At 57.3% G+C, this 230686-nt stretch carries 198 protein-coding genes, 8 tRNA genes and 2 pseudogenes (2 of these 208 running past the window's edge); 128 read left to right on the forward strand and 80 right to left on the reverse strand.

Features of this window, described 5'->3' with window-relative positions; translation table 11 throughout:
* Positions 1–712, reverse strand: the 5' end (the start) of a protein-coding gene (locus tag AC3WS9_RS04370) for a type I secretion system permease/ATPase (RefSeq protein ID WP_492486923.1). Its footprint begins 1388 nt before the window's first position; the window shows 712 of its 2100 coding nt (coding positions 1–712); the start codon lies at positions 710–712; the stop codon falls past the left edge of the window.
* A gap of 68 nt (positions 713–780) precedes the next feature.
* Entirely contained in the window at positions 781–4464 is a 3684-nt protein-coding gene (locus AC3WS9_RS04375) for an Ig-like domain-containing protein (protein ID WP_492486925.1), read from the reverse strand.
* Between the two features lie 674 nt (positions 4465–5138).
* On the opposite strand from AC3WS9_RS04375, the gene yjdI reads away from it, so the two are divergent.
* Genes yjdI through AC3WS9_RS04390 form a run of 3 tightly spaced genes read left to right on the forward strand, consistent with a single transcriptional unit; the run spans position 5139 to position 6181 of the window.
* Positions 5139–5369 carry a 4Fe-4S mono-cluster protein YjdI gene (yjdI, locus tag AC3WS9_RS04380; protein WP_285143774.1) on the forward strand — a complete coding sequence of 77 codons (231 nt, stop codon included), beginning with the start codon at positions 5139–5141 and terminating at the stop codon, positions 5367–5369.
* 10 nt (positions 5370–5379) lie between these two features.
* A complete protein-coding gene (locus AC3WS9_RS04385; protein WP_492486928.1) occupies positions 5380–5652 on the forward strand; it encodes a GNAT family N-acetyltransferase in 273 nt (90 codons plus the stop codon).
* On the forward strand, positions 5636–6181 hold the full coding sequence (locus tag AC3WS9_RS04390; RefSeq protein ID WP_492486930.1) for a GNAT family N-acetyltransferase: 546 nt from the start codon (positions 5636–5638) through the stop codon (positions 6179–6181). The genes AC3WS9_RS04385 and AC3WS9_RS04390 overlap by 17 nt, the downstream gene beginning before the upstream one ends.
* 69 nt (positions 6182–6250) lie before the next feature.
* On the opposite strand, the gene AC3WS9_RS04395 is transcribed toward AC3WS9_RS04390, so the two are convergent.
* The gene (locus tag AC3WS9_RS04395) at positions 6251–7480 is read right to left on the reverse strand and encodes an amino acid permease (RefSeq protein ID WP_285150902.1); all 1230 of its coding nucleotides are present in this window, start codon (positions 7478–7480) and stop codon (positions 6251–6253) included.
* A gap of 119 nt (positions 7481–7599) precedes the next feature.
* The gene (locus AC3WS9_RS04400) at positions 7600–8058 is read right to left on the reverse strand and encodes a multidrug/biocide efflux PACE transporter (protein ID WP_492486933.1); all 459 of its coding nucleotides are present in this window, start codon (positions 8056–8058) and stop codon (positions 7600–7602) included.
* A gap of 103 nt (positions 8059–8161) precedes the next feature.
* Here AC3WS9_RS04400 and AC3WS9_RS04405 point away from each other — a divergent pair, with 103 nt between their 5' ends.
* The 3 genes from AC3WS9_RS04405 (at position 8162) to AC3WS9_RS04415 (ending at position 11312) form a co-directional block, all read left to right on the forward strand.
* Complete coding sequence (locus tag AC3WS9_RS04405) at positions 8162–9028, forward strand: LysR family transcriptional regulator (RefSeq protein ID WP_282494458.1); 867 nt, start codon at positions 8162–8164, stop codon at positions 9026–9028.
* Positions 9029–9122: 94 nt separating this feature from the next.
* The gene (locus tag AC3WS9_RS04410; protein ID WP_282494459.1) at positions 9123–10301 is read left to right on the forward strand and encodes an acetyl-CoA C-acetyltransferase; all 1179 of its coding nucleotides are present in this window, start codon (positions 9123–9125) and stop codon (positions 10299–10301) included.
* 327 nt (positions 10302–10628) lie between these two features.
* Positions 10629–11312 (forward strand): oligogalacturonate-specific porin KdgM family protein, encoded by a 684-nt coding sequence (locus tag AC3WS9_RS04415; protein WP_282494460.1) that lies wholly within the window; start codon positions 10629–10631, stop codon positions 11310–11312.
* A 217-nt stretch (positions 11313–11529) separates the two neighbouring features.
* Here the strand turns inward: AC3WS9_RS04415 and AC3WS9_RS04420 are convergent, their stop codons facing one another.
* Positions 11530–12705, reverse strand: coding sequence for an oligogalacturonate lyase family protein (locus AC3WS9_RS04420; RefSeq protein WP_285154002.1), 1176 nt, complete (start codon positions 12703–12705; stop codon positions 11530–11532).
* A gap of 417 nt (positions 12706–13122) precedes the next feature.
* Between AC3WS9_RS04420 and kduI the strand changes: the two genes are divergently transcribed.
* The 3 genes from kduI (at position 13123) to araE (ending at position 16512) form a co-directional block, all read left to right on the forward strand.
* Complete coding sequence (kduI, locus tag AC3WS9_RS04425; RefSeq protein ID WP_282494462.1) at positions 13123–13959, forward strand: 5-dehydro-4-deoxy-D-glucuronate isomerase; 837 nt, start codon at positions 13123–13125, stop codon at positions 13957–13959.
* A gap of 63 nt (positions 13960–14022) precedes the next feature.
* Complete coding sequence (gene kduD, locus AC3WS9_RS04430; RefSeq protein WP_282494463.1) at positions 14023–14784, forward strand: 2-dehydro-3-deoxy-D-gluconate 5-dehydrogenase KduD; 762 nt, start codon at positions 14023–14025, stop codon at positions 14782–14784.
* Positions 14785–15078: 294 nt separating this feature from the next.
* Positions 15079–16512 (forward strand): arabinose-proton symporter AraE, encoded by a 1434-nt coding sequence (gene araE, locus AC3WS9_RS04435; RefSeq protein WP_282494507.1) that lies wholly within the window; start codon positions 15079–15081, stop codon positions 16510–16512.
* 82 nt (positions 16513–16594) lie between these two features.
* Here the strand turns inward: araE and AC3WS9_RS04440 are convergent, their stop codons facing one another.
* The 5 genes from AC3WS9_RS04440 to AC3WS9_RS04460 all read right to left on the reverse strand — a co-directional run bounded on the left by AC3WS9_RS04440 (position 16595) and on the right by AC3WS9_RS04460 (position 22016).
* Positions 16595–17722, reverse strand: a complete 1128-nt coding sequence (locus AC3WS9_RS04440) for an oligogalacturonate lyase family protein (protein WP_492486937.1) — start codon at positions 17720–17722, stop codon at positions 16595–16597.
* 66 nt (positions 17723–17788) lie between these two features.
* The gene (locus tag AC3WS9_RS04445; RefSeq protein WP_282494465.1) at positions 17789–19075 is read right to left on the reverse strand and encodes an ABC transporter substrate-binding protein; all 1287 of its coding nucleotides are present in this window, start codon (positions 19073–19075) and stop codon (positions 17789–17791) included.
* Positions 19076–19090: 15 nt separating this feature from the next.
* On the reverse strand, positions 19091–20218 hold the full coding sequence (locus tag AC3WS9_RS04450) for an ABC transporter ATP-binding protein (RefSeq protein WP_492486939.1): 1128 nt from the start codon (positions 20216–20218) through the stop codon (positions 19091–19093).
* A gap of 12 nt (positions 20219–20230) precedes the next feature.
* Positions 20231–21133 carry a carbohydrate ABC transporter permease gene (locus AC3WS9_RS04455; RefSeq protein WP_282494467.1) on the reverse strand — a complete coding sequence of 301 codons (903 nt, stop codon included), beginning with the start codon at positions 21131–21133 and terminating at the stop codon, positions 20231–20233.
* Entirely contained in the window at positions 21126–22016 is an 891-nt protein-coding gene (locus tag AC3WS9_RS04460) for a carbohydrate ABC transporter permease (protein WP_095283226.1), read from the reverse strand. Before AC3WS9_RS04460 ends, AC3WS9_RS04455 begins: the two co-directional genes overlap by 8 nt.
* A 557-nt stretch (positions 22017–22573) precedes the next feature.
* On the opposite strand from AC3WS9_RS04460, the gene wzz(fepE) reads away from it, so the two are divergent.
* Positions 22574–23695, forward strand: a complete 1122-nt coding sequence (gene wzz(fepE), locus AC3WS9_RS04465) for an LPS O-antigen length regulator Wzz(fepE) (protein WP_492486942.1) — start codon at positions 22574–22576, stop codon at positions 23693–23695.
* A gap of 46 nt (positions 23696–23741) precedes the next feature.
* Here wzz(fepE) and AC3WS9_RS04470 read toward each other — a convergent pair whose 3' ends face one another.
* A complete protein-coding gene (locus AC3WS9_RS04470; RefSeq protein WP_282494469.1) occupies positions 23742–24065 on the reverse strand; it encodes a cupin domain-containing protein in 324 nt (107 codons plus the stop codon).
* 136 nt (positions 24066–24201) lie between these two features.
* Here AC3WS9_RS04470 and AC3WS9_RS04475 point away from each other — a divergent pair, with 136 nt between their 5' ends.
* Entirely contained in the window at positions 24202–24894 is a 693-nt protein-coding gene (locus AC3WS9_RS04475; protein ID WP_492486944.1) for an aspartate/glutamate racemase, read from the forward strand.
* Between the two features lie 4 nt (positions 24895–24898).
* Here the strand turns inward: AC3WS9_RS04475 and AC3WS9_RS04480 are convergent, their stop codons facing one another.
* The gene (locus AC3WS9_RS04480; RefSeq protein WP_492486946.1) at positions 24899–25819 is read right to left on the reverse strand and encodes a LysR family transcriptional regulator; all 921 of its coding nucleotides are present in this window, start codon (positions 25817–25819) and stop codon (positions 24899–24901) included.
* A gap of 124 nt (positions 25820–25943) precedes the next feature.
* On the opposite strand from AC3WS9_RS04480, the gene lysA reads away from it, so the two are divergent.
* A complete protein-coding gene (gene lysA, locus AC3WS9_RS04485; protein WP_285150894.1) occupies positions 25944–27206 on the forward strand; it encodes a diaminopimelate decarboxylase in 1263 nt (420 codons plus the stop codon).
* On the opposite strand, the gene AC3WS9_RS04490 is transcribed toward lysA, so the two are convergent.
* A complete protein-coding gene (locus AC3WS9_RS04490; RefSeq protein ID WP_282494473.1) occupies positions 27198–28214 on the reverse strand; it encodes a LacI family DNA-binding transcriptional regulator in 1017 nt (338 codons plus the stop codon). The genes lysA and AC3WS9_RS04490 overlap by 9 nt on opposite strands.
* A gap of 283 nt (positions 28215–28497) precedes the next feature.
* On the opposite strand from AC3WS9_RS04490, the gene AC3WS9_RS04495 reads away from it, so the two are divergent.
* From AC3WS9_RS04495 to AC3WS9_RS04510, 4 genes are all read left to right on the forward strand, one after another.
* Entirely contained in the window at positions 28498–29835 is a 1338-nt protein-coding gene (locus AC3WS9_RS04495; protein ID WP_282494474.1) for a PTS sugar transporter subunit IIC, read from the forward strand.
* 7 nt (positions 29836–29842) lie between these two features.
* Positions 29843–31270, forward strand: coding sequence for a glycoside hydrolase family 1 protein (locus tag AC3WS9_RS04500; protein ID WP_492486949.1), 1428 nt, complete (start codon positions 29843–29845; stop codon positions 31268–31270).
* Between the two features lie 97 nt (positions 31271–31367).
* Positions 31368–32141, forward strand: coding sequence for a GntR family transcriptional regulator (locus tag AC3WS9_RS04505; RefSeq protein ID WP_095284369.1), 774 nt, complete (start codon positions 31368–31370; stop codon positions 32139–32141).
* The gene (locus AC3WS9_RS04510) at positions 32138–32614 is read left to right on the forward strand and encodes a GNAT family N-acetyltransferase (protein ID WP_492486951.1); all 477 of its coding nucleotides are present in this window, start codon (positions 32138–32140) and stop codon (positions 32612–32614) included. The genes AC3WS9_RS04505 and AC3WS9_RS04510 overlap by 4 nt, the downstream gene beginning before the upstream one ends.
* Here AC3WS9_RS04510 and galR read toward each other — a convergent pair.
* The gene (galR, locus tag AC3WS9_RS04515; protein ID WP_282494477.1) at positions 32575–33591 is read right to left on the reverse strand and encodes an HTH-type transcriptional regulator GalR; all 1017 of its coding nucleotides are present in this window, start codon (positions 33589–33591) and stop codon (positions 32575–32577) included. The two genes, AC3WS9_RS04510 and galR, sit on opposite strands and share 40 nt — an antisense overlap.
* A 625-nt stretch (positions 33592–34216) precedes the next feature.
* Here galR and aas point away from each other — a divergent pair.
* Together aas and lplT are read left to right on the forward strand one after the other, a co-directional pair.
* A complete protein-coding gene (aas, locus tag AC3WS9_RS04520) occupies positions 34217–36376 on the forward strand; it encodes a bifunctional acyl-ACP--phospholipid O-acyltransferase/long-chain-fatty-acid--ACP ligase (protein WP_492486953.1) in 2160 nt (719 codons plus the stop codon).
* Complete coding sequence (lplT, locus tag AC3WS9_RS04525; RefSeq protein WP_492486955.1) at positions 36369–37562, forward strand: lysophospholipid transporter LplT; 1194 nt, start codon at positions 36369–36371, stop codon at positions 37560–37562. The genes aas and lplT overlap by 8 nt, the downstream gene beginning before the upstream one ends.
* A 291-nt stretch (positions 37563–37853) precedes the next feature.
* On the opposite strand, the gene AC3WS9_RS04530 is transcribed toward lplT, so the two are convergent.
* The 4 genes and pseudogenes from AC3WS9_RS04530 to AC3WS9_RS04545 all read right to left on the reverse strand — a co-directional run.
* On the reverse strand, positions 37854–38894 hold the full coding sequence (locus AC3WS9_RS04530) for an NADP(H)-dependent aldo-keto reductase (protein ID WP_282494480.1): 1041 nt from the start codon (positions 38892–38894) through the stop codon (positions 37854–37856).
* A 133-nt stretch (positions 38895–39027) separates the two neighbouring features.
* Positions 39028–39246: a lipoprotein YgdR gene (ygdR, locus tag AC3WS9_RS04535; protein WP_112009758.1), complete on the reverse strand. Its 219-nt coding sequence runs from the start codon at positions 39244–39246 to the stop codon at positions 39028–39030.
* A 134-nt stretch (positions 39247–39380) separates the two neighbouring features.
* Positions 39381–40067 carry a DNA mismatch repair endonuclease MutH gene (gene mutH / locus AC3WS9_RS04540; protein ID WP_282494481.1) on the reverse strand — a complete coding sequence of 229 codons (687 nt, stop codon included), beginning with the start codon at positions 40065–40067 and terminating at the stop codon, positions 39381–39383.
* Positions 40068–40219: 152 nt separating this feature from the next.
* A pseudogene (locus tag AC3WS9_RS04545) lies at positions 40220–40297 on the reverse strand (hypothetical protein); the annotation flags it as partial.
* Between the two features lie 454 nt (positions 40298–40751).
* Between AC3WS9_RS04545 and rppH the strand changes: the two are divergent.
* The 12 genes from rppH (at position 40752) to recD (ending at position 59048) form a co-directional block, all read left to right on the forward strand.
* Entirely contained in the window at positions 40752–41282 is a 531-nt protein-coding gene (rppH, locus tag AC3WS9_RS04550) for an RNA pyrophosphohydrolase (RefSeq protein WP_095283210.1), read from the forward strand.
* 12 nt (positions 41283–41294) lie between these two features.
* On the forward strand, positions 41295–43541 hold the full coding sequence (gene ptsP / locus AC3WS9_RS04555) for a phosphoenolpyruvate--protein phosphotransferase (RefSeq protein ID WP_282494482.1): 2247 nt from the start codon (positions 41295–41297) through the stop codon (positions 43539–43541).
* A gap of 155 nt (positions 43542–43696) precedes the next feature.
* Positions 43697–44572, forward strand: coding sequence for a prolipoprotein diacylglyceryl transferase (lgt, locus tag AC3WS9_RS04560; RefSeq protein WP_285143760.1), 876 nt, complete (start codon positions 43697–43699; stop codon positions 44570–44572).
* Between the two features lie 6 nt (positions 44573–44578).
* Positions 44579–45373, forward strand: coding sequence for a thymidylate synthase (gene thyA / locus AC3WS9_RS04565; protein WP_282494484.1), 795 nt, complete (start codon positions 44579–44581; stop codon positions 45371–45373).
* Between the two features lie 184 nt (positions 45374–45557).
* On the forward strand, positions 45558–46019 hold the full coding sequence (locus tag AC3WS9_RS04570) for a prepilin peptidase-dependent protein (protein WP_492486960.1): 462 nt from the start codon (positions 45558–45560) through the stop codon (positions 46017–46019).
* Positions 46013–46573 carry a prepilin peptidase-dependent protein gene (locus tag AC3WS9_RS04575; protein ID WP_492486962.1) on the forward strand — a complete coding sequence of 187 codons (561 nt, stop codon included), beginning with the start codon at positions 46013–46015 and terminating at the stop codon, positions 46571–46573. Before AC3WS9_RS04570 ends, AC3WS9_RS04575 begins: the two co-directional genes overlap by 7 nt.
* Positions 46570–46971 (forward strand): DUF2509 family protein, encoded by a 402-nt coding sequence (locus tag AC3WS9_RS04580; protein WP_492486964.1) that lies wholly within the window; start codon positions 46570–46572, stop codon positions 46969–46971. The genes AC3WS9_RS04575 and AC3WS9_RS04580 overlap by 4 nt, the downstream gene beginning before the upstream one ends.
* The gene (locus AC3WS9_RS04585; RefSeq protein ID WP_285150885.1) at positions 46956–47279 is read left to right on the forward strand and encodes a prepilin-type N-terminal cleavage/methylation domain-containing protein; all 324 of its coding nucleotides are present in this window, start codon (positions 46956–46958) and stop codon (positions 47277–47279) included. Before AC3WS9_RS04580 ends, AC3WS9_RS04585 begins: the two co-directional genes overlap by 16 nt.
* Positions 47280–47291: 12 nt before the next feature.
* Positions 47292–50666, forward strand: coding sequence for an exodeoxyribonuclease V subunit gamma (gene recC / locus AC3WS9_RS04590; RefSeq protein ID WP_492486966.1), 3375 nt, complete (start codon positions 47292–47294; stop codon positions 50664–50666).
* A 140-nt stretch (positions 50667–50806) separates the two neighbouring features.
* A complete protein-coding gene (ptrA, locus tag AC3WS9_RS04595) occupies positions 50807–53689 on the forward strand; it encodes a pitrilysin (protein WP_492486968.1) in 2883 nt (960 codons plus the stop codon).
* A complete protein-coding gene (gene recB / locus AC3WS9_RS04600) occupies positions 53686–57231 on the forward strand; it encodes an exodeoxyribonuclease V subunit beta (protein WP_492486970.1) in 3546 nt (1181 codons plus the stop codon). The genes ptrA and recB overlap by 4 nt, the downstream gene beginning before the upstream one ends.
* Entirely contained in the window at positions 57228–59048 is a 1821-nt protein-coding gene (gene recD, locus AC3WS9_RS04605; RefSeq protein WP_492486972.1) for an exodeoxyribonuclease V subunit alpha, read from the forward strand. Before recB ends, recD begins: the two co-directional genes overlap by 4 nt.
* On the opposite strand, the gene argA is transcribed toward recD, so the two are convergent.
* Positions 59040–60371 (reverse strand): amino-acid N-acetyltransferase, encoded by a 1332-nt coding sequence (gene argA, locus AC3WS9_RS04610; protein ID WP_282494493.1) that lies wholly within the window; start codon positions 60369–60371, stop codon positions 59040–59042. The two genes, recD and argA, sit on opposite strands and share 9 nt — an antisense overlap.
* A gap of 228 nt (positions 60372–60599) precedes the next feature.
* Here argA and amiC point away from each other — a divergent pair, with 228 nt between their 5' ends.
* On the forward strand, positions 60600–61853 hold the full coding sequence (amiC, locus tag AC3WS9_RS04615) for an N-acetylmuramoyl-L-alanine amidase AmiC (RefSeq protein ID WP_282494494.1): 1254 nt from the start codon (positions 60600–60602) through the stop codon (positions 61851–61853).
* Between the two features lie 103 nt (positions 61854–61956).
* Here amiC and AC3WS9_RS04620 read toward each other — a convergent pair.
* The 3 genes from AC3WS9_RS04620 to AC3WS9_RS04630 all read right to left on the reverse strand — a co-directional run bounded on the left by AC3WS9_RS04620 (position 61957) and on the right by AC3WS9_RS04630 (position 62284).
* Positions 61957–62033 (reverse strand) — tRNA-Met (locus tag AC3WS9_RS04620).
* A gap of 43 nt (positions 62034–62076) precedes the next feature.
* Positions 62077–62153, reverse strand: a tRNA-Met gene (locus AC3WS9_RS04625).
* 54 nt (positions 62154–62207) lie between these two features.
* Positions 62208–62284: transfer RNA gene (locus AC3WS9_RS04630), tRNA-Met, on the reverse strand.
* A 208-nt stretch (positions 62285–62492) separates the two neighbouring features.
* On the opposite strand from AC3WS9_RS04630, the gene mltA reads away from it, so the two are divergent.
* Both mltA and tcdA read left to right on the forward strand, forming a co-directional pair.
* Positions 62493–63590, forward strand: a complete 1098-nt coding sequence (mltA, locus tag AC3WS9_RS04635; protein WP_285143751.1) for a murein transglycosylase A — start codon at positions 62493–62495, stop codon at positions 63588–63590.
* 96 nt (positions 63591–63686) lie between these two features.
* Positions 63687–64493, forward strand: coding sequence for a tRNA cyclic N6-threonylcarbamoyladenosine(37) synthase TcdA (gene tcdA / locus AC3WS9_RS04640; RefSeq protein WP_492486974.1), 807 nt, complete (start codon positions 63687–63689; stop codon positions 64491–64493).
* Here the strand turns inward: tcdA and csdE are convergent.
* Both csdE and csdA read right to left on the reverse strand, forming a co-directional pair.
* A complete protein-coding gene (csdE, locus tag AC3WS9_RS04645; protein ID WP_492486976.1) occupies positions 64484–64930 on the reverse strand; it encodes a cysteine desulfurase sulfur acceptor subunit CsdE in 447 nt (148 codons plus the stop codon). The two genes, tcdA and csdE, sit on opposite strands and share 10 nt — an antisense overlap.
* The gene (gene csdA / locus AC3WS9_RS04650) at positions 64930–66135 is read right to left on the reverse strand and encodes a cysteine desulfurase CsdA (RefSeq protein WP_492486978.1); all 1206 of its coding nucleotides are present in this window, start codon (positions 66133–66135) and stop codon (positions 64930–64932) included. The genes csdE and csdA overlap by 1 nt, the downstream gene beginning before the upstream one ends.
* 191 nt (positions 66136–66326) lie before the next feature.
* On the opposite strand from csdA, the gene AC3WS9_RS04655 reads away from it, so the two are divergent.
* From AC3WS9_RS04655 to rlmM, 4 genes are all read left to right on the forward strand, one after another.
* Positions 66327–66554 (forward strand): YgdI/YgdR family lipoprotein, encoded by a 228-nt coding sequence (locus AC3WS9_RS04655; RefSeq protein WP_282491558.1) that lies wholly within the window; start codon positions 66327–66329, stop codon positions 66552–66554.
* Positions 66555–66903: 349 nt separating this feature from the next.
* A complete protein-coding gene (gene gcvA, locus AC3WS9_RS04660) occupies positions 66904–67818 on the forward strand; it encodes a glycine cleavage system transcriptional regulator GcvA (RefSeq protein WP_095283191.1) in 915 nt (304 codons plus the stop codon).
* A gap of 46 nt (positions 67819–67864) precedes the next feature.
* Positions 67865–68260 carry a DUF423 domain-containing protein gene (locus AC3WS9_RS04665; protein ID WP_095283190.1) on the forward strand — a complete coding sequence of 132 codons (396 nt, stop codon included), beginning with the start codon at positions 67865–67867 and terminating at the stop codon, positions 68258–68260.
* The gene (gene rlmM, locus AC3WS9_RS04670) at positions 68253–69353 is read left to right on the forward strand and encodes a 23S rRNA (cytidine(2498)-2'-O)-methyltransferase RlmM (protein WP_282491559.1); all 1101 of its coding nucleotides are present in this window, start codon (positions 68253–68255) and stop codon (positions 69351–69353) included. The genes AC3WS9_RS04665 and rlmM overlap by 8 nt, the downstream gene beginning before the upstream one ends.
* 214 nt (positions 69354–69567) lie before the next feature.
* On the opposite strand, the gene xni is transcribed toward rlmM, so the two are convergent.
* From xni to queF, 5 genes are all read right to left on the reverse strand, one after another.
* Positions 69568–70323 (reverse strand): flap endonuclease Xni, encoded by a 756-nt coding sequence (xni, locus tag AC3WS9_RS04675; protein ID WP_285154023.1) that lies wholly within the window; start codon positions 70321–70323, stop codon positions 69568–69570.
* A gap of 108 nt (positions 70324–70431) precedes the next feature.
* Positions 70432–71799, reverse strand: a complete 1368-nt coding sequence (locus tag AC3WS9_RS04680; RefSeq protein WP_285143746.1) for an L-serine ammonia-lyase — start codon at positions 71797–71799, stop codon at positions 70432–70434.
* Between the two features lie 61 nt (positions 71800–71860).
* Positions 71861–73150: an HAAAP family serine/threonine permease gene (locus AC3WS9_RS04685; protein WP_282492776.1), complete on the reverse strand. Its 1290-nt coding sequence runs from the start codon at positions 73148–73150 to the stop codon at positions 71861–71863.
* Positions 73151–73657: 507 nt separating this feature from the next.
* A complete protein-coding gene (gene ppnN, locus AC3WS9_RS04690; protein WP_282492777.1) occupies positions 73658–75022 on the reverse strand; it encodes a nucleotide 5'-monophosphate nucleosidase PpnN in 1365 nt (454 codons plus the stop codon).
* A 111-nt stretch (positions 75023–75133) separates the two neighbouring features.
* A complete protein-coding gene (queF, locus tag AC3WS9_RS04695) occupies positions 75134–75976 on the reverse strand; it encodes an NADPH-dependent 7-cyano-7-deazaguanine reductase QueF (protein ID WP_492486982.1) in 843 nt (280 codons plus the stop codon).
* 69 nt (positions 75977–76045) lie between these two features.
* On the opposite strand from queF, the gene syd reads away from it, so the two are divergent.
* The 8 genes from syd to AC3WS9_RS04735 all read left to right on the forward strand — a co-directional run bounded on the left by syd (position 76046) and on the right by AC3WS9_RS04735 (position 84456).
* A complete protein-coding gene (gene syd / locus AC3WS9_RS04700; RefSeq protein WP_492486984.1) occupies positions 76046–76591 on the forward strand; it encodes a SecY-interacting protein in 546 nt (181 codons plus the stop codon).
* A 629-nt stretch (positions 76592–77220) separates the two neighbouring features.
* Positions 77221–77550, forward strand: a complete 330-nt coding sequence (locus AC3WS9_RS04705; protein ID WP_282492780.1) for a YqcC family protein — start codon at positions 77221–77223, stop codon at positions 77548–77550.
* Entirely contained in the window at positions 77547–78326 is a 780-nt protein-coding gene (gene truC / locus AC3WS9_RS04710; protein ID WP_492486986.1) for a tRNA pseudouridine(65) synthase TruC, read from the forward strand. The genes AC3WS9_RS04705 and truC overlap by 4 nt, the downstream gene beginning before the upstream one ends.
* Before the next feature lie 21 nt (positions 78327–78347).
* Positions 78348–78797, forward strand: coding sequence for a flavodoxin (locus tag AC3WS9_RS04715; RefSeq protein ID WP_492486988.1), 450 nt, complete (start codon positions 78348–78350; stop codon positions 78795–78797).
* A 384-nt stretch (positions 78798–79181) separates the two neighbouring features.
* Positions 79182–80537, forward strand: coding sequence for a galactarate/glucarate/glycerate transporter GudP (gene gudP, locus AC3WS9_RS04720; RefSeq protein WP_282492783.1), 1356 nt, complete (start codon positions 79182–79184; stop codon positions 80535–80537).
* Positions 80537–81877 carry an enolase C-terminal domain-like protein gene (locus AC3WS9_RS04725; protein WP_492490300.1) on the forward strand — a complete coding sequence of 447 codons (1341 nt, stop codon included), beginning with the start codon at positions 80537–80539 and terminating at the stop codon, positions 81875–81877. The genes gudP and AC3WS9_RS04725 overlap by 1 nt, the downstream gene beginning before the upstream one ends.
* A gap of 16 nt (positions 81878–81893) precedes the next feature.
* Positions 81894–83231 carry a glucarate dehydratase gene (gudD, locus tag AC3WS9_RS04730; RefSeq protein WP_492486990.1) on the forward strand — a complete coding sequence of 446 codons (1338 nt, stop codon included), beginning with the start codon at positions 81894–81896 and terminating at the stop codon, positions 83229–83231.
* An 88-nt stretch (positions 83232–83319) separates the two neighbouring features.
* A complete protein-coding gene (locus AC3WS9_RS04735) occupies positions 83320–84456 on the forward strand; it encodes a glycerate kinase (protein ID WP_492486992.1) in 1137 nt (378 codons plus the stop codon).
* Positions 84457–84568: 112 nt separating this feature from the next.
* Here AC3WS9_RS04735 and AC3WS9_RS04740 read toward each other — a convergent pair whose 3' ends face one another.
* Both AC3WS9_RS04740 and barA read right to left on the reverse strand, forming a co-directional pair.
* Positions 84569–85531, reverse strand: a complete 963-nt coding sequence (locus AC3WS9_RS04740; protein ID WP_492486993.1) for an IS110 family RNA-guided transposase — start codon at positions 85529–85531, stop codon at positions 84569–84571.
* 248 nt (positions 85532–85779) lie between these two features.
* Complete coding sequence (barA, locus tag AC3WS9_RS04745; RefSeq protein WP_492486995.1) at positions 85780–88542, reverse strand: two-component sensor histidine kinase BarA; 2763 nt, start codon at positions 88540–88542, stop codon at positions 85780–85782.
* A 57-nt stretch (positions 88543–88599) separates the two neighbouring features.
* On the opposite strand from barA, the gene rlmD reads away from it, so the two are divergent.
* The 5 genes from rlmD (at position 88600) to eno (ending at position 96288) form a co-directional block, all read left to right on the forward strand.
* Positions 88600–89898 (forward strand): 23S rRNA (uracil(1939)-C(5))-methyltransferase RlmD, encoded by a 1299-nt coding sequence (rlmD, locus tag AC3WS9_RS04750; protein ID WP_492486997.1) that lies wholly within the window; start codon positions 88600–88602, stop codon positions 89896–89898.
* A 57-nt stretch (positions 89899–89955) separates the two neighbouring features.
* The gene (gene relA, locus AC3WS9_RS04755; RefSeq protein ID WP_282492788.1) at positions 89956–92187 is read left to right on the forward strand and encodes a GTP diphosphokinase; all 2232 of its coding nucleotides are present in this window, start codon (positions 89956–89958) and stop codon (positions 92185–92187) included.
* A 69-nt stretch (positions 92188–92256) separates the two neighbouring features.
* On the forward strand, positions 92257–93048 hold the full coding sequence (gene mazG / locus AC3WS9_RS04760; RefSeq protein ID WP_492487000.1) for a nucleoside triphosphate pyrophosphohydrolase: 792 nt from the start codon (positions 92257–92259) through the stop codon (positions 93046–93048).
* A gap of 224 nt (positions 93049–93272) precedes the next feature.
* Positions 93273–94910 (forward strand): glutamine hydrolyzing CTP synthase, encoded by a 1638-nt coding sequence (gene pyrG, locus AC3WS9_RS04765; RefSeq protein ID WP_492487002.1) that lies wholly within the window; start codon positions 93273–93275, stop codon positions 94908–94910.
* 82 nt (positions 94911–94992) lie between these two features.
* Positions 94993–96288 carry a phosphopyruvate hydratase gene (gene eno / locus AC3WS9_RS04770; RefSeq protein WP_282492791.1) on the forward strand — a complete coding sequence of 432 codons (1296 nt, stop codon included), beginning with the start codon at positions 94993–94995 and terminating at the stop codon, positions 96286–96288.
* A 59-nt stretch (positions 96289–96347) separates the two neighbouring features.
* Here eno and AC3WS9_RS04775 read toward each other — a convergent pair whose 3' ends face one another.
* Positions 96348–97172, reverse strand: a complete 825-nt coding sequence (locus AC3WS9_RS04775) for a MurR/RpiR family transcriptional regulator (protein ID WP_282492792.1) — start codon at positions 97170–97172, stop codon at positions 96348–96350.
* A 166-nt stretch (positions 97173–97338) separates the two neighbouring features.
* Here AC3WS9_RS04775 and AC3WS9_RS04780 point away from each other — a divergent pair, with 166 nt between their 5' ends.
* The 3 genes from AC3WS9_RS04780 to queE all read left to right on the forward strand — a co-directional run bounded on the left by AC3WS9_RS04780 (position 97339) and on the right by queE (position 100328).
* The gene (locus AC3WS9_RS04780) at positions 97339–98895 is read left to right on the forward strand and encodes a PTS transporter subunit EIIC (RefSeq protein ID WP_285143739.1); all 1557 of its coding nucleotides are present in this window, start codon (positions 97339–97341) and stop codon (positions 98893–98895) included.
* On the forward strand, positions 98895–99584 hold the full coding sequence (locus AC3WS9_RS04785; RefSeq protein WP_492487005.1) for an N-acetylmannosamine-6-phosphate 2-epimerase: 690 nt from the start codon (positions 98895–98897) through the stop codon (positions 99582–99584). Before AC3WS9_RS04780 ends, AC3WS9_RS04785 begins: the two co-directional genes overlap by 1 nt.
* A 72-nt stretch (positions 99585–99656) precedes the next feature.
* Entirely contained in the window at positions 99657–100328 is a 672-nt protein-coding gene (queE, locus tag AC3WS9_RS04790) for a 7-carboxy-7-deazaguanine synthase QueE (RefSeq protein ID WP_285143737.1), read from the forward strand.
* 109 nt (positions 100329–100437) lie between these two features.
* Here the strand turns inward: queE and AC3WS9_RS04795 are convergent, their stop codons facing one another.
* Both AC3WS9_RS04795 and AC3WS9_RS04800 read right to left on the reverse strand, forming a co-directional pair.
* Positions 100438–101916 (reverse strand): FGGY-family carbohydrate kinase, encoded by a 1479-nt coding sequence (locus AC3WS9_RS04795; protein ID WP_492487007.1) that lies wholly within the window; start codon positions 101914–101916, stop codon positions 100438–100440.
* Positions 101889–103169 carry an MFS transporter gene (locus tag AC3WS9_RS04800; RefSeq protein WP_492487009.1) on the reverse strand — a complete coding sequence of 427 codons (1281 nt, stop codon included), beginning with the start codon at positions 103167–103169 and terminating at the stop codon, positions 101889–101891. The genes AC3WS9_RS04795 and AC3WS9_RS04800 overlap by 28 nt, the downstream gene beginning before the upstream one ends.
* A 344-nt stretch (positions 103170–103513) precedes the next feature.
* On the opposite strand from AC3WS9_RS04800, the gene AC3WS9_RS04805 reads away from it, so the two are divergent.
* The 5 genes and pseudogenes from AC3WS9_RS04805 to AC3WS9_RS04825 all read left to right on the forward strand — a co-directional run bounded on the left by AC3WS9_RS04805 (position 103514) and on the right by AC3WS9_RS04825 (position 108802).
* Complete coding sequence (locus AC3WS9_RS04805; RefSeq protein ID WP_492487011.1) at positions 103514–104299, forward strand: SDR family oxidoreductase; 786 nt, start codon at positions 103514–103516, stop codon at positions 104297–104299.
* A gap of 60 nt (positions 104300–104359) precedes the next feature.
* Positions 104360–105814, forward strand: coding sequence for an FAD-binding oxidoreductase (locus tag AC3WS9_RS04810; RefSeq protein ID WP_282492799.1), 1455 nt, complete (start codon positions 104360–104362; stop codon positions 105812–105814).
* Positions 105804–107224, forward strand: a pseudogene (locus tag AC3WS9_RS04815) (MFS transporter). The gene AC3WS9_RS04810 and the pseudogene AC3WS9_RS04815 overlap by 11 nt, the downstream one beginning before the upstream one ends.
* Complete coding sequence (locus AC3WS9_RS04820) at positions 107202–107978, forward strand: adenine nucleotide alpha hydrolase family protein (RefSeq protein ID WP_492487013.1); 777 nt, start codon at positions 107202–107204, stop codon at positions 107976–107978. The pseudogene AC3WS9_RS04815 and the gene AC3WS9_RS04820 overlap by 23 nt, the downstream one beginning before the upstream one ends.
* Complete coding sequence (locus AC3WS9_RS04825; RefSeq protein WP_492487015.1) at positions 107975–108802, forward strand: FAD-binding protein; 828 nt, start codon at positions 107975–107977, stop codon at positions 108800–108802. Before AC3WS9_RS04820 ends, AC3WS9_RS04825 begins: the two co-directional genes overlap by 4 nt.
* Here AC3WS9_RS04825 and AC3WS9_RS04830 read toward each other — a convergent pair.
* The 4 genes from AC3WS9_RS04830 to queD form a co-directional block, all read right to left on the reverse strand.
* Complete coding sequence (locus AC3WS9_RS04830) at positions 108799–109374, reverse strand: glycerol-3-phosphate responsive antiterminator (protein ID WP_282492802.1); 576 nt, start codon at positions 109372–109374, stop codon at positions 108799–108801. The two genes, AC3WS9_RS04825 and AC3WS9_RS04830, sit on opposite strands and share 4 nt — an antisense overlap.
* Before the next feature lie 19 nt (positions 109375–109393).
* On the reverse strand, positions 109394–109666 hold the full coding sequence (locus AC3WS9_RS04835) for a ferredoxin family protein (protein ID WP_324722881.1): 273 nt from the start codon (positions 109664–109666) through the stop codon (positions 109394–109396).
* Positions 109657–110925 carry an FAD-dependent oxidoreductase gene (locus AC3WS9_RS04840; RefSeq protein ID WP_492487017.1) on the reverse strand — a complete coding sequence of 423 codons (1269 nt, stop codon included), beginning with the start codon at positions 110923–110925 and terminating at the stop codon, positions 109657–109659. Before AC3WS9_RS04840 ends, AC3WS9_RS04835 begins: the two co-directional genes overlap by 10 nt.
* Before the next feature lie 81 nt (positions 110926–111006).
* Entirely contained in the window at positions 111007–111369 is a 363-nt protein-coding gene (queD, locus tag AC3WS9_RS04845; protein ID WP_282492805.1) for a 6-carboxytetrahydropterin synthase QueD, read from the reverse strand.
* Positions 111370–111681: 312 nt separating this feature from the next.
* Between queD and cysJ the strand changes: the two genes are divergently transcribed.
* From cysJ to AC3WS9_RS04865, 4 genes are all read left to right on the forward strand, one after another.
* The gene (gene cysJ, locus AC3WS9_RS04850) at positions 111682–113487 is read left to right on the forward strand and encodes an NADPH-dependent assimilatory sulfite reductase flavoprotein subunit (protein ID WP_492487019.1); all 1806 of its coding nucleotides are present in this window, start codon (positions 111682–111684) and stop codon (positions 113485–113487) included.
* Complete coding sequence (gene cysI, locus AC3WS9_RS04855; RefSeq protein WP_282492807.1) at positions 113487–115199, forward strand: assimilatory sulfite reductase (NADPH) hemoprotein subunit; 1713 nt, start codon at positions 113487–113489, stop codon at positions 115197–115199. Before cysJ ends, cysI begins: the two co-directional genes overlap by 1 nt.
* 91 nt (positions 115200–115290) lie before the next feature.
* On the forward strand, positions 115291–116025 hold the full coding sequence (cysH, locus tag AC3WS9_RS04860) for a phosphoadenosine phosphosulfate reductase (RefSeq protein WP_492487022.1): 735 nt from the start codon (positions 115291–115293) through the stop codon (positions 116023–116025).
* Between the two features lie 267 nt (positions 116026–116292).
* A complete protein-coding gene (locus AC3WS9_RS04865; RefSeq protein WP_285144832.1) occupies positions 116293–116445 on the forward strand; it encodes a Hok/Gef family protein in 153 nt (50 codons plus the stop codon).
* 71 nt (positions 116446–116516) lie between these two features.
* Here AC3WS9_RS04865 and AC3WS9_RS04870 read toward each other — a convergent pair whose 3' ends face one another.
* Positions 116517–117560, reverse strand: a complete 1044-nt coding sequence (locus AC3WS9_RS04870) for an aminopeptidase (protein ID WP_282492810.1) — start codon at positions 117558–117560, stop codon at positions 116517–116519.
* Between the two features lie 240 nt (positions 117561–117800).
* Between AC3WS9_RS04870 and cysG the strand changes: the two genes are divergently transcribed.
* From cysG to rpoS, 13 genes are all read left to right on the forward strand, one after another.
* A complete protein-coding gene (gene cysG / locus AC3WS9_RS04875; protein WP_492487024.1) occupies positions 117801–119159 on the forward strand; it encodes a siroheme synthase CysG in 1359 nt (452 codons plus the stop codon).
* A 9-nt stretch (positions 119160–119168) separates the two neighbouring features.
* Positions 119169–120077 (forward strand): sulfate adenylyltransferase subunit CysD, encoded by a 909-nt coding sequence (gene cysD / locus AC3WS9_RS04880; RefSeq protein ID WP_095283121.1) that lies wholly within the window; start codon positions 119169–119171, stop codon positions 120075–120077.
* A gap of 9 nt (positions 120078–120086) precedes the next feature.
* Positions 120087–121514 (forward strand): sulfate adenylyltransferase subunit CysN, encoded by a 1428-nt coding sequence (gene cysN, locus AC3WS9_RS04885; protein ID WP_492487026.1) that lies wholly within the window; start codon positions 120087–120089, stop codon positions 121512–121514.
* Positions 121514–122119: an adenylyl-sulfate kinase gene (gene cysC, locus AC3WS9_RS04890; RefSeq protein ID WP_282492813.1), complete on the forward strand. Its 606-nt coding sequence runs from the start codon at positions 121514–121516 to the stop codon at positions 122117–122119. The genes cysN and cysC overlap by 1 nt, the downstream gene beginning before the upstream one ends.
* Positions 122120–122178: 59 nt before the next feature.
* Entirely contained in the window at positions 122179–122502 is a 324-nt protein-coding gene (locus AC3WS9_RS04895; protein WP_282492814.1) for a DUF3561 family protein, read from the forward strand.
* A 78-nt stretch (positions 122503–122580) separates the two neighbouring features.
* Positions 122581–122892, forward strand: a complete 312-nt coding sequence (gene ftsB, locus AC3WS9_RS04900; RefSeq protein WP_100779135.1) for a cell division protein FtsB — start codon at positions 122581–122583, stop codon at positions 122890–122892.
* 19 nt (positions 122893–122911) lie between these two features.
* The gene (ispD, locus tag AC3WS9_RS04905) at positions 122912–123622 is read left to right on the forward strand and encodes a 2-C-methyl-D-erythritol 4-phosphate cytidylyltransferase (RefSeq protein WP_492487029.1); all 711 of its coding nucleotides are present in this window, start codon (positions 122912–122914) and stop codon (positions 123620–123622) included.
* Positions 123622–124101, forward strand: a complete 480-nt coding sequence (gene ispF, locus AC3WS9_RS04910) for a 2-C-methyl-D-erythritol 2,4-cyclodiphosphate synthase (protein WP_285144836.1) — start codon at positions 123622–123624, stop codon at positions 124099–124101. The genes ispD and ispF overlap by 1 nt, the downstream gene beginning before the upstream one ends.
* Positions 124098–125147 carry a tRNA pseudouridine(13) synthase TruD gene (gene truD / locus AC3WS9_RS04915; protein WP_492487032.1) on the forward strand — a complete coding sequence of 350 codons (1050 nt, stop codon included), beginning with the start codon at positions 124098–124100 and terminating at the stop codon, positions 125145–125147. The genes ispF and truD overlap by 4 nt, the downstream gene beginning before the upstream one ends.
* Positions 125128–125889: a 5'/3'-nucleotidase SurE gene (gene surE / locus AC3WS9_RS04920; protein WP_492487034.1), complete on the forward strand. Its 762-nt coding sequence runs from the start codon at positions 125128–125130 to the stop codon at positions 125887–125889. The genes truD and surE overlap by 20 nt, the downstream gene beginning before the upstream one ends.
* A complete protein-coding gene (locus tag AC3WS9_RS04925) occupies positions 125883–126509 on the forward strand; it encodes a protein-L-isoaspartate(D-aspartate) O-methyltransferase (RefSeq protein WP_282492819.1) in 627 nt (208 codons plus the stop codon). The genes surE and AC3WS9_RS04925 overlap by 7 nt, the downstream gene beginning before the upstream one ends.
* A 116-nt stretch (positions 126510–126625) precedes the next feature.
* Positions 126626–127750, forward strand: a complete 1125-nt coding sequence (gene nlpD / locus AC3WS9_RS04930) for a murein hydrolase activator NlpD (protein ID WP_282492820.1) — start codon at positions 126626–126628, stop codon at positions 127748–127750.
* A gap of 60 nt (positions 127751–127810) precedes the next feature.
* Complete coding sequence (rpoS, locus tag AC3WS9_RS04935) at positions 127811–128803, forward strand: RNA polymerase sigma factor RpoS (RefSeq protein WP_095283101.1); 993 nt, start codon at positions 127811–127813, stop codon at positions 128801–128803.
* Positions 128804–128853: 50 nt separating this feature from the next.
* Here rpoS and AC3WS9_RS04940 read toward each other — a convergent pair whose 3' ends face one another.
* Entirely contained in the window at positions 128854–129231 is a 378-nt protein-coding gene (locus AC3WS9_RS04940; protein WP_492487037.1) for a DUF4440 domain-containing protein, read from the reverse strand.
* Positions 129228–130436, reverse strand: coding sequence for an MFS transporter (locus AC3WS9_RS04945; RefSeq protein WP_492487039.1), 1209 nt, complete (start codon positions 130434–130436; stop codon positions 129228–129230). The genes AC3WS9_RS04940 and AC3WS9_RS04945 overlap by 4 nt, the downstream gene beginning before the upstream one ends.
* Before the next feature lie 108 nt (positions 130437–130544).
* Here AC3WS9_RS04945 and AC3WS9_RS04950 point away from each other — a divergent pair, with 108 nt between their 5' ends.
* Complete coding sequence (locus AC3WS9_RS04950; RefSeq protein ID WP_492487041.1) at positions 130545–131432, forward strand: LysR family transcriptional regulator; 888 nt, start codon at positions 130545–130547, stop codon at positions 131430–131432.
* Between the two features lie 16 nt (positions 131433–131448).
* Here the strand turns inward: AC3WS9_RS04950 and mutS are convergent, their stop codons facing one another.
* The gene (gene mutS / locus AC3WS9_RS04955) at positions 131449–134010 is read right to left on the reverse strand and encodes a DNA mismatch repair protein MutS (protein ID WP_282492824.1); all 2562 of its coding nucleotides are present in this window, start codon (positions 134008–134010) and stop codon (positions 131449–131451) included.
* A 113-nt stretch (positions 134011–134123) separates the two neighbouring features.
* On the reverse strand, positions 134124–134354 hold the full coding sequence (locus tag AC3WS9_RS04960) for a SymE family type I addiction module toxin (RefSeq protein ID WP_492487043.1): 231 nt from the start codon (positions 134352–134354) through the stop codon (positions 134124–134126).
* Between the two features lie 187 nt (positions 134355–134541).
* On the opposite strand from AC3WS9_RS04960, the gene AC3WS9_RS04965 reads away from it, so the two are divergent.
* Positions 134542–134886, forward strand: coding sequence for a nitrous oxide-stimulated promoter family protein (locus AC3WS9_RS04965; protein ID WP_282492826.1), 345 nt, complete (start codon positions 134542–134544; stop codon positions 134884–134886).
* Between the two features lie 27 nt (positions 134887–134913).
* Here the strand turns inward: AC3WS9_RS04965 and AC3WS9_RS04970 are convergent, their stop codons facing one another.
* From AC3WS9_RS04970 to hypA, 7 genes are all read right to left on the reverse strand, one after another.
* A complete protein-coding gene (locus AC3WS9_RS04970) occupies positions 134914–135342 on the reverse strand; it encodes a TOBE domain-containing protein (protein ID WP_285144843.1) in 429 nt (142 codons plus the stop codon).
* 92 nt (positions 135343–135434) lie between these two features.
* Positions 135435–137507 (reverse strand): formate hydrogenlyase transcriptional activator FlhA, encoded by a 2073-nt coding sequence (gene flhA, locus AC3WS9_RS04975; protein WP_285144844.1) that lies wholly within the window; start codon positions 137505–137507, stop codon positions 135435–135437.
* Positions 137508–137568: 61 nt separating this feature from the next.
* Positions 137569–138579 carry a hydrogenase expression/formation protein HypE gene (hypE, locus tag AC3WS9_RS04980; protein ID WP_492487046.1) on the reverse strand — a complete coding sequence of 337 codons (1011 nt, stop codon included), beginning with the start codon at positions 138577–138579 and terminating at the stop codon, positions 137569–137571.
* Positions 138576–139697 carry a hydrogenase formation protein HypD gene (hypD, locus tag AC3WS9_RS04985; RefSeq protein ID WP_492487048.1) on the reverse strand — a complete coding sequence of 374 codons (1122 nt, stop codon included), beginning with the start codon at positions 139695–139697 and terminating at the stop codon, positions 138576–138578. The genes hypE and hypD overlap by 4 nt, the downstream gene beginning before the upstream one ends.
* A gap of 3 nt (positions 139698–139700) precedes the next feature.
* Complete coding sequence (locus AC3WS9_RS04990) at positions 139701–139973, reverse strand: HypC/HybG/HupF family hydrogenase formation chaperone (RefSeq protein WP_282493050.1); 273 nt, start codon at positions 139971–139973, stop codon at positions 139701–139703.
* On the reverse strand, positions 139964–140827 hold the full coding sequence (gene hypB / locus AC3WS9_RS04995; protein WP_492487050.1) for a hydrogenase nickel incorporation protein HypB: 864 nt from the start codon (positions 140825–140827) through the stop codon (positions 139964–139966). Before hypB ends, AC3WS9_RS04990 begins: the two co-directional genes overlap by 10 nt.
* Positions 140828–140830: 3 nt before the next feature.
* Complete coding sequence (gene hypA, locus AC3WS9_RS05000) at positions 140831–141181, reverse strand: hydrogenase maturation nickel metallochaperone HypA (RefSeq protein ID WP_282493052.1); 351 nt, start codon at positions 141179–141181, stop codon at positions 140831–140833.
* 207 nt (positions 141182–141388) lie between these two features.
* Between hypA and hycA the strand changes: the two genes are divergently transcribed.
* From hycA to hycI, 9 genes are all read left to right on the forward strand, one after another.
* Entirely contained in the window at positions 141389–141844 is a 456-nt protein-coding gene (hycA, locus tag AC3WS9_RS05005) for a formate hydrogenlyase regulator HycA (RefSeq protein WP_492487052.1), read from the forward strand.
* 70 nt (positions 141845–141914) lie between these two features.
* Positions 141915–142523, forward strand: coding sequence for a 4Fe-4S dicluster domain-containing protein (locus AC3WS9_RS05010; RefSeq protein WP_492487054.1), 609 nt, complete (start codon positions 141915–141917; stop codon positions 142521–142523).
* The gene (hycC, locus tag AC3WS9_RS05015; RefSeq protein WP_492487056.1) at positions 142520–144346 is read left to right on the forward strand and encodes a formate hydrogenlyase subunit 3; all 1827 of its coding nucleotides are present in this window, start codon (positions 142520–142522) and stop codon (positions 144344–144346) included. The genes AC3WS9_RS05010 and hycC overlap by 4 nt, the downstream gene beginning before the upstream one ends.
* Position 144347: 1 nt before the next feature.
* Entirely contained in the window at positions 144348–145271 is a 924-nt protein-coding gene (locus tag AC3WS9_RS05020) for a respiratory chain complex I subunit 1 family protein (protein WP_492487058.1), read from the forward strand.
* Positions 145272–145288: 17 nt separating this feature from the next.
* Positions 145289–146998, forward strand: a complete 1710-nt coding sequence (locus AC3WS9_RS05025) for a hydrogenase large subunit (RefSeq protein ID WP_492487060.1) — start codon at positions 145289–145291, stop codon at positions 146996–146998.
* A 9-nt stretch (positions 146999–147007) separates the two neighbouring features.
* Positions 147008–147550, forward strand: coding sequence for a formate hydrogenlyase complex iron-sulfur subunit (locus tag AC3WS9_RS05030; protein ID WP_282493058.1), 543 nt, complete (start codon positions 147008–147010; stop codon positions 147548–147550).
* Positions 147550–148317: an NADH-quinone oxidoreductase subunit B family protein gene (locus AC3WS9_RS05035; RefSeq protein WP_282493059.1), complete on the forward strand. Its 768-nt coding sequence runs from the start codon at positions 147550–147552 to the stop codon at positions 148315–148317. Before AC3WS9_RS05030 ends, AC3WS9_RS05035 begins: the two co-directional genes overlap by 1 nt.
* Positions 148314–148724 (forward strand): formate hydrogenlyase maturation HycH family protein, encoded by a 411-nt coding sequence (locus AC3WS9_RS05040; RefSeq protein ID WP_492487063.1) that lies wholly within the window; start codon positions 148314–148316, stop codon positions 148722–148724. Before AC3WS9_RS05035 ends, AC3WS9_RS05040 begins: the two co-directional genes overlap by 4 nt.
* Entirely contained in the window at positions 148717–149172 is a 456-nt protein-coding gene (hycI, locus tag AC3WS9_RS05045) for a hydrogenase maturation peptidase HycI (RefSeq protein ID WP_492487065.1), read from the forward strand. Before AC3WS9_RS05040 ends, hycI begins: the two co-directional genes overlap by 8 nt.
* Positions 149173–149306: 134 nt before the next feature.
* Here hycI and AC3WS9_RS05050 read toward each other — a convergent pair whose 3' ends face one another.
* Positions 149307–150731, reverse strand: coding sequence for a 6-phospho-beta-glucosidase (locus AC3WS9_RS05050; RefSeq protein ID WP_492487067.1), 1425 nt, complete (start codon positions 150729–150731; stop codon positions 149307–149309).
* Between the two features lie 17 nt (positions 150732–150748).
* On the reverse strand, positions 150749–152200 hold the full coding sequence (ascF, locus tag AC3WS9_RS05055) for a PTS cellobiose/arbutin/salicin transporter subunit IIBC (protein WP_282493063.1): 1452 nt from the start codon (positions 152198–152200) through the stop codon (positions 150749–150751).
* Positions 152201–152415: 215 nt separating this feature from the next.
* Between ascF and AC3WS9_RS05060 the strand changes: the two genes are divergently transcribed.
* The 4 genes from AC3WS9_RS05060 (at position 152416) to AC3WS9_RS05075 (ending at position 157364) form a co-directional block, all read left to right on the forward strand.
* A complete protein-coding gene (locus AC3WS9_RS05060) occupies positions 152416–153429 on the forward strand; it encodes a LacI family DNA-binding transcriptional regulator (protein WP_492487069.1) in 1014 nt (337 codons plus the stop codon).
* Positions 153430–153560: 131 nt separating this feature from the next.
* Complete coding sequence (hydN, locus tag AC3WS9_RS05065) at positions 153561–154106, forward strand: electron transport protein HydN (protein ID WP_492487071.1); 546 nt, start codon at positions 153561–153563, stop codon at positions 154104–154106.
* A gap of 5 nt (positions 154107–154111) precedes the next feature.
* Positions 154112–156334 (forward strand): carbamoyltransferase HypF, encoded by a 2223-nt coding sequence (gene hypF, locus AC3WS9_RS05070; RefSeq protein ID WP_492487073.1) that lies wholly within the window; start codon positions 154112–154114, stop codon positions 156332–156334.
* 1 nt (position 156335) lies between these two features.
* Complete coding sequence (locus tag AC3WS9_RS05075) at positions 156336–157364, forward strand: HoxN/HupN/NixA family nickel/cobalt transporter (RefSeq protein WP_492487075.1); 1029 nt, start codon at positions 156336–156338, stop codon at positions 157362–157364.
* 288 nt (positions 157365–157652) lie between these two features.
* On the opposite strand, the gene norW is transcribed toward AC3WS9_RS05075, so the two are convergent.
* Together norW and norV are read right to left on the reverse strand one after the other, a co-directional pair.
* Complete coding sequence (norW, locus tag AC3WS9_RS05080; RefSeq protein ID WP_492487077.1) at positions 157653–158786, reverse strand: NADH:flavorubredoxin reductase NorW; 1134 nt, start codon at positions 158784–158786, stop codon at positions 157653–157655.
* The gene (gene norV / locus AC3WS9_RS05085) at positions 158783–160231 is read right to left on the reverse strand and encodes an anaerobic nitric oxide reductase flavorubredoxin (RefSeq protein ID WP_492487079.1); all 1449 of its coding nucleotides are present in this window, start codon (positions 160229–160231) and stop codon (positions 158783–158785) included. Before norV ends, norW begins: the two co-directional genes overlap by 4 nt.
* A gap of 187 nt (positions 160232–160418) precedes the next feature.
* On the opposite strand from norV, the gene norR reads away from it, so the two are divergent.
* Complete coding sequence (gene norR / locus AC3WS9_RS05090) at positions 160419–161933, forward strand: nitric oxide reductase transcriptional regulator NorR (protein ID WP_492487081.1); 1515 nt, start codon at positions 160419–160421, stop codon at positions 161931–161933.
* On the opposite strand, the gene gutQ is transcribed toward norR, so the two are convergent.
* Complete coding sequence (gene gutQ, locus AC3WS9_RS05095) at positions 161930–162895, reverse strand: arabinose-5-phosphate isomerase GutQ (RefSeq protein WP_492487083.1); 966 nt, start codon at positions 162893–162895, stop codon at positions 161930–161932. The two genes, norR and gutQ, sit on opposite strands and share 4 nt — an antisense overlap.
* A 201-nt stretch (positions 162896–163096) precedes the next feature.
* Between gutQ and mltB the strand changes: the two genes are divergently transcribed.
* The 19 genes from mltB (at position 163097) to AC3WS9_RS05190 (ending at position 177747) form a co-directional block, all read left to right on the forward strand.
* On the forward strand, positions 163097–164197 hold the full coding sequence (mltB, locus tag AC3WS9_RS05100; protein ID WP_285144868.1) for a lytic murein transglycosylase B: 1101 nt from the start codon (positions 163097–163099) through the stop codon (positions 164195–164197).
* 296 nt (positions 164198–164493) lie between these two features.
* Entirely contained in the window at positions 164494–165147 is a 654-nt protein-coding gene (locus tag AC3WS9_RS05105; protein ID WP_492487085.1) for a metal ABC transporter ATP-binding protein, read from the forward strand.
* Positions 165144–165992, forward strand: coding sequence for a metal ABC transporter permease (locus tag AC3WS9_RS05110; RefSeq protein ID WP_282493074.1), 849 nt, complete (start codon positions 165144–165146; stop codon positions 165990–165992). Before AC3WS9_RS05105 ends, AC3WS9_RS05110 begins: the two co-directional genes overlap by 4 nt.
* 14 nt (positions 165993–166006) lie before the next feature.
* A complete protein-coding gene (locus AC3WS9_RS05115; protein ID WP_492487088.1) occupies positions 166007–166885 on the forward strand; it encodes a metal ABC transporter substrate-binding protein in 879 nt (292 codons plus the stop codon).
* Between the two features lie 132 nt (positions 166886–167017).
* Positions 167018–167515, forward strand: coding sequence for a nicotinamide-nucleotide amidase (gene pncC, locus AC3WS9_RS05120; protein WP_282493079.1), 498 nt, complete (start codon positions 167018–167020; stop codon positions 167513–167515).
* An 83-nt stretch (positions 167516–167598) separates the two neighbouring features.
* Entirely contained in the window at positions 167599–168657 is a 1059-nt protein-coding gene (gene recA / locus AC3WS9_RS05125) for a recombinase RecA (protein ID WP_282493076.1), read from the forward strand.
* Between the two features lie 67 nt (positions 168658–168724).
* Positions 168725–169225 carry a recombination regulator RecX gene (recX, locus tag AC3WS9_RS05130; protein ID WP_492487090.1) on the forward strand — a complete coding sequence of 167 codons (501 nt, stop codon included), beginning with the start codon at positions 168725–168727 and terminating at the stop codon, positions 169223–169225.
* A gap of 131 nt (positions 169226–169356) precedes the next feature.
* The gene (gene alaS, locus AC3WS9_RS05135) at positions 169357–171984 is read left to right on the forward strand and encodes an alanine--tRNA ligase (RefSeq protein WP_492487092.1); all 2628 of its coding nucleotides are present in this window, start codon (positions 169357–169359) and stop codon (positions 171982–171984) included.
* Between the two features lie 241 nt (positions 171985–172225).
* The gene (csrA, locus tag AC3WS9_RS05140) at positions 172226–172411 is read left to right on the forward strand and encodes a carbon storage regulator CsrA (RefSeq protein ID WP_000906486.1); all 186 of its coding nucleotides are present in this window, start codon (positions 172226–172228) and stop codon (positions 172409–172411) included.
* Between the two features lie 342 nt (positions 172412–172753).
* Positions 172754–172846, forward strand: a tRNA-Ser gene (locus AC3WS9_RS05145).
* A 4-nt stretch (positions 172847–172850) separates the two neighbouring features.
* Positions 172851–172927: transfer RNA gene (locus AC3WS9_RS05150), tRNA-Arg, on the forward strand.
* Positions 172928–172991: 64 nt separating this feature from the next.
* A tRNA-Arg gene (locus AC3WS9_RS05155) sits at positions 172992–173068 on the forward strand.
* Between the two features lie 65 nt (positions 173069–173133).
* A tRNA-Arg gene (locus tag AC3WS9_RS05160) sits at positions 173134–173210 on the forward strand.
* Between the two features lie 28 nt (positions 173211–173238).
* A tRNA-Arg gene (locus AC3WS9_RS05165) sits at positions 173239–173315 on the forward strand.
* A gap of 257 nt (positions 173316–173572) precedes the next feature.
* Entirely contained in the window at positions 173573–174139 is a 567-nt protein-coding gene (gene yqaB / locus AC3WS9_RS05170; RefSeq protein ID WP_282492873.1) for a fructose-1-phosphate/6-phosphogluconate phosphatase, read from the forward strand.
* Positions 174136–174564, forward strand: a complete 429-nt coding sequence (locus AC3WS9_RS05175; protein ID WP_285144875.1) for a YqaA family protein — start codon at positions 174136–174138, stop codon at positions 174562–174564. Before yqaB ends, AC3WS9_RS05175 begins: the two co-directional genes overlap by 4 nt.
* An 85-nt stretch (positions 174565–174649) precedes the next feature.
* Positions 174650–176194, forward strand: a complete 1545-nt coding sequence (gene gshA / locus AC3WS9_RS05180; protein WP_285154467.1) for a glutamate--cysteine ligase — start codon at positions 174650–174652, stop codon at positions 176192–176194.
* Positions 176195–176345: 151 nt separating this feature from the next.
* Positions 176346–176861: an S-ribosylhomocysteine lyase gene (luxS, locus tag AC3WS9_RS05185; RefSeq protein WP_100779183.1), complete on the forward strand. Its 516-nt coding sequence runs from the start codon at positions 176346–176348 to the stop codon at positions 176859–176861.
* Between the two features lie 121 nt (positions 176862–176982).
* The gene (locus AC3WS9_RS05190) at positions 176983–177747 is read left to right on the forward strand and encodes an AraC family transcriptional regulator (protein WP_492487122.1); all 765 of its coding nucleotides are present in this window, start codon (positions 176983–176985) and stop codon (positions 177745–177747) included.
* Here the strand turns inward: AC3WS9_RS05190 and leuA are convergent.
* The 13 genes from leuA to AC3WS9_RS05255 form a co-directional block, all read right to left on the reverse strand.
* Positions 177744–179393, reverse strand: a complete 1650-nt coding sequence (gene leuA, locus AC3WS9_RS05195) for a 2-isopropylmalate synthase (RefSeq protein WP_492487124.1) — start codon at positions 179391–179393, stop codon at positions 177744–177746. The genes AC3WS9_RS05190 and leuA overlap by 4 nt on opposite strands.
* Before the next feature lie 111 nt (positions 179394–179504).
* Positions 179505–181043, reverse strand: a complete 1539-nt coding sequence (gene emrB, locus AC3WS9_RS05200; protein ID WP_282492878.1) for a multidrug efflux MFS transporter permease subunit EmrB — start codon at positions 181041–181043, stop codon at positions 179505–179507.
* 16 nt (positions 181044–181059) lie between these two features.
* Positions 181060–182235 carry a multidrug efflux MFS transporter periplasmic adaptor subunit EmrA gene (gene emrA / locus AC3WS9_RS05205; protein ID WP_282492879.1) on the reverse strand — a complete coding sequence of 392 codons (1176 nt, stop codon included), beginning with the start codon at positions 182233–182235 and terminating at the stop codon, positions 181060–181062.
* Between the two features lie 127 nt (positions 182236–182362).
* Entirely contained in the window at positions 182363–182893 is a 531-nt protein-coding gene (mprA, locus tag AC3WS9_RS05210) for a transcriptional repressor MprA (RefSeq protein WP_100779188.1), read from the reverse strand.
* 381 nt (positions 182894–183274) lie between these two features.
* The gene (locus AC3WS9_RS05215) at positions 183275–184459 is read right to left on the reverse strand and encodes an MFS transporter (protein ID WP_492487127.1); all 1185 of its coding nucleotides are present in this window, start codon (positions 184457–184459) and stop codon (positions 183275–183277) included.
* A 205-nt stretch (positions 184460–184664) separates the two neighbouring features.
* Positions 184665–185660, reverse strand: coding sequence for a glycine betaine/L-proline ABC transporter substrate-binding protein ProX (gene proX / locus AC3WS9_RS05220; protein ID WP_285144879.1), 996 nt, complete (start codon positions 185658–185660; stop codon positions 184665–184667).
* Positions 185661–185669: 9 nt separating this feature from the next.
* On the reverse strand, positions 185670–186737 hold the full coding sequence (gene proW / locus AC3WS9_RS05225) for a glycine betaine/L-proline ABC transporter permease ProW (RefSeq protein ID WP_285154472.1): 1068 nt from the start codon (positions 186735–186737) through the stop codon (positions 185670–185672).
* Entirely contained in the window at positions 186730–187932 is a 1203-nt protein-coding gene (gene proV, locus AC3WS9_RS05230; RefSeq protein WP_282492883.1) for a glycine betaine/L-proline ABC transporter ATP-binding protein ProV, read from the reverse strand. The genes proW and proV overlap by 8 nt, the downstream gene beginning before the upstream one ends.
* A gap of 434 nt (positions 187933–188366) precedes the next feature.
* Positions 188367–189326 carry a class 1b ribonucleoside-diphosphate reductase subunit beta gene (nrdF, locus tag AC3WS9_RS05235; RefSeq protein ID WP_492487130.1) on the reverse strand — a complete coding sequence of 320 codons (960 nt, stop codon included), beginning with the start codon at positions 189324–189326 and terminating at the stop codon, positions 188367–188369.
* A gap of 9 nt (positions 189327–189335) precedes the next feature.
* The gene (gene nrdE, locus AC3WS9_RS05240) at positions 189336–191480 is read right to left on the reverse strand and encodes a class 1b ribonucleoside-diphosphate reductase subunit alpha (RefSeq protein ID WP_492487132.1); all 2145 of its coding nucleotides are present in this window, start codon (positions 191478–191480) and stop codon (positions 189336–189338) included.
* A complete protein-coding gene (gene nrdI / locus AC3WS9_RS05245) occupies positions 191453–191863 on the reverse strand; it encodes a class Ib ribonucleoside-diphosphate reductase assembly flavoprotein NrdI (RefSeq protein WP_095283018.1) in 411 nt (136 codons plus the stop codon). Before nrdI ends, nrdE begins: the two co-directional genes overlap by 28 nt.
* A complete protein-coding gene (nrdH, locus tag AC3WS9_RS05250; RefSeq protein ID WP_095283017.1) occupies positions 191860–192114 on the reverse strand; it encodes a glutaredoxin-like protein NrdH in 255 nt (84 codons plus the stop codon). The genes nrdI and nrdH overlap by 4 nt, the downstream gene beginning before the upstream one ends.
* Before the next feature lie 244 nt (positions 192115–192358).
* On the reverse strand, positions 192359–192685 hold the full coding sequence (locus AC3WS9_RS05255) for an ElaB/YgaM/YqjD family protein (RefSeq protein WP_100779197.1): 327 nt from the start codon (positions 192683–192685) through the stop codon (positions 192359–192361).
* Between the two features lie 160 nt (positions 192686–192845).
* On the opposite strand from AC3WS9_RS05255, the gene AC3WS9_RS05260 reads away from it, so the two are divergent.
* Positions 192846–193190, forward strand: coding sequence for a DUF2002 family protein (locus AC3WS9_RS05260; RefSeq protein ID WP_100779198.1), 345 nt, complete (start codon positions 192846–192848; stop codon positions 193188–193190).
* Positions 193191–193222: 32 nt separating this feature from the next.
* Here AC3WS9_RS05260 and alaE read toward each other — a convergent pair whose 3' ends face one another.
* Positions 193223–193672: an L-alanine exporter AlaE gene (gene alaE / locus AC3WS9_RS05265; protein ID WP_285144883.1), complete on the reverse strand. Its 450-nt coding sequence runs from the start codon at positions 193670–193672 to the stop codon at positions 193223–193225.
* 647 nt (positions 193673–194319) lie between these two features.
* Between alaE and stpA the strand changes: the two genes are divergently transcribed.
* Positions 194320–194724: a DNA-binding protein StpA gene (gene stpA, locus AC3WS9_RS05270; RefSeq protein ID WP_095283013.1), complete on the forward strand. Its 405-nt coding sequence runs from the start codon at positions 194320–194322 to the stop codon at positions 194722–194724.
* A gap of 37 nt (positions 194725–194761) precedes the next feature.
* Here the strand turns inward: stpA and AC3WS9_RS05275 are convergent, their stop codons facing one another.
* Positions 194762–194941 carry a hypothetical protein gene (locus tag AC3WS9_RS05275; RefSeq protein ID WP_282492889.1) on the reverse strand — a complete coding sequence of 60 codons (180 nt, stop codon included), beginning with the start codon at positions 194939–194941 and terminating at the stop codon, positions 194762–194764.
* 228 nt (positions 194942–195169) lie between these two features.
* On the opposite strand from AC3WS9_RS05275, the gene AC3WS9_RS05280 reads away from it, so the two are divergent.
* Positions 195170–195328, forward strand: a complete 159-nt coding sequence (locus AC3WS9_RS05280) for a YqaE/Pmp3 family membrane protein (protein WP_282492890.1) — start codon at positions 195170–195172, stop codon at positions 195326–195328.
* Here the strand turns inward: AC3WS9_RS05280 and AC3WS9_RS05285 are convergent.
* Positions 195325–196254, reverse strand: a complete 930-nt coding sequence (locus tag AC3WS9_RS05285) for a LysR substrate-binding domain-containing protein (protein ID WP_282492891.1) — start codon at positions 196252–196254, stop codon at positions 195325–195327. The two genes, AC3WS9_RS05280 and AC3WS9_RS05285, sit on opposite strands and share 4 nt — an antisense overlap.
* A 366-nt stretch (positions 196255–196620) precedes the next feature.
* Between AC3WS9_RS05285 and AC3WS9_RS05290 the strand changes: the two genes are divergently transcribed.
* The 7 genes from AC3WS9_RS05290 (at position 196621) to AC3WS9_RS05320 (ending at position 205311) form a co-directional block, all read left to right on the forward strand.
* Positions 196621–197226, forward strand: coding sequence for an ankyrin repeat domain-containing protein (locus AC3WS9_RS05290; protein WP_282492892.1), 606 nt, complete (start codon positions 196621–196623; stop codon positions 197224–197226).
* 107 nt (positions 197227–197333) lie between these two features.
* The gene (gene fdrA / locus AC3WS9_RS05295; RefSeq protein WP_492487138.1) at positions 197334–198875 is read left to right on the forward strand and encodes an acyl-CoA synthetase FdrA; all 1542 of its coding nucleotides are present in this window, start codon (positions 197334–197336) and stop codon (positions 198873–198875) included.
* Positions 198875–200290 (forward strand): YlbE family protein, encoded by a 1416-nt coding sequence (locus tag AC3WS9_RS05300; protein WP_492487140.1) that lies wholly within the window; start codon positions 198875–198877, stop codon positions 200288–200290. The genes fdrA and AC3WS9_RS05300 overlap by 1 nt, the downstream gene beginning before the upstream one ends.
* Positions 200291–200301: 11 nt before the next feature.
* Positions 200302–201846, forward strand: a complete 1545-nt coding sequence (locus tag AC3WS9_RS05305; RefSeq protein WP_492487142.1) for a xanthine permease — start codon at positions 200302–200304, stop codon at positions 201844–201846.
* A 119-nt stretch (positions 201847–201965) separates the two neighbouring features.
* A complete protein-coding gene (locus AC3WS9_RS05310; RefSeq protein ID WP_492487144.1) occupies positions 201966–202916 on the forward strand; it encodes a carbamate kinase family protein in 951 nt (316 codons plus the stop codon).
* Positions 202917–202937: 21 nt separating this feature from the next.
* Positions 202938–204320, forward strand: coding sequence for an amidohydrolase family protein (locus AC3WS9_RS05315; RefSeq protein WP_492487146.1), 1383 nt, complete (start codon positions 202938–202940; stop codon positions 204318–204320).
* Between the two features lie 256 nt (positions 204321–204576).
* Positions 204577–205311 (forward strand): class I SAM-dependent methyltransferase, encoded by a 735-nt coding sequence (locus AC3WS9_RS05320; protein WP_492487148.1) that lies wholly within the window; start codon positions 204577–204579, stop codon positions 205309–205311.
* Here AC3WS9_RS05320 and AC3WS9_RS05325 read toward each other — a convergent pair.
* Positions 205305–205937 carry a short chain dehydrogenase gene (locus tag AC3WS9_RS05325; RefSeq protein ID WP_282492899.1) on the reverse strand — a complete coding sequence of 211 codons (633 nt, stop codon included), beginning with the start codon at positions 205935–205937 and terminating at the stop codon, positions 205305–205307. The genes AC3WS9_RS05320 and AC3WS9_RS05325 overlap by 7 nt on opposite strands.
* A gap of 68 nt (positions 205938–206005) precedes the next feature.
* On the opposite strand from AC3WS9_RS05325, the gene AC3WS9_RS05330 reads away from it, so the two are divergent.
* Entirely contained in the window at positions 206006–206893 is an 888-nt protein-coding gene (locus AC3WS9_RS05330) for a LysR substrate-binding domain-containing protein (RefSeq protein WP_492487150.1), read from the forward strand.
* 128 nt (positions 206894–207021) lie between these two features.
* On the opposite strand, the gene AC3WS9_RS05335 is transcribed toward AC3WS9_RS05330, so the two are convergent.
* A complete protein-coding gene (locus tag AC3WS9_RS05335) occupies positions 207022–207582 on the reverse strand; it encodes an Ail/Lom family outer membrane beta-barrel protein (protein ID WP_492487152.1) in 561 nt (186 codons plus the stop codon).
* A gap of 358 nt (positions 207583–207940) precedes the next feature.
* Here AC3WS9_RS05335 and AC3WS9_RS05340 point away from each other — a divergent pair, with 358 nt between their 5' ends.
* From AC3WS9_RS05340 to AC3WS9_RS05355, 4 genes are all read left to right on the forward strand, one after another.
* Positions 207941–208444, forward strand: coding sequence for a hypothetical protein (locus AC3WS9_RS05340; RefSeq protein ID WP_492487154.1), 504 nt, complete (start codon positions 207941–207943; stop codon positions 208442–208444).
* Positions 208445–208453: 9 nt separating this feature from the next.
* Positions 208454–208900, forward strand: coding sequence for a DUF421 domain-containing protein (locus AC3WS9_RS05345; RefSeq protein ID WP_492487156.1), 447 nt, complete (start codon positions 208454–208456; stop codon positions 208898–208900).
* 91 nt (positions 208901–208991) lie between these two features.
* Positions 208992–210173 carry an aminotransferase-like domain-containing protein gene (locus AC3WS9_RS05350; protein ID WP_282492904.1) on the forward strand — a complete coding sequence of 394 codons (1182 nt, stop codon included), beginning with the start codon at positions 208992–208994 and terminating at the stop codon, positions 210171–210173.
* 79 nt (positions 210174–210252) lie between these two features.
* Positions 210253–210768, forward strand: coding sequence for a DUF6622 family protein (locus AC3WS9_RS05355; protein ID WP_492487158.1), 516 nt, complete (start codon positions 210253–210255; stop codon positions 210766–210768).
* Here the strand turns inward: AC3WS9_RS05355 and nudI are convergent, their stop codons facing one another.
* From nudI to AC3WS9_RS05390, 7 genes are all read right to left on the reverse strand, one after another.
* Positions 210769–211194 carry a nucleoside triphosphatase NudI gene (nudI, locus tag AC3WS9_RS05360; protein ID WP_492487160.1) on the reverse strand — a complete coding sequence of 142 codons (426 nt, stop codon included), beginning with the start codon at positions 211192–211194 and terminating at the stop codon, positions 210769–210771. It lies immediately after the preceding gene.
* Between the two features lie 42 nt (positions 211195–211236).
* On the reverse strand, positions 211237–211584 hold the full coding sequence (locus AC3WS9_RS05365) for a HigA family addiction module antitoxin (RefSeq protein WP_285144898.1): 348 nt from the start codon (positions 211582–211584) through the stop codon (positions 211237–211239).
* A gap of 13 nt (positions 211585–211597) precedes the next feature.
* On the reverse strand, positions 211598–211906 hold the full coding sequence (locus AC3WS9_RS05370) for a type II toxin-antitoxin system RelE/ParE family toxin (protein WP_282492908.1): 309 nt from the start codon (positions 211904–211906) through the stop codon (positions 211598–211600).
* A gap of 335 nt (positions 211907–212241) precedes the next feature.
* Positions 212242–213411 carry a beta-barrel domain-containing protein gene (locus AC3WS9_RS05375; protein WP_492490301.1) on the reverse strand — a complete coding sequence of 390 codons (1170 nt, stop codon included), beginning with the start codon at positions 213409–213411 and terminating at the stop codon, positions 212242–212244.
* Between the two features lie 10 nt (positions 213412–213421).
* Complete coding sequence (locus tag AC3WS9_RS05380; protein ID WP_492487163.1) at positions 213422–215608, reverse strand: type I secretion system permease/ATPase; 2187 nt, start codon at positions 215606–215608, stop codon at positions 213422–213424.
* Positions 215605–217008, reverse strand: coding sequence for a TolC family outer membrane protein (locus tag AC3WS9_RS05385; protein ID WP_282492910.1), 1404 nt, complete (start codon positions 217006–217008; stop codon positions 215605–215607). The genes AC3WS9_RS05380 and AC3WS9_RS05385 overlap by 4 nt, the downstream gene beginning before the upstream one ends.
* A 71-nt stretch (positions 217009–217079) precedes the next feature.
* Positions 217080–228254 carry a BapA/Bap/LapF family large adhesin gene (locus AC3WS9_RS05390; protein ID WP_492487165.1) on the reverse strand — a complete coding sequence of 3725 codons (11175 nt, stop codon included), beginning with the start codon at positions 228252–228254 and terminating at the stop codon, positions 217080–217082.
* A 783-nt stretch (positions 228255–229037) separates the two neighbouring features.
* On the opposite strand from AC3WS9_RS05390, the gene AC3WS9_RS05395 reads away from it, so the two are divergent.
* The 3 genes in view from AC3WS9_RS05395 to AC3WS9_RS05405 are tightly spaced (at most 22 nt apart) and all read left to right on the forward strand, a layout consistent with a single transcriptional unit that may run on beyond the window.
* Positions 229038–229589: a tetratricopeptide repeat protein gene (locus tag AC3WS9_RS05395; RefSeq protein WP_282492912.1), complete on the forward strand. Its 552-nt coding sequence runs from the start codon at positions 229038–229040 to the stop codon at positions 229587–229589.
* 22 nt (positions 229590–229611) lie between these two features.
* Positions 229612–230127, forward strand: a complete 516-nt coding sequence (locus AC3WS9_RS05400) for a sigma-70 family RNA polymerase sigma factor (RefSeq protein WP_324724410.1) — start codon at positions 229612–229614, stop codon at positions 230125–230127.
* Positions 230124–230686: the 5' portion of an anti-sigma factor family protein gene (locus AC3WS9_RS05405; protein WP_492487167.1), read on the forward strand. It continues 226 nt past the right edge of the window; 563 of the gene's 789 nt are visible here — the first part of the coding sequence; the start codon lies at positions 230124–230126; its stop codon lies beyond the right edge, outside the window. The genes AC3WS9_RS05400 and AC3WS9_RS05405 overlap by 4 nt, the downstream gene beginning before the upstream one ends.

Consider the following 230686-nt stretch of genomic DNA (forward strand, 5'->3'; position numbering starts at 1 on the left):
TCTTAATGCTCATGGCGCGGGCGTAAAAGAGCGAGGACATGGAGATATCCGCCCGTTTGCCGATAGCATCCGCCAGTTTGCTGCGCGCCAGCCGCAGCAGCATGTCGCAGAGCAGGGCGATGATCACACCGCCAAACAGCACCCACAGGGTAGAGAACGATTGCGCAGGAATGACGCGGTCATAAACCTGCATGGAAAACAGAGAACTGCCGAGCGTTAAGATATTGCCAAACAGAGCGCTGACGGTAATCAGCACATAAAAGCGAAGATCTTTTTGAATTAATTTCCACAGCCAGTGCGGGTTATCAGAATAGGCCGCAGTGCGTAATTTATATCCCTGTGACAAGGGCGTGCGTTTAACTATCCAGACGCTGCCTTCCCGCTGGGGTTCGAGAGTATCGAGGGCGATCTCGACTTTTATTTTTGGCGTTTCCACAAAAGTGACCAGCGCTTTATCCTGCTCAACGCTATGGACGACCACCATTTTATTATTCTGCAACGGCATGCAGAGCGGAAATAGCTCCCCCGGCAGGGCCGAGAGTTTAAGATGACATTCCTGATACTGTAGCCCCAGATATTCTGCCATCGCTTTAAAAAGCGAAACGTCATCGTGGCCCTGCTTAACCAGGTGGACCAGATTATCTTCGCTAACGTTTAGGCTCAGTTCCCGCGCTGCAATCGCCAGCCCGGCACTCCATCGAGACAATAACATCCATTTTGACCTGTGATTGAGAGCGTAGAGAAAATCGCTTCTCTACGCTCAGGCTTCAGATAACGTGATTACGCAATTTGCATGTTGTTCTGCACCCAGACCTGGGTGTGGTGGTCATCGTCGTAGGTGTAAAGATTGTAAGATTGCCCGTCTTTGCACCCGGTGGCGGTCATCGTCCACTTCTCCTGGTCAAGATCCACCGTGTCGTTTGCCCCGCCGGTAATAAACAATTTATCGCCGCCCGAGGTGGTTTTAAGCACGTCGTCGATGGAGAGCGTTAAGGTGTTTGCCCCGTTGCTGGCATTCAAATCAATGGTTTCGATATGGCTGAATTTCGCCAGCGCGTCGCTGTTCACGTTGCCGTCGTTGGCGATAACGACCGTATCGTTGCCTGCGCCGCCGTCGACGTGAGCAATGGTGTTGCTGTCGACCATAATGCGGTCGTCACCGTTGCCGCCGTTGACGGTCGCGGAGGCCAGATGGGCGTCAATAACGTCTGAGCCATCGCTGCCGGTGAAGGTCGTGGTCTCTGGTGCCAGATGATATTCCGAACCGTTGTCCGGCGTGGCGCTCTCTGCCCCGGAGGTGCGTAAAGAGCCATCGTCGTTATAGATTGCGTACATCACCGTGCTGGTGTTGTCGGTCAGGTTGCTTTCGCTCCAGTTCACCACGTAGCCGCCGTCATCGAGAGCCGTGACGCTGGAGTCGTTGATGGCGTTTCCGTGGCCGGAATCAATCTGCATTTCCGAGCCCACTTTCACGCAGTCCATATCGAACAGCTGCGCTTCCAGATGCTCTTTGCCGTCGGCGGCGGTTGAGGTCCAGGTGACGATAAAGCCGCCGTTATCAAGCGCACTGACGTCGTAGGCCTCTTTAAAGGTGCCGTCGATCAGACCCTGGGTGCCCTCGGTGACGGTGTTCACGCACTGCGGGTTGCCGAGCGCGATAAACTGTCCGTTAGAGACGCTAAGATGCTGGGCGTAAATATCGCCGTGATCCTGTGGGTTAAGGCTGACGTAAGTCGCCACCAGCGAGCCGTCGTCGAGCGTCACGATTTTGGGATCAAGACCGGAATGCGACAGCACCACGTCACTGGTGATGTGCTTGCCTGTCGTCGCGTCCACCAGGGTGATTTTGATTTCCGGCGTGGTGGTGTCTGACATCTCGGCGTTTTTGCCCATCGACTGCCAGATCACCGCGTAGGTATTCTCCCCGCACTGGGTGCCGTCCAGACCGATGCTTGCGCCGACGGAGTCCCCGTTGGTGCCAAAAATCCACTGGGCAATCTGGTTGATCGTGCCGTTATGATCGCTTCCGGAGATAAAGCCGTTTTCATCCAGGCCAGAGACAATATTGCGTACCTGGTCGTACTGGAAGTCCGTGGTTTGCACCAGGTTGCCATTTTCGTCCGGGGCAAATTCCACGCCCCAGACCAGGCTACCGGCGCTGCCGGTGCTGATATCTACCCATTCAAGAATGCTGTCGACCACGTTCTCGATAGGTTCAACCAGCACTTTGCACAGGAAGTCGCCGATGCTGCTCATCCCCAGGTCATCGCAGAAATCGTGGATAAAGCCGCTGATATCGAGACGATCGATCAGGGTGCCGCTATCCAGCCCTTCGGAATAACGCGAGCCGACAAAGACCACGCTGCCATCATCCATCTGGATAATGTTCGCGCCAAAAGTACCCGAACCGTAGAGCAGGCTGGCGAGACGATCGCTCAGGCCATCGACCAGCGTTTTTTCCAGCCCATCAATATCGACGCCAAAAATCTCGCCGATCGGCTGGATCACTTTATCGATGGCGTTCCAGACGACATCCACGGCGCCGTTGATCGCATCGGCAATGTGCTGGCCGAGAATCGAATCCAGCAGACCGTTCAGGCCGCCTTGATCTTCCGTAGCCACGACGGTCTGCGGACCATCGGTGATCGGCGTGCCGTCGGCGGTGAAACGCTCGTAAACGGCTGTGGTGCCGGTGTAGCCCAGATCGCCCGGCGTGCCTTCCGCGTAGAACACGGTGATGGAGCCGTCGACAGGGGAGACGGACACGTCAAAGTTGTTCAGCCCCTGCAAGCCGTCTGTCGTCGTGTAGCCGTCCATGGTGTTTTCCTGACCGACTGTCAGGGTGTTCACCACCTGGCCTTTATCATCGTAGATATTGATTTTGATATCGTAATATTCGGAGCCCGCGCTTTCCGGCTGGGCCCAGGCAATCAAATATCCGCCGCCAGGCATGGCGCGCGTAATGCTCTGCGTGGTGTTGATCCCGTTATCGGTTTCCACCGTGTGGATCACGTCGTCCGGGGTGATCACATTCAGATTGCCCTGACCGCTGATGTAGTTAACGGTGATCGCAGAGGTCTGGTTATCGCATGAGGACGTCGCTTCGGCGCTCGCGTGGGTAACGGCGGAGAAGGTGTTGCTGCCCTGCGCTAAATTATCGAGGGTGATCTGCCACTGGCCGTCGGCGCCGACCTGGGTGGTGGCGACGACGTTGCCGTTGCTGTCCACGACGTCAATTTCGCTGCCAGGCTCGCCCATCCCGTGCACCGTCGGGGAGGTGCTGAGCGTGCTGTTGGTCATCTCAATGGTGCCGTCAGGCGTATCGCTGATGCCGAGAATGGTTGGCGCGGCGTTCAGCGGCAGGTGTACCGTGGTGCTGTTCCCGGCGGTGTCGGTGATGGTCAGCACCGAGGTGCCCGGAATCAGGACCTGATCGACCAGAGCAAAGCTGTACTTCCCCTCGGCGTCGGCTTTGATGGAGTAGTCGGCTTTGCCGTCGCCATCCACATCAAGACTGACAATCGCATTCGCTTCCGTAACGCCAGACAACGCCGTCAGGTCGGTGGTCACATCCAGCGATACCACGTCCGGCGCGTGGAAATCGACGGTAATGGAGGTCTGGTTTTTAGCACCGTTTTCGTCGACGACCCAGGCGGTGACGCTCTGGTTATCCGCCAGATGCGGCTCGCACGACGGCACGCTCCAGCTGCCTTTCGCATCGCTGGTGGCGGTGTAATCGGGTTTCCCGTCACCGTTGGTGTCGATCATGATTTTGGCGTTGGGGGTGTCCGTGGTGCCATGCAGCGAGGAGCCGTTGGAGACATCCATCGTTACCGCATGGGCGTAGCCTTTGTTGGCATCAGGATCGGGTGGAACCGGCGTGTCGCCGCCGTTATCGTCGTCACCGCCGCCACCATTGCTGTCGCTGTGGTGGTCATCATCGTCGTCATCGTTATTCGCCAGCAGGGCGATGGTCCCGGCAATCAGAGCGACGCCACCCAGACCCAGCGCCACCCACAGCGGATCGACTTCCGATTTACTCTCCTGTTCACCCGTTCCTGCGGCAGCTGCTTCACCTGCCTGGTGGGAATAATATTCCTGGCCGGATACCATTTGCCGTAATTGTTCCGGAGGATAAGAAACAACGGGCTGACCGTTGGCATAAATATGTTCATCACCCAGAACATATTCTTTATGTCCGGTGCCAACGTCATTCATGGTCAGGGATTTCATATCTTTATTTGCAGGGCCAAAGAAATGGTCAATCACAACGGATTTTCCATCGGCACTGTTGATCACTAACTGCTCCCCGTTTCGCGTCATGTTCTGAATATCACCTGCCTGTTTTTCAATAGAAAAACGTGACCCCGGCATGGCGGATACGAACGTGGTGTTGTTATTTTGCGACAGGGCTATTTCATGCGCATGTTGTCCGGTTTGCTGCATCAAAAGTTTAAACGTCATTTTTCATTCCATCCATTGCTATGTTTCTGTCGAGTTACTTTGAAGTAAGAGTCTTTTGCCAGAAATTATCCAGTTACGCCTTTTTGACGCTGGGTACTATATATTCGAGACAGAGTGCATAACAGTGAAATTTACAGGGTGAATCTTATCCTCTTATTTCGTAAATATCATAATGGAACGGGGTAAATACTATTTACTTTTTGGTGAAAACTTTTAAAAGCTACAATTATAGTAGTGGCTTAAAAAGTTCAAGAAATAAATTGGGTCGCATAAAGTACGGGAAGGGCATGAATGGCCCGATAAAAGACATAAAGCGAGTTGACATCGCTATAGCATAAGGGTAAATAAAGTGAGAGGGTTAAGTTTGTGTTTTACAATAGTTTTTCATTAATTAATATTTATCATGAATAGATAACGCGCGAATCATTCATGATGCAAAAACCGTTATAAATATAAAATGGGATGCTATTGAGTATTCTTGCCTCGAAATAAAGCGTGGGGATAATTTGATAATAAGTTTAATCCAGCTAACCTAAAAAAAGCGGATGCGGGAATGGCTTAACGACAGGTGATTCGGCTACCAGGTAGAAACTCAATGAGACTGTCACCCAATACATTCGTCTTTATCGGCGCTATGCTTATCCCGAACCTATAACAATAACGGAGAGACTGTCGTGGATAAGGATTTACTGGAAGCGGGATACCGGGCGTATACCGGTGAGAAAATTGATGTCTACTTCAATACGGGAATGTGCCAGCACTCGGGAAACTGCGTGCGCGGCAGCAGCAAGCTGTTTAATCTGAAACGTAAGCCGTGGATCATCCCGGATGAAGTGGACGTTGAAACGGTCAAGAGCGTGATCGATACCTGCCCGAGCGGTGCGCTGAAGTACCGCCAGAAATAAGCGAGGAACCATGAATATTCTGGAAGGCCATAACAAGTTTTACGTCAACGATGCGCAGGGTAATCAGGTCGCCGAAATTGTGTTTGTCCCGACGGGAGAGCACCTGAGCATCATTGAGCACACGGATGTCGACGCCAGCCTGAAAGGGCAGGGCGTGGGCAAACAGCTGGTGGCGAAAGTCGTTGAAAAGATGCGGGCGGAAAATCGCAAGGTTATCCCGCTCTGTCCGTTCGCCAAACACGAGTTTGATAAGACGCGGGAATACGATGATATCCGTGCCTGAGAAGATTGAGACGCCCCGACTGCTCCTCCGCCAGTGGACGCCCGCCGATCTGGCCCCTTTCGCGACGCTGAACGGCGATCCCGAGGTGATGCGATTTTTCCCCGCGCCCTTAACGCGCGAAGAGAGCGATACTCTCGCCGGGCGATTCCGCGAGGGCATTGACGAGCGTGGCTGGGGTTTTTGGGCCGTTGAGGCAAAAGAGAGCGGTGAGTTTGTCGGCTGCGTTGGTTTGCATCCTCAGCCCGATCGTTTTGCCTTTTCGCCTTGTACCGAAATTGGCTGGCGTCTGGCGAAAGCCTTCTGGCATCAGGGGCTGGCGCACGAGGCGGCTGCGGCGGCGCTGGAGTTTGGCTTTGAAACGCTGGCGCTGCGTGAGGTGGTCTCTTTTACATCAGTGCTGAATACGCCGTCTGAGAGTTTGATGAAACGGCTGGGGATGACCAGAGCAGGGGAGTTTTTACATCCTGCACTCCCGCCCGATCATCGTCTGGCAAAGCATGTGCTCTATCGTATAGTACGGAATGTGTAGGCCCGATAAGCGAAGCGCCATCGGGCGCTTTTTGCCGGGGGCGCTGCGCTTGCCCGGCCTACAGAAGTGTTACCCGACAAACATCACCGACACGCACAGCACGCCGACAATCAGCGTCAGCAGATTGCCGAAAGAACGGTACGGTTTGAGCGCCGGAATGAGGTAGGTCGAAAGCGTCGGCATGATGAATAAAATCATGGCTATCAGCGGCCCGCTGATGGCGTAGATCATCGAAATCGCGTTCGGGTTGATGCAGCACACCACAAAGGTAATGAACGACACCGCCATGATCGACAGGGCGCGGTTAAAGGCGCGGCTCTTCTTAATCCCTACCTGATTCAGCGACGACTTAACGATCTCCGTCGCCCCTTCAATCACCCCAAAATAGGTGCCGAGGAAGGATTTCGACATCGCCACAATCGCCACCGCGATACCCGAAATACCCAGCCAGGCCGGGGATGACGGCATCATGGAGAGCGCAGAAAGAATCGTCACCCCTTCCTCTTTAGCCGCCACGATGTACGACGGCGGAATCGACAGCAGGCAGCTGAAGACAAAGAACAGCACGCTCAGGCAAATGATCAGGTACGCGACCTTCATGATTTTTTTGCATTTACCCATTGCCGCATCGCCGTACTTTTCGCGTCTGTCGACGGCAAAGGTAGAGATGATCGGCGTATGGCTAAAAGCGAAAACCATCACTGGAATAGAAATCCATACCTGGTGCAGGGTGTGCTGATCGAACGCCATCTGGCTGGTTAACAGCGACGGCTGCCAGCGGGTGGTGAGGTACAGCGACACAAACAGGAAGTAGGCGATCAGCGGGAAGACCAGGAACCCCATCACTTTGATGGTGACGTGGCGGCCCGTTAAGAAGATCAGATTCAGCACCATCACCACCCCGAGACTCACCAGCACGCGCACGGTGGTGTCGACGGTCAGATGTTTCGCCAGCTGTTCGGTGATCGAATTGGTGATCGCCACGGCGTAAATCAGTACCACCACAAAGAAGGCGACAAAGTAGAGCGTGGTGATCAGATTGCCGATCTTTTTGCCGTAGTAGTGCGTCACCGCACTGGTGATCCCTTCGCTGCCTTTGGCGTTCGACGACAGGATGAACTGGGCCAGCGCTTTGTGCGGCCAGTAGGTTAATGGATAAGCCACGAGGGCGGTAATTAGCAGGACAATCGCGCCTGCGGAGCCGAGCTGAATGGGCAAGAACAGGGTTCCTGCGCCCACGGCAGTGCCATAGAGGGCGAAACTCCAGAGAGTCTCTTCTTTTGACCAAATTTTCGACATTAGAGCAACGTATCAACTATAAAACGAACAAAAAGAAGCGTAATTTACCATAATTATGGATGGAAGGCGCAGTTGACGTCGCGGGGAGAGGCCGGAAGGGGCTTCCGGCCTGGTGGGGATCAGTTCGCCAGGGCGCGTCGTTGCTGGCGTCGCTTGATAAATTTATCGCGCAGCGTGTCGTACGCCCAGTTATAGAACATGGTGTACGGCAGGAAGAACAGGAAGAAACCTATTTCCAGGGTGAATGCCTGTAGCAGCGTGACGCCGAGCACCGCCGAAACGATCGACACCCCGATCACGATAAAGCCACACTCAAAGCCCAGGGCATGGAAGGCGCGGACTTTCGCGGTACGGGTGACGCGGTGAACCGGCCAGAAGCGGTCGAAGCCGAAGTTATAGATGATGTTCCAGACCATCGCCGTCGTTGCCAGGATAATGGTGAGCCCGCCCATCTCCATTACCGAACGCTGCATTAACCAGGCGGCGGTCGGCGCCAGGATCGCTGTCGCGATCCCCTCGAAGCACACCGCGTGGAAGACGCGCTCCGGCAGTTTTCGTTTTTGTACATCGTGTTGCATAACCTGACCTCATGAATTCGCCAGAATGGGCGTTGATGCGAGCTATTTTTATCGTTATTTGTGATATATAAAAGATACTATCCATCGATAAAATAGATACTTCATGCGCTACTCCCCCGAAGCTCTGAACGCCTTCGTTGAAACCGTCGCCACCGGCTCGTTCTCCGCGGCGGCGCGACGCCTGCGTAAAAGCCAGTCCACTGTCAGCACCGCGATTGCCAATCTCGAAGCCGATCTGGGTTTTGCGCTGTTTGATCGCTCCGCGCGCCAGCCCGTTCTGACTGAACAGGGCGAACAGGTGTTGGGCTACGTGCAGTCGATTCTGGCCGCCAGCGCGCGGCTGGATGAGCTGGCGGTCTCCCTGACGGCGCAGACCGAAGCCCGGCTGACCTTTGTGCTCTCGGACACGCTCAACCCGGACGTGCTGGAGGATCTGATGATCCAGTTCGACAGGCGCTTTCCGCACACGGAGTTTGAGTGCCTGATTGGCGAGGAGGAGGACGTGATCGATCTCCTGCAAAAAGAGCGCGCGCAGATTGGCCTCACGGAGGCGCGCGACGTTTATCCCACCGGGATCGGCGTGATCCGCCTGCCGATGCAAACCCAGATGGCGATCTATGTCTCGACCACCCATCCGCTCGCGGCGCAGGGCCGGGTGGAAGTCGATGAACTGCACGGCTGGCGCGAACTGCAGCTCAGCACCTATCTGGAACGCGAAACCCCCCAGGTGCGCGGCCCGATCTGGTCCGCGCCCAACTATCTGTTACTTCTCAGCATGGCAGTGCAGGGCTTCGGCTGGTGCGCGCTGCCCTGTGCGCTGGTAGAAGAGTTCGCCGCCGCCAAAAGTCTGGTGCAAATCAGCGTTCCCGGCTGGCCGCGCTCGGTCGCCATCGATCTTCTGTGGAACAAACGCAGCCCGCCAGGCGTCGCCGGAAGCTGGCTGCGCCAGTATCTGCAGGACGCGCGCTAATCCTGTGACAAAACTCACTTTTTTTAAACAATTACGTTAATTGTTGATAACAATGCATCTACTATCAGCGGTGTCATTTTGCGCAGAGGTAGAGATGAAAGATGTCGTGATAGTGGGTGCGTTGCGTACGGCTATCGGCTGTTTTCAGGGCGCGCTGGCACGCCACTCGGCGGTTGAACTGGGGAGCGTGGTCGTGAAAGCCCTGGTCGAACGCAGTGGGATTGCCGCCCATGAAATTGATGAAGTGATCCTGGGCCAGGTGCTGACGGCGGGCGCCGGGCAGAACCCTGCGCGTCAGGCGGCGCTGAAAGGCGGGCTGCCGAATACGGTCTCGGCGATCACCATCAACGACGTCTGCGGCTCGGGGCTGAAAGCGCTGCATCTCGCGACCCAGGCGATTCAGTGCGGAGAGGCCGACGTGATCATCGCCGGCGGCCAGGAGAACATGAGCCGCGCGCCGCACGTTCTCACCGACAGTCGAACCGGCGCACAGCTTGGCAATAGCCAGCTGCTCGACAGCCTGGTACACGACGGCCTGTGGGATGCGTTCAACGATTATCATATGGGCGTGACGGCGGAAAATCTGGCGCGGGAGTATGGCATCAGCCGTGAGCTACAGGATGCCTACGCCCTCAGCTCGCAGCAAAAAGCGCGCGCCGCCATCGACTCCGGGCGTTTTCGCGATGAAATCGTGCCGGTGAATACGCTGCATCAAAACGGTCAACTGCTGATTGTCGACACCGACGAACAGCCGCGCACGGACGCCAGCGCCGAAGGGCTAGCGATGCTCAATCCTGCCTTTGAAACGCTCGGCTCGGTGACGGCGGGTAACGCCTCGTCGATCAACGACGGCGCGGCGGCGGTGATGATGATGAGCGAAAGCAAAGCCGAAGAGCTGAATCTTCCTGTGCTGGCGCGCATCAAAGCCTTTGCCAGCGTGGGCGTCGATCCTGCCCTGATGGGGATCGCGCCGGTGTACGCCACGCGTCGCTGTCTGGAGCGTGCGGGTTGGCAGCTTGGCGATGTGGATCTGATCGAAGTGAACGAAGCCTTTGCTGCCCAGGCGATCTCGGTCGGGAAAATGCTGGAGTGGGATCCGAGCCGGGTGAATGTCAACGGCGGCGCGATTGCGCTCGGCCACCCGATTGGCGCGTCCGGCTGTCGTATTTTGGTCTCGCTGGTGCATGAGATGACCAAGCGCAACGCGCGCAAAGGGTTAGCCACCCTGTGTATTGGCGGCGGGCAGGGCGTGGCGCTAGCCATCGAAAGATAGTCCGCAGAAAATAACATTTTTGCGAAGCCTCCTTATTGGAGGCTTTTTTGTATCCGTCTGAAATCTATTTTTACCCTTATGAGATGATTCTAAAGGCTCCGGTTAAATCCAAAAGCTTCGTGTTCTGATCAAATACCCTCATTGTGTGATCTTAAACCTGAAATTCCCTTTTAATGCCCTGCGTTTGTTGATGGCTGTCACGTCGATCTTTGCCAAAAAAAGTGAAACAAATAATTACGATCTTGATCACTAAAATACCGGTGGTTAAAAAATAAAATGCAATTTCATAAAAACGAAACATCATTTTATTTACTTGAGGGTTTTTGCATGTTTAAGAAATCTCTGGTCCTTGCTTCTCTCGTTGGTGCGTCTTTTGCAGCTCAGGCTGTGACCGTTGACTTACGTCACGAATATATCGACAGCGGCTCTAACGCCGACCGTGTCTCCGTGTCACACCGCTTCGCCAATGGCTTAGGTTTCTCCGTGGAAGCGAAGTGGAAATCCGGCGGCGACAAAGCGGATCAGCCGTTTGCTGATGTCGTGGGTAACGGCCATGAAGACCAGATTAGCTGGCGCTGGAAAGCCACCGACAATATTGCGCTGACACCGGCATTTACTATCGAAAGTAATGACAGCCGTACCATCTATAAACCGAATCTGCATTTGCAATACAGTTTCGACAGCGGTTTCTACGTGGCTGCCCGTTATCGTTATGAATATACTCGCTACCCATCCAGCTCAAATAAAGACGACGATAAAGTGAATCGTGGCGATGCGTGGGTGGGTTGGGTGATGGGCGATTTCCGTACCGAGCTGAATTATGTTTATGCGAAGAGTTCAGAAGGGATGATTCGTAATAACAATAAAGATTATTCTAACGAATATAACGCCAAGCTGGCTTACAAATGGGATAAAAACTGGGCGCCGTATGTGGAAGTGGGCAACGTGGGCGTGAAAGATACCGACGAGCGTCAGACCCGTTTCCGTTTAGGTGTGGCGTATTCCTTCTAAAAAATAATAAGCAGTACCTCCGGGAAAAAGCCGGCTCCATTGTGAGCCGGCTTTTTGCGTTCATATCAAACCGGTTTTGTAGGCCGGTGCAAGCGCAGCGCCACCCGGCAAAAGCGCCCGATGGCGCTTCGCTTATCGGGCCTACAAAACACATTAAATTCGTCAAAAAAAAGCCCTCCAGGAGGAGGGCAAGGCCAGTTACAGAAACACTAACTAATCATGCATGCAACATTTCAGGTTGCTCGGGGAGTTTCGCGATATAGAGGGCCGGTTTGCCGTCTTTATCGGAACTGAACAGTACCGCTTTATCATCCGGGGTAAAGGATGGATGCGGGTGAGTCACCTGACGGCTGTTCGCCACGGTGGCCCAGGAGGTGTCATGCCGGGCGATGCGGAAGTGCGCTTTCTTCGCCACGTCAAAAGCATAAAGATAAGGATCGTTATCGATGGTATACCCGCTGGTGTCTTTCACATCCACCGGCGTGCCGGAGCCGTCGCCGACCAGCAGCGTGCCGTCGAAGTTACTCATCAAATGGGAGCAAGCGGGCATCTGCATTACCGCTTCGTTGACGCCGGTATCCGGGTTGAAGCTGTAAATGGTACGGCCCTGCTGGCCCTTCAGATAGGAGACATACACCAGCGCGGAGCCGTTCGGCACCCAGAATTCATGGGTGCAGCTCTCGCCTTCGGCGTGCTCTTTCACTTTGCGCACGTTGCTCCCGTCTTCATTCACCATCCACATCCGCGCATCGACCAGGTCGTGCGGCCCTTCATGGCAGAAGGCGACGGTGTTGTCGTCGAACGGGCGATAGATCGGGTGGCCGAGCCAGTTCTTCTCTTCATGAATGGTCGCGCTTGCGCCGGTTTTCAGATCCACGCGCAGCAGGCGGCAGTGCGGTCCCTTGTGGAAGAAGTCGTGGAAAATTTTCCAGTCGTTGAGCGGCGTCCAGTCACTTTTTGCGATCTCGATTCCGACCAGTTTGGTGCAATCGCTGTTGGCGACCCAGGTGCCGTAGCCAACCCACTCGTCGGAGACGCGATACACTTCGCGCTCGACCAGCGTCTCAAGATTCACTTCCAGCAGGGTGCGATCGTTTTTGACGTAATAGAGGGACTTATCGTCCGGCGACAGAAAACCGCCGAAGGTGTTATCCCCCGCGCCTTCCGTCAGCTGCACCGCTTCGGCTTTTTTCAGATCCAGCAGGTAGTAGTTCCAGTGGCCGTCGAACTCCCCGGCGAACAGCAGGTGGCTGCCATCATTAAAGAAGCACTTCTGATAAAAGTAGTTTCGATGACAGGTGATTTCCGGTGGGGTCAGGCGGGTGATTTCCACGCCCGTATCCGGATCCTGGCTGACGTCATAGTTCAGCGTGACCCGCATACCTTTAGCCATGATGTGCTCCTTCAAGCGATAAGTTAAAAACTGAGTATTAAATTATCAAAACATCGTTTCAATGTGTGTGACTGATGGCGCACTTTGTAAGATTAATTGTCGGCGGTGATGAGTATCTTTGATTTTGAACAGCGAATGTTTTCTCTGCTGTCAAAACTTAAAGGTTTTATAATTTATTGTTTACTATGATAAATGTTCTGTCCTGTTTTCCCTTCAAACACATCGCAAGCCGCGTCAACTCTCAACAATCGTGATCCAAACTACACTTCTGCCAATAACATGCAGAAAAAGTGAAACAACGTTTTAAATGTAATTGAAAACCCATTTCGCAGCGGATACTATGTCCCCATCGAGAAAACGGAACGTTGTTTCGTTAATTATCCTGGCCCTCGGGCACGATCAATTCTGGAGGTAAATGTGGACGTCAGACAAAGCATCCACAGCGCGCACGCTAAGACACTGGATACTCAGGGGCTGCGCGATGAGTTTTTAGTTGAGAAGGTGTTTGTTGCTGATGAGTACACCATGGTGTACAGCCACATCGACCGCATCATTGTCGGCGGCATTATGCCAGCCAGCAAAACCGTCTCTGTGGGCGGCGAAGTGGGTAAACAGCTGGGCGTGAGCTATTTCCTCGAGCGCCGCGAGCTGGGTGTGATCAACATCGGCGGGCCGGGCACCATCACCGTTGACGGCAAGTGCTTTGAAATCGGTCATCGTGATGCCCTCTATGTCGGTAAAGGCGCGCAGGAAGTGGTGTTCGCCAGCATCGATAGCAGCAAACCGGCGAAGTTCTACTACAACTGCGCTCCGGCTCACACGGCCTACCCGACCAAAAAAGTGACGCCTGCGGACGTCGCGCCGGTCACCCTCGGCGACAACCTCACCAGCAACCGCCGCACCATCAACAAATACTTCGTTCCCGATGTGCTGGAAACCTGCCAGCTCAGCATGGGCCTGACCGAACTCGACCCAGGCAATCTGTGGAACACCATGCCGTGCCATACCCATGAGCGCCGCATGGAAGTGTACTTCTATTTCAACATGGACGAAGACGCCTGCGTGTTCCACATGATGGGGCAGCCGCAAGAGACGCGCCATATCGTGATGCAAAACGAACAGGCGGTGATTTCGCCGAGCTGGTCCATTCACTCAGGTGTTGGCACCAAAGCCTATACCTTCATCTGGGGGATGGTCGGTGAAAACCAGGTCTTCGATGACATGGACCACGTCGCTGTTAAGGATCTGCGCTAGTCGCGGGCAGTTGAGCATAAACCTGCCTGTTCGTGACAGGCTCTGAAAGATTAAGGAACAAACATGATTCTGGATGCATTTTCTCTGCAGGGTAAAGTAGCGGTCGTGACCGGGTGTGACACCGGTCTGGGCCAGGGTATGGCGCTGGGTCTGGCGGAAGCGGGCTGCGACATCGTGGGGATCAACATTGTTGAACCTACTGAAACTATCGAGCGCGTTACCGCGCTGGGCCGTCGCTTCCTGAGCCTGACGGCTGACCTGCGTAAAATCGACGTGATCCCTGAGCTGCTGGACCGCGCGGTGGCTGAATTTGGTCATATCGATGTGCTGGTGAACAACGCCGGTTTGATTCGTCGTGAAGACGCGATCAACTTCAGCGAGCGCGACTGGGATGACGTCATGAACCTGAACATTAAGAGCGTGTTCTTCATGTCTCAGGCGGCGGCGAAGCACTTTATCGCCCAGGGTAACGGCGGCAAGATCATCAATATCGCCTCGATGCTCTCCTTCCAGGGCGGCATCCGGGTTCCGTCTTACACCGCCTCTAAAAGTGCGGTGATGGGTGTGACCCGTCTGCTGGCGAACGAGTGGGCCAAGCACAACATCAACGTTAACGCGATTGCGCCGGGCTACATGGCGACCAACAACACCCAGCAGCTGCGTGCGGACGAAGCGCGTAGCGCAGAAATTCTGGATCGCATCCCGGCGGGCCGCTGGGGCTTGCCGAGCGATCTGATGGGGCCGATTGTGTTCCTGGCATCGCCTGCATCTGACTACATCAACGGCTACACCGTTGCGGTCGACGGTGGCTGGCTGGCGCGTTAATTCTCGCCCTGCGAAGAAACCTCTGCCTGGTGCGGAGGTTTTTTTTGGCCAAAAATCGCCTTGTCCATATTCATAAAGTCATAAAATCCATAGTGAAAAGCCCATATGGACATGCATCACAACTTTATGGCTTATAAATTAACGCATTAACAATAAATGGTGATTAATTACTCAGAGTTGAAATTGTAATGTCCATCACAGAACGCTACTGCCCAGCCAGATAATCCATAACTTCACGTTTTACGGCCTGACACTTTTGCTGGCTTTCTCGTAATTTCAGTTAACGTCTTAACGCTGTTCAGGCAGGAAATGATGACCTCAATTAATGACTCGACCTTAATGCCCCGCGCCCTGCGCGATACCCGCAGAATGAATCTGTTTGTTTCCGTTTCGGCGGCGGTGGCCGGTTTGCTGTTTGGCCTGGATATCGGCGTGATCGCCGGTGCGCTGCCGTTTATTACCGACCACTTTACCCTCAGCAGCCGTCTGCAGGAGTGGGTTGTAAGCAGCATGATGCTCGGGGCGGCGCTGGGTGCGCTGTTCAACGGCTGGCTCTCGTTCCGGCTCGGGCGCAAGTACAGCCTGATGGTCGGCGCAGTGCTGTTCGTCGCCGGTTCGCTCGGTTCCGCGTTTGCGACGGGCGTCGAGGCTTTGCTGCTCTCCCGCGTGCTGTTGGGTGTGGCGGTGGGGATTGCATCCTACACCGCGCCGCTCTATCTCTCTGAAATGGCGAGCGAAAACGTACGCGGGAAAATGATCAGCATGTATCAGCTGATGGTGACGCTGGGGATCGTGCTGGCGTTCCTGTCGGACACGTATTTCAGCTACAGCGGCAACTGGCGGGCGATGCTCGGCGTGCTGGCGCTGCCTGCCGTGTTGCTGATGGTACTGGTGATTTTTCTGCCGAACAGCCCGCGCTGGCTGGCGCAAAAAGGGCGTCACGTTGAGGCGGAAGAGGTGCTGCGCATGCTGCGAGACACCTCGGAAAAAGCGCGTGAAGAGCTGAACGAAATCCGCGAAAGCCTGAAGCTGAAGCAGGGCGGCTGGTCGCTGTTTAAAGCCAACCGCAACGTGCGCCGGGCGGTGTTTCTTGGGATGTTGCTGCAGGCGATGCAACAGTTCACCGGGATGAACATCATCATGTATTACGCCCCGCGGATCTTCAAAATGGCCGGATTTACCACCACCGAACAGCAGATGATCGCCACGCTGGTGGTGGGCTTGACCTTTATGTTCGCCACCTTTATTGCGGTGTTTACCGTCGATAAAGCGGGGCGCAAACCGGCGCTGAAAATCGGCTTTAGCGTGATGGCGCTCGGGACGCTGATCCTCGGGTATTGCCTGATGCAGTTCGATAACGGCACGGCGTCCAGCAGTCTTTCGTGGCTTTCCGTCGGGATGACGATGATGTGCATCGCCGGTTACGCGATGAGCGCCGCGCCGGTGGTGTGGATCCTGTGCTCGGAGATCCAGCCCCTGAAATGCCGCGACTTTGGTATCACCTGTTCCACCACCACCAACTGGGTGTCGAACATGATTATCGGCGCGACCTTCCTGACCCTGCTTGATTCCATCGGAGCAGCGGGAACATTCTGGCTCTACACGGTGCTGAATGTGGCATTTATCGGCATCACGTTCTGGCTGATTCCTGAAACCAAAAACGTCACTCTGGAACATATTGAACGCAGGCTGATGGCGGGGGAGAAGTTAAGAAATATTGGTGTGTAATTTTAGTGCCCGGCGGCGCTGCGCTTGCCGGGCCTACGGTACTGAGTAGGCCGGGTAAGGCGTAGCCGCCACCCGGCTTTTTTTACACCCGCGCCAGATACAACGCCGGCATCCCTTCCTCATCCGACGTATACAGCACCCACTGATTGTCCGGCGAAAACGACGGGTGCGGATGCGTCACCTGACGGTCGCCGTCGAGCACTTTCCAGCTGGTGTTGTGCTGGCAAATCGCCTTTTGCGTTCCGGCGTTAATATCAAACACCCAGATAAACGGATCGTTCAGGCTGATATCGCCCGTGTTATGCGGTGCGCCGTCGCCGACGATCAGCGAGCCGTCGTGGTTGCTCATCAGATGCGAACAGGGCGGGATCGCCATCAGCTGACGATTTTCCAGCGTCAGCGGATCGGCGCTGCAAAGATAGCGCTGCGGATCCTTCTCCTTATGCGCGACGTAGTAGAGCGCCGAACCGTCCGGCACCCAAAACTCATGGGTAAAACTTTCACCCGCCGCGTGCTGGCGCACCTTACGCAGGTTGCTGCCATCGGGGTTGATGAGCCACATGCGGGCGTCGATCGCATCGCGCGGCCCTTCGTGGCAAAACGCCACGGTGCTGTCGTCAAACGGACGGTAGATCGGGTGCCCTAGCCAGCGTTTCTCCTGCAAAATCACCTGCTGTTCGCCGGTGCGCAGATCGATATTGATCAGGCGGCACTCAGGCTGGGTGAAGTAAAATGCGCGGAACTTGCTCCAGTCGGTCAGGGGCTGCCAGTCGCGCTTTTTGATTTCGATCCCAACCAGTTTTGTGCCGTCGGAATTGGCGACCCAGGTGCCGTATGCCACCCACTCGTCATCCACTTGATACACAATCTGCTCTTCGAAGCTCTCGAGGCAGACGCGCCGCAGTTCGCGGCTGTTTTTGACGTACCACAGAGACTGGTCGTCAGCCGATAAAAAGCCGCCAAAGGTGTTATCGCCCGCCCCGTCGGTGAGCTGGGTGGCTTGCTGTCTGGCGATATCCAGCAGGTAGTAATTCCAGTGCCCCTCGAACGCGCCGCCAAAAATTAGCTTGCTGCCGTCCTGAGTAAAGCACTTTTGGTAGAAGTAGTTGCGATGACAAATGATGTGCGGGGGCGTCATCCGTATCACTTCGTGCCCCGTTTGACTGTCCAGGCGCGTGCGAAAATTCAGCGGGATGATTTTGCCTTTCATAGGAAATTCTCCGGATAAAAAAATACCCTGCCACCGGAAGTGACAGGGCAGGGTAGGGCAATGGAATTAGCGCATCGCGCGTTTCAGGATGCGTTCCGCCTGACGCTGGAAGTCGGTTGCGGTCTCTTCAACGGATTTCTGGCCGTAGTCGATGTACTGCAGAGAGGTGCCGAACTGCGCCACGATCTGCGGATCGTCAAAGTATGGCGACACGGAGAGTTTGGCTGGCAGAGACTGCGCCAGACGCAGGCCAGCGACCGCCGGATCGTTCTCTTTGATGGTGCCGTCTTCCGTCAGGTATTTCACCGCCACTTTGCTCAGCGGCACGCCGCGCTCCAGACCCAGCGTATCCACGCCCTCTTTGCTGTTCAGCAGGAAGTTAATGACTTTCGCCGCCGCTTCCGGGTTTTTGCTCGACTTACCGATGGAGAGCATCTGCGCCGGTTTGAAGAACAGGCCCGCATCCGTTGCGCCTGGCAGCATTGGATAGTTACCCAGCTCCAGTTTTGCCGGTGGCTTCAGGTTGTCGGAGTATTTGTTGATGGTGGAGTTCCACATGTAGGTGCCGCCCCATTCGCCCTGGATCCACGGCTTCATTTCGTACATGTTGCTCTTGCCGAATGACGCGTAGTACTTGGTATCAGGCATCACGTGGCTATCCACCAGATCTTTGTAAGTCTGGAAGAATTCCACCCACTGCTCTTTGCTGTAGGAGAATTTTTTCGCTTTTTCATCCACCGCCGGGATGTTGTATTTCTGAATCATGTAGGAATTCAGCAGCGCCAGGGTGTCCTGATGTTCCAGAACCACCGGGTAATACTGTTTACCCAGCTTGCTCTCAAAAGCTTTACCCGCCGCTTTCAGTTCGTCCCAGGTTTTCGGGTACTCAACGCCCGCTTTTTTCCAGGTCTCATCGTTAAAATAGAACACGCGCGCGGTGACGGAGATCGGAATACCGTTCAGTTTGCCGTCGACGGTGGTGGACTGCAGCTCTTTCGGATCGAACTGGGACAGGTCGATCACGTCCTTCATTTTGTTCAGATCGTAGAAGCCGTCGCCGGTTTTCGAGAAGATCGGCAGCCAGTTCCAGTTGGTCTGCATCACGTCAGGCTCAGTGCCGCCCGCAATCTGGGTGGTCAGACGCGACAGGTGGCCGTCCCAGCCGGTGTATTCGGCTTTGACGGTGATGTCCGGATTCTGTTTGTGGAACTCTTCTAACGCTTTCAGGGTGACCTGATGGCGACCGTTGCCGCCCCACCAGGACATACGTAAATCAACATCTTGCGCCATCGTCGGCAGGGCAGTAAGACCCAGGGTAGCGGAGATTGCTGCGCTTAAAAGCACTTTTTTCATTCTTATAAACTCCAGTTAGATTGAGATGTTCAGTTCAGTTTTTGCATCAAAAATGTGGCACTTATTCATATCAAACTTGAAATACACCTGACGATGAAGACCTTTATCAATCATCGGCTTAGCTTCATCGGAAGGAATTCGGGCGGTCAGTTCGTAATCGGACACTTTCAGGTAGACGAAGAACTCGTGACCCATATTCTCCACGCGCACCAGCTCACCGCTGCAGCCGCCTTCGGCGAACGGTTCGTCAGAGACCGAGACGAATTCCGGGCGAATGCCGTAGAAAGTGTCCTGTGCCTGATGGCCGACCACTTTGTCGTGCAGGGTTTCGCTTAACGGCATGGTTTCGCTGCCGATGCTCAGCGCCAGGCGGCCCTGTTGATCGACCAGGCGAGTGGCGCGGATGTTCATCTCCGGCGCGCCGATAAAGCCCGCCACGAACATGTTTTTCGGCTTGTGGTACAGGTTGTCCGGGGTGTCCACCTGCATGATGTGGCCGAGCTTCATGACGCAGATGCGGTCGCCCATGGTCATCGCTTCCGTCTGATCGTGCGTCACGTAGACGGTGGTCGCCGGTTTGCCGGATTTCTTCAGCTGCTTGTGCAGGTCAGAGATACGGATGCGCATCGAGGCGCGCAGTTTGGCGTCGAGGTTGGAGAGCGGTTCATCGAACAGGAACACGTCGGGCTTTTTCACAATCGCGCGGCCCACGGCCACGCGCTGCGCCTGGCCGCCAGAGAGCTGACGCGGCAGACGATCCAGCAGCTCTTCCAGTTCGAGGATTTTCGCCGCTTCGTTCACCTGGGACTCAATCTGATCTTTCGGCATTTTGCTCAGCTTCAGACCAAAGGCCAGATTTTCGCGCACGGTCATGTGCGGATAGAGCGCGTAGTTCTGGAACACCATCGCAATTCCACGCTTTTTTGGCGCGAGGTTGTTGACGATCTTCTCGCCGATGCGCACTTCGCCGCCGCTGATGGTTTCCAGACCCGCCAGCATACGCAGGGTGGTGGATTTGGCGCAGCCGGATGGCCCGACGATCACCATGAACTCCCCCTCAGCGATTTTCAGGTCGATAGCATGTACCGCTTTGAAGCCGTTGGAGTAGACCTTTTCCAGTTTGTTGAAAATAACTTCAGCCATGATATTTCCCTCTTAACCTTTGATTCCGCTGCTGGTTACGCCCTGTACGAAGTAGCGCTGTGCCAGGAAGAAGACAATGATGGATGGCAGAATGGAGATGCTCGCCATTGCCAGAATTTCGTTCCACGGCGCACCTTCGGTGACGTCGATGGACATTTTCAGAGCCAGTGCAATCGGGTATTTATCCACGCTATAGACGTAAATCAGCGGCCCGATAAAGTCGTTCATTGACCACATGAACTGGAACAGGGCGACGGAGATAATGGCCGGTTTCAGAATCGGTACCACCACGTACCAGAGCACCTGAATTGAGTTACAACCGTCGATCTGCGCCGCCTCTTCCATGTCACGCGGCACGCCGCGCAGGAACTGAATCAGCATGAAGACGAAGAACCCCTGAGTGGCAAACGCCAGCGGCAGGTACAGCGGCATATAGCTGTTCAGCATGCCCATTTCGCGGAACATCAGGTACTGCGGGATCAGCAGGACCGTGCTCGGCAGCAGCATGGTGGTGATGAGCGTGGCGAACCAGAATTTCTTCCACGGGATCTCGAAGCGGGCAAAGCCGTACGCCACGATGGTGGAGGAGATAATGGTCAGAATCACTTTCGGGATCACATACTTAAAGGTGTTCAGCATGTAATGACCAAAGTTGTATTCGGTACCGGTTTTCCAGCCGTTGACGAAGCCGTCCCAGGTGGCGTGGGCGGGCCACAGGCTCAGGGTGGTGAAGATCTCGTGGTTCGGTTTGAACGACGCCGAGAACATCCACACCAGCGGATAGAGCATCAGCAGGCCGACAAACAGCAGGATCACGTAGCGAATGCTGGCGTTGATCTTCTCTTTGCGCAGCGTGCGAGCCACTTCGCGTTCCGCGATGCTTCTCGCCGTGGAGAGTTCCTGAATATCAGCCATTTTTGCCTCCCTTATCGGCGGAGTAGAACACCCAGTATTTCGAAGACTTAAAGGCAATAGCGGCGAAGACCGCGACGACCAGGAACAGAACCCAGGCCAGTGCCGCGCCGTAGCCCATATCAAAGTATTTGAAGGCGGTGTCGTAGATGTAGAGTGAGAACAGATAGGTCGAGTAGGTTGGTCCACCGCCCGTTATCACGTACGGTCCGGTAAATTCCTGGAACGCCTGGGTGGTCTGCATGATGAAGTTGAAGAAGATCACCGGCGTAATCAGCGGCACGGTCACTTTCATGAACATCTGCCATTTAGACGCACCGTCGATCATTGCTGCTTCATACTGAGACTGCGGCACGTTTTGCAGGGCAGCCAGGAAGATGACCATCGCAGAACCGAACTGCCAGACGCGCAGTAAGGTCACGGACATCAGCGCCAGAGAAGGCTCGCCGAGCCAGTTCACCGGGTCGAGGCCAAATACGCCGATAAAGCTATTCAACAGGCCATCAATCGCAAACAGCGCGCGCCACAAAACAGCAATGGCGACGGAGCTGCCGAGAATGGACGGAATATAATAGGCAGTTCGGAAGAATCCTATGCCGCGTAATTTGAAGTTGAGGACAAATGCAATCCCAAGCGCAAAGGCAAGCTTCAGCGGGATGGTCAAAAATACATACGCAAAGGTCACGCCCATGGATTTCCAGAAGAGCGTATCTTCCGTAAACATGTAGCGGTAATTCTCAATGCCGTTAAAAACCGGCGGGCTCATCAGATCGTAATCCGTAAAACTGAGAAAGAACGATGAGACAAAGGGAAACGCGGTAAAGATTATCAACCCGATAATGTAGGGTGATATCCACGCTAGCCCCAGCATTTTGTTTTCATTCATACATACCTACCTGGCAATCAATGGTTTAAAACGGAATCTGCTGGTGGTGCTGCTTCCCGCGTCTCATTTACGAGACGGGGAAACGTGTGTTCGCTGTGCGTTGCACGAGTGTTACTCCATTTACCTTCTGATTTGTAAGATGTTTTCTTGTTGCCCTGGTTCGGGAACTTTCAGGGTTTCAAAAACTGACGAACCGCCGTCCTTAATTTGTAAAACATCGTTTTAATTTATTTTATTGCGATTTGTTTCTGCGTCATTCGATAAATGGTGGAAATGTGATCGCGGTCGAAACGCTGTTTCAATAAGGTGAGGTGGCTGGCAATTTTGACTTTACTGGAGAAGAAAAGCCGAAGGAGAGAAGAGTTGTGATGGGTCAGACAGGTGTCTTTGTAACATTCAATAACTGGCTGAGACTAACTACCAAATTTCGTAGCACATTCCTCATTTTTTGCAAACTAACATTCAGATGATTCTTACTTTCGGGTATCATCCCTTTTTCCTAACTGTCATTGGCAGAATTTCACTGCAACTTAACCAAAAGAATGAGCAAGTCTGCTATGGATATCAAAAAAAGCACGGAGCTGCATTTTGCCAGTTATCCTCCCCCGGTCGTTGCCCAGAAAGAAATTGATCTGCTGGGTCTGTTCGACATCTTATTTGCCGCCAGAAAGCGGATTATCGCCGTAGTTTTTGCCTTTGCTATGGTGGGTCTCATCGCGTCCTTCCTGATGCCGCAAAAGTGGACCAGTAAAGCGGTGGTCACCGCCGCAGAGCAGTCCCAGTGGAGTGAAGTGCAGAGAATGCTCGTCGCGCTGCAGGTGTTGGACGTGGATATCAGCGTGAAGCGCTCGGACATCTTTAACCTGTTTATCAAAAAGTTTCAGTCCCAGTCGCTGCTGGAAGAGTATCTCAAGAGCTCACCGTTCGTGATGGCGCAGTTGAAAGACGCCGACATCGATCCGCAGGACTTACACCGTGCGGCGGTCAATATTGCTGAACGCATGACCGCCATCGACAACGCGGCGGGCAAAAATGCCGAGAAAGCGCCGTACACCTCCTGGACATTGAGCTTTAGCGCCCCGACGGCAGAAGATGCTCAGATTGTGCTGAAAGGGTATATCGACTACATCTCCGCCATCGTTGAGCAAGAGACGATGCTCAACGTGCGAAACGCCCTGGCGCTGAAAACCCAGATGGAAAAAGAGCGTCTGGAGCTGGATCGGGTTCGCCTGACGACGATCCATAACACCAACGTTCAGCGTCTCAACTATTCGCTGGAAGTGGCGAACGCCGCCGGGATCAAAAAGCCGGTTTACAGCAACGGTCAGGCGGTCAAAGACGATCCGGATTACTCCGTTGCACTGGGCGCAGACGGTATCGCGCAGAAGCTGCAGATTGAGAAATCCCTGAAAGATGTGGCCGAGCTGAATGCCGATTTCCAGAACCGCGAATATCACCTGGCGCAGCTCGAAAAGCTCTCCATCAACGATGTGAATTTCGAGCCGTTCAAGTATCAGCTTTCGCCGTCGATACCGGTGAAGAAAGACGGTCCGGGTAAATCCCTGATTGTCATTCTGGCCGCTCTGGTCGGCGGGATCCTCGCCTGCGGTAGCATCCTGGTGCGTGAAGCCATGCTTGCGCGTTCACCGATGCCAGAGCCTGAGCTGGCGACGAATTAAGTTTTAGCTATAACGAAGAGGGCGGATGAAAACCGCCCTTTTTTATTTATTGCAGAAAATCTTCGCGCACCGGCGTGAAGGTATCCAGCAGCGTGCCGGGTTTCAGGCACACGCAGCCGTGCATCACGTGCGGTTCTTTATAAAGGGTATCGCCCGCCGTCACCACGTGCTTCTCATCGCCAATGGTGAATTCAAATTCGCCGGACAGCACGTAGGTCAGCTGTTCGTGCGGATGGTTGTGCATCGGGCCGATCGCGCCCTGCTCAAAATTGACTTCCACCGCCATCATTTTGCCGTCATGCGCCAGAATACGACGCGTCACGCCATTGCCCAGATCCTCAAGCCGTGTCTCTTTGTGGAAAATAAACATCGTCGTTTTGGTCCTTATAGTGAAACGTTGTTTTAATTAATTTATCCCACTGCGACTAAAAAGGAAACGGCAAGCCAAATAACTGGAAACAGGATCACAAGTTTGCTTCACTGGGGGAAAGCGAAAAGGAGAGAAGATGAAAACGATCGGTCTGCTGGGCGGAATGAGCTGGGAATCGACCATCCCTTATTACCGCCTGATTAACGAAGGTATCAAACAGCGTCTCGGCGGCCTGCATTCGGCGAGCCTTTTACTGCACAGCGTCGATTTCCACGAGATTGAAGCCTGTCAGGCGAGCGGGGAATGGGAGAAAGCGGGTGAGATTCTGGCGCAGGCGGCGCTGGGGCTGGAGCGCGCGGGGGCGGAAGGCATTTTGCTCTGTACCAACACCATGCACAAAGTGGCGTCACAGATTGAGGACCGCTGCTCACTGCCGTTCCTGCACATCGCCGATGCCACCGGCCGCGCCATTGCCGCCAGCGGGATGAAACGCGTCGCGCTGCTGGGCACGCGCTACACCATGGAGCAGGATTTCTATCGCGGGCGGCTGGAATCACAGTTCGGTATTGAAAGCCTGGTCCCGGATGAAGCCGACCGGGCGCGCATCAACCAGATCATCTTTGAAGAGCTGTGCCTCGGGACGTTCAGCGACGCTTCGCGCCACTACTATCTCAGCGTGATTGATAAACTGGCGAAGCAGGGCGCGGAAGGGGTGATCTTCGGCTGCACGGAGATTGGCCTGCTGGTTCCGGCCGATGAAAGCGCGCTCCCGGTGTTCGATACCACGGCGATCCATGCCGTCGATGCGGTCGAATTTATGCTCTCGTAATGCCTTAGCTTTCCAGGTCCGGCAAGCGCTGGGCGATCTGGCGGGAATGGGCCACTAAATGCTCTGTAAATGCCTCAACCAGCGCCGATACCGGGCGATGCAGCGGGCGAATCAGGCTCACGGTGAAAGGCACGGAAATGCTGAAGCGGCGGATTACAATTCCGCTGCCTGCGTAGTCCAGCGCCGTGAGCGGGTTCACCACCGCAATCCCCACGCCCGCGCGCACCATCGCGCAGATGGACGCCGCGCTGTGCGTCTCCACCACCATCCGCCGTTTTACCTGATGTTCCAGGAACAATGTATCCAGTAGCTGCCGATAGCTGTCGGTTTGCGACAGGCTGATATAGTTTTCGCCGTGAAAATCCGCAGGCGTTAATACGTTTTTGCTGGCGAGGTGATGGCCCTCGGGTAGCACGCAGACTTCATCCAGCGACAGCAGCTCGGTGCGCTCGGTTCCCGCTGGCGTGGCGAGCGTTTCGGTCAGGCCTAAATCATGCCGCTGCGCCGAGAGCCACTCTTCAAGCAGGGGCGATTCCTGCGGCACGATAGTGAGATTGACGTCGGGATAGCGGGCGAGAAACGGCTGAAGCAGCTGGGGCAGGAACGACTGCGAAAAGACCGGCAGGCAGACAATCGACAGCTCGCCCTGGCGGAACTCCCGCAGGCTCTCTGCCGCGCTGACGATGCGGTCCAGGCCGTACCAGGAGCGCTGAACTTCCTCGAACAACCGCAAACCCTGTACCGTCGGATGTAATCGCCCGCGCGCGCGTGCGAACAGCGTCAATCCCAACACTTTTTCAAACCGCGCCAGTTCGCGGCTGACCGTCGGCTGCGAGGTGTGCAGCATCTGCGCGGCTTCCGTCAGATTGCCGGTGGTCATCACCGCGTGAAAAATCTCGATATGACGTAGGTTAACGGCGGGCATAGGACACCTGTTTTGTTATCGGTAAACCATATCATTTTTGCATAGACTCAGGATAAAACGATATTTTTTATTCGCTTTCGCCTGTGGCGTAATAATAAAAAAATGACGTCACCCGGAGAACACCATGCCACGCCCGCTGAACAGTACTGATACCGATCTGAACGCCGAAAACCTGCTGCGTTTACCCGCCGAGTTTGGTTGCCCGGTCTGGGTTTACGACGCGCAGATCGTTCGCGAAAAGATCGCGGCGCTGCATCAGTTTGACGTGGTGCGTTTCGCCCAGAAAGCCTGTTCGAACATCCATATTTTGCGTCTGATGCGCGAGCAGGGCGTCAAAGTGGACTCCGTTTCGCTGGGTGAAATCGAACGCGCGCTGGCGGCCGGGTACGACCCGAAAACCGACAGCGATGCAATTGTCTTTACCGCCGACCTGATCGATAGCGCGACGCTCACCCGCGTGCATGAACTGCAAATTCCGGTAAACGCCGGTTCCGTGGATATGCTGGAACAGCTGGGGCAAGTCTCACCCGGCCACCGCGTGTGGCTGCGCGTGAATCCTGGCTTTGGTCATGGCCACAGCCAGAAAACCAATACCGGCGGAGAGAACAGCAAACACGGCATCTGGTATGCCGATCTGCCAGCCGCGCTGGAAGTCTTGCAACGCTACAACCTGACGCTGGTAGGCATCCACATGCACATCGGTTCTGGCGTGGATTATGGTCATCTTGAGCAGGTGTGCGGCGCGATGGTGCGCCAGGTGATTGAATTTGGTCAGGATCTGGAGGCGATCTCCGCCGGTGGCGGTCTGTCGATCCCGTATCGTGAAGGGGAAGAGGCGATCGACACCGATCACTACTACGGCCTGTGGAGCGCGGCGCGCGACAAAATTGCCGCCCATCTGGGCCACGCGGTCAAATTGGAAATCGAACCGGGACGCTTCCTGGTGGCGGAATCCGGCGTGCTGGTGACGCAGGTGCGCAGCGTGAAAGCGATGGGCAGCCGTCACTTCGTGCTGGTCGATGCAGGCTTTAACGATCTGATGCGCCCGGCGATGTACGGCAGCTATCACCACATTACGGCGCTGGCGGCGGACGGTCGCGATTTAACCCAGGCGCCAAGGGTAGAAACCGTGGTCGCCGGTCCGCTGTGTGAGTCGGGCGATGTGTTTACTCAGCAGGAGGGCGGCAAAGTGGAAACTCGCGCGCTGCCAGCCGTCCAGCCTGGTGACTATCTGGTGCTGCACGATACGGGCGCGTACGGGGCGTCGATGTCGTCGAACTACAACAGCCGCCCGCTGCTGCCGGAAGTGCTGTTTGACCACGGCGTGGCGCGACTGATTCGCCGTCGCCAGACCATCGAAGAACTGCTCGCGCTCGAACTATTTTGATGCGTAGTACGGGCCTGTCGTTATCGAATCGCGGATCATCAGCGTACCGGTAAACGGCGGGATCGTCTCGATCGGCTGGTTGTTCGCCAGCCGAACCGCCTGATCGATTGCCGTGACGATCATATTATCGATCGGCAGATAGACGGTGGAGAGGGCGGGCTCCAGCCATTTCGCACTTGGCGCATCGTCAAAGCCAAACAGCGAAATATCCTGCGGAATACGTAGCCCGGCCTGATGCATCGCTTTGGACGACCCGAGCGCCATATCATCGTTACAGGCAAACAGGGCGGTGAACGGCACCTTTTCTTTCAGCAGCTCGTTGCACAGCTCATACCCCCGCGTCATTCCCGCATCGCCATATTTCACCCGCCTGTCGTCCCAGGCAATACCGTGTTTTTCCAGCGCCTGGCGATAGCCCATCAGGCGCGCTTTGCCCGTTGGCGTATGGATCGGGACTGTAATACAGGCGATCTCCCGGTGGCCCTGGCTAATCAGATAATCCACGGCTTTAAACGCAGAGTCCTGCTGCTCGAAGAACACGCAGCGATCGCGCGCCAGGCTGACGTCACGGTTAATCACCACCAGCGGCATTTTCACGCTGTTGATGAGCTTCATGATCGCCTTTTCACTCATATAGCGCGTGTAGAGCACGATGGCGTCGCACTGGCGGTCGGCCAGCATCTGCACCGCTTGCTCTTCGCGCTCGGGCGCGTCGTGACCATCGGTCACAATCAGCTGCTTGCCGTGGGTTTCGGTCTGGCGCGAGGCCTGTTGTAACAGACGACCAAAGTAAAAACCGTCAAAGGTTGAGACCACCAGACCAATGCTGTTGCTGGTCTGGTTCGCCAGCGATTGCGCGAGAAAATTCGGGCGATAGCCCAGCTCTTCCATCGCGTTAAACACCTGCTGCCGCGTACTCTCTTTCACCTGACCTGTGCCATTCAGCACGCGCGACACGGTGGCTTTCGACACGCCCGCGCGTAATGAGACATCCAGCATTGTTGCCATTAGACATTCCTGCATTCACGTAATCGCCCGCAGTTTATCACAGACCCTCAGGCGCATAAGCGAGGCGGGACGCGGAAAATCCCTGTCGGGATCACGGTTCAGCATAAAACGGGGTAAGTGGCATACCAAAGTGGTGAAAAATCATGATTTGGAATACCTCTGGCCGCACTGAGAGTTCAGTCACAGAACAATAAATCACCTGAAGCTATTTTTGGTATGCCAATAGTATTCGGCTATCCACCTTATTCGACAGATAAAAGCCCTTTTACTGAGGTAATACCTAATGGCATTACAGGAAAAACTGATCGACTCTCTGGGCAGTTTCGCCACCAAATTCAATAGCTATCGCTACATCATGGCGATTAAGTCCGCCTTCATTACCTTAATGCCGGTCATCATTGTGGGCGCCTTCTCGGTGCTGATTTCCAACATGGTGCTGGACCCCAAAAATGGCCTCGCGAGTTTTGAATCCCTCTCGTTTCTGGCCGCGCTGAAGCCGATCACCAGCGCCATTAATTACGCCACGCTGAACTTCCTCAACATTGGCGCGGTGTTTTTAATCGGCATTGAGCTCGGGCGCATCAACGGCATCAAGTCGCTATTTCCGGGGCTGCTGGCGGTGATCTGCTTTATCTGCGTCACGCCGACCACCGTTGAAATGATGGTCGACGGGCAGATGCACGTGGTGAAAGACGTGCTGCTGCGCCAGTTCTCCGATACCCGCAGTCTGTTCCTCGGCATGTTTATCGCCATTCTGTCCGTGGAGATTTACTGCTGGCTGGAGAATCGCCCTGGGCTGAAAATTAAAATGCCCGATACGGTGCCGCCCAACGTCGCTGCGTCCTTCTCGGCGCTGATCCCGGCGATTATTACCACCACCGCCATCGCGACCTTCGGTTTTATCTTCCATCAGCTGACCGGCATGTACCTGTATGACGCGGTCTATCAGGTGGTGCAGCAACCGCTCGAGCGCGTGGTGCAGAGCCTGCCGGGCATTCTGCTGCTGATGTTTGTCGCGCAACTTTTCTGGGTGATCGGTATCCACGGCAACCAGATGATCAAGCCGATCCGCGAGCCGCTGCTGCTCGGCGCGATCACCGTCAACATGAGCGCTTTCGAGCAGGGGAAAGAGATCCCCAACATCATCACCATGCCGTTCTGGGATGTGTACATGAGCATCGGCGGGTCGGGTTTGACCATTGGCCTGCTGATCGCGGTGATGATTGGCACCAAACGCAAAGAGATGCGCGAGATCGCCAAGCTCTCCATCGGGCCGGGGCTGTTCAACATCAACGAACCGGTGATCTTCGGTATGCCAATCATGCTCAACCCGATCCTGGCGATCCCCTTCATCATCACTCCGCTGGTGACCGGCTCGATTGGTTATTTCGCCACGGTGACCGGTTTTGCCGGCAAAGCAGTGGTAATGGTGCCCTGGACCACGCCGCCGCTGATTAACGCCTGGCTCTCGACGGCGGGCTCTATGGGCGCGGTGATCACTCAGGGGATTTGTATTCTGACCGCTGTTCTTATCTATCTGCCGTTCGTGAAAATTGCCTCACGCCGCGCGGAACAGGCCGCCCTTCAGGCGCAGAGCCAGCAGGCCGCTAACAACGCATGAGGATGTTATGAGCATAAAACAGATTGCGATCCCGCAGGATTTTATTCTGGGGGCCGCCGCGTCGGCCTGGCAAACGGAAGGCTGGAGCGGGAAAAAAGAGGGGCAAGATTCGTGGATCGACCTCTGGTACAAAAACGATCGTCACGTCTGGCATAACGGCTACGGCCCGGCGGTGGCGACGGATTTCATCAACCGCTTCCGCGAAGACGTGGCGCTGATGAAACAGGCGGGGCTGACGCACTACCGCACCTCCATCAACTGGTCGCGTTTTTTGACTGATTATGAAAACGCGACCGTCGATGAAGAGTACGCGGCCTATTACGACGCGCTGTTCGACGAGATGCAGCGGCAGGGCATCGAGCCGATGATCTGCCTCGAGCACTACGAGTTGCCGGGCGTGCTGCTGGAAACCTATGGCGGCTGGGCCTCGAAGCATGTGGTTGAGTTGTTTGTGCGCTACGCCGAAAAGGTGTTTGAACGCTACCACGGGAAAGTGACGCGCTGGTTTACCTTCAACGAGCCGATTGTGGTGCAAACCCGCGTTTATCTAGACGCCCTGCGCTGGCCGTACGAGCAGAACACCAGCACCTGGATGCAGTGGAATCATCACAAAGTGCTGGCGACGGCGAAAGTGGTGAAGCTGTTCCACGAGAAGGGCTACCGGGGAACCGTGGGCTGTATTCTGAATCCCGAAGTGACCTATCCGCGCTCGAAAGCCCCGCACGATGTGCGCGCCGCCGGGATCTACGACCTGTTCTACAACCGCGTATTCCTCGACCCGCTGGTTCACGGGCGCTATCCGCAAGAGTTGTTTACCCTGCTGGAGCAGCATCAGGTGGCGTGGGAGTACAGCGCAGAGGAGCTAGCGCTGATTGCTGAAAACCCTGTCGACGAGCTGGGGATCAACCTCTATTACCCGCACCGGGTAAAAGCCCCGTCGCGGGCCTGGCACCCACAAACGCCATTCCATCCGGCGTACTACTACGAACCTTTCGAGCTGCCGGGGCGTAAAATGAACGCCTCTCGCGGATGGGAAATCTACCCGAAGATCATCTATGACATGGCGATGCGCATTAAAAATGAGTATCGCAACATCCCGTGGTTTGTGGCGGAAAGCGGAATGGGCGTGGAAAACGAAGGGCAGTTCAGGGGCGATGACGGCGTCATTGCCGACGATTACCGCATCCATTTTATCAGCGAACACCTCTACTACACGCTGCTGGCGCGCGAAGAGGGGGCGAACTGCCACGGCTACATGCTGTGGGCGTTTACCGACAACGTCTCGCCGATGAACGCCTTTAAAAATCGCTATGGGCTAATTGAAATCGATCTGGCCGATAACCGCGCTCGCCGGGCGAAAAAGTCGGCGGCGTGGTTCCGCCAGCTGCGCGATGAGCGCACCCTGACGCTCAGCGTCGATGATGAATGGAAATAGGCTAAACACGCCGCAGGTTCTGGTAAAATAGCCGCCAACTGGCCGGGGGAGGATGCCCGGCCCGAGCGTCAACTCAACCGTCAGCGCAGGTGAAATCGTGGAGAAGGCCGTCGTTCCGCCAGAGAAAAAACAGTATCAGGAGATTGGCGATGATCTGCGCACGCAAATCATCGAAGGCCACTATCCTGTGGGATCCCGTCTGCCGCCTGAGCGCAATATTGCCGAGACTTACGGCGTCAGCCGCACCATCGTGCGCGAAGCGTTACTCATGCTGGAGCTCCAGGGCACGGTGGATATCCGCCAGGGCTCCGGCGTCTACGTGATGCGCATTCCGGAAGAGCATGAAAACGAAGAAGAGCGCTTCTTAAACAGCGACGTCGGCCCGTTTGAGATTTTGCAGGCGCGCCAGCTGCTCGAAAGCAACATCGCCGCCTTCGCCGCCAAAATGGCGACCCGCGCGGATATCGATAATCTGCGTCGCATCATCGAGCAGGAGCAGCGCGCGATTGCTGCCGACGATAACAGCCAGGATAACAACAAGATGTTCCACCTGGTGCTGGCGGGAGCGACGCAAAACCAGATGCTGCTGGCGACCGTCGAGAGCGTCTGGCACCACATGGACAGCAGTCCGCTGTGGCAGCAGTTCAACGTTCACATCGCCAGCCGGGCGTACCGCCTGAAATGGCTGGGCGATCGCCAGACCATTCTGGCCGCCCTGCGTCGACGCGACGTGATGGGCGCATGGCAGGCCATGTTCCAGCACCTGGAAAACGTCAAAAAAAGTCTGCTGGAGTTATCCGACGAAGATGCGCCGGATTTCGACGGCTATCTTTTTGAATCCGTACCGCTCTTCCAGGGGAAACTGGTATGAACATCCTCCCCTTATATTCCGTCCCGCACCACGCGGAGCGGGTGGTCGACTGGCTGTGGCAGGAATTTGGCGACGGATTACCACGCGAATTTTTAGCCAGCGTCATCGAACACAGCCAGACGCCGGACGCGCTGCCCATGACCTTTGTGGCGGTCGACGGCGAACAGCTGCTGGGCACCGTCGGATTGTGGCGCTGTGATTTGATTACGCGTCAGGATCTTTTTCCGTGGCTGGCGGCGCTGTACGTAGACGATGCGGCGCGCGGGAAAGGGCTGGCGGGGCAACTGCAGGAGCATGTGATGGGCTACGCCGCGAAAGCCGGATATTCCGAGCTACATCTCTGGTCCGCCTGCCGCGACTTTTACGAACGCTACGGCTGGCAGTACATCGGCGATGGGCTGGAATACCCGAACAAAACGGTCCATCTCTATCGCTATTCGCTGACCGGCTCCGCGGGCGCCACCACCGAGTGACGGCGTACCAGCGTCGGGCTGAACAAATGAGTGATGTCCGGCGGCGGGCGTTTTTCCGCGAGAGCCAGCGCCAGTTCGGCGGCCTGGGTCGCCATCGTCACAATCGGATAGCGCACGGTGGTCAGACGCGGGCGCACATAGCGCGCGACTAACACATCATCAAAACCAATCAGTGAAATTTCGGCAGGCACGTCGATGCCGTTATCGTTCAGCACGCCCATCGCACCCGCGGCCATGGAGTCGTTATAGCAGGCCACCGCAGTGAAATTCCGTCCACGTCCTAACAGCTCGGTCATCGCCTGCTCGCCGCCGCTTTCGTCCGGTTCGCCGTAGGTCACCAGACGATCGTTGCACGGCAGACCACTTTCGCGCAGGGCGTCGTAATAGCCGCGCAGGCGGTCTTCGGCGTCAGAAATCTGGTGGTTTGAGCAGAGATAGCCGATGCGCGTGTGTCCCTGCTGAATCAGATGGCGGGTGGCAAGCCAGGCGCCGTAGCGATCGTCCAGTGCCACGCAGCGCTTTTCATAGCCGGGAATAATGCGGTTAATCAAGACCATGCCGGGGATCTGCTTCATCAGATGGAGCAGCTCTTCGTCGGGAAGCACTTTGGCGTGAACCACCAGCGCCGCGCAGCGATGGCGAATCAGCTGTTCGATGGCCTGACGCTCTTTTTGTTCGTTGTGGTAGCCGTTGCCGATCAGCAGAAAATTACCGGTCTGGTACGCCACCTGTTCCACCGCTTTAACCATCGCGCCGAAAAAGGGATCGGAGACGTCGCCGACCACCAGCCCGACGGTTTCCGTCGACTGCTGCGCCAGGGCGCGGGCGTTGGCGTTGGGATGATAATTCAGGGTTTCCATGGCGCTCTGCACGGCCTGACGGGAAGCATCGCTGGCTTTGGGGGAGTTGTTAATGACGCGAGAAACGGTCGCCACAGAAACACCCGACAGACGAGCCACATCCTTAATTGTCGCCATTTAATACCTTCTTTAGGGGGTAAGCGTTTACACACACAATAGTGTTGCGGAAAAGTGAGGTGCATTCAAGGCCTGCGCCGGAAAGCCGCTCGCAAACGTGATGGAGGACATGGGAAAACAGTGTAATCGTTACACGGGCAAGCGTGTCAGAATAATGTCAAACCGAACCTTTGGTTACACTTTGCCGCAGGCTGTTGCGATTGTCCGCTGGTGGAGAATGTGAACAGATTGCTACAGTCGAGATCCCAGAGGTATTGATAGGTGAAATCAGCTCCGGTTGATTAACACGAATTACACCAACCTGCGTCCATACGCAGGTTTTTTTTGCCTGTAACTTCAATCTGTAACAGCAATCGAGAATATTCACACCTGGTTGCACTTAGGCTCATTCCCTTGCGTTTTCCTGCTGGCGAAGCGAGGGGCCAACAGCCACAATCAAGATCCCAGAGGTATTGATTGGTGAGAATTCTTGGTACGGTTTCGTACTCATCTCTTGCACCAGCCTGCGCGGATGCGCAGGTTTTTTTTCGCCTGAAATACGCTATCACTCCTCCCGCCTGCACTTCTCGTGTAATCTGCCACAATTTAGCGTAACCCTAAAATTTGACAGGCAAAGGGAGTTGAAATGCTATTTGGGTTTTTCCGTACCTTGTTTCGTATCCTCTTTCGCGTCCGCCTGACGGGTGACACTCAGTCACTGCGCGGCGAGCGTGTGCTCATCACCCCAAACCATGTCTCCTTTATCGACGGCGTGTTGCTGGCACTTTTCCTGCCGGGCCGCCCGGTGTTTGCGGTATACAGCTCCATCAGCCAGAAGTGGTTTATGCGGGGCCTTGCGCCGCTGATCGATTTTGTTCCGCTCGACCCGACCAAACCGATGATGATCAAACATCTGGTGCGCCTGATTGAGCAGGGGCGTCCGGTGGTGATCTTCCCGGAAGGGCGACTCACCGTGACCGGCTCGCTGATGAAAATCTACGACGGCGCGGGGTTTGTGGCGGCGAAATCGAAAGCCACCGTGGTGCCGCTGCGCATTGAAGGGGCGGAACTCACCTACTTCAGCCGTCTGAAAGGGCTGGTGAAGCAGCGCCTGTTCCCGCAAATTACCCTGCATATTCTGCCGCCAACGACGCTGCCGATGCCTGACGCGCCGCGCGCGCGGGATCGCCGCAAGATAGCAGGCGAAATGCTCCATCAAATCATGATGGAAGCGCGCATGGCCGTGCGCCCGCGCGAAACCTTATATGAAGCGCTCCTCTCGGCTCAGCACCGTTTTGGCGACAAGAAAAATTGCGTCGAAGACATCAACTTTACCCCCGATACCTACCGCAAGCTGCTGACCAAGACGCTGTTTGTCGGCCGTATTCTGGAAAAATACAGCCAGCAGGGGGAAAAAATTGGTCTGATGCTGCCGAACGCCGGGATCAGCGCGGCGGTGATTTTCGGGGCGGTATCGCGCGGGCGCATTCCGGCGATGATGAACTACACGGCGGGCGTTAAAGGGCTGACCAGCGCCATCACTGCCGCGGAGATCAAAACCGTCTTCACCTCGCGCCAGTTCCTCGATAAGGGCAAGCTCTGGCACCTGCCGGAACAGCTCAAGCAGGTGCGCTGGGTCTTCCTCGAAGATCTGAAAGCCGACGTTACCCTCGCCGATAAGCTGTGGATTTTTGCCCATCTGCTGGCGCCGCATCTGGCGCAGGTCAAACAGCAGCCGGAAGATGCGGCCATTATTCTGTTCACCTCGGGCTCAGAAGGCCATCCGAAGGGCGTTGTTCACTCTCATAAAAGCATTCTGGCGAACGTCGAGCAGATCAAAACCATCGCCGACTTCACCGCCAATGACCGCTTTATGTCGGCGCTGCCGCTGTTCCACTCCTTTGGCCTGACGGTTGGGCTGTTCACACCGCTGTTCACGGGCGCGGAGGTGTTCCTCTATCCAAGCCCGCTGCATTACCGCGTCGTGCCGGAGCTGGTCTATGACCGCAACTGTACGGTGCTGTTTGGGACTTCAACCTTCCTTGGCAACTACGCGCGTTTCGCCAATCCCTATGATTTCTTCCGCGTGCGCTACGTGGTGGCGGGGGCAGAAAAACTGCAGGACAGCACCCGGCAAATCTGGCAGGACAAGTTTGGCCTGCGCATCCTTGAGGGCTACGGCGTGACGGAATGCGCGCCGGTGGTGTCGATCAACGTGCCGATGGCGGCGAAGCCCAATACCGTCGGGCGCATTTTGCCGGGGATGGATGCGCGTCTGCTGGCGGTGCCGGGCATTGAAGACGGCGGTCGGCTGCAGCTCAAAGGGCCAAACGTGATGAACGGCTACTTGCGCGTGGAAAATCCCGGTGTGCTCGAAGCGCCGACGGCGGAAAATGCGCAGGGCGAAGTGGAAACCGGCTGGTATGACACGGGCGATATTGTGCGCTTTGACGAGCAGGGCTTTGTGCAGATCAAAGGTCGAGCCAAACGCTTCGCCAAAATCGCCGGGGAGATGGTTTCGCTGGAGATGGTGGAGCAGCTGGCGACGGCGGTCTCGGCCGACAAAATGCACGCCACGGCGATCAAGAGCGACGCCAGCAAAGGCGAGGCGCTGGTGCTGTTTACCACCGACAGCGAACTCAAACGCGAACAGCTTCTGCATTACGCTCGCGAGCATGGTGTGCCAGAGCTCGCTGTGCCGCGCGATATTCGTTATCTGAAACAGCTACCGGTGCTCGGCAGCGGTAAACCTGATTTTGTCGCGCTGAAAGGCATGGTTGATGAGGCGGAACAGCATAATGCGTGAGTCAGTACACACTAACACCTCCCTGTGGTCGAAGGGCATGATGGCGGTGACCAGCGCCCAGTTCCTTTCGGCCTTCGGCGACAACGCGCTGCTGTTTGCCACGCTGGCGCTGCTCAAAGCCGAGTTTTACCCGGACTGGAGCCAGCCGATCCTGCAGATGGTGTTTGTGGGTGCTTACATCATTTTCGCCCCCTTTGTCGGACAGGTGGCGGACAGCTTCCCTAAAGGCCGGGTGATGATGTTCGCCAACAGTCTCAAGCTGTTAGGGGCGGCGAGCATCTGTTTTGGTTTTAATCCTTTTATCGGCTATACGCTGGTGGGGATTGGCGCGGCGGCCTATTCCCCGGCGAAGTACGGCATTCTGGGCGAGCTGACCACCGGCGATAAACTGGTGAAAGCCAACGGTCTGATGGAGTCCTCGACGATTGCCGCTATTTTGCTCGGCTCCGTCGCGGGCGGTGTGCTGGCGGACTGGCACGTGCTGGCAGCGCTTGGCGTGTGTGCGCTGGTGTACGCCGGGGCGGTCGTGGCAAATCTGTTTATCCCGACGCTGCCGGTGGCGCGTCCGGGGCAGTCCTGGCGCTTTACGCCGATGACGGCCAGCTTCTTCAATGCCTGCCGCGTGCTGTGGCGCAACGGTGAAACGCGTTTCTCCCTGTTGGGAACCAGTATGTTCTGGGGCGCAGGCGTGACGCTGCGCTTCCTGCTGGTACTCTGGGTGCCGACGGCGCTCGGGATCACCGATAACGCCACGCCTACCTATCTCAACGCCATGGTGGCCGTCGGGATTGTGATCGGGGCGGGGGCTGCAGCGAAGCTGGTCACGCTGGAGACCGTCGCGCGCTGTATGCCTGCGGGCATTTTGATTGGCGTCGGGGTGCTGTTTTTCTCCCTGCAACATGCGCTGCTCCCGGCTTACGTGCTGCTGATCCTGATCGGTATGCTCGGTGGTTTCTTCGTGGTGCCGCTGAACGCGCTCTTGCAGGAGCGTGGCAAACAGACGGTGGGCGCGGGTAACGCGATTGCGGTGCAGAATCTCGGTGAAAACACCGCCATGCTGCTGATGCTGGGGCTTTACTCGCTGGCCGTGAAAGCGGGATTACCGGTGGTGGGAATCGGTGTCGGGTTCGGCGGGTTATTTGCGCTGGCGATTGCCGGGCTATGGCTCTGGCAGCGTCGCCGGTAACAGATTGCCGGGTGGCGAAAATCACAGCATTCACACATCGTAAGCCCGGTAAGCGGTAGCGCCACCGGGCAAAAAAACGCATAAATGCCAACATTGTGCCGGGTGGCGGCTTCGCCTTACCCGGCCTACAAATCACGGCATTCACGCATCGTAGGCCCGGTAAGCGGTAGCGCCACCGGGCATAAAGCCGCATAAATGCCAACATCGTGCCGGGTGGCGGCTTCGCCTTACCCGGCCTACAAATCACAGCATTCACGCATCGTAGACCCGGTCGCCGGGCATGACAACGCGTTACGGTGCCGGGTAGGTATAAACCTGATGCACCGCTTCAATCTCCGCTAACACCTCTTCGCTCAACTCCAGATGGAAGCTTTCAACGTTTGTCTTCAGCTGTTCCATCGTCGTCGCACCCAGCAGGGTGCTGGCCACGAACGGCTGACGCCGTACAAACGCCAGAGCCATCTGCGCCGGGTCCAGACCGTGGCGTTTCGCTATATCCACATACGCCGCGACCGCTTTCTGCGTCTGCTCGCCGCTGTAACGGGTGAAACGGCTGAACAGCGTATTACGCGCACCCGCCGGTTTAGCTCCGTTCAGGTACTTGCCGGTCAGCGTACCAAAGGCCAGGCAGGAATAAGCCAGCAGTTCCACGCCTTCGTATTGACTGACTTCCGCCAGACCCACTTCATAGCTGCGGTTCACTAAGCTGTACGGGTTTTGAATCGTCACAATGCGCGGCAGATCGTGCTTATCCGCCAGATGCAGATAACGCATCACGCCAAACGCCGTTTCGTTCGAGACGCCAATGTAGCGAATCTTCCCGGCTCGCTGGCACTCGGTCAGCGCTTCCAGGGTTTCGAGCAGTGTCACCACCGGCGCGCTGTCGCTCCAGGTGTAGCCGAGCTTACCGAAGCAGTTGGTCGGACGCTGCGGCCAGTGAACCTGGTATAAATCGAGATAGTCGGTCTGGAGACGTTGCAGGCTGGCATCCAGCGCGGCGCGGATATTTTTGCGATCCAGAATCTGATTCGGACGAATGCCCGCGTCGTTATTGCGCGACGGGCCGCTAACTTTCGACGCCAGCACCAGCTTTTCGCGATTGCCGCTTTTCGCCAGCCAATTGCCAACGTAGGTTTCAGTTAATCCCTGGGTCTCCGGGCGCGGTGGCACCGGATACATCTCCGCCACGTCAATCAGGTTGATTCCCTGGCTGACGGCGTAATCGAGTTGCGCATGGGCATCGGCTTCGCTGTTTTGTTCACCGAATGTCATCGTGCCCAACCCCAGTTGGCTGATCTCCAGAGTGCTGTGGGGGATACGGTGATAATGCATAGCCGGCTTCCTTTACTGTGAAAAATGACGGCGTCAGGAACCTGCCCGACGAAGGACTATAAACATGGCAGAGGGGAAGCAAAAGGGGAAGAAAAAAATCAAAAAGGCCAGTAAGCAACTGACCTTGAAAGGGTTATCTTTCGATGATTTGCGAAACTTCGTCGCGATTGATCTGCATTTTATTACCCTGCTGATCGTGATAGCTGACCAGACCGGTATCGTCATCGACTTCGGGTTTGCCGTCAGTCAGGATCATTCGACCATCTTTTGTCGCCATGACGTAATCACTACTACAACCTGAAACAGCAAACGCTAAACCGACCGCTGAGATTATCACTGCCCATTTTTTCATCGTTATCATCCTCACCTGTCTCGTATCACATCATAGTGTAGTAATAACCTGAGAATGCGTCAGGAGGAAGCAGTAAAATCTTAATTGGGAGTGGATTATGTTTGATTCAGTTCAAACTTCTCATAAATCCGCCTTTACGCAAAAAAGTGTCGAGCCAACAGGGCTCCGGTGAAATTCTTTTTTAAGTAAAAGCCGCGCGGCAGCGTCAGGATGGGCTCGCCGTGGGCACCAATGGCCTCGGTCAGCGCCTTGCTGTTTGCCGCTTTGGGACGAAGCTGCATCACTTCACCGTGGCGCGCCGTAATACGCTCCACCTGACCCAGCACGATCATATCCATTAACTCTTCCCAGTCCTGCGAAAGCTGGCGTTCTTCCTCTTCGTTGGGGCTCCAGAGCAGCGGTGCGCCCACGCGACGATCGGCGAGAGGAATTGCCCGGTCACCTTCAATAGGCACCCACAGCACCCGCTTGAGTTTATGGCGCACATGGCTCATTTCCCAGGTGACGCCCGTATTCCCGGTTAAGGGTGCAACGCAGACAAAGGTGGTTTCGAGCGGTCTTCCCTGGCTATCAATGGGGATGGTTTTGAGCTCAACGCCCAGCGCGGCAAAATCCTGCTCGGGTTTGCTGCCCGCACTCGCGCCCAGCCAGCGCTCCAGCAGCACGCCGATCCAGCCTTTATCCCGTTTCAGATCCTTGGGTATCGGCAAGCCCGCCATCGCCGCCAGTTCTCCAAGCGAATAGCCCGCGACGCGTTGCGCCTGGTGCAAGAGTTGCGCTTCTGTTGCAGGAGGAGAAGTCAGTGGGACGAGCGGAAGCATAAATATAAGCCTTTGATTAAAAAATGAACTGTAAAAACAGACCTTGTGGATAGAGTTTAACTATTTCTGCGGCGTATTGGCAGGCTTATGATTTATCGACGTTTTTAGGATGAATCTGCCTGAGTTTGAAAAGGGCAAAAACAGGTTGTTCAAAACTGGTCACTGACAATGAACAGGATCTTACACCATGTTATCCACAGAAAAGTGGGATAACTGGGAATAACCCCCACTACTGTTTCGATTTACAGCCTTGACGTGCGACGAAAATCGAATTTTCACACAAATAGTGCCTAAGTTATTGGCACAATCTGTGGATAAAACCGACGCTGTTCGATCTTTCATCAGCACGACGATCCCTGATGTGATGATCGTCACGTTATGGCGTTCGTCCGAGCCTTTTTTGTATTTAACGGCATGAAAAATGAAGAGTTATTGTTATGCTCTTTCTCGGTGAGATTATCCACCGGGAATGTTGTCCAGCGGTAATTCCATACTTCTTCACAACTATATCCACAGAAAAAGTGAATAAAATGGCCTTCCGGCGACCTCATCTGTTTATAACTCGAGTGAAAATTGTGAGTTATTCAAATGTTATTCCTTCGCAGCCCTGTAAGAGAGTGGTTTACCGCCTCACTGGAGTGTGAAACAATCGATCATATATAAGGTTTAGTTTGAGGTAGTCCGGTGATTGATGACGATGGCTACCGCCCGAACGTAGGTATCGTAATTTGTAATCGTCAGGGCCAGGTTATGTGGGCAAGACGGTATGGTCAGCACTCCTGGCAGTTCCCGCAAGGCGGGATCAACCCAGGAGAGTCCCCAGAACAAGCGATGTATCGGGAGCTGTTCGAAGAAGTCGGCTTAAGCCGAAAAGATGTTCGCATCCTGGCTTCGACCCGCAACTGGTTGCGTTACAAGTTACCGAAACGTTTGGTGCGTTGGGACACAAAGCCGGTTTGTATCGGCCAGAAACAAAAGTGGTTTCTTCTGCAATTGGTGAGTAACGACTCGGAAATCAATATGCAAACCAGCAGTACGCCGGAGTTCGATGGCTGGCGCTGGGTGAGTTACTGGTATCCCGTTCGTCAGGTCGTCTCATTTAAACGCGATGTTTACCGTAGGGTGATGAAAGAGTTTGCAAGTGTGGTCATTGCGTTTCAGGAGGCCCCTCCTAAGCCGCAAAGCACACCTGCCTGGCGACGTAAAAGAGGTTAAGCAACGCAAATCATGCTCACCCGCTTGCGAGAAATAGTCGAAAAGGTTGCCAGTGCCCCGCGCCTCAATGAGGCGCTGGACATTCTGGTCACCGACATCTGTCTTGCGATGGAAACCGAAGTTTGTTCGGTGTATCTGGCCGACCACGATCGGCGCTGTTACTACCTGATGGCGACCCGCGGGTTGAAAAAACCGCGCGGCCGCACTGTTGCGCTCGCCTTTGATGAAGGGATCGTCGGCCTGGTTGGACGGCTGGCGGAACCGATCAACCTCGCCGATGCGCAAAAACACCCCAGCTTTAAATACATCCCGTCGGTGAAGGAAGAGCGCTTTCGCGCGTTCCTCGGCGTGCCGATCATTCAGCGCCGCCAGCTTCTTGGTGTGCTGGTGGTCCAGCAGCGCGAACTGCGTCAGTTCGACGAAAGCGAAGAGTCTTTCCTCGTTACGCTGGCCACGCAAATGGCCGCGATCCTCTCCCAGTCTCAGTTAGCTGCCCTGTTTGGTCAGTATCGCCAGACGCGTATCCGCGCGCTGCCTGCGTCGCCGGGTGTCGCTATCGCCGAAGGCTGGATGGACGCCACGCTGCCGCTGATGGAGCAGGTGTACGAAGCCTCGACGCTCGATGCAGCCCTTGAACGCGAACGCCTGACCGGCGCGCTGGAAGAGGCCTCCAACGAATTTCGTCGCTACAGCAAGCGATTTGCCGCCGGTGCTCAAAAAGAGACGGCGGCGATTTTTGACCTCTATTCACACCTGCTCTCCGATGCCCGTCTGCGCCGCGAACTCTTCGCCGAAGTGGACAAAGGATCGGTGGCCGAGTGGGCGGTTAAAAAGGTTATCGAACGTTTTGCCGAGCAGTTTGCCGCCCTGACGGATGGTTATCTGAAAGAGCGCGCGGGCGATCTGCGAAGCCTGGGCCAGCGTCTGCTGTTCCATCTCGACGATACCATTCAGGGCGAAAACGCCTGGCCGAAACGCTTTGTGCTGGTCGCCGATGAACTGTCGGCTACCACGCTTGCTGAGCTGCCGCACGATCGCCTGGCGGGCGTGGTGGTACGCGACGGTGCGGCCAACTCCCACGCGGCCATTATGGTGCGCGCGCTGGGTATCCCTACCGTTATGGGCGCGGATATTCAGCCTTCGGTGCTGCAACGTCGCACCCTGGTAGTGGACGGTTATCGCGGCGAACTGCTGGTCGATCCTGAGCCGGTGCTGCTGCAGGAATATCAACGCTTAATCAGCGAAGAAAACGAACTCAGTCGCCTGGCGGAAGACGACGTCGATCTGCCTGCACAGCTGAAAAGCGGCGAGCGTGTTAAGGTGATGCTCAACGCAGGCCTGAGTCCGGCCCACGAAGAGAAGCTCGGCAGCCGCATCGACGGCATCGGTCTGTACCGCACGGAAATTCCTTTCATGCTGCAAAGCGGCTTCCCTTCCGAGGAGGAGCAGGTGGCGCAGTATCAGGGGATGCTGCAGATGTTTAACGACAAACCCGTCACCCTGCGCACGCTGGACGTCGGAGCCGATAAACAGCTGCCCTACATGCCGATCAGCGAAGAGAACCCATGCCTGGGCTGGCGCGGGATCCGCATTACGCTCGACCAGCCGGAGATCTTCCTGGTGCAGGTGCGCGCCATGCTGCGTGCCAACGCGGCTACCGGCAATCTCAGCATTCTTCTGCCAATGGTCACCAGCCTCGATGAAATCGACGAAGCGCGTCGACTTATTGAACGTGCGGGCCGTGAAGTGGAAGAGATGATCGGGTATGCGATCCCCAAACCGCGTCTGGGCGTGATGCTCGAAGTCCCTTCGATGGTCTTTATGCTGCCGCAGCTGGCGACTCGGGTGGATTTCATCTCCGTCGGCACCAATGACCTGACGCAGTACATCCTGGCCGTCGATCGCAACAACACCCGCGTAGCGAGCATTTACGACAGCCTGCACCCTGGGATGCTGCGGGCGCTGGCGATGATTGCGCGCGACGCCGAGCAGTACGGCATCGACCTGCGCCTGTGTGGTGAAATGGCCGGTGATTCCATGTGCGTAGCAATTCTGATTGGCCTCGGCTTCCGTCATCTGTCGATGAACGGCCGCTCGGTAGCGCGCGTGAAATACCTTTTGCGCCATATCGAGATTGAAGACGCGCAGGAGCTGGCAAAACGCAGCCTCGAGGCGCAGCTGGCGACGGAAGTTCGTCATCAGGTGGCGGCCTTTATGGAGCGTCGCGGCATGGGCGGTTTGATCCGCGGCGGCCGTTAGCACTCTCTTTTCGTATACACATCTTTTACATCTCGGGCGCATCCTCTGCGCCTGCCTTGTGCTATGATTCGCAACTTTGGAGCGTTGGTTAACCCTGCGCGCGTCTATTTTTCGCTGTCCACTTTCAGCGGAATAACAACATCTTGTGGTGACAGATGAACAGTGGTTATCTGCATTTTCCGGAATTTGATCCGGTCATTTTCTCAGTTGGTCCCGTTGCGCTTCACTGGTACGGTCTTATGTATCTGGTGGGTTTCATTTTTGCCATGTGGCTTGCGGGCCGTCGCGCCGGTCGTCCGGGCAGCGGATGGACCAAAAACGAAGTTGAAAACCTGCTTTACGCGGGCTTCCTCGGGGTGTTCCTCGGTGGGCGTATCGGCTATGTGCTGTTCTACAACTTCCCAATCTTCCTGAGCGATCCACTCTATCTGTTCCGCGTCTGGGACGGCGGCATGTCCTTCCACGGCGGCCTGATTGGCGTGATCCTGGTGATGGTGATCTTCGCTAAACGCACCAAACGCAACTTCTTCCAGGTGGCTGATTTCATTGCTCCGCTGATCCCGTTTGGCCTTGGCGCCGGGCGTCTGGGTAACTTCATCAACGGCGAGCTGTGGGGCCGTGTGGACCCGAGCGTCTCCTGGACGATGCTGTTCCCGAACTCTCGTGCGGAAGATATCGCGCTGCTACCGTCGCACCCTGAATGGCAGTCTATCTTCGACACCTACGGCTCACTGCCGCGCCACATGTCTCAGCTGTATGAGCTGGCGCTCGAAGGCGTGGTGCTGTTTATCATCCTGAATCTGTTTATCCGCAAACCACGCCCAATGGGCTCTGTCTCCGGTCTGTTCCTGATTGGTTACGGCGCGTTCCGTATCATCGTTGAATTCTTCCGCCAGCCGGATCAGCAGTTCACCGGTGAGTGGGTTCAGTACATCAGCATGGGGCAGATTCTCTCTATCCCAATGATTGTCGCGGGTATCATTATGATGATTTGGGCGTACCGTCGTCGTCCACAGCAACAGCTTTCCTGAGGAACCATGAAACAGTATCTTGAACTGATGAAAAAAGTGCTCGATGAGGGCACGCCGAAAAACGATCGCACCGGTACCGGAACGCTCTCCATTTTTGGCCACCAGATGCGCTTCAACCTGCAGGAAGGTTTTCCGCTGGTGACGACTAAGCGCTGCCATTTGCGCTCGATCATTCATGAACTGCTCTGGTTCCTGCAAGGCGATACCAATGTGGCGTATCTGCACGAAAACAACGTCTCAATCTGGGACGAATGGGCAGATGAAAACGGCAACCTGGGCCCGGTCTACGGCAAGCAGTGGCGCGCGTGGCCAACGCCTGATGGCCGTCATATCGACCAAATCACCACCGTTCTGAACCAGCTGAAAAACGATCCCGATTCGCGTCGTATCATCGTTTCAGCCTGGAACGTCGGTGAGCTGGACAAAATGGCGCTGGCTCCTTGCCACGCCTTCTTCCAGTTCTATGTCGCTGACGGCAAGCTCTCCTGCCAGCTGTATCAGCGCTCTTGCGACGTGTTCCTCGGGCTACCGTTCAATATCGCCAGCTACGCCTTACTGGTGCATATGATGGCGCAGCAGTGCGACCTCGAAGTCGGTGACTTTGTCTGGACCGGTGGCGATACGCACCTCTACAGCAACCACATGGAACAGACGCATCTGCAGCTGAGCCGCGAACCGCGTGCACTGCCGAAGCTGGTTATCAAGCGTAAGCCGGAATCCATCTTCGACTATCGCTTCGACGATTTCGAGATTGAAGGCTACGATCCGCACCCTGGCATCAAAGCCCCTGTCGCTATCTGATAACGACTATCCTCACACAACCGGTGCTCTTGAGCGCCGGTTTTTTTTGCCCTGATTTCGCTTTTACGAGGCGCTTTCCAGCGTTTTTGCAACGCAATGCAACGGATGATTTTTCGCGGAAAGCGCCTCGTAACCTTCACTTTCTCCAGTCGTTTTTATTGCCCGCTCTCGTCACACTACGAGCATGAAAAAACAACGCGGCTTTACGCTTATCGAAACCCTGTTTGCCATCACGCTCGTCGTCATTCTCAGCGCCACAGGCTTGTCCGGCTGGCAAAGCTGGCAGCACCAGCAGCGTCTGTGGCAAACAGCCCATCAGGTCAGAGATTACCTGGTGCAGCTGCGCAACGACGCGAACGGTTACAACCGGGATCATCTCATCATCGCCAAAAAGGACGGTGAAAGCTGGTGTCTGTTGACGACTAAAATGATGGATTGTCAGTCCCGGGATCGTCGGGTGCTCAACTCACACTGGCCGGAAGTGACCCTCGCGGAGCTGACGCCTTCCCTGGGTTTTTATGGGCTACGGGATACCGCCTGGCCTGGGCGAGTACGTGTCAAAAGTTCTGCGGGTGAGTGGCTCGTTATCGTGTCGAACACCGGTCGCATCAGGATGTGCAACAGCACGGGGAAAGGAACATGTTAAATCAACGCGGGTTCTCGCTGACAGAGGTGCTCATCGCCATGGCGATTGGCAGTATTTTACTCCTGTGCACCGCGCGTTTTCTGCCGGGGTTGCAGCGGGCGATCCTGATGCAGGAGCAACAGCAGGAGCTGGAAGAAGCGATCTGGCAGAGAGCGACCGCCATCGGCAAACAGCTGCAGAGAGCCGGATATTGCGCCGGACTCTGCCAGGGACAGGCGCTGACCCTGGGTCGCGACGGGCACTGTGTGATTGTGCAATGGGATGCCAACAGCAACGGTCGTTGGGAAAGCTCACCCTCGACGGAGGCCGAGCAAACGGGTTATCGCCTGGAAGCAGGTGCGCTGGAGACGCAGCGCGGAGCCACGAACTGCGAAGGAAAAGGCTGGGAAAAGTTGACTGAACCTGAAAGCATCTGGGTGACGCAATTCACAGTCAGCAAAACCGATCACCCCGGCTTTGCCCCTGAGCTGAACATAGCGCTGGCTGCTGCGCGCGCAGGGCGATTGACAGAGTCATTTCAGGCAAGGTGGCGTGTCAGGGGGTTCAACCTGTGAAGCGCCAGCAAGGGATGTCATCCCTCGCGCTGGTCCTGCTGCTACTGGTAATGGGTAGCCTGATCCTGACCGGTCTCAACCAACAGCTCGACGTTTTTACGCAAATCGTCAGCAATGAGCGCGTGGCGATTGTACAGCAGGCGGATGCGCAGTCGGCGCTGGAGTGGGGTAGAAGTCAGCTCTGGTCGGCGGCACCGGACGTTCAGTGCCGAAACGGGCCGCCGGGCCGCGTCTGTCTGCGGGTCTTGAGTGGAGACAGAGTCTTGCTTACTGCTGGCAGCGGCGAACTGCTGCTGTGGCGTGGCGGCACAATTCAGGATAACCGTGTGGTGTTTTCACCCCACGGCTGGAGCGATTTCTGCCCTCTGAAGGAGACTGCGTTATGTCAGTTACCTTAGCGAGGCAAAAGGGATTTAGCATAGTGGAAGTCCTGTTGGCCATGATGCTGCTGGTCATCGTCATCACCGCGCTGTCGGGCTATCATCGGGCGCTGGCGGCGCGTTTTATGATGTTTAATCAGTATCGCCAGCTCTGGCACTATGCCTGGAATGAGTCCCAGCTATCGCAGGAGACGTTACCTGCTGGCTGGCGGATAAACCGGGGGCAGACAACACAGGCCGGATGTGTCAGCATCACGGTCACACTTATTTCGCCATTGGGGCGGCAGGGTCAGATGACACGCCTGCATTGCCCGCTTAGCCAGTAGTCGGGAGCGTCTATGTTAAGGGTCTACCACTCAAATCGTCTGGATGTGCTGGAAGCGCTGATGGAGTTTATCGTCGAGCGTGAGCATCCTGCCGACCCTTTTGAGCCAGAAATGGTGCTGGTGCAAAGCACCGGTATGGCCCAGTGGCTTCAGATGTCCCTGGCACAAAAGTTCGGCATTGCGGCCAATATCGAGTTCCCGCTTCCGGCAAGTTTCATCTGGGAGATGTTTGTCCGCGTCCTGCCGGAAATCCCCAAAAAAAGCGAATTCAACAAGCAGAGCATGAGCTGGAAGCTGATGTCGCTGTTGCCGGATATGCTGGCGAGCGATGAGTTCGCCATGCTGCGCCACTACCTCAGCGACGATACCGACAAACGTAAGCTGTTCCAGCTGGCCTCGCGAACCGCCGATCTGTATGACCAGTATCTGGTTTATCGCCCAGACTGGCTGACGCGCTGGGAAGCCGGAGAGCTGGTTGACGGCCTGCCGGAGGCGCAAATCTGGCAGGCTCCGCTGTGGAAAGCGCTGGTGGAACACACGGAAAAACTAGGGCAACCGCAGTGGCACCGTGCCAACCTGTATGAGCGTTTTATCTCGACGCTGGAAACGGCCTCTGACCCGCCTGCTGGCCTGCCGTCGCGGGTGTTTATCTGTGGGATTTCAGCCTTACCGCCGGTTTACCTGAATGCCCTAAAAGCACTCGGGAAACACGTCGATATCCACATTCTATTTACCAACCCCTGTCGTCATTACTGGGGCGATATTCAGGATCCGAAATGGCTGGCGCGACTTGTTGCCCGCCAGAGGCGGCGGATCTTTGAAGAGCGCGCGATCCCGCTCTTCAAAGACAGCGACAATGCCGCTCAGCTATTCGATGAAGAAGGCATTCAAAACTTACCGAACCCGCTGCTGGCCTCCTGGGGCAAGCTGGGGCGCGACTACATTCACATGTTGTCTGACATTACCTCGTCCGGGGAAGGGGACGTCGATGCTTTCGCGGAGATCACCCCGGACAGCCTGTTGCACAACGTCCAGCTGGATATTCTCGATCTGGAAAACCGCGCGATCGCCGGGATCACCGCCGAGGAATTCGCCCGCAGCGACAAGAAGCGAAAACTGGATCCTGAGGATCGCAGCGTCACGGTGCATGTGTGCCACAGCCCGCAGCGCGAAGTGGAAGTGCTGCATGACAAACTGCTGGCAATGCTGCAGGACGATCCTGAGCTGACGCCGCGCGATATCGTGGTGATGGTGGCGGATATCGACAGCTACAGCCCGTTTATCCAGGCGGTGTTCGGCAGCGCAACGGGCGATCGCTATCTTCCTTATGCCGTTTCTGACCGCCGGGCGCGTCAGTCCCATCCGGCGTTACAGGCCTTTATCAGTCTGCTGGCTCTGCCCGACAGCCGCTTTATTTCGGAAGACGTGCTGGCGCTGCTGGATGTGCCGGTGCTGGCTGCGCGCTTCGATATCGATGAAGACGGTTTGCGCTATCTGCGCCAGTGGGTGAACGAATCGGGCGTTCGCTGGGGAATCGACGACGACAACGTTCAGGAGTTTGAACTTCCTCCTACAGGTCAGCACACCTGGCAGTTTGGCCTGACGCGTATGCTGCTGGGCTACGCGATGGAGAGTCATCAGGGCGAGTGGAATGAGGTTCTGCCGTACGACGAATCTTCCGGGCTGATTGCCGAGCTGGTGGGCCATCTGGCCTCGCTGTTAATGCAGCTTAACCGCTGGCGGCGCGAGCTGATGCAGTCCCGCACGCTGGAAGAATGGCAGCCGCTGTGTCGTGAAATGCTGAATGATTTCTTCCTGCCCGATACGGACACAGAAGCGGCGATGGCGCTGATTGAACAGCAGTGGCAGGCCATTATCGATGAGGGCATTTCGTCACATTATGACGAAGCTATTCCACTGTCTCTGCTGCGCGATGAACTGACCCAGCGCCTGGACCAGGAACGTATTAGCCAGCGCTTCCTCGCGGGCCCTGTCAATATCTGTACGCTGATGCCGATGCGTTCGATTCCGTTCAAGGTGGTGTGTCTGCTGGGGATGAACGACGGCGTCTATCCGCGCGCCCTTGCGCCGCTGGGCTTCGATCTCATGAGCCAGCAGCCGAAGCGCGGCGACCGTAGCCGACGCGATGATGACCGCTACCTCTTCCTGGAAGCGCTGATTTCGGCCCAGCAAAAGCTCTACATCAGCTATATCGGGCACTCCATTCAGGATAACAGCGAGCGTTTTCCGTCGGTGCTGGTGCAGGAGCTGGTGGATTACATCGGTCAGAGCCACTATCTGCCGGGCGACGAACTGCTTAACTGCGACGAGAGCGAGCAGCGGGTAAAAAAACATATTACCCATCTTCACAGCCGTATGCCGTTTGACCCGATCAACTATGTCGACAACGAACAGCAAAGCTACGCCCGCGAATGGCTTCCCGCTGCGAGGAAAGAGGGGCTGGCTCATACGGATTTCATTCAGGAACTGGAATCTCGCCCAATCGAAACGCTGACGTTTGAACAATTGCAGCGCTTTTGGGCGCACCCGGTACGGGCGTTTTTCCAGCAGCGACTGCAGGTGAACTTCCGCTCCGAGGAGAGTGAAATCCCGGATGCTGAACCCTTTACCCTCGACGGATTAAGCCGCTACCAGCTGAATCAGCAGCTGCTCAACGCGCTGGTGGAAGAGGAAAATGCGCAAACGCTGTTCCGCCGCTATCGGGCTGCGGGGCAACTCCCTTACGGTGCATTCGGAGAAATTGCCTGGGACATGCAGTGTCAGGAGATGCAGGCCCTGGCCGACCGGGTGGTGGAGTGCCGTCAGCCGGGTAAAAGCCTCGAAATTGATCTGACGTGCAACGGCACTCAGCTGACGGGCTGGTTACAGCAGGTGCAGCCGGACGGTCTCCTGCGCTGGCGTCCTGCCATGCTCAGTGTTTCACAGGGTTTGCAACTCTGGCTCGAACATCTTGTCTACAGTGCTTGCGGCAACGAAGGTGAAAGCCGGTTGTTTGTGCGTAAGGATGGCGAATGGCGATTCCCACCGATGGCTGCCGATCGGGCATTAGCCTATCTGGAGCCCTACATTGAAGGCTATCGTCAGGGGATGAACAAACCGCTGCTGTTGCTCCCAGAAAGTGGGGGCGCGTGGATAAAAGCTTGTTACGACGCGCAGAATGATGCCATGTTAACGGATGACGTCACGCTGCAAAAAGCGCGCAGCAAGTTTTTACAGGCGTACGAAGGGAACATGATGGTGCGCGGAGAGGGTGATGATGTCTGGTATCAGCGTTTATGGAGAACCCTGGAGCCGGAGTACTTCGAGGTCATCACGCAAGAGGCGCAGCGCTATCTGTTACCTTTGTTTAAATATAATCAGTCCTGATGATTGTATAAAAATTGCGCAGGGAAAGGTGTTCATTTATTATGCCCATCTTGTCACGGACTGATGTACCAACATAAAGAGATGCTGGCGTGCCCAGCACGCAAATTGTTAATGATGTAGCCGTGATGAAGAGGTAGTGAATGCCAGGCAGCACCTTGTTTAAAGCGTTTGTATTGTTTGTCGCCCTCTGGGCTCCCCTCACTCAGGCAGATACCGGTTGGCAACCCGTTCAGGAAACAATCCGTAAGAGCGAAAAAGACACTCGCCAATATCAGGCGATTCGCCTTGATAACGGGATGACTGTGCTGCTGGTTTCTGACCCGCAGGCGGTGAAGTCGCTCTCTGCGCTGGTGGTGCCGGTGGGCTCGCTGGAAGATCCTGACGCGCATCCGGGCCTGGCTCATTATCTTGAGCACATGACGCTGATGGGTTCTAAAAAATACCCACAGCCGGACAGTCTCTCCGAATTTCTCAAAATGCACGGCGGCAGCCACAATGCCAGCACCGCGCCTTATCGCACCGCGTTTTATCTGGAAGTCGAAAACGATGCGCTGGAAGGGGCGGTAGACCGTCTCGCCGATGCCATTGCCTCGCCGCTGCTTGATAAAAAATATGCCGATCGCGAGCGTAACGCCGTCAATGCCGAGCTGACCATGGCCCGTACCCGAGACGGTATGCGTATGGCTCAGGTCAGCGCCGAAACCATCAACCCGGCGCACCCCGGCTCGCGTTTTTCCGGGGGCAATCTCGAAACCCTGAGCGACAAACCTGGCAGCCCGGTGCTCGAAGCGTTGCATGCATTCCGCGATAAATACTACTCCGCCAATCTGATGAAAGCGGTGGTCTACAGCAACAAACCGTTGCCGGAACTGGCGCACATCGCAGCGCAAACCTATGGCCGCGTCCCCAACAAAAACATCGAAAAGCCGGAAATCACCACGCCAGTGGTCACCGACGAGCAGAAAGGCATCATCATTCACTACGTTCCGGCCATGCCGCGAAAAGTGTTGCGTGTCGAATTCCGTATTGATAACAACACCGCCCAGTTCCGCAGTAAAACGGACGAACTGGTCACCTATCTGATCGGCAACCGCAGCCCGGGCACGCTCTCGGACTGGCTGCAAAAACAGGGCCTGGTAGAGGGCATCCGCGCTGACTCCGATCCGGTCGTGAATGGTAATAGCGGTGTGCTGGCTATCTCGGCAACCCTGACAGACAAAGGCCTCGCGCACCGCGATGAAGTGGTTGCGGCGATTTTCAGCTATCTCTCGCTGCTGCGCGATAAAGGCGTCGATAAACGCTACTTTGACGAGCTGGCCCATGTGCTGGATCTCGACTTCCGCTATCCGTCGATCACCCGCGATATGGACTATGTCGAATGGCTGGCAGACACCATGATCCGCGTCCCGGTCGAACATACGCTGGATGCGGTCAACATTGCGGATCAGTATGACGCCGACGCTATCAAAGCGCGTCTGGCGATGATGACCCCGCAAAACGCCCGTATCTGGTACATCAGCCCGAAAGAGCCGCATAACAAAACGGCGTATTTCGTCGATGCGCCGTATCAGGTGAATAAAATCAGCGCGCAAACTTTCGCGGACTGGCAGAAAAAAGCCGGGGAGATTGCCCTGCAACTGCCGGAACTGAACCCGTACATCCCTGATGATTTCACGCTGATCAAACCTGCGAAGGAATACCCGCATCCGGAACTGATCGTTAACGAACCGACTTTACGTGTGGTCTACACCCCGAGCCGCTACTTTGCCAGCGAGCCGAAGGCGGATGTCAGCGTCGTGCTGCGTAACCCGCAGGCGATGGACAGCGCCAAAAATCAGGTCATGTTTGCCCTGAATGACTACCTGGCAGGCATCGCCCTCGATCAGCTGAGTAACCAGGCTGCCGTGGGCGGGATCAGTTTCTCCACCAACGCCAACAACGGATTGATGGTCAACGCCAACGGCTACACCCAGCGTCTGCCGCAGCTTTTCGAAGCGCTGTTGGACGGGTATTTCAGCTACACCCCGACCGAAGAGCAGCTTGAACAGGCGAAATCCTGGTACGCGCAGATGATGGATTCGGCGGAAAAAGGCAAAGCCTTCGATCAGGCGATTATGCCGGTGCAGATGCTGTCGCAGATCCCGTACTTCCAGCGTGAAACCCGCCGCGCGCTGTTGCCGTCGATCACCCTGAAAGAGGTGTTGGACTACCGCACCGCCCTGAAAACGAACTCGCGGCCAGAGTTCCTGATTGTCGGCAACATGAGCGAAGACCAGGCCAAAACCCTCGCGCAGAATGTTCGCAAGCAGCTGGGAGCGAACGGCAACGAGTGGTGTCGTAACCAGGACGTGCTGGTGGATAAACAGCAGAATGTGATCTTCGAAAAAGCGGGCAGTAGCACGGATTCCGCGCTGGCCGCCGTCTTTGTTCCGACCGGCTACGATGAGTTTGCCAGCTCCGCCTACAGCGCGGTGTTGGGGCAAATCATCCAGCCGTGGTTCTACAACCAGCTGCGTACCGAAGAACAGCTCGGCTATGCGGTGTTTGCGTTCTCGATGAACGTCGGTCGCCAGTGGGGCCTCGGCTTCTTGCTGCAAAGCAGCGACAAACAGCCCGCTTATCTTTGGCAGCGCTATCAGGCGTTCTTCCCGCAGGCGGAAGAAAAACTGCGCAAAATGACGCCAGAAGAGTTTGCCCAAATTCAGCAGGCGGTGATCGCGCAGGTGGTGCAAGCTCCGCAAACTTTAGGCGAAGAAGCGTCGCAGTTGAGCAAAGATTTCGACCGGGGGAATATGACCTTCGATTCCCGTGATAAAGTAGTGGCCGAGATAAAACAGCTGACGCCGCAAAAGGTTGCCGATTTCTTCCACCAGGCGGTGGTGAAGCCGCAAGGCATGGCATGCCTGTCTCAGGTTTCCGGCAGCCAGAACGGAAAAGTGGATTATGTGGATCCGCAGGGCTGGAAAGTCTGGGAGAGCGTCAGCGCGTTACAGAAATCGATGCCCTGGAGTAAGAAAGAATGACCGACACCGCTGAGTCCCTTGATCCCTTACGTTTGCCGTTGCAGGGCGAACGATTGATTGAAGCCTCAGCGGGAACCGGAAAAACCTTCACCATTGCCGCCCTGTACCTGCGCCTGTTGTTGGGGCTGGGCGGTAATGCTGCGTTTGGGCGTCCGCTCAGCGTGGAACAGCTGCTGGTGGTGACCTTCACCGAAGCAGCGACGGCCGAACTACGCGGGCGTATTCGCCTGAACATTCACGAACTGCGCATCGCCTGCCTGCGTCAAACCACCGATAACCCCCTTTACGCTCGCCTGCTGGAAGAGATCTCCGACAAGCAGCAGGCGGCCCAATGGCTGCTGCTGGCCGAGCGGCAAATGGACGAAGCGGCCGTCTTTACCATTCACGGTTTTTGCCAGCGCATGCTGAGCCTGAATGCGTTTGAATCGGGCATGCTCTTTGAACAACAGCTCATCGAAGATGAATCCGAGCTGCGCCACCAGGCCTGTGCGGACTTCTGGCGTCGCCACTGTTATCCGCTCCCGCGCGATATCGCCGAAGCGGTGCACGCCATGTGGAAAGGGCCGGAAGAACTTTTGCGCGCGATCGAGCGCTATCTGCAAGGCGAAGCGCCTGCGATAAAATCCCCGCCGCCTGCGGACGAAACTCTCGCGGCGAGGCACGAGAAAATCATTTCACTGATCGCCGCCCTGAAGCAGAAATGGTGTGATTCGGTCGCCGACATTGAGTCCATTCTGGAAAATTCCGGCATTGACCGACGCAAGTTCAACCGCGGCAATCAGGGGAAATGGATCGAAAAAATCAGCGCCTGGGCGCAGGAAGAGACGCGGGGCTATCAGCTCCCCGACGCGCTGGAAAAGTTTTCCCAAAGCTTCCTGGTGGAGCGCACCAAAGCCGATGGCGTTGTGCCTGAACATCCGCTGTTTGTCGCGATTGAAACCCTGCTGGCGCAGCCGCTCACCCTCAACGATCTCATGATTACCCGTGCGATGGCGGAGATCCGCGAAACGGTCGCTCGCGAAAAGCGTCGCCGCGGCGAGCTGGGCTTTGACGATATGCTGAGCCGCCTGGATGCAGCGCTCGGCAGTGAAAACGGCGACGCGCTGGCGGCGGCCATCCGCACTCGTTTCCCGGTGGCGATGATCGATGAATTCCAGGACACCGACCCGCAGCAATACCGCATTTTCCGCCGCATCTGGCGCCAGCAGCCGGATACGGCGCTACTGCTGATTGGCGATCCCAAGCAGGCAATCTACGCCTTTCGTGGCGCGGATATCTTCACCTACATGAAAGCTCGCGGCGAGGTCGAAGCGCACTACACGCTGGACACCAACTGGCGTTCCGCGCCGGGGATGGTGGCGAGCGTCAACACGCTTTTTGCGCGGATGGACGCGGCATTCATGTTCAAGGAAATTCCCTTTTCATCTGTAAAATCGGCGGAGAAAAACAGCGCGCTGCGCTTTGAATTTCGCGGTGAAATTCAGCCTGCGATGAACTTTTGGCTGATGGACGGCGAAGGTTGTGGCGTCAGCGACTATCAGAACTTTATGGCGCAGCAGTGCGCGGCGCAGATCCGCGACTGGCTCAGCGCCGGCGCGCAGGGCCAGGCGCTGCTGTGGAAAGGTGAAACCGCCAAGGCGGTCAGCGCTTCAGATATCACCGTGCTGGTGCGCAGCCGCCAGGAGGCGTCCCTGGTTCGCGATGCGCTCACGATGCTCTCGATCCCGTCGGTTTATCTCTCTAACCGCGACAGCGTGTTTGAAACGCTCGAAGCGCAGGAGATGCTCTGGCTGCTGCAAGCCGTGCTGACGCCAGAGCGAGAGAGCACGCTGCGCAGCGCGCTGGCAAGTTCGATGCTCGGCCTGAATGCGCGCGACATCGACGCGCTGAATAACGATGAAAGCGCATGGGATGCGGTAGTCGAAGAGTTCACCCATTATCGCGAACGCTGGCAGAAACGCGGCGTAATGGCGATGCTGCGCGAACTGATGACGCAGCGGCAGGTCGCGGAAAACATGCTGGCAACGGCAGGCGGCGAGCGCCGTCTGACCGACATTTTGCACATCAGCGAGCTTTTGCAGGAGGCGGGATCGCAGCTTGAGAGCGAGCATGCCCTGGTGCGCTGGCTGTCGCAGCACATCGCCGATCCCAACAGTAATGCCTCAAGCCAGCAGATGCGTCTCGAAAGCGACAAGCATCTGGTGAAAATCGTCACCATCCACAAATCCAAAGGGCTGGAATACCCGCTGGTGTGCCTGCCATTTATCGCCAACTACCGCGCGCAGGATCAGGCGTTCTATCACGATCGCGTGTCGTTCGAACCGGTGCTGGATCTCAGCAAAGCCGATGCCAGCGTTGAGCTCGCCGAAGCCGAACGTCTGGCGGAAGATTTACGCCTGCTGTATGTCGCCCTGACGCGTTCCGTCTGGCATTGCAGCCTGGGCGTCGCGCCGCTGTTCCGCCGTCGCGGCGAAAAAGCAGGGGAGAGCGATTTCCATCTCAGTGCCCTCGGGCGGCTGATTCAAAAGGGCGAACCCAAAGACGCCGCCGGGCTGCGTCAGTGCCTCGACGAATTGTGCGGCGACAATATCGCGCTGCAGATCCCCGGCCAGCCCGATCTCTCCCGCTGGCAAATGCCTGAGCTTACGGTGCCTGATTTAGGCGCACGGCAGATCACCCGCGCCCTGAGGGATGACTGGCGTGTGACCAGCTACTCCGGCCTGCAGCAGTACGGACAGAATATCGCTCAGGATCTGATGCCAAAGCTCGATGTGGATGCTTCGGGCGTGGGCGAAGTGGTGGAAGAACCCGAACTGACGCCCCATCAGTTTCCGCGCGGCGCATCGCCCGGAACCTTTTTGCATAGCCTGTTCGAAACGCTCGACTTTACCCAGCCGGTGTCGCCGGAGTGGGTGCTGGAGATGCTGCAAAAAGGCGGATACGAGGCTCAGTGGCAGCCGGTGCTGACCGAGTGGATCACCGCGATTTTACAGGCTCCGCTCACCGAATCCGGTGTCTCCCTTAGTCAGCTCACGGCAAAAGAGAAGCAGGTCGAGATGGAGTTCTATCTCCCGATTGCCGGGCCGCTGACGGCGAATGCCCTTGATGCGATTATTCGCGAGCACGACCCGCTGTCGAAGAACAGCCCGCCGCTCAATTTCCGTCAGGTGAGCGGGATGCTGAAAGGCTTTATCGATTTAGTATTCCGCCACGAAGGCCGTTATTACGTGCTGGATTACAAATCCAACTGGCTGGGTGAGAACAGCGAGGCTTACACCCGGGAGGCGATGGCCGCGGCGATGCAGTCGCACCGCTACGATTTGCAGTATCAGCTTTACACTCTGGCGCTGCATCGCTATCTGCGCCATCGCATCGCAGATTATGACTATGATGACCATTTCGGCGGCGTCATTTATCTGTTCTTACGCGGCGTTGATGCCAAAGATCCGCAGTCGGGGATCTTCACGACGCGACCTGATTCGGTACTGATTGATAAAATGGACCGGCTGTTTGCCGCAAGCACGGAAGAGGTGGCCCAATGACGATGAAAGATCTGTTACTGGCGGCGGTAGAGCAGCGCGTGCTGCGCCCGCTGGATGCGCAGTTTGCCATGATGGTTGCCGGTGACGACGCGGCGGTGATGCTGGCCGCTGCGATTTTAAGCCGTGATGCCGGTGAGGGCCATGTCTGTTTGCCGCTCTCGCGCCTGATGCCGGACGAGAAAACGCCGGTGCCGCTGCAGGCCTGTTTCGCGCTGATCGGCGAAACCGCGGACTGGCCGAGCGTATTGCTGCGCTCCCATGCGGTGAGTCAGGGCGATATCCCGACGCCTCTTATTCTTTGCAATGACCGGCTGTATCTCAATCGCATGTGGCGCAATGAACTGGCGATTGCGCATTTCTTCAATGAATCCAACCAGCCGCTGCCCTACGACGATGCCCAGCTGATTCAAACTCTGAATGACCTGTTCGGTGAGTCGGAAACGGTGAACTGGCAAAAAGTGGCCGCGGCGGTGGCGCTGACGCGGCGCATATCGGTCATCTCCGGCGGACCGGGGACCGGGAAAACCACCACGGTAGCAAAACTGCTGGCGGCGCTGATCCAGATGGCGGGGGAGCAGAAATGCCGTATCCGCCTGGCGGCTCCCACGGGAAAAGCGGCGGCGCGACTGACGGAATCTCTGGGCGGTACGCTGCAAAAACTGCCGCTTAACGATGCGCAGCGCAAGCTGTTCCCGAATGAAGCCAGCACCTTGCACCGCTTGCTCGGCGCACAGCCCGGCAGCCAGCGTCTGCGCTATCACGCGGGCAATCCGCTGCACCTCGACGTGCTGGTGGTCGACGAAGCGTCGATGATCGATCTGACGATGATGTCGCGCCTGATTGACGCGCTCCCGCCGCACGCCCGCGTGATTTTCCTCGGTGATCGCGATCAACTGGCCTCGGTTGAAGCCGGGGCGGTGCTGGGAGATATCTGTAATTATGCCAGCGCAGGGTACACCGCCCAGCGCGCGCAGGAGTTGTCGCACCTGACCGGATGTCCGATTGAAGGGAATCATGAGCAACGTGCGGGAGCTTTGCGCGACAGCCTGTGCCTGCTGCAAAAAAGCTACCGTTTTGGCAGTGACTCCGGCATCGGTCAGCTCGCGGCGGCGGTCAATCGCGGCGATCGCACGGCCATCAGGTCAGTGTTTAGCGGCGCTTTTGCGGATATCGAGAAAAAGCCGCTCCAGACGGGCGAAGAGTATCTTGCGATGCTCGACGATGCGTTACAGGGTTACCAGCATTTCCTGTCGAGCGTGCAGCAGCAGGATGCGCCTGCGGCGGTCATCGCTGCGTTTGGCGAGTATCAGCTGCTCTGTGCCCTGCGTGAGGGCCCGTTTGGCGTGACGGGGCTGAATGAACGTCTCGAGCAGGCGTTAGCGCAGAAGCGAAAAATTATCCGCCAGCCGCACTCGCGCTGGTATGAGGGGCGCCCGGTGATGATCTCCCGCAACGACAGCGCGCTGGGGCTGTTTAACGGTGATATTGGTATTGCCCTCGATCGCGGACAGGGGCTGCGCGTCTGGTTTCAGATGCCGGATGGCAGCGTGAAATCGGTCCAGCCAAGCCGCCTGCCGGAACACGAAACCGCGTGGGCGATGACGGTGCATAAATCGCAAGGATCGGAATTCGACCACGCAGTGCTGATTCTGCCCGCGCAGATGTCGCCGGTGGTGACGCGCGAGCTGGTGTATACCGCTATCACTCGCGCGCGGAGACGATTGTCGCTCTATGCCGACGAGCGTGTTCTGGCGCAGGCCGTCACCACGCGTACCGAGCGTCGCAGCGGGTTGAGTGCGGTGTTTAAATCAGCTTAAATCGGCCATCAGCACCTTTGAACGGCGCTGATAGTTGTACATCTCTTTTTTACTCTCCGGCAGCAAATCAATATCGACCGGCGTAAAGCCGCGCTCCTGGAACCAGTGAATGCTGCGGGTCGTCAGGACGAAGAGTTTGTTCAGGCCGATCTGTCGCGCCTGAGCGGCGACCCGCTCCAGCAAGACTTCTCCGCGCGATGAGCTGCGATAATCTGGATGCACCGCCACGCAGGCCATCTCGCCGATCTTCTCCTCCGGGAACGGATAGAGCGCCGCACAGGCGATCGTCAGGTTATCGCGCTGAATGATGGTGAATTTGTCGATCTCCATCTCCAGCTGTTCGCGGGAGCGGCGCACCAGAATGCCCTGCTGCTCCAGCGGGCGAATCAGTTCCAGAATCCCGCCGATGTCGTTGATGGTGGCGCGACGAATTTGCTCCGCGCTCTCCATCACGATCTGTGTGCCGATCCCATCGCGGGAGAACAGCTCCTGCAACAGCGCACCATCTTCCTGATAGCTGATCAGGTGACTGCGACGCACGCCGCTGCGGCAGGCTTTGACCGCCCCGCGCAGGAAACGCACAGTGCCGGAGTGGTAATCGCCTTCCGCTTCCAGCGCTTCGACGCGCGCCTGGGCTTCGTTAGGGAACAGCTCCGAAACGATATCCCCCTGTTCGTTAAACACCCCCTGCGAGGAGCAGAAGCCGATCATCTTTTCCGCTTTCAGTTTGATCGCCAACTGCGTCGCGACCTCTTCGGAGGTGAGGTTGAAGCTCTCACCGGTCACAGACACGGCTACCGGGCCCATCAGGACAATCGCGCCGTTATCGAGCTGACGATGAATCGCCTCTTCATCGATACGACGAATACGCCCGCTGTGGCAGTAATCCACGCCATCATCCACGCCTAACGGCTGGGAAATGATGAAATTGCCGCTGACCACATTGATGTGCGCCCCCTGAAGCGGGGTGTTGTTGAGGCTCATCGACAGGCGCGCGGTAATATCCAGCTGCAACTGCCCGGCGGCCTGCTTAACCAGCTCCAGGGTTTTGGCGTCAGTCACGCGGGTGTGTTTGTGATAAATCGGCTCATGGTGATGTGCCGCGAGGTTGGCGTCGATCTGCGGACGTGCGCCGTACACCACAACCAGACGGATGCCGAGGCTGTGCAGCAGGCCGATGTCATTGACAATACTGGAAAAGTTCTCATGCTCGATGGCCTCACCACCCAGCATGATGACAAACGTTTTTCCCCGATGGGTATTGATGTAGGGAACAGAATGGCGGAATCCCTGGACCAGTTCGGTTCTACGTTCCTTAACCACGGCACAACCCCTCAGTGAATGTTTATTCGTATTTTCTGTATTTTTATTCGATTATCGCCGCGCGCGCAACCCTAAAATCATCGCCAACCCGAGAAAAAATTAAGTGATGCGTGCGTTACTGCATGATTGTTTACCCTTTTATAGATGACAGGTTATGCGTCATTCGTTAAAGTTTTCGGTCAATTTGGCCGTTTTATCTATGAATTCGTTTTCTTGCTCGGGAGAAGCATGTCGGGATCCAAATCAGCAATAAGCCGCCGCCGCTTGCTACAAGGGGCTGGGGCGATGTGGTTGCTTAGCGTCAGTCAGGTTGCATTCGCCGCTGTGAGTCAGGTGGTGGCGGTGCGCGTCTGGCCGTCTTCGACCTATACGCGCGTGACGGTAGAGTCTAATCAGGTACTGAAATACAAACAGTTTGCGTTGAGCAATCCTGAGCGTGTGGTGGTGGATATCGAGGGCGTGAATCTCAACTCGGTGCTGAAAGGCATGGGGGCGCAGATCCGTGGCGACGATCCTTACATTAAATCGGCCCGCGTCGGTCAGTTCGATCCACAAACCGTGCGCATGGTGTTTGAGCTGAAGCAGAACGTGAAGCCGCAGCTGTTTGCCCTCGCGCCGGTGGCGGGGTTTAAAGAGCGTCTGGTGATGGATCTCTACCCGGCGAATGCAACGGATATTCAGGATCCGCTCCTCGCGCTGCTGGAAGATTACAACAAAGGCGATCTTGAGAAACAGGTACCGCCGGCCCAGAGCGGCCCGAAACCGGGCAAAGCGGGGCGCGATCGTCCGATTGTGATCATGCTCGATCCAGGCCACGGCGGAGAAGACTCCGGCGCGGTCGGGAAATATCGTACGCGGGAAAAAGACGTGGTGCTGCAGATTGGCCGCCGTCTGAAGGCGCTGATCGATCAAGAGGGCAACATGCGGGCGTACATGACGCGCAATGAAGACGTGTTCATTCCGCTCAAAGTGCGCGTGGCGAAAGCGCAGAAACAGCGCGCCGACCTGTTTGTCTCTATTCACGCGGATGCCTTTACCAGCAGACAGCCGAGCGGCTCGTCGGTCTTTGCGCTCTCGACTAAAGGGGCGACCAGTACGGCGGCACGTTTGCTGGCGGATTCCCAGAACGCCTCCGACCTTATCGGTGGGGTAAGCAAGAGCGGCGATCGCTATGTCGATCACACCATGTTCGATATGGTGCAGTCCCTGACCATCACCGACAGCCTGAAATTTGGCAAAGCGGTGCTGGGTAAACTCGGGAATGTGAACAAGCTGCACAAGAATAGCGTTGAGCAGGCAGGGTTTGCGGTGCTGAAAGCCCCGGATATTCCGTCGATTCTGGTCGAAACCGCGTTTATCAGTAACGTGGAAGAGGAGCGTAAGCTCAAGACCGCGAAGTTCCAGCAGGAAGTGGCGGAGTCGATTCTGGCAGGGATTAAGGCGTATTTCTCGGATGGCGCGACGTTGGCCAGAAGAGGGTAGTGGCATCAGCCGGGTTCACGCCCGGCAAATTCACAAACGGCAGATACAAAAAAACACCCTTGAGGGTGTCTATTGTTTTGAGATGCATTGTTTTTCGAAGAATTGGTTGCGGGGGCCAGATTTGAACTGACGACCTTCGGGTTATGAGCCCGACGAGCTACCGGGCTGCTCCACCCCGCGTCCGTATTTCTTCTTTTTACATCTTACTGCTTAAAAATTTGATTGGTTGCGGGGGCCAGATTTGAACTGACGACCTTCGGGTTATGAGCCCGACGAGCTACCGGGCTGCTCCACCCCGCGTCCGTCTTTCTACTGAGCAAAAACATCGTAGAAAGTACTGCATCAAATTTTAATTGGTTGCGGGGGCCAGATTTGAACTGACGACCTTCGGGTTATGAGCCCGACGAGCTACCAGGCTGCTCCACCCCGCGTCCGTGGATGCGCACTATACTCGGATAGGTTTTTGATGCAACCCTTTTTCACATAAATTCCTAAATTAGTACGTAATTTGAACGACATCGCGTTATCCGTATGATTATTGCGCAAAACCTGCCTCAGGATGCGCTATCAGATTTCATTAGCCTGAGGGGTTTGTTATCTTCTTTATAGCGACTCAGGGCAACTTAAAGACGAGATATAATGAAAGGACGTTGGGCGAAGTATCTGATGACGGGCGCAATGGTAGCGATTCTTGCGGCCTGTAGCTCTAAACCGACCGATCGCGGTCAGCAATATAAAGACGGGAAGTTCTCCCAGCCTTTCTCTTTAGTTAATCAGCCGGATGCCGTCGGTGCCCCGATCAACGCGGGTGACTTTGCTGAGCAGGTCAACCAGATCCGCACTGCGTCGCCGCGCCTGTACGGTTCACAGAACAGCATCTATAACGCCGTGCAAGACTGGCTGCGTGCAGGCGGCGATACGCGCACCATGCGTCAGTACGGCATTGACGCCTGGCAGATGGAAGGGGCCGATAACTACGGCAACGTCCAGTTTACCGGCTACTACACGCCGGTTGTCCAGGCGCGACACACCCGCCAGGGCGAATTCCAGTATCCTATCTACCGCATGCCGCCAAAACGTGGTCGTCTGCCGTCTCGTGCGGACATCTATGCCGGTGCGCTGAACGAAACCTATGTGCTGGCCTACAGCAACTCGCTGATGGATAACTTCATCATGGACGTGCAGGGCAGCGGATACATTGATTATGGTGATGGTTCACCGCTGAACTTCTTTAGCTACTCCGGTAAAAATGGCCACGCCTACCGCAGTATCGGCAAAGTGCTGATCGATCGCGGGGAAGTAAAGAAAGAAGATATGTCGATGCAGGCCATCCGCGAGTGGGGCGAAAAGCACAGCGAAGCGGAAGTGCGCGAATTGCTGGAGCAGAACCCGTCCTTCGTCTTCTTTAAACCGCAAAACTTTGCGCCAGTGAAAGGGGCCAGCGCGGTTCCGCTGATTGGCCGTGCGTCGGTGGCCTCCGATCGTTCTATTATTCCGCCGGGCACTACGCTGCTGGCAGAGGTGCCGACTCTCGACAACAACGGCAAATTTAGCGGCCAGTATGAATTACGCCTGATGGTGGCGCTGGATGTCGGTGGGGCGATTAAAGGCCAGCACTTCGATATTTATCAGGGTATTGGCTCTGATGCCGGTCATCGTGCGGGCTGGTATAACCATTATGGCCGCGTATGGGTCCTGAAACCTGCAGCAGGTGCTGGCAACGTTTTCAGCGGCTGAGTGTGGTAATCTAGCGCGTAATATTTACCGCCTTCTCATCTATAGAGAAGGGCAGGGTGAGGTTAAAACCTCACCCTTTTTACATCCTGAGGTCTTATGTCTGCGTTAATCAGCGATGCATGGCGTCAACGTTTTGGCGGCACAGCGCGTTTATATGGTGAAAAAGCCCTGCAACTGTTTGCGGATGCACACGTGTGCGTCGTCGGTATCGGCGGAGTCGGCTCCTGGGCGGCCGAGGCGCTGGCGCGTACCGGCATTGGCGCGATCACGCTCATTGATATGGATGACGTGTGCGTCACTAACACCAACCGTCAGATCCACGCCCTGCGCGATAACGTCGGTCTGGCGAAAGCGGAAGTGATGGCCGATCGCATTCGCCTGATTAACCCGGAATGCCGCGTGACGGTGATCGATGATTTTGTGACGCCCGATAATGTGGCGCAATACATGGGCGCAGGGTTTAGCTATGTGATTGATGCAATTGACAGCGTACGTCCGAAAGCGGCCCTGATTGCCTATTGTCGCCGCTACAAGGTTCCCTTAGTGACCACCGGCGGCGCGGGCGGTCAGATCGATCCGACGCAGATCCAGGTCGCCGATCTGGCGAAAACCATTCAGGATCCGCTGGCGGCCAAACTGCGTGAAAGGCTGAAAAGCGATTTTAACGTGGTGAAGAACAGCAAAGGGAAGCTCGGCGTGGACTGCGTATTCTCAACCGAAGCGCTGGTCTATCCGCAGTCGGACGGTTCCGTTTGCGCGATGAAAAGCACCGCCGAAGGGCCAAAACGGATGGACTGCGCCTCCGGTTTTGGCGCGGCGACGATGGTCACCGCGACCTTTGGGTTCGTCGCGGTCTCACACGCCCTGAAGAAAATGATGGCTAAAGCCAGCCGTCAGACCTGAACCTGACGGGCCGCATTCAGCACTGCTTCGCTGAGTGCGGTCAGCCCCTGGCTGCGGGAGGCGCTCAGCTGACCGCGCAGCCCCAGCTCATCAAAGAGAGCCAGCGGATCGCCATTCAACAGTTGCGTCGCGCTTTTACCTTCCACGGCGGTGAGCAGCACCGCCAGCAAGCCGCGCACGATGCGGCCTTCGCTGTCGCCAAAGAAATGCAGTTTATCCCCGGAGGTCGTCACGCCGAGCCAGACGCGGTTTTCGCAGCCTGCGATCTCTTTCGCCTGCGCTTTAAGCTCGTCAGAAAGGGCGGGGAGCTGTTTGCCCAGCAGGATCAGCTGGCGGTATTTATCTTCCCACTGGGTGAGCGGGAGGAAGGTGTGTCGCAGCGTCTCTTCGGTGATCACGCTGCCGAAAGGATGCCCGGCTAAGGATGAGCTCGTCATTAATCCACCAGAAGTTCAAGGGCGCGATCGACGGCCGCCACCAGGGCGTGGACGTCGCTTTGCGTGTTGTAGGGAGCAAACGAGGCGCGCAGGGTACCGCTGACGCCAAGTGCCGCAAGAAGCGGCTGGGCGCAGTGCTGCCCGGCTCGCAGAGCGATGCCGTATTCCGCGAGCAGGGTGACCATATCGCTGTGATGAACGCCGGCAAAATCAAAGGCCAGCAGGCTGGAATCCTGAACGCGGAAAGATCGGAACCCCGGACGTTTTTTTAACTCTTCTTCTGCGAGGGTTGCCAGCCCGCGGCTCCAGCTTTCCGCCTGCACCACATCGGTATCGGCCAGCCACTCCAGCGCGGCGCTCAGACCAATGACCCCCGCAACGTTTGGCGTTCCGGCTTCGAGGCGATAAGGGATCTCCTGAGTTTTGAAACCGTCGAAGGTCACTTCGGTGATCATCTTCCCACCGCCCAGCCAGGGTGTCATCTGTGCCAGCAGCGCCGATTTGCCGTAGAGCGCGCCGATCCCGGTCGGGCCGTAGAGTTTATGGCCGGAGAAGGCGTAAAAGTCGATATCCAGCTGGCGAACGTCTGCCGGGAAATGCACCACGCCCTGTGCGCCGTCGACCATCACAATCACACCGTGGCGGTGGGCGATATCAATGGCGCAGGCGAGATCCGGGCAACCGCCGGTGACGTTCGACATCTGCCCTAGCGCCAGAATCCGACTGCGTGGGGTGATGAGTTCAGGAAGACGTGAGACGTCGGGCAGTAAATCAGTGCCCAGCGGCAGTTTGACGATCTGTGCGCCGGTCTGTTCCGCGACCATCAGCCAGGGCACCAGATTCGCGTGATGCTCGGCTTCACTGACGATAATCTCGTCGCCCGGCTGCAGGAGAGGGCGCGCGTAACACTGCGCGACCATATTGATGGCCTCAGTGGTACCACGGGTCCAGACGATATTTTTGCCGCTCTCGGCGTTCAGCAGACGTGCGACCTGATCGCGGGCGGCCTCGTAGCGGGCGGTCAAACGCTGTGCCTCGGCAAACTGACTGCGATGCACATTCCCGGCACTCAGGCTGTAGAACTGATTTGTCGCTTCGATCACCGCCAGCGGCTTAAGCGCTGTGGCGGCGCTGTCGAGATAAACACCGGCATCGGCCAGCGCCGGAAACTGTGCGCGAAAGTGCGCAGGACTGAAAGCGTTCATGGAATTCCTCATATCAATACTGAGATCGTCGCGCACTTTTGGCGGCAGGGCAAGGTTGTTGATCGCTATCGGAATTGTCTGTTTGTCCTGGCAGGTCCTGAGAAGCAGGTTATGCTGAATAGTGTTAGGTGAATGTTTTAGCCTGTTTTAAATCGAGGATTAAATAGCATTAATTGCTAATGGAGAAAATTATGAACAAGACTGCCGCAATCTTTTCTGCCTGTGTAATGACTTTTGCCCTGAGCGCCTGTTCTGGTAACAACTACGTGATGCATACCAATGACGGTCGAACCATCGTCTCTGACGGGAAACCAAAAACCGATAATGAGACCGGGATGATCTCGTATAAGGATGCGAACGGGAACAAGCAGCAGATCAACCGCACTGACGTGAAAGAGATGGTTGAGCTTGATAAATAAGGAAATTTAGACCAAAAAAAAGCACCGCAAATAGGCGGTGCTACATTAATCACTATGGACAGACAGGGTAAATGTACAGGAAGTGAAAAAAGGGTAGCTTCGCTACCGTGATCTGAATTGCAGACCAATTGCAAACACAACAACACAACATCACAACCGTAAGCCAAAAGCCCTTCAGAACACGCATTCCAAAAAAAGCTTTTCGTTCCGGCTCAGGAAGTGCCGCCACTATAGGTATTTGCTGGTAGTTCCTCAACGGACAAATTATAATGGCTCAGATAAAAAAAACTAATAGGTTAAACGTTGTTTCCTATGTGTTAAATACCTTTAACATCTAAGCCTGATAACCATGTCGAAGCGATTACCACCCCTCAATGCATTACGAGTTTTTGATGCCGCAGCGCGCCATCTGAGCTTCACGCGCGCGGCCGATGAGCTTTTTGTGACGCAGGCCGCAGTAAGTCATCAAATCAAGTCTCTCGAGGATTTCCTGGGGCTTAAGCTGTTCCGTCGCCGCAACCGTTCGCTGCTTCTGACGGAAGAAGGACAGAGCTATTTTCAGGATATCAAAGACATTTTTTCTCAGCTCACCGAAGCCACGCGCAAACTTCAGGCGCGAAGTGCAAAAGGGGCGCTGACGGTCAGTTTATTGCCCAGTTTTGCCATTCATTGGCTGGTGCCAAGACTCTCTAGCTTTAACTCAGCTTATCCGGGAATCGACGTCAGGATCCAGGCGGTTGACCGTCAGGAAGACAAACTGGCGGATGACGTCGACGTGGCGATTTTTTACGGTCGCGGCAACTGGCCAGGCTTGCGTGTTGAAAAATTATACGCAGAATATCTCCTGCCGGTGTGCTCACCGCTGCTGCTGACCGGTGACAAAGCGTTGAAAACGCCTGCCGATCTGGCGCAACATACGCTTTTACACGATGCTTCTCGTCGCGACTGGCAAACTTATACCCGTCAGTTGGGTCTTAATCATATTAATGTGCAGCATGGCCCCATCTTTAGCCACAGTGCGATGGTGTTACAGGCTGCCATACACGGACAGGGCGTGGCGTTGGCCAACAACGTGATGGCGCAGTCCGAAATTGAGGCAGGCCGCCTGGTCTGCCCGTTTAATGATGTTCTGGTCAGTAAGAATGCGTTTTATCTGGTTTGTCATGACAGTCAGGCAGAACTGGGTAAAATAGCCGCCTTCCGGCAGTGGATACTGGCGAAGGCGGCACATGAGCAAGAAAAATTCCGCTTTCGTTACGAATGATCATCTCTTTTGTGTGCCGGGCACGCATAACTTTTAGGACAGACACATGACCAGCCGTTTCATGCTGATTTTTGCCGCGGTGAGTGGCTTTATTTTTGTCGCACTGGGCGCGTTTGGCGCGCACGTGTTAAGCAAGTCCTTAGGGGTTGTTGAAATGGGCTGGATCCAGACCGGCCTTGAATATCAGGCGTTTCACACGCTGGCCATCTTTGGACTCGCGGTGGCGATGCAGCGCCGGATTAGCATCTGGTTCTACTGGAGCAGCGTGTTTCTCGCGCTCGGAACCGTACTGTTTAGCGGCAGCTTGTACTGCCTCGCACTGTCACATTTACGCCTGTGGGCGTTTGTTACACCCGTCGGCGGCGTCAGTTTCCTCGCCGGGTGGGTATTGATGTTTATCGGAGCTATCCGTCTGAAACGCAGGGGCGTTGTTCATGAGTAAGGTTGTTTTATATTGTCGCCCGGGGTTTGAGAAAGAGTGCGCCGCGGAAATTACGGACAAAGCGTCACGTCTGGACGTCTTCGGCTTTGCCCGCGTTAAAGAGCACTCGGGCTATGTGGTCTTCGAGTGCTATCAGCCTGATGATGCGGATAAGATCGTCAGCAAGTTACCCTTCAGCTCGTTGATTTTCGCCCGTCAGATGTTTGCCGCGGGCGAGCTGCTGACCGATTTACCGCCAGACGATCGTATTGCCCCGATCTCGGGAATGCTGCAGGGCGTGGTCGAGAAGGGCGGCGATCTGCGCGTTGAAGTCGCGGATACCAACGAAAGCAAAGAGCTGATGAAGTTCTGCCGCAAATTCACCGTTCCGCTGCGCGCCGCGCTGCGTGAGGTGGGCGTGCTGACAAACTACGAGACGCCAAAGCGCCCTGTGGTGCATGTCTTCTTTATCGCCCCTGGCTGCTGTTATACCGGGTATTCCTACACGACGAACAACTCGCCGTTTTATATGGGCATCCCGCGCCTTAAGTTCCCATCTGATGCGCCAAGCCGTTCAACGCTCAAACTGGAAGAGGCGTTCCACGTCTTTATTCCGGCCGACGAGTGGGATGAGCGCCTGGCGAACGGCATGTATGCCGTGGATTTGGGCGCTTGTCCTGGCGGCTGGACCTATCAGCTGGTGAAGCGCAACATGTGGGTTTCGTCTGTCGATAACGGCCCGATGGCGCAAAGCCTGATGGATACCGGACAGGTGACCTGGCTACGTGAAGATGGTTTCCGCTATCGCCCGACCCGCAACAACATCACCTGGATGGTGTGCGATATGGTGGAGAAACCGGCGAAAGTGGCTGCGCTGATGGCATCCTGGCTGGTGAACGGCTGGTGTCGTGAGACGATCTTCAACCTCAAGCTGCCGATGAAAAAGCGCTACGAAGAGGTGTCCCAGAACCTGGCGTATATTCAGGAGCAGCTGAATGCGCAGGGCATCAACGCCGAAATTCAGGCGCGTCAGCTGTACCATGACCGTGAAGAAGTGACGGTCCATGTTCGCCGCTGGTGGGCTGCGGTCGGTGGTCGTCGCGACGAGCGATAGTGCGACGTGTTGTGCCCGGTGGCGCTGAGCTTACCGGGCCTACGATATGTTAAGGTTTTGATTTTGTAGGCCGGGTAAGGCGAAGCCGCCACCCGGCACGATGTTGGCATTTATGCGGTTTTATGCCCGGTGGCGCTGCGCTTACCGGGCCTACGATATGTTAAGGTTTTGATTTTGTAGGCCGGGTAAGGCGAAGCCGCCACCCGGCAATTCCTTACCGCTCCAGCCTTAACTGCTGCAAATTCCCGTCTAACTGTAAATCCGTCTGTAACCGCGCCACGTCCCGGCAGATAAACGCCATCTCTTTGTGCGCCTCCAGCTTCTTGCGCCACTTCTCGGGAACTTCTTCCAGATGGGCGTAAATCCCCTCCAGATCCTGAAAATCCGTTAACAGCTGGGCTGCGCTTTTGGGGCCAATCCCGGCCACGCCTGGCACTTTTGAGCTGCTGATCCCGGCAAGTCCCCAGTAATCCGGCAACTGCTGCGGCGAGACGCCAAATTCGCTGGCGATAAACGGCGCATCCAGCCAGCGTTTTTGGAAGTAATCCCGGATGCGAATGGTCGGGGAAAGCAGCTGGCAGTAGCCTTTATCCGTGGAGACGATGGTGGCCTGATGTCCGGCACCCGCGACTTTGACCGCCAGAGTGGCGGCTAAATCGTCGGCTTCGTTGCCATGAGCGCCCCAGCACGGCACGCCGCGCTGCTCAAAGGCGGCGCGAATGGCGGGCATTTCTGCATGCAGATCCTCTGGCATCGGGGCGCGCCCGGCTTTGTAGTCCGGTAAACGCTGATGACGCCAGCCGGTATTACGCGCTTCATCGTCGAACACGGCGACCACGTGCGTGGGCTGGCTGTGGCGAATCAGCTGCTCCAGCGCGTGCAGACAGGTGTCCTTACAGGGCGTGCCTTGCACCGCATGGATACGGCGAATCAGGTTGAGCGCGTCGACAATAAGCAAATGAACAGCCACAGATAATCTCCCTTCTGTTGATGAATAAAGGGTAACACTGTCAGCAGGATGAAACTACGAGAGGAGAGGGAATTGGGAAGGCGCCTCGCAAAAGCGAGGCGCACAGTTTTAATCGCAGGTGACGATCTTCATGGCCAGTCCGCCGCGCGAGGTTTCGCGGTATTTGGCATTCATATCTTTCCCGGTCTCGTACATGGTTTCGATAACTTTATCGAGACAAACACGCGGCTCGCTGGTACGGCGCAGGGCCATACGTGCGGCGTTGACCGCTTTCACGGAAGCAATCGCGTTACGCTCGATGCACGGTACCTGTACCTGCCCGGCAACCGGGTCGCAGGTCAGGCCGAGGTTATGTTCCATGCCGATTTCCGCCGCGATACAGACCTGCGTTGGGCTACCGCCCAGCAGCTCCGTCAGGCCCGCCGCCGCCATGGAACAGGCCACGCCGACTTCGCCCTGGCAGCCCACTTCGGCACCGGAGATCGACGCGTTCATCTTGTACAGCGAGCCAATCGCACTGGTGACCAGCAGATAGCGCGCCAGCGAGTTAGCGTTCACTTCGCGGATGAATTTGTCGTAGTACGCCAGAACCGCCGGAACGATACCGCACGCGCCGTTAGTCGGCGCAGTCACCACGCGTCCGCCAGCAGCGTTTTCTTCGTTAACCGCCAGCGCGAACATGTTGATCCAGTCCACGACCGCCATCGGGTCGGTGGTGGTTTTATCGGTGCTTACCAGCATACGACGCAACGCAGCAGCACGACGCGGGACGCGCAGTTTGCCCGGCAGAACGCCTTCGGTGGTGATCCCGCGCTCGATACCGCCGCGCATCACATCCCAGACGTTTTTGAAGTGCTGTTCCAGCTCTTCTTTGCTGTGCAGCGCCAGCTCGTTTTTCATCATCAGGCCGGAGAGTGACAGACCGGTCTCCTCACAATGACGCTGTAAATCTGCCGCATTTTTATACGGATAAGGCACCGCAACGGAGGAGTCGCTGGCCAGACCAAAGTGGTCTTCGTCGACGATAAAACCGCCGCCGATGGAGTAATAAGTTTGGCTGTAAATCGCCGTTTCGCCTGCCAGGGCGGTGATTCGCATCCCGTTCTCATGCAGGGAGAGGTTGTCGGCATGGAAGTTCATGCACTTATCAACCGGGAATTCGACCTCATGCTCGCCGTTTGCCAGCAGCAGGCGGCCATGAGTATTCACGTCCTGAATGAATCCAGGGATTGAATCAATATCAACGGAATCCGGCAGGTTCCCCGCCAGGCCCATGATAATGGCGATGTCAGTATGGTGGCCTTTGCCCGTAAGGGACAGAGAGCCGTACACATCTACAACCACGCGCGTGACGTCGTGCAGAATGCCGCGTGAAATCAAGTCATCCGTGAATTGTTTACCGGCTTTCATTGGCCCGACAGTATGAGAGCTGGAAGGTCCAATACCGATTTTGAAGATATCGAATACGCTAATCATGATGCGTCCATGGCTATCAGTCAGAGGAGGAGTGCGCCGTCCGAAGACGGCGCAGGAGGTATTAGCTGAACAGAGAGAAGAAAATCGCGGAGATGGCAATCAGGCCCATAATCACAACGAAGACGTTGCTGATATGGCCGCTGTATTTACGCATTGCCGGGACTTTCTGAATCGCGTACATCGGCATCAGGAACAGAATCATCGCGATGATTGGGCCGCCCAGAGTTTCGATCATGCCGAGGATGCTCGGGTTCATGGTCGCAACAGCCCAGGTGGTCAATAGCATGAACAGGGCAGTGATTTTGTTCAGTTTGTTGATTTCAATGGTTTTGCCTTTACCGCGCAGGGATTTAATCACCATACCGTTAAAGCCTTCACGTGCGCCCAGGTAGTGGCCGAGGAAGGATTTGGTGATAGCGATAATCGCGATGATTGGCGCCATCCAGGCAATCAGCGGTGCGTTAAAGTGGTTAGCCAGGTAAGACAGAATCGAGATGTTCTGCGCTTTCGCCGCGGCCAGGTCTGCCGGGGAGAGGCTCAGTACGCAGCTGAACACGAAGAACATCACGGTGATAACCATCATGATGTGAGCGCGTGCCAGGATGCTGGAACATTTTTTCTCTGCGCCCTGACCGTACTCTTCACGTTTCGCGACGGCGAAAGAGGAGATGATCGGGGAGTGGTTGAAGGAGAAGACCATTACCGGGATCGCCAGCCACAGGGTCATCCACAGGCCGTTACCGGTGGCAGATGCGCTGCTCAGGGACAGCGTTTCCAGCGCTGCGCCGTTCCACTGTGGAACCAGGTAGAACGCCAGCACCATCAGGGCAATCACGAACGGGAAGACCAGCACGCTCATCGCTTTAACAATCATCTGCTCGCCGAAACGAACGATGGTCATCATGCCGACAATCAGGATCAGAGACAGAATCGCACGCGGTGGCGGCGTCATGTGCAGCTGGTGCGTCATGAAGCTTTCAACGGTGTTAGTAATCGCCACGCTATAAACCAGCAGAATCGGGTAAATCGCGAAGAAGTAGAGCAGGGTAATCAGTTTACCTGCGCCGACGCCAAAGTGCTCTTCAACCACTTCGGTGATGTCTTCGCCAGGGTTTTTACCGGACAGCACAAAACGGGTCAGGCCGCGGTGTGCAAAGTAGGTCATCGGGAAAGCAATGATAGCCATGATGATCAGCGGAATCAGACCGCCAACGCCTGCGTTGATAGGCAGGAACAGGACACCCGCGCCGATTGCTGTACCGTACAGGCCCAGCATCCACATGGTGTCCGTTTTGCGCCATCCACTTCGGGATTCTGTCGAAGCAATGGTGCTGGTTTGAGTGGTTTCCATCTATTTCTCCTGGAGGAAGCAATTTGTCAGGCTTTTTAGTCAATTCCGATGAAAAAGGGCCTGACGGTAATATGAAATTCGTTCAATGACGGTTTTTTTATAATTTTTGCCCGTAACTATTGGCGGGCGGAAAGATACATTTAAGTGATGAATGTATCAGTGATCCTGATCCCAAATGCAATAATCCACTTTTGAAGTGGGCATATTTAGACCAAAAAACTGTTAATAAAACGTCAAAGCGGATTTACGGGCGCGAAGGCTACCATTAACGACATACGGCGTGAAAGCTCAGACGGTGAGATACGTGGGTTTCGCTGCAAAGATGGTGATTTTTAGTTTTTTCTTGCAGTTAATTTAGATTAAGGCTGATAAACCACGGTCGCAAAATGCAGGTAATCGTTTGCGCGGTGAATGGAATTGTAAATAAGATAAGTAATATCTATGTTTTATCAGCAGAAATTAAAAAGCCGGGGGATCCCCGGCTTAAACATGAAGTGAAATTTGCGGTCAGGCACAGATCTCGTAGCACGGGATATAGGCTGAACCGGGCAACTTCATACGATGCTGGGCGACAAAGCCCTGCAGCAGGTCATCCATGCGGCGCATCATCTCGCTGTCGCCGTGGATTTTGTAAGGGCCGTGCTCTTCGATGGCGCGAATGCCCACCTCTTTGACGTTACCGGCCACGATGCCGGAGAACGCGCGACGCAGATCAGCCGCCAGCACTTCCACCGGCTGATCCGGATACAGTTTCAGGTTCGCCATGTTTTCATGGGACGGCTCAAACGGCTTCTGCAGATCCGGCGCAATGCGAATCGACCAGTTAAAGCTGTAGGCATCCCCCGTATCACGGCGGTTCTCTTTCACCAGCGGCATCGCCTTTTTCATCTGACGCGCCACTTCAGCCGCATCGTCAATGATGATGCGATAGTGGCTACGCGCCGCTTCACCTAAGGTGTGAACGATAAACTCGTCCAGCACGCGGAAGTAATCGGCGCTCTCTTTTGGCCCGGTGAGGATCAGCGGTAAGACCTGATTTTTGTTCGCCGGGTTCATCAGAATACCCAGCAGATACAGCAGCTCTTCCGCCGTGCCGACGCCGCCCGGGAAGATGATGATCCCGTGGGCAATGCGCACGAAGGCTTCGAGACGTTTTTCGATATCCGGCATGATGATCAGCTCATTCACCAGCGGGTTCGGCGGCTCTGCAGCAATGATGGACGGTTCCGTCATCCCGATGAATCGGCCCTCTTTGTAGCGCTGCTGGGCGTGACCCACGGCTGCGCCTTTCATCGGTGCTTCCATCGCACCCGGACCGCAGCCGGTGCAGATGTTCAGTTCGCGCAGACCCAGTTGAGTCCCCACGCGGCGGGCGTAGAGATATTCGGTTTCATTGATGGAGTGACCACCCCAGCAGACCACCATGTTCGGCGCTTCGCCGACGTGCAGGGCGCGGGCGTTGCGCAGAATGGAGAAGACCAGGTTAGTCATGTGTGCCGAGCTTTCCAGGTTCAGGTGCTGGAAGCGCCCGGCATTGTGAATTTGTCCGTTAACAAACAGGATGTCGCGCAGCACGGCGAACAGGTTGGCCTGCAGGGAGCGAATGATTCGCCCGTCGACAAAAGCCTCTTCCGGCGGATTAATGACTTCAAGCTTCACGCCGCGTTCGCGACGCAATACGTTGATATCAAAGCTTTCAAAACGTGACAGCAGCTCTTTACTGTTATCTGTCAGGCTTCCGGAGTTCAGAACGGCAAGGGAACAGTTACGAAACAGTTGATACAGGTCACTGCTGGCCGTGCGTTTAAGCATGTCCACTTCCAGCTGCGACAACATATCCATTGAGCCAAGCGGGCTAATATGTGTAATCAAGTGAGCTCCTTACGGGATGAAGATCTTCTTTCCCTGTTGATTACAATAGCCCTGGCTTATGACGTTTCACAACCTTAGACGCGGAATAGAGTACGCATATTTAAGAAATATTTACTGACGAACCAAACGCCCGGTCGCCGGAACAAAGTCCGTGTTGGTGCGCCACGGGTTAATGTCCAGCCCGCCGCGACGGGTGTAACGCGCGTAAACGCTCAGTTTCTCCGGCTGGCAGAAGCGCTGGATATCATTGAAGATGCGCTCGACGCACTGCTCGTGAAACTCGTTGTGATGGCGGAATGAGACCAGATAGCGCAGCAGTTTTTCACGGTCGATTTTCGGTCCGCGATACTGAATTTGCACGGAGCCCCAGTCTGGCTGGTGGGTGATCAGGCAGTTGGATTTCAGCAGGTGGCTGACCAGCGTCTCTTCAACCACTTTTTCGCCCGCGGCGTTTTGCAGGTAGTCGGTGCTGAATTCGTAGCTGTCGATGGCGATATCCTGATCGTCGATGCAGGTGCCGTGAAAATGCGCGACCGGCTGGCCTTCCAGCTCATGCAGGCGATACAGCGCCACCGTCACTTTTCCCTGAGCGCAGGCGCTCAGATCGCGCTCCAGCGTGCGCTGCACCTCGTCCCAGGAGTCAAACCGCGTCTGGTTAAAGCTGTTGAGATAGAGCTTAAAGCTTTTGGATTCCACCAGATTCACGCTGGCGTAATCCAGCTCCACATGGCCAACCGCAACCTGCGGCAGACCGCGCGCATTCAGCCAGGAGAGTTCGTACAGCGTCCAGATATCGCCGCCGACGAAGGGCAGCGCACCGGCGGTGAGCCCCAGCGGATCGCGGTTCAGGCTGCGTGGCACGCCCTGCAGCAGGGTGGCGTCATAGATGTCGCGGTAGGCGGTCGATTTGCCAAGGGTTAAGCCGGATAACGCCTGATGATTTTCGTAAGACATGTTTCATTGTCACTTTGCAGGTAAACTATAGGCACAAGTTTATCCTGTCTTACGTGAAGAGAGAAATCGGTGGATATCGAGACTGCAAATGCCCTGACGGCGTTCACTACGCGCTATTGCGATGCCTGGCATCAACAGAATGAAACCTGGCCGCAAAGTGAAGAGTTATACGGCGTCCCGTCACCGTGCATCATCACGACGCTCGACGACAAAATCATCTGGCAGCCGCAGCCCTTCACGCTGGAGCAGAATGTAAATGCGGTTGAGCGCGCCATGGACATCGTGGTACAACCTGCCGTTCATGCGTTTTACACCACACAATTTGCCGGGGATATGCGCGCCCGTTTCGCGAATGAAACGATGACGCTGCTGCAGACCTGGAGCGAAGAGGATTTCCAGCGCGTTCAGGAGAACCTGATTGGTCATCTGGTGACGCAAAAACGCCTGAAGCTTGCACCGAGTCTGTTTATCGCCACCCTCGACAGCGAACTGGATGTGATCGCCGTCTCTAACCTGAATGGCGAAGTGATCAAAGAGACGCTCGGCACCCGCAAACGCGATGTTCTCGCCCCTTCACTTGCGGATTTCCTGAATCAACTCGACCCTGTTTTGTAATCCTTTGACCTACAGCGTTTGTGAGAGATCTCTTACAAGGTTTGTGAGAGATCGCCGAAATTCATTGGCAGCATTAGCGCGTTAATTAGTTAAAAATCTATTAGTTTCAGTGTATTGAATCTTTAAATTCTCACTTTTACCGAATTAATGAGTTCGGTAATTCTGTAAGCGTGGGTTGTAAGACGAAGCTTAATAAGGGATTCTATGTCCGTCGACAGGATGACGACACGAGAGACGAACATCAGGATGATGACGTTTCTCACACAGGACACGTCAGGATGGCGCAACAGGAAGGCTTCAGGATTGAAGCAAAAGGAACACGCAGGACGCGTAAGGGACACCTCCAGGACGGAGAATGAGAACCGGACATGAAGCCCGGTGGGTCAGGAAGGCCAGGACGTTTCAGGATGAAACAATCACATCAGGATGATGTGAGCAGGATGCGCGGTTACGGACGATCAGGCCTCACGGCCACTGGAAAAGTTGTCACGGACGAGCAGGGAGCACAAATTGTAGCTGGATTGCTGCGGAACGAACCGGGAGCACTGTTTATACAGTGCTCCCTTTTTTTATTTCTGCGCCCCGGAATGCTATGCTGCGCGCCGTTCAGTTTTTCCGTTGAGGTTTTTATGACGCATAACGACAGCGTTCGTGCCCAGTTGCACGCCATCGAAGCTCTGTTGCGCCACCATCAGCTGTGGCAGGAAACGGCGCCGCAGCCAGAGGCATTCGAAAGCACCCAGCCTTTCTGCCTCGACACCCTTGAGCCCTTCGAGTGGCTGCAGTGGGTGCTTATCCCGCGTCTGCATGCCCTGCTGGACGGGGGTTATCCGCTCCCGCACGATTTTGCCGTCGCCCCGTATTACGAAATGGCGCTGGATGCCCAGCACCCGGTGCGCGAAGTCGTGCTGATCGAACTGCAACGTCTGGACACGCTGTTTTCCGGCGGCCAGGCATGACCATTGAGATCCTCTACCAGGACGAGTGGCTGGTCGCAGTCAATAAGCCGTCAGGCTGGCTGGTCCACCGTAGCTGGCTGGATCGCGATGAGAAAGTGGTGGTGATGCAGACCGTGCGCGACCAGATTGGTCAGCACGTGTTTACCGTCCATCGTCTCGACAGACCCACCTCTGGCGTACTGCTGATGGGGCTTTCCAGCGAGGCCGGGCGTCTGTTGTCCCAGCAGTTCGAACAGCATCAGATTCAAAAACGCTATCACGCCATCATACGCGGCTGGCTGATGGACGAAGCGACCCTCGATTATCCGCTGGTCGAAGAGCTGGATAAAATCGCCGATAAATTTGCCCGCGACGATAAAGAGCCGCAGCCTGCGGTGACCGATTATCGCGGTCTGGCGACGGTCGAAATGCCTGTTGCCACCGGGAAATTTCCGACCACCCGCTACGGTCTGGTCGAACTTGAGCCGCATACCGGGCGCAAACACCAGCTGCGTCGCCATCTCTCCCATCTGCGCCACCCGATTATTGGCGACAGCAAGCACGGCGATTTGCGCCAGAACCGCAGCGCCGCGGAACATTTCGGTTGCAACCGCCTGATGCTGCACGCCAGCCAGTTGAGCCTGACCCATCCGTTTACCGGCGAGCCGCTGGTGATCCGCGCGGGGCTGGATGACGTCTGGATGCAGGCGCTGTCACAGTTTGGCTGGATGGGGCAACTCCCCGAAAATGAAAGGGTTGAGTTTGTGGCGAGCAACGTTCAGGATGAACAGCAATAGCGATAATGAAGGGAGTGAAGCATGGCTGAAGTAGGCATTTTTGTCGGCACAATGTACGGTAACTCGCTGCTGGTGGCCGAAGAGGCCGAAGCGATCCTGATTGGTCAGGGGCACAAAGCGGCGGTCTATGAAGATCCGGAGCTCGCCGACTGGGAAAAATACAAAGATCAGTACGTTCTGGTGGTGACATCCACAACCGGGCAGGGCGATCTGCCGGACAGCATCGTGCCGCTCTTCCAGGCCATCAAAGATAAACTGGGTTATCAGCCGGACACGCGCTACGGCATTATTGCCCTCGGCGACAGCAGCTACGCCAACTTCTGCGGCGGCGGTAAGCAGTTCGATGCCCTGCTGCAGGAGCAGAGCGCGCAGCGCATCGGTGAGATGCTGATGATCGACGCCGGTGAACACCCGGAGCCAGAAAGCCAGTCCAATCCGTGGGTTGAGCAGTGGGGTGGGTTGATTAAGTAGCCTTTTGCCGGGTGGCGGCTACGCCTTACCCGGCCTACAAAACCCTCTGGCACGTAGGCCGGGTAAGGCGCAGCCGCCACCCGGCAATCAAGCTCACACTCTTCCCCATTTTCGTGAACCATCTTCCACTCCCCTGGGCTTTTGCCACAAACAACCTCTGACCTGCCCGCCAATGTTGTGGTGATGCACGGTGAGGGAGCGGCCTCCCCTTACATATACTCTCCCCGTCAGTTACTAAAAATGCAGTCAGAGACAATAAAACGGCGCCGTTATTTCAGGAAAGCCGTACCAACACTGCAAAACACTAACCTCTCATTCTGATTACCCTACAGGTTATGTCGTACAGAATGAACCTGGCGCAAGCCAAGATTCAGGAGTGCAACAATGAGTACATTAAGCCAAGCGGCGAGCAGCGCTGAGAAGCGCACCAATGCTCGCTACTGGATAGTGGTGATGCTGTTTATCGTCACGTCCTTCAACTATGGCGACCGCGCCACGCTGTCGATTGCCGGTTCCGAAATGGCAAAAGATATCGGCCTCGATCCGGTCGGCATGGGGTACGTCTTCTCCGCATTCTCATGGGCCTACGTGATTGGCCAAATCCCTGGCGGCTGGCTGCTCGACCGTTTCGGCTCGAAACGCGTCTACTTCTGGTCCATTTTTATCTGGTCGATGTTTACCCTGCTGCAGGGCTTCGTCGATATCTTCAACGGCTTCGGCATCATCGTTGCACTCTTCACCTTACGATTCCTCGTTGGGCTGGCGGAAGCGCCGTCCTTCCCTGGCAACAGCCGTATCGTCGCGGCCTGGTTCCCGGCGCAGGAGAGGGGCACGGCGGTGGCGATTTTTAACTCTGCCCAGTATTTCGCCACGGTGATCTTCGCCCCGATCATGGGCTGGCTGACCCACGAGGTGGGCTGGTCGCACGTCTTCTTCTTCATGGGTGGACTCGGGATCATCATCAGCTTTGTCTGGCTGAAAGTGATCTACGAACCCAATCAACATCCGGGCGTGAACAAGAAAGAGCTGGAGTACATCGCCGAAGGCGGCGCGCTGATCAACATGGATCTGAAAAGCGATAAAGCCAAAGTACCCTTCAGCCAGAAGTGGGCGCAAATCAAACAGCTGATTGGCTCGCGAATGATGATCGGCATCTATCTCGGGCAGTACTGCATCAACGCCTTAACCTACTTCTTCATCACCTGGTTCCCGGTCTATCTGGTGCAGGCGCGCGGAATGTCGATTCTGAAAGCGGGCTTTGTCGCCTCGGTTCCGGCGGTGTGCGGCTTTATCGGCGGCGTGCTGGGTGGGGTGATCTCCGACTGGCTGATGCGCCGCACCGGGTCGCTGAATATCGCGCGTAAAACGCCAATTGTGCTCGGTATGCTGCTCTCCATGACCATGGTGTTCTGTAACTACGTCAATGCCGAGTGGATGATTATCGGCTTTATGGCGATGGCCTTCTTCGGCAAAGGCATCGGCGCGCTGGGCTGGGCGGTGATGGCGGATACCGCACCGAAAGAGATCAGCGGTCTCAGCGGCGGGCTGTTCAATATGTTCGGCAACATTTCCGGCATCGTCACCCCGATTGCCATCGGCTATATCGTCGGCACCACCGGCTCCTTCAACGGTGCGCTGATTTACGTCGGCGTCCATGCCCTGGTGGCGGTCCTCAGCTATCTGGTGCTGGTGGGCGATATCAAACGCGTTGAACTCAAACCGGTCGCGGGGCGTGCATGATGAATACTCAATCAAGTCCAGTGATTACTGATATGCAGGTCATTCCGGTGGCCGGTTACGACAGCATGCTGCTCAATATCGGCGGGGCACATAACGCCTTTTTTACCCGCAATATCGTGGTGCTCACGGACAGCGCCGGAAACACCGGCGTGGGTGAAGCGCCGGGCGGGGAAGTGATCCTCAGGACTCTGCTGGATGCCGTTCCGATGGTCGTCGGCCAGCAGATTGCGCGCCTGAACAAAGTGGTGCAGCAAGTCCACAAAGGCAATCAGGCTGCCGATTTTGATACCTTCGGCAAAGGGGCCTGGACGTTTGAGCTGCGGGTGAACGCAGTGGCGGCGCTCGAAGCGGCGCTGCTGGATTTGCTTGGCCAAGCGCTGAACGTGCCGGTGTGCGAGCTGCTGGGGCCGGGTAAACAGCGCGACGCGGTCACCGTGCTCGGGTATCTGTTCTACGTGGGCGATCGCACGAAAACCGATCTGCCGTATCTGTCCGAAACGCCGGGGAATCACGACTGGTATCGCCTGCGCCATCAGGAAGCCCTTTCCAGCGAGGCGGTGGTGCGCCTGGCCGAGGCGGCGCAGGATCGCTACGGTTTTAAAGATTTCAAACTGAAAGGCGGTGTTCTGCCGGGCGAGCAGGAGATCGACAGCGCCCGCGCCCTGAAAAAACGCTTCCCGGATGCGCGGATCACCGTCGATCCGAACGGGGCCTGGCTGCTGGACGAGGCGATTTCGCTGTGCAAAGGGCTGAACGACGTCCTCACTTACGCGGAAGATCCGTGCGGGGCCGAGCAGGGCTTCTCCGGTCGCGAGGTGATGGCCGAGTTCCGCCGCGCAACGGGGCTGCCGGTGGCGACCAATATGATCGCCACCAACTGGCGCGAAATGGGCCATGCGGTCATGCTCAATTCAGTGGATATTCCGCTGGCCGATCCGCACTTCTGGACGCTCTCCGGCGCGGTGCGTGTCGCGCAGCTGTGCGACGACTGGGGCCTGACCTGGGGCTGTCATTCGAACAACCATTTCGATATATCGCTTGCGATGTTCACCCACGTTGGGGCTGCGGCGCCGGGCACACCAACGGCTATCGATACGCACTGGATCTGGCAGGAGGGCGACGCGCGCCTGACCAAAAATCCGCTGGAGATTAAAGACGGCAAGATTGCCGTACCGGATGCGCCGGGGCTGGGCGTCGAGCTGGACTGGGATCAGATCCACAAGGCGCATGAGCTGTACAAGACGCTGCCAGGCGGCGCGCGCAATGACGCGGGCCCGATGCAGTATCTCGTTCCCGGCTGGACATTTGACCGCAAACGCCCGGCGTTCGGTCGCCACTAATCAAAAGGATTGCACGATGAACACGTTTTCTACTCCTGTTGTTACGTCCATGAAGATTGTTCCCGTCGCGGGCCACGACAGCATGCTGATGAACCTGAGCGGTGCCCATGCTCCGTTCTTTACCCGCAACATTGTGATTATCAAAGATAACTCCGGCCACACGGGCGTGGGTGAAATCCCCGGCGGCGAGAAGATCCGCAAAACCCTGGAAGACGCCATCCCGCTGGTGGTGGGCAAAACCCTTGGCGAATACAAAAACGTTTTAAACGCCGTGCGCGGTGCCTTTGCCGACCGCGATGCGGGCGGGCGCGGGCTGCAAACCTTCGATCTGCGCACCACTATTCATGTGGTGACCGGGATTGAAGCGGCGATGCTGGATCTGCTGGGTCAACACCTGGGCGTCAACGTCGCCTCGCTGCTGGGCGAAGGTCAACAGCGCAGCGAAGTCGAAATGCTCGGCTATCTGTTCTTCGTCGGCGATCGCAAACTGACCCCGCTGGAGTATCAGAGTCAGCCGGATGAAAAATGCGACTGGTATCGCCTGCGTCACGACGAAGCCATGACGCCGGATGCGGTGGTGCGCCTGGCGGAAGCGGCCTACGAAAAATATGGCTTTAACGATTTCAAACTGAAGGGCGGTGTACTGGCGGGCGAAGAAGAGGCCGAGTCGATAGTCGCCCTGGCGAAACGCTTCCCGCAGGCGCGCGTAACCCTCGATCCGAACGGAGCCTGGTCACTCAATGAAGCGATTGGCATCGGGAAACAGCTGAAAGGCGTGCTGGCGTATGCAGAAGATCCTTGCGGGTCAGAGCAGGGCTTCTCCGGGCGTGAAGTGATGGCCGAGTTCCGCCGCGCAACCGGTCTGCCGACGGCGACCAACATGATCGCCACCGACTGGCGTCAGATGGGCCACACGCTGTCGCTGCAATCCGTTGATATTCCGCTGGCGGACCCACACTTCTGGACCATGCAGGGCTCCGTGCGCGTGGCGCAGATGTGCCATGAGTTCGGCCTGACCTGGGGCTCGCACTCCAACAACCACTTTGATATTTCGCTGGCGATGTTCACCCACGTAGCCGCCGCCGCACCGGGCAACATTACCGCTATCGATACCCACTGGATCTGGCAGGAGGGCAATCAGCGCCTGACCAAACGGCCGTTCGAGATTAAAGGCGGCATGGTGCAGGTGCCGACCACGCCGGGGCTGGGCGTCGAGCTGGATATGGATCAGCTGATGAAAGCGCACGAGCTCTACCAGAAACACGGGCTTGGCGCGCGCGACGATGCGATGGCGATGCAATATCTCATCCCGGACTGGACGTTTAACAACAAGCGCCCGTGCATGGTGCGCTAAGTGTGAATGCCGGTTCCTGCGGGAGTCGGCATTTTTGTTTTCCGCGCGGGTGTATGCTCAATCCAGTCAACAGGCGTAAGGATGGCTTATGAAAATTGTAATCGCACCGGACTCGTACAAGGAGAGTTTGAGTGCTCTTGAGGTGGCGACGGCGATCGAGCAGGGATTTCGTGAGATCTTCCCGGACGCGGACTACGTCAAACTGCCCGTTGCCGACGGCGGCGAAGGGACGGTTGAGGCGATGGTCGCGGCCACGCAGGGCGGTATTATCAAGGTGCGGGTCACGGGGCCATTGGGCGAAAACGCCGAAGGGTTTTACGGATTATCGGGCGACGAGCAGAGCGCATTCATTGAAATGGCGGCGGCAAGCGGCCTGGAGATGGTCGCGCCTTCCTCACGCAATCCGTTAAAAACTACCTCCTGGGGCACGGGCGAACTGATTCGTCACGCTCTGGACGCGGGGGTGAAACATATCATCATCGGTATCGGCGGCAGTGCGACCAACGACGGCGGGGCCGGGATGGTGCAGGCGCTGGGGGCGAAACTGCTGGATGGCGACGGCAATCCGATTGGTCTCGGCGGCGGCGAGCTGGAAAAGCTGGCGCGCATTGATATCAGCGAACTGGACTCGCGCCTGGCCGATTGTCGGATTGAAGTGGCCTGCGACGTCACTAATCCGCTGACGGGCGAAGAAGGGGCATCGGCGGTGTTTGGCCCGCAAAAAGGGGCGACGCCGGAGATGATCGCAAGACTGGATGATGCGTTAACGCACTACGCGAAAATCATTGCCCGCGATCTGGATATCGACGTCCTGAATCTTGAAGGCGGCGGGGCGGCCGGTGGTATGGGCGCGGGGCTGTATGCGTTTTGCGGTGCCGAGCTGCGCCAGGGGATCGAGATTGTCACCGACGCGCTGCACCTGGACAAACAGGTTGCCGATGCGGATCTTGTGATTACCGGTGAAGGGCGTATCGACAGCCAGACGATCCACGGCAAAGTCCCCGTTGGCGTGGCGAAGGTGGCTAAACGCTACAACAAGCCGGTGATCGGAATTGCGGGCAGCCTGACGGCGGATGTCGGCGTGGTGCATCTGCACGGGATCGACGCGGTGTTTAGCGTGATTTATAGGGTGTGCACGCTGGAAGAGGCGCTGGAGAGCGCGGAAGTGAATGTGCGGATGGCGGCGCGGAATATTGCGGCGGTGTTGAAAATGGGGATGGGGTAATTTCCCCTCACCCTAACCCTCTCCCACAGGGAGAGGGGACTGTACGGTGCGGCTTCAACTCCCTCGCCTCGGTTTTCTCCCTCTCCCTGTGGGAGAGATACCGTCTTGTCGGTTATCCGGCAAGCGGTATTTCAGCATTAAATTCTCGTCCGGATTTCACCACGCCATAAGCCAGCTGGAGCAGTTTTCTCATCCCGGCACATACGCGTTCCTTCCCTGTCTTTCCTCTCGCTGCCAGCCTGTCCATCAGATTCTTCACCACCTCATTGCACCTTCCCGCCACCACTGCCGGCATATACAGCGCACTGCGCAGCTCTGCGTGACCCACTTTTGACAGCCTGCTTTTTCCTTTCCACATCCCCGACTCACAGCGCCGTGGATTCAGCCCGGCGTAAGCCACCAGTGCCTTACTTTCACTGAACCGTCTCAGATTACCCGCGAACGCCAGCAGGCTCACGCTCAGCATTTCACCGATCCCGGGGATGCTCTTCAGCAGTTCCCTGTCCCGCTTCAGGTCAGGGTTATCATCGATGTGCTGGCTGATTTTCTTTCGTGTTTCGTCAATCAGTTCATCCAGCATGGCGACATGTTCATGCAGTGAGGGAACAATGACCTCATCGGCTGCTTCAAGGCGGTTCATCTCCATCTGCCGCATCTCTTCCAGATTACGCAGGTGGCGTACCAGCGCCGTCAGCTGACGCTCACTCAGCGGAGCAGGATACCAGGGGGCGGGTTGATACAGGGCGCAGTAGCGGGCTATCAGTGCCGCATCACTTTTGTCTGTTTTGTTGCGGGTCAGCTCCGTATTGCCAAACGCGTGTATGCGGGCGGGATTTTCTAGGCTGACACAGCAGCCGTTATCGGCCAGCAGGGTGGCAAGTTCAGTGCTGTAGCAGCCCGTCGCTTCCATGCAGACATGGCAGTCGCCAAAACGTGCCAGCCAGCTGAGGAACTCGCGGCATCCGGCAGAGGTGTTGGGGAATTTTTTGGTTTTGTATTTCTGATTAGGCAGCAGGACGGCGACATCAAATTTGAGTTTGGCGATATCAACGCCGACAGGAATAAGCTCCATCATGGCACTCCGTAACCTTATGAATAATATCGCCGGACCATCCTTATATGTGGGTGCTCAGGGCACAGGATACCGTTCGGTCTTGAGGCGACAGGGAAACAGGTTACCGGGGCATAATCTCTCCCACGGGCTCAGTGGCACCAGGGCCGGGTGATGCTCACCGGTAACCTCCCGATGATCAGTCGGGGATCTTCTCCGCAGAAGCGGAGAAGATCAAGACATAAGGGCCGGGGTGAGGGGCCCTGCCCGCACTAATTAACCCCCAGCACCTTCCTCGCTTCCCGCGTCACATTGTCCATCTCATCCAGCAGCTCCAGAAATTCCGGCTCAAGCTCCGATTCCGCCGTCCCCGACCGCAGCTGTTGCTCCAGCAAATGACACAGATTTTTCAGCCGCGGAACGCCGCTGTAGCTGCAACTCCCGTGCAGTTTATGGATCGCTTCAAGCAAGTCTTCCGGGTTTTCACCCACCAGCTGTTCTTCCACTTTGTTACGGATTTCCGGGAGGAACGCGACCAGCATTTGCAGCATATCCCGCGCCAGATCGGCTTTTCCCGCCGCCTGACGTAACGCCAGCTGCCAGTCGAACGTGGCATTCGGGTTCACCGCGATTTCGGCAGGTTCAGACGCCGCCAGCGTCACGCCGGTCGCGAAGCCCGGTTTGTAACGCAACAGCAGACTGTGGAGCTTCTCTTCGTCGATCGGTTTCGCCAGATAATCGTTCATTCCCGCGCTGAGCAGTTTCTCTTTCTGCCCGGCCATGGCGTGGGCGGTCACGGCGATCACCGGGGTTTGCTGCTGATGCGGCAGCTGGCGAATCAGCTCGCAGGCGCGGATGCCGTCCATGCCCGGCATCTGAATATCCATCAAAATCAGATCGAACTGCATCTGTTTGGCCTGTTCGACTGCCTGCGGACCGCTGGTGCACAGCTCGACGTGATGCACCTGATCCTCCAGCAGGACGCCGATCAGCTTCAGGTTGGCCGGATTATCATCCACCGCCATGACGCTCATGGGCAGCTTGTGATCCTCGCTGGTGACGGGGATCGCGTGATGATTGATGCGGCAATATTCCGTCAGGGCAGGCAGCAGGCGCGTGGCGGTGAGCGGTTTTAACAGGCAGGCGGCTGCACCGTCGTTTTTCAGCTCTTCAGCATTAAGCTGAGCGTGGCACGGCAGGGCTAAGAGCAGGTAATCGGTCATTGACGCGGCCTTTGCCAGCCGCTCCTGCTGCATAGTCAGCTCGCCGGTGAACGTCACCGGAATGCCCATCAGTAAAATGTCGTAATGATCGACCGCCAGCGCCGAGAAGGTCGGGCTGTAAATCACATCCAGCGGCGTGGTGCTGAGCACATCCAGCGTACTCTGCGCCGCCGCAGCGTTCGGCTCAACGTACGCCAGACGCTTACCGCGCAGGCAATCGGTCATCGGGCCATCGGTCACCACGTTCGGGTTGAGATCGAGATTAATATGGAACCAGAAGGTCGAGCCGCGGTTTGGCTGGCTGTGGAAGGAGATATCCCCGCCCATCTCTTTCACCAGTTTCTGGGTGATCACCAGCCCCAGGCCGGTCCCGCCGTGACGCCGGGAAATACTGGCGTCCGCCTGACGGAATGCCTGGAACAGCCGGGACTGATCGCGCTCGGGAATACCAATGCCCGTGTCGCGGATCTGCACCTCAATCTGCACTTTGTTATTGCTGATCGCCCGTCGCTCCACCAGCACGTCAATGTTGCCACTCTCGGTAAACTTGATGGCATTCCCGACCAGATTGGTAATCACCTGTTGCAGACGCAGCGGATCGCCGATGACGTTATCCGGCACATCATTTTTGATATTCAGCGTCAGCTCAAGGCCCTTGTCGTGGGACGAGTGGGCCAGCAGCGTCACCACTTCATCCAGCGTGCTGCGCAGCGGGAACGGAATGCTTTCCAGAATCAGCTTGCCTGCTTCCAGCTTGGAGAAGTCCAGCACGTCGTTGATGATCGCCAGCAGGTTATTCGCAGAACGTTCGATGGTGTGCAGGTGATCGCGCTGGGTCGGGTTGAGTTCTGATTTGAGCGTCAGACGCGTAAAGCCAATTACCCCGTTGAGCGGCGTGCGCAGCTCGTGAGACATATTCGCGAGGAACTCTGATTTAATGCGCGCCGCTTCCTGGGCGCGTTTCTTCGCCAGATCCAGCTCGACGTTCTGAATCTCCATCTGCTCAAGCGTTTCGCGCAGATCGGAGGTCGCCTGATCGACGTTGTGCTGCATCTCTTCGTGATAGGCCGCCAGCGACATCGCCATCGAGTTGATGCCGTTTTTGAGCATATCCAGCTCGCCGAGCATAAAGCCTTCGACGCGGCTATCGAGCTGCCCGCGACGGATGCGGTCAACGGTATTCACCATATTGCGGATCGGGCTGGTCACATCGCGCATCAGTCGCCAGCCGAAAATCAGCGCAATGCCGATGCAGAACAGCATCATCACGCTGGAAATAAAAATCTCTTTGTACTGCTGCAGGCGCACCGACTTGAGATCCAGCTCCAGCGCCACATATCCCAGTACATTATTGCTGGCCTTGGCGTCGGACACGGCCGATTCATCCGGTGAATAGCCCTCCGAAATAATCGGCGTGCGCAGGATCATGATGTCGCCACGCCGCAGTACGCTCAGGTGGCGGGGGAAGGGCGACCCGTCCGGGATTTTGAGTTCACTGGGATCGAGGTGAAAATTCGAGGTGACGAACAGGCGGTTGTTGTCGTCATAGACCGAAATCGCCCGTACGATCTCCGAGTGGCGGCGATGCAGCACGCTAATTAGCTGGCCGAGCGAATCACGGTTTTGCAGGTTCATCCCGTATTCGCTGGAGACGGCCAGCGGCTCGATGATGCTGGCTCCCGCATCTTCCAGTTGACGCTGCAAGTCGTTGTAACGGTGCACAACAAAGAAGATGCTCAGCAGCAAACCGATCAGAACGGTCGGGGCGAGAATCAAAATCATCATGCGCGCGCGCAGGCTGTAGTTGGTCATGGAGTTCCGTTATGGGACAATTAGGGTCATTATGTTTATTTGAGAAAAATCTCGGCGATGGCGCAATTCTACTCTGCAAAGCGACGCGTGACGACGCGTCAGATCATAACTGTTGATGTGACAGACCTTGACCCGTTCGGCCAGGGCGTTGCGCGTCATCAAGGCAAGACCGTGTTTATCCCCGGATTATTACCCACCGAGCGCGCCGAAGTCACTCTGACGGAAGACAAGAGCAAGTATGCGCGCGGCAAGGTGAAGCGTCGTCTTAATGATAGCGCGGAACGCACCGCGCCTCGCTGCCCGTATTTTGGCGTGTGCGGCGGCTGCCAGCAGCAGCATGCGAATGTTGCCCTGCAACAGCGCAGCAAAAGCACCGCGCTGGCACGTCTGATTAAGCATGATGTGAATGCAATACTCTCCGGCGAGCCATGGGGATACCGTCGTCGCGCCCGTCTGAGCCTGAACTACCAGCCCAAAACGCAAAAGCTGGAGATGGGATTTCGCAAGGCAGCCGCGAGTGACATCGTCGATGTGAAGCAGTGCCCCGTTTTGGTGCCCCGTCTTGAAGCATTGCTCCCGCCCCTGCGTGAATGTCTCTCTGAATTGCAGGGCGTGCGCTCGCTCGGGCACGTCGAACTGGTGCTGGCCGACAACGGCCCGCTGATGGTGCTGCGTCACACCGCGCCACTTTCTGCCAAAGACCGCGAAAAACTGGAACGCTTTTCGCATTCTCACGAGCTGGCGCTTTTTCTTGCGCCCCAAAGCGAGATACTTGAACAGGTTACGGGGGAAACTCCCTGGTATCTGTCGGACGGGCTACGCTTAACGTTCAGCCCGCGCGACTTCATCCAGGTCAATGACGGCGTCAATCAGCAGATGGTCGCCACAGCCATTGAGTGGCTGGACGTTCAGCCGGGCGACCGGGTGCTCGACCTGTTTTGCGGAATGGGCAATTTCACGCTTCCACTGGCAAAACGGGCGGCCAGCGTGGTCGGCGTGGAAGGCGTCGAGGCGCTGGTGGCAAAAGGGCAGGAAAACGCCGAGCGCAATGCGTTGCACAATGTGACATTTTTTCATGAAAATCTGGAAGAGGATGTCACTTTGCAGCCGTGGGCGAAGCACGGTTTCGATAAAATTCTGCTCGATCCTGCACGCGCGGGTGCGCCTGGCGTAATGCAGCATATAATTAAACTCGCGCCAAAACGCGTGGTCTATGTTTCCTGTAATCCAGCCACGCTCGCCCGCGACAGTGAGGCATTATTGAGCGCGGGTTACCAGATTCAGCGTCTGGCAATGCTGGACATGTTCCCGCACACTGGGCATCTGGAATCAATGGTGTTGTTCGAGCAAAACTGATGAATTTCGTTTCGGCTTGTCGAATTCGACAGGCCCTGGTCCCTAAAGGAGAGGACGATGGTTGCGGTAAGAAGTGCACATCTCAATAAAGCTGGTGAGTTTGACCCACAAAAATGGATCGCAAGTCTGGGGATTTCCAGCCAGCAGTCGTGTGAACGCTTAACCGAAACCTGGGCCTATTGTCTGCGAACGACGACGGGACATCCCGATGCCGAACTGCTGTTATGGCGCGGTATCGAGATGGTCGAAATCCTCTCCATGCTCAACATGGATCTCGAAACCCTGCAGGCCGCGCTGCTCTTCCCGCTGGCAGATGCCGAAGTGGTGAGCGAAGACGTGCTGCGTGACAGCGTCGGCAAACCGGTCGTCGCGCTGATCCACGGCGTGCGCGACATGGCTGCCATTCGCCAGCTGAAAGCCGCTCAGACGGATTCCGTCTCCTCCGAACAGGTCGATAACGTTCGCCGCATGCTGCTCGCGATGGTGGATGATTTCCGCTGCGTGGTCATCAAGCTCGCCGAGCGTATTGCCCACCTGCGCGAAGTGAAAGATGCGCCGGAAGATGAACGCGTGCTGGCGGCGAAAGAGTGTACCAACATCTACGCGCCCCTCGCGAACCGCTTAGGGATCGGCCAGCTGAAATGGGAGCTGGAAGATTACTGCTTCCGCTACCTGCACCCGGCGGAATACAAACGTATTGCCAAACTGCTGCACGAGCGTCGTATCGATCGTGAGCACTACATCGACGAGTTCGTGGGTGGTTTGCGCCAGTCGATGAAAGAAGAGAACGTGCGGGCGGAAGTCTACGGTCGTCCGAAGCACATCTACAGCATCTGGCGCAAAATGCAGAAAAAACATCTCGCCTTTGACGAGCTGTTTGACGTGCGCGCGGTGCGCATCGTCGCCGACCGCCTGCAGGACTGCTACGCTGCGCTGGGGATAGTGCATACTCACTTCCGTCATCTGCCGGATGAGTTTGACGACTATGTCGCGAACCCGAAACCGAACGGCTATCAGTCGATCCACACCGTGGTGCTCGGCCCGGGTGGAAAAACGGTTGAGATTCAAATTCGTACCAAACAGATGCACGAAGACGCCGAACTAGGCGTCGCCGCACACTGGAAATACAAAGAAGGCCCATCAAGCGGAACGCGCACCGGTCACGAGGACCGCATTGCGTGGCTGCGTAAGCTGATTGCGTGGCAGGAAGAGATGGCCGACTCCGGCGAAATGCTCGACGAAGTGCGCAGCCAGGTCTTCGATGACCGGGTCTATGTCTTTACGCCTAAAGGCGACGTGGTCGATTTGCCAGCCGGTTCAACGCCGCTCGACTTTGCCTACCACATCCACAGCGATGTGGGGCATCGCTGCATCGGGGCGAAGATTGGCGGGCGCATCGTGCCCTTTACCTATCAGTTGCAGATGGGCGATCAGATTGAAATCATCACCCAGAAACAGCCGAACCCGAGCCGCGACTGGCTGAACCCGAACCTGGGGTATGTCACCACCAGCCGTGGGCGCTCGAAAATTCACGCGTGGTTCCGTAAACAGGACCGCGACAAGAATATCCTCGCGGGCCGCCAGATCCTTGACGATGAGCTTGAGCATTTAGGCATCAGCATCAAAGAGGCGGAAAAACACCTGCTGCCGCGCTACAACTTTAACGAACTGGACGAGCTGCTGGCGGCCATTGGCGGAGGCGATATTCGCCTCAACCAGATGGTGAATTTCCTGCAGTCGCAGTTCAACAAACCGAGCGCGGCGGAGCAGGATGCGGCGGCGCTGAAGCAGCTGCAGCAGAAAACCTACACGCCACAGCATCGCAGCAAAGACAATGGCCGCGTGGTGGTCGAAGGCGTCGGCAATCTGATGCACCACATCGCCCGCTGCTGTCAGCCGATCCCAGGCGATGACATCGTCGGCTTTATCACCCAGGGGCGCGGGATCTCCATTCACCGCTCCGACTGTGAACAGCTGGCCGAGCTGCAATCCCACGCGCCAGAGCGCATTGTCGATGCGGTGTGGGGCGAGAGCTACTCCGCAGGCTATTCGCTGGTGGTACGCGTCACCGCCAACGATCGCAGCGGTTTGCTGCGTGATATCACCACTATCCTCGCCAACGAGAAGGTCAACGTTCTGGGCGTGGCGAGCCGCAGCGATACCCGCGAGCAGCTTGCCACCATCGATATGACCATCGAAATCTATAACCTGCAGGTGCTGGGCCGCGTGCTCGGTAAGCTGAACCAGGTGCCGGATGTGATCGACGCGCGTCGTCTGCACGGCGGGTAATTTTAATTTTTTCGTAGGCCGGGTAAGCGTCAGCGCCACCCGGCAAATTCCTCTATTCTGGATGTAAAAATGAACCAACTCGACCGCCTCCTCGGCATCATGAAACGTCTGCGTGACCCGGAAAACGGCTGTCCATGGGACAAAGAGCAGACCTTCGCCACCATCGCGCCTTATACCCTTGAAGAGACCTACGAAGTGCTGGACGCCATCTCGCGCGAAGATTTTGACGATCTGCGCGGCGAACTGGGCGATCTGCTGTTCCAGGTGGTGTTCTACGCGCAGATGGCACAGGAAGAAGGGCGCTTTGATTTCAATGATATTTGTGCCGCCATCAGCGATAAACTCGAGCGCCGCCATCCGCACATTTTTGCTGACGCGACCGCCGGCAACAGCGAAGAGGTGCTGGTCCGCTGGGAGCAGATCAAGAGCGCTGAACGCGCTGAAAAATCCCTGCATTCGGCGCTGGACGATATTCCACTGAGCCTGCCGTCCCTGATGCGCGCGCATAAAATCCAGAAGCGTTGCTCCGCCGTGGGCTTTGACTGGACCTCACTTGGCCCGGTGCTCGACAAAGTTTACGAAGAGATCGACGAAGTGATGGATGAAGCCAAACAGGCGGTGATTGATGAAGCCCGACTGGAAGAGGAGATGGGCGATCTGCTGTTTGCTACGGTCAACCTTTCTCGTCATTTAGGGGTAAAAGCCGAAACTGCGCTGCAAAAAGCCAACCTCAAATTCGAACGTCGCTTCCGCGAAGTCGAGCGGATTGTCGCCGCGCGAGGCCTGGAAATGACCGGCGTTGACCTCGATCTGATGGAAGAAGTGTGGCAGGAAGTAAAACGCCAGGAACATGATCTCTAACGGATTTTTGCGATCAAGCGCAATTTGTGTGATTTTTTAAATGACAAGCGCTTGATTTGCGTCAAAAACATTTACCCAAAACGGGCTATTTTCTCACTCCCTATGTTTGTCAAAGCCTGAGACAGGAGACGGAGAATGAAAGTTTGTGGCGCTCGCCGTGTTCGGGTATACTACTTTCCCGTCTTGGTTATTCCATCGTTCCAACCTAACTTCTCAGGTTCAGCATGACAACGAACTATATTTTTGTGACCGGCGGGGTTGTATCCTCTCTGGGTAAAGGCATTGCCGCAGCCTCTCTCGCGGCCATTCTTGAAGCCCGTGGCCTCAATGTGACTATGATGAAACTGGATCCGTACATCAACGTCGATCCAGGCACCATGAGCCCAATCCAGCACGGCGAAGTGTTCGTTACCGAAGACGGCGCTGAAACCGATTTGGACTTAGGTCACTACGAGCGCTTCATCCGTACTAAAATGAGTCGCCGCAACAACTTCACCACGGGTCGTATCTACTCCGACGTTCTGCGTAAAGAACGCCGTGGCGACTACTTAGGCGCAACCGTTCAGGTTATCCCGCACATCACCAACGCTATCAAAGAGCGCATCATCGCAGGTGGCGAAGGCCACGACGTTGTGCTGGTTGAAATTGGCGGTACGGTCGGTGATATCGAATCCCTGCCATTCCTGGAAGCGATTCGTCAGTTAGCGGTTGATATTGGTCGTGAACACGCGCTGTTCATGCACCTGACGCTGGTGCCATACATGGCCGCTGCCGGTGAAGTGAAAACCAAACCGACTCAGCACTCCGTAAAAGAACTGCTCTCCATCGGTATCCAGCCGGATATCCTGATTTGCCGCTCCGATCGTGCCGTTCCGGCCAACGAGCGCGCGAAAATTGCATTGTTCTGTAACGTTGCTGAAAAGGCTGTGATTTCTCTGAAAGACGTCGATTCCATTTATAAAATCCCGGGCCTGTTGAAATCACAGGGTCTGGACGATTATATTTGTAAACGATTCAGCTTGAACTGTCCGGAAGCTAATCTGTCAGAATGGGAACAGGTTATCTACGAAGAAGCCAATCCGGCAGGCGAAGTGACTATCGGTATGGTCGGCAAGTACATTGAACTGCCGGACGCCTATAAGTCAGTTATCGAAGCGCTGAAACACGGTGGTCTGAAGAATCGCGTCTCCGTTAACATCAAGCTGATTGATTCGCAGGATGTGGAAACTCGCGGTGTCGAAATTCTGAAAGATCTGGATGCTATTCTGATCCCTGGCGGCTTCGGCTACCGCGGTGTGGAAGGCAAGATCGCTACCGCACGCTATGCGCGTGAAAACAATATTCCTTACCTCGGCATTTGCCTGGGTATGCAGGTTGCGTTGATCGAGTTCGCTCGTAACGTAGTCGGGATGGAAAACGCGAACTCTACGGAATTTGTGCCAGACTGTAAGTACCCTGTTGTGGCGCTTATCACCGAATGGCGCGATGAAGACGGCAACGTCGAAGTCCGTACTGAGAAGAGCGATCTGGGTGGCACGATGCGTCTTGGCGCTCAGGCTTGCCAGGTGTCGGCTGATAGTCTGGTTCGCAAGATGTATGGCGCGGCAACCATCACTGAACGCCATCGTCACCGCTACGAAGTCAACAACATGCTGTTGAAACAAATCGAAGCTGCGGGTCTGCGTATCGCGGGCCGCTCCGGGGATGATCAGTTAGTCGAGATCATTGAGGTGCCAAACCATCCGTGGTTCGTTGCCTGTCAATTCCACCCGGAATTTACTTCAACGCCGCGTGACGGACATCCGCTGTTTGCAGGCTTTGTGAAAGCCGCCAGCGAATATCAGAAGCGTCAGGCGAAGTAAAAAAAGTTAGAACGGCAACGCGTACCTCAGGTACGCGTTGTTTGTCTGGAGTTTTAGTTTAACTTGTACTGAGGAAAATCTAATGTCCAAAATCGTTAAAGTCATCGGTCGTGAAATCATCGACTCCCGTGGTAACCCGACCGTTGAAGCCGAAGTTCACCTGGAAGGTGGTTTCGTCGGTATGGCAGCTGCTCCGTCAGGAGCTTCTACTGGTTCCCGCGAAGCGCTGGAACTGCGCGATGGCGACAAATCCCGTTTCCTGGGTAAAGGCGTACTGAAAGCTGTTGGCGCTGTAAACGGTCCTATCGCTCAGGCAATCCTTGGCAAAGACGCCAAAGACCAGGCTGGCATCGATAAAATCATGATCGACCTGGACGGTACTGAAAACAAATCTAACTTCGGTGCGAACGCAATCCTGGCTGTGTCTCTGGCTAACGCCAAAGCCGCTGCTGCTTCTAAAGGTCAGCCGCTGTATGAGCACATCGCTGAACTGAACGGCACCCCAGGCAAATACTCCATGCCGGTTCCGATGATGAACATCATCAACGGTGGTGAGCACGCGGACAACAACGTTGATATTCAGGAATTCATGATTCAGCCAGTTGGCGCGAAATCCCTGAAAGAAGCGGTTCGTATGGGTTCTGAAGTGTTCCACAACCTGGCTAAAGTTCTGAAAGCTAAAGGTATGAACACTGCTGTTGGTGACGAAGGTGGCTACGCGCCTAACCTGGGTTCTAACGCAGAAGCTCTGGCTGTTATCGCTGAAGCAGTAAAAGCAGCGGGCTACGAGCTGGGCACCGACATCACCCTGGCGATGGACTGTGCAGCATCTGAATTCTACAAAGACGGTAAATACGTTCTGGCTGGCGAAGGCAACAAAGCCTTCTCTTCCGAAGAGTTCACTCACTTCCTGGAAGACCTGACCAAACAGTACCCAATCGTCTCTATCGAAGACGGTCTGGACGAATCTGACTGGGATGGTTTCGCATACCAGACTAAAGTACTGGGCGACAAAATCCAGCTGGTTGGTGACGATCTGTTCGTAACCAACACCAAGATCCTGAAAGAAGGTATCGACAAAGGCATCGTTAACTCCATCCTGATCAAATTCAACCAGATCGGTTCTCTGACCGAAACTCTGGCTGCGATCAAAATGGCGAAAGACGCTGGCTACACTGCCGTTATCTCTCACCGTTCAGGCGAAACTGAAGACGCTACCATCGCTGACCTGGCTGTTGGTACCGCTGCAGGCCAGATCAAAACCGGTTCTATGAGCCGTTCTGATCGCGTCGCTAAATACAACCAGCTGATTCGTATCGAAGAAGCACTGGGTGAAAAAGCGCCGTACAACGGTCGTAAAGAGATCAAAGGTCAGTAATCTACTGAGCTTTCACTCTTAAGAAAAAACCCGCTTCGGCGGGTTTTTTTATGGCTGATTTACAGCAGCAGGGGGAGCGTTGCGCTCGCCGTTTGCTGGCTGATATCGCCGTAGCGATCGTCGAGCGTGATAAGCGACGTCGCCAGCAACTCCACCAGCAGCATCACGCCCACTTTGGCGTTCAACGCCCCCGCGCTCAGCGGTCCTTCCGGTTTTGCTGCCACCAGCAACATGTCACTGATCGACGCCAGGGGGCTGCGCGGCGTGTTACTCAGCGCCAGCACCTTCGCGCCGCGTTTACGGGCCAGCTTCACCACGTGGAGCAGATCGCGCGTTGAGCCGGAACTCGAAATCGCCACAATCAAATCGTCCGGGTTCAGGGTCGTCGCGTTCATTGATGCCCGATGCATATCGCTGAACAGCTGGGCCGGTTTCCCCAGACGCAGCAGTTTGTAGTGCAGGTAGTCGCCGATAATGGCGCTGGCCGCGACACCGTAGATATAGACCGAACGCGACTGATGCAGCGCCTGCGCTGCGGCTAACAGCACCTCTCTGTCGAGCAGCTGCGAAGTATCCCGCAGCGCCTGCACCGACTCCTCCACCACTTCGTCAATCTCATCGCCCTTACGGGCAGGCGCCTGGATCCGCTGCACATCCAGCGCCAACGCCATTTTGAATTCCGTATATCCCTTACACCCCAGCGCGCGGCATAAGCGCGTCACGCTCGCCTCACTGGTGTCACTTTCGCGCGCCAGCTCGGTGATCGTCAGATAGAGCACTTTTGCAGGATCGTTTAACACGAACTCGCCCAGTTTTTGCTGAATGGGGCTGTACCCGGAGACGCTCTGGCGCAGCCTCAGCAGCAGGTTTTCATTTTCTGACATGCAGGATCCTTAATGCGTTTCTCTGCGGCTAGTGTGGCGGAAAGCGGGGTAGAGATGCCAGTCATTTTAAAAAAGTATGATCGATACCACGATCTTTGATGATAATTTTCAGTTTAATTAATTTGTGTGGTAAAAATTTTCATCAATACACAGGGGAATTGAAAATATGATGCAAATGTTCAGTGGGGCCTCCTCGGGGGCGTGGTTTGAAAAGGCGCAGCGGTTCGGCAAATCGTTCATGCTGCCGATAGCCGTCCTGCCCGCCGCGGGCCTGCTGCTCGGGATTGGCGGGGCATTGTCCAACCCCAACACGCTGACGGCCTATCCGTTCCTGGATGTCGGCTGGCTGCAGGCGATTTTCACCATCATGAGCAGCGCGGGTTCGATTGTCTTTGCCAACCTCTCGGTGCTGTTTGCCGTGGGCGTGGCCGTCGGGCTGGCGAAAACTGACAAAGGCACCGCCGGGCTGGCGGCGCTGCTCGCTTTTCTGGTGATGAATGCCACCATCAATGCGCTGCTGATCCTTACCGGCACGCTGGCGCATGAAAATCCTGGCGCGGTCGGGCAGGGAATGACGCTGGGGATTCAGACGCTGGAAACCGGCGTCTTCGGCGGTGTGGTGATTGGTCTGGTGACCTGCGCGCTGCACCATCGCTTCAACAAAATCGCCCTGCCGCAGTTCCTCGGTTTCTTCGGGGGCTCGCGCTTTGTGCCAATCATTAGTTCACTGGCGGCGATTGTGGTCGGTGCGCTGATGACGGTTGTCTGGCCGCACTTCCAGAAAATGATATTTGGCCTCGGCGGTCTGGTTGATGCGACCGGCTATCTCGGCACGTTCTTGTACGGGTTTATCCTGCGTATGCTTGGCCCATTCGGCCTGCATCATATCTTCTATCTGCCATTCTGGACCACGGCGCTGGGCGGAAGTGAAATCGTCAACGGCCAGCTGGTGGAAGGGACGCAGCGCATCTTCTTCGCGCAGCTTGCCGACCCTAATACTCAGCAGTTTTACATCGGCACCTCGCGCTTCATGTCCGGGCGTTTTATCACCATGATGTTCGGCCTGCTGGGCGCGTGTCTGGCGATGTACCACACGGCAAAACCGGAGAACAAAAAACGCGTGGCGGGGCTGCTGCTCTCGGCGGCGCTGACCTCTTTCCTGACCGGGATCACCGAGCCGATTGAGTTCTCGTTCCTGTTTATCGCCCCGGTGTTATACGTTATCCATGCCTTCTTCGACGGGCTGGCGTTCATGATCGCCCACATTCTGCACATCACCATCGGGCAGACTTTCTCGGGCGGTTTCATCGATTTCATTCTGTTTGGCGTCCTGCAGGGCGAAGCCAAAACCCACTGGATGTACGTCCCGCTGGTCGGCGTGCCGTGGTTCTTCCTCTACTACTTCACCTTCCGCTACCTGATTAACCGCTTTGGTTTTGCGACGCCGGGCCGCGAGAAAGAGGCGGTTGTCGAAAGCACGCTGCCACAGAGCGAACGCGCGGCGGCGGTGATTGCGGGGTTAGGCGGCAGGGAAAATCTGGAAGAGGTGGACTGCTGCGCCACGCGACTGCGCGTCACGGTAAAAGACGGCAGCAAGGTCGACGAAGCGGCACTGAAAGCGACCGGCGCACGCGGCGTCATCGTCCGAGGGAACGGGGTTCAGGTCATTTATGGCCCGCACGTCACCATCATTAAAAACGAAGTCGAAGAGAGTTTAGCGTAATGAAAACGGTACTGGATGTTTTGAAAGGCAAATTGATCGTCTCCTGTCAGGCGCTGGAAAACGAACCGCTGCACAGTTCATTTATCATGTCGCGCATGGCGCTGGCAGCCGCGCAGGGCGGGGCGGTTGCCATTCGCGCCAACAGCGTGGTGGATATTGCCGCCATCAAAGAGACCGTCTCTTTGCCGGTGATTGGCATCATCAAACGTGATTATGCGGACAGCGAGGTATTCATCACCGCAACGATGAAAGAGATCGACGAGCTGATGACGGTGACGCCGGAAATGATTGCCCTCGACGCCACCGACCGTCCGCGTCCAGGCGGCGAAACGCTGGCCGCGCTGGTCGAGAAGATTCGCGCGCGCTATCCCTCTCTGCTGTTGATGGCGGATATCGCGACCGTCGCGGAGGCTAAAACCGCGCAGGATCTCGGATTCGACTGCGTCGGCACCACGCTTCACGGCTATACGGCGAATACGACGGGCCGTCTGTTGCGTGAAAATGATTGTGGATTCTTACGCGAGGTGCTGGCGGCGGTGACCATTCCGGTCGTCGCTGAAGGCAACGTCGAGACACCCGAACTGGCCGCGCGTTGCCTGGAATTAGGCGCGCATACGGTGGTGGTCGGCGGGGCGATCACGCGTCCACAGCAGATTACTGCCCGCTTTGTGGCGGCGATTGAGGCGTAAAGCACCGATCGGGCATGATACTTAGGCGGGGATCTGCGATACTTATCGTTTATCCCCTTTACTGAGATGACTATGCAGTACCCGATTAACGAGATGTTCCAGACCCTGCAAGGCGAGGGTTACTTCACCGGCGTTCCTGCTATTTTTATTCGTTTACAGGGATGCCCGGTCGGCTGTGCCTGGTGTGATACCAAACATACGTGGGATAAACTCGCAGATCGGGAAGTGTCGCTGTTTAGTATTCTGGCCAAAACCAAAGAGAGCGATAAATGGGGCGCTGGCAGTGCGGAAGACCTGCTGGCGATCATTGGTCGTCAGGGCTGGACCGCCCGCCACATCGTGATCACCGGTGGCGAACCCTGCATCCACGATCTCACCCCGCTGACGGATCTGCTGGAAAAGAATGGCTACAGCTGCCAGATCGAAACCAGCGGCACCCACGAAGTGCGCTGCTCCCACTCGACCTGGGTGACCGTGTCGCCAAAAGTGAACATGCGCGGTGGGTATGACGTGTTGTCGCAGGCGCTCGAACGCGCCGATGAGATCAAACACCCGGTTGGCCGCGTGCGTGATATTGAAGCACTCGACGAACTGCTGGCGACGCTGACGGATGAAAAGCAGCGCATTATTGCCCTGCAGCCGATCAGCCAGAAAGACGACGCCACGCGTCTGTGCATCGAAACCTGTATCGCCCGCAACTGGCGTTTGTCGATGCAGACGCACAAGTATTTGAATATAGCCTGACTGAAATGCCGGGTGGCGGCTTCGCCTTACCCGGCCTACAAGGTCAATGCTTGCCAGGCCAACGGGTTTTGTAGGCCGGGTAAGCGTTAGCGCCACCCGGCAACACAGCTCACGCGTTCGACCAGCTCTGAATCGCCTCCACCTCGCTCAAATCCCCGTGGAAAACCGCGTACGATTTTTTCAAAATCGGGTCCGTGTGCTGAGTGAGCTCTTTGAAGATCCCTTTGTTCATCGCCTCATAGCGCGCCGCATGGGCCGCGACCGGCGTAAACACATCTTTCACCCGCACCATCTTCTCCACCGCCTGCTGATACGACGGATAGACACCCAGCCCGACCGCCGTATTAATGGCCGAACCTAAGCTGGCGCAGCCGTTGATCGCATTGCGCTGCGTCGGCAGGTTAAACACGTCGGCGAAAATCTGCATAAACAGATCGCTGTTCGAGCCGCCGCCGGTGATGATCAGCCGCTTCGCCACGTGCTGCCTTTCTGCGCACATGTTGTCGTAGTTGTTTTTCAGCGTCAGGGCGATGCTCTCCAGAATCGAGCGGTAGATCCACGCGTAATCCATGGTGGCGTTAAAGCCAATCATGATCCCACGCTTATACGGCTCCCACGGGTTGGTCAGCCAGTCGAGGACGGTCATCAGGCCGTCGCAGCCCGGCGGCACGTGGCTGGCTTTCTGGTTGAGATAATCTTCCGGTGAGACGCCCTGGGATTTGGCATCCTGAATCAGAGATTCGCCGAGCATGTCGCGCAGCCAGCTCACCGTCCACATCCCTTTGCGAATGCCGTAACCCTCGTACAGCAGAGTTTCAGGAATCGACGACATAATCGGCCAATAGGCCTGCGGATCTTTTGGCAGCGTGGTGCCGTTCATCATCAGCGCGATATAGGTGCCAAGCGAAATCACCGCCGTTTCATCGTCGAGCAGACCGGCCCCCAGCGCTTCGACCGCTTTGTCGCTGGTGCTGCACACCACCGGCAGACCCTTCGGGAAACCCGTCGCTTTTGCGGCCTCCGGGGTGATATGGCCCAGCACCGTGCCGGGCATCTGCACGTCAAACAGCATCTCGCGTGGGATGTTGAATTTCGTAAAGATCGCCTCGTCCTCGCTCCAGTCCCAGGTTCTGTAATCCACCGGCCACTGACCGAAGTAGTTGGCGATGTTGTCTTTGCGCTCGCCCGTCAGACGGTGCGAGAGATAACCCGAAAACGAGGTGACGTAAGCCACGTCTTTCTGCGTATGTTCATACGGGCGCGTCACGCGGGCGTCCTGCCAGCTGATGAGCGGCGCAGCGGGCGTTCCGTCGGCTTTGAGCAGGGCGCGACAGCAGCGGATCGACCCGAGACCAATCCCGACAATCTCCTCCGGCTTGCCGCCGAACTGGCGCATCAGATCTTTTCCCGCGGCGCACAGGGAAGTCCAGAGATCGTCATCGGGATGTTCCACCGTGTCGGCATCGGGCGTGTGCATCGGCTGCAACAGACCCTTGCCTTCGCACACCACGTTTCCCTTGAGGTCGTACATCACCACTTTGGTACTCTGACTCCCGCCATCTATTCCAATGATGTAATGCTTCGACATTGCTCTTCTCCTTTGATTTTCCGAAACAGCAGGAATGTAAAGACGATCACCATGCACACGGCGCACAGTCCCATCATCCACATATTGCGATAGGCTTCGGCGGCAGGCAGCGTATCCTGCCAGTGGCCGACGATAGGGTAAACAAAGACATCCGGCAGAAAACCGATCACCGAGCAGATCCCGACGGTGGTGCCCATGATAAAGGTCGGCGTACGCGCCTCGCCGGGGCAGGCAAAATAGAGCCCGCGTGAGGCGTAGCAGGTGAAGGCCAGCAGCAGAATCAGGCCAATCCCGATGGCGACGGACTGCGGCTGGCTGTTGGTGGCGAGCAGCGCCGCCAGCGTCAGCGCACTCACCACGGACAGGATCTGAATCACCCGCGTCGGGGATTTCACCCGGCTGTAGGTGGTGATGATCCCGCCGAGCGGGCCGCAGAAGGCGCGGAAGATTTTATTGATCACGATCCCCATGTAGCTCGCCGCCACCAGCGACATGCCGTACATTTCCGTCAGATAGTTTGTGGAGTAGCTGAGGATGGCGTAGATCGTGTACACGCCGAAAATGATCAGGCTGCAGTACCAGGTGGTGCTGATGCGCAGAACCGAAAGAATGTCGCTGAGCTGAAAGGTTTTCTTGTCTGCCACCGCACCGGGCGCGTACTGGCTCGTCCCGTCAGCGACAAAGAACCAGCACAAGATCCCGAGCAGAATGTAGACCACGCTGTAGATCATGATCACCGTTTTCAGGCTGTTAGCGTCGTCCGGCGCAAAGCGCGAAAAGGCCCACATGGTAAACACCGCCAGCGACATCACCCCCACGCCGCGCAGCCCTTCCATCCAGCCCATGATCTTACCCTGCTCGCTGCTGTCGCCGAGCATTGACGCGGCTTTGATGGATACCGACCACAGCATCAAAATAGTGGTGATGGCGAACGCCACCTGAATCAGCAGCATCACCCACAGAGGGGGATAGGTGGCCATGATAAATCCCAGCAGGCCGGTAATGATCATCGCGGAGGTAATCATCTTGCGGTGCGAAAATTTATCGGCAATAACCCCACTCGGCGCGTAGAGAATAATTGCGGTTATTCCGAAAGTACTCATGATTAACCCTATTTCGGTATTGCTAAATCCCATAAATTTTGCCATCGGGATTTGATAGATATAGCGCAAATAGGCGAGATCAAAACTCACGCCACCGCTAAAACTAATAATGGCGAGGGTAATCCAGCGACGCCAGGGTGAATGTTGCATAGGGATCTCTCACGTTAGTGGTGTAGGTTAATAGGGCAAAAAACAAACAAAAAAAAGAGAAAAGTAAACCGCCTTTTCAGGAGGATTACTTTTCTCTTGGTCTCTAGTAATTACACTACAAATAACATGCGTGACGGTGTTTGAGTGTGAGAATAATCACGCTTCTGACCATTTGTTATTTCATGGGGCTGAAACACGGCTCTGTGATTTCCATCACATTAGACTCTACCTGGCTATGCTACAAATTATCCACAGTTACCAGAGAACATGAGAAAGGTGACTTCCCTCTTACCGGGGGAAGTTGCCTTTCTTTTTTTTTGCCTAAAGGATTGTGGAGCCACATTATGTCTATCGAGTCGCTTAACGCATTTTCTATGGATTTCTTCTCCCTGAAGGGAAAAACGGCGATCGTCACCGGGGGCAACAGCGGCCTGGGCCAGGCGTTCGCCATGGCGCTGGCAAAGGCGGGAGCCAACCTGTTTATCCCGAGCTTTATCAAAGACAACGGCGAAACCCGCGAGCTGATTGAGCAGCAGGGCGTGGAAGTCGAATTTATGCAAGTGGACATCACCGCCGACGGCGCGCCGCGCAAGATCATCGCCGCCTGCTGCGAGCGTTTTGGCACCGTCGATATTCTGGTCAACAACGCCGGGATCTGTAAGCTGAATAAAGTGCTGGATTTTGGTCGTGCTGACTGGGACCCGATGATCGACGTCAACCTGACGGCAGCATTTGAATTAAGCCATGAAGCGGCGAAAATTATGATTCCGCAGCAGAGCGGAAAAATCATTAATATCTGTTCGCTGTTCTCTTATTTAGGCGGCCAGTGGTCCCCGGCCTATTCGGCGACAAAACATGCCCTCGCCGGTTTCACCAAAGCCTATTGCGATGAACTCGGGCAATATAATATTCAGGTCAACGGCATTGCGCCGGGATATTACGCCACCGAAATTACCACCGCTACTCGCAGTAATCCTGAAACCAATCAGCGCGTACTGGATCATATTCCGGCGAATCGCTGGGGCGATACTCAGGATTTAATGGGGGCGATGGTTTATCTCTCCAGTCGTGCCTCTGATTATGTCAATGGCCATTTATTAGTTGTCGATGGCGGCTATTTAGTCCGTTAATCATTTTCCGCTTAATCCGGTGGTTTCTGCTTATTACTGTTAAATCAGAAAGGAATTATTATGTCTTTATCCCGCGAAGCAATTGTTGAACAGGTAAAAGAAATTGTCGGTCCCGAGCGCGTGGTGACCGATGAAAACGTACTGAAGAAAAACAGCGTCGATCGCTTTCGAAAATATGCCGATATTCACGGCGTGTTTACCCTGCCTCTGCCCGCGGCGGTGGTGAAACTCGGCTCGACGCAGCAGGTTTCCGACGTGCTGGCATTTATGAATCAGCATAAAATCAACGGCGTACCGCGTACGGGAGCTTCCGCGACGGAAGGCGGGCTGGAAACGGTGGTGAAAAACTCGCTGGTGCTCGACGGCTCCGGGATGAACAAAATTATCGATATCGATATCGAAAATATGCAGGCCACCGCCCAGTGCGGCGTCCCCCTGGAAGTGCTGGAAAACGCGCTGCGCGCCAAAGGTTACACCACCGGCCATTCCCCGCAGTCCAAACCGCTGGCGCAGATGGGCGGGCTCGTGGCGACGCGCAGTATCGGCCAGTTTTCTACTCTTTATGGCGCAATCGAAGATATGGTGGTCGGGCTGGAAGCGGTGCTGCCGAACGGCACCATCACCCGCATCAAGAACGTGCCGCGTCGTGCCGCCGGGCCGGACATTCGTCATATTATCATCGGCAACGAAGGGGCGCTGTGCTACATCACTGAAGTGACAGTGAAAATTTTCAAATTCACCCCGGAAAACAACCTCTACTACGGCTACATTCTCGACGAGATGAAAACCGGCTTTGAGATCCTGCGCGAAGTGATGGTCGAAGGCTATCGTCCGTCGATTGCCCGCCTGTACGACGCCGAAGACGGCACGCAGCACTTCACCCATTTTGCCGAAGGTAAATGCGTGATGATCTTTATGGCCGAAGGCAATCCACGCATGGCGCGCGCCACCGGGGAAGGCATCGCCGAGATCGTGGCGCGCTACCCGCAGTGCACCCGCGTGGACAGCAAGCTGATCGAAAACTGGTTCAACAACCTCAACTGGGGCCCGGAAAAAGTGGCTGCCGAGCGCGTGCAGATCCTCAAAACCGGCAACATGGGCTTCACCACCGAAGTGTCCGGGGACTGGAGCTGCATCAACCAGATTTACGAGCGCGTGATCCACCGTATCCGCACTGAATTCCCGCATGCGGACGACATCACTATGCTCGGCGGTCACTCCTCCCACAGCTACATCAACGGCACCAACATGTATTTCGTCTACGACTACAACGTGGTGGACTGTAAGCCGGAAGAGGAGATCGACAAGTACCACAACCCGCTGAACAAAATCATCTGCGAAGAGACGATCGCCCTCGGCGGTTCGATGGTGCACCACCACGGTATCGGTAAGCACCGTGTGCACTGGGCGAAAGCGGAGCACGGCACCGCCTGGGCGCTGCTGGAAGGGCTGAAAAAACAGTTCGATCCGAATGGCATTATGAATACCGGAACCATCTATCCGATTGAAAAATAATCACTGCTACGGCTTCTCCTCGGGGAAGCCGTCCTTTTTCCTGAAGGGGGAGCCATGAGCGCGTCACCCGTACGAATGGACGATCTGCCGCTAACCCGCTTTCACTGGCGTATTGCCGGTCTCACTTTTGGTGCCCATCTGACCGACGGCTACGTGCTCGGCGTCATCGGCTACGCGATTATTCCGCTCCAGTCACAGATGAACCTGACGGCGATGCAGGAGGGGATGGTCGGCGGCTCGGCGCTGTTTGGTCTGTTTCTCGGCAGCCTGATTCTGGGCTGGATCTCCGATCACATTGGCCGCCAGCGCATCTTCACCTTCAGCTTTCTGCTGATCACCCTGGCCTCCTTTCTGCAGTTTTTTGTCACCTCGCCGGAACAGCTGATTTTTCTGCGCGTCTTAATCGGTTTTGGCCTCGGCGGCGACTACTCCGTGGGCCACACGCTGCTGGCGGAATTCTCCCCCAAACGCTATCGCGGCATGCTGCTCGGCGCGTTTAGCGTGGTCTGGACCATCGGCTACGTGCTGGCGAGCGTGGCGGGGCATCTGTGGATCAACAGCGAACCCGAAGCCTGGCGCTGGCTGCTGGCCTCCGCCGCCTTCCCGGCGCTGGCGATCACCCTCCTGCGGATGGGCACGCCGGAATCCCCTCGCTGGCTGATGCGCCAGGGGCGGATTGGTGAAGCGCACGCGGTGGTGCGGCGTTTTCTGGGCGCGAATGTGCTGCCCGGCGATGAAATTGCCAGCGTCACCACCCGCCATATCCGCACGCTGTTTTCCGCCCGCTACTGGCGGCGCACGGCGTTTAACAGCCTGTTCTTTATCTGTCTGGTGGTGCCGTGGTTCGTGATTTACACCTGGCTGCCGACCATTGCCGGGACCATTGGTCTGGAGGATGCCCTGACCGCGAGCCTGATCCTCAACGGGCTGCTGATTGTCGGGGCGCTGCTCGGGCTGGTGCTCACCTGGTCGCTCTCCCGACGTCAGTTTCTGATCAGCAGCTTTTTGCTGCTGGCGCTGACGCTGACGGCGCTGGCCTTTACGCCCGCCAGCAACAGCACTCTGATCCTGCTGTTGTTCGTGCTGTTCAGCACCGCGATTTCGGCGGCCAGCAACCTGGTCGGAATTCTGCCCGCTGAGAGTTTCCCGACTGACATTCGCTCCCTGGGCGTGGGATTTGCCACCGCCATGAGCCGACTCGGCGCGGCGATCGCCACCGGGCTACTGCCGATGGCGCTGCTCTCCTGGGGAATGCGCAACACGCTGCTGATGCTGGTCGCGGTCCTGCTGGTCGGGCTGCTGGTGTCGCTCCTGTGGGCGCCGGAAACCAAAAATCTATCGCTGGTGGAGGCGGCCGAGCTGCCGCCAAAGCCGCTGGGAAAGGTGAATGAACATTCTGTTGGCATTTAAGGCCGAGCCGGATCTGTCGATGCTGTCAGAGGCTGACTGGCAGGCGGCGGCCCGCAGTGGAACGGGCCCGGATCGCACGCTGATGCGCTCGCTCATGGGCAATGACGAGCAGGGCGCGGCGGAGCTGATGCTGCTGGCGCGCAACGTTAATCCTGCACTGGAACTCAGCGCAGTGACGATCGGCGACGACCGCGCGCTGCCGATGCTGCGCCATCTGGCGGCGCTGGGGTTTTCCCGCCGGACGTTGCTGACCTGTGAGGAGGAGCTCCGCTTTTCCCCCGCGCTTGTGGCGCAGCAGCTGGCGGAACAGGTTCGGGAACAGAATGCGGGACTGGTGCTGCTGGGTACGCAAAGCAGCGAAGGTCAGAACGGACAAACCGGCTGGCTGCTGGCGGAGATGCTTGGCTGGCCCTGTTTGTCTTCCGTATGCGGATTGAACGTGGACGGCGAGGGTTTTATCGTCGAGTGTGAAGGCTTGCACCAGCGCAGCCGGTGGTCGGTGCATCAGCCAGCAGTGCTGAGAGTGCAGAATCGCGGGCAGATGGCGCTGCGGGTGCCGGGCATGCGGGCGCGGCTGGCGGCGGCAAAAGCAGAGATCGAACAGCGGCCATGCGGGGCAGCGGCAGCAACGATCTCCTGCCTCAGTCTCGCGCGCCACCTCCCTCGCCGCAGCGGGATCATCATCGACGAACCCGCCCCGCAGGCCGCGCAGCGGCTGTGGAATGACTACCTGGCGCAGAGGATGCAGCCATGAACCTCGCGATGGTGATACTCAAACCCGAAGACGAAGGGCCGATGGCGGATTTTCTTGCTGCGCATGGGCTTAATCCACAGTGTTGCTGGCGCGTAAACGGAGGAAACATAGAGGCGCTGCTGCCCGCGCTGGAATCGGCGTTTATAGCCGATTCGCCGGACATGGTTTTGTTTCCGTCCTCAACGACAGGCGACGAACTGGCCACTCGCTTGGCGTGGCGTCTGCAAGGCAGCGCGGTGTGTCAGGTTCAGAGCTGGGATAGCGAAACGCGCACTCTCAGCAAAGCCGTTTACGGCAATGCGCTGACGGCCACGCTGCGGCCTGAACGTCGCCCGGTTTGCCTGTCGCTGGCGGCGAATCTCCCTCGCCTTAATGCTGTGTTCCCGACAGATATTCCCACCACAGAGATAGCGCCGATTGAGATTTCTGGCGGATTACCGGAGCCTGAGATCCTCACCAAATCCGCGCATCCGTTGCAGTCAGCGCGCGTTGTACTGGCGACAGGGCAGGGAGCGACGGGTGAGATTTTTGAACAACTCGCCGCTGCGCTCGACGCAGAGCCCGCCTTCACCCGGCAAAGAGTGATGGCGGGCGGCTGCGATGAACAGCGAATGCTCGGGATCTCCGGACAAAGCGTCGCACCCGAGGTGTGCCTGATTGCGGGCGCGTCCGGGGCCTCGGCGTTTATGGCAGGCGTCTCGCAAAGTCGGTTTATTGTGGCGATTAATCAGGATCGAGACGCCGCCGTGTTTGCCGCGGCGGACGTGGGTGTGGTGGGGGATGCGCAGGAAGTGCTTCAGGCGCTGGTGGCGTGCCGGGTTTAATTCAGATCCTTTGCCAGCGTCCAGACGTCGGTATTGGTGGTGGAGAGCGCCAGCACGCCGGCGGCGATCGCATTGCGGGCGTCCTCTTCATCGCACACCAGACCGCCCGCAATCAGCGGCTGGCGCACTTTCTCCGTGACCCAGTTCAGCACCTTCGGCATACAGCCCGGCAGGATTTCGATGCAGTCGGCGTTGGACTGCGCCACCTGCTTATCGATGTTATGAAACGAAATCGAGTCGACGATAAACAGGCGGTGAATGCAGAAAAAGCCCTCGGCGCGGGCGGCTTTCAGCATGTTCGGCTTGGTGCTGATGATCCCGTCGGCCTGGGTCACCAGCTTGAGAAACTGAATCACAATCTCTTTATTCGACGCCCCTTCCAGTAAATCGACATGGATAAAGGCCATTTTCCCGGCCTGTTTGATCTTTTGCACGATCCCGGTGATGGTGCAGATATTGCCGTAGAGCACGGAAATAAACTGGCAGTCTGAGTCGATAGCCAGCTGCAGGCTGGCGTTGTCTTTTACCGCCGCGATAACCGGGTTTTGTCTGAGCAGGTGAAGAATTGGCACGCGTTGATCCTTATTATTTTTAGCCAAAACGCAGGGTCAGCCCCGCGCCGGAAGGGGGATACTGCCACCCGGCTAGCGCGTCGCTGCCCGCCAGAAGTCGGCAGCAGCCGCACTCCAGGCAGCCCTGAAAATGCACATTTACCCTGCCAGCAGAATCGGGCGTAAACAACCCTGCAGGGCAGATCTTTTGCAGGAGTAAAATCTGCTCGTCGCTGAGGTTTTCCCGCAGCTGAATGTGGGGTTCTCCGGCGGGATGGTAGCAATTGTGCGCCAGACTTTCGTTTACAGACATCGCAGACTCCTCAGAATATCAGCGCCCATCCGCGCAACGCCGAAGCGGCGCGTATGACGCAACAGGATGCGCCACAGGGGCGGGCTGGCATCGGTTCCTGCGCGCGTTAAATCGCGCATCACGGCACGGCTGAATTCCGGCCACTGGTGATAAAAACTGTCTCGCTGCAACAGGGCAGGAACATCACGGTAGCGCTGGAGCTGATGCCAGAGCGCGCTGCGTTCCAGTTCGCGGTCAAACAGCGTTTGCAGTGGTTTTTCAGGCGCGCGAAAATGGGTGATAAGCGCCTGCGCGGCGGCCTGGGCGCTTAGCATCGCGGTGTCCATGCCTCTGACCGTCACGCCGGTATTGATGCAGGTGCGCAGCGCATCGCCAATCAGCAGCCAGCCCTCACCGGCGCGCTGCAGGGGCACGGAATTCAGACCGCCTTCCGGCACCAGATGGGCAGCATATTCCAGGGTTTCGGCGTCGCGAATTAACGGGCGCAGCGTCGGGTGATGTTTCAGTTTTGCCAGCAGAGAGGAGGCGGAGCCCGGTCCGTTTCGCAGGGACGCCAGCGGGGCGACAATCCCCAGTGAAAGAGAATGCTGATTGGTGTAAAGGAACGCTCCGGCGGGTTTAGTGCCGCAGATTTGCCCGCTGAACAGCCAGGCCGCGCCTTCGTTCTCTTCCAGATGGAAACGGTCCTGAATGCGCGCGGGGTCGAGGGCGAGCGTCTCTTTAATGCCCAGCGCCATCTGCTCCATCGACGGGCGAGAGACCAGATTCTGCTGCTCGGCGAGCAGGGTGTTTGCCCCTTCGGCCAGCACCACGACGCGCGCGCTCAGCAACTCACCCTCGCACATCACGCCCGTGATGCGGCCCTGTTCGCGGTGCAACGCATCGACAGTCACGCCACACAGCAATTGAGCGCCTGCCGCTTCCGCCTGCGCGGCCAGCCAGGGATCGAATCGGGCACGCAGCAGGCTCCAGGAAGGGCTCACCGGGTTTTGCGCGCACAGGGTCGTCGCCCCGTCAGCGGTTAACAGAGAGAAATGCTCGCGGGTAATACGCCGCTCTAAGGGCGCATGAGTGTGAAAATCGGGGAGAATATCGGCGAGGGCGTAACCGTAAAGCCTGCCGCCAGAGAGGTTTTTGCTGCCGGGCTGTTCGCCGCGCTCGATGAGCAGAACGGACAATCCGGCGCGGGCACTGAGCAGAGCGCAGGTCGAACCGGCAATCCCTGCGCCAATGATAATAAGGTCAAAATTGTCCGCCACCTTGCGCTCCTTTTCCTGAGAACGCACAACCCTAACATAGCGAAATTAAAGGGAGTTTGACCGCTGCCTCAAAGGCAAAAATCACTCGCCGCGATAAACGCAGCCGGCCGTGCAGGTCTCTTTGATCATCACGCTGCTCAGCAGCGGAACCAGGGGTTTCATCTGATCCCAGATCCATTTCGCCAGGACTTCGCTGGTCGGGTTTTCAAGGCCGGGAATATCATTCAGATAATAGTGATCGAGTCGGTCGTAGGTCGGCTTGAAAGCGGCTTTCAGCTCGGAGAAGTCCATGATCCAGCCCGTGTGCGGATCGACTTCACCGGTAATTTCAAGACGCACCATGAACGAGTGTCCGTGCAGACGGCCGCATTTGTGTCCTTCTGGAACATGCGGCAGGTGGTGGGCGGCTTCGAAGATGAAATCTTTAAACAGTGTGGTGGACATGATGTGCTCTCAGTAATGCGAATGCGGAAAAAACCGCCGCATAGTACCGGAAAGACCCTTTTTTCGCATTAACTAAAACGGCCCTTGGCCCGGATGCGAGCTTTTCTCATCCTTTATGACTATAAAAACAAGCTAATTCAACAGGTTGCTTTATCGGTTTTAATGTTAAGAACCATGACTAAAAGCGGTTAGTTCTTTTGGTTATTTATTATTTCCATCCCTTCTTTAATTGTTATTATCCCCGCCGTTAACCTTATCTCTAGTTTGGTCTTTTTGCATAAATTCCGCTTTGCTACTGGAACATAACAACGCATGACAACACAGGCCCCACCTTCGAATTTGCTTCCCCTGAACCCGGAGCAACTGGCGCGCCTCCAGGCGGCCACCACTGATTTTTCACCCACCCAGCTCGCCTGGGTCTCCGGTTATTTCTGGGGAATGCTCAATCAACAGCCTGGGGCTGTGGCGACGGCTGCACCTGCCGCGGTGGAAATTCCGGCGATTACGCTGATTTCTGCGTCGCAAACGGGCAACGCCCGCCGCGTGGCAGAAGCGCTGCGCGACGACCTGCTGGCCGCCAAACTGAACGTGAACCTGGTCAACGCCGGGGATTATAAATTCAAACAAATCGCGTCGGAAAAACTGGTGGTCGTGGTGGCCTCCACGCAGGGCGAGGGCGAACCGGCGGAAGAAGCGGTTGCACTGCATAAATTCCTGTTCTCGAAAAAAGCGCCAAAACTCGACGGCACCGCGTTTGCGGTCTTTGGCCTCGGCGATACCTCCTATGAATTCTTCTGCCAGTCCGGCAAAGACTTCGACAGCAAACTGGCGGAGCTGGGCGCAGAGCGCCTGCTGGACCGCGTCGACGCTGACGTGGAATATCAGCCCGCCGCCGCTGAGTGGCGCGCACGCATCGTTGAGGTGCTGAAAGCACGCGTCCCGACGGAGTCCGCCGCGCAGGCCGCGGTGACCGCCTCGGGCGTGGTCAACGAGGTGCTGACCAGTCCGTACACCAAAGAAGAGCCGCTGACGGCGAGCCTGTCGGTAAACCAGAAAATCACCGGTCGCGACTCGGAGAAGGACGTTCGCCATATCGAAATCGATCTGGGGGATTCCGGTTTGCGCTATCAGCCTGGCGATGCGCTCGGCGTCTGGTATCAGAACGATCCAAAGCTTGTGAAAGAGCTGGTAGAGCTGCTGTGGCTGAAAGGCACCGAAACCGTCACTCATGACGGCAAAACCCTGCCGCTCTCCGAAGCGCTCCAGTGGCATTTCGAGCTGACGGTCAATACCGCGAACATCGTTGAGAATTACGCCACTCTGACGCGCAGCGAATCCCTGCTGCCGCTGGTGGGCGACAAAGCCAAACTCCAGCATTACGCGGCGACCACGCCGATTGTTGACATGGTGCGTTTTGCGCCAGCCCAGCTGGATGCCGAAGCACTCATCGGCCTGCTGCGTCCGCTGACGCCGCGCCTCTACTCCATCGCTTCATCGCAGGCGGAAGTGGAGAGCGAAGTGCACATCACCGTCGGCGCGGTACGCTTTGATATTGAAGGCCGTGCGCGCGCCGGTGGGGCATCCAGCTTCCTGGCCGATCGCGTCGAAGAAGAGGGCGAAGTGCGGGTGTTCATCGAGCACAACGACAACTTCCGTCTGCCGACCAACCCGGAAACACCGGTGATCATGATTGGTCCTGGCACCGGCATCGCGCCATTCCGCGCCTTCCTGCAGCAGCGCGCGGCGGATGAAGCGCCGGGCAAAAACTGGCTTTTCTTCGGCAACCCGCACTTTACGGAAGATTTCCTTTATCAGGTGGAGTGGCAACGCTACGTCAAAGAGGGCGTGCTGAACCGCATCGATCTGGCCTGGTCTCGCGACCAGAAACAAAAAATATACGTACAAGACAAACTGCGCGAACAGGGCGCAGAGCTGTGGGCATGGATCAATGACGGTGCCCATCTTTATGTCTGTGGCGACGCGAATCGCATGGCGAAAGACGTCGAGCAGGCTTTGCTGGAAGTGATTGCCGAATTCGGTGGTATGGATGCCGAAACGGCGGACGAATTTTTAAGTGAGCTGCGCGTAGAGCGCCGTTATCAGCGAGATGTCTACTAATGAGCGAAAAACACCCTGGCCCACTGGTGGTCGAAGGCAAACTGACGGACGCCGAGCGCATGAAGGTAGAGAGCAACTACCTGCGCGGCACCATTGCCGAAGATTTAAATGATGGTCTGACCGGCGGTTTCAAAGGCGACAACTTCCTGCTGATCCGCTTCCACGGCATGTACCAGCAGGACGACCGCGATATCCGCGCCGAGCGTGCTGAGCAAAAACTCGAACCCCGTCATGCGATGCTCCTGCGCTGTCGTCTGCCGGGTGGTGTCATCACCACGAAGCAGTGGCAGGCGATTGATAAGTTCGCCCACGACAACACCATTTACGGCAGCATTCGTCTGACCAACCGTCAGACCTTCCAGTTCCACGGCATTCTGAAGAAGAACGTCAAGCCGGTGCATCAGATGCTGCACTCCGTGGGCCTCGACGCGCTGGCGACCGCCAACGACATGAACCGTAACGTGCTTTGCACCTCGAACCCGTTCGAGTCCGAGCTGCACGCCGAAGCCTACGAATGGGCGAAAAAGATCTCTGAACATCTGCTGCCGCGCACTCGCGCTTATGCGGAGATTTGGCTCGATCAGGAGAAGGTCGCGACCACGGACGAAGAGCCGATCCTCGGTCAGACCTATCTGCCGCGTAAGTTCAAAACCACCGTGGTGATCCCGCCGCAGAACGATATCGATCTGCACGCCAACGACATGAACTTCGTGGCAATTGCCGAGAACGGCAAGCTGGTGGGCTTCAACCTGCTGGTGGGCGGCGGCCTGTCGATTGAGCACGGCAACAAGAAAACCTACGCCCGTACGGCGAGCGAGTTTGGCTACATCCCGCTGGAGCATACCCTGGCGGTGGCCGAAGCGGTGGTGACGACCCAGCGCGACTGGGGCAACCGTACGGATCGTAAAAACGCGAAAACCAAATACACCCTTGAGCGCGTCGGCGTGGAGACCTTCAAGGCGGAAGTGGAGCGTCGTGCAGGCATCACCTTCGCGCCGATCCGCCCGTACGAATTCACCGGTCGCGGCGATCGCATCGGCTGGGTGAAAGGCATCGACAATAAATGGCACCTGACGCTGTTTATCGAGAACGGTCGTATTCTGGATTATCCAGGCCGTCCGCTGAAAACCGGTCTGCTGGAAATTGCTAAGATCCATAAAGGCGAGTTCCGCATCACCGCGAACCAGAACCTGATCATTGCCGGGGTGCCGGAAAGCCAGAAAGCGAAGATTGAGAAGCTGGCGCGGGATCATACGCTGATGGATGCGGTGAAACCGCAGCGCGAAAATTCGATGGCCTGCGTCTCCTTCCCGACCTGTCCGCTGGCGATGGCCGAGGCCGAGCGTTTCCTGCCGTCGTTCACCGATAAAGTGGAAGCGGTGCTGGAGAAACACGGCATCGGTGACGAACACATTGTGATGCGCGTGACCGGCTGCCCGAACGGCTGTGGCCGTGCGCTGCTGGCGGAGCTGGGGCTGGTGGGGAAAGCGCCGGGACGCTACAACGTCCATCTTGGCGGTAACCGCAGCGGGACGCGCATTCCGCGCATGTATCGCGAAAACATTACCGAACCGGAAATCCTCGACTCCCTCGACGAACTGGTCGGACGCTGGGCGAAAGAGCGCGAAGCGGGTGAAGGCTTCGGCGACTTTACGGTGCGTGCGGGCATCGTCCGTCCGGTGCTCGATCCGGCGCGGGATTTCTGGGAGTAGTGCGGTCTGTTGCCCGGTGGCGCTAGCGCAGACGGTTTTTGTAGGCCTGATAAGCGAAGCGCCATCAGGCAACGCAAACAGTGAGGAACTTATGTCCAGACTCGATCTAAACGCCCTTAACGATCTGCCTAAAGTCGAACGCATTCTCGCGCTGGCAGTAACCAACGCCCAGCTGGAGAAACTCGACGCACAGGGCCGCGTCGCGTGGGCGCTGGAAAACCTGCCGGGCGACTATGTGCTCTCGTCGAGCTTTGGCATTCAGGCGGCGGTGAGTTTGCATCTGGTGAATCAGATCCGCCCGGACATTCCGGTGATCCTCACGGATACCGGCTACCTGTTCCCGGAAACCTATCAGTTCATCGATGAACTGACGGATAAGCTCAAACTGAATCTCAAGGTCTATCGCGCGGAGCAGAGCGCAGCGTGGCAGGAAGCGCGCTACGGTAAGCTGTGGGAGCAGGGCGTTGAGGGTATTGAGAAATACAATGAGCTCAACAAAGTCGAGCCGATGAATCGGGCGCTGAGTGAGCTGAACGCTAAAACCTGGTTTGCTGGTTTACGCCGCGAGCAGTCCGGCAGTCGGGCGAGTTTACCGGTACTGGGCATTCAGCGCGGGGTGTTTAAAGTCCTGCCGATTATCGACTGGGACAACCGCACCGTGTACCAGTATCTGCAACAGCACGGGCTGAAATACCATCCGCTGTGGGATCAGGGCTATCTGTCGGTGGGCGACACCCATACCACCCGCAAGTGGGAGCCGGGCATGGCGGAAGAAGAGACGCGCTTCTTCGGGCTCAAGCGTGAGTGCGGGCTGCACGAAGGGTAAGTTTTGAGTTGAAAGCTGTCTGATGCCTCCGTTTGTCATGAGCGGGGGCATTTTTATTGCGAGGCGCATTCTGCATTTAGCACAACAGGTTTGGGCAGGGACGGTGTGATACGTACTATGGCGGCGGGTGCTTGAGGCTAACTGGCTTTGAGCATTTTCAAGGTTCCAGTTAGGCGAAAGCCCCAGGAGATATTTCTATCCACCTGAGGCCAACGTCTAAACCCAGACAGTTTAGATGCTAGCCTCTTCTTTGCATGGAGGCAATACATGCTGACCAAATACGCCCTGGTGGCAATCATCGTGCTGTGTGCCACAGCATTAGGATTCACCTTGATGGTGCGAGACTCGCTTTGCGAGTTGAGTGTCAGAGAGCGTGGTATGGAGTTCAGAGCTGTTCTTGCTTGCGAACCGAAGAAGTAGCAACAACGCGGGGGTGACCCCGCGTATCGCGCTGTCAGGGTTTAACCTCATGCACCCATTCCCTTTTCTGCTCAGGCTTTCCCCGCTTTCGTCAGCTCCTTCACCAGCGGCAGCATCACTTTCACCACGTCACGGCTGCGATGTTCGATGCGCTGGGGCAGCGCCTGATCGATATGCTGCTGGTTGTCCAGCCTCACATCATGCCAGCTGGTGCCCTCGGGGAAAGCTTTGGATTTGTTGCGCTGTTGATAGCCATCTTTTTTGCCCAGAGACCAGTTCGTCGCCTCGACGTACAGCACCGGGATCCCCGCCTGATCAAAGACTTCGCCATCGCCGCAGCAGCCGGTGCCTTTCGGGTAATCAGGGTTACGCCCCGGATTGATCGCCGCCAGAATGCCCTGGCTGCGCGCAATGGCCAGCGCGCGGTCGCGCGTCAATTTGCGGACGGAATTCGGTGTGCTTTTGCCGCTGTTGAAATAGAGCTTATCGCCGACGATCAGGTTGTCGAGGTTAATAACCAGCAGGGTGTTTTTCTTCTCCGCCGCGCTCATGCGCGCCAGCAGATTTTCTGCGCCGAGTTTACCTTCCTCTTCGCCGCTGGTGGCGACGAAGCGAATCCCGTATTGGGTCGGAATGTCTTTCATGCGCTCGGCCAGCTCTAACATCACGCCAACACCGGCGGCATTATCGTCGATCCCCTGCAGCGTCAGTCCGCCGAGATTGTTGTCGGTGTCCGCATCGCTCATCGGCGCGAAGGTATCGAGATGCGCCATGATAATAATCTGCTGCGCCGTTTTGCCCTCATGCGCGGCGATAACCGTACTGCCGGTCACGTTGTGCCAGTTTTTGCTGTTATTGCGCGAGGTATAAATGTAGCGGCTGTGAAAGGCGCGAATATCGCTCTGGTAGCCCATCTGTGCAAACTGCTGGCGAACGTAATCCGCCGAGAGCATTTCTGCGGGCGTGCCCGTCATTCGGCCCGGGAACATGGTCGCAATATGGCGCGCCTGAGTGGATGCGATGTCACCCAACGGGTGAGTGGTTGCCTGAGCCGGGAGGATACAGCAAACGCCGAACGCCAGGGCAGCGATACGGTGGCGCATTGCGCGAAACATAGTGAGTCCTTAAAAAATAGAACAAAATTTTAACGCGCCTAGTATGAAACTGTGACCGCGCTTACACAATTTCATTTGCTCTTAAATGCCCGATATTTCGCGCGTTAAGCACTTTTTGATATTAGCTTTCCTGAGTCGTTATTCCATTGAGTAACTACTCATTCCAATTCGTAATTTCATTCACTCTAAGCCGCCCCCTATAGTCCCACTATTCCTGTTGTTGAGACGAGTTGCCCCATCGTGGACTATCTGCCGCTGTTTGCTTCATTAAAAGACCGTCCGGTGCTGGTTGTCGGGACGGGCGAAATCGCCGATCGCAAAATCGCTTTTTTACAGCGGGCGGGCGCGCAGGTGCAGATTGTCACAGCGTCAGAGTTTGATGAGTCACAGCTGGACCATGTGGTGCTGGTGATTGCCGCGACGGACGATCGCGCCCTGAACCGTCGGGTGTTCGACGCGGCCAATGCCCGCCACCGGCTGGTGAACGTGGTGGACGACGAGCCTTTGTGCTCGTTTATCTTCCCCTCGATTGTCGACCGTTCTCCGCTGCTGATTGCCATCTCCTCTGGCGGCAACGCGCCGGTACTGGCGCGTCTGCTGCGTGAAAAGCTCGAAGCGCTGTTGCCTACAAGCCTGGGCCGAATGGCGGAGATTGCGGGCAGTTTTCGTGAACGTCTGAAATCGCAGGTGACCACGACCGCCGGACGCCGCCGCTTCTGGGAACAGGCCTTCCGCGGACGTTTCGCCAGCCTGATGGCGGTGGGAAACGAACAGGCAGCCGAGCGCGAGCTGGAGCAGTCGCTTCAGGCTTCGGAAAAACAGCAGGGCGAAATTATTCTGGTCGGTGCCGGGCCGGGTGATGCCGGGCTGCTGACGCTGCGCGGTCTGCAGGTTATTCAGCAGGCAGACGTGGTCTTTTACGATCATCTGGTGAGCGACGAGGTGCGTGAGCTTATACGTCGCGATGCCGAGCAAATCTGCGTCGGTAAACGGGCGAGCGAGCACTCGGTGCCGCAGCACGAAACCAACCAGATGCTGATTGACGCCGCACTGGCCGGGAAAAGCGTGGTGCGTCTCAAAGGCGGTGACCCCTTTATCTTCGGGCGCGGCGGCGAAGAGCTGCAGGCAGCCGCGCAGGCGGGCGTGCCGTTCCAGGTCGTGCCTGGTATCACGGCCGCCTCTGCGGTGACGGCCTACGCCGGAATCCCGCTCACTCACCGCGATTATGTCCAGAGCGTGACATTCGTCACCGGGCATTACAAAGCCGACAGCACGCCGTTTGACTGGGCGCAGCTGGCGCAAAGTCGCCAGACGCTGGCGATCTATATGGGCACCATGAAAGCTGCTGACATCAGCGAACAATTGATTCGTCACGGGCGCGATAAGGCGACGCCAGTGGCGGTGATTTCACGCGGAACGCGTAGCGATCAGCATGTCGCGACCGGCACCTTACAACACCTTGCAAACCTGGCGAAAAATGCCCCCATGCCCGCCCTGATTGTGGTGGGAGAGGTGGTTGAGCTGCATCAGACGCTCGCCTGGTTTCAACACACAACCAACCCGGAAAGCTTTGGCTCTTCTGTGGTGAATCTGGCTTAAGGACTGGTTATGGACCAAAAACGACTGACCCACCTGCGGCAACTCGAAGCGGAAAGCATCCATATTATCCGCGAGGTGGCTGCCGAATTTTCGAACCCGGTGATGATGTACTCCATCGGCAAAGACTCCAGCGTCATGCTGCATCTGGCGCGTAAAGCCTTCTATCCGGGCACCTTGCCGTTCCCGCTGCTGCACGTCGATACCGGCTGGAAATTCCGCGAGATGTACGAGTTCCGCGACCGCACCGCGAAGGCCTACGGCTGCGAGCTGCTGGTGCACAAAAACCCGGAAGGGGTGGCGATGGGCATCAACCCGTTTGTCCACGGCAGCGCGAAACACACGGACATCATGAAAACCGAGGGGCTGAAACAGGCCCTGAACAAATACGGTTTTGATGCGGCCTTCGGCGGCGCACGTCGTGACGAAGAGAAATCCCGTGCCAAAGAGCGTATCTACTCTTTCCGCGACCGCTTCCACCGCTGGGATCCGAAAAACCAGCGCCCGGAGCTGTGGCACAACTACAACGGCCAGATCAACAAAGGCGAAAGCATCCGCGTCTTCCCGCTCTCCAACTGGACCGAGCTGGATATCTGGCAGTACATCTATCTGGAAAATATTGAAATCGTGCCACTGTACCTGGCGGCTGAGCGCCCGGTGCTGGAGCGCGACGGCATGCTGATGATGATCGACGACGATCGCATTGATTTGCAGCCGGGCGAAGTGATCAAGAAACAGATGGTGCGCTTCCGCACGCTGGGCTGCTGGCCGCTGACCGGCGCGGTGGAGTCGAACGCGCAGACGCTGCCGGAGATCATCGAAGAGATGCTGGTCTCCACCACCAGTGAGCGACAGGGGCGCATGATTGACCGCGACCAGGCAGGCTCAATGGAGCTGAAGAAACGTCAGGGTTATTTCTAAGGAGCCGCCATGAACACCACTATTGCACAACAAATTGCTGATGAAGGCGGCGTGGAAGCCTATCTGCACGCTCAGCAGCACAAAAGCCTGCTGCGCTTTCTGACCTGCGGCAGCGTCGATGACGGGAAAAGTACCCTGATTGGCCGCCTGCTGCACGACACGCGACAGATTTACGAAGACCAGCTCTCCTCCCTGCATAACGACAGCAAACGTCACGGCACGCAGGGAGAAAAACTCGACCTGGCCCTGCTGGTGGATGGCCTGCAGGCCGAGCGTGAGCAGGGGATTACCATCGACGTGGCGTACCGCTATTTCTCCACCGAGAAACGCAAATTCATCATCGCCGATACCCCAGGGCACGAGCAGTACACCCGCAATATGGCGACCGGCGCGTCGACCTGCGAACTGGCGATCCTGCTGATGGACGCGCGCAAAGGCGTGCTGGATCAGACCCGGCGCCACAGCTTTATCTCTACCCTGCTGGGCATCAAACACCTGGTGGTGGCGGTCAATAAAATGGATCTGGTGAATTTCAGCGAAGAGAAATTCAACGAGATCCGCGAGAGCTACCTGACCTTTGCCGCGCAGCTGCCGGGCAATCTGGATATCCGCTTCGTGCCGCTCTCCGCGCTGGAAGGCGACAACGTCGCCACCCAGAGCGTGAATATGCCGTGGTACAGCGGCCCGACGCTGCTCGAAGTGCTGGAAACCGTGGAAATCCAGCGCCCGGTGGAAAGCCAGCCGATGCGCTTCCCGGTGCAGTATGTGAACCGCCCGAACCTCGATTTCCGCGGTTTCTCCGGGACCATTGCCTCAGGCGTCGTTAAAGTCGGCCAGCGCGTGAAGGCGCTGCCGTCCGGTGTGGAGTCGACCATCGCCCGTATCGTGACCTTCGATGGCGATCTGCCGGAAGCAGGCGCGGGTGAAGCGGTTACCCTGGTGTTGAAGGATGAGATCGATATCAGCCGCGGCGATCTGCTGCTGGACGCGCAGGAGAGCGTGCCTGCCGTGCAGAGCGCCTCCCTGGACGTGGTGTGGATGGCGGAACAGCCGCTGACGGCGGGTCAGAGCTATGACATCAAAATCGCGGGCAAGAAAACCCGGGTGCGCGTGGATGGCATTCAGTATCAGGTGGACATCAACAATCTGGCGCAGCATCAGGTCACCGAGCTGCCGCTGAACGGGATTGGGCTAGTGGATCTCACCTTTGATGAGCCGCTGGTGCTCGACAAATATCAGCAAAACCCGGTGACGGGCGGGCTGATCTTTATCGACCGTCTGACCAACGTCACCGTCGGTGCCGGGATGGTGCGCGAACCACACGAGCAGGCGACCGCCGCGCCGTCTGAATTCAGCGCCTTTGAGCTGGAGCTGAACGCGCTGGTGCGCAAACACTTCCCGCACTGGGGCGCACGCGATTTGCTGGGGGGCAAATAATGGCCCAGCACGATGAGAACGTCGTCTGGCATCCTCACCCGGTGACGGTCAGCGCGCGCGAACAACTCCACGGTCACCGTGGGGTGGTGCTGTGGTTTACCGGGCTCTCCGGCTCGGGGAAATCCACCGTCGCCGGGGCGCTGGAGGAGGCGCTGCATAAGCAGGGTGTAAGCACTTATTTACTCGATGGTGACAACGTCCGTCACGGCCTGTGCAGCGATCTGGGCTTTAGCGACGAAGATCGCAAAGAGAATATTCGCCGCGTGGGTGAAGTGGCGAGCCTGATGGCCGATGCCGGTCTGGTGGTGTTAACCGCGTTTATCTCGCCCCATCGCGCTGAAAGGCAGATGGTGCGCGAGCGTGTGGGGCACGAGCGGTTTATCGAAGTGTTCGTCGATACGCCGCTTGAGGTGTGCGAAGCGCGCGATCCTAAGGGGCTGTATAAAAAAGCCCGGGCGGGAGAGCTGCGCAATTTCACCGGCATTGACTCGGTTTACGAAGCGCCTGAATCGCCAGAAATTCACCTGGAGGGTCAACAATTGGTAACAAATTTAGTAAGCCAATTATTAGACCTGCTCAGACGGGGCGATATTATCAGATCCTGAGACGGTATCGAACGGATAGCTCGCTGCCCGTAAGATGTGTCATGGTCACAGGAACTGCTATGCGTAACAGTGAGAATTACATTATCACCGGGTCGGAAACCGTATCGGCTGATGACGAGACGACCTGGTCACTTCCTGGGGCCGTGGTCGGCTTCGCCTCGTGGTTGCTGGCGCTCGGCATCCCGTTCGCGATCTATGGCCGCAATACGCTGTTTTTCTTCCTCTACACCTGGCCTTTCTTCCTGGCACTGATGCCCGTCGCGGTGGTGGTCGGCATTGCGCTGCACTCGCTGCTCAACGGGCGGCTGCTCTACAGCACCGTTATCACCATTGCTACAGTAGTGATCATCTTTGGCCTGCTGTTTTTATGGCTGATGGGCTAACTTAAGACATAATTAAAACCCCAGAGTAGAGTCGAACGGAAAGTTATGGGATGATGATGCCGTTTTTCAGGGGGCTGGATGGGTAAATTAACACTGCTGTTGCTGGCTTTGCTGGTCTGGCTGCAGTATTCGCTGTGGTTCGGTAAGAACGGTCTTCACGACTACAGCCGCGTCAATGACGACGTCACGGCACAGCAGGCAACGAACGCAAAACTTAAAGCGCGAAACGATCAACTTTTTGCTGAAATTGATGACCTCAATGGCGGGCAAGAGGCGATTGAGGAACGCGCACGTAACGAACTCAGCATGACCAAGCCGGGCGAAACCTTTTATCGTCTGGTGCCGGATGCGTCTAAACGCAGTCAGGGCTCAGCACAAAACAATCGATAATCAGGCCCAGGATTACGACATGGCAGTGACTTTTTCGGATGTATGCGCTGTGGTACCGGCAGCAGGTTTCGGTCGGCGCATGCAAACAGAGTGTCCTAAGCAGTACCTTTCCATTGGCGACAAAACGATCCTTGAACACTCCGTGGCTGCGCTGCTGGCGAACCCACGGGTGACGCGCGTCGTGATCGCCATCAGTCCGGGCGATGCCCGTTTTGCTGCGTTACCGCTGGCAAATCATCCACAGATTACCGTCGTTGATGGTGGCGCAGAGCGCGCCGACTCCGTTCTGGCTGGCCTTCGCGCCGCAGGTGATGCGCAGTGGGTGCTGGTGCATGACGCCGCTCGACCGTGTCTGCATCAGGACGATCTGGCCCGTTTGCTCAAACTCAGCGAAACCAGTACTACAGGCGGCATTCTGGCCTCGCCCGTGCGCGACACCATGAAACGCGCCGAGCCAGGCCAGCAGAAGATTGCCCATACCGTTGAGCGCGTCGATTTATGGCACGCGCTGACCCCCCAGTTTTTCCCCCGCGAACTGCTCAACAGCTGCTTAACCCGCGCGCTCAATGAAGGCGCAACCATCACCGACGAAGCGTCGGCGCTGGAGTATTGCGGTTACCACCCTGAGCTTGTTGAGGGGCGCGCTGATAATATAAAAGTGACGCGCCCGGAAGATTTACAGCTCGCGGAATTTTATCTTACCCGTACGATCCCTCAGGAGAAGGCATAATGCGAATTGGACACGGTTTTGACGTACACGCCTTTGGCGGCGTTGGCCCGATTATCATTGGCGGCGTACGCATTCCCTTTGAACAGGGCCTGCTGGCGCATTCTGATGGCGATGTCGCGCTGCATGCCTTAACCGACGCCCTGCTCGGCGCGGCGGCGCTTGGCGATATTGGCAAACTGTTCCCGGACACGGACCCGGCCTTTAAAGGCGCGGACAGCCGTGAGCTGCTGCGCGAAGCCTGGCGCCGCATTCAGGCCAAGGGTTACACCCTGGGCAACGTCGATGTGACCATCATCGCCCAGGCTCCGAAAATGCTGCCGCATATCCCGCAGATGCGCGTCTTTATCGCTGAAGATCTCGGTTGTCATATGGATGACGTCAACGTCAAAGCCACCACCACGGAAAAACTCGGATTTGTCGGGCGTGGCGAAGGTATCGCCTGCGAGGCCGTCGCGCTGCTGGTGAAGGCGGCCAAATGATCGAGTTTGATAACCTGACGTATCTGCACGGCAAACCCCAGGGCAATGGGCTGCTGAAAGCCAACCCGGAAGATTTCGTGGTCGTAGAAGACCTCGGATTCCAGCCGGACGGCGAAGGCGAACATGTGCTTGTTCGCATTCTGAAAAATGGCTGCAACACTCGATTTGTGGCCGATGCGCTGGCAAAATTCCTGAAGATCCACGCCCGTGAGGTGAGCTTTGCCGGGCAAAAAGATAAACACGCGGTCACGGAGCAGTGGCTGTGTGCGCGCGTGCCGGGCAATGTGATGCCTGATTTAAGCAAATTTGAGCTGGAAGGCTGTAAGGTGCTGGAGTACGCCCGCCACAAGCGCAAGCTGCGCCTGGGGGCGCTTCAGGGCAACGCCTTTACGCTGGTGCTGCGTGAAGTCACGAATCGCGATGACGTGGAAAAACGCCTGACCGCCATCAGCGAGCAGGGCGTACCGAACTATTTCGGCGCTCAGCGTTTTGGGCTGGGCGGCAGCAACCTGCAGGGCGCGCTGCGCTGGGCGCAGAGCAATGCCCCCGTGCGCGACAGGAATAAACGCAGTTTTTGGTTGTCGGCGGCCCGCAGTGCGTTGTTTAATCAGATTGTGAGCGAACGACTGAAAAAACCGGACGCGAATCAAGTTGTTGTCGGCGATGCGCTACAATTAGCGGGACGCGGCAGTTGGTTTGTGGCAACAAGCGACGAAATGGCCGATCTGCAGGCGCGCGTCGATAACAAAACGCTGATGATTACCGCCGCGCTGCCCGGCTCGGGAGAGTGGGGGCCGCAGGGCGATGCGCTTGTCGCAGAACAGGCAGCGGTAGCAGAAGAGACAGAATTACAATCACTGCTGGTGCGGGAGAAAGTCGAGGCGGCACGCCGTGCGATGCTGCTCTATCCGCAGCAGCTGAGCTGGAACTGGTGGGATGACGTCACCGTCGAATTACGTTTTTGGCTGCCGGCCGGGAGCTTTGCCACCAGTGTTGTCAGGGAACTAATCAATACGTCGGGTGACTATGCGAATATTGCTGAGTAACGATGATGGGATCCATGCGCCTGGCATTCAGACGCTGGCGAAACACCTGCGCGAATTTGCCGAGGTGCAGGTTGTTGCTCCCGATCGTAACCGCAGCGGTGCGTCCAACTCCTTAACGCTGGAATCATCCCTTCGTACTTTTACGTTTGATAATGGCGACATCGCGGTACAGATGGGGACGCCGACGGACTGCGTCTTCCTCGGCGTCAATGCGCTGATGCGCCCGCGCCCGGACGTAGTGGTGTCAGGCATCAATGCTGGCCCAAACCTGGGCGATGACGTGATTTACTCGGGCACGGTCGCAGCGGCCATGGAAGGGCGTCATCTCGGGTTCCCGGCGCTGGCGGTTTCTCTCAACGGCCATAAGCACTACGACACGGCGGCCGCCGTGACCTGCTCCATCCTGCGTGCGCTCAGCCGCGAGCCGCTGCGCACCGGACGTATTCTGAATATTAACGTGCCGGATCTGCCCCTTGAGGAGATCAAAGGCATTCGCGTGACGCGCTGCGGCAGCCGCCATCCGGCGGACAAAGTGATCCCGCAGCAGGATCCACTCGGAAACACCCTCTACTGGATTGGTCCGCCTGGCGAACAGTGCGACGCCGGGCCGGATACGGATTTTGCCGCCGTGGACGAAGGCTACGTTTCCGTCACGCCGCTGCACGTGGATTTAACCGCGTATAACGCGCAAGATGTGGTCTCAGGCTGGCTGGAACGTGCCGGGGTGAACACACAATGGTAAGTAAACGTGTACAAGCTCTTCTGAATCAATTACGCACTCAGGGCATCACCGACGAGCGTGTGCTTGAGGCTATCTCACAGGTACCGCGTGAGAAATTTGTGGATGAGGCGTTTGAACACAAAGCGTGGGAAAACGTGGCCTTGCCGATAGGGCAGGGGCAGACGATTTCGCAGCCGTACATGGTGGCGCGGATGACCGAATTGCTGGAGCTGACGCCGGAATCCCGCGTGCTGGAGATCGGCACCGGTTCAGGGTATCAGACGGCGATTCTGGCCCATCTCGTTCATCATGTCTGCTCCGTCGAGCGAATCAAAGGCTTGCAGTGGCACGCCCGCCGTCGCCTTAAACAGCTCGATTTACACAACGTTTCAACCCGTCACGGCGATGGTTGGCAGGGCTGGCAGGCCCGCGCACCGTTTGATGCCATTATCGTGACGGCAGCACCGCTTGAGATCCCGTCTGCGCTCCTGGCGCAGCTGGACGACGGCGGCATTCTCGTTTTGCCGGTGGGCGATGAACAACAGCTGCTTAAGCGTGTTTATCGACGGGGCGACGAGTTCATTATCGATACCGTAGAAGCCGTGCGCTTTGTGCCTCTGGTCAAAGGAGAGCTTGCCTGATACTCGGAATTTTCCAGGGTTATTCGGAAAAATTCAGCGTATGGTGTGGCGCAAAAGGTTCGAGCCATCACGGTTAATTTTAAGTCACTGGTAGTTAACACATTCCTGGGGGATAAATGAGCGCGGGAAGCCCGAAATTCACCATCAGCCGTGTTGCGGCATTGTCATTGGTTTCGCTTTGGCTGGCAGGTTGTACGAGTTCAAATAACGCCCCTGCGCCAGTGAGCTCAGTCGGCGGAAGCAGCAATTCGGGGAACACTTCCGGTGGAATGCTGATTACACCTCCGCCTAAAATGGGGACTGCGGCACCGCAGCAAACTCCGCAGATCCAGCCTGTTCACGTCCCGAGCACGCAGCCAACTCAGATTCAGCCAGTACAACAACCTGTGCAGACCGAAAATGGCCGTATAGTCTATAACCGCAAGTATGGGAACATTCCGAAAGGAAGTTATACCGGCGGCAGCACCTACACTGTGAAACGCGGCGACACCCTGTTCTATATCGCCTGGATCACCGGGAACGATTTCCGTGACCTCGCCCAGCGAAATAACGTGCAGGCCCCGTATGGTCTGGAAGTCGGGCAGACGCTCCAGGTGGGTAATGCCACCGGTACGCCACTGACGCCAGGCAACTCCGTTTCAGCGGCGGATGTCACCGCGCAAAATAACAGCGTTAAACCTGCGCAAAATACCAGCGCGGTGGTTGCTTCACAGCCAACAATTACGTATTCTGAGGATTCAGGTGAACAGAGTGCTAACAAAATGTTGCCGAATAATAAGCCGTCTGCGACTGTCGTCACAGCACCGGTGACGGCACCTGTGGTTAGCTCTTCCGTACCGACTGCCAGCAGTCAATCTTCCAGTGCGCCAATTTCAACCTGGCGCTGGCCGACTGATGGCAAGGTTATCGAGAACTTCTCTTCCTCCGAGGGGGGAAATAAAGGGATCGATATCGCAGGGAGTAAAGGACAGGCAATCATCGCGACCGCAGACGGACGCGTTGTGTATGCCGGTAATGCTCTGCGCGGTTACGGTAATCTTATTATCATCAAACACAACGATGATTACCTGAGTGCCTACGCCCATAACGATACAATGCTGGTCCGGGAGCAACAAGAAATCAAGGCGGGGCAAAAAATCGCTACCATGGGTAGCACCGGCACCAGTTCTACACGCTTGCATTTTGAAATTCGTTACAAGGGGAAATCCGTAAACCCGCTGCAATATTTACCGCAGCGATAATTTGACGGGGCATACCGCTTCAGGGTGTCTCGTTCAGGGATCACGGGTAGGAGCCACCTTATGAGTCAGAATACGCTGAAAGTTCATGATTTAAATGAAGACGCGGAATTTGATGAGAACGGAGCCGAGTCTTTTGATGAGAAAGCCTTGGTTGAAGAGGAACCCAGTGATAACGATTTAGCTGAAGAAGAGCTGTTATCGCAGGGCGCCACACAGCGTGTGCTTGACGCGACTCAGCTTTACCTTGGGGAGATTGGTTATTCCCCACTGTTAACGGCCGAAGAAGAAGTCTATTTCGCGCGTCGCGCATTGCGTGGAGATGTCGCCTCACGCCGCCGCATGATTGAAAGTAACCTGCGTCTGGTGGTGAAAATTGCTCGTCGTTACAGCAATCGTGGTCTGGCACTGCTGGATCTGATTGAAGAGGGCAACCTGGGCCTGATCCGCGCCGTTGAGAAGTTTGACCCAGAACGTGGGTTCCGTTTCTCTACGTACGCGACCTGGTGGATTCGTCAGACCATCGAACGGGCAATCATGAACCAAACCCGTACGATTCGCCTGCCGATTCACATCGTCAAAGAGTTGAACGTCTATCTGCGTACTGCGCGTGAGTTGTCCCATAAACTGGACCACGAGCCAAGTGCGGAAGAGATTGCCGAGCAGCTCGATAAACCGGTTGATGACGTAAGCCGTATGCTGCGTCTCAACGAGCGCATTACCTCCGTCGACACCCCGCTGGGTGGCGATTCCGAAAAAGCGCTGCTGGACATCCTGGCCGATGAAAAAGACAACGGTCCGGAAGACACCACGCAAGACGATGATATGAAACAGAGCATCGTCAAATGGCTGTTCGAACTGAACGCCAAACAGCGTGAAGTGCTGGCACGTCGTTTCGGTCTGTTGGGGTATGAAGCTGCGACACTGGAAGATGTGGGCCGTGAAATTGGCCTGACTCGTGAACGTGTTCGTCAGATTCAGGTAGAAGGTTTGCGTCGCCTGCGTGAAATCCTGCAGGGGCAAGGGCTGAATATCGAAGCGCTGTTCCGCGAATAAGCGAGTTTTCATCTAAAAGAGGCCCGTCGAGAGACGGGCCTTTTTCTTTTCTATCCCTGGGCCGTTTCGTGAAGATGACGCCAGAGCACACTTTCGCCTTGTTTGATCAACAGCACCGTAGACCATCGCACGGTGGTGGCGGCTGAAGGCTGACTTTGAATCTCCCGATACCGTAGCGCGGCACCTTCTGGCCATGTTTCCAGCACTTCCACGCAGTCCACGGTAATGGACAGCCCCGGACGGCCTCCTCGCTGCGACAAAAAGAACCCTTTCAGGGTGGGATAATCCAGACAAGCGCCGGTTAATGTCACCATGCTGAATGTTTCGCTGAAGTGGGCCATCAGCGCTTCGTGATCGCCTGCGCCTTTCCCTAGCCAGTTTTCAATGGCGACATGCGTCTCAATGATTTTATTTTCGAATGTATTCATGATGTTTCCTTATGAAGATGCATAAGCACCTGTTGGTTGTTGAGGCGCAGCGCACTCATGATGGGCAAAAGCGTGATTACGGATGACAAAATAAACACCCCATGCCAGGCCTGAGCAGGGGTGAAAACCTGTTGCAGCGTACTGAGTATCAGCGCCAGCAGCGTCGCGCCAAGAAAGAAACTCAGCTGACGATTAAAGTTCCAAAGGGCGCTGGCATCCGGCATCTCTTCAAAGGCAACATTGAGAAATGCGGTGCTCTGAGCTGTGCTACTGCACAGACTGCCACCTGCGCCCATCAGGACGAAGAGGGCAATAGTGAGTGATTCGGGCGTGGCGGCAGAGACTGTCGTCAAACCCGCGATTCCGGCTGCCTGCAACAGACCGCCGGTGATAATGAGCGGGCGAGGGCCAAGGCGGTTGAAATATTTTCCGGTGGCTGAAATGGCGATAAACGAAGCGAGGGACCAGGGAAGCATAAGCGCACCGGTCGCCGCCGGGGTCATCTTCGCCACGCTTTGCAGGTAAAAAAGGCCGACCACATTCACGCCGATGAATATCCCCGGCACGCACAGATAGACCAGCATTGAGAAACGCAGCAGCGGGTCGGACAACAGGGGGAAATGCAGCAACCTTGCAGGGCCGGGCGGAGCAGTCTCGTTTTTAAGCCACAGACAAGCCAGGAGTAGCGTGATAACGGCAAGCGGCAGTGGGGCGAAAAAAATCCATCGCCAGTGAAAGAACTGAATCAGAACGCCACCCAGTGGAGGGGCGCACGCAGGTGCGAGAAGTGCGACCAGCATTACCGCCGTCGATAAACCAGCCCGTTCGTGCGGTTTAAACTGTTGCCATGCCAGCGCCTGTCCAACAGGGATGAGTAATCCACCGCCAGCACCCTGTAAAACGCGCCAGAAGATCAGGTGATTTAACGAGTCAGACATACCGGCAGCAGTGGCCGCGACACAAAACAGGGTCAGAGAAAGAATGAAAAGCCGCTTTGCACCCAGGCGGCGGGTGATGAGAGCACTAAAAGGGATGACCAGCGTCATGCCCGCAATATATCCGTTGCTGACCCATGCCAGCGCCGGGGCGGATGAATGAAACGCCACGGCCATTGTCGGGAACGCGACGCTGGCGATGAACATATTGATGAGATCGAGAAAAAAGCCCAGCAGAAACACGATGGCGACTTTACTACGGTATGCCATGTTTTACCCTCCGTTAAGGAGCGGTAATGTATCTGTCTGAAAGCGAGGGATAAACGGCGTCCCTGGCGATATACTGTCAAAATAATTTTGACAGTAATGGTGGCAGCTATGCTCAATTTACAGCGAATGACGACGTTCGTCGCCGTGGTGGACACCGGCAGTTTTACCGCAGCGGCAACTGCGCTCGGACAAACAAAAGCCGTTGTGAGCTTCAATATTCGGCAGCTGGAAAACGAGTTGGGCGTAACGCTTCTCCTGCGCTCGACGCGGCGTATTACGCTGACGGAAGCGGGTTCGCTCTTTTACCAGCGCGGCGTCGAGTTGTTAAAAGCCGCGGAGAATTTACAGGATGAAGTCAGGGCCAGCCATGTTGGCCTGAGCGGTGAGCTGAGAATCACCTCCACACCGGAGTATGGCGCGCAGGTGATTATCCCGGTTTTGGCGGAGTTTAGTCGGCTTCACCCGGATTTACGGATACGCCACGTCGCCTCTTCGCATCATGCTGATTTGATTGCAGAGCGTTTCGATGTCGCCATTCGGTTGGGTCAGCTTGCCGACTCTCGCTATCACGCGGCGCTGATTTCACGTTTTGCGATATACCCCGTGGCCGCCCCTGAATGGCTGGCCGCAAATCCGGTTGATTCGCTGGATGCGCTGGCGCAGGCCGAGTGGTTGATTCACGAACGTCTTCCTGCACCGCTGCGTTGGCAGGTGACCGATGCCAGCGGGAAAAGTGTGCTGTTAGAGATTAAGCGACCTGCACGGTTGTTTGCCGACAGCGCTCAGGCGCTGATGGCCTTTGCGCTCGCGGGAGCTGGCGTGGCATTGTTGCCTGAATGGCTGGTGAGAGCCGAGCTGGAAAATGGGCGGCTGGTGCATCTGTTACCCGACTACGGTTTTGCGCAGCAGGGCATTTACGCGGTTTATCCCGATACGCAGCATGTTTCGGCTAAGGTGCGCTTCTTTATTGACTATCTGCGCACCAGAGCCGGTTAATGCTGAGTGCGAGAATTTACGCCAGATTCTTCAGCCGATAGATCCACTCCAGCGCCTGACGCGGCGTCAGGGAGTCCGGATCGAGATTCTCCAGCGCTTCAAGCGCCGGTGACGTCTCTTCCGCCATGGACAGGAGCGACATCTGTGAACCGTCAATCTGCGTCGCCGCCGCGTTTGGCGAAAGACTTTCCAGCTCGCGCAGTTTCTGGCGTGCGCGTTTGATCACCTCTTTCGGCACACCCGCCAGCGCAGCAACGGCCAGGCCGTAACTCTTGCTGGCCGCGCCGTCCTGCACCGTGTGCATGAATGCAATGGTATCGCCGTGCTCCAGGGCATCGAGATGGACGTTGGCGACGCCTTCCATTTTCTCCGGCAATTGGGTCAGCTCAAAGTAGTGCGTCGCAAACAGGGTCAGCGCTTTGATCTTATTCGCCAGACTTTCGGCGCACGCCCAGGCCAGGGAAAGACCGTCATAGGTCGAAGTCCCGCGACCAATTTCATCCATCAGCACCAGGCTGTTTTCCGTGGCGTTGTGCAGAATGTTGGCGGTTTCGGTCATCTCAACCATGAAGGTGGAGCGACCGCTGGCCAGATCGTCCGCCGCACCCACGCGGGTGAAGATGCGATCGATAGGGCCAATCTCTACGCTTTGCGCCGGAACGTAGCTGCCGATATAGGCCAGCAGGGCGATCAGCGCGGTCTGGCGCATGTAGGTACTTTTACCGCCCATGTTCGGACCGGTGATAATCAGCATCCGGCGCTGGGCAGAGAGATTCAGCGGGTTGGCGATAAACGGCTCGTTGAGCACTTGCTCCACCACCGGGTGACGCCCTTCGCTGATGCGAATGCCCGGCTTGTCGGTAAATGTCGGACAGGTGTAGTTCAGCGTGTCAGCCCGTTCTGCCAGGTTGACCAGCACGTCCAGCTCAGCCAGCGCGCTGGCGCTGAGCTGCATATCGGCCAGGTGCGGCAGGAGCGTGTCGAAAAGCTCTTCATAGAGCTGTTTTTCCAGCGCCAGCGCTTTGCCTTTGGAGGTGAGGACTTTGTCTTCGTACTCTTTTAGCTCTGGAATGATGTAGCGCTCGGCGTTCTTCAGCGTCTGGCGACGAACGTAGTGGATCGGCGCATGGTGGCTCTGCCCGCGGCTGATCTGAATGTAATAGCCGTGAATGGCGTTGTACCCGACTTTCAGGGTGTCGAGCCCCAGACGCTCGCGCTCGCGGATCTCCAGTTTATCCAGGTAATCCGTGGCACCGTCCGCCAGGGCGCGCCATTCGTCCAGCTCTTCGTTGTAGCCAGGGGCAATGACACCGCCGTCGCGAACCAGCACCGGCGGTGCTTCAACCACCGCGCGCTCCAGCAGCTCGCGCAGTTCAGTAAATTCCCCCATGCTTTCACGCAGCTTTTGCACCGGCGCGCTATCGACTTCCGCCAGCTGCGCGCGCAGCTCAGGTAACTGCTGGAAGGCGTGGCGCATGCGGGCCAGATCGCGCGGACGCGCCGTGCGCAGCGCCAGACGGGCCAGAATACGCTCCAGATCGCCCACCTGACGCAGCACCGGCTGCAGATCCGTAAAGCGATCCTGCAAGGCGCCAATCGTCTGTTGGCGGCTTACCAGCACCGCCGTATCGCGCACCGGCATATGCAGCCAGCGCTTGAGCATGCGGCTGCCCATCGGTGTGACCGTACTGTCGAGCACCGCCGCCAGGGTGTTTTCTACTCCACCCGCGAGGTTCTGGGTGATCTCCAGATTACGGCGCGTGGCGGCATCCATAATGATGCTGTCCTGCTGACGCTCCATGGTGATGGAACGAATGTGCGGCAGGGTCGTGCGCTGGGTGTCTTTCACGTACTGCAGCAGACAGCCTGCGGCACACAGCCCACGCGGGGCGTTTTCCACGCCAAAGCCAATCAGATCGCGGGTGCCAAATTGCAGGTTTAACTGCTGGCGTGCGGTATCAATTTCAAATTCCCACAGCGGTCGACGGCGCAGGCCGCGACGCCCTTCAATCAGGGCCATCTCGGCGAAATCTTCGGCGTAGAGCAGCTCCGCCGGATTGGTGCGCTGGAGTTCTGCTGCCATGGTTTCGCGGTCAGCGGGTTCGCTCAGGCGAAAACGCCCGGAGCTGATATCCAGCGTGGCGTAACCGTAACCTTTGCTGTCCTGCCAGATGGCGGCGAGCAGGTTGTCCTGACGCTCCTGGAGCAGCGCTTCGTCGCTAATCGTGCCTGGCGTGACGATGCGAACGACTTTGCGCTCCACCGGACCTTTCGAGGTGGCCGGATCGCCAATCTGTTCGCAGATGGCGACGGATTCACCCTGATTCACCAGCTTCGCCAGATAGTTTTCCACCGCATGATGCGGAATACCCGCCATCGGAATCGGTTCACCCGCTGATGCGCCACGTTTGGTCAGCGAGATGTCGAGCAGCTGCGACGCCCGTTTGGCATCGTCATAAAAAAGCTCGTAAAAGTCGCCCATACGATAAAACAGCAGAATTTCCGGATGCTGAGCTTTCAGTTTCAGGTACTGCTGCATCATCGGGGTATGCGCGGTTAAATTGTCGATTGTGCTCATGGAGTTATGATATCCATTTCTTTGAAATTGTTGCGTTTTGAGCGGCCAACAGCTCGTTAATTCCCTCTATTGTCGCATGAAAAAATGACCAGGCGCAGTAAAAAGTCGAGAGTTTACGCCACCGGTTTATCCATGAGCTCAATGAGTAATTTTCCGTGCTCAACCATTACCCGGACCTGCGAATTGGTTTTAAATCCTGCCTGTTCCAGCCAGTCGCCTTTCAGGCTCAATGCGGCGTGTACGCTATAGCGTTTGGGGATTTTGGTGTTCCGATCTTCGTGGCGCTTTCTGAAGTAGCCCACTTTAAGATGGCGTTGCGGCTGAACAGCGATCATTTCTGACATAAAAAACTCCCTTAACAGCGGCCAGGTGGCATTAATTTTACCTGTATAAAATACCAGTAAAATGCGGCAAGGATAGGTTTAAAACTGGAAGCGGTCTTCAGAAAATGGAATGCAAATAATGAAAACGGGCTGAAAAGGGGGCTATAAAAATGTATTATAAATGCACTTTATTGACCGGTAACGTGACATGTCAGGAAAACGCATCTCCCGCGAAAAAGAGACCATCAGCAAAATGATTGCGCTGTATGCGCGGCAATGCCCTGAGGCATCGCGCGAGGCGGGGCATTATCAGGCGTTGAACGCCTATGCCGATAAACGTCTGGATAAGTGTGTGTTTGGCGAAGAAAAACCCGCCTGCAAACAGTGTCCCGTTCACTGCTACCAGCCCGCGAAACGGGAAGAGATGAAGCAGGTGATGCGCTGGGCCGGGCCACGGATGTTATGGCGACACCCGATTTTGACGATTCGCCATCTGATTGACGATCGCCGTCCGGTGCCGGAGTTGCCGGAAAAGTACCGCCCGAAAAAATAGCGCCGCACACCGTGCGGCACCTGAGGATTATGCGCGGGTGGCGATAAGAATGGCAGACGCTTTTACGAGGGCGATAACGCGCTTACCCGCCGCAAGCTGCATCTCTTCGCGACTCTCGTTGGTGACCACGGCAACGATTTCAAACCCTGCATCAGTTTTCACATGTACCGTGGCGTTAACCGCACCTTCGGTCACTTGACTGATCGCACCTGCGAACTGATTACGCGCGGAAAACTTCAGGCCGCACTCTTCCGTCGCCAGCGTTACCCACGGCGCTTTGATAAGCGCAATCGCTTCTTTCCCCGGTACCAGACCCAGCGCCTCTTTGCTGCTGGTGGTGACGATCGCCACCAGTTTTGCACCGCCGGTCAGGGTGAGTTCAACTTCATCGTTAACGGCGCCGTGCGATGTGGCGCTGACGGTACCGGCGAGCTGGTTGCGAGCGGAAACAGACATGTTACCTCCTGGAGAACAGTTGAATGGGATGTACCGGGAAATTTATAACATGAATTTGAAAGGAAACCCTCTCCCGCCGGAGAGGGTGTGAATCAGACCAGCATATCCTTCTCAATCCCGAGGCGTTTCATGCGTGAAAGCAGGGTAGTGCGTTTCAGCCCCAGACGCTGTGCGGCACCTTTCGGCCCGGCGACGACGCCGTTGGTCTCTTTCAGGATGCGGACAATCAGCTGATATTCGTCTTCGCCCTCTTGTGGGCGCTCTGCCACCGGCATCGGTTCCTGTGAAACCATGACCTCCGGCAGGGAAAGCTGCAGCACGTTCCCGCGCGTGAGCAGCACCGCCCGCTCAATCACATTTTCCAGCTCGCGCACGTTGCCCGGCCACTCCATCGCGGAAAGCGTGCGCAGGGTTTCCGCCGGAATGCTGTCGATATTGCGTCCCATCCGACGGGCGATTTTGGCGGTAAAGGCTTTGACCAGCAGTGGAATATCGTCCGGACGCTCGCGCAGCGGCGGCAGGCAAATCGGGAACACGTTCAGTCGATAGTAGAGATCGTTACGGAACTCGCGATCGGCGACCATCTTTTTCAGATCGCGGTTGGTGGCGGCAATCAGGCGCACGTCGGTCTGGATCAGCTTGTTGCTGCCGAGGCGCTCGAACTCCTGCTCCTGCAATACCCGCAGCAATTTTGGCTGCAGCTCCAGCGGCATATCGCCCACTTCATCGAGGAACAGCGAGCTTTTATCCGCCAGTTCAAAACGGCCAATACGCTGGGTGCTGGCTCCGGTAAACGCGCCGCGCTCGTGACCAAACAGGTCGCTTTCCAGCAGACCCGCAGGCATCGCCGCGCAGTTCATTTTCACCATCCGGCGGCTGTTGCGGTTGCTGAGGTTGTGGATCGCGCGGGCGATCAGCTCTTTCCCGGTACCGGTTTCGCCGAGGATCAGCACCGTGCTATCGCTCTGGGCCACCATCTCGACCTGTTTGAGCACGCTGAACATGGCGTCGCTGCGGCCGATGATCTCGCCGAACTCGCTGTCGACGTTGTTCAGCTGTTCGGTCAGGGCCAGGTTTTCGTCCACCAGCCGCTCTTTCAGGCGGTGGATCTCCTGATACGCCAGGGCGTTATCGAGGGCAATGGCGATGCGCTCGGCGATCTGGCGCAGCAGTTTTAAATTGGTGGTGGTGAAGATGTGCTCTTCGCACTGGGCAAGTTTCAGCACGCCGAGCATGGTGTTGCCGGACATCAGCGGCAGCAGGCACAGAGTCTGGATCTGGTTGCCCCAGGAGTTGAACAACATCCGCTCGTAGGGCGCCAGCTCGTCGCGCTCGCTGAGATTAAGCAAAAGCATCTCTTTGTTTTTAAACACCTGCTCCGAGAGCGTTCCGGCTTCGTCGACTTCGCTCTGCTCGTGGGCCGGGTTGGTTTCATCCAGATAGTGGGTGGAGTGAATCGTCAGTTTGCCCTTGCGATGCCCGCGCAGCACGATGCTGATGGCGTCAATTTTAAAGTAGTGATGGATCTCTTTCGCGACTTCGCTCACCAGCTCGTCCATGTCCAGCCGGGAGAGTACCGCGTTGGTGATCGCCACCAGAATGCGGAAGTTATCGCGCTCGCGGCTCAGCAAGTCGTAATCGACGTTATCCGTGACGCGACTGTGGATCTGCTCCGCCACCACGCTGACGATCTGGGTGAAGGTATGCAGGCGCTCGTATTCCGCTTCGCTCCAGGGCTGATCGGTATTGCGGATAAATTCGCAGCCGCCAAAGATGCGGCCATCCACCGCCAGCGGCAGCAGGCCGTAGTGACCGAAGGGCGAATACAGCGGGCTGTCGGCAAGTCGCGGCCAGGCCTGACGAAACTCCTCAAAGTTGCAGTGCAGGGCGTCCGGGCGCGACAAAATACGGCGCACCGGGCCGTGCGCCAGCACCGTTTCATCTTCATATTCGACGGGCTTGCCGTTGTCGCGCGTGGCAAAGTAGCTCGCACGCTGGCTGGTACTGTTCCAGAGCACAATCGCGGCGCGGTCTGCCAGCGCAGACTGCCTGACCAGCCGGGTGAGGGCATCGCTCAGTGAACCCAGATCGGGCTGCTGTAAAAGTGTGCGCGTAATATCAAACAGCCCTTGCTGTCCAAGATCGCTCATCGGTGTATACGACATATCGCTTCCAAAGAAACTGGCAAAAAAAAGAGAAACAGTGCTGACCACTTTTCGCGTGGTTCTAGCAAATACGGGGTAACGGTTCCGAGTGCGGGAGATCCAGCGTGCGTTTGATGCCATACAGGCCAGTCAGTCGCACCCCTTTGCGTTCAACCACCTCACCAATGATAGCGGCATTCTGCCCGAGCGGATGGGCGCGCAGTTTTTCCAGAACCGCTTCGGCGTGAGCACGTTCCACGCCGATCAGCAGTTTGCCTTCGTTGGCAAAGTTAAGCGGATCCAGACCCAGCAGTTCGCACAGGCCGCGCACCGCCGGTTTGACGGGCAGCTGGCTTTCGGCCAGTTCAATCCCGCAGCCGCTGGCGGCAGCGAATTCGTGGGCCACGGCATTCACACCGCCGCGCGTCGCGTCGCGCAGGGCTTTGACGCCAGGGCAGTTACGCAGCGTCTGGATAAGCGGCGTCAGTACCGCGCAGTCGCTCTGCAGTTCGCCGTCCAGCCCCAGGCCTTCGCGCAGATTCAGGATCGTCGCGCCGTGGCAGCCCAGCGACCCGCTCACTATCAAGACATCGCCAACCGCGAGCTGCTGCGCGCCCCAGCGGATCTCCGCCGGGATCGCGCCCATGCCTGCCGTATTGATAAAGAGTTTGTCCGCCGCGCCGCGCTGCACCACTTTGGTGTCGCCGGTGACGATGGCGATGCCCGCGTCGCGCGCGGTCTGCGCCATGCTGTGGACGACGGCGGTTAAGGTCTCCATCGGCAGCCCCTCTTCGAGGATAAAACCGCAGGAGAGGAAACGTGGGATAGCCCCGCTCACCGCCACATCATTCGCCGTGCCGCACACCGCCAGCTTGCCGATATCGCCGCCGGGGAAAAACAGCGGGTCGATGACGTAGCTGTCAGTGGAAAACGCCAGCCGATCGCCCTGGGCGGTCAGGGATGAGAGCGCGATACGCGCCTGATCTTCCTGCTCTGCCAGCCACGGGTTGTCGAAGGCGGACATAAACAGCTGACCAATCAGCTGCTGCATCGCCTGGCCGCCGCTGCCGTGGGCCATTTCCACCGTCTTCATGCTTCACACTCCTGATTGCGGTACTGATACCACGCGGCGCAGGCTCCTTCGGAAGAGACCATCAGCGCGCCAAACGCGGTTTGCGGATTACAGGTGTTGCCAAATAACGGGCACTGATGCGGTTTGCATTTCCCGGTTAACACCGCGCCACACCGGGCGCGAGGGTCGTCGCAAACCTGCTGCGGCACAGGGCGAAAATGCGCTTCGGCGTCGAATGCCTGATAGGCGTCGGTCAGATGGACGCCAGATTCGGCAATCAGCCCCAGCCCGCGCCATTCGCTGTCGCCTTCGACGCTAAACACTTCGGCGATGGCCTCTTGTGCCAGCCGGTTGCCCGCATCGGGAACCACGCGGCGATACTGATTTTCCACCGTACTCAGGGCTGCTATTTTCTGCTCAACCAGCATGTTCACGCCTTGTAGTAGATCAAGTGGTTCGAATCCAGCAACCACTAATGGGCGATGATAGTCGGCGGCGATAAAACCGTAGGCCCCGGTGCCAATCACCATGCTGACGTGACCCGGCGCCAGAAACGCATCGATGCCGTTGTCGGGCTCGTCCAGCAGGCTGCGCAGGGTGGGGATCAGCGTAATGTGCTGACAGAAAAAGAAAAAATTGGTGAGATTTTGCGCTTTGGCCTGCTGGAGGGTGATGGCCGTCGCGGGCATGGTGGTTTCAAACCCGAGGCCGAAAAAGACCACTTTGCGCGCCGGGTTCTCCGCCGCCAGCTTCAGGGCATCCATCGGCGAATAGACGATCCGCACATCCGCGCCGCGCGCGCGGGCCTGCATCAGCGAACCATTTTTCCCCGGCACGCGCATGGCGTCGCCAAAGGTGCAGAAAATCACCCCCGGCTGGCTGGCAATCTCAATGCAGCTGTCGATTCGGCCCATCGGCAGGACGCACACCGGGCAGCCGGGGCCGTGAATGAATTCAATGTTATCGGGCAAAAGCTGGTCGAGGCCGAATTTGAAAATGGCATGGGTGTGGCCGCCGCACACTTCCATGATGCGCAGCGGGCGCGCGGCGGTGTACTCCAGCAGCGAAGCGCGCGTTTTCAGATGCGCGATCAGCTGCATCACCTGTTCCGGGGCGCGATATTCATCAACGTAGCGCATGGTTTAACGCTCCTCGCCAAACAGCAGCGCGCCGACGTCCGGCTCGACTTCAAACATGTTTTGCAGCGCCGCGAGGGTGTCGCGGGCCTCGTCTTCGTTAATCACGCTCATGGCAAAACCGACGTGGACCAGCACCCACTGACCGAGGCGCGAGGCGCCATTTTCATCCACAACGCCCACCAGCGTGAGATCGACATCGCGCAGCACGCCGCAGACTTCGACTTTGGCCTGGTTGCCGTCGATGGCGCGAATCTGTCCTGGAACGCCTATGCACATCGCTCGTTCTCCAGCCAGCTCAGCCAGCTCTCCATGCCGTCGCCTTTGGTGGCGGAAACCATCAGGATTTCAATCTCCGGGTTTACTTCCCGGGCGCAGGCCAGGCACTTCTCGACGTCAAAATCGAGGTACGGCAGCAGATCGATTTTGTTGAGCAGCATCAGCGAGGCGGCGGCAAACATATGCGGGTATTTCAGCGGCTTGTCTTCCCCTTCGGTGACGGAGAGCACCGCCACTTTATGCCGTTCACCGAGGTCGAAACTGGCCGGGCAGACGAGGTTGCCCACGTTCTCGATAAACAGAATGCCCGTATCAGGAAGGGGCAGACGCGGCGCAGCGTCGGCAACCATCTGCGCATCCAGATGACACCCTTTGCCCGTATTCACCTGAATCGCCGGGGTGCCGGTTTCACGAATACGCGCGGCGTCATTCACGGTCTGCTGATCGCCTTCGATCACCGCGCACGGGACGCGCTGGTTCAGGCGTTTGAGGGTTTCCGTCAGCAGAGTGGTTTTGCCGGAGCCGGGGCTGGAAACCAGGTTCAGCACCAGCTGCTGGCGAGCGGCGAAACGCGCACGGTTGCGGGCGGCGAGCTGGTTATTTTTGTCCAGCACGTTGATCTCCACCTCCAGCATTTTGCGCTGGCTCATGCCCGGCGCGTGGGTGCCCGCTTCGCCGTGGCCGTAATGCAGGTCGCCTTCGTCCGATGGCTTCGGCGCAAAGCGCAGGCCGGTCAACGCTGATGCGTTGCGCGGGGCGGGAGAGAAGGGCGCGGAGCGAAACGCGGAGTGGGGGCGATGCTCGTCCCCTTCGATATACAGGTTGCCTTCGGCGCAACCGCAGGTACTACACATGATTTACTCCTGGTCTATTTCGAGGCGCTGGATCTGCAAGCCGTCGTCCGCGACGATCCTAAGCCCGGTGTTTTGACACTGCGGGCAGCTTCGCACTTTCGATGACAGCAGCGTGACGTACTGCTGGCAGGTCTCACACCAGCATTCGGCCTGCTGCTCTTCGAGATGCAGCTCGCAGCCTTCCGCCAGCGTGTCGCGGCACACCAGCTCAAAGCAAAAGGTCAGGGCGCTGGGTTCGACGCAGGAAAACGCCCCGACTTTCAGCCACACGCCGGTGACGCGTTTTGCGTGGTGCTGCTTCGCCTGCTGTTCGATAAGTTCCAGCGCGCGCTGGCAGAGGGTGATTTCGTGCATGACGCCTCCTGATGTTTTAGGCGTTAATGCAATAACGATGCCAGCTTAATTTGAGATAAGGCGTGACGATGTCGGCGCTGACGAAATGACACGTCGACACGCTGATGTTGACAGGGTAGATGATTTAAAATCGATAAATATCAGTAGGATAAAAACTGGCACAGAATCTGCTTAAGAGCCCTCATCTCCATTAACCGGATACCTGAGATGACTATTTGGGAACTTAGCGAAAAAGCGGATTACATCGCGCAACGCCATCAACAATTACAGGAGCAGTGGCACCTCTACTGCAACTCACTGGTACAGGGTATCACCCTGTCAAAAGCCCATCTGCACCACGCCATGAGCTGCGCGGCGCAGGAGGATCTGTGCTTCATCCTCTTTGGCCACTTCACGATTTACGTCACCCTGGCGGACAACTTCAACAGCCACGTCATCGAATACCACGTCGAAACCAAAGACGGCGAAAGAGAGCGAATTGCCCAGGCGCAGTTGATGACTGACGGCATGGTTGACGGCCACGTCAGCACCCGCGATCGCCACCAGGTGCTTGAACATTATCTGGAAAAGATCGCGCCGGTGTACGACGGCCTCTATGCGGCGGTAGAACACAATTTGCCGGTGAATCTGCGCGAACTGGTAAGCGAATCGCGCCCCGCCTGATGTTTGGGTGTCGAGATGTGTCGATATGGCACGTCGTCGTCAAAAATGACACTGTCCAGAGGACTACCCGGTGAACCGTTTTGTAATTGCTGACTCGACGGTCTGTATTGGCTGCCACACCTGTGAAGCGGCGTGTTCCGAAACACACCGCCTGCACGGGCTGCAGTCGATGCCGCGCCTGCGCGTTATGCGTAATGAAAAAGAGTCTGCCCCGCAGCTCTGCCATCAATGTGAGGATGCCCCCTGCGCGGGCGTCTGTCCTGTGAATGCCATCACCCGTATCGATGGCGCGGTGCAGCTGAACGAGAGCCTGTGTGTGAGCTGCAAGCTGTGCGGCATCGCCTGTCCGTTTGGCGCCATTGAATTTTCCGGCAGCCGTCCGCTGCATATTCCGGCCAACGCCAACTCGCCAAAAGCGCCGCCTGCGCCTCCCGCACCGGCCCGCGTCAGCAGCCTGCTCGACTGGGTGCCGGGCGTGCGCGCCGTGGCGGTGAAGTGCGATCTGTGCAGCTTTGACGAGCAAGGCCCGGCTTGCGTGCGCACCTGCCCGACCAAAGCGCTGATTCTGGTTAACATCCAGGATATTGCGCGGACCAGTAAACGCAAACGCGAGCTGACGGTAAACACCGATTTTGGCGATCTGTCGCTGTTTCAGGCGCAAAACGAGGGGGCGAAATGAACGCTGTGACTCTGATTAACAGCGCTGTGGCGTGGTTTGTGGCAGCCGCCGTGCTGTCGCTGCTCTTCTCGTTCCACAAAACTCTCAGCGGATGGACCGCCGGGATCGGTGGGGCAATCGGTAGCGCGATCGCCGCGCTGGCCGGGTTTATGGTGTTAACGCAGGGGATTCATGCACAAGGCCTGATGCCGCTCGTTCGCCACACCGTTCAGCTCACGCCGCTGAACGCTGTCTGGCTCATCACCTTTGGTCTGTGCGGCCTGTTTGTCAGTCTGTTCAACATTGACTGGCATCGTCACCCGCAGACCAAACCCAACGGTCTGCTGATCAATCTCCTGCTCGCCGCCGCCGTCTGCACGGTCGTCGCCAGCAATCTGGCGGCGCTGGTGGTGATGGCGGAAATCATGGCCCTGTGCGGCGTCTTCCTGACCGGCTGCAGCCCGTCCGGGAAACTGTGGTTTGCCCTCGGGCGGCTCGGTACCGTTCTGCTGGCGCTGACCTGCTGGCTGGTGTGGCAGCGCTACGGCACGCTGGATCTGGATCTCCTGAGCGCCCGCGCGCAGATATTGCCGTTCGGGGCGGATATCTGGCTGCCGGGCGTGGTCGGTTTTGGTCTGCTGGCGGGGATTATTCCGCTGCACGGCTGGGTGCCGCAGGCGCATGCCAATGCGTCCGCCCCCGCCGCGACGCTGTTCTCGACGGTAGTGATGAAAGCCGGTCTGTTCGGCATCCTCACCCTTTCCCTGATCGGTGGCCAGCCGCCGCTGTGGTGGGGCGTGGTGCTGCTCGTCGCCGGGATGATCACCGCGTTTGTCGGCGGCCTGTACGCCCTGATGGAGCACAACATCCAGCGTCTGCTGGCGTATCACACCCTGGAAAACATCGGCATCATCCTGCTTGGCTTGGGCGCGGGGCTGACCGGCCTGGCGCTGAACCATCCGGCGCTGATCGCCTGTGGCTTTATCGGCGGGCTGTATCACCTCGTTAACCACAGCCTGTTTAAAAGCACGCTGTTCCTCGGGGCGGGCAGCGTCTGGTTCCGCACCGGGCACCGCGATATCGAAAAGCTCGGCGGTATCGGCAAAAAAATGCCGCTGATTTCGCTCTCAATGCTGGTCGGTTTGATGGCGATGGCCGCCTTGCCGCCGCTCAACGGTTTTGCCGGTGAGTGGGTGATCTATCAGTCCTTCTTTGCTCTCGGCCAGAGCGACGTTTTTGTCGCCCGTCTGCTGGGGCCAATGCTGGCTGTCGGCCTGGCGATTACCGGCGCGCTGGCGGTGATGTGTATGGCGAAAGTCTACGGCGTCACCTTCCTCGGCGCGCCGCGCACCCGCGAGGCGGAAAACGCCCGCTGCGCGCCGGCCCTGATGACGGCGAGCGTAGTGCTGCTGGCTCTGTGCTGCATCGCAGGCGGGGTGGCTGCGCCGTGGCTGCTGCCGCTGCTGGGGAGTGCGGTTCCGCTGCCGCTCGCCACCGCGCACACCGCCGTTTCGCAACCGATGATGGCCCTGCTGCTGATCGCCGCGCCGCTTCTGCCGCTGGTGCTAATGATGTTCTTCAGACGCGACCGTCTGCCCGCCCGTTCACGCGGGACGGCATGGGCGTGCGGGTATGAACATGAGCAGTCGATGGTCATCACCGCACACGGTTTTGCGATGCCGGTGAAAGAGAACTTCGCCTTTGTGCTCAAACTGCGCCACGCCCTGAACCCGGTCAGGATGATCCCCGGCTGGCAAAGCGCGGCTGCGCCCACGCTGTTCCGCCGCCTCGCGCTGGTCGAGCTGGCGGTGCTGGTGGTGATTGTGATTTCACGAGGAGCCTGACATGAGTCTGTTACTGGCATTACTTCAGGCGCTGGTGTTATTCGCCGCTGCGCCACTGCTCTCGGGCATCACCCGCGTGGCCCGCGCTCGAATGCACAACCGTCGCGGTCCGGGCGTACTCCAGGAGTACCGCGATCTCTTCAAGCTGATGAGCCGTCAGAGTATCGCCCCGGACGCCTCCGGCTGGGTCTTCCGCCTGACGCCGTTCGTGATGGTCGGCGTGATGCTGACCATCGCCACCGCGCTGCCGGTGGTGACAGTCGCGTCGCCGCTGCCGGTGCTCGGTGATCTGATTACCCTGATCTACCTCTTCGCTATCGCGCGCTTTTTCTTTGCCATTGCCGGGCTGGATACGGGCAGTCCGTTTACCGGAATTGGTGCCAGCCGCGAAGCGATGCTCGGCGTGCTGGTCGAGCCGATCCTGCTGCTGGGCCTGTGGGTCGCGGCGCAGGTCGCGGGTTCCACCCACATCAGCTTTATCGCGGATACCGTCTATCACTGGCCCGTCGCCCGCAGCGTTCCGCTGATTCTGGCCCTCTGCGCCTGTGCGTTCGCCACCTTTATCGAGATGGGCAAACTGCCGTTTGACCTCGCGGAAGCGGAGCAGGAGCTGCAGGAAGGCCCGCTGACGGAGTACAGCGGCTACGGTTTTGCGGTCCTGAAATGGGGCATCAGCCTCAAACAGCTGGTGGTGCTGCAGATGTTTGTCGGCGTCTTCTTCCCGTGGGGGCAGATGACGCACTTCTCGACGGCGGGTTTGCTGCTGGCGGTGGCGATCGCTGTACTCAAGCTGGTAGCCGGTGTGCTGATTATCGCCCTGTTTGAAAACAGCATGGCACGACTGCGTTTCAACGCCACCTCGCGCATTACCTGGGCCGGGTTTGGTTTTGCCTTTTTAGCCTTCGTCTCCTTGCTGGTGGCGTGATTACAGAGAGTTTTAGCATGTCAGAAGAAAAAGTGGGTCAACAGTATCTCGCCGCACTGCACCAGGCGTTTCCCGGCGTGGTGCTGGAGGAGAGCTGGCAGACCAAAGACCAGATCACCGTCACCATCAAGGTGAACTATCTGCCGGAAGTGGTGGAATTTCTTTATTACCAGCAGGGCGGCTGGCTGTCGGTGCTGTTCGGCAACGACGAGCGCCAGCTGTGCGGCAACTACGCGGTCTATTACGTGCTGTCGATGGAGCAGGGCGTCAAATGCTGGATAACCGTTCGCGTCGAAGTCGATCCGAATAAACCGGAATACCCGTCCGTCACGCCGCGCGTGCCTGCTGCCGTCTGGGGCGAGCGCGAAGTGCGCGATATGTACGGTCTGATCGCGGTCGGCCTGCCGGATGAACGCCGTCTTGTGCTTCCCGACGACTGGCCGGATGAACTCTATCCCCTGCGCAAAGACAGCATGGATTATCGTCAGCGTCCTGCCCCGACCACCGACAGTGAAACCTACGAGTTCATCAACGAGCTCGGCAGCAAAAAGAACAACGTGGTGCCGATTGGCCCGCTGCACGTCACCTCCGATGAACCGGGCCACTTCCGCCTGTTTGTCGATGGCGAAAACATTATCGACGCCGATTACCGCCTGTTCTACGTCCACCGCGGAATGGAAAAACTGGCGGAAACCCGCATGGGTTACAACGAAGTCACCTTCCTCTCGGATCGCGTGTGCGGGATCTGCGGCTTCGCCCACAGCACCGCCTACACCACCTCGGTGGAAAACGCGATGGGGATCGTGGTGCCGGAACGCGCCCAGATGATCCGCGCCATTCTGCTGGAAGTCGAGCGCCTGCACTCGCATCTGCTCAACCTCGGCCTGGCCTGTCACTTCGTCGGCTTTGATTCCGGATTTATGCAGTTCTTCCGCGTCCGTGAAGCCTCAATGAAAATGGCGGAGATCCTGACCGGGGCGCGTAAAACCTACGGCCTGAACCTGATCGGCGGGATTCGCCGCGATCTGCTGAAAGACGACATGATCCAGACCCGTCTGCTGGCGCAGCAGATGCGCCGCGACGTGCAGGATCTGGTGGATATGCTGCTCAGCACGCCCAACATCGAGCAGCGTACCGTCGGCGTGGGTCGTCTCGATCCGCAGATCGCCCGCGACTTCAGCAACGTCGGCCCGATGGTGCGCGCCAGCGGTCACGCCCGCGATACCCGCGCCGATCATCCGTTCGTTGGCTACGGCCTGCTGCCGATGACGGTCCACACCGAGCAGGGCTGCGACGTGATTTCCCGCCTGAAAGTGCGCATCAACGAAGTCTTTACCGCGCTGAATATGATCGACTTTGGTCTGGATAACCTGCCGGGCGGTCCTCTGGCGGTGGAAGGCTTTACCTATATTCCGAACCGCTTCGCCCTCGGGTTCTCCGAAGCGCCGCGCGGGGATGATATCCACTGGAGCATGACCGGCGACAACCAGAAGCTCTACCGCTGGCGCTGTCGTGCGGCGACCTATGCCAACTGGCCGACCCTGCGCTATATGCTGCGCGGCAACACGGTGTCTGACGCGCCGCTGATCATCGGTAGCCTCGATCCTTGCTACTCCTGTACCGACCGCATGACGGTGGTGGATGTGCGCAAGAAGAAAAGCCAGGTGGTGCTGTACAAAGAGCTTGAACGCTACAGCATCGAGCGCAAGAACTCGCCGCTGAAATAAGGATCCGTCATGTTTACCTTTATCAAAAAAGTGATCAAAACCGGCACGGTCACCAGCAGTTATCCCCTTGAGCCGATGCCGGTTGATAAAAACTTTCGTGGCAAACCGGAGCACAACCCGCAGCAGTGCATCGGCTGTGCGGCGTGCGTGAATGCCTGTCCGTCGAACGCCCTGACGGTGGAGACGGATCTGGCAACGAATGAATTGGCCTGGCAGTTCAACCTCGGGCGCTGCATTTTCTGTGGTCGCTGCGAAGAGGTCTGCCCGACGGCGGCGATTAAGCTCTCGCAGGAGTACGAGCTGGCGGTGTGGAACAAAGCCGATTTCCTTCAGCAGTCGCGCTTTGACCTGTGCCATTGCCGCGTCTGCAACCATCCGTTCGCCGTGCAAAAAGAGATCGACTATGCCATCGCGCTGCTGAAACACAACGGCGATGCGCGCGCGGAACTGCACCGGGAAGGGTTTGAAACCTGCCCGGAGTGCAAGCGTCAGAAGTGCCTGCTGCCGTCCGACCGCATCGATATCACCCGCCACATGAGAGAAGCCAGCTGATGAATAATTTACTCGGCCCGCGCGACGATAACGGCATTCCGGTGCCGATGACGGTGGATGAATCCATCGCCAACATGAAAGCGTCCCTGCTAAAGAAAATCAAACGTTCCGCCTACGTCTACCGCGTGGACTGCGGCGGCTGCAACGGCTGCGAGATTGAAATCTTCGCCACCCTGTCGCCGCTGTTTGACGCTGAACGTTTTGGCATCAAAGTGGTGCCGTCTCCGCGTCATGCGGACATTCTGCTGTTCACCGGCGCGGTGACGCGCGCGATGCGCTCTCCGGCCCTGCGCGCCTGGCAGTCCGCGCCGGATCCGAAAATCTGTATCTCCTACGGGGCGTGCGGCAACAGCGGCGGTATCTTCCACGATCTCTACTGCGTCTGGGGCGGCACCGACAAAATCGTGCCGGTGGATGTCTATATTCCCGGCTGCCCACCGACGCCTGCGGCGACGCTGTACGGTTTTGCGATGGCGCTGGGGCTGCTGGAGCAGAAAATTCACGCCCGCGAGCCGGGGGAAATCGACAACCAGCCCGCGCAGATTTTGCATCCGGACATGGTGCAGCCGCTGCGCGTGAAAGTCGACAGGACGGCGCGTCGTCTTGCCGGGTATCGCTATGGCCGCCAGATTGCCGATGACTATCTGCGTCTGCTGAGCCAGGGCGAGCATCAGGTTGAGCGCTGGCTGGAGGCGGAAAAAGATCCGCGTCTGAACGAGATCGTGGCGAACCTCAACCAGGTGGTCGACGAGGCGCGTATCCGATGAGCGAACAGGTGGTGTTCAGTCAGCTGAGCCGTAAATTTATCGATGAGAACGATGCGACACCGGATGCGGCCCAGCAGGTGGTCTATTACAGCCTGGCGATTGGCCACCACCTTGGCGTGATCGACTGTTTAGAGGCGGCGTTGAGCTGCCCGTGGCAAGAGTATCTGGCGTGGATCGGTACGCTGGAGGCGGGCAGTACGGCGCGGCGTAAAATGGAAGGCGTGCCGAAGTATGGCGAGATCGTCATCGACAGCAACCATATCGCCATGCTGGCGAACGCCTTTGACGCGGCGCTGGTGGTGCAAACCCCCGCCCAGCAGGCGTGGAGCAAAACGCTGCTCAGCATGCTGCATGATATTCATCAGGAGAGCGCCATCTACCTGATGGTGAGGAGATTACGTGACTGACGTTTTACTGTGTGTCGGCAATAGCATGATGGGCGATGACGGCGCAGGTCCGCTGCTGGCGGAAATGTGCTTCGCAAACCCGCAGGGCAACTGGCGGGTGATCGACGGCGGCAGCGCGCCGGAAAACGACGTGGTCGCCCTGCGCGAGCTGCACCCGGACCGTCTGCTGATTGTCGATGCGACGGACATGGGGCTAAACCCCGGCGAAATCCGCCTGATCGACCCGGACGATATCGCGGAGATGTTCATGATGACCACCCACAATATGCCGCTTAACTATCTGGTCGATCAGATTAAAGACGACGTGGGCGAGGTGCTGTTTTTGGGTATTCAGCCGGATATTGTCGGGTTTTATTACCCGATGACGCCAGCGATTAAAGCGGCCGTAGAGGTGGTCTATTCCCGGCTGGCGGGGTGGGAAGGGGATGGGGGATTTGAGCGGCTCTGAGCCGTTGTTGCCTGGTCTAAAGAGGGTTTTGTCGTTTTGTAGGCCCGGTAAGCGCAGCGCCACCGGGCAATTTCAGGCCGCAGCGCTGTTTCCGCCGGGTGGCGGCTTCGCCTTACCCGGCCTACAAAAACTGACTACCCTAAATCCGCCCCGTTACTCGCAATCACCTTCTTATACCACCAGAACGATTTTTTGCGTTTCCGGTCCAGCGTGCCGTTGCCCGCGTCGTCGCGGTCGACATACACAAACCCGTAGCGCTTGCTCATCTCCCCGGTGGATGCCGCCACCAGATCGATACAGCCCCAGGTGGTGTACCCCATCAGCGGGACGCCGTCTTCAATCGCATCGCCCATCGCGCGGATGTGTTCGCGCAGATAGCTGATGCGATAGTCGTCGTGGATCTCACCATTCGCGTCGATCTCGTCTTTCGCACCGAGGCCGTTTTCCACCAGGAACAGCGGTTTCTGGTAGCGGTCGTACATCATGTTCATGGTGATGCGCAGGCCCAGGGGGTCGATGCCCCAGCCCCATTCGCTCACTTCGATGTGCGGGTTGCGCAGGGATTTAACAATGTTGGCCGCGCTGGTGTTGTTGGCGTTCATCTCCGCCGAGGCGCAGCGTGACGCGTAATAGCTGAACGAAACAAAATCGACGGTATGTTTAAGGATCTGGTCGTCAGCCGGGTCTTTAACAATCGTCACCCCTTTGTCGCGGAACACGCGCGCCGAGTAGGCCGGATAGCTGCCGCGCGCCTGCACGTCGATAAAGAACAGGTTCTCGCGGTCTTTTTCCAGCGCCGTCCACACATCTTCCGGCTTGCAGGAGTAAGGATAGAAATTCCCGCCCGCCAGCATGCAGCCGACCTGGTTTTCCGGGTTCACCTCGTGGGCGATTTTGGTCGCCAGCGCGCTCGCCACCAGCTCGTGGTGCGCAGCCTGGTATTTCACCTGGTCTTCGTTTTCGCCCTCTTCAAACACCAGCCCCGCGCCTGAGAACGGGCTGTGCAGCATGATGTTGATCTCGTTGAAGGTCAGCCAGTATTTCACCAGGCCGTTGAACTCCTCAAAGCAGGTGCGCGCATAGCGGGCGAAGAAATCGACCATTTTGCGGTTGCGCCAGGAGCCGTATTCGGTGACCAGGTGCATCGGCACATCGAAGTGGCACAGGGTCACTAACGGCTCGATGTTGTACTTTTTGCACTCTTCAAACACCGCACGGTAAAAGGCGATGCCGTCCTGATTCGGCAGCGGCTCGTCGCCGTTCGGATAGAGACGGCTCCAGGCGATGGAAGTGCGTAACACCGTAAAGCCCATCTCCGCCATCAGGGCGATGTCTTCTTTGTAGCGATGGTAAAAATCAATCGCCTCGTGGCTGGGGTAAAACTCGTCGTCGCGAAGCGTAAAACGTTTTTCCTTCCCGACTTTCACCGCCATCCGGTTCGCGCCGTGGGGGATCATATCGACGGTGGTCAGCCCTTTGCCGCCCTCGCGATAAGCGCCTTCACTCTGGTTGGCGGCCAGTGCACCACCCCATAAAAATCCTTCTGGAAAAACAGACATGTTGACCTCGCTATTCATCAGGCTCGCGCCTCGTGTGCCGGAACCGGTGCGGTTTGCAGGGCGCGGGCTTTCTCGGCCTCGTCTTCGACCGGGATATCCTCAAAGCCGAGGATCAGGGTCAGAACAAAGGAGAGCACCACGGCCAGGGCCATCACCCCAAACACCCAGACGATGGTCATCGGGTTCGCCGGATCGAAGAACTGGACGCTGGTAAACAGGCCCGGTGCCGCCATGGAGTGGCTGGCAAGTCCCGCCATACCGGCGATCGCGCCGCAGATAAAGCCGCTGATCAGGCTCGCAATCAGTGGGCGTTTCAGGCGAATCGCCACGCCATACAGGGCCGGTTCAGAAATCCCCGCCATGATGGCGGATGCCGCCGCCGCGAGCGCCGTCTGGCGCAGCTCCGGGTTTTTGGTTTTCCACGCCACCGCCAGCGAAGAACCGCCGAGCGACAGGTTCGCGCCGATTTCCGACGGCATGACCATCCCTTCTTTGCCGGTTTCGGCGATAGTCTGGATGATGGTGGGCGTAAAGACGCGGTGCATCCCGGTCATCACCAGCAGCGGCCAGAGCGCGCCCATGATGGCGACGGACAGCCAGCCGAGATAATCGTGCACGGTGTAAACCAGCGCGGAAATCGCGGTGCCAATCCAGATGCCAACAGGACCAATTAACAGGATGGCCAGCGGGGCGGCGATCAGCACGATCAGCATCGGCTTAAGGAAGTTTTTGGTCACCGCCGGGGTGATCTTGTCCACCCAGCGTTCGATGTACGACAGGCACCAGGTCATCACCAGCGCCGGGATCACCGTGTAGGTGTATTTCACGGCGGTGACCGGGATAAAGGCGAACTCCACGTGCTCGCCCTGGGCGGCTTTCGCCATCAGCTCGATAAAGCTCGGATGGACCAGCACGCCCGCGATGGCAATCGCCAGCGACATGTTGGTTTTGAATTTGACGGCGGCAGAGGCGGCCACCATCAGCGGCAGGAAGAAGAACGCGCCGTCGCCGATAACCGTCAGAATGGTGAGCGTCGGTGCGCCTTTGGTCAGCACGCCGGTCATTTCGAGGATCATTGCCAGCAGCTTCACCATCGAACCGCCGATGATCGCCGGGATCAGCGGGGACATGGTGCCGATCAGCGCGTCGAGGATCCCGGCGCCGATGCGGCGCAGGGTCAGTTTTTGCGGGCCTTGCGGCTCAGCAGGACGCATTCCGGCAGGCAGCAGATTCACCACTTCGCGGTACGCCTGAGAAACCGTGTTGCCGATAATCACCTGGCACTGATTGTCGTTGCGCACCACGCCGAGCACGCCGCTGATGCTTTTGAGGGTCGCGCTGTCGATGGCGCTTTCGTCCTGCAGCACAAAGCGCAGGCGCGTCATACAGTGGGTGACGGCGACGATGTTGTCTTTGCCGCCGAGCGCGCTGACAACGTCTTTCGCCAGCGCGGCATAATTTTTGGCCATCGGAAGTGATCCTGTTGTAATTGTGAGAACGTGTAGGAAACCGGTTCCACAAAATCATGATGAGTTTCTTTGTATGAAACAAGATGGTTATTTATGCATTTTTTACATTCGTGATAGCGATCACTTTGAGCATTCAAAAGCGTGAGATACGCGCTGCGACAATTTTCGCGCGGTGCAGTACACTTCGGCGCATCAGTTTTAGACGGAATATTCAGATGACCACGATGCTGGAAGTGGCGAAGCGGGCAGGGGTGTCGAAGGCCACGGTTTCTCGGGTGCTTTCGGGCAATGGCTACGTGAGCCAGGAGACAAAAGACCGGGTTTTTCAGGCGATTGAAGAGAGCGGCTACCGCCCGAATTTACTGGCGCGAAACCTCGCCACCAAACGGACGCAAACCCTGGGGCTGGTGGTCACCAACACCCTGTATCACGGCGTCTATTTCAGCGAACTGCTATTCCACGCGGCGCGCATGACGGAAGAAAAAGGCCGCCAGCTGATTCTGGCGGACGGGAAGCACAGCGCCGACGAAGAGCGCGAGGCGATCCAGTATCTGCTCGACATGCGCTGCGATGCGATCATCATCTATCCGCGCTTTTTAAGCGTCGATGAGATGGATGAGATTATTGAAAAGCAGGAGCAGCCGATCATGGTACTGAACCGTCGCCTGCGCAAAAACAGCAGCCACTGCGTGTGGTCCGATCATAAGGCCTCGTGCCAGGACGCGGTGTCGCAGCTGATTGCGATGGGCCATCGGGATATCGCCTTTATCACCGGTTCGCTGGATTCCCCGACCGGTATCGAACGTCTTTCCGGCTACAAAGAGGCGCTGTTACAGCACTACATTCCCCTGCGCGACGAATTGCAGGTCGAGGGGAAATGGACCCCGGAGAGCGGGGCGGCGGGCGTTGCCACGCTGCTTGAACGCAACGCGAAATTTACCGCACTGGTCGCCAGCAATGACGATATGGCGATCGGCGCGCTGAAACAGCTGCATGACAGCGGGATCGCCACGCCGGGCGAGGTGTCGGTGGTTGGGTTTGATGACGTAGCTATCGCGCCGTACATTGTGCCGTCGCTTTCCAGCGTGCGCATTCCGGTGACGGAGATGATCAAAGAGACCATCAGCCGCCTGATTTTTATGCTCGATGGCGGTGAGTTCAACTATCAGCAGGCCTTCCCCGGCGAGCTGATCCTGCGTGATTCGGTTGCCACTCATATTCCCGTCTGACGTCGACAGATGTCATCGTCACTCGTGTCGATGACATCAGGAGTCGCTGATTAAGTTCAGTGAAATCAGGGTATTAAAATGTGGCACGTTTTATGTATGTTTTGCCGCATAACTTAATGCTGGAGAAGCAGATGAACCGTTTTATTATGGCGGATGCCAGTAAATGTATTGGCTGTCGTACCTGTGAAGTGGCGTGCGTTGTGTCCCATCAGGCGCAGCAGGATTGCGCCTCTCTGACCCCGGAATCTTTCCTGCCGCGTATTCATGTCATCAAGGGCGTGAATATCTCAACGGCGGCGATTTGCCGCCAGTGCGAAGACGCGCCCTGCGCCAACGTCTGTCCTAACGGTGCCATCAGCCGTGAAAACGGTTTTGTGCAGGTCATGCAGCAGCGCTGCATCGGGTGTAAAACCTGCGTGGTGGCCTGTCCGTATGGCGCGATGGAAGTGGTGGTGCGTCCGGTTGTGCGCAACAGCGGCGCGGGCCTGAGCGTGCGGGCCGATAAAGCCGAAGCCAACAAATGCGACCTGTGTAACCACCGCGAAAGCGGCCCGGCGTGCATTGAAGCCTGCCCGACGCACGCCCTGGTCTGCGTCGATCGCAACAAGCTGGAACAGATGAGCGCCGAGAAGCGCCGCCGCGCGGCGTTCGACACTTCGTCATCCATGCTGTTTTAATCATTATGTGCCGTAACGGCGTGCAGTTGCGGGTGCGCGGCAAAGTGCAGGGGGTGGGTTTCCGCCCCTTTGTCTGGCAGCTGGCGAATCAGCTCGGTCTTCGCGGTGACGTCTGTAACGATGGCGAAGGCGTGCTGGTGCGCCTGGCAGACGAGGCGACGGCGTTTCAACAAAGGCTGTTGCTCGACTGCCCACCGCTGGCGCGTATCGACAGCGTAGAAGCACAGCCGTTTGTCTGGCCGCAGATACCTGCCGAATTCACCATTCGCCACAGCGCGGGCGGGGCGATGGCGACGCAAATTGTCCCGGATGCCGCGACCTGCCCGGCGTGTCTCGCTGAAATGCGCGATCCGCGCGAGCGCCGCTATCGCTATCCCTTCATCAACTGCACCCACTGCGGCCCGCGTTTTACCATCATTCGCGCCATGCCCTACGACCGGCCTGATACGGCGATGGCCGCTTTTCCGCTGTGTGCGCCGTGCGATCGTGAATACCGCAATCCGGCGGACCGCCGTTTTCACGCCCAGCCGGTGGCGTGCCCGGACTGCGGGCCGGAGCTGGAGTGGCGCGCCGGTGACACTCGTCTCATACGTGATGACGCCTTAGCGGCTGCTGTTGCGATGCTGAAAAGCGGCGCAATCGTGGCGATCAAAGGCCTCGGCGGTTTTCATCTGGCGTGCGACGCAAATAATGAACTGGCGGTGGCGCGCCTGCGCGAGCGAAAACATCGTCCGACGAAACCGCTGGCGGTGATGCTCCCTCACGCCGATGGACTGCCCGCCTCCGTCAGGGAGCGTTTACTTTCTCCCGCCGCGCCCATTGTGCTGATGGCGAAAAACGCGTTGCCCGGTCTGCCGCACAATATCGCGCCGGATCTCGAGTGCATTGGCGTGATGCTGGCCTCCAACCCGCTGCAACATCTGCTGATGGACGACTGCGCCTGCCCGCTGGTGATGACCTCCGGCAATCTGAGCGGTAAGCCGCCTGCCATTAGCAACGCACAGGCGCTGGAGGAACTGGGCGAACTCGCCGACGGATTCCTGCTGCATAACCGCGACATCCTGCAGCGCATGGATGATTCGGTGATGGACGCGCAGGGCGCGATGCTGCGCCGCGCGCGCGGTTTCGTTCCTGACGCCATTGCGCTGCCCGAAGGGTTTGAAGGCATTCCACCGATGCTGTGCCTCGGCGCGGAGATGAAAAACACCTTTTGTCTGGTGCGCGGCGGGCAGGCGGTGCTGAGTCAGCATTTTGGCGATCTGAGTGACGACGGCGTCGAACGCCAGTGGCGTGGGGCGCTGGCGGTTATTCAGCAAATGTATGATTTCCAGCCGGAACGCGTGGTGTGTGATGCTCATCCGGGCTACCGTTCTGCGCAGTGGGCCGAAGCGCTGGCGCTGCCGAAAGAGACGGTACTGCATCACCATGCTCACGCGGCGGCGTGTCTGGCCGAAAACGGCTGGCCGCGCAACGGCGGCGATGTGATTGCCCTGACGCTCGACGGGATCGGGATGGGCGAGAACGGTGCGCTGTGGGGCGGCGAGTGCCTGCGGGTGAATTACCTTGAGTGCGAACACCTTGGCGGGCTGCCTGCCGTGGCGCTGCCGGGCGGTGACCTGGCGGCGATCGAACCCTGGCGCAATCTGCTGGCGCAGTGTCTGGCGTTTGTCCCGGACTGGCAGGCTCGACCTGAAACGCACGCCGTGCAGGCACACAGCTGGCCCCTGCTGGCGACGGCGGTGGCGCGGGGGATTAACGCCCCGCTGGCTTCTTCCTGCGGACGACTGTTTGACGCCGTGGCCTGTGCGCTTGGCATTGCGCCCGACAGGCAAAGCTACGAAGGCGAAGCTGCCTGTCAGCTTGAAGCCCTCGCGGCGACCTGTTCCGGAGTTAATCATCCGGTCACGCTGGCGGTGGAAGATATGCCTACATTCTGGCGTCAGTGGCTCGACTGGCAGGCGACGCCCGCCGAACGCGCGTGGGCTTTCCATGACGCGCTGGCGCAAGGGCTGGCAGACCTGATGGTCCATCACGCCAGACGCCTGGGTATTTCGACGCTCTGCTTCAGCGGCGGCGTGCTGCACAACCGGCTGCTGCGCGCGCGTCTGCAATATTATCTCTCTGACTTTACGCTCCTTTTCCCTGGGCAATTGCCCGCGGGCGACGGGGCGATTTCGTTCGGACAGGCGGCGGTGGCTGCTGCCCGAACGCTCGCACACAGGAACTGACATGCTTCGACGCCTTTACAACGAACCGCTGCTACTGATTTTGCTGGCGGCTAATCTGCTCGCCTGGGGCTGGGCCTGGCACACCTTCAGCGGGAGTACCACGCTGATGGCGGCGAGCCTGCTGGCGTGGTGCTACGGCCTGCGCCACGCGGTCGACGCCGATCATATCGCCGCGATTGATACGGTAACGCGCAAGCTGATGCAGCAGGGTAAGCGCCCGTCCGGCGTGGGGGCGTGGTTTTCGCTCGGGCACTCGACCATCGTGGTGCTGGCCTCGGTAGCGATTGCCGCCACGGCGACGGCGTTTCAAAAGAACATGAGCTGGTTTCACGAGACCGGCAGCCTGATCGGCACCGCCGTTTCCGCCACCTTTTTACTGGCGATGGCGCTGGTGAATATGGTGATTTTGCGCGGCGTCTGGCGCAGCTTTCAGGCGCTGAAAAAAGGTCAGACGGTCGATGCCGAACCCGTCACGCAGGGCGGGGTGATGAGCTGGCTGTTTGGTGCGACGTTCCGCCTGGTAAGCAAAAGCTGGCAAATGTATCTGGTCGGTTTTCTGTTTGGCCTCGGGTTTGATACCGCCACCGAAATCGGCGTGCTGGGTATTTCGGCCGCCAGCGCCTCGAACGGCATGTCGGTGTGGTCGATTATGATTTTCCCGGCCCTGTTTGCCAGCGGGATGGCACTGGTGGATACCCTCGATAATTTACTGATGATTGGCGCCTACGGCTGGGCATTCAATAAACCGCAGCGCAAGCTTTATTACAATATGACCATCACCGGCACGTCGGTGGTGGTGGCGTTATTTATTGGCGGACTGGAAGCGCTGGGCCTTTTAATGGATAAATTTGCATTAAGCGGCGGTATTTGGGACGCGGTGGGCGCCATTAATAATAATCTCGGTGATGCCGGGTTTATTGTTATCGGTTTGTTTATTATCTGTTGGTGTCTCTCGATGCTCAACTATCGCTGGCGCGGGTATGACGCGCTGGGGCTGCCTGAAGGGGCTAATCACTATTTAAAAAAATAATCTAAACATAAATTGCTTTTTATTATCTATTTCAATTAAATTACGCCTGATAATCAATTTATCAAAATTATAAAATATATATGGTTCGAGGGGGTGAATAACACGCATTTATATATTCATTTCTTTCGTTCTATGTATTCATATAAATAATAAAAAAGGGACTGATGGCGATGATTTATCTTCTTTGTATTTACCTTGTGAATAGAATGCGCAAAAAAATACCCCGTAAAAACGGGGTAGCGGAGAATAAAATCCTAAGGTTAAGTAAACGTGGCAGAGGGCTAAGGGTTAAACGGGCAGCGACTTCAGCAGAGCGAAAGCCTCCTTCATCCGATCTTCGCTAACCACAAAGGCGCGCAGCTGGCCGGTGTTATCAATGCCTTTTGCGACCATCCCCTGTGGTTCAATCGCCATGTGCCAGTTGAGATCCTGGCGCTGCGCCTCTCCCGCGAGATGCAGGGGCAGTTCCGGCGTTTTGACTTTCACCAGCATCGCGGGCAGTTTCAGCGGTGCGCCTGCTCCCAACAAATTTTTCGCCAGATACATCGCGCTTAACTGAATCGGCTGCAGGAACGGCAGGACCTGGCCGTTGATTTCCGCGCAGTCGCCGAGGGCATAAATGTCGGGCTGCGACGTTTGCAGATAGCTGTCTACCTTCACACCGCGGTGAATGTCCGCTCCGGCTCGCTGCGCCAGCGCCGTTTCCGGGCGCAGACCCGTTGCGGCGATGACCACGTCCACCTCAACGCTGCGGTTGCCGTCCAGCGTGACGCGAATACCATTATCGGTTTTCGTCAGGCTCTGGAGCTGAGATTTCAGAAGCCCGTGCACACCCATCTCCGTCAGCCGGTGCTGTAAGCGACTGCTTACTTCCGCTGGCATCAGGGCCGACAGAATGCTGGCCGCGTGATCGACCAGAGTGACCGCTTTCCCGGCGCGGCAAAAATCCATCGCCAGTTCGGTGCCAATCAGGCCGCCGCCGACAATCATCACTCGCTGCGCGTCACAAAGCTGGGTTTCACAGGCCTGATACTCCTGCTGGCTGTTCAGCGTCAGCATCAATTCGCGACCTTGAACGGGAGGCACAAAGGCAGACGCGCCTGTCGCCAGCACCAGTTTGTCGTACTGCCACTGCTGGTCTTTGCTCTTCACCACACGGGCGCTGGCGTCGATGTCCGTCACCCGGGTATGCGGGAACAGGTGCAGGTTAAACTGTTCGGCGAACTCGCCTGCCGTCTGGCGGGTGAGGTCGTCGGCGCGCTGATTCTGGCTGATGACATGGCTCAAATCAGGTTTGTTGTACTCGTCCATGCTGTCGGCGGCAATCAGCGTCAGCGGGACGTTCGCGTCCTGTTTACGAATATTTTTCACCAGCTGGCGGGCGGCAAAGCCCGAGCCGACGATCACAATGCCGTGGCTCATTTTGCCTCCGTTGCCAGTTCGTCGAAGACGTCTTTACCGAGGGAACATTCCGGGCACAGGAAGTTGTCCGGCACGTCGCGCCACGGAGTGCCTGGGGCGACATCCTGCAAAGGCTCGCCGAGAGCAGGATCGTAAATCCACTGGCAGACGCTGCACTGCATGCAAGGGCCGAGATCGGAGGCCGCCGCCGCAGCGCAGGCGCAATCGTCTTTCTGTTCAGGTGCTTTTGGGGCCGATTCCGGCAGCGGAGCGAGCGCCCACTGACGTGCGATATCGCGGCCGTGCTGACGGCAAATTTCCAGCGCGTCGATGTCCGGACGCCACTTCGCTTTCAGGCTCATCGACATTTCGAAACCGGCATCCTGAAGACGGGTAGAGAGACGGTCCACTGCGCCGCCGCTCCAGCCGTGGGAGCCAAAGGCGCTGGCGCGTTTGTTGCGAAAACGCAGGCCGGTCATCTCTTCGACCAGACCGGCGATTTTCGGCATCATCACGTTATTCATGGTGGAGGTGCCGACCAGCACGCCTTTCGAGCGGAAGACGTTGGTCAGGATTTCATTCTTATCGCTGCGCGCCACGTTGAAGATTTTCACCGCCACGTTCGGGTCGACTTCGTTGATGCCCTGGGCAATGGCGTCCGCCATCATGCGGGTGTTGTTGGACATGGTGTCGTAGAACAGGGTGATACGATCTTCCTGATAATCCGCCGCCCATTTCAGATACAGCTCCACGATTTGCGTTGGGTTTTCGCGCCAGACCACGCCGTGCGAGGTCGCAATCATATCGACCGGCAGATTGAAGCCGAGGATTTCGGTGATTTTTGGCGTCACCAGGCGGCTGAACGGGGTCAGGATATTGGCGTAGTAGCGCTGGCACTGCTCGAATAGCTCGGTCTGATCCACTTCGTCGTTAAACAGGCGTTCGTCGCAGTAGTGCTGACCGAAGGCGTCGTTACTGAACAGCACCGCGTCGCCGGTCATGTAGGTCATCATGCTGTCGGGCCAGTGCAGCATCGGGGTTTCGACGAAGATCAGCTGCTTGCCGTTACCAATGTCCAGCGCATCGCCGGTTTTGACGGTGTGGAAATTCCATTCCGGGTGGTGATGGTGGCCGTTAATCGAATCGATGGCGTTGGTGGTGCAGTAGATTGGCGTGTGCGGAATATAAGACATCAGCTCGGTCAGCGCACCCGCGTGGTCCTCTTCCGCATGGTTAATCACGATGTAATCAATGTCATTCAGATCGATTTCGCTGCGCAGGTTTTGCACGAACTCGCGGCTGAATTTGTGATCGACGGTATCGATCAGCACGTTTTTGCCTTCACGGATCAGATAGCTGTTATAGCTGCTGCCGCGCAGCGTTTTGTATTCGGTCCCGTGAAAATCACGCACTTCCCAGTCACGTTGGCCAACCCAATGAATGTTATTTTTAACCAGAATAGACATAGCAACCTCAAATTAAGACGGTGTTGTTCAATAAGATGATTTGGCTATATCAAGTTACGTGCCAGTTTTTTAAGTTATTAATTTAAAATGGTTTTATAAAAAATCACTCGCAAGAGGTAGTCGATATGACTATGCGATTTATCGTCAATATGACAGTATGCATTGTCAAAATGACCGCGAGGCGCAAATGAGCTTTTCCGTAGAGGTGCTGGCGAAGATCGCCATTGAATTACAGACCGGTATCGGCCATCAGGACCGCTTCCAGCGGCTGATCTCCACCCTGCGCCACGTGCTGGATTGCGACGCCTCGGCGCTGCTGCGCTACGAAGGGCGGCAGTTCATTCCGCTGGCGATCGACGGGCTGGCGCAGGACGTACTGGGACGGCGCTTTACGCTTGAAGGCCATCCACGTCTCGAAACCATTGCCCGCGCGGGCGACGTGGTGCGTTTCCCGGCGGACAGCGATCTGCCCGATCCCTACGACGGTTTAATTCCTGGTCAGGAGAGTCTGAAAGTCCACGCCTGCATCGGCCTGCCGCTGTTCGCCGGGCAAAACCTGATTGGTGCCCTGACCCTCGACGGGCTTCAGCCCGATCAGTTCGATTCTTTTAGCGACGAAGAGTTACGCCTGATTGCCGCTCTGGCCGCCGGAGCGCTGAACAACGCGCTGCTGATTGAACAGCTGGAGAGCCAGAACATTTTGCCGGGCAGCCCGGCGGCGTTTGAGCAGGTGGCGCACACGGAGATGATCGGCCTGTCGGCGGGCATGATGCAGTTGAAAAAAGAGATCGATATCGTGGCGGCGTCCGATTTGAACGTTTTAATCAGCGGGGAAACCGGCACCGGGAAAGAGCTGGTGGCGAAGGCGATTCACGAAGGCTCGCCGCGGGCGGTCAATCCGCTGGTCTATCTGAACTGCGCCGCGCTGCCGGAGAGCGTGGCGGAGAGCGAACTGTTTGGCCACGTGAAAGGGGCGTTTACCGGGGCGATCAGCAACCGCAGCGGCAAGTTCGAGATGGCCGATAACGGCACGCTGTTCCTCGATGAAATCGGTGAGCTGTCGCTGGCACTGCAGGCCAAGCTGCTGCGCGTGTTGCAGTACGGCGATATTCAGCGCGTCGGCGATGACCGCAGCCTGCGTGTGGACGTGCGTGTACTGGCGGCGACGAACCGCGATCTGCGCGAAGAGGTGCTGGCCGGGAATTTCCGCGCCGATCTGTTCCATCGCTTAAGCGTGTTTCCGCTTTCGGTTCCGCCGCTGCGCGAGCGCGGTGAAGATGTGGTCCTGCTGGCGGGCTATTTTTGCGAGCAGTGTCGGCTAAAAATGGGACTCTCCCGCGTGGTGCTCAGCCCCGGCGCGCGCCGCCATCTCCTGAGCTACGGCTGGCCGGGGAATGTGCGCGAGCTGGAACATGCCATCCACCGTGCGGTGGTGCTGGCGCGCGCGGCGCGGGCCGGGGATGAAGTGGTGATCCACGCCCGGCATTTTGCCCTGCATGACGAGGCGGTGCCTGTCGCGGTGGCGGACGCGCCCGCGATAACCGCTGAAAACCTGCGTGAGGCGACGGAAGCTTTCCAGCGTCAGATGATCACCCGCGCGCTGGAGCAGAATAATCGCAGCTGGGCGGCCAGCGCCCGGGCGTTAGAGACAGACGTCGCCAACCTGCATCGGCTGGCGAAACGTCTTGGGCTGAAGGGTTAGATAATTCCGGCCTGATAGAAATCCTGCAGGTTGATCGCCCCGCACAGCTTGCCGCTGTCGTCCACCACCGGCGCGGCGGTGATTTTGCGCTTCATCAGGATCTCTTTGGCTTCGATGGCGCGGCTTTCGGCGTTGAGCGTCAGGCCGCCGGTGGTCATGGCATCGCTGACGATGGCTTCCAGTTTGCCGCCGCCGACCAGCCAGCGACGCAGGTCGCCGTCGGTAAAGACCCCTTTGACCAGCCCGTTCTCATCGCACACGGCGACTAACCCCAGGCCGGTGCGGCTCAGTTCGAGCATCGCGTCCATCACGCTGGTGGTGAGTTTCACCTGCGGGATGGCGTCGTCGGTGCGCATCAGATGATGCACTTTATTCAGCAACCGCGCGCCCAGCGCACCCGCCGGATGCGAGCGGGCAAAATCTTCTTCGTTAAAGCCGCGCGCCTGCATTACCGCCATCGCCAGCGCATCGCCCATCATCAGGGTGTTGACGGTGCTGGAGGTCGGGGCGAGATGCATCGGGCAGGCTTCGCGTTCCACAGAAATATCCAGCGTGGCTTTGGCGGCCAGCGCCAGCGGTGAGCGTGATTTTCCGGTCATCGCCAGCAGGGCGACCGATTTTTCCTGCAGGCGCGGAATGATTAAATCGAGCTCTTTCGCCGAGCCGGAGTAGGAGATAAACAGCATCACGTCGCGGCTTTCAATCATCCCCAGATCGCCATGCAGCGCTTCGGCCGGATGGACAAAGAAGGCGGGGGTGCCGGTGCTGGCGAGGGTGGCGGCAATTTTCTTGCCGATATGGCCGGACTTCCCGATGCCTGCGACAATCACTTTGCCTTCGCAATGGATGATGGTATTGGCCGCGCGGACAAAATCCTCGCCCAGCCTTTCCGGCAGTCGGCTGGCTTCCTGAAGCTCCAGCATTAACGTCTGACGGCCTGTGTTTAGCAGAAAATCACTCATCTTTCTCTCCGGTTAGCGTTCCTTTCTCTTCCTGTCTGCGCGGAACAAACAGAAGGGCAGCGCCCATGATAGTGCATTCGAAAGGTCAGAATCTTAAGGAATGACAAAAGTTTTGCGAAGGGTCGCAGAACCGCTTCCTTGAGGCATTGAGGATGCTTTACCATACTTGCCACTTATCGAATTCGTTTAAATGGATGTCTCATGGTCAAGCGTCGTTACGCAGCGCTCCTACCCGCGCTGATTATGCTTGCTGCCTGTAGCAGCAAACCGAAAACAGAGGAAGTTCAACAGACGGCGGGCACCCCATCGGGTGGTTTTCTCCTCGAGCCGCAGCACAACATGATGCAGATGGGCGGGGATTTCGCGAACAACGCGGCCGCCGAGCAGTTCATCGATAAGATGGTGAACAAACATGGGTTCAACAAACAGCAGCTGCACGAGATTCTGTCTCAGGCGAAGCGTCTGGACTACGTGCTGCGTTTGATGGATCGCCAGGCTCCGACGGCGCAGGTGCCGACCGGGCCAAACGGCGCGTGGCTGCGCTATCGCAAACAGTTTATCACCCCGGACAACGTGCAAAACGGCGTGGCGTTCTGGAATCAGTATGAAGATGCCCTGACGCGCGCGTGGCAGGTGTACGGCGTGCCGCCGGAAATTATCGTCGGGATTATCGGCGTCGAAACCCGCTGGGGCCGCGTGATGGGCAAAACCCGCATTCTTGATGCGCTGGCGACGCTCTCCTTTAACTATCCGCGTCGTGCGGAATACTTCCAGTCTGAGCTGGAAACCTTCCTGCTGATGGCGCGCGACGAGCAGGACGATCCGCTCGATCTGAAAGGCTCCTTTGCAGGCGCGATGGGCTACGGCCAGTTTATGCCGTCCTCCTATAAAGAGTATGCGGTCGACTTTAACGGCGACGGGCACATCAACCTGTGGGATCCGGTGGATGCCATCGGCAGCGTGGCGAACTACTTCAAAGCGCACGGCTGGGTGAAGGGCGATCCGGTGGCGGTGCAGGCGAACGGCCAGGCGCCAGGGCTGGAGAATGGCTTCAAAACCAACTACAGCGTGTCGCAGCTGGCGGCGGCAGGTTTAACGCCGATGCAATCGCTGGGTAATCATCAGACGGCCAGCCTGCTGCGTCTGGATATCGGTACCGGCTATCAGTACTGGTACGGTCTGCCAAACTTCTACACCATCACCCGCTACAACCACAGCACGCACTACGCGATGGCCGTGTGGCAGCTCGGTCAGGCGGTCTCGCTGGCACGCGTTCCGGGGACGTCGCCGTTTAGTCAGTAGTTTGCTTTGAGATTGCCGGGTGGCGGCTACGCCTTACCCGGCCTACGACGGTTTTGTAGGCCCGGTAAGCGAAGCGCCACCGGGCAATATACTTCTCCGCACAGAAACATTTCGCCACACTCCCTCTTTTTGACTCGCGTTTACATCCGCATCGCATTTGATTATTGTTATGTTATAACATTTATTGGCGATGCAACGATGTCTCTCTTTTCTCTTTCCGCGCTCAACCGGCTGTGGCTGGCGGCCATTCTGATTGTGCTCATTGGCCTGGCGGTGCGCTGGGCGGTGGTTCTTCCATGATTGAACTGCAAAACCTGGTGGCGGGATACGACCGCCAGCCGGTGACTCAGGCGCTCAACGGCGTCATCGAGCGCGGCAGCATGACGGCGATTGTCGGGGCCAACGGCTGTGGCAAATCGACGCTGCTCAAAACCCTGGCGGGATTTATTCCGCCGGTCAGCGGGGGATTCCGCTGGCGCGAAAAACGCCCGACGATCGGCTGGCTGGCGCAGCGTCACTCCCTGGAAGCGCAGTTCCCGCTGACCGTACAGGACGTGGTGAGCATGGGCTGCTGGCCGAAAATCTCCCTGCTGAAGGCGTATCGCCGCGAAACCCGGCTCAGGATCGCCGAAGCGCTTGAACGCGTCGGTCTTGAGGATCTTGCAAATTCCACCATCGACGAACTCTCGGGCGGTCAGTTTCAGCGCATGCTTTTCGCCCGCGTACTGGTGCAGAACGCGCCGCTGGTGATGCTGGACGAGCCTTTTACCGGCGTCGATGAAGCGACCTGTAACGTGCTGATGGAGCTGATGCTGGACATGTATCTGAGCGGGCAGACGGTGCTGGCGGTATTACACGACAGCGAACGCGTGTCGCGCCATTTCCCGCAGACGTTGCGCCTCGATACGGCGACGCCTCATTGGGGCACTGAGCGGGTGAGAGTCGCATGATCTGGCATATTTTCTTCCAGCCGTTCATCGAATACGGCTTTATGCGCCGCGCGCTGGTGGTGTGCCTGGCGCTCTCCGTCAGCACTACGATGCTTGGCGTTTTCTTACTGCTCCGGCGCATGAGTCTGATGGGCGATGCGCTGTCGCACGCCATTTTACCGGGCGTGGCGGTGGGGTATCTGGTCAGCGGAATGTCTTTACTGGCGATGAGTCTTGGCGGGTTCATCGCCGGGATCGTCGTGGCGCTGGTGGCAGGCCTGGTCAGTCGACGCACGCCCCTGAAAGAGGACGCCAGCTTTGCCGGGCTGTATCTGGGCTCGCTGGCACTCGGCGTCACGCTGGTTTCCCTGCGCGGGTCGAACGTCGATCTGCTCCATCTGCTTTTTGGCTCGATTCTGGCGGTGGATAACGATGCGGCGCTGTTCGTGGCGGGCGTCTGCGGCCTGACCTTAATGCTGCTGGCGCTGTTTTACCGGGGGCTGGTCACGGAGGCTTTTGATACCGCTTGGCTGCAGGTTAATTCCCGACGGCTTCCCGCGCTGTTGCACGGTTTGTTCCTGGCATTGCTGGTGCTGAACCTGGTCGCCGGATTCCAGGTGCTCGGCACGCTGATGGCGGTAGGGCTGATGATGCTCCCCGCCGTGGCCGCACGCTGCTGGATGCGTACTCTGCCGGGACTGCTGCTGATGGCGGGCGTCAGCGGCGTGTTCTGCGCCTGGCTCGGATTGAGCCTGTCGTGGGCGGCGAGCTTGCCTGCCGGGCCCTCCATCGTGCTGACCGCAAGCGCATGGTTCTTTATTTCGGTTTTATGTGGCTCGCGCAGCAGGCTGCGCGCGCTTTTTTAACGCAAGGGGAAAAGATGAAGAAGACAGGAATAATGATGGCGCTCGCGCTGGGGCTGATGTCTCACGGCGCGCTGGCAAAAACGCTGAACGTGGTGACCAGTTTTTCGATTTTGGGAGACATCACCCAGGAAGTGGGCGGCGATCATGTGAAGGTCACCACGCTGGTGGGACCGGACGGCGATCCGCATACCTTTGAGCCATCGCCGAAAGACAGCGCCGCGTTAAGCAAGGCAGATGTGGTGGTGGTCAACGGACTCGGGCTGGAAGGGTGGCTGGATCGTCTGGTGAAAGCCTCGGGCTTTAAAGGCACGCTGGTCGTCGCATCAGCCGGGGTCAAAACACATACCCTGGAGGAAGACGGCAAAACCGTGACCGATCCGCACGCCTGGAACAGCGCCGCCAATGGGGCGTTATACGCGCAAAATATTCTGGCGGGTCTGGTCAAGGCTGACCCGCAAGAAAAAGCGGCGCTGGAGGCTACAGGTAAACCTTACATTGCGCAGCTGACACAGCTCGACAGCTGGGCGAAATCGCGCTTTAGTGCTATCCCGCAGGAGAAACGTAAAGTGCTCACCAGCCATGACGCTTTCGGCTATTTCAGCCGCGCCTACGGCGTGACCTTTATGGCACCACAAGGGCTGTCATCCGAGAGCGAGGCCAGCGCCGCACAGGTGGCTGAGATCATCAATCAGATTAAGGCCGACGGCGTTAAAACCTGGTTTATGGAAAACCAGCTCGATCCGCGTCTGGTGAAGCAAATTGCCAGTGCGACGGGCGCGCAGCCGGGCGGGGAACTCTATCCTGAAGCGCTCTCCGCCAAAGGCGGCGCGGCGGACACCTACGTGAACGCCTTTCGCCACAACGTGAATACCCTCGCCGACAGCATGAAGTAATCCGCTTTTCAAAGCCGATGCGACCGCGTCGGCTTTTTTCTGAAGCCTCCTCGTAAAACCGGAACCTCATCCCCATATCCCATGAGAAAGTGCTATCTTGTGCTGCATGTTTTTCAGGAGCCTGAAGCGATGATGACTGACCATGAATTGATGCAGCTGAGCGAAGTTGTCGGGCTGGCGTTGAAGCAGCGCGGCGCGACCTTAACGACGGCAGAATCCTGCACCGGCGGCTGGGTGGCAAAAGTGATTACGGACATCGCGGGGAGCTCCGCCTGGTTCGAACGCAGTTTTGTCACCTACAGTAACGAAGCCAAAGCCCAGATGATTGGCGTGCGTGAATCGACGCTCGAACAGCACGGCGCGGTGAGCGAACCGGTCGTGGTGGAGATGGCGATAGGCGCGCTCAAAGCCGCGCGTGCGGATTACGCGATCTCCATCAGCGGCATCGCCGGGCCGGATGGCGGCAGCGATGTGAAACCGGTTGGCACCGTCTGGTTTGGTTTTGCGACCTCGCAGGGGCAGGGCGTCACCTTCCGCGAATGCTTCAGCGGTGACCGCGAAAGCGTGCGCCGACAGGCGACGGAATACGCGTTAAAAACGCTCTGGCAACAATTTCTACAAAACACTTGATACTGTATGACCATACAGTATAATTGCACCAACAGAACAGAATTCACTATCCGGCGCAGTTCCCCGGCATGACAGGAGTAATAATGGCTATCGACGAAAACAAACAGAAAGCGTTGGCGGCAGCACTCGGCCAGATTGAAAAGCAATTTGGTAAAGGCTCCATCATGCGCCTGGGTGAAGACCGTTCCATGGACGTGGAAACTATCTCCACCGGTTCGCTTTCTCTGGATATCGCACTGGGCGCGGGCGGCCTGCCAATGGGCCGTATCGTAGAAATCTACGGGCCGGAATCTTCGGGTAAAACAACCCTGACGCTGCAGGTGATTGCCGCCGCACAGCGCGAAGGTAAAACCTGTGCGTTCATCGACGCCGAGCACGCGCTGGACCCGGTCTATGCCCGTAAACTGGGTGTTGATATCGACAACCTGCTCTGTTCTCAGCCGGATACCGGTGAGCAGGCGCTGGAAATCTGTGACGCCCTGGCGCGTTCAGGTGCAGTCGATGTGCTGGTTGTCGACTCCGTTGCGGCGCTGACGCCAAAAGCGGAAATCGAAGGCGAAATCGGTGACTCTCACATGGGCCTCGCGGCACGTATGATGAGCCAGGCGATGCGTAAGCTGGCCGGTAACCTGAAACAATCTAATACTCTTCTGATTTTCATCAACCAGATCCGTATGAAGATTGGTGTGATGTTCGGTAACCCAGAAACCACCACCGGTGGTAACGCGCTGAAGTTCTACGCTTCTGTTCGTCTGGATATCCGTCGCATCGGCGCGGTGAAAGAGGGCGATAACGTCATCGGTAGCGAAACCCGCGTGAAGGTGGTGAAGAACAAAATCGCCGCACCGTTCAAGCAGGCTGAGTTCCAGATCCTCTACGGCGAAGGCATCAACTTCTTCGGCGAGCTGGTTGACCTGGGCGTGAAAGAGAAGCTGATTGAAAAAGCGGGTGCCTGGTACAGCTACAACGGCGACAAAATCGGTCAGGGTAAAGCGAATGCTATCTCCTGGCTGAAAGAAAACCCGGCAGCAGCGAAAGAAATTGAGAAGAAAGTGCGCGAACTGCTTCTCAATAATCAGGACTCTAAGCCTGACTTCGTTGTCGACAGTGCTGACGTTGAAGAAACCAAAGAAGATTTCTAACCACTTCTTCTAAAAACAAGGGCTGCGATTGCGGCCCTTTTTGCATTTGTAAAACAGCAGGTTTGTTATGAGCGAAAACACCCCGCGTCGCCCTGCCTACGCGCGTTTACTGGATCGCGCAGTGCGCATTCTGGCGGTGCGTGACCACAGCGAACAGGAGCTACGGCGTAAACTCGCGGCACCCGTGATGGGGAAAAACGGACCGGAAGCGATCGACGCAACAGTGGAAGATTACGACCGCGTTGTCGCCTGGTGCTACGAATATCGCTATCTCGATGACAGTCGTTTTGTCACCCGCTTTATCGCCAGCCGCAGCCGCAAGGGCTACGGTCCGGCCAGGATCCGTCAGGAACTCAACCAAAAAGGTATCCCTCGTGAGGCCACCGAACAGGCGATGCGTGAATGCGACATTGACTGGTGTGAACAGGCCCGCGAGCAGGCCGTGCGCAAGTACGGTGAACCCCTTTCGCGCGAATTTTCAGAAAAAGTCAAAATCCAGCGATTTTTGTTGTACCGCGGCTTCCTGATGGAAGATATTCAGGATATATGGCGTAATTTTGCCGATTGAGCGCATGCGGGATTTTACTTCCCTTGCAAGAAAACTTATCTTATTCCCACTTTTTCCAGTAGTCAGTCCGTCCGGGCATCAACAGAGACAGGCTGGCTGCGACATTTCGTTAGCTTGATTTCAGGATAATTATGAGCAAGAGCACCGCTGAGATCCGTCAGGCGTTTCTCGACTTTTTCCATAGTAAGGGACACCAGGTTGTTGCCAGCAGCTCCCTGGTACCGAACAATGACCCGACTCTTCTGTTTACCAACGCCGGGATGAACCAGTTCAAGGATGTTTTCCTTGGTCTCGACAAGCGTAATTATTCCCGCGCCACAACGTCACAGCGTTGCGTGCGTGCGGGCGGTAAACACAACGATCTGGAAAACGTCGGCTACACCGCACGTCACCATACTTTCTTCGAGATGCTGGGCAACTTCAGCTTCGGCGACTACTTCAAACACGACGCCATTCAATACGCGTGGGAACTGCTGACCGGTGAAAACTGGTTCAACCTGCCGAAAGAGCGTCTGTGGGTAACTGTCTACGAAACCGATGATGAAGCTTACGAAATCTGGGAAAAAGAAGTCGGTATCCCGCGTGAGCGCATTATTCGCATCGGCGACAACAAAGGCGCGCCTTACGCGTCTGACAACTTCTGGCAGATGGGTGACACCGGTCCTTGTGGTCCGTGTACCGAGATCTTCTACGATCACGGCGACCACATCTGGGGCGGCCCTCCGGGAACCGCAGAAGAGGACGGCGATCGCTACATTGAGATCTGGAACATCGTCTTCATGCAGTTCAACCGTCAGATTGACGGCACCATGGAACCGCTGCCGAAGCCGTCTGTCGATACCGGTATGGGTCTGGAGCGTATCGCGGCTGTTCTGCAGCATGTTAACTCCAACTACGACATCGATCTGTTCAGCACCCTGATCAAATCCGTGGCGGAAGTGACCGGTGCGACCGATCTGAGCAACAAATCCCTGCGCGTTATCGCGGACCATATTCGTTCTTGTGCGTTCCTGATTGCCGACGGTGTTATCCCATCGAATGAGAACCGTGGCTACGTGCTGCGTCGTATCATTCGTCGTGCGATCCGTCACGGCAACATGCTGGGCGCGAAAGACACCTTCTTCTATAAGCTGGTGGGGCCACTGGTTGGCGTCATGGGCGCAGCGGGCGACGAACTGAAACGCCAGCAGGCGCAGGTTGAACAGGTTCTGAAAACCGAAGAAGAGCAGTTTGCGCGTACCCTTGAGCGCGGTCTGGCTCTGCTCGACGAAGAGCTGTCTAAGCTGACCGGCGATACGCTGGATGGTGACACCGCATTCCGTCTGTACGACACCTACGGCTTCCCGGTCGACCTGACCGCGGACGTGTGCCGTGAGCGCAACATTAAAGTTGACGAAGCAGGCTTTGAAGCCGCAATGGAAGAGCAGCGCCGCCGTGCGCGTGAATCCAGCGGTTTCGGCGCAGACTACAACGCGATGATCCGCGTTGACAGCGCGTCTGAATTCCAGGGTTACGATCATCTGGAACTGACCGGCAAAGTGACCGCGCTGTTTGTTGACGGCAAAGCCGTGGACAGCATCAGCGCAGGCCAGGAAGCGGTTGTGGTTCTGGACAAAACGCCGTTCTACGCGGAATCGGGCGGCCAGGTGGGCGATAAAGGCGCACTGAAAGGTAACGACTTTGCCTTTACCGTCACCGATACTCAGAAATACGGCCAGGCAATTGGTCACGTCGGCAAACTGGCTTCAGGCTCCCTGAAAGTCGGCGCTGGCGTAAAAGCTGAAGTGGATGAAGCTCGCCGCGCGCGCATTCGTCTGAACCACTCTGCCACGCACCTGATGCACGCCGCTCTGCGCGATGTACTGGGTACACACGTTGCTCAGAAAGGTTCTCTGGTCAATGACAAAGTGCTGCGCTTTGACTTCTCCCATTTCGAAGCGATGAAACCGTCTGAAATCCGCGCGGTGGAAGACATGGTCAACGCTCAGATTCGTCGTAACCTGCCTATCGAGACCCACATCATGGATCTGGAAGCAGCGAAAGCGAAAGGGGCGATGGCGCTGTTCGGCGAGAAATACGACGAGCGCGTTCGCGTGCTGAGCATGGGTGATTTCTCTACCGAACTGTGCGGCGGTACTCACGCCTCGCGTACGGGTGATATCGGCCTGTTCCGTATCCTGTCTGAATCAGGTACTGCGGCGGGTGTGCGTCGTATCGAAGCCGTAACCGGCGAAGGTGCGATGGCGAGTCTGCACGCAGAAAGCGATCAGCTGCACGACATTGCGCAGCTGCTGAAGGGCGACAGCCACAACCTGGGCGAGAAAGTGCGTAGCGCGCTGGAACGTACCCGTCAGCTGGAAAAAGAGCTGCAGCAGCTGAAAGAGCAGGCTGCGGTGCAGGAGAGTGCAAACCTCTCCAGCAAAGCGGTTGAAATTAAAGGTGTTAAACTGCTGGTCAGCGAACTGGCAGGCGTTGAGCCTAAGATGCTTCGCACCATGGTTGATGATCTTAAGAACCAGCTCGGTTCCACGGTTATCGTCCTGGCGACAGCGGCAGAAGGTAAGGTTTCTCTGATTGCGGGCGTCTCTAAGGATGTGACGGATCGCGTGAAAGCAGGGGAATTGATTGGCATGGTCGCCCAGCAGGTGGGCGGCAAAGGTGGTGGTCGTCCAGACATGGCGCAAGCCGGTGGTACGGACGTGGCAGCACTTCCAGCAGCATTGGCCAGCGTTGAAAGCTGGGTAAGCGCTAAACTGTAATAATTACAAAGCGTAAACAGACGCCATAACTTCAGGGTTATGGCGTTCTTATCACTACGCTATCGCTAACGATAAAGTCAGGTTGAGTTTGTGTATATCGGCTAAACTTACGTTTAACAGAATGTGATGCCGTGACTGCTTACACATTACGTGTTTGTCATCGCTTACTTTTTGGCGTTATATGATGGATAATGCCGGGATACAAGAGACCCGACTCTTTTAATCTTTCAAGGAGCAAAGAATGCTGATTCTGACTCGTCGAGTTGGTGAGACCCTCATGATTGGGGATGAGGTCACCGTGACAGTTTTAGGGGTGAAGGGTAACCAGGTACGTATTGGTGTGAACGCCCCTAAAGAAGTCTCTGTCCATCGTGAAGAGATCTACCAGCGTATCCAGGCTGAAAAATCCCAGCAGTCCAGTTACTGATATTATCGCGTCTCGCCGCCCGGCGAGACGCAACCCTCTCGATATTCTTCCTGCATAAAGTTACCGTTCGATTTCATTCCTTCTGTTTTTTGTCACTCTCCAGACCTTATCTCGCCCAAAGTCCGCAATTTAGCCTGAGGATTTCTGTGCTGATGCCCGCAAAATCCGTTTATAAAACACCCTCTTTGCAGCTTTTACATGCGAATTGAGTGTGATTTGTGCAAACGATAAAAGCTTGTGGAAAATTGTTTGACTTATAAGTCCCAGAAAGTAATATATGCGCCACGCAGCGACGAGAAGCTCTTAACGAGTTACTCGAAGCACTCGAAAGAGGCGTTGTGTGGTGAGGTGGCCGAGAGGCTGAAGGCGCTCCCCTGCTAAGGGAGTATGCGGTCAAAAGCTGCATCCGGGGTTCGAATCCCCGCCTCACCGCCATTTTGCATCCGTAGCTCAGCTGGATAGAGTACTCGGCTACGAACCGAGCGGTCGGAGGTTCGAATCCTCCCGGATGCACCATCATTCTCAGTGTTGCGGCTTGTTGAGTGACATTGAATCAGCAGTAAAAGCAGTACCCCCTGATGCATCCGTAGCTCAGCTGGATAGAGTACTCGGCTACGAACCGAGCGGTCGGAGGTTCGAATCCTCCCGGATGCACCATCTATTACCTCGTATTGCTTTCGAAGTGATATGACGTATCAAGCAGTAAAATAGTAAATCCCGATGCATCCGTAGCTCAGCTGGATAGAGTACTCGGCTACGAACCGAGCGGTCGGAGGTTCGAATCCTCCCGGATGCACCATTTACTATGTCAATAGCAGTACCCTGATGCATCCGTAGCTCAGCTGGATAGAGTACTCGGCTACGAACCGAGCGGTCGGAGGTTCGAATCCTCCCGGATGCACCATATTCTCCGAGATAACAGTAATACTGTTGTTTCAAGGTCTGCGAGATAATCGCGAGCACCAGGGAGGATAACGTTGCTTCAGCAACGGCCCGTAGGGCGAGGCGCAGCCGAATAATCCTCCCGGATGCACCATCTCTTCTTAGTATTCCCCCATAGTTCAATTACCCATCATCCTCTTTGTATTACAACCAGAATCAGCGACAAAAATCCTCGTTTACGATAAAGTAATATCTTGTTAATCGTTTGGCGAGAGCACGATGTACGCACAGTATGACGGTCTGATCTTCGACATGGATGGCACCATCCTGGACACCGAACCCACACATCGTAAAGCCTGGAATGATGTTCTTGGTCGTTATGGCATGACGTTCGACTTACAGGCCATGGTCGCGCTCAATGGCTCACCCACCTGGCGAATCGCTCAGGCGGTGATTGAACTGAACCACGCCGATCTCGATCCCCATCTGCTTGCCCGTGAAAAAACCGACGCTGTCAAAGCCATGCTGTTAGACACCGTAACCCCTTTACCGCTGATTGAGGTGGTCAAAGCGTGGCACGGTCGTCGCCCGATGTCCGTCGGTACGGGCAGTGAAAGCGCGGTGGCCGAAGCGCTGCTCAATCATCTGGGTCTGCGCCACTATTTCTCTGCGGTTGTCGCTGCCGATCATGTTCAAAACCACAAACCTGCACCGGACACCTTTCTGCTTTGCGCACAGCTGATGGGCGTCCCGGCGAATAAGTGCGTGGTGTTTGAAGATGCCGACTTTGGCATTCAGGCCGCACAGGCTGCCGGAATGGATGCTGTGGATGTTCGCCTGCTGTGAGTGACCTGCTGTCACTTGCTTCTTTATTTGCCAGCAGTTTTTTAAGTGCCACACTTTTACCGGGTAACTCGGAAGTGGTGCTGGTCGCGATGCTGTTATCTGGCGTCAGTCAGCCCTGGTTGCTGGTAGTAATAGCAACAATGGGTAATAGCCTTGGAGGGCTGACTAACGTTATTCTTGGGCGTTTCTTTCCGCTGCGTGAAAAATCACGCTGGCAGGAAAAGGCAGCAGGCTGGCTTAAACGCTATGGTGCTGTCACGCTGTTACTAAGCTGGATGCCTGTTATAGGCGATTTGCTGTGTCTGCTGGCGGGATGGATGCGCATCTCCTGGGGACCGGTGCTCTTTTTTTTATGCCTTGGCAAGGCGTTGCGCTATGTCCTCGTGGCACTCGTAACACTGCAGGGCATGACGTGGTGGCACTAATTGGTGGAATGAAAAAGCGACCTTCAATCGTCAACCATTACAATTTATGCTGGATAACTCTTATTTTGACAGGCGGGAGGTCAATTTGATCCCGGACGTATCACAGGCGCTGGCCTGGCTGGAAAAACACCCTCAGGCTCTGAAGGGCATTCAGCGTGGGCTTGAGCGCGAAACACTGCGCGTAAACGAAGATGGCAGCCTGGCAACCACAGGCCATCCTGAAGCGTTAGGTTCTGCGCTGACACATAAATGGATCACAACCGATTTTGCCGAAGCGCTGCTTGAGTTCATTACGCCCGTCGACGGCGATATTGACCACATGCTGACGCTGATGCGCGACGTGCACCGCTTTACCGCCCGTCAACTGGGCGATGAGCGCATGTGGCCGCTGAGCATGCCTTGCTACATTGAGCAGGGGCAGGACATTGAGCTGGCGCAATACGGCACCTCGAACATTGGTCGCCTGAAAACGCTCTATCGCGAAGGGCTGAAAAACCGCTACGGCGCGCTGATGCAGACCATCTCCGGCGTGCACTACAACTTCTCGCTGCCGATGGCATTCTGGCAGGCGAAGTGCGGCGAAACGGATAAAGAGTCGATCTCGGCGGGCTATTTCCGTCTGATCCGCAACTACTACCGTTTTGGCTGGGTGATCCCGTACCTGTTTGGTGCTTCGCCTGCGATTTGCTCCTCGTTCCTGCAGGGCAAACCGACCACGCTGCCGTTTGAGAAGACCGATTGCGGCATGTATTACCTGCCGTACGCCACCTCTCTGCGCCTGAGCGACCTCGGTTATACCAATAAGTCGCAAAGCAATCTCGGAATTACGTTTAACGAATTGCACGAATATGTGGCAGGCTTGAAGCGAGCGATCAAAACGCCGTCGGAAGAGTACGAGAAAATCGGCCTCGAAAAAGACGGCAAGCGCCTGCAGATCAACAGCAACGTGCTGCAGATTGAAAACGAGCTGTATGCGCCGATCCGCCCGAAACGCGTGACGCGCAGCGGCGAAGCGCCGTCGGATGCGCTGGAGCGCGGCGGCATTGAGTACATTGAAGTACGCTCGCTGGATATTAACCCGTTCTCGCCAATTGGCGTCGACGAGCAGCAGGTGCGTTTCCTCGACCTGTTTATGGTCTGGTGTGTGCTGGCGGATGCGCCAGAGATGAGTTCTGACGAACTGCTTTGTACGCGCACCAACTGGAATCGTGTGATTCTGGAAGGGCGCAAGCCTGGCCTGACGCTCGGCATCGGTTGTGAAACGGCGCAGTTCCCGCTGGCGAAAGTCGGCAAAGATCTGTTCCGCGATCTCAAACGTGTGGCGCAGACGATGGACAGCGTGTACGGCGGCGAGGAGTATCAGAAGGTGTGCGATCAGCTGGTCGAATCTTTTGATAACCCGGAGCTGACGTTCTCAGCGCGCATTCTGCGTTCTATGATTGATCAAGGTATCGGTGGAACCGGCCGTTCGCTTGCCGCGCAGTATCGCGACATGCTGCAGCAGGAGCCGCTGGAAGTCTTAAGCGAAGAGGATTTCGTGGCAGAGCGCGAGGCATCAGTGGTGCGTCAGCGTGAAGTGGAAGCTGCGGATACCGAATCGTTTGATGAGTTTCTGGCGAAGAACGCCTGACAGAAAAGAAATGGCCACATCGCTGTGGCCAAAATATACATCTCTGAAATCAGGGATGATGATAACAAATGCGCGTCTTTCATATACTCAGACGCGCAGGGAAACAAAGAGTTCATTTTATTTTAAAAATAATCACTATCGGAGGTGACGTATGCCGTTATTAGATAGCTTCACAGTCGACCACACCCGTATGGAAGCACCTGCTGTCCGTGTTGCGAAGACCATGCATACCCCGCACGGCGACACAATCACCGTATTCGACCTGCGTTTCTGCGTGCCGAACAAAGAAGTGATGCCAGAAAAAGGTATTCACACCCTGGAGCACCTGTTCGCCGGTTTCATGCGCGATCACCTGAACGGTAACGGCGTGGAAATCATCGATATCTCCCCGATGGGCTGCCGTACCGGTTTCTACATGAGCCTGATTGGTCAGCCAGATGAAACGCGCGTGGCGGATGCCTGGAAAGCGGCGATGGCCGACGTGCTGAAAGTGAAAGAGCAGAACCAGATCCCTGAGCTGAACATCTACCAGTGCGGCACTTATCAGATGCACTCTCTGGAAGAGGCACAGGAGATCGCGCGTCACATCATCGATCGTGACGTTCGCGTGAACAGCAACGAAGAGCTGGCGCTGCCGAAAGAAACGCTGCAGGAACTGCACATCTAGCAGGGTGCCAGCCATGCCCGGTGGCGCTGCGCTTACCGGGCCTACAAAAACACGCTGGTCCCGTAGGCCGGGTAAGGCGAAGCCGCCACCCGGCACCCACGCCGCCCTCCTGCGAAACCCTATGACCACAACCTCAACGTTCTCCTTTGCCCATCGCCCGCTGGTTCCTTTCGCCCATGACTATCAAAATGGCGACTGCGAGCCCTGGCACCAGCACGACTGCGCCCAGCTGTTGCACAGCCTGAGCGGCGTGGTGCGCGTTGATACGGCGGCCGGATGTTGGGTCGTGCCACCCGGACGCGGCGTCTGGCTGCCCGCCGGGACGCCGCACGCGATACGCATCACCGGCAACGTTGCGGCACGAACGCTGTTTATCGATCCCCTGGCGCGTGCCGATCTGCCCGCGTCATGCCAGATCGTCCAGATCTCCCCCTTACTGCGCGAACTGATCGTCAGCGCCTTCGATCTCCCCGAATCTTATTCCCCCGGCAGTCGCCATGAGCGCATCTATGAGCTGATCCTCGATGAGATCCGCCTGATGCCGGTACTGCCATTCTGCTTGCCTGAACCGGAAACGGACGTACTGCGCCAGCTGTGTCAGCAGATCCGCAGTGAGCCGGAAAATCACTGGAGCAGCGCGCAGGCCGCCAGCCTCACCAGCATGAGCGAGCGCACCCTGAACCGCCATTTTCAGCAGCAAACCGGATTAAGTTTCGGAGAATGGACGCGGCGGGCGCGCCTGCTGGAGGCGCTGGTTCGGCTGGCACAGGGCCAACCGGTTCTGCGCGTGGCGCTCGATCTGGGTTACGGCAGCCACAGCGCGTTTACGGCGATGTTTCGCCGGGTGATGGGAATCTCACCCAGCGACTATTTCAGGAACGCTTAGCCGACGGCGTTGAGCAACGCCTGAAGCGAGGCGCGCGCTACGTCGTTATCAATCCCGACACCCCAGCGGCTGCTGCCGTCCTGGAACAGACAGCGAATGTACGCCACCGAGCGGCTGTCGCTGCGCGCCCCCAGCGAGTGCTCGTGATAATCCTTAATCACAAACGGCGTGTTCAGCCAGCGGCTGATTCCGCTGGCCGCCGCCGATAACAGACCATTCCCCTGACCCTCAAGCTGACGCGTACCGCCCTCGACGGCGACAGTCGCGGTCAGGCGCTGCTGGCCGTCCTGCTGGCTCTCGCTCCGGTAACTTTGCAGGGCAAAATGCGGCGTCGCCACCAGGCCGTAACGCGCGCGGAACAGCTGCCACAGGGCGTTTTGCGTCATCTCTTTGCCGTGGCTGTCGGTCTCCTGCTGCACGTGCTGGCTGAAATCCTGCTGCAGGGCGCGGGGCAGTTTGAGCCCGTGGTTTTGCTCGATCAGCCACGCGCTGCCGCTTTTCCCCGACTGGCTGTTCACCCGGATCACCGCCTCGTAGGAGCAGCCGATATCCTGCGGATCGACGGGCAGATAGGGCATCTCCCAGCGCTCGTCCGGTTGACGAGCATCAAAGCCTTTTTTAATCGCATCCTGATGGGAGCCGGAAAAGGCGGTATACGCCAGACTGCCCGCCCACGGATGGCGCGGGTGAACAGGCAGTTGATTGCAGCTCTCCACCACCTCAACCACCTGCGTCATGTTGCTGAAATCCAGACCGGGGCTCACGCCCTGGCTGTACAAATTCATCGCCAGCGTCACCAGACAGACATTCCCCGTGCGCTCGCCGTTACCGAACAGGCAACCTTCCACACGATCGGCTCCCGCCATCACCGCCAGCTCCGCGCTGGCGACGCCCGTGCCGCGATCGTTATGCGGGTGAACGCTAATACACACCTCGCTCCGGCGGCTAAAGTGACGACAAAAATACTCAATCTGATCAGCGTAAACATTCGGCGTGCTGACTTCCACGGTGGCAGGCAGGTTGAGGATCATCGGCCGCTCGGCGCACGGCTGCCAGATCTCCGCGACCGCTTCGCAAATCTCCAGCGCAAATTCCGGTTCGGTAAAACAGAAGGTTTCCGGGGAGTATTCGTACTGCCAGAGCGTGTCGGGGTTCTCCTCGCACAAGGTGCGGATCTGGCGCGTTGAGCGTACGGCGAGCTCAACAATCTGCGCTTTATCCATGCCAAACACCAGGCGGCGGAACAGCGGGGCAGTGGCGTTGTACAGATGGATGGTCGCCCGTTTCGCGCCGCGCAATGATTCGAAGGTGCGGACAATCAAATCTTCCCGCGCCTGGGTGAGCACCTGAATGGTGACATCATCGGGAATACGATTTTCTTCAATGAGCTGGCGAACAAAATTGAAATCGGTCTGCGAGGCAGACGGGAAGGCGACTTCGATCTCTTTAAAACCGCAGCCGAGGAGTAACTCCCAGAACTGCAGCTTGCGCGCGCTGTCCATCGGCTCGGCCAGCGCCTGATTCCCGTCGCGCAAATCGGTGGAGAGCCAGCGTGGTGCCTGGGTGATACGTTGCTCCGGCCAGCGGCGGTCGGGCAGGGAGATCGGGGGATAAGGCTGATATTTTTGTGCGGGATGTTTCAGCATGATGCGCTCCTGTTGTCTTTTCACTATCGTGAAGCGATTTCAGGAGCGCTGCTTTATCAGAACTGACAGAAGCTGTCGCGAAACGGACAACTTTCCCGGCGAGGCGCCAGGTTAGTGCGCGCCACCGCCACCACCGCCCGCGCCGAACGGCGGTTTGGCAAACCAGATCAGCCCCAGCAGCAGGATAAATATCCCTGCGGAGAACCAGAAAATCTCGTTGGCAGAGATAATCAGCCCCTGGTTGGTGATCTGCTGGGCAATCCAGCCCGACGCCTGTTGCTCCGTCATCCCCATGCCTTCCAGCTGGGAATACATCTGCTGGGCATTCGGGTTGAAGGCGTTCACCGATTCGGTCAACTGCGCATGGTGCAACGACTCGCGGTTAGTCCACAGCGTGGTAGTGATGGACGTCCCGATGGAGCCCGCCAGCGTACGCGTGAAGTTCGACAGACTCGATGCCGCCGCCATTCGCTCTGGCGGAAGTCCCGACAGGGTGATGGTGGTGAGTGGCATAAAGAAGCACGCCACGGCAAAGCCCTGAATAAACTGCGGCCACGCGGACGCGCCAAAGTCCATTCCCGGTTCGAACGTATACGCACGCCAGTAGAAGCACACCGCATACATAATAAAGCTGAATGTCACCAGTCGACGCATGTCGAGCTTATGGGCAAAGCGACCAATAATCGGCGACAGCAGGACCGGAATCAGACCAACTGGCGCAGAGGCCAGACCCGCCCAGGTCGCGGTGTAGCCGTATACCTCCTGCAACAGCTGCGGCAGCAGAACGATCGCGCCGAAGTAGAGCATATAGGCGAGACTGATACACAGGCAGCCGATGGTGAAGTTTCGCGACTTAAAGAGCGAGAGATCGACGATCGGGTTATCGTCCGTCAGCTCCCAGACAATCAGGAAGCTGATCGCCACCACCGCGACGACGGTGAGCACGATGATCTCCTGCGAGGCGAACCAGTCCAGCTCTTTACCCCGGTCGAGCATAATCTGCAGACTGCCAATCCCCAGCACCAGCAGCGCCAGCCCCACGCCGTCGATACGCCGCTGTTCGGTTTTGGTTTCCCGACCGCGCAACGACTGCAGCGTCATCAACACCACCGCCGCACCGATAGGTACGTTGATGAAGAAGATCCAGCCCCAGTGGTAGTTATCGCTGATATACCCGCCGAGAATCGGCCCGCAAATCGGGGCGACAATCACCGTCATCGACCACAGCGCCAGCGCGATAGAGCGCTTGGCGGGCGGGTAGTTATTCAGCAGCAGACTTTGCGACAGCGGGATTAACGGCCCGGCCACAATCCCCTGGATCACGCGGAAGAAGATCAGCATCGTCAGGCTGTTGGACATGCCACACGCCCAGGAGGCGATGACGAACAACACCGTTGACCACAGGAACAGCCGAACTTCCCCGACGCGCTTCGCCAGCCAGCCGGTAATCGGAATGGAGATCGCATTCGCGACCCCAAACGAGGTGATCACCCAGGTCCCCTGGCTCAGGGATGAGCCGAGGTTCCCGGCGATGGTCGGGATCGCCACGTTTGCGATGGTGGAGTCCAGCACCTGCATGAATGTCGCCAGCGACAGCGCAATGGTCATAATGACCAGCTGCGCCCCCTCCAGCGGTTTTTGCTGTTGCATACCGCTCACCTTCGGATTAACCGGCGTTCGCTTTCACGATGTCGTCAATCAGCTTGTTGACCGGATCAAGGCTGATTTCACGGGCGTTGCTTTCATAGGCCGGATGAGTGCGAACCTGGTTCGCCAGCATCTGACCGTCTCGATTAGCGGTATCCACGGTGACGAGGGTCGACAGACCGATGCGCAGCGGGTGATCGGTGAGCTGTTTGCCATCCAGTTCGATACGCACAGGCAGACGCTGAACCACTTTGATCCAGTTCCCGGTGGCGTTCTGCGCAGGCAGCAGGGAGAAGGCACTGCCGGTCCCCATATCCAGACCGACCACTTTACCGGTGTACTTCACGTCGTCGCCGTAGATATCACTGACGATAGTCGCGGTCTGGCCGATACGCATGTGGGCGAGCTGCGTCTCTTTGAAGTTCGCATCCACCCACAGATTGGAGGCCGGAACCACCGCCATCAGCGGCGTTGTTGGGCTTATCTGGGCGCCAGGCTGAACGGAGCGGCGCGAAACATAGCCGGTCATCGGGCTGACAATCTTGGTACGCTGCAGGGCGAGCCATGCGTTACGCACTTCGGTTGCCGACTGTTTCACGGCAGGCTGTTCTTCCAGATTGGTGCCCAGAATCATCGCCTGGTTGGCGTTGTACTGCTGAATCGCCACGTCGAGCTGCGCCTGCGCGCTGGCCACGGCGTCACGGGCGTGTTGCAGCTCTTCACGGCCAATCAGGTTGGCGGTGCCGAGCGGCACGCGACGGTTGAGGTCGCTCTGCGCCTGAGCCAGTGCGGTTTTCTGCACGTCGATGCTCGCCTGCAGCTGTTTGCTGTTGATCATCGACTGGCGGGTTTGACGCACGCTGGCGGCCAGCTGAGTCTGCGCTTTTTCAAACGCCTGCTGGGCATCGGTCGGATCGAGCGTGACCAGCACATCCCCTTTCTGCACAAAGTCGGTATTGTCAGCCCAGACTTTCGTCACGCTGCCCGACACCTGCGCCATAATCTGAACCTGGTTCCCTGCCACGTATGCGTCATCGGTTTCTTCAATATGACGTAGTACTAAAAACCAATAGATCCCATATGCCACGGCAATAATAATAAAGAGCAAAGTCAGCAGCAGAAGGGCGCTCTTGCGTTTGCCTTTCTTAGTGTTGACCGGTTGCTGCGGGGGAGTGTTCTCCGCATTTGCGCTCATTGTAGTTCTCCACGATCTTCTTATTTTCACATCGGCTGAGCCGACCTGTTGTCAGAAAGGCCAGCAGTGTGACGTGCTGGCCTATCAATTTTTTTATTAAATCTGGATGGTTGAGCGTGTCGTCGCGTTAGCTCAGCGCCTCAAGAATGGCGCCTTCTTCATCCATCTGATCCAGACGGGTGAGAAGCTTGCGAGTGATGTGCTCGAGCTGATCGCGTTCGGTGGTGCTCAGGGCAGACCAAAGTTGATGCAGACAGTTGTGCTGAGGTGGAAGCACCCCGCGCAGGAATTCGTGACCTTTGTCGGTCAACTGCAGATGCAGACAACGGCGGTCGTTGTCGCTTTCACGGCGCTCAATCCAGCCGCGTTTTTCCAGCTCATCGGCGATGCGGGTCGCGTTGGTACGGGACGAACCCAGTGCGCAGCTCAGCTCCGAAGGCTGAATGCTGTGATCTTCCTGAGACTCCAGGGTAATCAACGCCATAAACAACGTCTCGTTAATCCCTTGAGCTTTCAGCATCTTATTGCGGTTATCCAGCAGCTTACCCTGCATGTGCATGCACAGGCGGGTTAACAGGATTTCCTGATAAGGGAAGTCCTCATAACGACTGGCGCGAAATTTAAGCATTTGTTCAATGGGCGTAAACGAACTATCCATTTGGGTATGACCTCATTAATTACAGTCGATATAGTAACGACAGTGACAAATAATGTAAATGAATTATTTGTGCGGTTATATCCGCCAAACTGATATCACTGTCAGAAAGTGCCGGGTGAGTCCGTGACCCGGTAAGCACAGAAAAGGAAGGGCAAACGCCCATGAAAGACGGGGTCGGGTGATGCGAAACAGCATGAAGTTTCAAACGGGATGGAGATGTCAGCGATCTGCAGGGGAGTGGTGAAGCCACCAGGTCTAAACTTTTCATGCGGTAATCTAATATGTCACCCACAGTAAAATTTCTGGGATAAATAATTACGCTCACCTTAACAGAGTGTGGGGCTGCTTAACACCCTAAGTCGCCCCAAACCGATGTAAAGCTTAGATAATGGCTTCCTGCTGGTGATATCCGCGCCACCAGATGAGCAGGTTGATGGCGGCGACAACCGTACCCACCACGCAAACCCCCGTCCAGCCCGCGTGCTGCCACGCGGAAGCTGAAATCAGCGAGCCCGCTGCACCGCCAATAAAGTAGCTGGTCATGTAACCGGCGGTCAGGCGGTTACGCGCCTCAGGTTTCACGCGGTAGATCACCGTCTGGTTAGTGATATGCACGCCCTGGACCGTCAGGTCGAGGACCAGTATCCCGACAATCAGCGACAGCACCGAGATATGCCCGTACCAGATTGCCGCCCACGAGAGCAGCAGCAGGACCAGCCCGGTAGACGTCGTCAGATGGGATTTACCTTTATCCGCCAGCCCCCCGGCAGGACGAGCCCCCAGCGCACCGGCCGCACCCGCCAGACCGAACAGGCCAATCACCCCTTCGGAATAGTTGAACGGCGGTGAGGCCAGCAGGAAGGCCATCGAGGTCCACAAAATGCTGAAGTTGGCAAAGGTGAAACAGCCCAGCAGGGCGCGCGTTCTCAGGAGTTTATCCTGGGTGAACAGGCTGAAAACCGAGCCAAGAAGCTGTGGATAGTTGAGATGGTTTTCCTGCTTCACTTTTGGCAGACCGCGCCACAGGGCAAAGGCCATCACCACCATTAACACGCTGGCGACCCAGTAGACCGTCCGCCAGCCGCCGAGACTCGCCAGCAGTCCGGCCACGGTTCGCGCCAGCAAAATCCCCAGCAGCAGGCCGCTCATGATCGTGCCGACGACTTTCCCGCGCTTTTCCGGAGCCGCGAGGGTGGCGGCCAGCGGGACGAGGATTTGCGCCACCACCGAGAACAGCCCGGTCAGCGCCGTACCGAGGATCATCATCCCCAGCGACTGGCTGGAGGCGGTGATCAACATCCCGCCTGCAGCCAGCAGCGTCATCGAGACGATTAATCTGCGGCGTTCAAACATATCGCCCAGCGGCACGAGGAACAGCAGCCCCGCGGCATAGCCAAGCTGGGCGGCGGTGACAATAAATCCGGCTGAACTGGCCGAGAGAGAAAAGGCGCGGGCGATAGTGTCGAGCAGGGGCTGCGCATAGTAGTTACTGGCCACCGCCAGGCCGGTTGCCACGGACATGAGCAGAATAAGTGCCGGGCTAAGCCCTTGAGATGTTTTTGTCATGGGGTTCAACAATCGTAAGTTAAGTGATTATTTTTTCAGAAACCATCATAACGGATGAATGTGAATGTTGGGGATTTGTTGCGTGGTGGTTTGTGCGGTTTAGGGTTGGGAGGGTGAGATTGTGCGGCCTGATGCCCTCACCCTAACCCTCTCCCACGGGGAGAGGGAACCTAATCCCCCTCTCCCTTTGGAAGAGGGGAAAACCTTACTTCTGCGCGCTCAGCGCCTCATTCACCCAGCCGTCGAACTGCTGCTGGTGGGCTTTGATCCAGCCGTCAACGTGACCCTGAACATCCGCCTCAGACGATTTGCCTTCGTGCATCATCGCGTTCTGCGCGTTGATATCCGCCAGGGGCAGTTTCATCACCGAGAACAGCTTCGCCGCCGCCGGGTTTTTCTCAGCCCAGGCTTTGTTCGCGACGATGTGCATGGTGTTCACCGGGAAACCGTAGTTCATGCCGTTCGGCAGTTTGGTGTCGATATCTTTCTGTTCGCCTGGCAGAGACGAGAACGGCACCTGCAGCCACACCACATCTTTACCCGGCTTCAGCACATCGCTCACCCAGTACGGCGTCCAGGTGTAGTAGATCACTGGTTTGCCTTCTTTAAAGCGGGCGATGGTATCGGCCATCATTGCGGAGTAGTTCCCGTGGCTGACGTCGACGGTCTTCTCCAGATCGAAGGCTTTGTTCTGGTGATTAATCACCGCTTCACAGCCCCAGCCCGGCGAACAGCCCATCATGTCGGCTTTGCCGTCACCGTTGGTGTCGAACAGTTTGGCGATCTTCGGATCTTTCAGCTGCTCAACGTTGGTGATGTGATATTTGTCGGCGGTTTTCTTATCGACTAAATAGCCCTGCGCCGCACCGGTCACGAAGGTGCCTTCGCGGTAAAACTTCTTACTCCCGCCCGCTGCGGCATACATATCATCATGCAGCGGCTGCCAGTTGACGGCGGTAAAGGTCGCATCGCCAGAGGCAATCGAGGTGTAACCCACGTTGTAATCCACTTCGCTCGGCTTATTCACCGTGTAGCCCAGCTTCTCCAGCGCGCGGCTGACGAGAAGGGTCTGGAAGGACTCTTCCGAAATGGTGCTCTGAACCGGTTGAACGGTCATGCCTTTGCCCGGCAGATCAGCGGCGAACGCGCTGGTGGAGACAAGGGTGGCAAACGCTGTGGCAAAAAGAATGTTATGTCGCATCGTTGTTCCTTATTTAATGAATGGACGGGTCAACAACCCGACCGGGCCGGTGCTGTACCAGCGGCGGTTGCCGCGACTGCGTGAGTCACGACCGACAGCCTGAGTCAGGCGGTCAAGAATAATGGCGAGGATCACGATCCCGACGCCGCCCACGGTGGCCAGCCCCATATCGAGACGACCGATGCCGCGCAGAACCATCTGGCCGAGTCCGCCCACGGCGATCATCGAGGCGATCACCACCATCGACAGGGCGAGCATCAGCGTCTGGTTCACGCCCGCCATAATGGTCGGCATCGCCAGCGGGAGCTGCACTTTGAACAGCATCTGGCGCGGGCTGGCACCGAACGAGCGCGAGGCTTCGATCAGATCTGCCGGCACCTGGTTAATCCCCAGAATGGTCAGACGGATGATCGGCGGCAGGGCGAAGATAATGGTCACCACCACACCCGGCACGTTCCCGATCCCGAACAGCATGACAATCGGCACCAGATAGACAAACGCCGGTGTGGTCTGCATCGCATCCAGCAACGGCCGAATAATTTTCGCCGCCCTCGGACTGCGCGCCAGCCAGATCCCCATCGGCAGGCCGATCACCACGCAGAACAGCAGGGCGGTGAGGACCAGCGCCAGAGTAATCATGGCCTGGGACCAGGCACCGATCGCACCAATCACAATCAGTGAAATCAGCGTGGCGATCCCCATGCCTGCGCTGCCAAACTGCCACGCAATCAGGGCGAACAGGGCGATGGCGACAGGTGCGGGCATGCCGAGCATCATCTGCTGGAAGCCGTTCAGGATGTAATCCACCGGGACACGAATGCCCTGGAACACCGGACGGAAGTGGGTCACCACCCAGTCGATGCCCTCGGTCACCCAGCTGTCGAGCGGGATCAGGGTTTTATGGAACGGGTCCATAATATTGAAATGTTCCGGTGCCGGAGCTGGCGCGCTGGTGAGCCAGTCTGCCGTGCCGCCGCCGTCAGCGGGCGCAGGCGCGGAAGTGCCCCACGCGTCTGCCGATTGTGCGGCGCTATCCGCCGCTTCTGTGGTTCCCCACGGGTTTGATTGATCAGCCATTGTTTGCCCCCTCGCGATCTAAAGCCTGCAGCAACATGCGTTTTGAAATGATGCCGACGTATTGTTGTTCTTCCCCGACAACCGGAACCGCGCAGGGCGCCTGGCCGACGTGAGAGAGCAACTCGCTGAGCGGCGTTTCGGCGTCCACGGCAAGCGGAGCGTCGAGTAACGCCGCATCGATTCCCTGGTTTTCGCTAAGCGCTTTTTTCAGAGAGTCGATGGAGACAATGCCCACAAATTTATTCCCGCGTTCAATGACATAGCCATATTCGCGGTCTTCATCCTGCAACAGTTTGAGCGCCGAACGCGGGCCAAAACCTGGCGTGCGACGAATAATGCCGTCCAGCGCACGACGGGAAATATCCTTGGCGCTAAACACCTGGCTAATATCCACGCCGCGGAAGAAGGTGCGGACATAATCATTGGCCGGATTATTCAGAATTTCATCCGGTGTACCGACCTGCACCACTTCGCCGTTTTGCATAATGGCAATACGATCGCCAATACGCATTGCTTCATCGAGATCGTGGGAAATAAAGACCACGGTTCGCTGATGTTTTGCCTGCAGTTTTACCAGCTCATCCTGCATCTCGGTACGAATTAATGGATCGAGCGCCGAGAAGGCTTCATCCATTAATAAAATATCGGGATTGATGGCTAATGCGCGGGCTAAACCGACGCGCTGACGCATCCCGCCAGAAAGTTCATCCGGATAGCCGTGGGCATAATTTTCCAGCCCCACCTGACGTAATGCATCCAGCGCTTTTTCCTGACGAATCGCCGCAGGGATTCCCGCTAATTCCATACCGAAAGCGGTATTATCCAGTACCGTCATATGTGGCATTAGCGCGAATGACTGAAAGACCATCGCTATCTTTTTCCTGCGCACCTCACGAAGCTCGGCGTCAGATATTTTGGCGATGTCTTCGCCATCAATCAGCACCTGTCCGCGGGTGGGTTCAATCAGGCGATTGAGAAGGCGAACCATGGTCGATTTACCCGAACCGGATAATCCCATGATGACGAAAATCTCGCCTTCTTCAATTGCCAGACTGGCGTCTTTAACGCCAAGGGATAATCCTGTTTTCTCCAGGATTTGTTCTTTTGAAAGTCCTTTTTCAATATATTTGAACGCGCGCTGCGGATGCTCGCCAAATACTTTATATAGATTTTTAACTTCTAATTTAATTGCCATGCAATAGAAATATTCCCGTTATTTGATTGCGTCGATATGAATACCATTAAAAATAATGAACTGGCCATACCCTAACATACTGAGAATCTGAGACAACCCTTGCGCCGCTTGTGGCACGAATTTTGCCGTTAGCGAAACGGCTGAATTTCCCATGAGGAAAGGGCTGAGCGGGTGTTGAATTTTTCTGAGATTTTTGCCGCGCGGTCGGGGAATTTCTTCTGAATCGGAATAATTCAGGAGAATATGACGCTGGAATTACAGTATAGATGATGGGGGATATTTGTGGGGGAGGAAGTGGAATTTATATTAAATTCAGATTCGTTATTTTCCCCTCACCCCGGCCCTCTCCCCAAAGGGGCGAGGGATAAAAGACCGCACCGAGCGATCCCCTCTCCCCTTTGGGGAGAGGGTTAGGGTGAGGGGACAACGCCGCGCTAAAAATCCCAGTCCTCATCCTCCGTCTCCACCGCCTTACCCATCACGTAAGACGACCCGGAGCCCGAGAAGAAGTCGTGGTTTTCGTCGGCATTCGGCGAGAGCGCCGCCAGAATGGCCGGGTTCACCTCCGCCATTTCCGGCGGGAATAGCGCCTCGTAGCCGAGATTCATCAGCGCTTTGTTGGCGTTGTAGCAGAGGAAGGCTTTCACATCCTCCTCCCAGCCGGTGCCCGCATACAGCTCTTCGGTGTAGCGCAGCTCGTTATCGTAGAGATCCATCAGCAAATCGAGGGCAAAACCTTTCAGCTCTTCGCGCTTCTCTTCGCTAATTTTCTCCAGCCCTTTCTGATACTTATATCCGATGTAATACCCGTGTACCGCTTCATCGCGGATGATCAGGCGAATCAAATCGGCGGTATTGGTGAGTTTGCCGCGGCTCGACCAGTACATCGGCAGCCAGAAGCCAGAATAGAAGAGGAAGGATTCCAGAAACACGCTGGCGATTTTCTTCTTCAGCGGCTCATCGGCCTGATAATACTCCAGCACCAGCTGGGCTTTGCGCTGGAGCGAGGCGCTCTCTTCGCTCCAGGTATAGGCCGCATCGACATCTTTGGTCTGGCACAGCGTCGAGAAAATCGAGCTGTACGAGCGGGCGTGGACCGCCTCCATAAAGCTGATATTCGACATCACCGCCTCTTCGTGCGGGGTCAGCGAATCGGCCATCAGCGCCGGGGCGCCGACGGTATTCTGAATGGTGTCGAGCAGCGTGAGCCCGGTGAACACGCGGATGGTCAGCTGCTGCTCGGCGTGGCTGAGCGTGGCCCACGCCGGAATATCGTTGGAGAGCGGCACCTTTTCCGGCAGCCAGAAGTTGCTGGTCAGGCGGTTCCACACCTCCAGATCTTTATCGTCCTGGATCGTGTTCCAGTTAACGGCACTGACGCGTGACAGTTTCATCCTTTCTCCTTACAGCGCGCAGGACACGCAGCCTTCAATTTCGGTGCCTTCCAGCGCAAGCTGACGCAGGCGAATGTAGTACAGGGTTTTGATCCCTCTCTTCCAGGCGTAGATCTGCGCTCGGTTGATATCCCGCGTGGTGGCGGTATCGGGGAAGAACAGCGTCAGGGACAGCCCCTGATCCACATGGCGCGTGGCCTCGGCGTAGGTATCAATAATCTTCTCCGGGCCGATCTCATAGGCATCCTGATACAGCGCCAGATTCTCGTTGGTCATAAACGGCGCGGGATAGTACACGCGCCCGGTTTTGCCTTCCTTGCGGATCTCAATTTTCGAGACGATCGGGTGAATGCTCGACGTCGCGTGGTTGATATAGGAGATCGATCCGGTCGGCGGCACCGCCTGCAGATTCTGGTTGTAGATGCCGTACTGCATCACGTCGGCGCGCAGTTGCTGCCACATCTCACGCGTCGGGAGATGGACTCCGGCGCGGGCAAACAGCGCGCGCACTTTGTCGGTTTTCGGCTGCCAGTCGCTTTCCAGATACTGATTAAAATACTCCCCGCTGGCGTAGCGCGACTGCTCGAATCCGACGAAACGCTGGTTGCGCTCGCGGGCCAGCATCATCGACGTATGCAGGGCGTGCCAGGTGATGGTGTAGAAATAGAGGTTGGTGAAATCCAGCCCCTCCGGGCTACCGTAGGCGATGCCTTCCCGCGCCAGATAGCCGTGCAGGTTCATCTGCCCGAGCCCGATGGCGTGGGACGCGGCATTCCCGGCTTCAATCGACGGCACGCTGCGGATGTGGCTCATGTCCGAGACCGCCGTCAGGCCGCGAATGGCTGTCTCCACGGTGCGGCCAAAATCCGGCGAATCCATGGTATGGGCAATATTCAGCGAGCCGAGATTGCAGGAGATATCCTTGCCAGTCTCCGCGTAGTCCAGGTTCTCGTCGTAAGTGGACGCGCTGTTAACCTGCAAAATCTCCGAGCACAGGTTGCTCATGTTGATGCGCCCGGCAATCGGGTTGGCGCGGTTCACCGTATCTTCATACATGATGTACGGATAGCCGGACTCAAACTGGATCTCGGCCAGGGTCTGGAAGAAATCGCGGGCGTTGATGTATTTTTTTCGAATGCGGTCGTCGGCGACCAGCTCGTCGTACAGCTCGCTAATTGCCGCGTCACCGAACGGCTTGCCGTAGATGCGCTCGATATCGTACGGCGAGAAGAGGGCCATCCCGGCATTCTCTTTCGCCAGCTGGAAGGTGATATCCGGGATCACCACGCCAAGCGACAGAGTTTTGATACGGATTTTTTCGTCGGCGTTTTCGCGCTTGGTATCCAGAAAACGCAGGATGTCCGGGTGATGGGCGTGGAGATAGACCGCCCCCGCGCCCTGACGCGCCCCCAGCTGGTTGGCGTAGGAAAACGCATCTTCCAGCATCTTCATCACCGGGATCACGCCGGACGACTGGTTCTCGATGCGCTTGATCGGCGCGCCGGATTCCCGCAGGTTCGACAGCAAAAACGCCACGCCGCCGCCGCGCTTGGAGAGCTGCAGCGCCGAATTCACCGCGCGGCCAATCGACTCCATGTTGTCTTCGATGCGCAGCAGGAAGCAGGAGACCAGCTCGCCGCGCTGGGCTTTACCGCAGTTGAGGAACGTTGGCGTCGCAGGCTGGAAACGCCCGGAGAGGATCTCATCCGTCAGCTGCTGTGCCAGCGCCTCGTCGCCCTGGGCGAGGGTTAGGGCGACCATGCAGACGCGGTCTTCAAAACTTTCCAGATAGCGTTTGCCGTCGAAGGTTTTGAGCGTGTAGCTGGTGTAATACTTCCAGGCCCCGAGGAAAGTCTGAAAACGAAAACCGCTGGCGTGGGCGCGTTCAAACAGGCTCACCACGAAAGCGCGGTCGTAGCGCGTCAGCACGCGTTCTTCGTAATAACCCTCGTTGACCAGGTAGTCGAGCCGCGCCTGCTGGCTGGCAAATTGCACTGTGTTTGGCCGAACGTGGGCGGCGAAAAAGGCGTCGACCGCCTCGTGGTCTTTGCCAAACTGAATATGCCCCTCGCGATCGTAGAGGTTCAGCATGGCGTTCAGGGCATGGTAATCCGTCGATCCCTGCATTACGCGTTCTGCGGTTGTCGTTGCCAAAATTCATTCACTCCTTTACGCACGTTCTCTACGTCCTGCTGTGTCCCCATCAGTTCAAAACGATAGAGATACGGCACGCCGCACTTTTGCGAGATAACATCCCCGGCGCGACAGAAAGCATCGCCAAAGTTGCGATTGCCTGCCGCGATCACACCGCGAATCAGCGCCCGGTTATGGGGATCATTCAGAAAGCGGATCGCCTGGCGGGGCACCGCGCCCGCCGTTCCACCGCCGCCGTAGCTGGGGACCACCAGAATGTAAGGTTCGTCTACCTGAATCCGCTCGCGCTCGTTGAGCGGAATACGCACCGCGGGCAGCCCGACGCGCTCAATAAAGCGCAGCGTGTTTTCCGAGCTGCTGGAGAAGTAGACGAGCAGACTCATGCGCTGGCGGCCTGAGTTTGCAGGCGGTTAATCATGTCCGGGCGAAAGCCTGACCAGCTGGTTTCCCCGGCGATCACCACCGGAAGCTGACGAAATCCTTGTGCGCGCAGGGTATCTGCCGCATCGGGCTGTAAGTCCACATTCACCATCTCAAACTCGACGCCGCGGCTTTCCATTGCACGTTTAGTGGCGTGGCACTGAACACAGTCGTTACGAGTGTAAATAGTAATGCTCATGATTCGTATTTCCATTTAAAATGAAGGAGCGGCGCGAATGAACGCGTCAGGTTGTGTGTGTCTTGTCAAAAGGAATACTAGATGTAGTTGATGTAAGTTTCAACCATACAAGATATGGGATTTAACGATTGATTTAGCCTCGATGATGAACGCAGCGAGGAGGGGCAGGCTGTACGCGGTTTGCGGTGTTTTTTTGAGCGAAAAATAAAAACCCCCGAACGCCGGAGCGAACGAGGGTCAACGAATCACGCTTTAAGGACTATTTACGCAGCGTCAGTAACGCACCGATAAAAATCCCCACCGCGGCGACGGTCCCCACGGCATACAGCGGTTTTTCGCGAATGAACGTATTGGCACAGCCAATGGCATCGCAGGCGGCCTGCGTGGTGCGCGAGCGGCCATGCATCCGGGCGCGGGTTTCACGCAGCAGAGACTGAGCCTTACGCCTGGCGACATCCGCCTCGTCCTTCGCATCTGAGCCCCAGGATTTCAAAACATCTTCCAGTGTGTCTGCTAATTGGCTGACATCGTTACGAATATCCTGAGCGTCGTCATTAATATCGTTTCGGTTCGGTCTGTTAAACATACGATCCTCCATAATTTTGCGTTCACACACAGTTTAGTCCAGGTTTTTAATATCTGAAGCGAGTCACGACTTATCGGAGCCTTTATGGATTTATCTGAAAGCGTTGCTAATGCTGAATATTGTAAGGTTGGCCCGCAGGAAAAGATAACGAGGATAAAATATGTATTTACGACCCGATGAGGTGGCGCGCGTTCTTGAAAAAGCGGGTTTCATCATGGATGCAGTGACACAGAAAACATACGGATATCGCCGCGGCGATAATTATGTTTACGTTAACCGTGAAGCCCGAATGGGACGCACTGCGCTGATTATTCACCCCACGCTGAAAGACCGCAGTTTGTCGTTTGCTGAGCCGGCCACAGATATCAAAACCTGCGATCACTATCAGGAATTTCCGCTCTATTTAGCCGGAGAACGTCACCAGCATTACGGCATTCCGCATGGTTTTAGCTCCCGCATGGCGCTGGAAAGATTTCTGACAGGTTTGTTTGGCGAACCGCAGTAAACACGCGACTGGCAGCGGCCAGTCGCAGCACGTTACGCCTGAGACTGATGATACTGGCTGACTTTAAACAGGCGGCGGCAGTAGTCGAGGAAGTATCCGTAGACGGCACCCATCAACATCGACACCACAATATTCGAGCTGACGGCAGCGGCAATCTGATGCCAGTCTGCGCCAACGGTCAGCAAAATCGCCACATACACCGGGGACTGGAAGGTGACATACGCCAGCACGTCCGCCAGGTTTTTCATCCAGCCAGATGGGCTAAAACGGCGCGCCACGCGCATCACCGCATCGCGGTAAAAACCGTACGGCCATGCAATAAGAATGTTAACCGGGATCGCCACCAGTCTGGAAGAAAGGGACTGCTCAAAAGACATTCCGGAGAGGAATATCTCGATCAGCATGTTCACTACGGAACAGTAGACAACCATCGCGAAAGTGTCTGCAACTGCATGGCGCAGGCGAGACTGCGGTGAGAACATGTCCGAACTCCTTGAGATAAACACAAAACAGAGATTTTACCCGCAGCGATTGGTGCTTTAGGTTGCTTTCTTGAGCATGTATAGAGTATCTCTCTGCTTTGAAAGTCACAATGAGTGATTAATTTTTATTTAATGGCGTTTTGTCCACAAAATGCTCTAAACAGAGTTCCTTTCTGCAACCCTCGGCATTTTCTGTTTTACACCTGTAAACAGTTTTTAAAATCAATATGTTAAGTTTGTTTTATCAATGAGGGTTCAAGCGCACGAAACCCACGTTTAGCAGACTCTCCTTCCCGCAGAATGAAAAGTGAGCTTGTGGTGAAGAATCTGCTTCCAAAGCGCATTTTGCGGTGAATTATTCTGACATTGGTTTTTGTGTTGTTATGCCGCCTAGGTGAATGATTATTCAGAAATGTAGAAGTGACGGGCGAAGAATCACACGACGAACGCCGTTTTGAAATAGAAACGGGGCGATAAACTAAATGCAATTTTGCGAGGAGTGCAAATAAAGGTAACGATAATTAAATAAATATTTTTGAATATCCTCAATAAAAGTCAGGGAGGAAATTAATGGATATTCAAAGTAAAGTGGATTACCATATTGAACTATTGCTCATTGAATCAACTCATAAAAGGTCTTCAGTAATATGTCTTCAATGTTACAAAATCTTAATAATATCCGTACCCTTCGCGCAATGGCGCGTGAATTCTCAATTGATGTGCTTGAAGAAATGCTGGAAAAATTCCGCATCGTTACGGAAGAAAAACGTAATGAGCAAGATGAAATGCAGAGCCAGCAGGCAGAACAGCAGCAGAAAATTAATGCGCTGTTAGAGCTGATGAAAGCAGACGGTATTTCTCCGGAAGACTTGCTGGGCAAAGACGTTCTGAAGGGCGCCAGCCAGCCGCAAAAACGTCAGGCGCGTGAAGCGAAATATCGTTTTACTGACGTCAACGGCGAAGAAAAAACCTGGACCGGCCAGGGCCGTACGCCTAAGCCAATCGCGAACGCGCTGGCAAACGGTCAATCACTGGATGATTTCCTGATCTAAGTGGTACATCAGGGCGGTATCTCACCGCCCTGAGCTTTCAGCAGACGCCGAAATCGCCGTCTTCTTTATACAGCGTCACATCTGCTGCCTTCAGCGTAAACTTCTCTCCCTGCTCGTTGCTTGCCTGTACGGCAACAATCTGATCCTCATGGACTTCAACGATTTTCAATTTCGGGCCGCCCATACGTGGCTGCACAACATCTCCAACTGTAAACATAATGATCTCCTCGTTTTGGTATGTCTTACCTTAGCCCACGTCGGAAGCCGGGTACAGTTGTCATGCCCGAATACCCCTTAATCGCCAGCCTAAGTGATTGTAAAGAGGGTAAAGGAGCGTAAAAGCGCGCGGGCAAAATGGCAGGCCAGGCTAAACTCGCTACGCTTAGAGTTAATAACTCTTTTTTAACAATGATCTTTTTTAGCTTGTATGGAGTATGGAGAAAGTATGGGTTTCTGGCGTATCGTTTTTACAATTCTTATCCCACCGCTGGGCGTGCTGCTGGGCAAAGGCTTCGGCTGGGCGTTTATCATTAATATCGTGCTGACGCTTTTGGGTTACATCCCCGGGCTTATTCACGCCTTCTGGGTGCAGTCCCGCGATTAATCCCGCCATAGTAAATCGTTATAAATCCCGGTCAGTACGCCCTGCGGTCCAAACTGCTGTTTGATCCAGCGGGTGACCTGGCCGGTCGCCGCATGTTGCGTCGCCAGCAGCATGCGGGAATCCTGGCGAGGATTATTAATCCGCCGCGTCACCAGCAACCCTTCTTCCACCGCCTCCCGCGCCATATGCTCCGGTAAAAAACCAATCCCTTCCCCGAGGATCTGACACTGACATTTGGTGTTAAAGTCCGGCACCAGAATCGCCTCCTGTCCGTGCAGCAACCAACCCACCTTTTTATTGATCGTATGCGCCGTGTCTTCGACCATGATGTTCGGATAGAGCCGCAGCTGGCTTTCGGCGATCGGCTCAGGGGAAAATGCCAGCGGATGCTGGGGAGAAATGGCGAATACCCAGCGAATCGCGCCGATCTCCGTGTAATCAATCCCGCCGCCGTCGAGCAGGGTATCCGGCGCGCCAATCGCAATATTGGCCTGATTATTAATAATCGAATCCCACACGCCGTTATACACCTCGGTGGTGACGGTGATCTGGCAGGTCGGAAACTGCTTTTTTAAAACCTGTAATAAGCGGGCGGTGTGGCGCGGGGTGTATAACAGCTGATTAATACAAATCCTTACCCGCGCCTCAATGCCCTGCGAAATGGTATCGATCCCGCGCTTGATGGCGTGAAAGTCATTCAGCAGATCGGTGGCTTTACGGTAAAAGTAAAACCCGGACTCCGTCAGCTCGATGCTGCGCGTGTTACGCACAAACAGCACCACGTCCAGCCCGGTCTCCATCCGTTTGATGGTGTAGCTGATGGCCGACGTGGTCACGCCCAGCTCCTCGGCGGCTTTGCTGAAACTGCCGAAGCGCGCCGCAGCGGTAAAGGCCAGCAGGTTCTCTTCGGTAAAAATAGAATTCATGGCTCGCCCTTGTTTATTCGTCCCGGCAGTATTGTTGAATCTATTTGTAATCGCCCGTGACGGCAATCAGTTTTGAACAATATTTAACACTGCGGTTACAACTCATTTGAGCACTATCACACTTCTGTTATTTTGTTTCAGGCCGCGCCAGTCAAGGCGTGTCGAGCCATAAGCAGAAAGCCGTTTAGCGCGTGAAAAGTGCGTCAAAGATAAGAAAAACATTGCACCCACGCACGTTTTGACCCGACTGTTGATTTTGATTCAACAATGTCTCGGCTTACGATGAATGAAATTTAAGCGGATTCTTTTATCGCGGGGCTGTTGCTATTCTCAGGGCATCAGAAATGAAAACATCGGAGTCTGAATATGTCTGCAAATGAACTCGTTACTGAATTTCTGCTGGCGGCAGAGCAGGGCAATCTGGATGCGCTCAAAGCCTGTCTGGAAAAAGGGGTGGATATCAACGCCACCAACCGCCAGAAAAGAACCGCCATTATTACTGCCAGCCTGAAAAAGCATTACTCTTGCGTCGAATTCCTTATTTCCGCCGGGGCGGATATCGACCAGCAGGATCAGACCTGTTTTAACCCGTTCTTAATTAGCTGTCTGACAAACGACTTAACCCTGCTGCGCATTGTTCTGCCCGCGAAACCGGATCTCGACCGTTTGTCGCGTTTCGGCGGCGTCGGCATCACGCCTGCCAGCGAAAAAGGCCACGTGGAGATTGTCCGCGAACTGCTGACCCACACGGATATCAACGTCAACCACACCAACTTTGTCGGCTGGACGCCACTGCTGGAAGCTATCGTCCTCAACGACGGCGGGGCGAAACAGCAGGAGATCGTGAAATTACTCCTCGACCACGGCGCCAATCCGCACATGACCGATAAATACGGTAAAACCCCGCTCGAACTGGCGCGCGAAAAAGGCTATCACGCCATTGCCGAGCTGCTGTTAGCCGCCGGCGCATAATGTATTCGGCAAGCCTTTCCGGGCTTGCCTGACCTGAAAATTTTCACCTTTACCATCATGACTTCATCATGATGACGGCCCCCTTTTGCCCGCATTCGGGAGGAAACATGCCCACCAAAATCGTTATTAAAAAGAACACTTATTTTGATTCGGTCTCGCTGATGTCGGTCTCGACCAAAGCCAATAAATTGCCCGGTGTGGACCAGGCATTCGTGGCGATGGCGACCGAAATGAATAAAGGCGTATTAAAAAATTTAGGCTTATTAACGCCGGAACTGCAGGACGCTAAAAACGGCGACCTGATGATTGTGATTAAAGGCGATGCCGCTGACGACGAAACCCTGGCGGCCATCGAAGCGTTATTTACCCGCAAAGAGAGCGGCGGGGCGCACGAATCCCGTTTCGCCACGCTCGCCAGCGCCAAAACGCATCGTCCCGACAGCAACCTGGCGGTGATCTCCGTCAACGGCCTGTTCGCCGCCCGCGAGGCGCGACAGGCGCTGGAAAACGATCTCAACGTAATGCTCTTCTCCGATAACGTCAGCCTCGACGACGAACTGGCGCTCAAACAGCTGGCCCACGAGAAAGGCCTGCTGATGATGGGCCCGGACTGCGGCACCGCCATTATCAACGGCGCGGCCCTGTGCTTTGGCAACGCGGTCCGTCGCGGGCCGATTGGTATCGTCGGCGCGTCGGGCACCGGCAGCCAGGAGCTGAGCGCGCGCATTCATGAATTCGGCGGCGGGATCTCGCAGCTGATCGGCACCGGCGGGCGCGATTTAAGCGAAAAAATCGGCGGCCTGATGATGCTCGACGCCATTGAAATGCTGGAAGCCGACGAGGCCACCCATGTGATCGCCTTAATCTCGAAACCGCCTGCGCCGAAAGTGGCTGAAAAAGTGCTGGCCCGTGCCCGCGCCTGCCGCAAACCGGTCGTCGTCTGTTTCCTCGGACGCAACGAGCCGCCCGCCGATGAAGACGGCCTGCAGTTCGCGCGCGGCACCAAAGAGGCAGCCCTGAAAGCGGTCCTGCTCACCGGCATCAAAAAAGAGTCGCTGGATCTGCACCCGCTTAACTGGCCGCTCATTGAAGAAGTCCGCACCCGTCTGACCCCGCAGCAAAAGTACATTCGCGGCCTGTTCTGCGGCGGCACTTTGTGCGACGAAGCGATGTTCGCGGCGCTGGAAAAATTCGACGACGTCTACAGCAACATTCAGCCGGACCCGACCAAACGTCTGGCCGATCTCAACGTCAGCCAGGCCCACACCTTCCTCGACTTTGGCGACGACGACTTCACCAACGGCAAACCGCACCCGATGATCGACCCGACCAACCGCATCAGCCGCCTGTTGCAGGAGGCGCGCGACCCGGAAGTGGGCGTGATCGTGATGGATTTCGTGCTCGGTTTCGGCTCTCACGAGGATCCGGTCGGGGTAATGATCGACGCCATCAAAGAGGCGCAGGCTATCGCGAAAGCGGACAACCGCCCGCTGGAGATCCTCGGCTACGTGCTCGGCACCGATCTCGATACCCCGTCCCTGTCGCAGCAGTGCCAGCTGCTGACGGACGCGGGCGTGATCTGGGCCAGCAGCAGCACCAATACCGGATTACTGGCGCGTGAATTTGTCTGCAAAGGAGAGAAAGCCTGATGAAAACCTTATTTAACCAGCCGCTGAACGTCATCAACGTCGGCATCGCCCTGTTTAGCGACGACCTGAAAAAACAGCACGTGCCGGTCACGCAGCTCGACTGGACGCCGCCGGGGCAGGGCAATCTGCAGGTGGTCGACGCGCTGGATCAGCTGGCGCACTCCACGCTCGCCGACAAAATCGCTGCCGCCAACCAACAGGCGCTGGAGCGCATTATCCAGTCCCACCCGGTGCTGGTGGGCTTCGACCAGGCCATTAACGTGGTGCCAGGCATGACCCGCACCACCATCCTGCATGCCGGGCCGCCGGTGGCGTGGGAAAACATGTGCGGCGCGATGCGCGGTGCGGTAACGGGCGCGCTGGTGTTTGAAGGGCTGGCAAGCGATCTGGACGACGCCGGGCGTCTGGCTGCGTCCGGAGAAATCACCTTCTCGCCGTGCCACGAACACGACTGCGTGGGCTCGATGGCGGGTGTCACCTCGGCGTCGATGTTCATGCACATCGTCGAGAACAAAACCTACGGCAACCGGGCGTTCACCAACCTCAGCGAGCAGATGGCGAAGATCCTGCGCATGGGCGCTAACGACCAGAGCGTGATCGATCGTCTGAACTGGATGCGAGACGTGCTCGGCCCGATGCTGCGCGATGCGATGAACATCATCGGCGAAATCGATCTGCGCCTGATGCTGGCCCAGGCCCTGCACATGGGCGACGAGTGCCACAACCGCAACAACGCGGGCACCACGCTGCTGATCCAGGCCCTGACGCCGGGCCTGATTCAGGCCGGTTATCCGGTGGAGCAGCAGCGTCAGGTGTTCGAGTTTGTGGCGAGCAGCGACTACTTCTCCGGCCCGACGTGGATGGCGATGTGCAAAGCCGCGCTCGATGCCGCGCACGGAATCGAGTACAGCACCGTCGTCACCACCATGGCGCGCAACGGTTTTGAGTTCGGCCTGCGCATCTCCGGCCTGCCGGGGCAGTGGTTTACCGGCCCGGCGCAGCAGGTGATTGGCCCGATGTTTGCGGGCTACAAGCCGGAAGACTCCGGTCTGGATATCGGCGACAGCGCCATCACCGAAACCTACGGCATCGGCGGGTTTGCGATGGCGACGGCTCCGGCGATTGTGGCGCTGGTGGGCGGGACGGTGGATGAAGCCATCGACTTCTCGCGCCAGATGCGCGAAATCACCCTCGGCGAAAACCCGAACGTCACCATTCCGCTGCTCTCTTTTATGGGCATCCCGACGGCGATTGATATCACCAGAGTCGCTGCCAGCGGCATTCTGCCGGTGATCAACACCGCCATTGCCCACAAAGACGCCGGGATCGGCATGATTGGGGCGGGCATCGTTCACCCGCCATTTAGCTGTTTTGAAAAGGCGCTGTTGACCTTCCGCGATCGCTACTTTTTATAAGGTAAGCATTCATGAAAAGCATGAAACTGGAGTGGAAAAGAGGTGACTGGGCGGCCTATTTCGGGCTCATGACCAATAACCTGACTAACCTGTTGACCATGATGGGGCTGCTCATTTTTGTCGTCGGCATCCCGAAAGAGATTGTTTATGGACGCATCGCGCCAGCCTTCGGGCTGGCGGTACTGGTCGCCAGCATCTGCTACGCGTGGTTTGGCCTGCAGATGCAGCGCGACACCGGGCGCAGTGATGTGACGGCGCTGCCGTCCGGCCCGAGCGCCCCGTCCATTTTCACGGTGACGTTCCTGGTGCTGATGCCGGTTTACCAGCAGACCGGCGACGCGGATTTCGCCATCCAGATTGGTCTGGTGTGGTGCTTCGTGGAAGCGATGATTCTGGCGGGCGGCTCGTTCCTCGGTGAAACCATCCGCAAGATGATCCCGCGTACCGTGCTGCTGTCGTGCCTGTCCGGTCTGGGCCTGCTGCTACTGGCGATGAACCCGATGCTGCAGGCGTTCGAAGCGCCGACGGTCTCCTTCATCGTCCTGCTGCTGATCTTCATCAACTGGTTCGGTAAAAAGCCGATCTTCGCCCGCATCCCGACCGGTCTGTTGCTGCTGATCGCCGGGACCGCACTGGCGTGGATCTCCGGCCTGCAAAGCCCGGAAGCGATCAAAGCGTCCATGTCCTCGTTCGGCTTTAACCCGCCGTCAGTCCACGTTGACAGTTTCATGCAAGGTTTACCGCACGCCCTGCCGTATCTGGCCTCGGCGGTCCCGCTGGGTCTGGCGAACTACATCTTTGACCTCGAAAACATCGAAAGCGCCCACGCGGCAGGGGACGAATACCCGACCCGCAAAGTGATGCTGGCAAACGGTCTGGCCTCCATGCTCGGCTGCCTGATGGGCAACCCGTTCCCGGTAACGGTCTACGTCGGCCACGCGGGCTGGAAAGCGATGGGCGCCAGCATCGGCTATACCCTGGCGTCGGGCGTCACCATGTTCATCGTGCCGCTGTTCGGGCTGGGGGCGTTTATGCTCGCCATCATTCCGATGACCGCCATCGTGCCGATTCTGGTGTTTATCGGCGTGGTCACCGCCAACCAGGTGGTGAGGGAAACGCCCAAAGTGGAGGTGCCCGTCATCTTTATCTGCCTGTTCCCGTGGATCGCCAATTGGGCGCTGACCATGATGAACAGCGTGATGGCAGCGGCGGGAACGAATGCGGCGAAGATTGGCACCGACGTGCTGCACAGTAAAGGCATCTACTACGAAGGGCTGGTGCATCTGGGCAACGGTGCACCGCTCGCCAGCATGCTCTGGGGTTGTATCGCCATCTTCGCCATCATCAATAAACCGCTGCGCGGAGCGATTGCCGCGGCAGTGGGCGCACTGCTGGCGCTGTTCGGCGTGATCCACGCCCCGGTAGTCGGTTTCGCCGAAGGGAGTTCGCTGATGTTCGTGACGGCGTACCTGATGATGAGCGGGATGTTTGTGGTGAAACACGTGCTGGATAGCCGCGAAGTGGCGCGGGCGGCAGCGCCGGTTTCAGAGTCCTGATAATGCCTGATGCCCTCACCCTAACCCTCTCCCACAGGGAGAGGGGACCGGTTTCTCCCTCTCCCTGTGGGAGAGGGCCGGGGTGAGGGCACCAGACCGCACAACGCTAAGGAAAACACATGAAAGAACTCATGGTCGTCGCCATCGGTGGCAACAGCATTATCAAAGACAACGCCAGCCAGTCGATTGAACACCAGGCGCATGCGGTCAAAGCGGTCGCGGAATCCGTGTTAGAGATGCTCGCCTCCGACTACGACATCGTCCTCACCCACGGCAACGGCCCGCAGGTCGGCCTCGATCTGCGTCGCGCGGAGATCGCCCACGAGCGCGAAGGTCTGCCCCTGACGCCGCTCGCCAACTGCGTCGCCGATACTCAGGGCGGGATCGGCTATCTGATCCAGCAGGCGCTGAACAACCGCCTCGCCGCGCGCGGTGAGCAAAAGGCGGTGACGGTGGTCACCCAGGTGGAAGTCGATCTCAACGATCCCGGTTTTACCCATCCCACCAAACCCATCGGCGCTTTTTTCAGCGAAGCCCAGCGCGACGAGCTGCAGCTCGCTCATCCGGACTGGCATTTCGTTGAGGATTCCGGGCGCGGCTACCGTCGCGTGGTCGCCTCGCCGCAGCCGGTACGCATTGTCGAAGCCGACGCCATCAAGACCCTGACGCAAAAAGGCTTTGTGGTGATCGGTGCCGGCGGCGGCGGGATTCCGGTGATCCGCACGGCAGAAGGGGATTATCAGAGCGTCGACGCGGTGATTGATAAAGATCTCTCCACCGCGCTGCTGGCGCGTGAGATCCGAGCCGACGTGCTGGTGATCACCACCGGCGTGGAGAAAGTGTGCGTTCACTTTGGCAAGCCGAATCAGCAGGCGCTCGACACCGTCAACGTGGCGCAAATGACGCGCTACATGGAAGAGGGCCATTTCCCGGCGGGCAGCATGCTGCCGAAAATTATCGCCAGCCTGGCGTTCCTGCAACAGGGCGGCAAACGGGTCATTATCACCTCGCCAGACTGCCTGCCTGCGGCGCTGCGCGGTGAGACCGGCACCCACATCGTGAATGCGTAAGAAAGAGATAAGGAAGATAAGATGAAAGAGAATAAAAGCCGCCGGGAGTTTATCAGCCAGAGCGGCAAAATGGTCACTGCCTGCGCGCTGTTTGGCGCGACCGGTTCCGTCGCGTATGCTGCTGAGACAGCGAATAAAACCTGCGAGACGGGCAAACCGATGAACATCACCGCGAAACACTATTACCTCGACAACGTGCTGCTGGAGGCCGGGTTTAACTTCGACGGCGATGTCGCGACCAGCACCCGCACCGAGCTGAAAACTCTCGAGATCCAGGACGGCAAAATCGTCGCCCTGCGCGACAACAACAGCCACGCCGACAGCACGCTTCCGCACTACGATGCGGGCGGCAAGCTGATGCTTCCGGCGATGCGCGACATGCACATCCATCTGGATAAAACCTTCTACGGCGGCCCGTGGCGCTCGCTCAATCGCCCGGCGGGAACGACGATTCAGGACATGATCCGCCTCGAGCAAAAGCTGCTGCCGGAGCTGCAGCCCTACACGCAGGAGCGCGCGGAAAAACTGATCGATTTGATCCAGTCCAAAGGCTCGACCATCGCCCGCAGCCACTGCAATATCGAGCCGACCTCTGGCCTGAAAAATCTGGAAAATCTGCAGGCGGTGCTGGCGCGGCGTAAACCCGGTTTTGACTGTGAAATCGTCGCTTTCCCGCAGCACGGTTTGCTGCTGTCGAAATGCGAGCCGCTGATGCGTGAAGCAATGCAGGCCGGCGCGCACTACGTCGGCGGGCTGGACCCGACCAACGTCGACGGCGCGATGGAAAAATCCCTCGACACCATGTTCCAGATTGCGCTGGATTACGATAAAGGCGTGGATATCCACCTGCACGAAACCAGCCCGGCGGGCGTGGCGGCGGTGAAATATATGGTCGAGACGGTCGAGAAAACCCCGGAACTGAAGGGCAAGCTGACCATCAGCCACGGCTTCGCGCTGGCGACGCTCAACGAGCAAGAGGTGGATGCCATCGCCACGCGCATGGCGGCGCAACAGATCACCCTTGCTTCGACGGTGCCGATTGGCACGCTGCATATGCCGCTTAAGCAGCTGCGCGATAAGGGCGTGTTTGTGATGACGGGCACCGACAGCGTGATCGACCACTGGTCGCCGTACGGTCTGGGCGATATGCTGGAAAAAGCCAATCTCTACGCACAGCTCTACATCCGCCCGAACGAGCAGACCCTGTCGCGCGCGCTGGGGATCGCCACCGGCGACGTGCTGCCGCTCAACGACAAAGGCGAACGCGTGTGGCCGAAGGCGCAGGATGCCGCGAGTTTTGTGCTGGTGGACGCCTCCTGTTCCGCCGAAGCCGTGGCGCGCATCTCCCCGCGCACCGCGACATTCCATAACGGGAACCTGGTGTGGGGTAACGTCGGGGCATAAGTTTTTGTAGGCCCGGTAAGCGCAGCGCCACCGGGCGTTTTAGGCCGCACAGCCGCTTGTTGCCGGGTGGCGGCTACGCCTTACCCGGCCTACAAAACCAACAGCAGCACGAATCGTAGGCCCGGTAAGCGTAGCGCCACCGGGCGTTTTAGGCCGCACAGTCGCTTGCTGCCGGGTGGCGGCTACGCCTTACCCGGCCTACAAAACCCATACCATGCGATATACTGCTACGCATATTCACAAAGAGGGATCTGCGATGGCACAAAATATCTACGACAATCCGGCGTTTTTCGAGGGCTACGCCCAGCTTCCGCGCTCGGTTCATGGCCTCGACGGTGCACCGGAATGGCCGGCGCTTAAATCCATGCTCCCCGATCTGACGGGAAAATCGGTCATTGATCTCGGCTGTGGTTACGGCTGGTTCTGCCGCAGCGCCCGCGAAATGGGCGCGGCACAGGTGATGGGCGTCGATATCTCCGAAAAAATGCTCGCCCGCGCGCTTGAACTCACCACCGATGCGGCCATCACCTACCAACGCAGCGATCTGGAATCTTTGCAACTGGAAGAAAACAGCCTCGACCTGGTCTACAGCTCGCTGGCGCTGCACTATCTCCCGGAACTCGACACGCTTTTCAGCCACGTTCAGCGCGCGTTAAAACCCGGCGGCAGCCTGGTCTTTTCGATGGAACATCCGATCTACACCTGCGCCTCGCGCCAGGGCTGGCTGACGGATGACAACGGCGCGCGGTTCTGGGGCGTGAATCAGTACCAGCAGGAGGGGCAGCGCGTCAGCAACTGGCTGGCGGACGGGGTGATCAAATATCACCGCACGCTCGGCACCACGCTGAATGCGCTGATCAAAGCAGGTTTAACGCTTCGTGGAGTCAACGAGTGGGGCCCAACGCAGGCGCAGATTGACGCCTGGCCCGCGCTGGCGGAAGAGGCGGAGCGACCGATGCTGGTGCTGATCGCTGCCGTCAAACCTCAGTAACCGACTTTATAAACCCGACCACTCTGCACGCCTTCCACGCTGCGGCGGTAGGCCAGCGCGACGGTGGCGGCAGGGACGCTTTCAAAGCCGGGGAAGAATCCGTCGTACGCTTCGGCGGATTCCGTCAGTACCGTCGGGCTAATCAGGTTGATACGAATTCCGCGCGGCAGTTCGCAGGCCGCAGCGCGGACAAAGCCTTCCAGCGCGGCGTTCACCGTGGTCGCGTTCACCCCCTGGGCAATCGGCTCGTGAGCGACAATCCCGCTGATCAAGGTTATCGACCCGCCTTCATTGAGGTAATGCTGGCCGGTCAGCGCAAGGCGCACCTGTCCTAACAGTTTGTCCTGCAAGCCCTGGTCGAAATCGCTGTCTTTCATGGTCGCCAGCGGACCAAAATGCAGCCCGCCGCTGGCAGAGACAATCGCGTCCACCGGGCCAATCTTTTCGAACAGCGCCTGCACGCTGGCCTGCGACGTGATATCCACCTGCTCATCACCCTGCGTGCGACCGACGCGGATCACCTCGTGTTTACGGCTCAACTCTTCTGTCACGGCGCGGCCGACCGTGCCGCTGGCACCAATAATGACGATTTTCATAGCAGACTCCTTCAGGTTGTGAGCCTCCATTCTTTAATAAATCAGAACTAAGATAAACTGGGCTAAAGTTAGAAGATTACTAACCAGAGGTTTGCAATATGGATAAGCTTCGCGGCATGGAGACCTTTATCACCGTGGTTGAGAGCGGCAGCTTTACGCAGGCGGCGGTGCGGCTGGAGATGTCGGCGGTGATGGTCGGAAAATACATTGCGCTGCTGGAGGAACAGCTTGGCACGCGCCTGCTGGAGCGCAACACCCGTCGTCAAAGCCTCACCGACGCCGGGCGGGTATTTTACGACGAGGCAAAGCTGGTGCTGGAGCAGGTGTCGATTGCCGAAAGCTCGGTGGAACGCCTGCGCGCGGCCCCGGCCGGGACGCTGCGCATCAGTGCGCCGACCTCCTTTGGCGGCTGCGTGATCGCTCCGCTCACGGCGACCTTTTTACAGACCTGGCCAGAGGTGCGCGTCGAACTGGATCTGACCAACCGGATGGTGGACATGGTCAATGAGGGCTTCGATCTGGCGATCCGCATCGGCGATATTCGTCACGACGATCTGGTGGCGAAATATCTCTGTCCGTATCGGATGGTGATCTGCGCGGCTCCGGCGTATCTGTCGCGCCACGGGACACCGCAAACACCTGCCGATCTGGTCGATCATCTCTGCCTGTCGCACACGGTCTGGACTGCGCGCAACGAGTGGCGGCTGCCGGGCGTGGAAGGGGAGGTGCGCTGGAAACGCGATGCGATTTTGCGCTGTAACGACGGGTACGGATTACGCACCGCGGCGGTGGCCGGGGCGGGTTTGTTGTTGCAGCCGGAGGTGCTGGTGGCCGACGAGCTGGCGAACGGCAGGTTGATTCGGGTGCTGGAGCATTTCACGCCAGAACCGAGGCCGGTGCATCTGTTGTGGCGGCAGGATTTACGCCCGTTGCCGAAATTGACGTATTACATAGATCATCTATTACAAGGCATACGTGCGGTTTAATGCCCGGCCCAAACACCGCACCGACCCGTAGGCCGGGTAAGGCGAAGCCGCCACCCGGCAAAATACCGCACGGACCCCGTAGGCCGGGTAAGGCGAAGCCGCCACCCGGCACCCGGCACAAACGCCGCTTAGAACCGATACCCGACGCCCACATTCCAGCCATTAATCGAATGGTCGCCCTGCAGATCCGCGTTCGTCCCCTCATAACCGACATTAATCGCCAGTTCTGCGGTCGGGTTAAACTGCACGCCCGCACCGTACGCAAACGAGGTCGATTTTTCTGAGATGCTGTCTTTCTGCGTGTACCCGTCACCCGCGTTCACCCAGGTAGAATCCCCGTCGGCTTTAGTATGTGCCACGCCGCCCAGGGCATATAACGACACATAGTCGTTAATGCGGTAAGCCGGACCCGCCATCAATGAATAATATTTCACGTCGATATGATTTTTGACCGAATCAGAAGCGACATAATATCTCTGATCGTCATCGCCGCTCATATAGGTGAAAGAACCCATGACGCTGAGCGGAGAATCCCATTCGTAGCGATATTGCGCGTTAACGCCGCGGATATTTTTAAAGTTCTCAACTTTACTCTGCGCATAGCCAAGAGAAACCGTGTGGTTATCCGCCAGAGCTGCGCCGCTGGCCAGACTTGCCGCCATCAATACCGCCAGAGATATTTTATTCATTTCCCGTAATCCTTTATTTTCATTAAATGGTGATGAGTGCCGGATATGACCGGCAAATGTCATGGATATTCCATAGCAAATAAAACGGATTAAATTGTTGGTTTTTTACCTAGCGGATGAAATGGGGAATTATCCTAAAGGGCAGCTTATTCCTGATATCGTCCTCCCTGATATTGGTAGGGCCGAAACGCACTCTCCCTGATTTTGGTAGCTTTACATTGTTGAAATATTCACAGGGAGCTGGCTTGACTTATCCCCCGCTGTGGCTATTGCTTAATCTAACAAACGGGATAATCCATAAAGCGTTTATCCTTAAAAATCATCTTGCTGAGCAGTGCGCGAGGCAATGAGGTGAGCAATGGCGCGAGAAAAAGAGACATTACCCGGCATCACGGAAAGCAGACGTGGTCTGAACTTTGAGGCTTTATTCCGCCAGGTTGGGCTGGTGGTGTTGCTGGGCGTTATTATTTCTGCCCTGTCAGGGCTGTTTTCTAACGGTTATTTTAGCTCGGCGCAAAAAGAAAATAAGGCACACACGCTGACTATTCACTATGAACGTTTTGGTCGCCTGCAAACAGAATTCGAACTGCGCTTTTCTACGCGATCTTTACCTGCCGAAAGTTATATTTTCAGTATTAATGGTGAATTAAATACGATGTTTGAGCCAGGAGCCATTTCACCGCAGCCCGATAGCATGTTCAGTGAGGGAAAAACGCTGTATTTGATTTATCGCAATGTGAAAAAGCAAGGTGATTTCTCCGTGCGGATGTTCGTTACGCCCACGGGTATGGGCAAATCAGTTAATTCAATCAAGGTTAATAGCGAGCCGGAAATCCGCTTCTGGCAGTTTATATATCCTTAGGAGCGCAATATGGAGATGGTTTTCCGGGCACTGGCAATCTATCTGATCCTGCTGGTGGTATTTAAAGTGGCGGGGCGTCGCGCGTTATTGCAGATGACCAGTTTCGATCTGATTTTACTGCTGATAATCAGTGAAGCGACTCAGCAGGCGCTGCTGGGAAATGATTTTTCGGTTACGGGCGCGATGCTCACTATTGTGACCCTGGTGGTCATTGATATGCTTTTTGGGCTGATGAAAAAGTACATTTCCGGTGCCGAAACGGTCCTCGATGGCTCCCCGGTGATTCTGCTGGAAAACGGTATGCCGTTACCGGACAAACTGAAAAAGGTGGACGTCTCCTGCGACGATATTTTAGTCGCCGCGCGCCAGACGCAGGGCATCGAAGAGTTCAGCAAAATTAAGTACGCCATCCTTGAGCGCAACGGGCATATCTCAATCATTCCAAAAGAAGACTAGTAATGGCGCTAAAAGTGATGATCAAAGCCCCACAGATGTGTTACTAACACTATGAACATCATAAAAATCAGAACTACAGGGCCCCGACAGTATGTCTAAGAACAAACTCGCCAGCAGCGTGCAAAGCCTGCAATCTTCCGCCATCCGTGAATTGTTAAAACACAGCAAAATGCCGGGAGTGATCTCCCTCGGCGGCGGCATTCCGAATCCCGATCTGTTCGATCACGAAGGATTACAGATCGCGGCCGATGCCGTGTTATCCCGCCATTTTGGCGAGGCCTTCCAGTACGGCCTGAGCGAGGGTTATCCGGAACTGCGCAGCGCCATCGGCCAGATCTGCGCTGAGCGCGGGATCGCCTGCCAGGCCGATGACGTGGTCATCACCTCCGGCTCGCAGCAGTCGCTGGATATTCTGGCGCGTGCGCTCATCAACCCTGGCGACACCGTCGTCGTGGAAAGCCCGACCTATCTCGCCGCGCTGCAGGTCTTTAGCCTGGCGCAGGCCAATCTTGAATCCGTCGGCACCGACGGGGAAGGGATGAAGGTCGATGAACTCGAAGCCCTGGTCAGCCGCAAAACCATCAAAGCCGTCTATATCGTGCCGACCTTCGGCAACCCCGGCGGCGTGACGCTCTCTGAAAACCGCCGCAAACAGCTGGTGGAGTTATCAAAACGCTACGATTTCGTGATTATCGAAGACGACCCGTACAGCGAGATCAACTATACCTCTGACGTGTTCCGCCCGCTGATGGCGCACGCCAAAGCGATTGGCAACGAAGAAAACGTCGTCTACACCTCGACCTTCTCCAAAATCCTCGCCCCGGGCACCCGCGTCGGCTGGCTGGTGGTGCCGGAGTGGCTGAAGCGGGCAGTGGTGAATTTGAAGCAAACCACTGATTTACACACCAGCACCCTGTCGCAGCTGATGACTTTTGAGTATCTGCAAACCGGGCGTCTGGCCGGGCAGATTGCGCTGATCCGCGATGCCTATCGCCAGAAATATCAGACCTTTGCTACTGAACTGGAAAACGAGCTGGGCGATGTGCTGACCTTCCACAAGCCGAAGGGCGGGATGTTCCTGTGGGCGAAATTCAACAACGGCCTCAACACCACCGAGTGGCTGGCGAAGACGCTGGCGAACGGCGTGGTGTTCGTGCCGGGCGAGTTCTTCTATTGCAGCAACCCGGACCATTCGACCCTGCGCATGTCCTTCGTGACGGCCACGGATGAACAGCTGAAAGAGGCTGTTCGACGCCTGAAAATTTCGCTCTGAACCCACTTACGCATGATGGCGCCGCCGCCATTGTGCGTAATACTCACCCGGTGCGAAAATCTCACTGACGGTAATTCCCATGACAGAATTCATCACCGGAGTGGTCACTCACACGCCCGTCTGGGTGTGGGTGCTGTTTATCTTCCTGATCTCCCGCGGCATCAAAGCCCGAAAACCGGCCATCGTAACCCTGGAAAAGCTCGCGATTATTCCCGCGATCTTTCTCATTTGGGATATCTACGATCTGGTGGTGTTTCGCAAACTCACCGTCGCGACCTGCACGCTGTGGATCGCTGGTCTGTTGGCGGGCGCGGCGCTGGGCTATCTGTTGGTCAAGCAAGTGAATACCACCCGCGCGGCACAGCCCCGCAGCATTTATCGACAGGCCGACTACTCAGCGCTGCCATTTATGATGCTGGCGTTCGGCGTGAAATACGTATTAGGCGTCATGACCGCCGTCTCGCCCGAGACGCTGCAACAGCCCGGTATGAGCGCCTTCGCGATTATCTCCGGCGGCGTATTCGCGGGGGTGTTTTTGGGTAAGTTTACGCGCTATGTGCGGGTGTATCTCTCGGCTGCACCGCAGGTGAACTGATTACAGAAGCCCTTTTTGCGAGAGGGTGATCCGCGTCGCCTCGTTGAGATCCAGCTCTTTTAAGGATTCCGGCTGCACCCAGGCGATCTCCTGAAACTCTTCGTTAAAGGTCACGTCACGGTTGGCGCTGGTGCAGTCGAAGATCAGGTAGATCATGTAAATCTCTTCGGTGGTGCCGTCAGCGTAGGTTTTGACCCGAATGTCATCGCGAAAGGCGAAGGGTTTGACGTCGGTGATCTCAAGGGCCTCGCCCAGCTCTTCACGGATCTCACGGCGCAGCGACTGCTCCATGGTCTCACCAGGCTCCATGCCCCCACCCGACAGCGCCCACTGGCCGGGAAACACCCCGCGATCCGCCGCCATTATGCACAGTAGATATGCCCCGTCATTTTGGATAATCGGACAAACAATGGTTCTCTGGCGCATGCTCACTCCCTGAATTTTATGTTGGCGGTAATGTAGCAGAGTTCAGGCGATGTCCTGCTGGTCAGACTTTCTTTTTGCGAGAACCTCAGCAATCGTTTTGATACGGCTCATCTCTTCCTGTGTCCGCGCGTTGTTCTGCACTTCCCAGATATCGACGTTCTGCTGCAAATTGAGCCAGAACTCGATGGAGGTATCAAAGACGCGGGAGAGACGAATCGCCATGTCTGCGGTTAATTTGCGGTTATTGTTCACCAGCGCGCTGATGGTGTTGCGGTGCACGTTAAGCATGTCAGCCAAATCGGCAATTTTGAGGTTCAGCGGCTCAAGGTAGTCGTACTGCAACACATCACCTGGCGTAGTGGGCTTGCGGAGGGATTGTTGGGAAGTCATGTGGGGTACCTCACTATTTATAAGGCTTGTATTTATGCGGGGCGAGGTAGAGATCTTCGGCTTTACCGGCCACCCATTTAAATATCAGTCTGTACTGTTTGTTAACTCGTATGGAAGAAAACCCTGACATTGGTGGGTTAAGTTCTTCATACATATTGCCTGGCGGCGAGCGCAAATCCCTGTGGGACGTTGCGGCATTGATGATATCCAGTTTTCTCGCCAGGGCGGCTTCAATGCTTGAGGGGAATATTTTGTGAGATTTTCCATACAGGAAGAAATCCTCAAGCCACTGATCGCGAAAGTTATTAATGTTCTTCAACATGATGCATTTTAGCTCCTGTCCCTTTGAAGCTGCGTTAATGGTATTGCACCGATGCACTGTGCGCAAGTGCATTCCTGCCGATTATTACTTAATCAGAATTTGACCCGACTTTTGGCTCAATGCAGTCAGAAACAGCCTCTGAAGTCACGGCAAAATACGCCTCGTCGAGTGAGGCTGAAAGGGGGAAATGAAGAAGAAATTTCGTCCTGCGAGGTGGCTTCAGGAAAAATGTATGGAGTGGCAGAAAACCCGTCGGGTGGCGCTTTGCTTACCCGACCTACAAAACCCTGTAGGCCCGGTAAGCGCAGCGCCACCGGGCTTTTTTTTTTCAATCTTCACCGCTCCCGCAGCGCCTCTTTCGCCCGGTTGAACGGCTTAATCATGTAATCCATCACCGATTTCTCCCCGGTTTTGATGTCCACCGTCGCAATCATCCCCGGCACGATCGAGAATTTCCGGCCCGCTTTATTGACCAGATAATCCTGGCTGGTGCGGATAAACACCCGGTAGTAGAACACTTCCGGTTTGGCCTCGTCCTGAATGGTGTCCGGCGAAATGGTTTCGACCACGCCGTGCAACCCGCCGTAGATGGCGTAATCGTAGGCGGTGATTTTCACCAGCGCCTTTTGCTCCGGGTGGATGAAGGCGATATCGCGCGGTGACAGACGGGTTTCGATCAGCAGATGATCGTCCACCGGCACAATCTCCATCAACTCGCCGTTAGGTGGGATCACGCCGCCGATGGTGGTCACTTTGATGTTTTTCACGATCCCGCGCACCGGCGATCGCACGGTCAGGCGCGTGACGGAATCTTCGCGACCTTTCAGCACCGCCGAGACCATATCCACCTCGGCGTTGGCTTTCGACAGCGCCTCGCGGGCCTGCACGTAATACTGGGAGCGCACGTCGGTGAGTTTTAGCTCCAGATCGCTTTTTTGCCGCTGCAAACGTAACTCTTCCACCCGACTGGCGGCACCGGTTTTGATCAGTCGCTGGGTGATCGCCAGCTCTTTATTCGCCAGATCCAGCGCCGCTCTCAGTTCGCGCTGGGTGTCATCAAGCTGCGCGCGACGAGAGGTGTAGAGCCGGGTTTCGGCGGCGATCAGTTCCGGCCATTTTTTCAGGGAAGGGGGGAAGACCAGCGGCAGATCGTTCACCTCCGCGGTCAGGCGCACGCTGGAGGCCAGCGACGCGCGATACCGCGCCGCACTTTCGCCGACGTTAGATTCCGACCGCGTAGGGTCGAGCCGCGCCAGCACCTGACCCGCCTGCACCAGATTCCCCTCGCGCACGTTCAGCTCGGTCAAAATCCCGCCGTCGAGAGACTGCAACACCTGCTCGCGCGAGCTGGGGATCACTTTCCCCGTCCCGGTCGAGACCTCGTCAAGAATGCCGAACCACGCCCACACGCCGACGATGATGAACAGGAGCAGGGAGAGGATCACGATCCGCCGTGCGCCCGAGTAGCCGCTTTCGGAGTCGAGAGCGTTATCGAGATCGTCCATCGCCGCCACGTCACGCTGACTGATTTTCATTTTTCCACTCCCGTCCGTTTGCCTGCTGCTGCATGCGGCTGTTGCTCAGGGCCTGCGCTTTCGGCGCGTCCATCACCAGCATGCCCTCTTTCAGGACCACCACGCGCTCCACCAGTTCCAGCACCGGCACGCGATGAGTGGCGACGATCAGCGTCCGGTTGCCGAGCCACTCGCCGAGATGCTGGAGAAACTCGCGCTCTGTGTGCTCGTCCAGCGAGGCGGTCGGTTCATCCAGCAGGACGATATTGGGATCGCGCAGGAACATGCGCGCCAGCAGGATCGACTGACGCTGCCCGCCAGAGAGCCCCACGCCGTTCTCCATGATCGGGTAGTCGAGCCCTTTTGGCAGCTTCTGCACAAAGCTCGCCGCGCCGCACATCTCCAGCACCGCGAAGATCTCTTCATCGGTCGCGCGCGGCATGCCGAGGGTAATGTTTTCCCGCAGGGTGCCGTAGAACAGCCGGGCGTTCTGGGTCATAAAGCCGACGTTGCGCCGCAGATCCGCCACGTCCAGATGCGGCAGGCTGAGGTTGTCGAGACGCAGTTCGCCGCCCGCCAGATCCATTCCGCCCGACATCGCCTGCAGCAGCGTGGATTTCCCCGCGCCGTTGCGCCCGAGGATCGCCACTTTCTCGCCGGGCTGGATCTCCAGCCGGTTAATGCGCAGGGCCATGCGCGGATCTTCCGGGTGATAGCGAAACTGCGCCTGATCGAACAGGTAATGCCCGCGCAGCACGTCCTGGCGGATCGGCGACTCTTCGCGCTGATTCTCCGTCGGCAGCTGCATGATGCTGTCCAGCCCCTCTTTGGCGGCTTTTACCTGTTGCCAGCGGGCCAGCACGCCGCACAGGGTCGCCATCGGGGCGATCATCCGCGAGGCCAGCATCGAGGCGGCGACCACCGAACCGGTGGTGAGCGTGCCGTCGATCACCATCGGCGCGCCGACCACGATCACCCCGGCGTAAACCAGGCTCTGAATGGTCATCCCCCAGCTGATGAGGTTTTGCGTCAGCTCGCGGGTGCGCAGGCCGGACTCGGCGGTGATCTGGATGTAGCTGTTCCACTGCTGCAAAAAGCGGTTCTCGGCCTGCATCAGCTTGATGTCCTCCAGCCCCTGCACGCTCTCCACCAGCACGGCGTTGCGCAGGGTCGATTCATGGGCGGACTGTTTTGCCAGCGCCGCGAGTTTCTTCTGCAGCAGCAGGCCGGGGAGGACCATCAGCACCGCGGCGACGGGGGCGATCCACGCCAGCTGCGGGGCGATGATCGCCAGCACCACCACGAACAGGAAGAAGAACGGCAGATCGACAATCGTTGAAATGGTGGAGGAGGTGACCATCTCGCGGATCTGCTCCAGCTCGCGCAGCTGGGAGATAAAGCTCCCGGTCGAGCGCGGGATCGCGCTGTTGCGCAGGCGCAGGGCGTGACCAAACACCCGATCCGAGACGCGCAGATCGGCGCGTTTACCGAGCAGATCCATAATGTGCCCACGCGCGATGCGCAGCACAAAGCCGAACAAGGTGGCGATCAGCACGCCGATGGTCAGGACGTACAGCGTCGGGTAGGACTGAGCGGGGATCACCCGGTCATACACCTGCATCGAAAAGACGATCCCGGAGAGCGACAGCACGTTGATGAACAGCGCCGCCAGCATTACCCAGGTGTAGGGGCGCATGTCGCGCATCACCAGCCGGTAGAGCCAGTCCGGGCGGTATTTGGAAATATAGGCATCGACGCGGCTGTCTTTCAGCGCCGCCAGCGGACGCAGGGCGACCACGTGGCGAATCGCTGGCAGCAGGGCAGTCATCGACACGCGGTTGTTGTGCGGCGAGGTGTCGATGAAGTTGATATCGAGGGTATCGTCGCCGTCGAAGTGCTCGATGACGCCGATTTTTCCTTCGTTGAGCTCAATCACCACCGGCAGTTTCCAGCTGTTGATGGACTGCTCCGTGGCGGTCAGAAGCTGAAAGGAGAGCCCCGCCTCGCGCGCCAGCTGGGTCAGCGCCGGGACCATCGGTTTGCCCTTCAGCCACGGCGCGCTGGCGACCAGTGCGCCAGGAGAACAGGCCACGCGGTAGCGGGTGGCGACATAGCCAAAGGCCTGCGCCCAGTGCTCCAGCGTCTCTTCAGGAATGCTTTCGCCCAGCGGTTTATCGGATTGCTTCATGGCTGGATCTCCACAGTCTGAATGGTGCGGTTCTCAAGATCGAACGAATGACGCAAAAGGCCGGTGTTATACAGGCAGCTCAGCTGCAGCTGGTGCAGTTGCCCGACGGTTTGCTGCTGGGTGAAACGCGCCTGATAGACCTCCTGCTCGGCGTTCAGCACGTCGAGCAGCGGGCGTGAGCCGAGATCGAGATACTGCTGCTGATAGAGTTCGCGGGTGCGGACGCTGAGGGCTTCCTGGCGGCCCTGGATTTGCAGGGTGCTCAGCAGGCTCATCACTTGGCTGCGCGATTCGAGTAGTTTCTGACGCACATCGAGGCGCGTGCGCTGGATGGTGGATTGCGCGGCTTCGACGGCGTGTCCGGCAGCGTTGCGTCGGGCGGTGAGACCGCCGCCCTGATAGAGCGGCATCTGCACTTTCACCCATGCGGAGTACTGGGTGCGATCCAGCGATTCACTGCCCGCGTAGCGGTCGTTGAGATAGTGACGTACTTCCGGTTCGAGCGAGACGGTCGGCGTCATCTGGGCGTTGGCGTAGTCGAGATTGGCCTGCGCGACGTTGGCCTGCGCCCACGCGGAGAGCACCGCAGGCACCAGCCGATCGTCCGGTTCGGCGACATCGCAGCTGCGTTTCAGGTTATCGGGAAAGTCGTTGCTGATGGTGTTCAGGTTATTCCAGCCGAGAAAGCTCATCAGCGTGGCGCGGGAGCTGTCGAGGCTTGCCTGGTACTGCATGAGCTGAGCGCGAGCGCCTTCGATACGGGCGTCGGTCTGCACCACGTCCGACAGGGAACTCGCCCCTTCGTCGTTACGCTGGCGGGCGAGGTTGCCGATAGACGACAGCGCATCCAGCTGCTCTTTGGCGGTTTCCACCATCTGCTGCCAGGTTTGTACCTGCACCATCGCCAACGCCGTGTCGTGGCCGATGGTATCAATACTCACCAGCACATTGGCCTGCTGCTGGGCCACGCCTGCGTTTTCGGCGCGCACCTGGCTGGCGACTTTGCCAAAGTCGTAGAGCATTTGAGAGAGAGAAAGCACTAATGAAGGGGTAAAGCCGTTGTTGCTGCCGTCGTGGCTATAGCCGCCGTCCATGCCCGCGTTGACCTGCGGGTAGTATTTCGATTTGGCGACGTCGACTTGTTCCGATTGTTCGTAGAGTTTCCCGACCGCTTCGCTGATGGTCGGATGCCAGCTGACGGCGCGGTTCACGGCGTCCCCTAGCTTGAGCGTGCCGGGTGCGGCGTTACCGGCAACCGGCGCGACGCGGCCATTCAGCGACGGCAGCTCCTGTTCTTCACTCAGGAAGCCGGTGTTGATCACCCCCGCAGGATTGGCAGCGAGCGCGGGCACAGATATCAGGCAGCACGAGAGCCACCAGTAAGGCATCTTCATTCCCATGTCATATCCCTAATAAAAGAGTACCGCTTCATGCCCGGGCGCTGAACGCCCGGGTCAGTTGTGTTGTGCTATCAGGTGATGATGTTGTGGTGCTGATTAACCAGTTCGTCGTAGCTACTCTGCACGTTGTCCAAAGTGACCAGCGTGGTATTAGTGTAGGTGGTCCCTGTCCCGTCACGGTCGATGGAGATCACAGTGTTGTTACCGCTGGTGGTGACATGCACGTAGTTCCCGAGCGTCGATGCCTGTCCGTTCCAGCCCACCAGTAGATCGCCGATATCGATTTTGTCCCCCTGGCTGATGGAGAAGTTGGTCCAGTGATCCCCGGTGCTGTTGCCCGCCGTGGCGTTACCCACGGTGTTGTTCAGTACCTGATAAATCAGGGTATCGCCGTAGGCCGTCCCGTTGATCACATCGTTATGCTCCGAGCTGATGAACTGCGGTGCCATGTTGATGGTGAGCGAGGCGCTGTCCGTTTTGCCTGCCGCATCGGTCAGGGTGTAGTTGAAGACCTCCTTCGAGGTGATGCTCGAGAGCGACACCCCGGTGTTCATGGTGTAGGTGTAATGCCCGTCTGCACCGATGGAGAGCGTGCCGTAATGCCCCTGAATGGTGACGTTAGCGGCGCTGGTGGTGTACGGGTCAAGGGTGGTGGTCACGCCGTTGTAGCTGGTGATGCTCAGACGGGTATCGACCGAGTGCAGCTGATCCATCGCCCCCTGCGAATCCGTCCCGTCAAAGATGTTGCCGTTGACGGTGTGGCCGCTGGTGGAATCGAACTGGGTGAGGGAGTAAGTGGTCCCCACCACGTCCGGGGTGATGGTGATTTGCCCCGCCGCCAGCGCGCCCATTTTCCCGGTGTAGGAGAGGGTGTAGGTGCCCGCATCCAGATCCAGCCCGCTGAGGTTCACCGTCGCGGTGCCGCCCAGCAGTAATCCGCCGTTGAACGAACCGCTGCGGATGGTGGTCGAGCCGTTCGACAGCACCCAGTCCACCGTCAGCCCGCCGAGAGAGAGCAATGACGCGACGTTGAAGTGCAGAACCACGTTATGCAGCGCCGTGTTCGGGTCGACCACAAAGGTGCCGCTGCCGCTGCCCTGAGTGGAGGCCAGCAGCGCCGCTTGCCAGCTGGCGCTTCCGACGGTGGTGTCCGAGTAAGCCGAGGTGTGGTGAACCGAGGTCACGTCCATCACCGCACTGACGTCGTTCACCGCATCCATCGCCCGTGCCGTTGGGGTGATGTTCAGCGACGCCGTGTCTTTATCGCCGTTTGGCGCGGTCACGGTGTAGACGAAGGTATCCGGCGTTTTGATGTGATCGGCCCCGACACCGCTGTTCAGGGTGTAGGTGTATTTCCCGTCCGCATTGATGGTCAGGGTGCCATATTCCCCCTGAATGGTCGTGACGCCGGTGCCGTTGACCGTCACCCCGTTCACCGAGGTGACGTGCGTCCCGGCAGGAGCGATATCATCCGCCAGCACATCGCCGGTGGTGCTGCCGCCGACGCTTGAGACGGTGTAGACATGGTCTTCCAGCACGTTGAGGGTGTAGGCCGTCAGGGCCGTGATCCCCGCCGCGGTGTTCAGCAGGAACAGGTATTCACCCGCCGGCAGGTTGAGCGTCAGGGTGGCTGAGGTTCCGCCCAGCAGCGGCGCACGCAGCCAGCCTGGCTGGACGCGCATCTGCTCGAAGGTTTGCGTCGCCTCGTTGAATTTATAGACGTACAGGTCGAACACCGAGGCGAGCGCCACGCCGCCCACGGAGGCCTGGATGGTCATGGTGCGGGTGGTGCCTTCCGCCACGTTATAGATGATCGGATTGCTCAGATCGTCGAGGAGGTTCAGCCCCAGCGTGTTGCCGAGGTTCACGCCGACAACGGTAAAGCCACCCTGGGACGAGGTGCCGTTGTTGATGGCGTGCACGCTGGTGTCGAAGGTGAAGCTCGCCGTATCGTCCACCGCTGTGACGCTGTTGGTGACGGTGTTCGCCCCGAGCGAGATCACCAGCTGCGCCGAGGCGCTGGCCCCGTTATGGCCGATGGTGTAGGTGAAGCTTTCGGTCCGCCCCAGAACGGCGGCGCTGGTGTTGGTCAGGGTGTAGGTGTAGCTCCCGTCGAGGTTGATGGTCAGGGTGCCGTACTGACCCTGGATCACCGTTCCGTCTGCGGTCACGTTTACCGTGTGGCCCTGCGCATCGGTGACTGCCGTGATGCGGGTGCCCGCCGGGGCGTTGTCGCTGCCGGTGGTCGGGTCAACGTCATAAATCACGTTTCCGGATTGGGTGGTGACGCCCGTCACCGTCCCGGCGCTGGTCTGGGTGACATCTACGTCGAGGCTGGTGTAGGACCCGGTTGCCAGCAGGTTGGTGTTGTAGCTGAGCACGCGATATTGCCCGTCCGCCAGCCCTGTCATGTTGAGCGTCACGCCGCTCGCCCCGAGGGTCAGCAGGTTGGCAAACTGCGGCAGACCGGTATCCACCACCGTGGTCCAGGTGCCATTGACCGCATCCCAGCGCTGCACCACCACTTCCAGGGTATTGAGCAGAGAAAGCACCACGCCCGTGGCGTTGGCGTTGATCGAGATATCTGCGCTTCCGCCCGCACTGACCGTAAAGCCGACCTGCGCCGTGTCGTTGCCGAGCAGCGTCAGGACGTTGCCCAGCGCGCCGACCAGCAGAGACCCGTAGTCGCTGTACTGAGCGTTCGTCACCGTCGCCGTGGTGCCAAGTGCCAGCTCCTCCACGTTTGAACTGGCCGACAGCGGCACCACAGGGGCCAGCGCCGAGCCCGGCGTCGAGGTGTTGCCCGCCGCATCGGTGGCGGTGATTTGCAGGGTCTGACCTTCCGTCTGTTTATTGAGGAAGCTGTAGCTGTAGGTGCCTCCGGCGTTAGCCGTCGTGGTGACTATTGAGCCATCCGCCAGACGAATGGTGACGGTGCTGCCCGCTTCGGCGGTGCCCGTCAGCACGCTGCCGTCGGCGTTGAAGGTGCCGTTCGGCGCGTTCGGGGCGATGGTGTCGACGATGACCGTCGTCGGCAGCGAGACCGGCCCGGTGCCGCCGATGACGTTGGTGGCGGTGGCGGTAAAGGCGTGGGAGCCTTCGCCCAGCACCGGCGTGGTAAAGGTCCAGTTACCGTTGACATCCGTGGTCGCCGTGCCCATCGCCACGCCGTTGTTGTACAGCGTAATGGTGGAGTTCGGCTGCGCCGTCCCGCTCAGGGTTGGCGTGGTGTCATCGGTAGATTTGCCGTTGGTCAGATTGCCGGTGATGGTCCCGACGTTGTCGTTGACGGTGGTAATCAGCGGCGCATTCGGCAGGTTAGTGAATGGCGCGATGACGTTGCTGGTGGCGCCTGCGTTACCGGCTTTATCGGTCGCAAAGGCCAGCAGGGTTTCGCCGTTGGTCTGCGCCGGTGAAATGGTGACGTTGAACGCGCCGCTGCCGTCCGCTGTCGCCGTGCCCAGTACGGTCCCGGTGCTGCTGGTGATGGTAACGGTACTGCCCGCCTCCGCCAGACCGGTGACGTGCGTCCCGTTGCTGATGACCGCCAGCGTGCCCGGCACACCCGGCGCGACGGTATCCAGCACAATAGAGGTGATGGACGACGGTGCGCTGGTGTTGCCCGCCGCGTCGGTCGCGGTGGCGGTGAAGTTATGCTGTCCGTTGGTCAACGAGATGGTCGCCTGCGGCAGCGTCCAGACGCCGTTACCGTCGGCGGTGACGGTGCCGATCAGCACGCCGTTGTCGTAAATGCGCACCGTCGTGTTGGCCTCGGCGGTGCCGTTCAGCGTCGGCGTCGTATCGTTAGTCGGATTGCCATTGATCACCGGTCCGGTGATGGTGCCGACATCGTCGACCACCGACGAGATCACCGGGGCAATTGGCGCGGTGGCGTCCACGTTAACCACAAACGCCGTTGTCGGACCGCTGGCGTTCCCGGCGGCGTCGGTGGCGGTGATGGTCAGCGGGTGCAGCCCATCGCTCAGCGCCGGGGTCGGTGTGAAGGACCACGCGCCGCCGGTGGCGGTGACGGAGCCAATCAGCACGCCGTTATCGTAGATTTTCACCGTCGAGCCCGCTTCCGCCGTGCCCGAGAGGGTTGGCTGGGCGTCGTTGGTGAGCTGGCCGCTGGTCAGGTTGGTCACGGTGCCGACGTCATCTACCACCGTCAGCAGCACCGGAATGGTTGGCGGCGTGAGGTCGATAGTCAGGCTAAAGCTCGGGGACGGATCGCTGTTATTCCCCGCCGCATCGGTGGCCTGCGCGACAAGGTTATGCGGTCCTGCCGTCAGCGCGGTGGTGATCGTCACCGCCCAGTTCCCGCTGGCATCCGCCGTGGTGGTGCCGAGCAGCGTGCTGCCCTCATAGATATTGATGGTCGCGTTCGGTTCGCTGGTCCCGATCAGGCGCGGCAGGGTGTCATCTGTGGTCTGGCCGCTGCCGAGCGGGCCGGTGACGGTGCCGACATCGTCAATCGCCTGGGTGATGGCCGGAGCCAGCGGTGCGATGGTATCGACGATCACCGTGAAGCCCGGAGACGCCACGCTGACGTTGCCCGCCGCGTCGGTCGCGGTGGCGGTCCAGGTGTGGCTGCCGTTGCTCAGGGCGCTCGGCGGGGTGAAGTTCCATGCGCCCGAGCCGTTGGCCTGCACTGTGCCGACCTGGACGCCATTTTCATAGATGATGATGGTGGCGTTGGCCTCCGCCGAACCGTTCAGCTGGGGTCGGGTGTCGTCGGTGGTTTTGCCGTTTAACACCGGATCGAGAATAGCGCCGACGTCATCCGTGGCGTTAATAATCAGCGGTGCGGCTGGCGGCTGGGTGTCGACCGTCAGCGTAAAGGTGGTATTGGTGGTGGAGGTGTTGCCCGCCACGTCGGTGGTGCTGATGGTGATGGTGTGCGCCCCGTCGGCCAGCGGTGCCGTTGGGGTGAAGGTCCAGTTCCCCTGGGAGTTGACCACCGCGGTGCCGAAGGGTTGTCCGTCGCTGAGCAGAGTGACCGTCGCCCCGATCTCGCCGGTGCCGTTAAAGGTTGGGCGGCTGTCGTTGGTGCTGCCGCCGTCGGTGATATTCCCGGTGACCGGGCCGACGTCGTCCTGCACCGAGGTGAGAGCCGGTGCCGCAGGCGGCGTGGTATCCACGGTGAAGGAGAAGACCGGGGAGTTCGCCGAGACGTTACCCGCCGGGTCGGTGGCGTTGATCCTGATGTTGTACACGCCGTCGGCCAGTCCGGTCGGCGGCGTAAAGGTCCAGGCACCGCCCACGACCACCGCGGTGCCGATTTCGACACCGTTATTCAGGATGTGAATGGTGCTGCCCGTGACGCCGGTTCCGGTGAGGGTTGGCGTGGAATCGTTGGTGAGCTGCCCCGAGGTCAGATTGCCGACCGCGCCGCCCTGCACATCATCGGCAACGGAGGTGAGCACCGGTACCGCTGGCGGGGTGAGATCGACGATCACGGTGTAGCTGTTCGAGCTGGTGCTGACGTTGCCCTGAGGATCGGTCGCGATCACCGTAAAGGTGTGGCTGCCTTCGCCCAGCGGTGTGGTCGGGGTAAAGCTCCAGCTCCCCGAACCGTTGGCGGTGGCGGTGCCAATCTGGGTGCTGCCTTCGAAAATCGCGATGCTGCTGTTAGCTTCCGCCGTGCCCGAAAGCGTCGGCGTGCTGTCGTTGGTGGTGCCGCCGGACGGGACGTTCCCGGTCACGGTGCCGACGTTATCGTCCGCGCCGACAATCACCGGCGTGGTGGAGACCGTATCGACCACGATATTGAACGGCGGAGATTGCGGGCTTTCATTCCCCGCCGGATCGGTGGCGGAAATGGTCAGGGCGTGGTTGCCTTCCCCCAGCGCGCCCCCTGGAGTGAAGCTCCAGGTGCCGGTGGAACCGACCACCACGGTGCCAATGGCGGTGCCATTGTTGTAGATGGTAATGGTATCGCCCGCCGTCGCGGTGCCGCTCAGGGTTGGGCGGCTGTCGTTGGTAATTTGTCCGTTGGTCAGCGGCCCGGTGCCAGGCCCGACGTCATCGGTGACCGCGCCGAGGATTGGTGCGTTCGGTGCTGTCAGATCGATGGTGACGGTGGCGGCAGGAGAGAGGCCGCTGGTCTCAGCGCCCACGGTGGCGGTGGCGGCAAAGCTGTGCGGGCCTTCGCCGAGCGGGACCAGCGAGCTGGCTGTCCAGGCTCCGGTTGGGCCAGCGGTGACGACCGCCCAGGGCACCAGGCTGCCATCGAGATAGATGGTCACAATACTGTTCGCCACGGCGGTCCCGCTGAGGATCGGCGTGGTGTCGTTGGAGCTTGAGCCTTTCACCTCAACGTCACCGCTGAGACCATTGTCATCAACGATGGAGGTGATGATTGGAACATCTGGCAGATCCGGCGTGTCGGTGACCTGATAGTTCGTCGGGTCACTGGCGTTGCCTGCGGCGTCTGTTGCCGTGACGGTCAGGGTGGTTTCGTTGTTTTGCGCCGGAGACAGGGCAATGGAGTAATTGCCCGAGCCATCGGTGACGCCCCGACCCAGTTCAACGTTATTTGGCCCTTTGACGATCACCGTAGAGCCCGGTTCTGCGGTGCCTGTCAGCGGCGTCCCTTCAACAGCCAGACTGGTGACCACTGGTGCATTTGGGGCATTCGTATCAACCGTCACGGTGACCGGCGCGCTCGGCGTGGCGTTTCCAGCGGCGTCGGTGGCGGTGACGATAATGGTATGAGGGGCATCCGTCAGCGCTGAGCCGTTCGGCAGGGTCAGCGTCCAGTTGCCGTTGGCATCCACGGTGGCCTGCTGCGGTGCGCCGCCGTCGATCCGCACGGTGATGGTGCTGCCAACTTCGGTTTTGCCGCTGATGGTCGGTGTGTTGTCGTTGGTGTAGAGCGTGCCGTTCGCCAGGGTGCTGCTGGAGATGCTATCGATCTGCGGCGTGGTTGGCGCGACCGTATCCACCGTGATGGTGTAAACCGGGCTGGTGCCGCTGACGTTACCCGCTGCATCGACGGAGGAGACGGTCAGTTTCAGCGCGCCGTCTGAGACGGACGGGCTGGTCCAGGTCCAGTTGCCGCCGGTGACAGGCACGCGAGCCACTTCGACCCCGTTGTTATAGATAATCACCGTATCGCCGCTGGTGCCGGTCCCGCTGATGGTCGGGGTGGCGTCTGACGTCGAGCCGCCATTAGCGACGGTCCCTGCGGTGATTTCAGGCGTGACCGGCGGCGTGGTATCCACCGTCACCGTAATCACCGGCGATGTGCCCGACACGTTCCCCGCTTCGTCGGTAGCGGTGGTGGTGAAGGCGTGGGTGGTTTGCGTCAGCGCCGTGTCTGGACGCCAGCTCCAGTTGCCGTCCGCGCCGACGGTGACGCGGCCCACTTCGATTTTCGCCGCGCCGCCCACGCTGTCATAAATAATGATCACGTCGTTGGCGGTACCGGTGCCGCTCAACACCGGACGCGAATCGTTGGTGCTGGTGTTATCCGCAACCGGGCCGGTGATTTGGCTGACGTTATCGGTCACCACCGGTGCGGCTGGGGTCGCTGGCGGATCGGTATCAATGATGATCGTCACCGGCTGGGATGGCGCACTTTCGTTGCCTGCGCCGTCTTTGTTGGTCACGGTCAGGGCGACATCGTAAGAGCCGTTTGGCAGCGCCTGAGTCGGCGTCCAGGTCCATGTGCCGTTCGGCTGAACGGTGATCACATCAGGCTGTTTCACGCCGTCAATGTAGATGGTCACCGTATCGCCCGGCGTGCCGGTGCCGCTTAAGGTCGGCGTGGTGTCGCGCGTCGCTTCGCCAGGATTCAGCGCGGTCGGCTGACCGTCCGGGTTGACGGTCACGTCCGGGGAGTCTGGCGTCGCCGGGGCGATGGTATCCACCACCAGGCTAAATGGCGGTGACGAGGTGGAATTGCCTGCGGAATCGGTCGCGACCACCGTCAGGGAGTGGGTGCCGTTGGTGAGCGGGGTAAGTGGGGTAAAGCTCCAGCCGCCGCTGCCGTTGAGGGTGGCGGTGCCGAGCAGCGTGGTGCCGTCATACACCGTAATAATGGTATTCGGCGGAGCGTTGCCCGTCAGCACCGGACGGGTTTCATCCGTCGGGGTGCCGCTGGTGACCGGGCCGGTGACACTCCCGGTGTTGTCGGTGACCGTCGCGATCGACGGGGCCGGTGGCGGCGTGGTGTCGACGATGATCTCAAATCCATTCGAAGGGGAACCGACGTTCCCGGCCTGATCTATCGCCACGGCGGTGAGCGTATGCGGGCCGCCTTCCGGGAGCGCCTGCGTCGGGGTAAAGGTCCATGAACCGCCATCGCTGACCACGGCGGTACCGATCTGCACGCCGTCCAGACGCACGCTGATGGTCGCCCCGGGTTCGCCCGTGCCGTTGAGGGTTGGACGAGCGTCGTTGGTGATTTCGCCGGTATCGAGCGGGCCGGTTCTGCCTGGGACATCGTCAACCACCGAGGTAATGACCGGTGCCGCAGGGGCCGCGCTGTCGACGGTAATACTCCAGCTGTTCGAGGTGCCGCTGGCGTTCCCGGCGGCGTCAATGGCGGTGGCGGTCAGGACATGCCCGCCCTCGCGCAGGTGCACCGATGGGGTGTACTCCCAGATGCCGCTCGGCGGGATGGTCAGGGTACCGATCTGATTGCTGCCGCTGAAGAGATAGAGCGTGGTGCCCGGCTCCCCGGTGCCGCGAATGGTTGGCGTCGCATCGTTGGTCAGGCCATTGTTCGCGACATCACCGATGCCGTTGGCTACGGCGTCATACACCGACGTGATCACCGGAGTTTGCGCCGGGGTGATATCCGGGGCATCCACCGAGGCGGTTGGCCCGGTGTTGCCTGCATGATCCGTCGCGTCGGCGGTCAGTGTTTCGCCGTTGAGCTGCGGCGGGTTGATAGTGACGGTAAAGTTGCCGTTATCGCCCGCCGCGGCGTGACCCAGCTCGGTGCCATCCGGGCCTTTGATGCTGACGGTACTGCCCGGCTCGGCGGTACCGGTGACGGTGGTGCCATCGTCAGAGACAGCCAGATTATCCGGTGCCAGCGGATCGGTGGTGTCCGGTGCATCGGCATGACCCGGCTGACTCACATTGCCTGCGGGGTCTTTGGCGATCACTTCCAGCACTTCGCCATTGGTTTGCGGCGGAGCGACAGGCACGGTGAAATGGCCGGTCCCGTCGGTGGTGCCGGTGCCAATGACATTGCCGCCCGGATCTTTGACCGTGACGGTGCTGTTGGCTTCGGCGGTGCCGCTGACGCTGGCGCCGTTACCGGCGACGGTCAGATCGGCCGGTGGATTCGGCGCGATGGTGTCGGTGGCGACGACGGTGGCGGGAATGCTGTCGTTCCCGGCGGCGTCAGAGGCGATGACGGAAATGGTCTGGCCGTTGGTCTGCGCAGGGCTGAGCGGAATGGTGAAGTTACCGCTGCCATCTGTCGTGCCCGTCCAGCTCTGACCCGTGCCGTTGGTGATGGTAATGGTGCTGTTCGGTTCGGCGGTGCCGGTCACCTGATTCCCGGCGGGGTTTAAGGCGATCACCGGCTGGGTCGGTGCGACAGTGTCGACGATAAAGTTGATGGCCTGCGACAGGCCGCTCGGGTTTCCGGCGGCGTCAATTTCACGCACCGTGACCGAGTGCGGGCCTTCCGACAGCGGGCCATTCGGCGCTACGGCCCACAGGCCGTTCGGGCCGACGGTCACTCTCCCGACTTCCACGCCGTTATCGTAAATAATAATCGTACTACCCGGATCGCCGCGGCCCGTGAGGCGTGGCTGGCTGGCGTCGGTGGTTTGGCCTGCGGAAACCGCGCCGCGGATCGAGCCGACTTCATCGTTCACCACAAACGCCGACGGCGCGGCGGGGGCGGTGATATCGACGGTAATCGTAAAGCCCGGCGAGGCGGGGCTGGTATTCCCGGCCACGTCGGTGGCGCGAACCGTCAGCACATGGCTGCCTTCGCTCAGATTGACCGACGGGGTAAAGGTCCAACTGCCGTTCGCGGCGGCGGTGACGGTGCCGATTGCGATGCCGTTATCGTAGATCGTCACCGTGGAATTGGCTTCGGCGGTGCCGGTGAGCAGCGGGCGCTGATCGTTGGTGCTGCCGCCGTTGTTGAGCGGCCCGGTGACCGGGTCGACGTCATCGGTGACACTGGAAATCACCGGTGCCGTAGGCGCCACCGTATCGACCACAATGGTGATCCCGGCAGACGGCGCGCTGGTGTGGCCCGCCGCATCGGTGGCGGTAGAGGTCAGGGTATGGCTGCCGTTGGACAGCGCGTTCGGCGGGGTAAAGCTCCAGTTGCCCTTAGCGTCGACGGTTGTGGTGCCGATTTTGGTGCCGTTATCGAAGATGGTGATGGTGGTGCCCGCTTCGCCGATCCCGCTCAGGGTCGGGCGCGCGTCATCCGTGCGCTGGCCGTTGGACAGCGGGCCCGTTTCGCTCCCGACATCGTCGTTAACGATCAAAATGTCCGGTGCATCTGGCGTGACCAGATCCGGCGCGGTGACGTGACCCTCTTTGCTGACGTTGCCGGAGGAGTCGGTGGCGGTGGCAGAAATCTGCTCGCCGTTGGTCAGCGGGGTGCCAAGTTCAATGGTGAATTTCCCGTCGCTGCCGGTTTTCCCGGTGCCGACCAGATTGCCGTTGGCATCTTTCAGGGTGATGGTGCTGCCAGGCTCTGCGGTCCCTGAGACCGAGGTACCATCCCCGGAGAACTGCAGGTTGGTTGGCGCGTTCGGCGGCGTGGTGTCCGGGTCAGTCGGGTTCCCCGGATTGCCAGGGTTGGTCGGGTTGTTGTCATCGTCGCCACCACCGCCTCCGCCGCCACCGCCGCCCGCGGCAAGGGCGATCCCGCCTGCGACGGCAACACCGCCGAGCACCCACGGCCAGATGGCCGCGCCGCCGCCATCGCCGGAGGAGCCCATCAGGACATCCGTTGAGGCAATCGCCTCGTAATGTTCTGCGGCGGTCGGGTCTTCAATCCACCACAGCGCGCCGTTGCCTTCCTGCAGCACCAGCTGGCTCTCGCCCTGCGCGTCGCCGTGGTAAAAGTTTTTCAGGGTAATGACTTCGCCGGAGTGCAGGCTGACGATCAGATCGTTGCCACTGCGCGTGTAGTGGGAAATGTCGGCCCGGCCGACGTGAAGCTTCACAATGGAGGAGTGATCCAGAGTAACCTGAGTGCCTTCTGTGGTGGTTTCCACGCCAGTAAGTTTCGAAATGACAGAGATTTGGCTCATATTGATGACTCCCAACAGATTTTTATTGAAATGGCGTGCAAGACGAAGCCATCACTTTTCTGCGGGTAAAGAGCGCCCCCGGCGAATTCACTATTTTTGACGATAGTGCTTACCGTTGATTTCTTCAGAGCGGCCGATGCCCGCCAGCGAATAGAGTGGCAACATCAGGTGAAGCTATTTATTTACTTTGGCTTGACTTGTATTCGGTGTTTTTTGTGTTATATAAAGCCCTGTGATTTATAAAGATATTATTTAAATGGACTAAAAATGATATAGCTATAAATATCAGATTATGCAAATGAAGCACCGGTAACCTGCAGTTAACCCCTTCTGAATTGAATAGTTTTACCGAGATGGCTATAAGCCAGTTGCCCACCGCATCCCGCGTGGCGTGCGGCTGCGGTGTTTCTTTCTCTTTTCGGCTTTGGATATAATGCGAATTAATTCAGTGAATATATTTGAATTTATTGAATGTAAATATGCGGTCAATTAAGGAGGGCTAAAACGTTATTTTAGATGCGGTGAATGAATCATTTATACGATATATTATGTTTGCGACCGGAATGAAAAATAGGAGTGGCGAAGCGGCAATAATCTGCTAGATACGCTAATAATAAATGCGGGCTTTATTGTTGGCTCAATTTATCCTGTTCCGTTATCAGGTTGCATAGGCCGTTAGTATGATTTTCGGCACCGTTAAATCTTCCCTTTTCGTCGAATAGAAGCGGGCGCTCAGGCGTTTACTCCTCGTTCACCTGACAACCACCGAACCAGGAGTAGAAAATGAACGCTCTGTCATCGCTTCCTCGTACCTTCGCTAAAACCCTCGCCATCCCGGCGCTGTTATTTTTCTTACAGGCCCCGCAGGTCTTTGCGATGGGCAATAATGATACTGAGAGTAAAACGCCGGACTGCCCGTCGGGGCAGGTGTACGACAGCGTGAGTAAGACCTGTGTCCCGGAGAAAACCAGCAGCCTCAGCGATGAGGACAAAACCAATTATGCGTACCACCTCGCGAAAAAAGGAGAGTACCAGGCGGCGCTGAATCTGCTGGACTCCCTGAAAAATGCCAATACGGCAGAGGCGTGGAATTATCGCGGCTATGCGACCCGCAAACTGGGGCGCACGGATGAGGGCATCGGCTATTATCAGCGCTCCCTTGCCCTTCAGCCCAACTACGCCAAAGCGCGTGAGTATCTGGGTGAAGCCTGGATGGTGAAAGGTCGCCCGGATCTGGCGAAAGAGCAGCTGAAAGTCATTGCCGGGATTTGCGGCCAGGATTGCGAGGAGTATCGCGATCTGCAGGCGGCTATCAACGGCCATCCGGAATCCTGATTGCAGCGGGAGGGTATGAAAAATCACCACCAGTGACGTTCGCCAACAGCTGGCAGCACACCTGACGCGCCTCTGGCGCTACGGGCTGGTGCTGTCGCGAAACCGGGATCTGGCTGAGGAGCTGGTCCAGTCGACCTGCGTCCGCGCGCTCGAACGGAGCGCGCAATATACGCCGGGCACCCGCATCGACAGATGGCTGTTCTCGATTCTCCACTCGATCTGGATCTCCGATCTGCGTGCCCGCCACGTCCGTCAGGGGCAGGGATTTGTGCCGAGCGAAGAGCTGATCGCCCCGGATACCCACGGGCAGGATGAGGATCGCATTCACTATCAGAAAATCATGCAGCGGGTGAATGCTCTTCCCGAAGCCCAGCGCAACACGCTGTTTTTAGTCTACGTCGAAGGATTTACCTATCAGGAGGCGGCTGACACGCTGTCGGTCCCCATCGGCACCGTGATGAGCCGCCTGGCCACGGCGCGGGCCCAATTGGCGAAAACCCTGGACGCCCGCCCGGCAGCAAAGGAGAAACGCTCTTGAAATCGTTACGTTTTACGCCTCCTTATCAGGACGATGCGATTGTCGCCTGGCTGGATGGTGAGATGGACCCCAACGACGCCCGCGTCTTTGCAGAGCAGCTTGCCCACGACGAGCGGCTCTCGGCGCGCACGGAGGAGCTGAAAACCAGCCATCAGGATTATCAGCGCGCGTTTGCGCCTTTGCTGGAAGAGGCGCCGTCGGCGCAGATGGAGGAACGGCTGGAGACCTGGCTGGCAAACACCCCGGCGTCCCGGCCCGGTGTCAGCCGCCGGGCGCTTATCGCCGCGTCCGTCAGTTTTCTGCTGATCGGTTCCGGGCTCGGCTATCTGGCGCGTCCGTCGGTGGCGTTGCACACGGAGAACGAACGTATTCGCGATCTTGAGGCGCAGTACATGTCGCTCTACAGCGCCGAAACCCTGCTGGATGTGGACAGCTCACCGCCGCTCATTGCCAGGGGGATCGTGCGCACTGCCGAGGATATTGGCCTGAAAATGAGTGAGCCGCAGCTGGCTCTGGCCGATGCGGAGCTGAAGATGATCCGCATGTTGCGCTACGAGAG

It is taken from the genome of Lelliottia sp. EB106-05-01-XG201 (assembly GCF_058791735.1).

Coding starts and splice junctions, on each gene's coding strand:
- alaS (WP_492487092.1), top strand. CDS start 169,357: ATGAGCAAGAGCACCGCTGAGATCCGTCAGGCGTTTCTCGACTTTTTC.
- AC3WS9_RS05325 (WP_282492899.1), bottom strand. CDS start 205,937: ATGGAGGCTCACAACCTGAAGGAGTCTGCTATGAAAATCGTCATTATT.
- AC3WS9_RS05320 (WP_492487148.1), top strand. CDS start 204,577: ATGGCACAAAATATCTACGACAATCCGGCGTTTTTCGAGGGCTACGCC.
- truC (WP_492486986.1), top strand. CDS start 77,547: ATGACCATTGAGATCCTCTACCAGGACGAGTGGCTGGTCGCAGTCAAT.
- AC3WS9_RS05255 (WP_100779197.1), bottom strand. CDS start 192,685: ATGTTTAACAGACCGAACCGAAACGATATTAATGACGACGCTCAGGAT.
- AC3WS9_RS04775 (WP_282492792.1), bottom strand. CDS start 97,172: ATGTCAGAAAATGAAAACCTGCTGCTGAGGCTGCGCCAGAGCGTCTCC.
- nrdI (WP_095283018.1), bottom strand. CDS start 191,863: ATGAGTCTGCTCGTCTACTTCTCCAGCAGCTCGGAAAACACGCTGCGC.
- ispF (WP_285144836.1), top strand. CDS start 123,622: ATGCGAATTGGACACGGTTTTGACGTACACGCCTTTGGCGGCGTTGGC.
- AC3WS9_RS05375 (WP_492490301.1), bottom strand. CDS start 213,411: ATGGACGATCTCGATAACGCTCTCGACTCCGAAAGCGGCTACTCGGGC.
- AC3WS9_RS05035 (WP_282493059.1), top strand. CDS start 147,550: ATGAATAATTTACTCGGCCCGCGCGACGATAACGGCATTCCGGTGCCG.
- rlmM (WP_282491559.1), top strand. CDS start 68,253: ATGAGTAAGGTTGTTTTATATTGTCGCCCGGGGTTTGAGAAAGAGTGC.
- recA (WP_282493076.1), top strand. CDS start 167,599: ATGGCTATCGACGAAAACAAACAGAAAGCGTTGGCGGCAGCACTCGGC.
- AC3WS9_RS05020 (WP_492487058.1), top strand. CDS start 144,348: ATGAGTCTGTTACTGGCATTACTTCAGGCGCTGGTGTTATTCGCCGCT.
- AC3WS9_RS05115 (WP_492487088.1), top strand. CDS start 166,007: ATGAAGAAGACAGGAATAATGATGGCGCTCGCGCTGGGGCTGATGTCT.
- AC3WS9_RS04810 (WP_282492799.1), top strand. CDS start 104,360: ATGTCTTTATCCCGCGAAGCAATTGTTGAACAGGTAAAAGAAATTGTC.
- luxS (WP_100779183.1), top strand. CDS start 176,346: ATGCCGTTATTAGATAGCTTCACAGTCGACCACACCCGTATGGAAGCA.
- AC3WS9_RS04420 (WP_285154002.1), bottom strand. CDS start 12,705: ATGGCTAAAGGTATGCGGGTCACGCTGAACTATGACGTCAGCCAGGAT.
- aas (WP_492486953.1), top strand. CDS start 34,217: ATGCTATTTGGGTTTTTCCGTACCTTGTTTCGTATCCTCTTTCGCGTC.
- AC3WS9_RS05390 (WP_492487165.1), bottom strand. CDS start 228,254: ATGAGCCAAATCTCTGTCATTTCGAAACTTACTGGCGTGGAAACCACC.
- AC3WS9_RS04735 (WP_492486992.1), top strand. CDS start 83,320: ATGAAAATTGTAATCGCACCGGACTCGTACAAGGAGAGTTTGAGTGCT.
- AC3WS9_RS04395 (WP_285150902.1), bottom strand. CDS start 7,480: ATGTCGAAAATTTGGTCAAAAGAAGAGACTCTCTGGAGTTTCGCCCTC.
- AC3WS9_RS05315 (WP_492487146.1), top strand. CDS start 202,938: ATGAAAGAGAATAAAAGCCGCCGGGAGTTTATCAGCCAGAGCGGCAAA.
- tcdA (WP_492486974.1), top strand. CDS start 63,687: ATGTCTGCGTTAATCAGCGATGCATGGCGTCAACGTTTTGGCGGCACA.
- AC3WS9_RS05345 (WP_492487156.1), top strand. CDS start 208,454: ATGGAGATGGTTTTCCGGGCACTGGCAATCTATCTGATCCTGCTGGTG.
- ptsP (WP_282494482.1), top strand. CDS start 41,295: ATGCTCACCCGCTTGCGAGAAATAGTCGAAAAGGTTGCCAGTGCCCCG.
- kduD (WP_282494463.1), top strand. CDS start 14,023: ATGATTCTGGATGCATTTTCTCTGCAGGGTAAAGTAGCGGTCGTGACC.
- AC3WS9_RS05025 (WP_492487060.1), top strand. CDS start 145,289: ATGTCAGAAGAAAAAGTGGGTCAACAGTATCTCGCCGCACTGCACCAG.
- mutH (WP_282494481.1), bottom strand. CDS start 40,067: ATGCTTCCGCTCGTCCCACTGACTTCTCCTCCTGCAACAGAAGCGCAA.
- csrA (WP_000906486.1), top strand. CDS start 172,226: ATGCTGATTCTGACTCGTCGAGTTGGTGAGACCCTCATGATTGGGGAT.
- mazG (WP_492487000.1), top strand. CDS start 92,257: ATGAACCAACTCGACCGCCTCCTCGGCATCATGAAACGTCTGCGTGAC.
- ispD (WP_492487029.1), top strand. CDS start 122,912: ATGGCAGTGACTTTTTCGGATGTATGCGCTGTGGTACCGGCAGCAGGT.
- AC3WS9_RS05285 (WP_282492891.1), bottom strand. CDS start 196,254: ATGAATTCTATTTTTACCGAAGAGAACCTGCTGGCCTTTACCGCTGCG.
- fdrA (WP_492487138.1), top strand. CDS start 197,334: ATGCCCACCAAAATCGTTATTAAAAAGAACACTTATTTTGATTCGGTC.
- nlpD (WP_282492820.1), top strand. CDS start 126,626: ATGAGCGCGGGAAGCCCGAAATTCACCATCAGCCGTGTTGCGGCATTG.
- cysJ (WP_492487019.1), top strand. CDS start 111,682: ATGACAACACAGGCCCCACCTTCGAATTTGCTTCCCCTGAACCCGGAG.
- lysA (WP_285150894.1), top strand. CDS start 25,944: ATGCCACGCCCGCTGAACAGTACTGATACCGATCTGAACGCCGAAAAC.
- AC3WS9_RS04960 (WP_492487043.1), bottom strand. CDS start 134,354: ATGTCAGAAATGATCGCTGTTCAGCCGCAACGCCATCTTAAAGTGGGC.
- AC3WS9_RS04460 (WP_095283226.1), bottom strand. CDS start 22,016: ATGAATGAAAACAAAATGCTGGGGCTAGCGTGGATATCACCCTACATT.
- proX (WP_285144879.1), bottom strand. CDS start 185,660: ATGCGACATAACATTCTTTTTGCCACAGCGTTTGCCACCCTTGTCTCC.
- AC3WS9_RS04480 (WP_492486946.1), bottom strand. CDS start 25,819: ATGCCCGCCGTTAACCTACGTCATATCGAGATTTTTCACGCGGTGATG.
- cysN (WP_492487026.1), top strand. CDS start 120,087: ATGAACACCACTATTGCACAACAAATTGCTGATGAAGGCGGCGTGGAA.
- AC3WS9_RS04410 (WP_282494459.1), top strand. CDS start 9,123: ATGAAAGATGTCGTGATAGTGGGTGCGTTGCGTACGGCTATCGGCTGT.
- AC3WS9_RS05365 (WP_285144898.1), bottom strand. CDS start 211,584: ATGACTTCCCAACAATCCCTCCGCAAGCCCACTACGCCAGGTGATGTG.
- ygdR (WP_112009758.1), bottom strand. CDS start 39,246: ATGAAAAAATGGGCAGTGATAATCTCAGCGGTCGGTTTAGCGTTTGCT.
- AC3WS9_RS04825 (WP_492487015.1), top strand. CDS start 107,975: ATGAACCTCGCGATGGTGATACTCAAACCCGAAGACGAAGGGCCGATG.
- csdA (WP_492486978.1), bottom strand. CDS start 66,135: ATGAACGCTTTCAGTCCTGCGCACTTTCGCGCACAGTTTCCGGCGCTG.
- norW (WP_492487077.1), bottom strand. CDS start 158,786: ATGAGCCACGGCATTGTGATCGTCGGCTCGGGCTTTGCCGCCCGCCAG.
- proW (WP_285154472.1), bottom strand. CDS start 186,737: ATGGCTGATCAATCAAACCCGTGGGGAACCACAGAAGCGGCGGATAGC.
- AC3WS9_RS04390 (WP_492486930.1), top strand. CDS start 5,636: ATGATATCCGTGCCTGAGAAGATTGAGACGCCCCGACTGCTCCTCCGC.
- queF (WP_492486982.1), bottom strand. CDS start 75,976: ATGTCTTACGAAAATCATCAGGCGTTATCCGGCTTAACCCTTGGCAAA.
- thyA (WP_282494484.1), top strand. CDS start 44,579: ATGAAACAGTATCTTGAACTGATGAAAAAAGTGCTCGATGAGGGCACG.
- AC3WS9_RS05355 (WP_492487158.1), top strand. CDS start 210,253: ATGACAGAATTCATCACCGGAGTGGTCACTCACACGCCCGTCTGGGTG.
- gudD (WP_492486990.1), top strand. CDS start 81,894: ATGAACACGTTTTCTACTCCTGTTGTTACGTCCATGAAGATTGTTCCC.
- lgt (WP_285143760.1), top strand. CDS start 43,697: ATGAACAGTGGTTATCTGCATTTTCCGGAATTTGATCCGGTCATTTTC.
- galR (WP_282494477.1), bottom strand. CDS start 33,591: ATGGCGACAATTAAGGATGTGGCTCGTCTGTCGGGTGTTTCTGTGGCG.
- AC3WS9_RS04490 (WP_282494473.1), bottom strand. CDS start 28,214: ATGGCAACAATGCTGGATGTCTCATTACGCGCGGGCGTGTCGAAAGCC.
- mltB (WP_285144868.1), top strand. CDS start 163,097: ATGGTCAAGCGTCGTTACGCAGCGCTCCTACCCGCGCTGATTATGCTT.
- AC3WS9_RS05370 (WP_282492908.1), bottom strand. CDS start 211,906: ATGTTGAAGAACATTAATAACTTTCGCGATCAGTGGCTTGAGGATTTC.
- AC3WS9_RS04805 (WP_492487011.1), top strand. CDS start 103,514: ATGTCTATCGAGTCGCTTAACGCATTTTCTATGGATTTCTTCTCCCTG.
- flhA (WP_285144844.1), bottom strand. CDS start 137,507: ATGTCGTATACACCGATGAGCGATCTTGGACAGCAAGGGCTGTTTGAT.
- AC3WS9_RS04400 (WP_492486933.1), bottom strand. CDS start 8,058: ATGCAACACGATGTACAAAAACGAAAACTGCCGGAGCGCGTCTTCCAC.
- AC3WS9_RS04375 (WP_492486925.1), bottom strand. CDS start 4,464: ATGACGTTTAAACTTTTGATGCAGCAAACCGGACAACATGCGCATGAA.
- AC3WS9_RS05075 (WP_492487075.1), top strand. CDS start 156,336: ATGCTTCGACGCCTTTACAACGAACCGCTGCTACTGATTTTGCTGGCG.
- AC3WS9_RS04725 (WP_492490300.1), top strand. CDS start 80,537: ATGAATACTCAATCAAGTCCAGTGATTACTGATATGCAGGTCATTCCG.
- queE (WP_285143737.1), top strand. CDS start 99,657: ATGCAGTACCCGATTAACGAGATGTTCCAGACCCTGCAAGGCGAGGGT.
- AC3WS9_RS04705 (WP_282492780.1), top strand. CDS start 77,221: ATGACGCATAACGACAGCGTTCGTGCCCAGTTGCACGCCATCGAAGCT.
- cysD (WP_095283121.1), top strand. CDS start 119,169: ATGGACCAAAAACGACTGACCCACCTGCGGCAACTCGAAGCGGAAAGC.
- mltA (WP_285143751.1), top strand. CDS start 62,493: ATGAAAGGACGTTGGGCGAAGTATCTGATGACGGGCGCAATGGTAGCG.
- alaE (WP_285144883.1), bottom strand. CDS start 193,672: ATGTTCTCACCGCAGTCTCGCCTGCGCCATGCAGTTGCAGACACTTTC.
- rpoS (WP_095283101.1), top strand. CDS start 127,811: ATGAGTCAGAATACGCTGAAAGTTCATGATTTAAATGAAGACGCGGAA.
- lplT (WP_492486955.1), top strand. CDS start 36,369: ATGCGTGAGTCAGTACACACTAACACCTCCCTGTGGTCGAAGGGCATG.
- ascF (WP_282493063.1), bottom strand. CDS start 152,200: ATGGCCAAAAATTATGCCGCGCTGGCGAAAGACGTTGTCAGCGCGCTC.
- AC3WS9_RS04925 (WP_282492819.1), top strand. CDS start 125,883: ATGGTAAGTAAACGTGTACAAGCTCTTCTGAATCAATTACGCACTCAG.
- AC3WS9_RS04795 (WP_492487007.1), bottom strand. CDS start 101,916: ATGTCGAAGCATTACATCATTGGAATAGATGGCGGGAGTCAGAGTACC.
- AC3WS9_RS04570 (WP_492486960.1), top strand. CDS start 45,558: ATGAAAAAACAACGCGGCTTTACGCTTATCGAAACCCTGTTTGCCATC.
- pyrG (WP_492487002.1), top strand. CDS start 93,273: ATGACAACGAACTATATTTTTGTGACCGGCGGGGTTGTATCCTCTCTG.
- recX (WP_492487090.1), top strand. CDS start 168,725: ATGAGCGAAAACACCCCGCGTCGCCCTGCCTACGCGCGTTTACTGGAT.
- rlmD (WP_492486997.1), top strand. CDS start 88,600: ATGGCGCAATTCTACTCTGCAAAGCGACGCGTGACGACGCGTCAGATC.
- proV (WP_282492883.1), bottom strand. CDS start 187,932: ATGGCAATTAAATTAGAAGTTAAAAATCTATATAAAGTATTTGGCGAG.
- AC3WS9_RS04440 (WP_492486937.1), bottom strand. CDS start 17,722: ATGAAAGGCAAAATCATCCCGCTGAATTTTCGCACGCGCCTGGACAGT.
- AC3WS9_RS05350 (WP_282492904.1), top strand. CDS start 208,992: ATGTCTAAGAACAAACTCGCCAGCAGCGTGCAAAGCCTGCAATCTTCC.
- AC3WS9_RS05280 (WP_282492890.1), top strand. CDS start 195,170: ATGGGTTTCTGGCGTATCGTTTTTACAATTCTTATCCCACCGCTGGGC.
- AC3WS9_RS04405 (WP_282494458.1), top strand. CDS start 8,162: ATGCGCTACTCCCCCGAAGCTCTGAACGCCTTCGTTGAAACCGTCGCC.
- AC3WS9_RS04500 (WP_492486949.1), top strand. CDS start 29,843: ATGAGCATAAAACAGATTGCGATCCCGCAGGATTTTATTCTGGGGGCC.
- cysC (WP_282492813.1), top strand. CDS start 121,514: ATGGCCCAGCACGATGAGAACGTCGTCTGGCATCCTCACCCGGTGACG.
- truD (WP_492487032.1), top strand. CDS start 124,098: ATGATCGAGTTTGATAACCTGACGTATCTGCACGGCAAACCCCAGGGC.
- stpA (WP_095283013.1), top strand. CDS start 194,320: ATGTCTTCAATGTTACAAAATCTTAATAATATCCGTACCCTTCGCGCA.
- hydN (WP_492487071.1), top strand. CDS start 153,561: ATGAACCGTTTTATTATGGCGGATGCCAGTAAATGTATTGGCTGTCGT.
- leuA (WP_492487124.1), bottom strand. CDS start 179,393: ATGCTGAAACATCCCGCACAAAAATATCAGCCTTATCCCCCGATCTCC.
- AC3WS9_RS04870 (WP_282492810.1), bottom strand. CDS start 117,560: ATGTTTCGCGCAATGCGCCACCGTATCGCTGCCCTGGCGTTCGGCGTT.
- AC3WS9_RS04455 (WP_282494467.1), bottom strand. CDS start 21,133: ATGGCTGATATTCAGGAACTCTCCACGGCGAGAAGCATCGCGGAACGC.
- hypB (WP_492487050.1), bottom strand. CDS start 140,827: ATGTGTAGTACCTGCGGTTGCGCCGAAGGCAACCTGTATATCGAAGGG.
- AC3WS9_RS04940 (WP_492487037.1), bottom strand. CDS start 129,231: ATGAATACATTCGAAAATAAAATCATTGAGACGCATGTCGCCATTGAA.
- AC3WS9_RS05300 (WP_492487140.1), top strand. CDS start 198,875: ATGAAAACCTTATTTAACCAGCCGCTGAACGTCATCAACGTCGGCATC.
- ptrA (WP_492486968.1), top strand. CDS start 50,807: ATGCCAGGCAGCACCTTGTTTAAAGCGTTTGTATTGTTTGTCGCCCTC.
- nrdH (WP_095283017.1), bottom strand. CDS start 192,114: ATGGAAATACGAATCATGAGCATTACTATTTACACTCGTAACGACTGT.
- AC3WS9_RS05380 (WP_492487163.1), bottom strand. CDS start 215,608: ATGAAGCAATCCGATAAACCGCTGGGCGAAAGCATTCCTGAAGAGACG.
- AC3WS9_RS05040 (WP_492487063.1), top strand. CDS start 148,314: ATGAGCGAACAGGTGGTGTTCAGTCAGCTGAGCCGTAAATTTATCGAT.
- AC3WS9_RS04665 (WP_095283190.1), top strand. CDS start 67,865: ATGACCAGCCGTTTCATGCTGATTTTTGCCGCGGTGAGTGGCTTTATT.
- AC3WS9_RS05335 (WP_492487152.1), bottom strand. CDS start 207,582: ATGAATAAAATATCTCTGGCGGTATTGATGGCGGCAAGTCTGGCCAGC.
- AC3WS9_RS04800 (WP_492487009.1), bottom strand. CDS start 103,169: ATGCAACATTCACCCTGGCGTCGCTGGATTACCCTCGCCATTATTAGT.
- barA (WP_492486995.1), bottom strand. CDS start 88,542: ATGACCAACTACAGCCTGCGCGCGCGCATGATGATTTTGATTCTCGCC.
- emrA (WP_282492879.1), bottom strand. CDS start 182,235: ATGAGCGCAAATGCGGAGAACACTCCCCCGCAGCAACCGGTCAACACT.
- AC3WS9_RS04680 (WP_285143746.1), bottom strand. CDS start 71,799: ATGATTAGCGTATTCGATATCTTCAAAATCGGTATTGGACCTTCCAGC.
- AC3WS9_RS04470 (WP_282494469.1), bottom strand. CDS start 24,065: ATGTTTATTTTCCACAAAGAGACACGGCTTGAGGATCTGGGCAATGGC.
- AC3WS9_RS04685 (WP_282492776.1), bottom strand. CDS start 73,150: ATGGAAACCACTCAAACCAGCACCATTGCTTCGACAGAATCCCGAAGT.
- AC3WS9_RS04415 (WP_282494460.1), top strand. CDS start 10,629: ATGTTTAAGAAATCTCTGGTCCTTGCTTCTCTCGTTGGTGCGTCTTTT.
- csdE (WP_492486976.1), bottom strand. CDS start 64,930: ATGACGAGCTCATCCTTAGCCGGGCATCCTTTCGGCAGCGTGATCACC.
- recC (WP_492486966.1), top strand. CDS start 47,292: ATGTTAAGGGTCTACCACTCAAATCGTCTGGATGTGCTGGAAGCGCTG.
- queD (WP_282492805.1), bottom strand. CDS start 111,369: ATGTCCACCACACTGTTTAAAGATTTCATCTTCGAAGCCGCCCACCAC.
- hypA (WP_282493052.1), bottom strand. CDS start 141,181: ATGCACGAAATCACCCTCTGCCAGCGCGCGCTGGAACTTATCGAACAG.
- AC3WS9_RS05395 (WP_282492912.1), top strand. CDS start 229,038: ATGAACGCTCTGTCATCGCTTCCTCGTACCTTCGCTAAAACCCTCGCC.
- AC3WS9_RS05310 (WP_492487144.1), top strand. CDS start 201,966: ATGAAAGAACTCATGGTCGTCGCCATCGGTGGCAACAGCATTATCAAA.
- AC3WS9_RS04990 (WP_282493050.1), bottom strand. CDS start 139,973: ATGTGCATAGGCGTTCCAGGACAGATTCGCGCCATCGACGGCAACCAG.
- AC3WS9_RS04475 (WP_492486944.1), top strand. CDS start 24,202: ATGAAAACGATCGGTCTGCTGGGCGGAATGAGCTGGGAATCGACCATC.
- AC3WS9_RS05030 (WP_282493058.1), top strand. CDS start 147,008: ATGTTTACCTTTATCAAAAAAGTGATCAAAACCGGCACGGTCACCAGC.
- nrdF (WP_492487130.1), bottom strand. CDS start 189,326: ATGAAACTGTCACGCGTCAGTGCCGTTAACTGGAACACGATCCAGGAC.
- emrB (WP_282492878.1), bottom strand. CDS start 181,043: ATGCAACAGCAAAAACCGCTGGAGGGGGCGCAGCTGGTCATTATGACC.
- AC3WS9_RS05050 (WP_492487067.1), bottom strand. CDS start 150,731: ATGTCTGTTTTTCCAGAAGGATTTTTATGGGGTGGTGCACTGGCCGCC.
- eno (WP_282492791.1), top strand. CDS start 94,993: ATGTCCAAAATCGTTAAAGTCATCGGTCGTGAAATCATCGACTCCCGT.
- relA (WP_282492788.1), top strand. CDS start 89,956: ATGGTTGCGGTAAGAAGTGCACATCTCAATAAAGCTGGTGAGTTTGAC.
- norR (WP_492487081.1), top strand. CDS start 160,419: ATGAGCTTTTCCGTAGAGGTGCTGGCGAAGATCGCCATTGAATTACAG.
- AC3WS9_RS05060 (WP_492487069.1), top strand. CDS start 152,416: ATGACCACGATGCTGGAAGTGGCGAAGCGGGCAGGGGTGTCGAAGGCC.
- AC3WS9_RS05105 (WP_492487085.1), top strand. CDS start 164,494: ATGATTGAACTGCAAAACCTGGTGGCGGGATACGACCGCCAGCCGGTG.
- gutQ (WP_492487083.1), bottom strand. CDS start 162,895: ATGAGTGATTTTCTGCTAAACACAGGCCGTCAGACGTTAATGCTGGAG.
- AC3WS9_RS04740 (WP_492486993.1), bottom strand. CDS start 85,531: ATGATGGAGCTTATTCCTGTCGGCGTTGATATCGCCAAACTCAAATTT.
- AC3WS9_RS05290 (WP_282492892.1), top strand. CDS start 196,621: ATGTCTGCAAATGAACTCGTTACTGAATTTCTGCTGGCGGCAGAGCAG.
- hycC (WP_492487056.1), top strand. CDS start 142,520: ATGAACGCTGTGACTCTGATTAACAGCGCTGTGGCGTGGTTTGTGGCA.
- pncC (WP_282493079.1), top strand. CDS start 167,018: ATGACTGACCATGAATTGATGCAGCTGAGCGAAGTTGTCGGGCTGGCG.
- AC3WS9_RS04450 (WP_492486939.1), bottom strand. CDS start 20,218: ATGGCTGAAGTTATTTTCAACAAACTGGAAAAGGTCTACTCCAACGGC.
- surE (WP_492487034.1), top strand. CDS start 125,128: ATGCGAATATTGCTGAGTAACGATGATGGGATCCATGCGCCTGGCATT.
- AC3WS9_RS04445 (WP_282494465.1), bottom strand. CDS start 19,075: ATGAAAAAAGTGCTTTTAAGCGCAGCAATCTCCGCTACCCTGGGTCTT.
- AC3WS9_RS04835 (WP_324722881.1), bottom strand. CDS start 109,666: ATGTCTGTAAACGAAAGTCTGGCGCACAATTGCTACCATCCCGCCGGA.
- recB (WP_492486970.1), top strand. CDS start 53,686: ATGACCGACACCGCTGAGTCCCTTGATCCCTTACGTTTGCCGTTGCAG.
- AC3WS9_RS04715 (WP_492486988.1), top strand. CDS start 78,348: ATGGCTGAAGTAGGCATTTTTGTCGGCACAATGTACGGTAACTCGCTG.
- AC3WS9_RS04780 (WP_285143739.1), top strand. CDS start 97,339: ATGATGCAAATGTTCAGTGGGGCCTCCTCGGGGGCGTGGTTTGAAAAG.
- mprA (WP_100779188.1), bottom strand. CDS start 182,893: ATGGATAGTTCGTTTACGCCCATTGAACAAATGCTTAAATTTCGCGCC.
- hypF (WP_492487073.1), top strand. CDS start 154,112: ATGTGCCGTAACGGCGTGCAGTTGCGGGTGCGCGGCAAAGTGCAGGGG.
- amiC (WP_282494494.1), top strand. CDS start 60,600: ATGTCGGGATCCAAATCAGCAATAAGCCGCCGCCGCTTGCTACAAGGG.
- AC3WS9_RS04785 (WP_492487005.1), top strand. CDS start 98,895: ATGAAAACGGTACTGGATGTTTTGAAAGGCAAATTGATCGTCTCCTGT.
- AC3WS9_RS04945 (WP_492487039.1), bottom strand. CDS start 130,436: ATGGCATACCGTAGTAAAGTCGCCATCGTGTTTCTGCTGGGCTTTTTT.
- AC3WS9_RS04820 (WP_492487013.1), top strand. CDS start 107,202: ATGAACATTCTGTTGGCATTTAAGGCCGAGCCGGATCTGTCGATGCTG.
- AC3WS9_RS05305 (WP_492487142.1), top strand. CDS start 200,302: ATGAAAAGCATGAAACTGGAGTGGAAAAGAGGTGACTGGGCGGCCTAT.
- hypE (WP_492487046.1), bottom strand. CDS start 138,579: ATGAAGACGGTGGAAATGGCCCACGGCAGCGGCGGCCAGGCGATGCAG.
- recD (WP_492486972.1), top strand. CDS start 57,228: ATGACGATGAAAGATCTGTTACTGGCGGCGGTAGAGCAGCGCGTGCTG.
- hycA (WP_492487052.1), top strand. CDS start 141,389: ATGACTATTTGGGAACTTAGCGAAAAAGCGGATTACATCGCGCAACGC.
- cysI (WP_282492807.1), top strand. CDS start 113,487: ATGAGCGAAAAACACCCTGGCCCACTGGTGGTCGAAGGCAAACTGACG.
- AC3WS9_RS05215 (WP_492487127.1), bottom strand. CDS start 184,459: ATGACAAAAACATCTCAAGGGCTTAGCCCGGCACTTATTCTGCTCATG.
- AC3WS9_RS04575 (WP_492486962.1), top strand. CDS start 46,013: ATGTTAAATCAACGCGGGTTCTCGCTGACAGAGGTGCTCATCGCCATG.
- AC3WS9_RS05190 (WP_492487122.1), top strand. CDS start 176,983: ATGACCACAACCTCAACGTTCTCCTTTGCCCATCGCCCGCTGGTTCCT.
- AC3WS9_RS04970 (WP_285144843.1), bottom strand. CDS start 135,342: ATGTCTGTTTCCGCTCGCAACCAGCTCGCCGGTACCGTCAGCGCCACA.
- AC3WS9_RS05330 (WP_492487150.1), top strand. CDS start 206,006: ATGGATAAGCTTCGCGGCATGGAGACCTTTATCACCGTGGTTGAGAGC.
- AC3WS9_RS05340 (WP_492487154.1), top strand. CDS start 207,941: ATGGCGCGAGAAAAAGAGACATTACCCGGCATCACGGAAAGCAGACGT.
- yqaB (WP_282492873.1), top strand. CDS start 173,573: ATGTACGCACAGTATGACGGTCTGATCTTCGACATGGATGGCACCATC.
- AC3WS9_RS05275 (WP_282492889.1), bottom strand. CDS start 194,941: ATGTTTACAGTTGGAGATGTTGTGCAGCCACGTATGGGCGGCCCGAAA.
- AC3WS9_RS04495 (WP_282494474.1), top strand. CDS start 28,498: ATGGCATTACAGGAAAAACTGATCGACTCTCTGGGCAGTTTCGCCACC.
- AC3WS9_RS04965 (WP_282492826.1), top strand. CDS start 134,542: ATGTCAGGAAAACGCATCTCCCGCGAAAAAGAGACCATCAGCAAAATG.
- norV (WP_492487079.1), bottom strand. CDS start 160,231: ATGTCTATTCTGGTTAAAAATAACATTCATTGGGTTGGCCAACGTGAC.
- cysH (WP_492487022.1), top strand. CDS start 115,291: ATGTCCAGACTCGATCTAAACGCCCTTAACGATCTGCCTAAAGTCGAA.
- AC3WS9_RS04530 (WP_282494480.1), bottom strand. CDS start 38,894: ATGCATTATCACCGTATCCCCCACAGCACTCTGGAGATCAGCCAACTG.
- AC3WS9_RS04865 (WP_285144832.1), top strand. CDS start 116,293: ATGCTGACCAAATACGCCCTGGTGGCAATCATCGTGCTGTGTGCCACA.
- AC3WS9_RS04585 (WP_285150885.1), top strand. CDS start 46,956: ATGTCAGTTACCTTAGCGAGGCAAAAGGGATTTAGCATAGTGGAAGTC.
- AC3WS9_RS04385 (WP_492486928.1), top strand. CDS start 5,380: ATGAATATTCTGGAAGGCCATAACAAGTTTTACGTCAACGATGCGCAG.
- AC3WS9_RS04895 (WP_282492814.1), top strand. CDS start 122,179: ATGCGTAACAGTGAGAATTACATTATCACCGGGTCGGAAACCGTATCG.
- mutS (WP_282492824.1), bottom strand. CDS start 134,010: ATGAGCACAATCGACAATTTAACCGCGCATACCCCGATGATGCAGCAG.
- AC3WS9_RS04655 (WP_282491558.1), top strand. CDS start 66,327: ATGAACAAGACTGCCGCAATCTTTTCTGCCTGTGTAATGACTTTTGCC.
- hypD (WP_492487048.1), bottom strand. CDS start 139,697: ATGCGCTACGTTGATGAATATCGCGCCCCGGAACAGGTGATGCAGCTG.
- gudP (WP_282492783.1), top strand. CDS start 79,182: ATGAGTACATTAAGCCAAGCGGCGAGCAGCGCTGAGAAGCGCACCAAT.
- ftsB (WP_100779135.1), top strand. CDS start 122,581: ATGGGTAAATTAACACTGCTGTTGCTGGCTTTGCTGGTCTGGCTGCAG.
- AC3WS9_RS05110 (WP_282493074.1), top strand. CDS start 165,144: ATGATCTGGCATATTTTCTTCCAGCCGTTCATCGAATACGGCTTTATG.
- gcvA (WP_095283191.1), top strand. CDS start 66,904: ATGTCGAAGCGATTACCACCCCTCAATGCATTACGAGTTTTTGATGCC.
- AC3WS9_RS04950 (WP_492487041.1), top strand. CDS start 130,545: ATGCTCAATTTACAGCGAATGACGACGTTCGTCGCCGTGGTGGACACC.
- AC3WS9_RS04510 (WP_492486951.1), top strand. CDS start 32,138: ATGAACATCCTCCCCTTATATTCCGTCCCGCACCACGCGGAGCGGGTG.
- nudI (WP_492487160.1), bottom strand. CDS start 211,194: ATGCGCCAGAGAACCATTGTTTGTCCGATTATCCAAAATGACGGGGCA.
- AC3WS9_RS05260 (WP_100779198.1), top strand. CDS start 192,846: ATGTATTTACGACCCGATGAGGTGGCGCGCGTTCTTGAAAAAGCGGGT.
- AC3WS9_RS05385 (WP_282492910.1), bottom strand. CDS start 217,008: ATGGGAATGAAGATGCCTTACTGGTGGCTCTCGTGCTGCCTGATATCT.